Annotated in this window: 205 protein-coding genes, 2 tRNA genes, 3 pseudogenes and 1 riboswitch (2 of these 211 only partly in view); of the genes and pseudogenes, 66 read left to right on the forward strand and 144 right to left on the reverse strand. The window is 66.3% G+C overall.

The window, feature by feature from the left end; genetic code table 11:
- Together WBN46_RS05120 and WBN46_RS05125 are read left to right on the forward strand one after the other, a co-directional pair.
- Window positions 1-213 carry the 3' end of an SLC13 family permease gene (locus WBN46_RS05120; protein WP_337730567.1) on the forward strand. The gene continues 1,656 nt to the left of window position 1, outside the view, so the window shows 213 of its 1,869 coding nt (coding positions 1,657-1,869); its start codon lies off the left edge, out of view; it ends in the stop codon at window positions 211-213.
- Complete coding sequence (locus WBN46_RS05125) at window positions 210-593, forward strand: ACT domain-containing protein (RefSeq protein ID WP_337730568.1); 384 nt, start codon at window positions 210-212, stop codon at window positions 591-593. Before WBN46_RS05120 ends, WBN46_RS05125 begins: the two co-directional genes overlap by 4 nt.
- Before the next feature lie 15 nt (window positions 594-608).
- Here the strand turns inward: WBN46_RS05125 and WBN46_RS05130 are convergent, their stop codons facing one another.
- The 13 genes from WBN46_RS05130 to WBN46_RS05190 all read right to left on the reverse strand — a co-directional run bounded on the left by WBN46_RS05130 (window position 609) and on the right by WBN46_RS05190 (window position 13,154).
- Window positions 609-1,466, reverse strand: coding sequence for a glycosyltransferase family 2 protein (locus tag WBN46_RS05130; protein ID WP_337730569.1), 858 nt, complete (start codon window positions 1,464-1,466; stop codon window positions 609-611).
- Window positions 1,450-2,298 (reverse strand): glycosyltransferase, encoded by an 849-nt coding sequence (locus WBN46_RS05135; protein ID WP_337730570.1) that lies wholly within the window; start codon window positions 2,296-2,298, stop codon window positions 1,450-1,452. Before WBN46_RS05135 ends, WBN46_RS05130 begins: the two co-directional genes overlap by 17 nt.
- Window positions 2,295-4,502 (reverse strand): type II secretion system secretin GspD, encoded by a 2,208-nt coding sequence (gene gspD, locus WBN46_RS05140; RefSeq protein WP_337730571.1) that lies wholly within the window; start codon window positions 4,500-4,502, stop codon window positions 2,295-2,297. Before gspD ends, WBN46_RS05135 begins: the two co-directional genes overlap by 4 nt.
- Window positions 4,503-4,511: 9 nt before the next feature.
- The gene (locus tag WBN46_RS05145) at window positions 4,512-5,357 is read right to left on the reverse strand and encodes a hypothetical protein (protein ID WP_337730572.1); all 846 of its coding nucleotides are present in this window, start codon (window positions 5,355-5,357) and stop codon (window positions 4,512-4,514) included.
- On the reverse strand, window positions 5,347-5,955 hold the full coding sequence (gspM, locus tag WBN46_RS05150) for a type II secretion system protein GspM (RefSeq protein WP_337730573.1): 609 nt from the start codon (window positions 5,953-5,955) through the stop codon (window positions 5,347-5,349). Before gspM ends, WBN46_RS05145 begins: the two co-directional genes overlap by 11 nt.
- A complete protein-coding gene (locus tag WBN46_RS05155) occupies window positions 5,948-7,090 on the reverse strand; it encodes a PilN domain-containing protein (protein WP_337730574.1) in 1,143 nt (380 codons plus the stop codon). The genes gspM and WBN46_RS05155 overlap by 8 nt, the downstream gene beginning before the upstream one ends.
- Window positions 7,087-7,938 carry a type II secretion system minor pseudopilin GspK gene (locus tag WBN46_RS05160; protein WP_337730575.1) on the reverse strand — a complete coding sequence of 284 codons (852 nt, stop codon included), beginning with the start codon at window positions 7,936-7,938 and terminating at the stop codon, window positions 7,087-7,089. The genes WBN46_RS05155 and WBN46_RS05160 overlap by 4 nt, the downstream gene beginning before the upstream one ends.
- Window positions 7,935-8,603: a prepilin-type N-terminal cleavage/methylation domain-containing protein gene (locus WBN46_RS05165; protein WP_337730576.1), complete on the reverse strand. Its 669-nt coding sequence runs from the start codon at window positions 8,601-8,603 to the stop codon at window positions 7,935-7,937. The genes WBN46_RS05160 and WBN46_RS05165 overlap by 4 nt, the downstream gene beginning before the upstream one ends.
- Window positions 8,600-9,031 carry a prepilin-type N-terminal cleavage/methylation domain-containing protein gene (locus WBN46_RS05170; RefSeq protein WP_337730577.1) on the reverse strand — a complete coding sequence of 144 codons (432 nt, stop codon included), beginning with the start codon at window positions 9,029-9,031 and terminating at the stop codon, window positions 8,600-8,602. Before WBN46_RS05170 ends, WBN46_RS05165 begins: the two co-directional genes overlap by 4 nt.
- On the reverse strand, window positions 9,028-9,474 hold the full coding sequence (locus WBN46_RS05175) for a GspH/FimT family pseudopilin (protein ID WP_337730886.1): 447 nt from the start codon (window positions 9,472-9,474) through the stop codon (window positions 9,028-9,030). The genes WBN46_RS05170 and WBN46_RS05175 overlap by 4 nt, the downstream gene beginning before the upstream one ends.
- An 81-nt stretch (window positions 9,475-9,555) precedes the next feature.
- Window positions 9,556-9,981 (reverse strand): type II secretion system major pseudopilin GspG, encoded by a 426-nt coding sequence (gene gspG, locus WBN46_RS05180; protein WP_225590914.1) that lies wholly within the window; start codon window positions 9,979-9,981, stop codon window positions 9,556-9,558.
- Between the two features lie 31 nt (window positions 9,982-10,012).
- On the reverse strand, window positions 10,013-11,227 hold the full coding sequence (locus tag WBN46_RS05185; protein ID WP_337730578.1) for a type II secretion system F family protein: 1,215 nt from the start codon (window positions 11,225-11,227) through the stop codon (window positions 10,013-10,015).
- 127 nt (window positions 11,228-11,354) lie between these two features.
- Window positions 11,355-13,154, reverse strand: a complete 1,800-nt coding sequence (locus WBN46_RS05190) for a S8 family peptidase (protein WP_337730579.1) — start codon at window positions 13,152-13,154, stop codon at window positions 11,355-11,357.
- A 591-nt stretch (window positions 13,155-13,745) separates the two neighbouring features.
- Between WBN46_RS05190 and WBN46_RS05195 the strand changes: the two genes are divergently transcribed.
- Window positions 13,746-19,535 carry an ESPR-type extended signal peptide-containing protein gene (locus WBN46_RS05195; protein WP_337730580.1) on the forward strand — a complete coding sequence of 1,930 codons (5,790 nt, stop codon included), beginning with the start codon at window positions 13,746-13,748 and terminating at the stop codon, window positions 19,533-19,535.
- Window positions 19,536-19,602: 67 nt separating this feature from the next.
- On the opposite strand, the gene WBN46_RS05200 is transcribed toward WBN46_RS05195, so the two are convergent.
- Together WBN46_RS05200 and gspE are read right to left on the reverse strand one after the other, a co-directional pair.
- Window positions 19,603-20,052 (reverse strand): hypothetical protein, encoded by a 450-nt coding sequence (locus WBN46_RS05200; protein ID WP_337730581.1) that lies wholly within the window; start codon window positions 20,050-20,052, stop codon window positions 19,603-19,605.
- 4 nt (window positions 20,053-20,056) lie between these two features.
- Window positions 20,057-21,769, reverse strand: coding sequence for a type II secretion system ATPase GspE (gene gspE / locus WBN46_RS05205; protein WP_337730582.1), 1,713 nt, complete (start codon window positions 21,767-21,769; stop codon window positions 20,057-20,059).
- Window positions 21,770-22,158: 389 nt separating this feature from the next.
- Here gspE and WBN46_RS05210 point away from each other — a divergent pair, with 389 nt between their 5' ends.
- The 4 genes from WBN46_RS05210 to WBN46_RS05225 all read left to right on the forward strand — a co-directional run bounded on the left by WBN46_RS05210 (window position 22,159) and on the right by WBN46_RS05225 (window position 25,464).
- Window positions 22,159-22,731: a hypothetical protein gene (locus WBN46_RS05210; protein WP_337730583.1), complete on the forward strand. Its 573-nt coding sequence runs from the start codon at window positions 22,159-22,161 to the stop codon at window positions 22,729-22,731.
- 151 nt (window positions 22,732-22,882) lie between these two features.
- Window positions 22,883-23,473 carry a hypothetical protein gene (locus WBN46_RS05215; protein ID WP_337730584.1) on the forward strand — a complete coding sequence of 197 codons (591 nt, stop codon included), beginning with the start codon at window positions 22,883-22,885 and terminating at the stop codon, window positions 23,471-23,473.
- Between the two features lies 1 nt (window position 23,474).
- Window positions 23,475-24,866: a hypothetical protein gene (locus tag WBN46_RS05220; RefSeq protein WP_337730585.1), complete on the forward strand. Its 1,392-nt coding sequence runs from the start codon at window positions 23,475-23,477 to the stop codon at window positions 24,864-24,866.
- Window positions 24,867-24,891: 25 nt separating this feature from the next.
- Complete coding sequence (locus WBN46_RS05225) at window positions 24,892-25,464, forward strand: relaxation protein (protein ID WP_337730586.1); 573 nt, start codon at window positions 24,892-24,894, stop codon at window positions 25,462-25,464.
- 30 nt (window positions 25,465-25,494) lie between these two features.
- Here WBN46_RS05225 and purL read toward each other — a convergent pair whose 3' ends face one another.
- The 3 genes from purL to xerD form a co-directional block, all read right to left on the reverse strand.
- The gene (purL, locus tag WBN46_RS05230; RefSeq protein ID WP_337730587.1) at window positions 25,495-29,391 is read right to left on the reverse strand and encodes a phosphoribosylformylglycinamidine synthase; all 3,897 of its coding nucleotides are present in this window, start codon (window positions 29,389-29,391) and stop codon (window positions 25,495-25,497) included.
- An 80-nt stretch (window positions 29,392-29,471) separates the two neighbouring features.
- On the reverse strand, window positions 29,472-30,314 hold the full coding sequence (locus tag WBN46_RS05235) for a thioredoxin fold domain-containing protein (RefSeq protein ID WP_337730588.1): 843 nt from the start codon (window positions 30,312-30,314) through the stop codon (window positions 29,472-29,474).
- A gap of 107 nt (window positions 30,315-30,421) precedes the next feature.
- Window positions 30,422-31,375: a site-specific tyrosine recombinase XerD gene (xerD, locus tag WBN46_RS05240; protein WP_337730589.1), complete on the reverse strand. Its 954-nt coding sequence runs from the start codon at window positions 31,373-31,375 to the stop codon at window positions 30,422-30,424.
- 344 nt (window positions 31,376-31,719) lie between these two features.
- Here xerD and WBN46_RS05245 point away from each other — a divergent pair, with 344 nt between their 5' ends.
- Window positions 31,720-32,190, forward strand: coding sequence for an RDD family protein (locus WBN46_RS05245; RefSeq protein ID WP_337730590.1), 471 nt, complete (start codon window positions 31,720-31,722; stop codon window positions 32,188-32,190).
- Window positions 32,191-32,197: 7 nt separating this feature from the next.
- Here WBN46_RS05245 and lptG read toward each other — a convergent pair whose 3' ends face one another.
- A complete protein-coding gene (lptG, locus tag WBN46_RS05250) occupies window positions 32,198-33,301 on the reverse strand; it encodes an LPS export ABC transporter permease LptG (protein WP_337730591.1) in 1,104 nt (367 codons plus the stop codon).
- Complete coding sequence (gene lptF, locus WBN46_RS05255; RefSeq protein ID WP_192200232.1) at window positions 33,298-34,377, reverse strand: LPS export ABC transporter permease LptF; 1,080 nt, start codon at window positions 34,375-34,377, stop codon at window positions 33,298-33,300. Before lptF ends, lptG begins: the two co-directional genes overlap by 4 nt.
- A gap of 129 nt (window positions 34,378-34,506) precedes the next feature.
- On the opposite strand from lptF, the gene WBN46_RS05260 reads away from it, so the two are divergent.
- The 3 genes from WBN46_RS05260 to WBN46_RS05270 all read left to right on the forward strand — a co-directional run bounded on the left by WBN46_RS05260 (window position 34,507) and on the right by WBN46_RS05270 (window position 39,446).
- Window positions 34,507-35,979, forward strand: coding sequence for a leucyl aminopeptidase (locus WBN46_RS05260; RefSeq protein WP_337730592.1), 1,473 nt, complete (start codon window positions 34,507-34,509; stop codon window positions 35,977-35,979).
- Between the two features lie 22 nt (window positions 35,980-36,001).
- Entirely contained in the window at window positions 36,002-36,424 is a 423-nt protein-coding gene (locus WBN46_RS05265; RefSeq protein ID WP_337730593.1) for a DNA polymerase III subunit chi, read from the forward strand.
- 130 nt (window positions 36,425-36,554) lie between these two features.
- Window positions 36,555-39,446: a valine--tRNA ligase gene (locus WBN46_RS05270; protein WP_337730594.1), complete on the forward strand. Its 2,892-nt coding sequence runs from the start codon at window positions 36,555-36,557 to the stop codon at window positions 39,444-39,446.
- A gap of 263 nt (window positions 39,447-39,709) precedes the next feature.
- Here the strand turns inward: WBN46_RS05270 and rimI are convergent, their stop codons facing one another.
- Genes rimI through pssA form a run of 3 tightly spaced genes read right to left on the reverse strand, consistent with a single transcriptional unit; the run spans window position 39,710 to window position 41,429 of the window.
- Window positions 39,710-40,165, reverse strand: a complete 456-nt coding sequence (gene rimI / locus WBN46_RS05275) for a ribosomal protein S18-alanine N-acetyltransferase (protein ID WP_192201229.1) — start codon at window positions 40,163-40,165, stop codon at window positions 39,710-39,712.
- Between the two features lie 50 nt (window positions 40,166-40,215).
- Window positions 40,216-40,653, reverse strand: coding sequence for an alanine acetyltransferase (locus tag WBN46_RS05280; protein WP_337730595.1), 438 nt, complete (start codon window positions 40,651-40,653; stop codon window positions 40,216-40,218).
- Window positions 40,650-41,429 carry a CDP-diacylglycerol--serine O-phosphatidyltransferase gene (gene pssA, locus WBN46_RS05285; RefSeq protein ID WP_192200227.1) on the reverse strand — a complete coding sequence of 260 codons (780 nt, stop codon included), beginning with the start codon at window positions 41,427-41,429 and terminating at the stop codon, window positions 40,650-40,652. The genes WBN46_RS05280 and pssA overlap by 4 nt, the downstream gene beginning before the upstream one ends.
- A 92-nt stretch (window positions 41,430-41,521) precedes the next feature.
- On the opposite strand from pssA, the gene WBN46_RS05290 reads away from it, so the two are divergent.
- From WBN46_RS05290 to WBN46_RS05305, 4 genes and pseudogenes are all read left to right on the forward strand, one after another.
- Window positions 41,522-41,917, forward strand: coding sequence for a DUF4124 domain-containing protein (locus WBN46_RS05290; protein WP_337730596.1), 396 nt, complete (start codon window positions 41,522-41,524; stop codon window positions 41,915-41,917).
- 8 nt (window positions 41,918-41,925) lie between these two features.
- A complete protein-coding gene (locus tag WBN46_RS05295) occupies window positions 41,926-42,213 on the forward strand; it encodes a hypothetical protein (protein WP_337730597.1) in 288 nt (95 codons plus the stop codon).
- A 70-nt stretch (window positions 42,214-42,283) separates the two neighbouring features.
- Window positions 42,284-43,978 (forward strand): proline--tRNA ligase, encoded by a 1,695-nt coding sequence (locus WBN46_RS05300; RefSeq protein ID WP_337730887.1) that lies wholly within the window; start codon window positions 42,284-42,286, stop codon window positions 43,976-43,978.
- Window positions 43,979-44,106: 128 nt separating this feature from the next.
- Window positions 44,107-44,469, forward strand: a pseudogene (locus tag WBN46_RS05305) (H-NS histone family protein); the annotation flags it as partial.
- A gap of 105 nt (window positions 44,470-44,574) precedes the next feature.
- Here the strand turns inward: WBN46_RS05305 and WBN46_RS05310 are convergent.
- Window positions 44,575-45,822, reverse strand: a complete 1,248-nt coding sequence (locus WBN46_RS05310) for a threonine/serine exporter family protein (protein ID WP_192201227.1) — start codon at window positions 45,820-45,822, stop codon at window positions 44,575-44,577.
- A gap of 84 nt (window positions 45,823-45,906) precedes the next feature.
- Between WBN46_RS05310 and WBN46_RS05315 the strand changes: the two genes are divergently transcribed.
- The 5 genes from WBN46_RS05315 to WBN46_RS05335 are packed head-to-tail and all read left to right on the forward strand — an operon-like array spanning window position 45,907 to window position 50,281.
- Entirely contained in the window at window positions 45,907-46,797 is an 891-nt protein-coding gene (locus WBN46_RS05315) for a DMT family transporter (protein ID WP_337730598.1), read from the forward strand.
- Window positions 46,794-47,909 carry an ABC transporter permease gene (locus WBN46_RS05320; RefSeq protein WP_337730599.1) on the forward strand — a complete coding sequence of 372 codons (1,116 nt, stop codon included), beginning with the start codon at window positions 46,794-46,796 and terminating at the stop codon, window positions 47,907-47,909. Before WBN46_RS05315 ends, WBN46_RS05320 begins: the two co-directional genes overlap by 4 nt.
- A gap of 6 nt (window positions 47,910-47,915) precedes the next feature.
- Complete coding sequence (locus tag WBN46_RS05325) at window positions 47,916-48,725, forward strand: ABC transporter ATP-binding protein (RefSeq protein ID WP_337730600.1); 810 nt, start codon at window positions 47,916-47,918, stop codon at window positions 48,723-48,725.
- 3 nt (window positions 48,726-48,728) lie between these two features.
- Window positions 48,729-49,655, forward strand: a complete 927-nt coding sequence (locus WBN46_RS05330; protein WP_192200220.1) for an MlaD family protein — start codon at window positions 48,729-48,731, stop codon at window positions 49,653-49,655.
- Complete coding sequence (locus WBN46_RS05335) at window positions 49,652-50,281, forward strand: ABC-type transport auxiliary lipoprotein family protein (protein WP_337730601.1); 630 nt, start codon at window positions 49,652-49,654, stop codon at window positions 50,279-50,281. Before WBN46_RS05330 ends, WBN46_RS05335 begins: the two co-directional genes overlap by 4 nt.
- A 24-nt stretch (window positions 50,282-50,305) precedes the next feature.
- Here the strand turns inward: WBN46_RS05335 and WBN46_RS05340 are convergent, their stop codons facing one another.
- Window positions 50,306-50,929 (reverse strand): alpha-ketoglutarate-dependent dioxygenase AlkB, encoded by a 624-nt coding sequence (locus tag WBN46_RS05340; RefSeq protein WP_337730602.1) that lies wholly within the window; start codon window positions 50,927-50,929, stop codon window positions 50,306-50,308.
- An 83-nt stretch (window positions 50,930-51,012) separates the two neighbouring features.
- Between WBN46_RS05340 and WBN46_RS05345 the strand changes: the two genes are divergently transcribed.
- Window positions 51,013-52,623: an electron transfer flavoprotein-ubiquinone oxidoreductase gene (locus tag WBN46_RS05345; protein WP_337730603.1), complete on the forward strand. Its 1,611-nt coding sequence runs from the start codon at window positions 51,013-51,015 to the stop codon at window positions 52,621-52,623.
- A 7-nt stretch (window positions 52,624-52,630) separates the two neighbouring features.
- Entirely contained in the window at window positions 52,631-54,670 is a 2,040-nt protein-coding gene (locus tag WBN46_RS05350) for a glycoside hydrolase family 99-like domain-containing protein (protein ID WP_337730604.1), read from the forward strand.
- A gap of 92 nt (window positions 54,671-54,762) precedes the next feature.
- Here WBN46_RS05350 and WBN46_RS05355 read toward each other — a convergent pair whose 3' ends face one another.
- From WBN46_RS05355 to WBN46_RS05365, 3 genes are all read right to left on the reverse strand, one after another.
- Complete coding sequence (locus WBN46_RS05355) at window positions 54,763-57,129, reverse strand: reprolysin-like metallopeptidase (RefSeq protein ID WP_337730605.1); 2,367 nt, start codon at window positions 57,127-57,129, stop codon at window positions 54,763-54,765.
- A 179-nt stretch (window positions 57,130-57,308) separates the two neighbouring features.
- Window positions 57,309-57,944: a CoA transferase subunit B gene (locus WBN46_RS05360; protein ID WP_337730606.1), complete on the reverse strand. Its 636-nt coding sequence runs from the start codon at window positions 57,942-57,944 to the stop codon at window positions 57,309-57,311.
- Entirely contained in the window at window positions 57,944-58,675 is a 732-nt protein-coding gene (locus tag WBN46_RS05365; protein ID WP_337730607.1) for a CoA transferase subunit A, read from the reverse strand. The genes WBN46_RS05360 and WBN46_RS05365 overlap by 1 nt, the downstream gene beginning before the upstream one ends.
- 112 nt (window positions 58,676-58,787) lie before the next feature.
- Here WBN46_RS05365 and WBN46_RS05370 point away from each other — a divergent pair, with 112 nt between their 5' ends.
- The 3 genes from WBN46_RS05370 (at window position 58,788) to WBN46_RS05380 (ending at window position 61,484) form a co-directional block, all read left to right on the forward strand.
- Window positions 58,788-59,720 (forward strand): hypothetical protein, encoded by a 933-nt coding sequence (locus WBN46_RS05370; RefSeq protein WP_337730608.1) that lies wholly within the window; start codon window positions 58,788-58,790, stop codon window positions 59,718-59,720.
- A 76-nt stretch (window positions 59,721-59,796) separates the two neighbouring features.
- Window positions 59,797-60,543, forward strand: coding sequence for an electron transfer flavoprotein subunit beta/FixA family protein (locus WBN46_RS05375; protein ID WP_337730609.1), 747 nt, complete (start codon window positions 59,797-59,799; stop codon window positions 60,541-60,543).
- Window positions 60,543-61,484, forward strand: coding sequence for an electron transfer flavoprotein subunit alpha/FixB family protein (locus WBN46_RS05380; RefSeq protein WP_337730610.1), 942 nt, complete (start codon window positions 60,543-60,545; stop codon window positions 61,482-61,484). The genes WBN46_RS05375 and WBN46_RS05380 overlap by 1 nt, the downstream gene beginning before the upstream one ends.
- 54 nt (window positions 61,485-61,538) lie before the next feature.
- Here the strand turns inward: WBN46_RS05380 and WBN46_RS05385 are convergent, their stop codons facing one another.
- From WBN46_RS05385 to WBN46_RS05440, 12 genes are all read right to left on the reverse strand, one after another.
- Window positions 61,539-62,462, reverse strand: coding sequence for a methyltransferase domain-containing protein (locus WBN46_RS05385; RefSeq protein WP_337730611.1), 924 nt, complete (start codon window positions 62,460-62,462; stop codon window positions 61,539-61,541).
- A gap of 12 nt (window positions 62,463-62,474) precedes the next feature.
- Entirely contained in the window at window positions 62,475-62,867 is a 393-nt protein-coding gene (locus WBN46_RS05390) for a hypothetical protein (protein ID WP_337730612.1), read from the reverse strand.
- A 14-nt stretch (window positions 62,868-62,881) separates the two neighbouring features.
- Window positions 62,882-64,081, reverse strand: a complete 1,200-nt coding sequence (locus tag WBN46_RS05395) for a glycosyltransferase family 4 protein (RefSeq protein WP_337730613.1) — start codon at window positions 64,079-64,081, stop codon at window positions 62,882-62,884.
- 112 nt (window positions 64,082-64,193) lie between these two features.
- Window positions 64,194-67,379, reverse strand: a complete 3,186-nt coding sequence (locus WBN46_RS05400) for a class I SAM-dependent methyltransferase (protein WP_337730614.1) — start codon at window positions 67,377-67,379, stop codon at window positions 64,194-64,196.
- Window positions 67,376-67,972 carry a methyltransferase domain-containing protein gene (locus tag WBN46_RS05405; protein ID WP_337730888.1) on the reverse strand — a complete coding sequence of 199 codons (597 nt, stop codon included), beginning with the start codon at window positions 67,970-67,972 and terminating at the stop codon, window positions 67,376-67,378. The genes WBN46_RS05400 and WBN46_RS05405 overlap by 4 nt, the downstream gene beginning before the upstream one ends.
- A gap of 59 nt (window positions 67,973-68,031) precedes the next feature.
- Window positions 68,032-69,387: an ABC transporter ATP-binding protein gene (locus WBN46_RS05410; RefSeq protein ID WP_337730615.1), complete on the reverse strand. Its 1,356-nt coding sequence runs from the start codon at window positions 69,385-69,387 to the stop codon at window positions 68,032-68,034.
- Window positions 69,377-70,192, reverse strand: a complete 816-nt coding sequence (locus WBN46_RS05415; RefSeq protein WP_337730616.1) for an ABC transporter permease — start codon at window positions 70,190-70,192, stop codon at window positions 69,377-69,379. Before WBN46_RS05415 ends, WBN46_RS05410 begins: the two co-directional genes overlap by 11 nt.
- 53 nt (window positions 70,193-70,245) lie before the next feature.
- On the reverse strand, window positions 70,246-71,430 hold the full coding sequence (locus tag WBN46_RS05420; RefSeq protein WP_337730617.1) for a cystathionine gamma-synthase: 1,185 nt from the start codon (window positions 71,428-71,430) through the stop codon (window positions 70,246-70,248).
- Window positions 71,431-71,529: 99 nt separating this feature from the next.
- The gene (locus tag WBN46_RS05425; RefSeq protein ID WP_337730618.1) at window positions 71,530-72,900 is read right to left on the reverse strand and encodes a pyridoxal-phosphate dependent enzyme; all 1,371 of its coding nucleotides are present in this window, start codon (window positions 72,898-72,900) and stop codon (window positions 71,530-71,532) included.
- A gap of 116 nt (window positions 72,901-73,016) precedes the next feature.
- Complete coding sequence (locus WBN46_RS05430; protein ID WP_142123411.1) at window positions 73,017-73,235, reverse strand: YdcH family protein; 219 nt, start codon at window positions 73,233-73,235, stop codon at window positions 73,017-73,019.
- A 356-nt stretch (window positions 73,236-73,591) separates the two neighbouring features.
- On the reverse strand, window positions 73,592-74,455 hold the full coding sequence (locus WBN46_RS05435; RefSeq protein ID WP_337730889.1) for an OmpA family protein: 864 nt from the start codon (window positions 74,453-74,455) through the stop codon (window positions 73,592-73,594).
- A 29-nt stretch (window positions 74,456-74,484) separates the two neighbouring features.
- Window positions 74,485-74,880: a DUF4398 domain-containing protein gene (locus WBN46_RS05440; protein WP_337730619.1), complete on the reverse strand. Its 396-nt coding sequence runs from the start codon at window positions 74,878-74,880 to the stop codon at window positions 74,485-74,487.
- A gap of 94 nt (window positions 74,881-74,974) precedes the next feature.
- On the opposite strand from WBN46_RS05440, the gene WBN46_RS05445 reads away from it, so the two are divergent.
- A complete protein-coding gene (locus WBN46_RS05445) occupies window positions 74,975-76,111 on the forward strand; it encodes a PilT/PilU family type 4a pilus ATPase (RefSeq protein ID WP_192200193.1) in 1,137 nt (378 codons plus the stop codon).
- A gap of 58 nt (window positions 76,112-76,169) precedes the next feature.
- Here WBN46_RS05445 and maiA read toward each other — a convergent pair whose 3' ends face one another.
- The 6 genes from maiA to rplM form a co-directional block, all read right to left on the reverse strand.
- A complete protein-coding gene (maiA, locus tag WBN46_RS05450) occupies window positions 76,170-76,829 on the reverse strand; it encodes a maleylacetoacetate isomerase (protein ID WP_192200192.1) in 660 nt (219 codons plus the stop codon).
- A 98-nt stretch (window positions 76,830-76,927) separates the two neighbouring features.
- Window positions 76,928-77,917: a fumarylacetoacetate hydrolase family protein gene (locus WBN46_RS05455; RefSeq protein WP_192200191.1), complete on the reverse strand. Its 990-nt coding sequence runs from the start codon at window positions 77,915-77,917 to the stop codon at window positions 76,928-76,930.
- Window positions 77,918-77,981: 64 nt separating this feature from the next.
- Entirely contained in the window at window positions 77,982-78,719 is a 738-nt protein-coding gene (locus WBN46_RS05460; RefSeq protein WP_192201226.1) for a 2OG-Fe dioxygenase family protein, read from the reverse strand.
- Between the two features lie 77 nt (window positions 78,720-78,796).
- Window positions 78,797-78,871, reverse strand: a tRNA-Gln gene (locus tag WBN46_RS05465).
- Window positions 78,872-78,904: 33 nt separating this feature from the next.
- Complete coding sequence (gene rpsI / locus WBN46_RS05470; RefSeq protein ID WP_192200190.1) at window positions 78,905-79,297, reverse strand: 30S ribosomal protein S9; 393 nt, start codon at window positions 79,295-79,297, stop codon at window positions 78,905-78,907.
- Between the two features lie 2 nt (window positions 79,298-79,299).
- Window positions 79,300-79,728, reverse strand: a complete 429-nt coding sequence (gene rplM / locus WBN46_RS05475; RefSeq protein WP_055936916.1) for a 50S ribosomal protein L13 — start codon at window positions 79,726-79,728, stop codon at window positions 79,300-79,302.
- 191 nt (window positions 79,729-79,919) lie between these two features.
- On the opposite strand from rplM, the gene coq7 reads away from it, so the two are divergent.
- On the forward strand, window positions 79,920-80,561 hold the full coding sequence (gene coq7 / locus WBN46_RS05480; RefSeq protein WP_337730620.1) for a 2-polyprenyl-3-methyl-6-methoxy-1,4-benzoquinone monooxygenase: 642 nt from the start codon (window positions 79,920-79,922) through the stop codon (window positions 80,559-80,561).
- A gap of 122 nt (window positions 80,562-80,683) precedes the next feature.
- Here the strand turns inward: coq7 and sugE are convergent, their stop codons facing one another.
- Both sugE and speD read right to left on the reverse strand, forming a co-directional pair.
- Entirely contained in the window at window positions 80,684-81,004 is a 321-nt protein-coding gene (gene sugE, locus WBN46_RS05485) for a quaternary ammonium compound efflux SMR transporter SugE (protein WP_192200188.1), read from the reverse strand.
- A 181-nt stretch (window positions 81,005-81,185) separates the two neighbouring features.
- Window positions 81,186-81,980 (reverse strand): adenosylmethionine decarboxylase, encoded by a 795-nt coding sequence (gene speD, locus WBN46_RS05490; RefSeq protein WP_310161971.1) that lies wholly within the window; start codon window positions 81,978-81,980, stop codon window positions 81,186-81,188.
- Between the two features lie 186 nt (window positions 81,981-82,166).
- On the opposite strand from speD, the gene crp reads away from it, so the two are divergent.
- Entirely contained in the window at window positions 82,167-82,853 is a 687-nt protein-coding gene (gene crp, locus WBN46_RS05495) for a cAMP-activated global transcriptional regulator CRP (protein ID WP_225590783.1), read from the forward strand.
- 129 nt (window positions 82,854-82,982) lie between these two features.
- On the opposite strand, the gene WBN46_RS05500 is transcribed toward crp, so the two are convergent.
- From WBN46_RS05500 to WBN46_RS05565, 14 genes are all read right to left on the reverse strand, one after another.
- Window positions 82,983-83,183 carry a hypothetical protein gene (locus WBN46_RS05500; RefSeq protein ID WP_337730621.1) on the reverse strand — a complete coding sequence of 67 codons (201 nt, stop codon included), beginning with the start codon at window positions 83,181-83,183 and terminating at the stop codon, window positions 82,983-82,985.
- A gap of 284 nt (window positions 83,184-83,467) precedes the next feature.
- On the reverse strand, window positions 83,468-85,309 hold the full coding sequence (locus WBN46_RS05505; RefSeq protein WP_337730622.1) for a peptidoglycan-binding protein: 1,842 nt from the start codon (window positions 85,307-85,309) through the stop codon (window positions 83,468-83,470).
- A 96-nt stretch (window positions 85,310-85,405) separates the two neighbouring features.
- On the reverse strand, window positions 85,406-86,281 hold the full coding sequence (locus WBN46_RS05510; protein WP_337730623.1) for a hypothetical protein: 876 nt from the start codon (window positions 86,279-86,281) through the stop codon (window positions 85,406-85,408).
- A gap of 822 nt (window positions 86,282-87,103) precedes the next feature.
- Window positions 87,104-88,165: a type IV secretion system protein gene (locus WBN46_RS05515; protein WP_337730624.1), complete on the reverse strand. Its 1,062-nt coding sequence runs from the start codon at window positions 88,163-88,165 to the stop codon at window positions 87,104-87,106.
- 62 nt (window positions 88,166-88,227) lie between these two features.
- Window positions 88,228-88,995, reverse strand: a complete 768-nt coding sequence (locus WBN46_RS05520; RefSeq protein ID WP_337730625.1) for a hypothetical protein — start codon at window positions 88,993-88,995, stop codon at window positions 88,228-88,230.
- Between the two features lie 83 nt (window positions 88,996-89,078).
- Window positions 89,079-91,532: a VirB4 family type IV secretion/conjugal transfer ATPase gene (locus WBN46_RS05525; RefSeq protein WP_337730626.1), complete on the reverse strand. Its 2,454-nt coding sequence runs from the start codon at window positions 91,530-91,532 to the stop codon at window positions 89,079-89,081.
- A gap of 3 nt (window positions 91,533-91,535) precedes the next feature.
- Window positions 91,536-91,850, reverse strand: coding sequence for a VirB3 family type IV secretion system protein (locus WBN46_RS05530; RefSeq protein WP_142123391.1), 315 nt, complete (start codon window positions 91,848-91,850; stop codon window positions 91,536-91,538).
- Window positions 91,843-92,217, reverse strand: a complete 375-nt coding sequence (locus tag WBN46_RS05535; protein WP_337730627.1) for a TrbC/VirB2 family protein — start codon at window positions 92,215-92,217, stop codon at window positions 91,843-91,845. Before WBN46_RS05535 ends, WBN46_RS05530 begins: the two co-directional genes overlap by 8 nt.
- Window positions 92,218-92,291: 74 nt before the next feature.
- Complete coding sequence (locus tag WBN46_RS05540; RefSeq protein ID WP_337730890.1) at window positions 92,292-93,071, reverse strand: lytic transglycosylase domain-containing protein; 780 nt, start codon at window positions 93,069-93,071, stop codon at window positions 92,292-92,294.
- Window positions 93,072-93,184: 113 nt separating this feature from the next.
- Window positions 93,185-94,240, reverse strand: a complete 1,056-nt coding sequence (gene virB11, locus WBN46_RS05545) for a P-type DNA transfer ATPase VirB11 (RefSeq protein WP_337730891.1) — start codon at window positions 94,238-94,240, stop codon at window positions 93,185-93,187.
- Complete coding sequence (locus tag WBN46_RS05550) at window positions 94,237-95,442, reverse strand: TrbI/VirB10 family protein (protein ID WP_337730628.1); 1,206 nt, start codon at window positions 95,440-95,442, stop codon at window positions 94,237-94,239. The genes virB11 and WBN46_RS05550 overlap by 4 nt, the downstream gene beginning before the upstream one ends.
- A complete protein-coding gene (locus WBN46_RS05555; protein ID WP_337730629.1) occupies window positions 95,439-96,200 on the reverse strand; it encodes a TrbG/VirB9 family P-type conjugative transfer protein in 762 nt (253 codons plus the stop codon). Before WBN46_RS05555 ends, WBN46_RS05550 begins: the two co-directional genes overlap by 4 nt.
- Complete coding sequence (locus WBN46_RS05560; RefSeq protein WP_337730630.1) at window positions 96,197-97,126, reverse strand: type IV secretion system protein; 930 nt, start codon at window positions 97,124-97,126, stop codon at window positions 96,197-96,199. Before WBN46_RS05560 ends, WBN46_RS05555 begins: the two co-directional genes overlap by 4 nt.
- 16 nt (window positions 97,127-97,142) lie before the next feature.
- Window positions 97,143-97,562: a TcpQ domain-containing protein gene (locus WBN46_RS05565; protein WP_337730892.1), complete on the reverse strand. Its 420-nt coding sequence runs from the start codon at window positions 97,560-97,562 to the stop codon at window positions 97,143-97,145.
- A 558-nt stretch (window positions 97,563-98,120) separates the two neighbouring features.
- On the opposite strand from WBN46_RS05565, the gene WBN46_RS05570 reads away from it, so the two are divergent.
- From WBN46_RS05570 to WBN46_RS05580, 3 genes are all read left to right on the forward strand, one after another.
- Complete coding sequence (locus WBN46_RS05570) at window positions 98,121-98,825, forward strand: hypothetical protein (protein ID WP_337730631.1); 705 nt, start codon at window positions 98,121-98,123, stop codon at window positions 98,823-98,825.
- A gap of 80 nt (window positions 98,826-98,905) precedes the next feature.
- Window positions 98,906-100,558, forward strand: a complete 1,653-nt coding sequence (locus tag WBN46_RS05575) for a type IV secretory system conjugative DNA transfer family protein (RefSeq protein WP_337730893.1) — start codon at window positions 98,906-98,908, stop codon at window positions 100,556-100,558.
- Between the two features lie 71 nt (window positions 100,559-100,629).
- A complete protein-coding gene (locus WBN46_RS05580) occupies window positions 100,630-101,004 on the forward strand; it encodes a zf-TFIIB domain-containing protein (protein WP_192200171.1) in 375 nt (124 codons plus the stop codon).
- Window positions 101,005-101,019: 15 nt separating this feature from the next.
- Here the strand turns inward: WBN46_RS05580 and WBN46_RS05585 are convergent, their stop codons facing one another.
- The 10 genes from WBN46_RS05585 to WBN46_RS05630 all read right to left on the reverse strand — a co-directional run bounded on the left by WBN46_RS05585 (window position 101,020) and on the right by WBN46_RS05630 (window position 109,540).
- Window positions 101,020-101,736 (reverse strand): haloacid dehalogenase-like hydrolase, encoded by a 717-nt coding sequence (locus WBN46_RS05585; RefSeq protein WP_337730632.1) that lies wholly within the window; start codon window positions 101,734-101,736, stop codon window positions 101,020-101,022.
- The gene (gene trpC, locus WBN46_RS05590; RefSeq protein WP_337730633.1) at window positions 101,733-102,527 is read right to left on the reverse strand and encodes an indole-3-glycerol phosphate synthase TrpC; all 795 of its coding nucleotides are present in this window, start codon (window positions 102,525-102,527) and stop codon (window positions 101,733-101,735) included. The genes WBN46_RS05585 and trpC overlap by 4 nt, the downstream gene beginning before the upstream one ends.
- 159 nt (window positions 102,528-102,686) lie before the next feature.
- Window positions 102,687-103,037 (reverse strand): antibiotic biosynthesis monooxygenase, encoded by a 351-nt coding sequence (locus tag WBN46_RS05595; RefSeq protein WP_337730634.1) that lies wholly within the window; start codon window positions 103,035-103,037, stop codon window positions 102,687-102,689.
- 1 nt (window position 103,038) lies between these two features.
- Complete coding sequence (gene trpD, locus WBN46_RS05600) at window positions 103,039-104,085, reverse strand: anthranilate phosphoribosyltransferase (RefSeq protein ID WP_337730635.1); 1,047 nt, start codon at window positions 104,083-104,085, stop codon at window positions 103,039-103,041.
- Window positions 104,086-104,150: 65 nt separating this feature from the next.
- A complete protein-coding gene (locus tag WBN46_RS05605) occupies window positions 104,151-104,729 on the reverse strand; it encodes an aminodeoxychorismate/anthranilate synthase component II (protein ID WP_337730636.1) in 579 nt (192 codons plus the stop codon).
- A gap of 3 nt (window positions 104,730-104,732) precedes the next feature.
- Window positions 104,733-105,500 carry an SIMPL domain-containing protein gene (locus WBN46_RS05610; protein ID WP_337730637.1) on the reverse strand — a complete coding sequence of 256 codons (768 nt, stop codon included), beginning with the start codon at window positions 105,498-105,500 and terminating at the stop codon, window positions 104,733-104,735.
- A 91-nt stretch (window positions 105,501-105,591) separates the two neighbouring features.
- Window positions 105,592-107,079 (reverse strand): anthranilate synthase component I, encoded by a 1,488-nt coding sequence (trpE, locus tag WBN46_RS05615; protein WP_337730638.1) that lies wholly within the window; start codon window positions 107,077-107,079, stop codon window positions 105,592-105,594.
- A 145-nt stretch (window positions 107,080-107,224) separates the two neighbouring features.
- Entirely contained in the window at window positions 107,225-108,163 is a 939-nt protein-coding gene (yegS, locus tag WBN46_RS05620; protein ID WP_337730639.1) for a lipid kinase YegS, read from the reverse strand.
- Window positions 108,164-108,527: 364 nt separating this feature from the next.
- On the reverse strand, window positions 108,528-109,202 hold the full coding sequence (rpe, locus tag WBN46_RS05625; RefSeq protein WP_337730640.1) for a ribulose-phosphate 3-epimerase: 675 nt from the start codon (window positions 109,200-109,202) through the stop codon (window positions 108,528-108,530).
- Window positions 109,203-109,210: 8 nt separating this feature from the next.
- On the reverse strand, window positions 109,211-109,540 hold the full coding sequence (locus WBN46_RS05630; protein ID WP_142124091.1) for a DnaJ domain-containing protein: 330 nt from the start codon (window positions 109,538-109,540) through the stop codon (window positions 109,211-109,213).
- A 198-nt stretch (window positions 109,541-109,738) separates the two neighbouring features.
- On the opposite strand from WBN46_RS05630, the gene WBN46_RS05635 reads away from it, so the two are divergent.
- From WBN46_RS05635 to WBN46_RS05645, 3 genes are all read left to right on the forward strand, one after another.
- Window positions 109,739-110,665, forward strand: a complete 927-nt coding sequence (locus WBN46_RS05635; protein ID WP_337730641.1) for a phosphoribosylaminoimidazolesuccinocarboxamide synthase — start codon at window positions 109,739-109,741, stop codon at window positions 110,663-110,665.
- Window positions 110,666-110,761: 96 nt separating this feature from the next.
- Window positions 110,762-111,094 carry an SMR family transporter gene (locus WBN46_RS05640; protein WP_337730642.1) on the forward strand — a complete coding sequence of 111 codons (333 nt, stop codon included), beginning with the start codon at window positions 110,762-110,764 and terminating at the stop codon, window positions 111,092-111,094.
- Between the two features lie 90 nt (window positions 111,095-111,184).
- Complete coding sequence (locus tag WBN46_RS05645) at window positions 111,185-111,664, forward strand: Mpo1-like protein (protein ID WP_337730643.1); 480 nt, start codon at window positions 111,185-111,187, stop codon at window positions 111,662-111,664.
- Between the two features lie 81 nt (window positions 111,665-111,745).
- Here the strand turns inward: WBN46_RS05645 and WBN46_RS05650 are convergent, their stop codons facing one another.
- The 9 genes from WBN46_RS05650 to WBN46_RS05690 all read right to left on the reverse strand — a co-directional run bounded on the left by WBN46_RS05650 (window position 111,746) and on the right by WBN46_RS05690 (window position 120,349).
- Window positions 111,746-112,609 (reverse strand): NAD-dependent epimerase/dehydratase family protein, encoded by an 864-nt coding sequence (locus WBN46_RS05650; protein WP_337730644.1) that lies wholly within the window; start codon window positions 112,607-112,609, stop codon window positions 111,746-111,748.
- A 1-nt stretch (window position 112,610) separates the two neighbouring features.
- A complete protein-coding gene (locus tag WBN46_RS05655; RefSeq protein ID WP_337730645.1) occupies window positions 112,611-112,982 on the reverse strand; it encodes a Na+/H+ antiporter subunit G in 372 nt (123 codons plus the stop codon).
- The gene (locus WBN46_RS05660; protein ID WP_337730646.1) at window positions 112,979-113,263 is read right to left on the reverse strand and encodes a K+/H+ antiporter subunit F; all 285 of its coding nucleotides are present in this window, start codon (window positions 113,261-113,263) and stop codon (window positions 112,979-112,981) included. The genes WBN46_RS05655 and WBN46_RS05660 overlap by 4 nt, the downstream gene beginning before the upstream one ends.
- Entirely contained in the window at window positions 113,260-113,760 is a 501-nt protein-coding gene (locus tag WBN46_RS05665; RefSeq protein ID WP_337730647.1) for a Na+/H+ antiporter subunit E, read from the reverse strand. Before WBN46_RS05665 ends, WBN46_RS05660 begins: the two co-directional genes overlap by 4 nt.
- Before the next feature lie 2 nt (window positions 113,761-113,762).
- On the reverse strand, window positions 113,763-115,328 hold the full coding sequence (locus WBN46_RS05670) for a monovalent cation/H+ antiporter subunit D (RefSeq protein WP_337730648.1): 1,566 nt from the start codon (window positions 115,326-115,328) through the stop codon (window positions 113,763-113,765).
- Window positions 115,325-115,747 carry a Na+/H+ antiporter subunit C gene (locus tag WBN46_RS05675; protein ID WP_337730649.1) on the reverse strand — a complete coding sequence of 141 codons (423 nt, stop codon included), beginning with the start codon at window positions 115,745-115,747 and terminating at the stop codon, window positions 115,325-115,327. The genes WBN46_RS05670 and WBN46_RS05675 overlap by 4 nt, the downstream gene beginning before the upstream one ends.
- 16 nt (window positions 115,748-115,763) lie before the next feature.
- Window positions 115,764-118,595, reverse strand: coding sequence for a monovalent cation/H+ antiporter subunit A (locus tag WBN46_RS05680; RefSeq protein WP_337730650.1), 2,832 nt, complete (start codon window positions 118,593-118,595; stop codon window positions 115,764-115,766).
- A 91-nt stretch (window positions 118,596-118,686) separates the two neighbouring features.
- Complete coding sequence (locus WBN46_RS05685; protein WP_337730651.1) at window positions 118,687-119,637, reverse strand: calcium/sodium antiporter; 951 nt, start codon at window positions 119,635-119,637, stop codon at window positions 118,687-118,689.
- 91 nt (window positions 119,638-119,728) lie between these two features.
- Window positions 119,729-120,349 (reverse strand): lectin, encoded by a 621-nt coding sequence (locus WBN46_RS05690; protein ID WP_337730652.1) that lies wholly within the window; start codon window positions 120,347-120,349, stop codon window positions 119,729-119,731.
- Between the two features lie 125 nt (window positions 120,350-120,474).
- Between WBN46_RS05690 and WBN46_RS05695 the strand changes: the two genes are divergently transcribed.
- Window positions 120,475-121,014 carry a hypothetical protein gene (locus tag WBN46_RS05695; RefSeq protein ID WP_337730653.1) on the forward strand — a complete coding sequence of 180 codons (540 nt, stop codon included), beginning with the start codon at window positions 120,475-120,477 and terminating at the stop codon, window positions 121,012-121,014.
- A 15-nt stretch (window positions 121,015-121,029) separates the two neighbouring features.
- On the opposite strand, the gene hmgA is transcribed toward WBN46_RS05695, so the two are convergent.
- The 3 genes and pseudogenes from hmgA to hppD form a co-directional block, all read right to left on the reverse strand.
- Window positions 121,030-122,319, reverse strand: coding sequence for a homogentisate 1,2-dioxygenase (hmgA, locus tag WBN46_RS05700; protein ID WP_337730654.1), 1,290 nt, complete (start codon window positions 122,317-122,319; stop codon window positions 121,030-121,032).
- A 133-nt stretch (window positions 122,320-122,452) separates the two neighbouring features.
- Window positions 122,453-122,731: pseudogene (locus tag WBN46_RS05705) on the reverse strand (DUF559 domain-containing protein); the annotation flags it as partial.
- A gap of 59 nt (window positions 122,732-122,790) precedes the next feature.
- Window positions 122,791-123,888 (reverse strand): 4-hydroxyphenylpyruvate dioxygenase, encoded by a 1,098-nt coding sequence (hppD, locus tag WBN46_RS05710; protein ID WP_337730655.1) that lies wholly within the window; start codon window positions 123,886-123,888, stop codon window positions 122,791-122,793.
- Between the two features lie 78 nt (window positions 123,889-123,966).
- Between hppD and WBN46_RS05715 the strand changes: the two genes are divergently transcribed.
- Window positions 123,967-124,440 carry a MarR family transcriptional regulator gene (locus WBN46_RS05715; protein ID WP_337730656.1) on the forward strand — a complete coding sequence of 158 codons (474 nt, stop codon included), beginning with the start codon at window positions 123,967-123,969 and terminating at the stop codon, window positions 124,438-124,440.
- An 84-nt stretch (window positions 124,441-124,524) separates the two neighbouring features.
- Here the strand turns inward: WBN46_RS05715 and WBN46_RS05720 are convergent, their stop codons facing one another.
- Together WBN46_RS05720 and WBN46_RS05725 are read right to left on the reverse strand one after the other, a co-directional pair.
- Window positions 124,525-126,057: an oligopeptide:H+ symporter gene (locus tag WBN46_RS05720; RefSeq protein ID WP_337730657.1), complete on the reverse strand. Its 1,533-nt coding sequence runs from the start codon at window positions 126,055-126,057 to the stop codon at window positions 124,525-124,527.
- Window positions 126,058-126,255: 198 nt separating this feature from the next.
- Window positions 126,256-127,116 (reverse strand): tryptophan 2,3-dioxygenase family protein, encoded by an 861-nt coding sequence (locus tag WBN46_RS05725; protein ID WP_337730658.1) that lies wholly within the window; start codon window positions 127,114-127,116, stop codon window positions 126,256-126,258.
- Window positions 127,117-127,328: 212 nt separating this feature from the next.
- Between WBN46_RS05725 and WBN46_RS05730 the strand changes: the two genes are divergently transcribed.
- From WBN46_RS05730 to WBN46_RS05760, 7 genes are all read left to right on the forward strand, one after another.
- Window positions 127,329-130,574 (forward strand): lamin tail domain-containing protein, encoded by a 3,246-nt coding sequence (locus tag WBN46_RS05730; protein WP_337730659.1) that lies wholly within the window; start codon window positions 127,329-127,331, stop codon window positions 130,572-130,574.
- Between the two features lie 274 nt (window positions 130,575-130,848).
- Complete coding sequence (gene pdhA / locus WBN46_RS05735) at window positions 130,849-131,934, forward strand: pyruvate dehydrogenase (acetyl-transferring) E1 component subunit alpha (RefSeq protein WP_192200142.1); 1,086 nt, start codon at window positions 130,849-130,851, stop codon at window positions 131,932-131,934.
- A gap of 8 nt (window positions 131,935-131,942) precedes the next feature.
- The gene (locus WBN46_RS05740; RefSeq protein WP_337730660.1) at window positions 131,943-132,986 is read left to right on the forward strand and encodes an alpha-ketoacid dehydrogenase subunit beta; all 1,044 of its coding nucleotides are present in this window, start codon (window positions 131,943-131,945) and stop codon (window positions 132,984-132,986) included.
- Entirely contained in the window at window positions 132,986-133,354 is a 369-nt protein-coding gene (locus WBN46_RS05745; protein WP_337730661.1) for an SH3 domain-containing protein, read from the forward strand. The genes WBN46_RS05740 and WBN46_RS05745 overlap by 1 nt, the downstream gene beginning before the upstream one ends.
- Window positions 133,351-134,727 carry a dihydrolipoamide acetyltransferase family protein gene (locus WBN46_RS05750; RefSeq protein WP_337730662.1) on the forward strand — a complete coding sequence of 459 codons (1,377 nt, stop codon included), beginning with the start codon at window positions 133,351-133,353 and terminating at the stop codon, window positions 134,725-134,727. The genes WBN46_RS05745 and WBN46_RS05750 overlap by 4 nt, the downstream gene beginning before the upstream one ends.
- A 20-nt stretch (window positions 134,728-134,747) precedes the next feature.
- Window positions 134,748-135,095 carry a VOC family protein gene (locus WBN46_RS05755; protein WP_337730663.1) on the forward strand — a complete coding sequence of 116 codons (348 nt, stop codon included), beginning with the start codon at window positions 134,748-134,750 and terminating at the stop codon, window positions 135,093-135,095.
- Window positions 135,096-135,142: 47 nt separating this feature from the next.
- Complete coding sequence (locus WBN46_RS05760; protein ID WP_337730664.1) at window positions 135,143-135,529, forward strand: VOC family protein; 387 nt, start codon at window positions 135,143-135,145, stop codon at window positions 135,527-135,529.
- Window positions 135,530-135,539: 10 nt separating this feature from the next.
- Here WBN46_RS05760 and WBN46_RS05765 read toward each other — a convergent pair whose 3' ends face one another.
- The 5 genes from WBN46_RS05765 to WBN46_RS05785 form a co-directional block, all read right to left on the reverse strand.
- On the reverse strand, window positions 135,540-135,974 hold the full coding sequence (locus tag WBN46_RS05765; RefSeq protein ID WP_337730665.1) for a BLUF domain-containing protein: 435 nt from the start codon (window positions 135,972-135,974) through the stop codon (window positions 135,540-135,542).
- A gap of 74 nt (window positions 135,975-136,048) precedes the next feature.
- Window positions 136,049-137,695, reverse strand: a complete 1,647-nt coding sequence (locus tag WBN46_RS05770) for a M28 family metallopeptidase (RefSeq protein WP_337730666.1) — start codon at window positions 137,693-137,695, stop codon at window positions 136,049-136,051.
- A 93-nt stretch (window positions 137,696-137,788) separates the two neighbouring features.
- Window positions 137,789-138,718 (reverse strand): MBL fold metallo-hydrolase, encoded by a 930-nt coding sequence (locus WBN46_RS05775; RefSeq protein ID WP_337730667.1) that lies wholly within the window; start codon window positions 138,716-138,718, stop codon window positions 137,789-137,791.
- Window positions 138,719-138,813: 95 nt separating this feature from the next.
- Window positions 138,814-139,113, reverse strand: coding sequence for a hypothetical protein (locus tag WBN46_RS05780; RefSeq protein WP_192200135.1), 300 nt, complete (start codon window positions 139,111-139,113; stop codon window positions 138,814-138,816).
- Window positions 139,114-139,116: 3 nt separating this feature from the next.
- Window positions 139,117-140,409, reverse strand: a complete 1,293-nt coding sequence (locus WBN46_RS05785; protein ID WP_337730668.1) for a tryptophan--tRNA ligase — start codon at window positions 140,407-140,409, stop codon at window positions 139,117-139,119.
- Between the two features lie 192 nt (window positions 140,410-140,601).
- Here WBN46_RS05785 and WBN46_RS05790 point away from each other — a divergent pair, with 192 nt between their 5' ends.
- Window positions 140,602-141,405, forward strand: a complete 804-nt coding sequence (locus tag WBN46_RS05790; RefSeq protein ID WP_337730669.1) for a hypothetical protein — start codon at window positions 140,602-140,604, stop codon at window positions 141,403-141,405.
- Between the two features lie 69 nt (window positions 141,406-141,474).
- Here the strand turns inward: WBN46_RS05790 and WBN46_RS05795 are convergent, their stop codons facing one another.
- From WBN46_RS05795 to WBN46_RS05840, 10 genes are all read right to left on the reverse strand, one after another.
- Window positions 141,475-141,696: a CsbD family protein gene (locus WBN46_RS05795; protein WP_337730670.1), complete on the reverse strand. Its 222-nt coding sequence runs from the start codon at window positions 141,694-141,696 to the stop codon at window positions 141,475-141,477.
- Between the two features lie 270 nt (window positions 141,697-141,966).
- Window positions 141,967-142,101, reverse strand: a complete 135-nt coding sequence (locus WBN46_RS05800) for an entericidin A/B family lipoprotein (RefSeq protein WP_337730671.1) — start codon at window positions 142,099-142,101, stop codon at window positions 141,967-141,969.
- 200 nt (window positions 142,102-142,301) lie between these two features.
- Complete coding sequence (locus tag WBN46_RS05805) at window positions 142,302-142,454, reverse strand: entericidin A/B family lipoprotein (protein ID WP_192200130.1); 153 nt, start codon at window positions 142,452-142,454, stop codon at window positions 142,302-142,304.
- 148 nt (window positions 142,455-142,602) lie between these two features.
- Window positions 142,603-143,526, reverse strand: a complete 924-nt coding sequence (gene rocF, locus WBN46_RS05810) for an arginase (RefSeq protein WP_337730672.1) — start codon at window positions 143,524-143,526, stop codon at window positions 142,603-142,605.
- A 98-nt stretch (window positions 143,527-143,624) separates the two neighbouring features.
- Window positions 143,625-143,700, reverse strand: a tRNA-Thr gene (locus WBN46_RS05815).
- Between the two features lie 13 nt (window positions 143,701-143,713).
- The gene (locus WBN46_RS05820; protein WP_337730673.1) at window positions 143,714-144,376 is read right to left on the reverse strand and encodes a hypothetical protein; all 663 of its coding nucleotides are present in this window, start codon (window positions 144,374-144,376) and stop codon (window positions 143,714-143,716) included.
- Window positions 144,377-144,395: 19 nt separating this feature from the next.
- Window positions 144,396-145,142: a type III pantothenate kinase gene (locus WBN46_RS05825; protein ID WP_337730674.1), complete on the reverse strand. Its 747-nt coding sequence runs from the start codon at window positions 145,140-145,142 to the stop codon at window positions 144,396-144,398.
- Window positions 145,139-146,107 carry a bifunctional biotin--[acetyl-CoA-carboxylase] ligase/biotin operon repressor BirA gene (birA, locus tag WBN46_RS05830; RefSeq protein WP_337730675.1) on the reverse strand — a complete coding sequence of 323 codons (969 nt, stop codon included), beginning with the start codon at window positions 146,105-146,107 and terminating at the stop codon, window positions 145,139-145,141. Before birA ends, WBN46_RS05825 begins: the two co-directional genes overlap by 4 nt.
- On the reverse strand, window positions 146,104-146,730 hold the full coding sequence (gene plsY / locus WBN46_RS05835) for a glycerol-3-phosphate 1-O-acyltransferase PlsY (protein WP_337730676.1): 627 nt from the start codon (window positions 146,728-146,730) through the stop codon (window positions 146,104-146,106). Before plsY ends, birA begins: the two co-directional genes overlap by 4 nt.
- Before the next feature lie 30 nt (window positions 146,731-146,760).
- A complete protein-coding gene (locus tag WBN46_RS05840; RefSeq protein ID WP_337730677.1) occupies window positions 146,761-148,578 on the reverse strand; it encodes a DegV family protein in 1,818 nt (605 codons plus the stop codon).
- Between the two features lie 192 nt (window positions 148,579-148,770).
- Here WBN46_RS05840 and WBN46_RS05845 point away from each other — a divergent pair, with 192 nt between their 5' ends.
- Window positions 148,771-149,091 (forward strand): hypothetical protein, encoded by a 321-nt coding sequence (locus WBN46_RS05845; protein WP_337730678.1) that lies wholly within the window; start codon window positions 148,771-148,773, stop codon window positions 149,089-149,091.
- Window positions 149,058-149,865, forward strand: a pseudogene (locus tag WBN46_RS05850) (M90 family metallopeptidase). Before WBN46_RS05845 ends, WBN46_RS05850 begins: the two are co-directional and overlap by 34 nt.
- 3 nt (window positions 149,866-149,868) lie before the next feature.
- Here the strand turns inward: WBN46_RS05850 and WBN46_RS05855 are convergent.
- From WBN46_RS05855 to WBN46_RS05890, 8 genes are all read right to left on the reverse strand, one after another.
- The gene (locus tag WBN46_RS05855) at window positions 149,869-151,320 is read right to left on the reverse strand and encodes a sensor histidine kinase (protein ID WP_192200122.1); all 1,452 of its coding nucleotides are present in this window, start codon (window positions 151,318-151,320) and stop codon (window positions 149,869-149,871) included.
- 28 nt (window positions 151,321-151,348) lie between these two features.
- On the reverse strand, window positions 151,349-152,035 hold the full coding sequence (locus WBN46_RS05860; protein ID WP_142123336.1) for a response regulator transcription factor: 687 nt from the start codon (window positions 152,033-152,035) through the stop codon (window positions 151,349-151,351).
- A 77-nt stretch (window positions 152,036-152,112) separates the two neighbouring features.
- Complete coding sequence (locus WBN46_RS05865; protein ID WP_337730679.1) at window positions 152,113-152,508, reverse strand: hypothetical protein; 396 nt, start codon at window positions 152,506-152,508, stop codon at window positions 152,113-152,115.
- 147 nt (window positions 152,509-152,655) lie between these two features.
- Entirely contained in the window at window positions 152,656-153,582 is a 927-nt protein-coding gene (locus tag WBN46_RS05870; protein WP_337730680.1) for an arginine deiminase-related protein, read from the reverse strand.
- A gap of 4 nt (window positions 153,583-153,586) precedes the next feature.
- Window positions 153,587-154,585, reverse strand: a complete 999-nt coding sequence (gene dusA / locus WBN46_RS05875; RefSeq protein WP_337730681.1) for a tRNA dihydrouridine(20/20a) synthase DusA — start codon at window positions 154,583-154,585, stop codon at window positions 153,587-153,589.
- A gap of 31 nt (window positions 154,586-154,616) precedes the next feature.
- The gene (locus WBN46_RS05880) at window positions 154,617-155,321 is read right to left on the reverse strand and encodes a response regulator (RefSeq protein ID WP_337730682.1); all 705 of its coding nucleotides are present in this window, start codon (window positions 155,319-155,321) and stop codon (window positions 154,617-154,619) included.
- A 17-nt stretch (window positions 155,322-155,338) separates the two neighbouring features.
- Window positions 155,339-157,990 carry a sensor histidine kinase KdpD gene (locus WBN46_RS05885; protein ID WP_337730683.1) on the reverse strand — a complete coding sequence of 884 codons (2,652 nt, stop codon included), beginning with the start codon at window positions 157,988-157,990 and terminating at the stop codon, window positions 155,339-155,341.
- A gap of 15 nt (window positions 157,991-158,005) precedes the next feature.
- Window positions 158,006-158,176 (reverse strand): hypothetical protein, encoded by a 171-nt coding sequence (locus WBN46_RS05890; protein WP_337730684.1) that lies wholly within the window; start codon window positions 158,174-158,176, stop codon window positions 158,006-158,008.
- A gap of 11 nt (window positions 158,177-158,187) precedes the next feature.
- Between WBN46_RS05890 and WBN46_RS05895 the strand changes: the two genes are divergently transcribed.
- The gene (locus WBN46_RS05895) at window positions 158,188-158,577 is read left to right on the forward strand and encodes a hypothetical protein (RefSeq protein ID WP_337730685.1); all 390 of its coding nucleotides are present in this window, start codon (window positions 158,188-158,190) and stop codon (window positions 158,575-158,577) included.
- Between the two features lie 523 nt (window positions 158,578-159,100).
- Here the strand turns inward: WBN46_RS05895 and kdpC are convergent.
- From kdpC to WBN46_RS05965, 14 genes are all read right to left on the reverse strand, one after another.
- Window positions 159,101-159,691 (reverse strand): potassium-transporting ATPase subunit KdpC, encoded by a 591-nt coding sequence (kdpC, locus tag WBN46_RS05900; protein ID WP_337730686.1) that lies wholly within the window; start codon window positions 159,689-159,691, stop codon window positions 159,101-159,103.
- A gap of 9 nt (window positions 159,692-159,700) precedes the next feature.
- Entirely contained in the window at window positions 159,701-161,761 is a 2,061-nt protein-coding gene (gene kdpB, locus WBN46_RS05905) for a potassium-transporting ATPase subunit KdpB (protein ID WP_337730687.1), read from the reverse strand.
- 11 nt (window positions 161,762-161,772) lie between these two features.
- Complete coding sequence (gene kdpA / locus WBN46_RS05910) at window positions 161,773-163,476, reverse strand: potassium-transporting ATPase subunit KdpA (protein ID WP_337730688.1); 1,704 nt, start codon at window positions 163,474-163,476, stop codon at window positions 161,773-161,775.
- A gap of 120 nt (window positions 163,477-163,596) precedes the next feature.
- Window positions 163,597-164,316, reverse strand: coding sequence for a TorF family putative porin (locus WBN46_RS05915; RefSeq protein WP_337730689.1), 720 nt, complete (start codon window positions 164,314-164,316; stop codon window positions 163,597-163,599).
- Window positions 164,317-164,440: 124 nt separating this feature from the next.
- Window positions 164,441-165,625, reverse strand: a complete 1,185-nt coding sequence (locus tag WBN46_RS05920; RefSeq protein ID WP_337730690.1) for a CoA transferase — start codon at window positions 165,623-165,625, stop codon at window positions 164,441-164,443.
- 121 nt (window positions 165,626-165,746) lie between these two features.
- Complete coding sequence (locus WBN46_RS05925; protein WP_337730691.1) at window positions 165,747-167,612, reverse strand: beta-L-arabinofuranosidase domain-containing protein; 1,866 nt, start codon at window positions 167,610-167,612, stop codon at window positions 165,747-165,749.
- Entirely contained in the window at window positions 167,609-169,801 is a 2,193-nt protein-coding gene (locus WBN46_RS05930; protein ID WP_337730692.1) for an SUMF1/EgtB/PvdO family nonheme iron enzyme, read from the reverse strand. Before WBN46_RS05930 ends, WBN46_RS05925 begins: the two co-directional genes overlap by 4 nt.
- A 12-nt stretch (window positions 169,802-169,813) precedes the next feature.
- The gene (locus WBN46_RS05935; RefSeq protein ID WP_337730693.1) at window positions 169,814-170,758 is read right to left on the reverse strand and encodes a ribokinase; all 945 of its coding nucleotides are present in this window, start codon (window positions 170,756-170,758) and stop codon (window positions 169,814-169,816) included.
- Complete coding sequence (locus tag WBN46_RS05940) at window positions 170,755-171,909, reverse strand: serine hydrolase domain-containing protein (protein ID WP_337730694.1); 1,155 nt, start codon at window positions 171,907-171,909, stop codon at window positions 170,755-170,757. Before WBN46_RS05940 ends, WBN46_RS05935 begins: the two co-directional genes overlap by 4 nt.
- 161 nt (window positions 171,910-172,070) lie before the next feature.
- Entirely contained in the window at window positions 172,071-174,359 is a 2,289-nt protein-coding gene (locus WBN46_RS05945) for a TonB-dependent receptor (RefSeq protein WP_337730695.1), read from the reverse strand.
- Between the two features lie 236 nt (window positions 174,360-174,595).
- On the reverse strand, window positions 174,596-175,471 hold the full coding sequence (locus tag WBN46_RS05950) for a LysR family transcriptional regulator (protein ID WP_192200105.1): 876 nt from the start codon (window positions 175,469-175,471) through the stop codon (window positions 174,596-174,598).
- A 73-nt stretch (window positions 175,472-175,544) separates the two neighbouring features.
- A complete protein-coding gene (locus WBN46_RS05955) occupies window positions 175,545-177,986 on the reverse strand; it encodes a sodium:solute symporter (protein WP_337730696.1) in 2,442 nt (813 codons plus the stop codon).
- Entirely contained in the window at window positions 177,983-178,834 is an 852-nt protein-coding gene (locus WBN46_RS05960; RefSeq protein WP_337730697.1) for a CoA ester lyase, read from the reverse strand. Before WBN46_RS05960 ends, WBN46_RS05955 begins: the two co-directional genes overlap by 4 nt.
- A gap of 133 nt (window positions 178,835-178,967) precedes the next feature.
- Window positions 178,968-179,984 (reverse strand): sugar kinase, encoded by a 1,017-nt coding sequence (locus WBN46_RS05965; protein WP_337730698.1) that lies wholly within the window; start codon window positions 179,982-179,984, stop codon window positions 178,968-178,970.
- Between the two features lie 241 nt (window positions 179,985-180,225).
- On the opposite strand from WBN46_RS05965, the gene WBN46_RS05970 reads away from it, so the two are divergent.
- Window positions 180,226-183,009, forward strand: coding sequence for a TonB-dependent receptor (locus WBN46_RS05970; protein WP_337730699.1), 2,784 nt, complete (start codon window positions 180,226-180,228; stop codon window positions 183,007-183,009).
- A 308-nt stretch (window positions 183,010-183,317) separates the two neighbouring features.
- On the forward strand, window positions 183,318-186,233 hold the full coding sequence (locus WBN46_RS05975; protein WP_337730700.1) for a TonB-dependent receptor: 2,916 nt from the start codon (window positions 183,318-183,320) through the stop codon (window positions 186,231-186,233).
- A 271-nt stretch (window positions 186,234-186,504) separates the two neighbouring features.
- Here WBN46_RS05975 and WBN46_RS05980 read toward each other — a convergent pair whose 3' ends face one another.
- On the reverse strand, window positions 186,505-187,851 hold the full coding sequence (locus WBN46_RS05980; RefSeq protein WP_337730701.1) for a hypothetical protein: 1,347 nt from the start codon (window positions 187,849-187,851) through the stop codon (window positions 186,505-186,507).
- Between the two features lie 151 nt (window positions 187,852-188,002).
- Here WBN46_RS05980 and WBN46_RS05985 point away from each other — a divergent pair, with 151 nt between their 5' ends.
- The 10 genes from WBN46_RS05985 to WBN46_RS06030 all read left to right on the forward strand — a co-directional run bounded on the left by WBN46_RS05985 (window position 188,003) and on the right by WBN46_RS06030 (window position 198,603).
- A complete protein-coding gene (locus WBN46_RS05985; RefSeq protein ID WP_337730702.1) occupies window positions 188,003-188,860 on the forward strand; it encodes a 2-keto-4-pentenoate hydratase in 858 nt (285 codons plus the stop codon).
- Window positions 188,857-189,852 carry a TRAP transporter substrate-binding protein gene (locus WBN46_RS05990; RefSeq protein WP_337730703.1) on the forward strand — a complete coding sequence of 332 codons (996 nt, stop codon included), beginning with the start codon at window positions 188,857-188,859 and terminating at the stop codon, window positions 189,850-189,852. Before WBN46_RS05985 ends, WBN46_RS05990 begins: the two co-directional genes overlap by 4 nt.
- Window positions 189,853-189,863: 11 nt before the next feature.
- A complete protein-coding gene (locus WBN46_RS05995) occupies window positions 189,864-190,382 on the forward strand; it encodes a TRAP transporter small permease (RefSeq protein WP_337730704.1) in 519 nt (172 codons plus the stop codon).
- Window positions 190,383-190,385: 3 nt separating this feature from the next.
- Window positions 190,386-191,666, forward strand: coding sequence for a TRAP transporter large permease (locus WBN46_RS06000; RefSeq protein WP_337730705.1), 1,281 nt, complete (start codon window positions 190,386-190,388; stop codon window positions 191,664-191,666).
- Window positions 191,666-192,808, forward strand: a complete 1,143-nt coding sequence (pelA, locus tag WBN46_RS06005) for a pectate lyase (protein WP_337730706.1) — start codon at window positions 191,666-191,668, stop codon at window positions 192,806-192,808. Before WBN46_RS06000 ends, pelA begins: the two co-directional genes overlap by 1 nt.
- A 10-nt stretch (window positions 192,809-192,818) precedes the next feature.
- Window positions 192,819-194,408, forward strand: a complete 1,590-nt coding sequence (locus WBN46_RS06010) for a family 43 glycosylhydrolase (protein WP_337730707.1) — start codon at window positions 192,819-192,821, stop codon at window positions 194,406-194,408.
- 51 nt (window positions 194,409-194,459) lie between these two features.
- On the forward strand, window positions 194,460-195,515 hold the full coding sequence (locus WBN46_RS06015) for a LacI family DNA-binding transcriptional regulator (protein WP_337730708.1): 1,056 nt from the start codon (window positions 194,460-194,462) through the stop codon (window positions 195,513-195,515).
- A 139-nt stretch (window positions 195,516-195,654) separates the two neighbouring features.
- Entirely contained in the window at window positions 195,655-196,503 is an 849-nt protein-coding gene (gene kduI / locus WBN46_RS06020; RefSeq protein ID WP_337730709.1) for a 5-dehydro-4-deoxy-D-glucuronate isomerase, read from the forward strand.
- A 122-nt stretch (window positions 196,504-196,625) separates the two neighbouring features.
- The gene (kduD, locus tag WBN46_RS06025) at window positions 196,626-197,384 is read left to right on the forward strand and encodes a 2-dehydro-3-deoxy-D-gluconate 5-dehydrogenase KduD (protein ID WP_192200090.1); all 759 of its coding nucleotides are present in this window, start codon (window positions 196,626-196,628) and stop codon (window positions 197,382-197,384) included.
- A 100-nt stretch (window positions 197,385-197,484) separates the two neighbouring features.
- Window positions 197,485-198,603, forward strand: coding sequence for a GDSL-type esterase/lipase family protein (locus tag WBN46_RS06030; protein ID WP_337730710.1), 1,119 nt, complete (start codon window positions 197,485-197,487; stop codon window positions 198,601-198,603).
- 60 nt (window positions 198,604-198,663) lie between these two features.
- Here WBN46_RS06030 and WBN46_RS06035 read toward each other — a convergent pair whose 3' ends face one another.
- The 6 genes from WBN46_RS06035 to WBN46_RS06060 all read right to left on the reverse strand — a co-directional run bounded on the left by WBN46_RS06035 (window position 198,664) and on the right by WBN46_RS06060 (window position 201,771).
- Window positions 198,664-199,173 carry a hypothetical protein gene (locus WBN46_RS06035; protein ID WP_337730711.1) on the reverse strand — a complete coding sequence of 170 codons (510 nt, stop codon included), beginning with the start codon at window positions 199,171-199,173 and terminating at the stop codon, window positions 198,664-198,666.
- The gene (locus WBN46_RS06040; protein ID WP_337730712.1) at window positions 199,174-199,914 is read right to left on the reverse strand and encodes an HAD family hydrolase; all 741 of its coding nucleotides are present in this window, start codon (window positions 199,912-199,914) and stop codon (window positions 199,174-199,176) included. It abuts the gene before it with no gap.
- A gap of 107 nt (window positions 199,915-200,021) precedes the next feature.
- A complete protein-coding gene (locus WBN46_RS06045) occupies window positions 200,022-200,312 on the reverse strand; it encodes a hypothetical protein (RefSeq protein WP_337730713.1) in 291 nt (96 codons plus the stop codon).
- A 48-nt stretch (window positions 200,313-200,360) separates the two neighbouring features.
- Window positions 200,361-200,675 (reverse strand): hypothetical protein, encoded by a 315-nt coding sequence (locus tag WBN46_RS06050; RefSeq protein WP_337730714.1) that lies wholly within the window; start codon window positions 200,673-200,675, stop codon window positions 200,361-200,363.
- Between the two features lie 121 nt (window positions 200,676-200,796).
- Window positions 200,797-201,171, reverse strand: coding sequence for an EF-hand domain-containing protein (locus WBN46_RS06055; protein ID WP_337730715.1), 375 nt, complete (start codon window positions 201,169-201,171; stop codon window positions 200,797-200,799).
- 240 nt (window positions 201,172-201,411) lie between these two features.
- A complete protein-coding gene (locus WBN46_RS06060) occupies window positions 201,412-201,771 on the reverse strand; it encodes a hypothetical protein (RefSeq protein ID WP_337730716.1) in 360 nt (119 codons plus the stop codon).
- Window positions 201,772-201,938: 167 nt separating this feature from the next.
- Here WBN46_RS06060 and WBN46_RS06065 point away from each other — a divergent pair, with 167 nt between their 5' ends.
- The gene (locus WBN46_RS06065) at window positions 201,939-202,574 is read left to right on the forward strand and encodes an NAD-dependent dehydratase (protein WP_337730717.1); all 636 of its coding nucleotides are present in this window, start codon (window positions 201,939-201,941) and stop codon (window positions 202,572-202,574) included.
- A gap of 10 nt (window positions 202,575-202,584) precedes the next feature.
- Here the strand turns inward: WBN46_RS06065 and WBN46_RS06070 are convergent, their stop codons facing one another.
- The 3 genes from WBN46_RS06070 to WBN46_RS06080 all read right to left on the reverse strand — a co-directional run bounded on the left by WBN46_RS06070 (window position 202,585) and on the right by WBN46_RS06080 (window position 204,503).
- Window positions 202,585-203,034 (reverse strand): DUF4920 domain-containing protein, encoded by a 450-nt coding sequence (locus WBN46_RS06070; protein WP_337730718.1) that lies wholly within the window; start codon window positions 203,032-203,034, stop codon window positions 202,585-202,587.
- A 54-nt stretch (window positions 203,035-203,088) separates the two neighbouring features.
- Window positions 203,089-203,592, reverse strand: coding sequence for a hypothetical protein (locus WBN46_RS06075; protein ID WP_142123285.1), 504 nt, complete (start codon window positions 203,590-203,592; stop codon window positions 203,089-203,091).
- 125 nt (window positions 203,593-203,717) lie between these two features.
- On the reverse strand, window positions 203,718-204,503 hold the full coding sequence (locus tag WBN46_RS06080) for a lytic transglycosylase domain-containing protein (RefSeq protein WP_337730719.1): 786 nt from the start codon (window positions 204,501-204,503) through the stop codon (window positions 203,718-203,720).
- A gap of 153 nt (window positions 204,504-204,656) precedes the next feature.
- On the opposite strand from WBN46_RS06080, the gene ppa reads away from it, so the two are divergent.
- A complete protein-coding gene (gene ppa, locus WBN46_RS06085) occupies window positions 204,657-205,211 on the forward strand; it encodes an inorganic diphosphatase (protein ID WP_337730720.1) in 555 nt (184 codons plus the stop codon).
- A 61-nt stretch (window positions 205,212-205,272) separates the two neighbouring features.
- Here ppa and WBN46_RS06090 read toward each other — a convergent pair whose 3' ends face one another.
- From WBN46_RS06090 to ilvD, 11 genes are all read right to left on the reverse strand, one after another.
- On the reverse strand, window positions 205,273-207,123 hold the full coding sequence (locus WBN46_RS06090; protein ID WP_337730721.1) for a sulfotransferase: 1,851 nt from the start codon (window positions 207,121-207,123) through the stop codon (window positions 205,273-205,275).
- A 149-nt stretch (window positions 207,124-207,272) separates the two neighbouring features.
- The gene (locus WBN46_RS06095) at window positions 207,273-210,167 is read right to left on the reverse strand and encodes a TonB-dependent receptor (protein WP_337730722.1); all 2,895 of its coding nucleotides are present in this window, start codon (window positions 210,165-210,167) and stop codon (window positions 207,273-207,275) included.
- Between the two features lie 58 nt (window positions 210,168-210,225).
- Entirely contained in the window at window positions 210,226-211,134 is a 909-nt protein-coding gene (locus WBN46_RS06100; protein WP_337730723.1) for a helix-turn-helix domain-containing protein, read from the reverse strand.
- 147 nt (window positions 211,135-211,281) lie between these two features.
- A complete protein-coding gene (locus WBN46_RS06105) occupies window positions 211,282-213,600 on the reverse strand; it encodes a winged helix-turn-helix domain-containing protein (protein ID WP_337730724.1) in 2,319 nt (772 codons plus the stop codon).
- A 289-nt stretch (window positions 213,601-213,889) separates the two neighbouring features.
- Window positions 213,890-214,582, reverse strand: coding sequence for an ion channel (locus tag WBN46_RS06110; protein WP_337730725.1), 693 nt, complete (start codon window positions 214,580-214,582; stop codon window positions 213,890-213,892).
- Window positions 214,583-214,592: 10 nt separating this feature from the next.
- Entirely contained in the window at window positions 214,593-214,760 is a 168-nt protein-coding gene (locus tag WBN46_RS06115) for a hypothetical protein (RefSeq protein ID WP_337730726.1), read from the reverse strand.
- Window positions 214,757-215,356: a DUF4136 domain-containing protein gene (locus tag WBN46_RS06120; protein WP_337730727.1), complete on the reverse strand. Its 600-nt coding sequence runs from the start codon at window positions 215,354-215,356 to the stop codon at window positions 214,757-214,759. The genes WBN46_RS06115 and WBN46_RS06120 overlap by 4 nt, the downstream gene beginning before the upstream one ends.
- Before the next feature lie 93 nt (window positions 215,357-215,449).
- Complete coding sequence (thiC, locus tag WBN46_RS06125; RefSeq protein ID WP_337730728.1) at window positions 215,450-217,336, reverse strand: phosphomethylpyrimidine synthase ThiC; 1,887 nt, start codon at window positions 217,334-217,336, stop codon at window positions 215,450-215,452.
- Window positions 217,337-217,483: 147 nt separating this feature from the next.
- Window positions 217,484-217,584: riboswitch (TPP riboswitch) on the reverse strand.
- Between the two features lie 31 nt (window positions 217,585-217,615).
- Window positions 217,616-219,454 carry a methyl-accepting chemotaxis protein gene (locus tag WBN46_RS06130; protein WP_337730729.1) on the reverse strand — a complete coding sequence of 613 codons (1,839 nt, stop codon included), beginning with the start codon at window positions 219,452-219,454 and terminating at the stop codon, window positions 217,616-217,618.
- Between the two features lie 99 nt (window positions 219,455-219,553).
- Window positions 219,554-220,420, reverse strand: a complete 867-nt coding sequence (locus tag WBN46_RS06135) for a PhnD/SsuA/transferrin family substrate-binding protein (RefSeq protein WP_337730730.1) — start codon at window positions 220,418-220,420, stop codon at window positions 219,554-219,556.
- A complete protein-coding gene (gene ilvD, locus WBN46_RS06140) occupies window positions 220,410-222,251 on the reverse strand; it encodes a dihydroxy-acid dehydratase (RefSeq protein ID WP_337730894.1) in 1,842 nt (613 codons plus the stop codon). Before ilvD ends, WBN46_RS06135 begins: the two co-directional genes overlap by 11 nt.
- Before the next feature lie 367 nt (window positions 222,252-222,618).
- Here ilvD and ilvC point away from each other — a divergent pair, with 367 nt between their 5' ends.
- The 5 genes from ilvC to WBN46_RS06165 form a co-directional block, all read left to right on the forward strand.
- Complete coding sequence (ilvC, locus tag WBN46_RS06145; RefSeq protein ID WP_337730731.1) at window positions 222,619-223,626, forward strand: ketol-acid reductoisomerase; 1,008 nt, start codon at window positions 222,619-222,621, stop codon at window positions 223,624-223,626.
- Window positions 223,623-225,371, forward strand: coding sequence for an acetolactate synthase 2 catalytic subunit (gene ilvG / locus WBN46_RS06150; protein WP_337730732.1), 1,749 nt, complete (start codon window positions 223,623-223,625; stop codon window positions 225,369-225,371). Before ilvC ends, ilvG begins: the two co-directional genes overlap by 4 nt.
- Complete coding sequence (locus WBN46_RS06155; RefSeq protein WP_056879290.1) at window positions 225,355-225,627, forward strand: ACT domain-containing protein; 273 nt, start codon at window positions 225,355-225,357, stop codon at window positions 225,625-225,627. The genes ilvG and WBN46_RS06155 overlap by 17 nt, the downstream gene beginning before the upstream one ends.
- Window positions 225,628-225,699: 72 nt before the next feature.
- The gene (locus tag WBN46_RS06160; RefSeq protein WP_192200070.1) at window positions 225,700-226,836 is read left to right on the forward strand and encodes a threonine dehydratase; all 1,137 of its coding nucleotides are present in this window, start codon (window positions 225,700-225,702) and stop codon (window positions 226,834-226,836) included.
- Window positions 226,833-227,933, forward strand: partial view of a 2-isopropylmalate synthase gene (locus WBN46_RS06165; protein ID WP_337730733.1) — the 5' portion only. It continues 453 nt past the right edge of the window; the window shows 1,101 of its 1,554 coding nt (coding positions 1-1,101); it begins with the start codon at window positions 226,833-226,835; the stop codon falls past the right edge of the window. Before WBN46_RS06160 ends, WBN46_RS06165 begins: the two co-directional genes overlap by 4 nt.

The raw sequence follows: 227,933 nt of genomic DNA on the forward strand, positions 1-227,933 counted from the left end.
GGAAATCCCACCGCGTTCGCGCTGATCGTGGCGCTGTCGGCGTCCAACAACCTGATGACGGCCTCGAATCCGGTGATTTCGATGATCGTCGGCCCGGCCAACTACACCTCGCGCCAGCTGTGGCGCGTCGGCGGCCCCCTGTCGCTGATCTACACCATGGTCGTCGTGCTCGCGGTCAACGCCCTGTTCTGGTGGAACGGACGCCCAGGATGACGTCGCTGGCGCTGTCCCTGCTTCCCGGTCGCTACGCGGTCGCGCAACTGCCTGCGGATTCCGCGCTACCGGCGTGGTGGCCTAGCACCGGCATGCGACACGCCGGCTGGACCGATGACGAACTGTCGCTGGTCTGCGAAGAAGCGCATGTCCCCGGGAACGTGCGCTGCCAGCGTGGCTGGCGCATGTTCAAGCTGCAGGGGCCCTTCGATTTCGCCCTGACCGGCATCCTGAAGGCGGTGCTGGATCCGCTGGCGGCAGCGGGCATCGGGATCTTCGCACTGTCGACTTACGACACGGATTACGTGCTGGTGCAGGCACCTCGGCTGGACGAAGCCCTGTCGGCGTTGCGCGACGCTGGTCACCGCATCGACGCTTGAAGGACCGCCGCTACGTCACCGGCGCCGCAGCAGGATGCGCGCGGCCACCGCGCCGAAGTGCAACCAGATCGCACCAAACACGCCCACCCGGGTAGCCATTCCGCATCGTGCGGCTTCGAACTTGCAGAAGTAGCGCCACAGGCCGCGGTGCTTGTGCCATTCCACGAACACCGGCCGCGCACGGCTCGATACGCCACGGATATGCAGCACGCGGATGTCGTTGGCGACGGCGACCTTCGCACCCGCCGCGCGTGCGCGACGGCAGAGGTCCATGTCCTCGGCATGCAGGCGATAGCCTTCGTCGAACCCGTCGATCCTGTCGAACAGCGCGCGCGGCATCAGCATCAACGCGCCCGACACGATGTCCACCGGCTGCAGCACTTGCCCGTCATCGACCGGCACCGCCAGCCTGGACGCCGCGCCCGGCGAACGCAGCATCGCGGTGAACAGAGGATCGCGACGACGCGCTGCCGCATCGCGCACGCCGCCCTCGTCCACCAGGTCAACGCCCAGCAACACCTCGCCCGCCGCATGGCGGGCGTGCGCGCGCAACCGCGACAGCGTGTCGGCCTCCACCATCAGATCGGGATTCACGAACGCCAACCAGGGCGCATGCGTATCGCGTGCACCCTGGTTGCAGCCGACCGCGAAGCCGGGATTGTCGGGATTGGCGATGAAGCGCAAGCGCGCATCCTGCAGCGCGTGGCGCTGCACGATCTCCATCGTGTCGTCGGTGGAGGCATTGTCCACCACGCGGATCTCGTCCACGCCATGCGCCGTGCGCAGCCGCATCAGGCAGTCGTCGATGCTGGTGGCGCTCTCATGCGTCACCACCACCACAGCGATGCCGGCCGCCTCAACCGAAGAGGTCACGCTGGCGCTCCGGTGATCCCGCTTCGGCGTACAGCGCACCCAACCGTTCGCGCGGCTCGTGCAACGGATCCTCCATCAGGAACGTTGCCAGCCGCGGCGTGAAGGCGGGCCAGCGTGCGTTCAAGGCGTCCATGTCGCCATCGGCAGGACCGCCCTCGCCTCCGCGCGCCACGAAGGCGGTCTCGCACAGGGCGTTGCGCCACCCCAGCCCGGCCAGGCGCAGCGACAGGTCGACCAGCGCGGCGTACCACGAGCCGTAGCTCGCGGCATCCAGGCCGCCGACGCGCTTGCGGGCGCTGCCACGCAACGCCACCGCGTGCGCGACAGCCGCCGGAAGCTCCGGATGCAGCGGCGCCATCGCCGCGCAGGCATGCGCCGTGCGTTCGAAATCCGTGGGGGGCGGGCTCACTTCGCCGAGCCGTGGCCAGGCAGCGGCTTCGCCCGCATTGCACCAGGGCGTGGCGGTGGCGATGGCGGCATCACGGGCGAAACAGGCGGCCAGTTGCTGCAGCCAACCCGGCAAGGGCTGCGCATCCGGTGCCAGCACCACCACGTCGGCATCGCCGCAGGCCGCGAGCATCTGGTCCACATGCGCGACTTCGCCCAGCATGCGCGGCCGTCGCGTGTAGTCGGCCTGCAGGCGCGTACGCGTCAGCCAGCGCTCGATGATGGCCAGGCCGCGAGGACCGGCCTGCGCGTCGTCGGCCAGCCACAGGCGCGTCCCGGCCGGTGTCCCGGCTTCCAGTGCACCCAGGCAGGCGTCGAGTGCATCGTCATCGGTGCCGATGGGCAGCAGGACGATGGGCAGGGACGATGCGACGGATGGTGTCACTTGTCGCGCGGCGTGTTCAGGGGTTCCAGCGCGCGGAAGCGCTTGCCGTACTCGTCGGTCAGGTCGTTCGCTTCCTGCGGGTTGCTGACGATGGTCGGCGTCAGCAGCACGATCACTTCGCTGCGCTCGGTGCCGGTGGTCTTCCTGCCGAACAGGCCACCGATGATCGGCAGGCGGCTCAGGCCCGGAATGCCGGACGATCCCTGGGTCGCCGTGTCGCTGATCAGGCCCGCCAGCATCACCGTGTTGCCGGCCTGCACGGCACCCTCGGTCTTGAAGCGGCGCGTGTTGATGCGCACGTTGCCGTTGGCGTCCGGCTCGCTGCCGGGCGAGCTGACTTCCTGCACGATATCGAGGAACACCATGCCGTCCCGGGTCACGCGCGGGCGCACCTTGAGGATCACGCCCGTATCCAGGTACTGCACCTGGCTGTAGGTGTTGTCGGTGCCCAGTCCCGGATTGACGGTGACGGACGATATCGGGATGCGGCTGCCCACATTGAGCGTGGCTTCGGCGTTGTTGCGCACGAAGATGGAGGGCGTCTGCAGCAGGCGCACGTCGGACACTTCGTCCAGCGCGGTGATGACGGCCGCCGCGTCGTTCTTGACCAGCGTCCACACGGCCCCCGCGCCGCCTACGCCCCCGATGCTGCCGGCGAGCGTGCTCCACTTGCTGGGCCCACCCGCACCGGGCGCAGCGAAGGGACCGAGGCCGTTGTCGGTCATCGCGCGTTCCAGGTACCAGTTCACGCCGTAGCTCAGGTCGCCGGTCAGCGACACTTCCGCGATCTGCGCTTCGATGTGGACCTGCAACGGCATCACGTCGAGCTTCTCGACCACCTCGCGGATCGATTGCCAGGCGCTGGCGCTGGCACGCACCAGCAGGGTGTTGGTCTCTTCCACGGCGGCCACGCCCACGCGACTGCCGTCGACATCCAGCGTCACCGCGCCGTTGCCGCTGTCACGCTGGTTGAGCGAGAGCGACCCGCCACCCAGTCCGGCACTGCCGGAACTGCTGCTGCCCGAGCCACCGAAATCGACCGAGCCGCCGGTACCGCCCATGCCGCCGTCGTTGATCTGCACGGGATCGGTGCCCGGCATCAGCGACACATTACCTGGCCCGCCGGTGGAACGGTCATCGCCTCCGGAACCACTACCCGACGCGCCGAACACTTCCGCCAGCCGCTGCGCGAGTTCGCGCGCCTTGACGTACTTCAGCTCGTACGAAAACAACCGGCTGCCTTCGCCCGCACCGTCGATGCGCTCCAGCCACTGCTGGATCTGGTCGAGATAGGCCGGCTGCGGGGTGATCACCAGCACCGCATTCGCGCCTTCCAGCGGCATGAAGCGGAACATGCCGGCGCTGGGCGTCTTGCTGTCGTTGCCGAACACCTTCTCCAGGTCGGCGACCACGCGCGTGGCGCGACCGGACTGGAGCGGGAACACGCCCACCGACATGCCCGACAGCCAGTCCACGTCGAAGATCTCGACGGTGCGGAGATAGTTCTCCAGTTCCGAGCGGGTGCCGGCGAGCGTGATGACGTTGCGGGTGGCGTCGGTGTTGACAATGGCGTTGGGCCGCGCGTAGGGCTCCAGCACCTTCTTCATCTCGCTGGCGGAGATGAAACGCAGCGGCACCACGCGCACCTCGAAACCACGCGCATTGGCGGGGCTGCCGGTACCGGGCGCCACGCTGCCGGCCAGGGCCTGGTCGGCGGGCACGATGTTGTAGCGGCCACCGCTGTAGACCAGCCGGGCGTTGTTCCAGCCCAGCACCATTTCCAGCAGGTTATACGCTTCGGCCGGCGACACCGGCTTGGGTGTGCCCAGCGTGACCGTGCCCTGCACGCCCGGGGCGATCACGTAGTTCTGCCCCAGCATGTCGCCGAGGATCGCCTTGACCACGGCGTGCACGGATTCGCCTTCGAAATTGAAGGTGGCCGATCCGCTGCTTGCGCTGCCCAGCGACGGCATCGGGGCGGCCGCTGCGCTGCGGTTGATCATCTGGCCGCTGCCACGACGGATCTGCGCCTGCGGACCACCGACCGGCGCCTCGGCTTCCGCCAAGGGTGCGGTCTGCGCGCTGCCGGGCACGACCTCGCCCGGCGGGGTGGTCGCGGAGCGGCGCACATCCGGCACCGGCGCGCTGGCGCAGCCGGCCAGCAGGCCGAGGCAAAGGGAAAACAGGATCACACGTGGCGTCATGCCGGCACTCTACTGTGTCTTGCCGGGCGTTGCCGGCGGCGTGGTGGGTTGCGCCTGCTGCTGGCGCAGCTGCGCACGGCGCTGCTCGATGCGCTGGCGGATGGCTTCCATCTGCTGGTCGGTGGTCGTGGCCGGTGCGGCCGTCGCGTCGTTGGCGCGTGGCGGCGAGGGTGCAGGCACTGGCGCCGGCCCCTGCGCAGCCGGCGACGGCACGGTCGGCATGACGGCGGGGGCATTGTTGCCACCGGTCGTGCGGCTGCCCGGCATGGGCGCGGGCATGGGCACACCGGCCGGCGGGACGGCCGTCAGTGGGGGTCCGCCTGGCGCCCCGCCCACGAAGGGCGTGGGCGGCTGGCCGCCGGCGCCGTCGAAGACACGCAGTTCCAGCTCGCGCCGACCTTCGGGGCCATCGAACACGGCCCGGCGCGGTGCCAGTTCGCTCAATCGCCAGCCCGGGAAGCCTGCAGGGGATTCGCCCACCTTCACCCGCAAGCCCTCGCCGCCCTGCGCAGGCTGGACGATGGCCAACTCCAGCGATGGCGTGATCAGCACGCTGCTCAGCACCAGGTCGAAGGCCGGTGCAGCGGCTTCCTCGCCGGACAGGAAGAACGGCTTGGGCCGGCGGTCCTCCGAGAACAGCGGCCGTTCGCCGACCTCCGCGTAGCGGGTCAACGCACCCAGGCGTTCCGGCGGACCGGGAGGCAGGCGTGGCAACGCCTGGACGAGCGCGGGATCGGCGGGCAACGGTGTGATGCGGCCACCCAGCCCGAACAACGCCAGCAGCGCGACCAGCACCGCCCATCCCGCCGTGACGGCGAGGATCCAGGTGCGCGCGGTCCAGGCCTCAAGGCGCACGGGGCGGCTCCTGCACGGCGGCGGGCGTGGGCTTGAGATAACCGTACAGGTCGAAGTTCACGTCCAGCCCGCCTGCACCGCTTTCGCTGGCCTGGAACGCATACCGCTGCGCGAGGATGTTGAGATTCTCGACGAACAACCGCGGGCTGCCGGACTCGATCTGGTGCAGCACCGACGCCAGTTCGGGCGCACCGCAGCGCAGGCGTACCTGCACCACCACGCGCGGATAGACCTCGCGGCCGGCGATCGCCAGCGGCGACTGGTTGGCGATGGCGCAACTGCGGTTGCCGGGACTGGCCTGCCTGACGACGGTTTCCAGTCGCTGCACCAGGCCGGCGGTGGCGAGTTCCACCGTCGCCTCGGGCAGGAACCCCGGACGCTGCGCCTGCTGCGCGAGCGCGGCAGCCAGTTCGCGCTGCACCTGCGGCGCCTGCTCGAGCTGGGTGCGGATGCGCAGCTCGCGGTCGCGCAGTTCCGCCACGCGCACGTTCACTTCCTGCATCGGCACTGTCCACCACGGATGCACCAGCACCAGATAGCCGAGCAGCAGCGCCACCAGCAGCAATACCAGGGCCAGCCAGCGATCACGTTCAGTCACGGCCAGCGGCATCGGCGCCTCCCTGCGTACCCGCGGTGGCGGGTTCCTGCTTGCCCAGCAACTCGGCGGTGAGGGTGAAGCGATCCATGCGCGTGCGCGGGTCGGGCTGTAGCGCCCCGCTCAAGGCGGGATTGCGCCACAGCGGCGATTCCTGCAGCCGTGCGACCAGCCCCGATGCCTCCGGACTGAAGCCGATCAGCGTCAGTCGATCGCCCTCGATGGCCAGTTTCTCGAGATAGGTGTTGTCCGGCAGGCGCCGGGTCACGTCGTCCATCACTTCCAGCGCGGTGGGACGTCGTGCGCTGGTCTGGTTCAACGTGGCCGTACCGGCGACGAGATCGACCAGCTGCTGGCGGCGCGATGCCACCTGGCGCGCCTCGTCGGCGCGGCTGTCCACCTGCGCGGCAAAGGCCTCCGCCGCCGCACGCCGGTTGTCGAGTACCGCCCAGGCACCGAACACCAGGGCGATCAGCGCGACCGCCGCCAGCGCCAGGTGCACACCGCGCTGCGGTGCCTGGCGGGCCACGCGCGCCTCCTCGGGCAACAGGTTCACGCCCAGCGGCCCGCCGTCGGCATCTTCAACATCGGCGCCCGCCAGCTCGCCCGCCAACGACCCCAGCCGGGCCAGGCCGCCGGTGAATGCGGATTTCGGCACCGCCGCCAGTTCGACATCGAGTTGACCGTCGTCGCGGACGCTCAGCACGCGCGCATCGAAACAGGCCTCGTTCGCGGTGAACGGCGTCTGCCGGTCGAGTTCGAACCGCAGCACGTCGCGCAGGCGATCCGCCGCCGCCGCCGGCAACAGCACGCGGCGACGCAGCACCATGCCCGCCGGCACCAACCACCAGCGCGGAAGATTCGCAAGGCGGCTGCCGAGCAGCATGCGCAGTTCGTCGGGCGTGGTCGTGGCAGGCAGGCGCGCCAGCACGTGGCGCTGCGTACCCTCCACCCAGGCCATCTCGAGTTCGTCGTCCTGCTGCCGGAAGAACAGCCGGTCGCGGGTCAGGCCAAGCAGTACGCGCCAGCGCGCCGGCAACCAGGTCGCCAGTGCCTGTCCCCACCACGCCAGGAAACTGCGTGGCCCGGGCCCCAGACGTGCCCGGAACTGCTGCAAGGTGTCGCGTACGCCGCTCATTGTGGTGCCGCTCCCTCCTCCCAGCGCAACAAGGTATAGGCCGAACCCGGTACCGGGCTGGCTCCCGCGCGCACCACTGTCCATAACGACGCCTCGCGGCCATCGGCCAGCCGCGCACGGCTCTCGATACTATACGTGCCGCTGCCGGTACCGACGAGTTCGTTGCTGCCCGTGACACCGGTCGCGTTGCGCTGCGCTAGCCATGCCGTCGCGTCCATCCCCATCGCCGCCAGTACCGGCCCCTGCGCATAGGTGGCGTCGGGTTGCCCACGTCCCGAATACAGAGTGAGGAAGGGCGCCAGCTGCGCGTACAGCGCCGGCGTCATCCCCAGGACCTGTTCGACTTCCGCGATGGTTTCGAACGGCGCGTCCTTGGCACCATAGTCGCGCCCCGCCGCTGCATAGTCGCCATCCTCCGCGCCCCCGACGGGCTGGCTCAGGTTGTCGGCATCGCGCCAGTCCACGATCGCGGCGGCGATCAGGTCGCTCGCGTCGGACGGTTGCCCGAGCGCCTGCATCAGGCGCGACAGCAGGGACACATCCGCCTGATTGAGGTCCACCTTGCCGGTTTCGTCGATGATGCGTACCTGCACGTCATGGCCATCGAACTTCCAGGCATACGCACGGCCATTGGGTTGCCAGTGCGTTTCCGGATTGCGGTCCGCCACGCGCACCAGCGCGTATTCCATGCCGGAGCGCGCGATCTCCTGCGCCACCGCGCCGCGGCTCCCCACCCGTCCCTGCAATGCTTCCATCCTTGCAGTCAACGCGAACGCCCCGACCAGCGCGGTGAGCAGTGCCACCAGCCACAGCACGATCAACAGGGCCGCTCCACGTTGCCATCTCATGGCAGCACCGGATTCGCGCCACCGGGAAGCAGTCCGCCACCCGCACCACCTTCGCTGCGCGCCAGCGTGACCACCAGGTCGGGCCAGCGCCCTCCACGCACCGCATCCATTTCGATCTTCACCTGCAGGGGCAGCATCTCCGATGTTTCCCAGCGGTCCTGCCATGGGCCAAGCCGGTTGTCCGCATCCAGCCCGCGGTAGCGGAAACGCACCGCACGCAGGCCGTCGGTCAGGCGCTCGGCGCGCAGTCCACGCGCCCACAGGTCCACATCTTCCAGTGAGGCATCCGGTTGCGCGACGGCGAACGCGACCTGCAGGCGCCCTTCTCCGTCGAATGCCACGTCGTGCAGATAGGGCCCGCCGTATCCCAGGTAGTCCGGCAGATCGGCCACGAAGCGCATGCGCTGCGGCGTGCCGATGAAACGCGCCTCGCGGAGGGTGCCGCGATCGGTCGCGAACACGATGGGTTGCGCCGATGCCAGCCGTGCGCGCAGGTAACCATGCACGGCACGCATGCGTTCGCTGGCCTGCGCCATGTTCTCGCCGCGCGTGACGACCGCAGTGGACGAACGCAGGGTGGCGAATGCCAGTGCCAGGCCGGCGGCCAGCAATACCAGCGCCACAAGCACCTCGATCAGGGTGAAGCCGCGCTGCGGTGATCTCATGGCAGCGTCGCCTGGTTGATGTCGCGCGGTGCCAGCCGCAACGTCCGCCACTGCAGGGATTGGTCGCGCGCATCGCCCCAGCTCACCACCAGGCGCACATCCAGCAGTTGCGGTGCGCCTGCGTCGCGTTGCGCCCGCGCGGCCAATGGGTCGGCGAACGGCGACACATCCAGTTGCCAGCGGTAGCGGTCGCCATCGAAGCTGCCTTCCTGCCGACCGGGCTGCAGGACTTCGCCGGTACCCAGCTGGGCGAGCAGCGACTGCGCATGCAGCGTGGCGCGGCTACTGTCGGCCGATGTCCGCACCTGCCGGCTCGCGCCCGAGAGCGCGCCGAGCAGCAACGTCAACGCCAGCGCCAGCAGCGCGAACGCGACGATGACTTCGAGCAGGGTGAAGCCGCGTTGCTGCCGTCGCGCGCCAATGCTCATCGCGCAGCGACCGCATCGCGCACCAGGCGCACTTCACCGGTCAGCCATGCCACGTCGGCACTCCACGCCGCCTGTCCAGCCGCGAGGGTCACGCGTCCGCCGGTCGAGCCACCGTCGGGAAAGAAGAGGATCGCACCTTCGCCCGCGCGTTCCTGCGCCTGCCGTGCGCCCGTGAAGCGCACCGACAACGAAGTATCGATGTCGCCATGGCGATCACCGGCGGCCTCCCATCGATGCGCGCGCGGATCCACGAGAAAACGCTGCGGCTGCCCCGTGGCGATGGCGCGTGCACGCGTGTAGCGCAGTTGCGCGGCGATCTCCTTGGATTCAGACCGCAGGCGCATGCCCTCCATGCCTCCGGTGAACATCATCGCCGCCAGCAAGGTGGCGGCCGCCATCAAGGTCATGACGAGCAACGTTTCCAGCAGGGTGAAGCCACCCATCCGCGTCCTGGAGCCCACGGGCCTGGAGGCGGTCACCGGTGAAGTGGCGCTGCGGAATGCCACGATCGCAGGCGCAGGTGCTTATTCGTTCTTGATGTCCGCATTGACGCTGTCGCCGCCCGCCTTGCCATCGGCGCCGAGGCTGATCAGGTCGAAGCGCTGCGCTTCGCCGGGAATGCGGTATTCGATGGGATTCTTCCACGGATCCTGCAGTTCGCTTTCCTTCGCGTACGGTCCCAGCCAGCCGGCCGCGTTGCCCGGCTGCGTCACCAGGTCCGAGAGCTGCGTGGGGTAATGGCCGGTATCCAGCTGATAGGTCTCGACCTTGCCGGACAGCGTCTGCAGCTGCGATTGCGCAAGCTTCACCTTGCCGCTGTCGGCGCCGCCCATCACGCGGCTGCCCACCAGCACCAGGATGCCGCCGATCAGCACCAGCACGATGATGATTTCCAGCAGGCTGAAGCCCTGCTGCGACCTGGGGGAATGGAACGCGTTCATGGGGCGCATGCGGGACATGGTGGCGGACTCTCCAGTGTTCTCAATTGATGGCGCCGGTCAGATCGTACAGCGGGACCAGCACGGCGACGATGACGATGCCCACCACGCCCGCCAGGACCAGCGTGATGGCAGGCACCAGGGCGGCCAGCATACGGTCCAGCACCTGAGCGGTTTCCTGCTCGAAGGTTTCGGCCGTCTTCAGCAGCATGCTGTCCAGGGCACCGGACTCCTCGCCCACCTGGATCATCTGCAGGGCCAGCCGCGGAAAGCGCTTGCCCTTGGCCAGCGACGCGGACAGGCCGTGGCCGTTCTTCACATCCTCGGCGGCGGCATCGACATCGGCCGCCAAAGCCCGATTGCCCAGTACGTTGCGGGCGATGCCCAACGCGGTCAGCAGGGGCACCCCGTTCTTCAGCAGCGTGCCCAGCGTACGCGCCAGGCGCGCGGTTTCCAGCCGGGCCAGCAGCGGCCCCGCCAGCGGCCTGTCCAGCAACCACGCATCCAGCCGGCCACGGAAGACGGGATCGCGGCGGCGACGGTCGAACCAGAGCACCGCCAGCAGCGGCAGCGCGACCAGCACGAACCAGAAATCGCGCACGAAGCTGCCCACCCACAGCACGCCGCGCGTGAACCACGGCAGCGCGACATCCAGGCTTTCGTACATCACCGCGAACTGCGGGACCACGTAGCCCAGCAGGAACAACAGCGCCAGGCCGACCACCACCAGCAGGATGGCCGGATACACCAGGGCATTGACCACGCGCCCCTTCAGCGCGCGGCTGCGCTCCAGGTAATCGCCCAGCCGCTGCAGCGTGTCGTGCAGGCTGCCGCCCGCTTCTCCCGCGCGCACCATGTTGATGTACAGGCGGGAGAAGAGACCGTGCTGGCGGTCCAGCGCGGTGGAGAGCGGCGCACCGCCACGCACGGCATCGCGGATGTCGCTGATGACCCGTCGCGCCTTCTCGTCCTCGGGCAGGTCCAGCAGGATGCCCAGCGCGCGGTCCAGCGGCTGGCCTGCGCCCAGCAGCGTCGCCAGTTGCTGGGTGAACTGCACCAGCCGGCCACCCGCGAATGCATTCGGCCGCCACAACTGGCCCCAGCTGCGCCCACCTCCTGCAACGGCCAGCGCGGCCTCGACCGGCAGGTGGCCCTGCTCCTGCAGGCGCGCCACCACTTCGGCGTCGCTGGCGGCCTCCATCTGGCCTTCCAGCATCTCGCCGTGTGCATCAAGTGCCTTGTAGCGGAAAAGCGGCATGCGGGACGTTGGCCGGGGAATGCGCAAAGTTACCGCATTCCGCCGGGCAACGTCATGCAGGGATACGCGACTGCGACATGAAACGGCCCCGGCATGCCGGGGCCGTCGCAACGCACCCGCACTTGCCTCACGGCGCGGTGAAGCTTCCCCTCAGGCTGACGTTGGCGAACTTCGTCTTGCCCACCAGCGACACGTAGTACGTGCCCGCCTGCGGCGCGGCGATGTTGACCACTTCGTTGTTGCCGGGACGCGCCGACCGCAGGTCGTAGTTCGTCGCCGTGGCCGCACTGCCGAACTTCACGTAGACATCGGCATTGCCGCTGCCGCCAAAGCTGATGAACGACAGACTGGTGGCGCCGGCCGGCACGACGAGGGCGTACTGGATGACGGCGTCCTTCGCGCCCGTGTTGCCGCCGACGGCCACGTTGTTGGTCAGCAAGGTCGCCGTCGGGGGTTGCCCACCGTCGATGACGGACTGTACCGCCGCGGCCGCATTGACGATGCCCGCACCGATCGGCCGGTTGGCGGGCGGTGCGACCGGGAAAGGACGCGCCGTCGACTTCAAGGTGGCCAGGATCTGCGCAGGCGTCAGCGGTGTTTCGGCGACGCTCTGCATCAACGCGACGACCGCCGCCACGTGCGGCGCCGACATCGACGTGCCGCCCATGCCGAAATACGTCTCGGTGGTGGGCACGGTGGTGCCCGCGTTGCCCGTGGACCAGACGTAGCCGCCCGGATTGCCGTCCACGCTGCCACCGCCACCCGGCGCGGAGATGTCGATGCGCGTGCCGTAGTTGGAATACGAGGCGATGCCGCCGGTGATGCGCGTCGCGGCCACGGTGATCACGCCGGCGCAGTTGCCGGGCGAATATCCGCTCACGTTGCCGGCATCGTTGCCGGCTGCCACGACGACCGTGCTGCCGTTCGCGATGGCCTGGTTGAAGGCATTCTGTTCGACGGTGCTGCAGGCACCGGATCCACCCAGGCTCAGGTTGATCACTTCCGCGGGATTCGCGTTGGCGGGCACGCCGGCGACGGTGCCGCCGGAGGCCCAGATCACCGCATCGGAAATGTCCGAGGTGTAACCGCCGCAGCGACCCAGCACGCGTGCGGGCACCACCTTCGCATTGAATGCACCGCCCGCCATGCCCTTGGCGTTGTTGGTCACTTCGGCCACCGTGCCCGCCACGTGGGTGCCGTGCCAGCTGCTGTCCTGCACGGGCGACCCGGCATAGCATTCGCCCGCCACCGGATTCCAGTCGCCCTCGTCGAGCGGATTCGCATCGCGCGCATCGCCGTCGCGGGACACGAAGGTGTCGCTGATGAAATCGTAGCCGGGCAGGATGTTCGCATCGAGATCGCTGTGGGGCGTGATGCCCGTGTCCAGCACGGCCACCACCACGCCTGCGCCCGTCGCGTAGTCCCATGCAGCCGGCAGGTTGATGCCGCCGACGGGATCCTTGAAGTGCCACTGATACTGGTTGTAGTAGGTATCGTTCGGCACGAGGCGTGCGTAGCGGCGCGCATCGACTTCGACGAAGTCCACCTCCGGATCCATCGCCAGCTGCCGCAGCAGGCTCTCCGCCTCCACGCGATCCAGCTTGCGCGACGTCTTCACCAGTTCCGCGCCGATCCCCAGGCGACGGAGTTTCGAAGCGCTCACCGCCTTCCCGTTCGCGGATCCCAGGGCCGCCCGGGATACCGCACCGAGCAACGAACGTTGCAGCGTGGCGGCGTTGGTACGCGCGACGCTGCCGTCCCGGTACTTCACGATGAACCGATCATAGGTTTCGCCGTCGCGCAGACCGGCAGTGCTGACATCGCCCGCCGATGCCGATGTGGCGAACGCTCCGAACGCGATGATTGCGGTGAGCGACGCCACCAAGGGGCGACGACGCGAATTGCGGAAAGAGGAATGTGGATTCACTTGACCTGCTCCATGTCTGCAAGGAAGAACGAACTGGGTAACGCGTTTACGACGTGCCTACTCAACGACTTGCGATTTCCATTTCAAGCGGATCGTCCAGGTACCCCTGTTTACCTGCAACGACACTCTTCACGCAGGGAACACGCCGCGTACACATGGCATTAACGCCTTGTTTTCAGCTGTTTCCCCGCGTTGCGTCGAACGTAGCAAATCTCTCGCAAATTGCACAACGCGCATGTAGTGTTCTGACACACGGAGCTGTTTTGCATCATCTCGGATCAGGGGATGGGGAATGCGGGAAGCCTTTACCGATGCGATGTTCTTCTTCGCATCTTCACGTCACTACGTCTCGGCCCACACGCCATTCGCGTTGCATGACGCACGCGAAACGAGGCATGGCCACGCCCGGCCACCGCATCCGCATCTCCTTCTCCCGCTTCCGCAGAACACCTCGTGCAATCCGGCGTCGCGCCTCCCCTGTCGCGCGCCGCGCTGTCTGTTTCCCTGACGTAGTCCACCGTAGAACGCCCGTCGCCGCGGCGTCGGGTGCTGTCGCATTCCCCCGAAAACACAGAATGAAGGACGTGATCCATGAACAGGATTTACAGCAAGGTGTGGAACCCTTCCCTCGGCATGCTGGTGGTGGCATCGGAGTTCGCCCGACGCGCGCATGGCGTCATGTCGTCCGGCGCCCGCGTGCGTGCGCGCCTTGGCGTGACGCTGCTCGCTTCGGCACTGCTCGCGGGCGCGCCGCTCGGCGCGGCATCGGCCCATGACAAGCAGAAGGGCCCGCCGCAGAACGACAAGCCGCAGATCGGAACGGGACCTGCCTACTGTGTGGATGCACGCGGCAATCCGATCAAGGACGGACGCCCCGGCGAGAATGCGGTGTCGTGCGGCGACGGCGTCGATGCGTCCGGGCGCCATGCGGTTGCGGTCGGCTACAAGAGCATTGCCAGCAAGGCAGGAGCGACTGCCGTAGGCGGTTACGCCGAAGCCACGGGCGTGAATGCCACCACCGTCGGGTACGACAGCAGCGCGACCGCGCAAGGCGCGACGGCGCTGGGCAGCCAGAGCAACGCCGCCGGTGCGAATGCGACCGCTGTCGGCACGCAGGCGAACGCGACGGGCGCCGGCGCCAGCGCGGTGGGCACGGGAAGCCAGGCCACCGGTGCGTACGCCGGCGCCTTCGGCAGTTCCTCCACCGCCTCGGGCACGCAGGCCCTGGCGGCCGGCCACACCAGCACCGCCACCGGCATCGCGACCGTCGCGCTCGGCGGCTTCTCCAGTGCCTCGGGCGATTTCGACACGGCTGTCGGTTACGGCGCCGATGCCAGCGGCGGCGACAGCACGGCACTGGGCTCGGGCTCCATCGCAACGGGCTACAACAGCGTCGCAGTCGGCGGCTCACTGCTGGGCTTCCTGCCGACCGAAGCGTCGGGCGATTTCTCCACTGCTGTCGGTGGCGGCGCGTGGGCGCCGGGCACCAATGCGACCGCCATCGGCAACCTCGCCTCTGCAACCGCAGACAACAGCGTGGCGCTGGGTGGCGACTCGGTTGCCGATCGCGAAGACACGGTCTCGGTCGGAAGCGCTGGCAGCGAACGGCAGATCACCAACGTCGCCGCCGGTACCGAGGGCACCGATGCGGTGAACCTGGATCAATTGAACGCGGTCGCCGAGGCATCGGAAAACGCCACGCGCTACTTCAAGGCGAACGGCGCCAACAATGGCACGGACGACGCCACCGCCAATGGCGACCATGCGACAGCGTCCGGCTCGGCGGCACTGGCCGACGGCGTCGGTGCGACCGCGACGGGCTCTGGCGCGTTCGCACTGGCCGACGGAGCGACGGCCACCGGCTTCAACGCGACCGCGACCGGCGAGAACAGCGTCGCCAGCGGTGCGGGCGCGCAGGCATCCGGATCCGGCGCGGTCGCGCTCGGCGGACAGCGTCAGTTGTTCGACGAGAACGGCGAGCCGCTGCTCGATGAAGACGGCAATCCGGTCTACGCCAGCACGGAGGCGACGGCGGACGATGCGACGGCCCTGGGTGCCGGCGCGGTCGCCAGCGACATCGGGGCGACGGCGACGGGCGCAGGCGCGAATGCGTCCGGTGCGTATTCCTCCGCGCTCGGTACCGAGGCTGCTGCATCGGGCATCCAGGCGACGGCCGTCGGCTTCCGCAGCGATGCTTCGGACGATGCCGCCTCTGCCATCGGCAGCTACAGCAGTGCCTCCAACTTCGGTGCCTCCGCGTTCGGCTACGGTGCCGAGGCCAGCGGCAACAGCGCTACCGCGCTCGGTTTCGGTGCCGTGGCGAGCAACTGGGATGCGACGGCGCTCGGATCGAATTCGATCGCCAGTGGCGACAACAGCGTGGCGGTCGGTGGTGCATTCTTCGGCCTCATTCCGACCGAAGCCTCGGGCGACTACTCCGTCGCCGTCGGCGGCGGCGCGTATACCCCGGGCTTCAATGCCGTCGCGCTGGGCAACCTGGCCACCGCCGAAGCCGACAACAGCGTGGCCATCGGTGGCGACTCCGTGGCCGACCGCGAGGACACGGTCTCCATTGGCAGTGCCGGCAGCGAACGGCAGATCACCAACGTCGCCGCCGGTACCGAAGGCACCGATGCGGTCAATCTGGATCAGTTGAACGCCGTCGCCGAGGCATCGGAGGACGCCACCCGCTACTTCAAGGCCAATGGCGAAGGCGATGGCAGCGACGATGCGACCGCCAATGGCGACTACGCGACGGCATCGGGCTCGGCGGCCTTTGCCGACGGTGCCGGTGCGACGGCGACGGGTTCCGGCGCGTTCGCCCTGGCCGACGGTGCGACGGCGACCGGCTTCAACGCCACCGCCACCGGCAGCAACAGCCTCGCCAACGGCAGCAGCGCCGAAGCCAGTGGCGAATCCAGCATTGCCGTCGGCGGACAGGTGGATGCGTTCGATGCCGACGGCAATCCGATCACCGTCAACACCGTGGCGTCCGGCCTCGGCGCGACGGCAGTGGGCTCCGGCAGCCTGGCATCGGCCCTCGGCAGCTCGTCGTTCGGCGTACTCAGCGAAGCGAGTGGCGAAGCCAGTTCCGCGTTCGGCTACGGCAGCACGGCCACGGGTTCATACGCCTCCAGCTTCGGCCATGCGAGCGGTGCGACCGGGGACTACAGCGTGGCCGTCGGCGGCCCGGCAGACCTGCTTCCCGGGTTCGGTTTCCTCGTCTATACGCAGGCGAGCGGCTTCAGCGCAGCGGCGTTCGGTTCCGGTGCGATCGCGGCGGGCGACTACAGCCTGGCCGCCGGCAGCCTGTCGGAAGCCTCCGGCCTGGAGAGCACCGCGGCAGGCTTCTTCTCGTACGCGCCCGGCGATTACGCCACGGCGCTGGGCGCGGAGTCGTGGGCCAGCGGCGACAGCAGCACGGCGGTCGGCTTCTACAGCACCGCGCTGGGCGACAACAGCGTGGCGCTCGGCGCCAACTCGGTGGCGGATCGCGACAACACGGTGTCGGTGGGTGACGTGGGCAGCGAACGCCAGATCACCAACGTGGCGGCCGGTACCGAAGGCACCGACGCTGTCAATGTCGACCAATTGACCGCAGTCGCCGAGGCCTCCGAAGAGGCCACGCGCTATTTCAAGGCGAACGGCGCCAATGACGGCACCGACGATGCCACCGCCAATGGCGACTACGCGACCGCCTCCGGTTCTGCCGCGCTGGCGGACGGCGTGGGTGCAACCGCTACCGGCTCCGGTGCGTTCGCGCTCGCCGATGGCGCCACTGCCACAGGCTTCAACGCCACCGCCACCGGCGTGAACAGCGTTGCCAACGGTGCCGGCGCACAGGCGGCAGGTGCTGGGTCGGTTGCGATCGGCGGACAACGCCAGCTGTTCGACGAGAACGGCGACCCGCTGCTCGATGAAGAGGGCAATCCTGTCTACGCCAGCACGGAAGCGACGGCGGAGGACGCCACCGCGCTCGGCGCCGGCGCCATCGCCAGCGAAGCCGGTGCAACGGCTACCGGTGCAGGTGCGAACGCATCCGGGGCCTATTCCACCGCCTCGGGCACGGAAGCCAGCGCATCCAACACGCAGGCCACCGCGGTGGGCTTCCGCAGCGATGCGTCCGGTCTCGCTTCCACCACCATGGGCGGCTACAGCAGCGCAGGCGGCGATTTCGCCTCGGCATTCGGCTACGGCGCCGACGCGGCGGGCAGCGGCGCGACTGCGGTGGGCGAAGGCGCGAGTGCCGGCGGCGAGGAAAGCACGGCCGTCGGCGGCACCACGTTCTTCGGATTGATCAACACGCGCGCAAGCGGCACCGGCGGTTCCGCCTTCGGCAACGGGGCGTGGGCCACGGGCGAGTACAGCACCGCGATCGGCCACAACAGTTACGCCGATGGTGACGACAGCGTGGCGCTGGGCGTGAACTCGGTCGCGGGCGCGACCAACAGCGTGGCGATCGGCGCCAATTCGTGGAATGACCGCGACGACACGGTGTCGGTGGGCGATGTCGGGGCGGAACGCCAGATCACCAACGTGGCCGCAGGTACCGAAGGCACCGATGCGGTGAACCTGGACCAGCTCAACGCCCTCGCCGATGCATCGGAAAATGCCACGCGCTACTTCAAGGCCAATGGCGCAGGCGACGGCAGCGATGACGCCAACGCGAGCGGCGACTACGCGACGGCATCGGGTTCGGCGGCGCTGGCCGACGGTGTCGGCGCGACCGCCACGGGTTCGGGCGCCTTCGCGCTCGCGAACGGCGCAACGGCCAGCGGCTTCAATGCCACCGCCACCGGCGAGAACAGCATCGCCAACGGCGCGGGTGCGCAGGCGACGGGCGCCGGTGCGGTCGCACTGGGCGGACAGCGCCAGCTGTTCGACGACAACGGCGATCCCCTGCTCGATGAAGACGGCAATCCTGTCTACGCGAGCACCGAGGCGACGGCGGATGACGCCACGGCGGTGGGAGCAGGCGCGGTGGCCGGCGACACCGGCGCGACCGCGACCGGCGCGGGCGCCACGGCGTCGGGCGCCTATGCCACCGCAACCGGCACGGAAAGCGCCGCGTCGGGCCTGCAGGCCACTGCGAGCGGTTTCCGCAGCGATGCGTCGGGTGACGCCGCCACCGCCGTCGGTGGATACAGCAGCGCGTCCGATTTCGGTGCATCCGCGTTCGGGTATGGCGCCGAGGCCGGCAGCGACAGCGCCACCGCGCTGGGCTTCGCCGCCACCGCCAGCAACTTCGACGCGACAGCAGTAGGCTCTCGCGCCATCGCCAGCGGCGACAACAGTGTGGCGGTGGGTGGCGCATTCTTCGGCGCGCTGGCGACGGAAGCCTCGGGTGATTACTCCGTTGCCGTCGGCGGCGGTGCGTACACGCCAGGATTCAATGCCGTCGCGCTGGGCAACCTGGCAACGGCAGAAGCCGACAACAGCGTCGCCATCGGCGGCGATTCGGTGGCCGACCGCGAGGACACCGTCTCGGTCGGCAGCGCCGGCAGCGAGCGGCAGATCACCAACGTCGCGGCCGGCACCCAGGCCACCGATGCCGTGAACCTGTCGCAGCTGAGTTTCGTCGCCAGTGCATTGGGCGGCGGCGCCGGCTTCTCCGGCGGCGTGTTCATCGCGCCGAGCTACACGATCCAGGGCACGTCGTACAACAATGTGGGCGCGGCATTCACCGCCGTCGACGCCAAGCTCAACGAGTTGTACGGGATGTACAGCGGATCGAGTAGCGGCACCACGGCATCCACCCGTGCGGCGCCGCCGACGCAGGCCAGCCAGGGCCAGGTCGCCGGCGAAACGGCGTCCGCGCCGAGCACCGGCGGGACCGCGTCGACGCCGACACGCGGCACGGCGACGACCACGGATGCCGTCGGCAGCGGCGCCGTGGCCAGTGGCCAACCTGCGGTCGCGGCACCGACCGACGCCACCGCGGCAGCGGACGTGCCGGCAGCGGCCGCGTCCTACGCCGATGCGGGCGATGCCAACACGCTCAGCAGCGCACAGTCCTATACGGATCAATCCTCGGCGAGCACGTTGGCCAGCGCGAAAGCGTATGCGGACTTCCAGGTCAAGGCGCTGGAGGACGACTTCAATGCTTTCCGTGGTGACGTGGACCGCCGCTTCTCCGAGCAGGATCGCAGGCTCGACAGGATGGGTGCGATGAGCTCGGCGATGTTGAACATGGCGATCAATGCAGCGGGCAGCCGCAGCCCGCGCGGCCGCGTGGCCGTGGGCGCGGGCTGGCAGAACGGCGAGAACGCGCTGTCGGTGGGCTATTCCAAACCCATCGGCGAGCGTGCGTCCTTCAGCATCGGCGGCGCATTCAGCGGTGACGAGAAGTCGGCCGGCGTGGGTTTCGGTATCGACCTGTAAGTTCCGTTTGCGCAACAGACAAGGGCCCGGCATTGCCGGGCCCTTGTTCCCTGCCGGAAGCCCGGACTCAGTCGCAGGCCATGCGGCCGGCCGGCAGGACGCGGGGATTGCCCAGCGCGAAATGCTTTACCGGCTGTTCCCACATCTCGAAGGAAGAAATGCCCGGGGTAACGCCGCAGCTGCTGGCGTAGGTGAACTGCTCTCCGTCCATCGAGACGTAAAGATCGAACTTGATCGCCACCGGCAACGTGCTGCTGACCATCAGGGTGGTCTGTGCAGCGTCGCCACTGCGCGCGGCGCGCAGGTTACCCGGTTCACCGCCGGCCGGCGCGGACGCCGTGACCTTGCCGTCGACGATCTCGACCTGCAGCGCCAGCGACGGCGATGCCGTGCCGACCGCGAAGCCGGCCGGGAGCTCGCCCCGCGCCAGCGTCTTCGGCGCGGCCTTGCCGGCCGACGCGACGGCCGGTATCGCGCACATCGCCACGACCAGGCAGCCCGCACGCATCCTGTTCATCGCCTCAGCCCTCCTCGGTCACGCGCAGCACTTCCTCGATGGTCGTCTCGCCGGCAAGCGCCTTGACGATGCCGTCCTCGTACATGGTGCGCATGCCCGAGTCGCGCGCGAGCTGTTCCAGTTCGCCCATCCCGGCGTGGCGCATGATGGCGCGGCGGATTTCGTCGTTCATCACCAGGAACTCGACGATGGTGGTGCGTCCCAGGTAACCGGTCGGCGCGATGGCCGAACCGCGCGGGCGATACAGGTAGATCTCGCCATGCGGCTGGAAGCGGCGCAGGGCGAATTTCTCGATTTCCTCGGGCGATGCGGGGTACCGCTCCGCATGCGTGGGCTCCAGCCGCCGCACCAGCCGCTGGGCCAGGATGCCGTTGACCGTGGAGGTCATCAGATAGTCCTCCACGCCCATGTCCAGCATGCGGGTGATGCCGCCGGCCGCATTGTTGGTGTGCAGCGTGCTGAGCACTAGGTGGCCGGTCAGCGCGGATTGGATGGCGATGCGCGCGGTTTCAAGATCGCGCATTTCGCCGATCATGATGATGTCCGGGTCCTGGCGCACGATGCTGCGCAGCGCATGCGCGAAATCCAGACCGATCTGCGGCTTGGCCTGGATCTGGTTGATGCCTTCGATCTGGTACTCGACCGGGTCCTCGACCGTGATGATCTTGACGTCCGGTGTGTTGAGCCTGCTCAGCGCGGTGTACAGCGTGGTGGTCTTGCCCGAGCCGGTCGGACCGGTGACCAGCAGGATGCCGTGGGGTTGTTCCAGCACCTTCTGGAACTGCGGCAGGAACGCATCGGTGAAGCCCAGCTTCTTGAAGTCGAACACCACCGTCTCGCGGTCCAGCAGGCGCATCACCACGCTTTCGCCGTGCGCGGTGGGCATGGTGCTGACGCGAAGGTCCAGTTCCTTGCCCTGCACGCGCAGCATGATGCGCCCGTCCTGCGGCAGGCGGCGCTCGGCGATGTTGAGCTTGGCCATGATCTTGACGCGGCTGATGACCGCCGCAGTCAGGTTGGCGGGCGGGCTTTCGCCTTCCTCCAGCACGCCGTCGATGCGGTAGCGCACCTTCAGGCGGTTCTCGAACGGTTCGATGTGGATGTCCGACGCGCGCAGCTCGACCGCACGCTGGATGACTAGGTTGACCAGGCGGATGACCGGCGCCTCGGAAGCGAGGTCGCGCAGGTGCTCGACATCGTCCAGATCGGCCGTGGTTTCGCCATCCGCGTTCTCAACGATGGCGCCCATCGCGCTGCGGCCCTGCCCGTAGTAACGCTCGATCAGGTCGCTGATCTCCGAGCGCAGCGCCACGCGGGGCCGCACTGCGCGGCCGGTCGCCAGGCGCACCGCTTCCAGCGCGTAGCGGTCCTGCGGATCGGCCATCAGCAGATCGACGTGGGCCTCGTCCTCGCCCACCGGGCAGACATGGAACTGCTTGAGGAAACGCTGCGAGAGCACCACCGATTCCGGCGGCGCGTCCGGCGCATCCTTCGCCGCGACCAGGGGAAGCTCCAGCACCTCGGCGGCGGTCTCGGCATGGTCGCGCTCGGAGACCAGTCCCAGCCGCGACAGCAGCGCCAGCAGATCGCCACCGGTCTCGTCCTGCAGCCGGCGGGCACGCGCCAGGTCGGCCTCCTTCAGGCGTCCGCGCGCCAGCAGGGCCGCGACGATGCGCTCGTCGTCGGAAAGCGAGGGGTCGGACACGACTGCGTTCACGGGGGCCTCCTTGAAGGTCCGGACTTTATCAGGTCCGGGCGGGAGGGATTGTCGAGCCACGCGACGCGTGGCGCGTGGGGAACTTTTCGAGGCAGCCCCGTGCTCCTTGGAGAGGATTACTACACCCGCTGTCGCTTGCGAGGATGCCGTCACGCCGCAACCCCAAGACGTCCCGTGCATGGATGGACGCTGCACACGCAATCGTGGGACATTCCGCGAGAATGTTAATGGCACGCACTGATATGCATCTGATACAAACGCCAAGCAGTCGCATGGAACATCGCACGTAGCAAGAGCCTCATTGCATGGCCGCCAGGACCGCTTACTCACCCAACAAATTATGGCGACTCTCATCCCCTGACATGGTATCCACTGGCCAAGGAGGCCTTATGTCGCATCTTCGCTTCGCACTTCTTGTTTCCGCTCTTCTTCCCGCCGCATCGGCAATCGCAGACAGCGCAATGCAGGGAGAAAATCTGCTTCAGGCGTTGCCACACGGCTACAAGATCGGTTACCAGACGCGCCAAGGCCAGATGAGCATGAGCGAAATGGTGCCATCGGATGAATCCGTCGAAAGCTGGACCAGCATGGTCACCACCCAGGTCTTCCACGGGGCACGGATCCCGGCGGACGCCTTCCAGCAACGGCTTGCAGCCAACCTTTCCGGTGCCTGCTCCAGCGCGAACGCTGTCAAGATCGATGCGGGGGAGGAAGATGGATACACGTATGCGTTATGGCAGCACGTCTGCCCGTTGAATCCTGCAACCGGCAAGCCGGAACACTTCTGGTCGAAGACCATCGAAGGCAACGATGCCTTCTATTCCGTCCAGTTCGCATTCCGGCACGCGCCGTCGGAGCGTGACACCAACCTGGCGCTCCGGCATCTTGCGGGAGTCCGTCTGTGCGACTCGCGCATTCGTGGCAGAGATTGCCCGAACGTACGCCCGGTACACCAGGATTGAACTTGCCAGGCTCTTTCTGCCTGCATGTGTTGTCAGGTTCACGAGCCAGGCCCGTCCTACCTTGGCGCTTGTGCCAAGGTTGTCTCTGCACAAGCAACACCGGGTGTTCGAGTAGTTTCCGAAACGGCAACCCATTACAAGGAAGCAATCCGTGAGTCGCCGATTCCTGCCTTACTGCCCGATCCTCGCATCCCTCCTGATCGCGGGATGCTGGAGCGCAAGCAAATTCGAACCACCCGTCGCGAAGACCAACCCGAATCCCACTCAGCGCTACGAGATCACGGTGGAATTGGTCGATCCACCGGCCGACGTCAAGAACATCTCCGGTATTGCCTATTTCAGTATTCCTGATGTCACCTGCATGCCTACGCCGGACCGTATCGCCGGATATGCCCCTGGTTCCCGCTACGAGAAGAGGTTCTCTCTCGTTTCGACCGGAAACAACACCTACAACGGCCACGTCTTTCTCGATTGGCCCATCGACGAGGACTATTACGGGCTTGGGCTATGCAAGTGGAAGTTCGCTTATGCAAGTGCAATTGTCGCGCGCGGAAACACCTTTCACCAGAGTACCCGACTGAGTCTCGCTGAACTCAATGGCGAGGAGGAAACTGTTGGCTATTGCAGAACATTGATGCGCGACAAATACGACTTCACTTGTTTCACTCCATTCGATGAAGAACTTATCCAGGAACTGGATCCCATCTCATACAAGATGAAGATATCTTCAAGGAAGGACTGACATGTCAACGCTCACGGAATCGCATGCGAGGTTGTCAGAAAAATCGTACTCGCCCCATGGTGATCGGATCGACATCGAGGCTTTCGAACTGGTCAAAGAAGTTGGCACCTCGTCCGGTTATCACGGAGTGATCTATCGAAATGTTAAGACAGGAGATTACGTCGTATCCCACACCGGCACCGAGTTCGATACCGACAAGCTCCGCGACGGATTGCTGACCGACGCCCAGATGGCCTTGCTGAAAGTAAACCAGCAACTGGATGACGCCCGGGACCTGGTGGAGCTTGCCATCGAGATGGCCAAGCGGGACGGCACCAAGGTCACTGTCACCGGGCATTCATTGGGTGGATTCCATACCCAGGTCACTTGCCACGAGTACGGTCTGCGTGGCGAGACCTTCAATGCGTACGGCGCGGCAGGCCTGTATGGCGTCCCCGACGGCGGAACCCAGGTGATCAACCATGTCCGCGCCACCGACATGGTGGGCGCGGCCAACCGGCATTTGGGCGAAGTACGTGTCTACGCCACGCAGCAGGATGTCGACGTACTGCTCAAGCAGGGCCCCGTACCCAGCCAGCAGAACCGATGGGAACTCATCGGCGATCTGCGCACACTCGGCCCGGACGAGACCCACGGTGCAGTGCAGTTCCACGGCGACCACCGCACCGCCGAGCAACTGGCCGTCTACGGCCCGAACTCGCTTATCAATCACGAAAGCCAGGTGCTCTACCAGCAGCACAAGCCCGAGTTCGACGCCTATCGGGAGAGCATACGCTCGGCCGCAGAGGACGTGGCGCTGGCTACGAAGCTTACCGGTGCAGGCGTCGTCTACACATCCGCGATCGGCTCACAATACGCGATGCACAAGGTGCGGCACGGCCTGATGGGCAACGAAGTTCACGACGAACTGAGGGAGCTTCGCTTGGCGGCGCAACGCGCGACGGAGGAGAAGAATCGCGACTTGGTGCCGCCGGATCGACCGTTGATCTATCCAAATGGTGCCGGCAGCCCCTTGGAGCAGATCGACGGGCGGATACAGGATCTTCGCCGCGCACCCACGCTGGAAGACAGCCAGTGCAAGCCGGAGCGCGGCAGTGGCTGGCCCTCGCGGCCCGCCGGCGATTCCACACCGTCGCCGGTCTCGCTGCGCGATGATCCCCTCGCCTACATCGACAGCATGGTGGCCGCCTACGATGCCGGCGACCAAGGCGCCTTCCGCCGGATGACCCAGGCTGCGGCCAACGATCCTCATGCGAGGCTGGTGAGCGCGACTGCGACGGCGCAGGTGGATGCCGAAGAGCGGCAGCAGGCGCTGCTGGCACAGGTCGCCGAACAACAGAGTGCGGAGCAGAGGCAGGTCGCGGTGTCGGCCGGCATCGCACGCACGATCTGACTATACCGTTGCCAAGGAAAGCACGATGGACACCGACCGGATCACCGACCTCGTCGCCAGTGTGTCAGCCCTCATGGAGCGGTTCGAGCGCCGCACGCAGCAGATCGAGGGCAGCTTGCAGGCTGCGCACCGGCAGTTCCAGGACCTCTCGCAACAATTGCCTGAAACGCTCCACCGGGCTGCCGACGCGGAAATGAGGCATCTGCGGGACAGTGTCGTGGGCACCGTCGACGTAAGCCTCGGACAATCCATCTCGACCTATCAGACACGCCTGGAGACGTCCGGACAAGATGTAAGGCAAGCCTCGCATGCGCTGGCGGCGCAAATCCACGCCGCGCGTACCCTCTACCGACATCTGCTATGGAAGGTAGTCGGCGTCTGTCTCACCAGTCTCGTCCTGATCGTCCTGGGCGGCGGCTGGCTTTCCAACCACTATTACAACGAAATCCGCCGACACCAACTATCGGCGGAATTGCTGAAAGCCTACGACGCCGCGGACGTGACCCTGTGCGGTGGCAGATTGTGCGCCAACGTCGACCCCAAGGGCGACGAGTTCGGCGAGGAAGGACAGTACCGTCCTGTCCGGAATCGCCCGTAGGCGCTCCTACCCGGAATCGTCGGAAAGCGCCTACCCCACCCACACCCGCGCATTGCGGAACATGCGCAGCCACGGCGAATCTTCCGGCCAGTCGGCCGGATGCCAGCTGTGGTTGGCGCTGCGCGGAGTGCGTTCCGGGTGCGGCATCAGGATGGTGGCGCGACCGTCGTCACTGGTCAGGCCGGTGATGCCGTCGGGCGAACCGTTCGGATTCTGCGGATACGACGCAGCCGCCTGGCCATCGCCATCGATGAAGCGCAACGCGACGCGGACCGCGCCCTGGTCGGCCGCACTGGCGAAGTCCGCGCGCCCTTCGCCGTGCGCGACCGCGACCGGGATGCGCGAGCCGGCCATGCCACGGAAGAACACCGACGGCGATTCCACTACTTCGAGCAACGACACCCGCGCCTCGAACTGTTCGCTGCGGTTGCGCAGGAAGCGGGGCCAGTGCGTCGCACCAGGGATGATGTCCTTCAACTGGCTCATCATCTGGCAACCATTGCAGACGCCCAGCGAGAACGTGTTGTCGCGCGCGAAGAACGCCGCGAACGCATCACGCAGCGCGCTGCGCTCGAGGATCGAGGTCGCCCAGCCGCGTCCGGCGCCCAGTACGTCGCCGTAGCTGAAACCGCCGCACGCCGCGATGCCGCTGAAAGCATCCAGCGCCACGCGACCGCTGATCAGGTCGCTCATGTGCACGTCGAACGCATCGAAACCGGCACGGGTGAAGGCCGACGCCATTTCGATCTGGCCATTGACACCCTGCTCGCGCAGGATCGCGACCTTCGGGCGTTTGCCCGTGGCGATGAACGGCGCAGCGACATCGTCGCCCGCATCGAACGACAGCTTCGGTTTCAGCCCGGCGCGGCCGAACTGGCGCGTGGTCTCGCGCTCCTCATCGGCCGTCTCCGGGTTGTCGCGCAGCTTCTGCATCGCGTGCGTCACCGACCACCAGGCATCGAACAGCTCTTCCCAGCGCCACTCGGCCAGCACGTCACCCTCCTGCTGCACGCGCACCACGGCGGCGGTCGTCGGGCGCGCGATGCGCTGCGCGCACTCCGTCAGCGCATGGTGTTCGATCAGGTCGGCGAAGGCGGCACGGTCCTCGTCGGCCACCTGCACCACCGCGCCCAGTTCCTCGGCGAACAGCGTGCGGAAGGCATCGTCGCCCCAGCCGTCCAGGTTGATGTCCAGGCCACGATGCGAGGCGAATGCCATCTCGCACAACGCGGCGAAGGCGCCGCCGTCGCTGCGGTCGTGGTAGGCCAGCAGCAGCCCGGCTTCGCGTGCGTCGGCGATCAGATGGAAGAAATCGCGCAGGCGTTGCGGGTCGTCGAGATCGGGCACGCTTTCGTCGCGGCCGTCGCCGGCGAACGCTGGCCACGCACCCTCGCCACCGGACTGAGGATAGACCTGCGCCAGCACGGAACCGCCAAGGCGTTTCTTGCCCGCACCCAGGCCGATCAGCCACAGCTCGCTGTCGTCTTCGCGCGACAGCAGCGGCGTCAGTTGCTGGCGCACGTCGGTGACCGGCGCGAACGCACTGATGATCAGCGACACCGGCGATACGGATTTCTGTGCCTGGCCATCGCTGTGCCACTGCGCCTGCATCGACAGCGAGTCCTTGCCCACCGGGATACTGATGTCCAGGTCCGGGCACAGCTCCATGCCCACGGCCTTCACCGCATCGAACAGCAGCGCGTCCTCGCCGGGATGGCCGGCGGCGGCCATCCAGTTGGCCGACAGCTTCACGCGATGCAGCGATTCCACCGGCGCGGCGCACAGGTTGGTGATGGCCTCGCCCACCGCCATGCGGGCGGCGGCAGCGGCATCGAGCAGGGCCAGCGGCGTGCGTTCGCCGATGGCCATCGCTTCGCCGACGAAGCCTTCATAGCCGCTCAGCGTGATGGCGCAATCGGCCACCGGCATCTGCCACGGGCCGACCAGCTGGTCGCGTGCGGTCAGACCGCCGACGCTGCGGTCGCCGATGGTGATCAGGAACTGCTTGGAGGCGACCGTCGGATGCGCGAGCACGCGCAGGCCCGCTTCGCGCAGGTCCAGCGACGCGGTCTGCAACGACGGCCACTTGGGGGCTTCCGGATAGCCGGTGTCGCGATGCATCTTCGGCGCCTTGCCGAATAGCACGTCCATCGGCAGGTCGATCGGGGCGTCCGCCGGGATGTTGCCTGGCGTGGCACCGTAAGCGACCACCAGATGTTCTTCCTTCGTGGCCACGCCCACGGCAGCGAACGGACAGCGCTCGCGCTCGCAGATCGCCGCGAACTCGGCCAGCCGCGCCTGCGGCACGCCGAGTACGTAGCGCTCCTGCGACTCGTTGCACCACAACTGCATCGGCGACAGCGAGGGATCGTCGCTGGGCACCTTGGCCAGGTCGATCACGCCGCCCACACCGGAGTCGTGCAGCAGTTCCGGGATGGCGTTGGACAGACCGCCCGCGCCGACGTCGTGGAACCACAGGATCGGGTTGTCCTCGCCCATCGCCACGCAACGGTCGATGACTTCCTGGCAGCGACGCTCCATTTCCGGGTTGTCGCGCTGCACGCTGGCGAAATCGAGTTCCTCGGCGCTTTCGCCCGACGCGACCGAACTGGCGGCACCGCCGCCCAGGCCGATCAGCATCGCCGGGCCGCCGAGCACGATGACGGCATCGCCAGACGAGAGCGTCCGCTTCTCCACCTGGATGCGGTCGATCGCGCCCAGGCCGCCGGCCAGCATGATCGGCTTGTCATAGGCGCGCGTCAGGCCCGCGCCTTCCGGCAATTCGAAGCTGCGGAAGTAGCCGAGCAGGTTCGGCCGGCCGAATTCGTTGTTGAACGCGGCGCCACCCAACGGGCCGTCGAGCATGATGTCCAGCGCTGGCGCCATGCGCGGATTCAGCGCGCGCGTCGCTTCCCACGGCTGAGGCAGCGTGGGGATGCGCAGGTGTGACACCGAGAAGCCGGTCAGGCCGGCCTTGGGCTTGCCACCGCGGCCGGTCGCGCCTTCGTCACGGATCTCACCGCCGGCACCGGTGCTGGCACCGGGGAACGGCGCGATCGCGGTCGGGTGGTTGTGCGTTTCGACCTTGATGCAGAAGGCCGAATCCAGCGTCGCCTCGAGGCGGTACTGGCCGCTTCCGTCCGGACGGAAGCGCGCCGCCGGATAGCCTTCGACCACCGCCGCGTTGTCGCTGTACGCACTGAGCGTATGCTCAGGTGTCTGCGCGTGAGTGTGCTTGATCATCCGGAACAGCGAGCGGTCCTGGTCCTTGCCGTCGATGGTCCAGCTGGCGTTGAAGATCTTGTGCCGGCAGTGCTCGGAGTTCGCCTGCGCGAACATCATCAGTTCGATGTCCGAGGGGTCGCGGCCGAGTTCGGTGTAGCGTGTGCGCAGGTAGTCGATCTCGTCGTCCGCCAGCGCCAGGCCCAGGCGGGTGTTGGCCGCTTCCAGCTGCGCCAGCGGGATGCGCTCCAGTTCGCCGCGCGCGGGCGCGGTGAACAAGGCCTGCGCCTGGTCGCGGGTGGTCAGCAGGGACTGCGTCATCGGGTCGTGCAACGCCTTGGCCAGCGCCGGCTGGCCGTCGTCCCAGCCTTCAAGATCGATGCGCAAGCCGCGCTCGACGCGCTTCACCGGCTGGCCGGCGCCGCGCAGCAGTTCGGTGGCCTTGCTGGCCCACGGCGACAGCGTGCCCAAGCGCGGGGTGACGAAGCGCGAGACCGCGCCATCGGCCAGCGCCGCCGCCTCGTCACCCGCCTGCAGGATGCGGCGCAACGTGGCCAGATCGGGCGTCGCGCCCGCCTCCGGCTCGATGAAATAGACATGCCAGGCACCGCAGATGCGGACACCGGAGGCCATCGACTGGAGCTTGGATTCGAGCCGCGCGCGGCGGAAGTGCGACAAGGCCGGTTGGCCTTCGAGGACGATCATGTCCGGAACCGTGGGGGCGTAGCCGTCAGGACGGGGCCCGCTATTGTAGCGAAGCCGGCGCAAGGCCGGCTTCGGGGATGTCACAGGGCGCCGGCAGCGGCGACTGGCGCCGCCTTGGCGGCCAGTTCGTCCAGCCTGGCCTTCAAGGCGGCCGGCGGCAGGTAGCCGCCCAGTTGGACGCCTTCGGCCGAATAGATCGCCGGGGTGCCGCTGACGCCGATGCGCTGGCCGACGTCGAATTCCATCGTCACCGGATTCTTGCAGTCGCGCGAGGGGACCGGCTTGCCGGCCTTGGCGTCGGTGAGCGCGCGCTTGCGATCAGGCGCGCACCAGACCGAGATCATGTCCTTGTGGTCCTGGCTGCCCAGGCCCATGCGCGGGAACGCCAGGTATTCCACCGCGATACCGAGACGGTTGAGCTCGCCCACTTCGCCGTGCAGCTTGCGGCAATAGCCGCATTCGATGTCGGTGAACACGGTGACCGTGTACTTGGCGTTCGGCGGTGCGAACACGATGCGTTCGGCGTGCGGGATGGTCGCGATCAGCTTGCTGCGGTAGCCGGCGAGCGCCGGGCTGGTCTGCATCAGGTCCTGCTGCTGGTCCAGGTCCAGAACGGTGCCCTGCATCAGGTAGCGTCCGTCGTCACTGATGTAGAGCAACTGGCCGCCCGCGATCACCTCGCGGAAACCCGGCAACGGTGCGGCGCCGACGTATTCCACTTTCGCCTGCGGGTTGAGCTGGGCGATCGCGGAACGGGCACGTGCGTCGGGGGTGGCGCCCACGCCTGCCTTGATCTGGCGCACGGCCGCCTGCGGGGCGGCGGGCGCGGCAGCGGCACCGTCCTGCACGGGTGGCTGGGGGGCCTGCGCACAGGCGGTCAGGCTCAGGGCACCCAGAAGGGCGGCGGTCATCAGGCGGGGCATCAAGGGCATCCGGGTATGCCGCGGTGCGGCTGGGTGGCAGGAACAGACGGGGATTCTGGCACATGGCGCCGCGCAGGCGGCTTAACCGCCCGCCAGCGTGACCCGCGTCATGCCCGCGGATGATGCCGGCCGTGCAGTTGCTTGAGATGTTCGCGAGCGACCAGGGTGTAGATCTGCGTGGTCGACAGCGAACTGTGGCCCAGCAGCATCTGCAGCGCGCGCAGGTCGGCGCCCCGGTTGAGCAGGTGGGTGGCGAAGCTGTGCCGCAGCCCGTGGGGACTGATCCGGACCGGATCGATGCCGGCCAGCGCCGCGTAACGCTTCACCAGCCCCCAGAACTGCTGCCGGGTCGGCGGGTCGGCACCCGCGCCCACGAACAGGAAGGGCGTGCTGCGCTTGCCGGCCAAGACGGCGCGCGCCTGTGCCAGGTAGGTTTCCAGCCAGTGCTGCGACTCCTCGCCCAAGGGCACCAGCCGGTCCTTGCTGCCCTTGCCGGTGACCCTCAATACGCCCTGCCGCAGGTTCACCGCCGTCGCGGGCAGCGTGACCAGTTCGCTGACCCGCAGGCCTGCGGCGTACATCAGTTCGAGCATCGCGCGGTCGCGCAGGCCCAGCGGCGTGGCGGTGTCGGGCGCGGCCAGCAGTGCGTCGATCTCGGTTTCGGCCAGGGCCTTCGGCAACGAGCGCGGCAGGCGCGGCGGATCGAGCAGCGCGGTGGGGTCGTCCGCACGTTCGCCCCGGCGCAACCGCTGCGCGTAGAACGCGCGCAGGGCCGACAGCAGCCGCGCGTTGCTGCGTGGCGAATAGCCTTCGCGCGTGCGCCACGCCAGGTAATCGAACAGGGCCGCGCGATCCGCGGCGGCCAGTCCGCCTGCACGTCCGTTCCGCCAGCGCGCGAAGCCTTCCAGGTCGCGCCGGTAGCTGTCCAGCGAGGGCTTCGCCAAGCCGTTCTCGGCCCAGATCACGTCGAGGAATGCCGCGATGGCGTCGGCGTCGGCGTCGGGGACGGGCGGCAGGGCGTTCGCCTGCTGGCGGCGTTCGGCGGGCGTGCGGGCAGTCATGCGGCAAGCTTAGGCGATGCATATCCCTCTTGTGGGAGCGACGTCATTCGCGAGAGACCCCGCGATTACAGGAATGAACGCGGACAGCCTTTCCCGGCGTAGCCACGGAGGTCTGGATCACTCCGTTAACAGGTGCCCCGGATATCGTCCGTGGCGAGCCTGTCGAACCGCGCTTTCCACGGGAGAGCAGGCTGTCGTGACCTGTCGATGCAGCGCAAAGTGCAGGGTTCGACAGGCTCACCACGAGCGGGATCATTTGTCCGGAGTTGTCTGAAGGAGCCTCGCCATCGCGACTGACGTGGCTCCCCAATGGGCGGCTGGGCCTTAGCCGGTATCCTGTCGCGATGACGCATCCCGCCCCCCTCCCCGGAAAACCCCGCGCCCTGATCGGCTGGCGCCTGCTCGCGCTGCTCTACGACTTCTGGCCCGTGCTGGCGCTGTGGATCGCCGTCGCGGTCCCGTTCGTACTGATCGACGTGGTGGCCAGCGGCAATGTCCGTCACAACATCCAACCCTTCAGCCCGTTGTGGTGGCTGCTCTGGATCTGCTGCTGGGCCGTCACCGGCGTGTACGCCACCTGGAGCTGGCAACGCGGCGGGCAGACGCTCGGCATGCGGCCCTGGCGACTGAAAGTGGTCACCGCCGCAGGGGATGCGCCGACACGCGCGGCATTGTGGCGTCGCTACACGCTGGCGACGGTCTCGACGCTGGCGGCGGGATTGGGGTTCTGGTGGGCGTGGCTGGACCGCGAACGACTGACCTTCCACGACCGCTTCAGCGGCACGCGCCTGGTGCGCTTGCCGAAGCGGGCCTGACGGCGCCTCAGCGGCTCCTGCGCCGGAACATCAGCCAGGAAATGCCCAGCAGGGCGAATGGCGGGATGGCGTACGCGAGGCGGTAGTCGAGCCGGAACGCACCGGCCAGCCGCACGAACATCGTCTGCAGCACGTAGAAGCCCACAGCGAACACGATGCCCAGGAACAGCCGCTTGCCCATGCCGCCGCTGCGCAGGCTGCCGAAGGCGAACGGGATGGCGGCCAGGCACAGCGCCAGCACGTTGAGCGGATAGAACCAGCGCGCCCAGTACTGGTCTTCGTAATCGCGCGCGTCCAGCCCGTTGCGCTTGCGGTAGTCGATGTTCTGGCTCAGCTCATGGCTGGGCATGTTGCGTGCACGCACCAGGCTGGACGACAGCACCGAGGCGTCCAGTTCCGATTCCCAGCGTTCGCCCAGCACGGTGACCTGGGTGGCGGACCGCTCGTTGAAAGTCGTCCGGCGCACGTTCTTCAGCAGCCAGTAGCCGTCCAGGTGTTCGGCGACGGCGGCGTGCGCGATGGAGGCGAGTCGCCCGTCATCGGCCAGTTCGTACATGCGCACATCGCGCAGCTGCAGCGACACCTTGCCGCCGCCCTGGTCCTTCTCTTCGCCGCTCTGCGCGTACAGGAAGGTGTTTCCTTCGCGCGCCCACAGGCCGGAGTAGCGGTCCATCGCGACGTTGCCGGTACGCGCGCTCATCTTCAGCACGTCGGCCTGGCGCTGGCCCCACGGGCCCAGCGTCTCGCCGCTGAACACCATCAGGGTGGTCAGGATGGCCAACGCCGCTGCCACCGAAATGCTCAGGCGGCGGCGCGACAGGCCCAGCGCACGCAGCGCGGTCAGTTCGGAGCTGGCCGCCAGCTGGCCCAGGCCCATCAGCGAACCGATCACGGCCGCCGTGGGAAACATCGTGTAGGCCCGGCGCGGCACGGTGTACAGCACCCAGGCCACGGCATGGCCGAAGGTGTAGTTGCCCGTCCCCAGGTCGCCGATTTCGCCGGACAGCGCCATCACCACGTCCAGTCCCACCAGCACCGCCCACGTCAGCAGCACGGTAACCAGCACGACCTGGCCCACGTAGGTGTCATGCAGGCGGGGGATCAGCCTCATGCCACCCTCCGCTTGCGCGACAGTTGGCCGTCACGCAGGTAGAACCAGATGGCCGCCGCGAGCAGCGGCAGCGTCAACCACCACAGGCCGGCCATGCCCGGCAACTTGCCGTCGGCCAGCAGCTGGGTGCCATTGAACATCAGGCTGATGCCCACGAGGTAGGCGAGGAACCCCAGCATCACGCGCCCATATCTCGCCTGTCGCGGCGAACTCCTGGACAGCGGCAGGGTCAGCAGGGCGAACGCCAGCGCCAGCAGCGGCGGGGTGAGACGGGCATGGACCTGCGCATTCGCATCCGGGCGCGGATCGGACAGCAGCTGCGGCGTCGGCAGGAGTTCCGGATCGTCCTTGTCCATCGTGTCGGCCCGGTCCGGCAGCGCGACCTCGTTCGCCTTGTAGCGGATCAGGCGGTAATCCAGCCCCGGGCCATCCGGCCCTTCGACGCGGAAACCGTCGTCCAGGCGCAGGTAACGGTTGCGCTCGCCTTCGAAGAACATCTGCCCGGATTTCGCCGTCACCACGTCGATGCGGCCCTCGTCCGAGCGGTGCATGAACACCTTGCTCAGGCCCGTGCCATCCGGGGACAACGCGCTCACATAGACCACGGCGCCACTGGACATGACAGTGAACTTGCCCGCATCCAGCCCCGAGACGACCAGGCTGCGGTTGGCGTGGTCCAGCATGTCCTGCGCGGTGCGCAGTGCCCATGGCCCCAGCCACAGCGAACACAGGCCCACCACCGCCACCACCGGTATCACCAGCATCAGCAGCGGGCGCAACAGGCGGCGCGGGCCGATGCCGGCTGCGGTCAGGACCGCCATTTCCGAGTCCCGGTACAGGCGCGAGAACGCCAGCAGCAGGCCCAGCATCAACGCCAGCGGGATGATGTAGGGCATGTAGTTGAGGAATTGCAGCCCCAGCTGGGACAGCAGCAACCGCGCCGGCACCTTGCCGTCCGCCACATCGCCCAGCAGATCGGCCATCACGCCGCCCACGCTGACCATCAGCAGGATGATCAGGGTGGCCAGGAAGCTCTGGGTGAATTCCCGGAAGAGGTAGCGGTCCAGCTTCGGCATCAGGGGGGCTTGATTTACAATCTCGGGCTTGTGCGCCGCATCGATGGCGGCAGTCTCTGCGGTCCGGGATGGCGTCAGCCACCTTCATCCGGCCTGCGATTGTACGTAACTGAACCGGGAATCTGATCAATGACGCTGGAATTCACCCTGAACCACGAAGCCCCCTCCCAGGCCGGCGTCGATTGCATCGTGGTAGGCGCCTACGCCGACAAGAGCCTGACCGCCGCCGCGCAGGCCGTGGACGCGGCCAGCGGCGGCAAGCTGTCGGCGCTGGTGCAGCGGGGGGACATCGGCGGCAAGACCGGCAAGACCACGCTGCTGCACGACCTGCCCGGCGTGACCGCACCGCGCGTGCTGGTCGTCGGCCTGGGCGAGGCCGCCAAGTTCGGCGTACCGCAGTACCTCAAGGCCGCCGGCGATGCCGCCCGCGCCCTGAAGGTCGGGCCGGTGCGCAGCGCGCTGTTCACCCTGTCCGACGTGGACGTGAAGGACCGCGACGCCGCGTGGAAGATCCGCCAGGCCGTCATCGCCGTCGACCACGCCTGCTACCGCTATACCGCCACGCTCGGCAAGAAGAAGGCCGACGACGCCGGCCTGGCCCAGCTCGCCATCCGTGGCGACGACGCCCAGGCGTTGGCGCAGGGCGTGGCGATCGCCGCCGGCGTGCAGTTCACCCGCGAGCTGGGCAACCTGCCGCCGAACATCTGCACTCCCGCGTATCTGGCCGAGCAGTCGCAGACGTTCGCCGCCGACAACGGCGCCGAATGCGAAGTGCTGGAGGAGGCGCAGATGGAAGCACTGGGCATGGGCTCGCTGCTGGCCGTCGCCCGCGGCTCGGTCAACCGCCCCCGCCTGATCGTGCTCAAGTGGAATGGCGCGGCCGCCGACGCCAAGCCCTACGTGCTGGTCGGCAAGGGCATCACCTTCGACACCGGCGGCGTCAACCTGAAGACTCAGGGCGGCATCGAGGAAATGAAGTACGACATGCTGGGCGCGGGCAGCGTGCTGGGCACCTTCGTCGCCACGGTGAAGATGAAGCTGCCGGTGAACCTGGTGGTGGTGGTGCCGGCGGTGGAGAACGCCATCGACGGCAATGCGTACCGTCCCTCCGACGTCATCACCAGCATGTCCGGCAAGACGATCGAAGTGGGCAACACCGACGCCGAAGGCCGCCTGATCCTGTGCGACGCGCTGACCTACGCCGAACGCTTCAAGCCCGAAGCCCTGGTCGACGTGGCCACGCTGACCGGCGCCTGCATCGTGGCGCTGGGCCGCTACGCCAGCGGCCTGATGAGCAAGCACGACGATCTCAGCAACGAACTGCTGGGCGCCGGCGAGACCGTATTCGACCGCGCCTGGCGTCTGCCGCTGTGGGACGAATACCAGACCCAGCTGGAATCCAGCTTCGCCGACGTCTACAACATCGGTGGCCGCTGGGCCGGTGCGATCACCGCCGGCTGCTTCCTGGCCCGCTTCACCGAAGGCCAGCGCTGGGCGCACCTGGACATCGCCGGCGTGGCCAACGACGAAGGCAAGCGCGGCATGGCCACCGGTCGCCCGGTCGGCCTGCTGAGCCAGTGGCTGCTGGACCGCGTCGCCTGACCGGCGACGCTGCCCCTACGCCATGGCCCGTGCCGACTTCTACCTGATCGCCAAGCCGCGCTTTCTCGAGGAACCCCTCAAGCTGGTGTGCGAGCTGGTGCGCAAGGCCTACGACAGCAACCAGTGGACCCTGATCCTCGCGCGCGACGCCGCGCAGGCGGAGGAGCTGGACGAGCTGTTGTGGGAGTTCGATCCCGATGCGTACATCCCGCACCAGATCGCCGGGGACGAAGAGGACGAGCTGACGCCCGTGCTGATCGCCACGCCCGACATCGACGTGCCGGCGCGCGCACTGGTCATCAACCTGCGCGACGACGCGTTCGCCGGCGCCTGCGAACGCGTACTGGAAGTCGTACCGGCCGACCCGTCCGCGCGCGAGCCGTTGCGCGAGCGCTGGAAGCAGTACAAGGCGCGCGGCTTTGACGTGAACAAGCACGACATGTAACACCCGTCATTCCAGCGAACGCTGGAATCCACCTTGCCGTTGCAGTGGCCATAGACAAGGCAACGCAAAGGCAAGATCAAGATGGATCCCGGCGTCCGCCGGGATGACGACTCAAAAATCCCGGAACCCCATGACCGACCTCGCCTCCAGCTACGACCCGAAATCCTTCGAATCCCGCCTGTACGCGCAGTGGGAAGCCGCCGGCTACTTCAAGCCCAGTGGCGAAGGCAAGCCGTACACGGTGCTGCTGCCGCCGCCGAACGTCACCGGCACGCTGCACATGGGCCATGCGTTCCAGCACACGCTGATGGACGCGCTGGTGCGCTACCACCGCATGCGCGGCTACGACACGCTGTGGCAGATGGGCACCGACCATGCCGGCATCGCGACGGAGATGGTGGTCAGCCGCAACCTGGCACTGGAAGGCAAGGGCGACACGCGCGATTCGCTGGGCCGCGACGGTTTCATCGCCAAGGTGTGGGAGTGGAAGGCGCAGTCCGGCGACACCATCGAACGGCAGATGCGCCGCATGGGCGCATCGGGCGACTGGTCGCGCAGCACGTTCACCATGGACGAAGCGGCATCGAAGGCGGTCATCGAAGCGTTCGTGCGCTGGCACGAGCAGGGCCTGATCTACCGCGGCCAGCGCCTGGTCAATTGGGACCCGGTGTTGAAGACGGCGATCTCCGACCTGGAAGTGGAGAACGTCGAGGAAGACGGTTTCCTGTGGTCGATCGAATACCCCCTCGCCGATGGCAGCGGTTCGTTGGTGGTCGCCACGACGCGTCCAGAAACCATGCTCGGCGATGCAGCGGTGATGGTGCATCCAGACGATGAACGCTATGCGCACCTGATCGGCAATAAAGTTAGGCTGCCGCTAACAGATCGCGAGATCCCGATCATCGCTGACGACTATGTCGAGCGCGAGTTCGGCACGGGCGTCGTCAAGGTGACTCCCGCGCACGATTTCAACGACTATGCAGTGTGGCAGCGCCACGTTGGCCAAGACGCATTTGATGGCGTTCCCAACGATGGACTGATAAACCTGTTTGACCAGTCTGCGCGGATCATTGAGTCAGGTACTGGCGCTACAGCACGCTCAAGCGTTCAAGCAGGATCGTTCGACTCTTTAGTCGTCGCCGCAACCGATTCGGAAATCGTAGACGTCATCCCTGCGAAGTACCGCGGCTTGGACCGCTACGAAGCACGCAAGGTCGTGCTCGCGGATCTAGAAGACCTGGGGCTGCTGGTCGAGACCAAGCCGCACAAGCTGCAGGTGCCGCGCGGCGACCGCACCAATCAGGTGATCGAGCCCTACCTGACCGACCAGTGGTTCGTGAAGATGGACGGGCTGGCGAAGCGCGGTCTCGAACTCGTGGAGTCGGGCGAAGTGAAGTTCGTCCCGCCGAACTGGATCAACACCTACCGCCACTGGATGGAGAACATCCAGGACTGGTGCATCAGCCGCCAGCTCTGGTGGGGCCACCGCATCCCGGCGTGGTTCGATGGCGCCGGCAACTGCTACGTCGGTCGCGATGAAGCCGAAGCGCGCGCGAAGGCCGGCCTGTCCGCCGACGTCGCTCTCACCCAGGACAGCGACGTGCTGGAGACCTGGTTCTCCTCGCAGCTGTGGCCCTTCAGCACGATGGGCTGGCCGGACACGCAGGCGATGGCCGAGCGCGGCTTCAACCGCTACCTGCCGTCGTCGGTGCTGGTCACCGGCTTCGACATCATCTTCTTCTGGGTGGCGCGCATGGTGATGGCCACCGACAGCTTCGTCGGCCAGGTGCCGTTCCGCGACGTCTACATGACCGGCCTGATCCGCGACAAGGACGGCCAGAAGATGTCCAAGTCGAAGGGCAACGTGCTGGACCCGCTCGACATCATCGACGGCATCTCGCTGGAAGACCTGGTGGCCAAGCGCACCGGCGGCCTGATGCAGCCCAAGATGGCCGAGAAGATCGAGAAAGCCACGCGCAAGGAATTCCCGGACGGCATCGTGCCGCACGGCGCCGACGCACTGCGCTTCACCATCGCCGCGCTGGCGACGCACGGCCGCGACATCAAGTTCGACATGGGCCGCGCCGAGGGCTACAAGAACTTCTGCAACAAGCTGTGGAACGCCACCCGCTTCGTGCTGATGAACACTGACGGCTTCCATGCGCAGGGCGTGCCGCAGCCGAACACCGACGCCGAGAAGTGGATCCTGTCGCGCCTGGCCAAGGTCACCGCCGAGGTCGAAACCCAGTTCGCCGCCTACCGCTTCGACCTGCTGGCGCAAGCGCTGTACGAGTTCGCATGGAACGAGTTCTGCGACTGGTTCGTCGAACTGGCCAAGCCTGCGCTCAACGGCAATGATTTGGCCTCGGCGGTCAGCACCCGTCATACCCTGCTGTACGTACTGGAATCGCTGTTGCGCCTGCTGCATCCGCTGACGCCATTCGTCACCGAAGAACTGTGGCAGCAGGTCGCGCCGAAGCTGGGCATCGACGGTGGCACGGTCTCGCTGCGCCCCTACCCGGTCGCCGCCGACTTCGCCGGCCAGGACTATGCGCAGGCCGATGCGGACGTGGAATGGCTGAAAACGATGGTGTCCACCCTGCGTCGCGTGCGCAGCGAACTCAACGTCTCGCCCGCGAAGACCATCCGCCTGCTCTTGCAGGATGGTGGCGACAACGACCGCACGCGCATCGCGCGCTTCGCCTCGTCGTTGTCGTTCCTGCTGAAGCTGGACGACATCGCCTGGCTCGACGTCGGCGCCGATGCCCCCGCCTCCGCTGCCGCGATGGTGGGTGAACTGAAACTGCTGGTACCGCTGGAAGGCCTGGTCGACCTTGACGCCGAGCGTACCCGCCTGGACAAGGAAATCGCCCGCGTCGCGGGCGAGAAGGACAAGAGCGAAGCCAAGCTGGCCAAGTTCACCGACAAGGTGCCGCCAGCGGTGGTCGAGCAGGAGCGCCAGCGCCTGGTCGACTGGAGCAACCAGCTCGCTGCCCTGCATGGCCAGCGCGCGAAGCTCTGACGCTTCGCTCCTCCCCGCAACGGTCGGGCAGCCGTCGCCTGGCTGTGCGGGATCGCGTCATCGCATCCGACTGCAGCCGTCATCCCAGCGAAAGCTGGGATCCACCTTGACGTTGCAGTTCGCGCTTCGGAAGCGTTGGAAGCAAGATGGATTCCCGCTTTCGCGGGAATGACGAACAGGAGTCGGACTGGTTGTTCTTCCGGCGAAAGCTGGGATGAAGGCTGGATGGTTTCGCCATGTGCCGCGGCGGGCCGGGACCCGCCCTACAGCGGCGGCATCGTGGTGATGTCGTCCGCCACCAGCTCGATCGCCATCACCAGCGCATCCTCGCGGCCGTCGCGGGCCGGGTAGTAGCGCGGGCGGCGGCCGATCTCGTTGAAGCCTTCGCTGTGGTACAGCGTGATCGCGCCCGGATTTGATGGACGCACTTCCAGGAACACGCGCTGCACACGCAGGTCGCGGGCGATCTTCACCAGCGCGCGCAGCAGATGGCGGCCCAGTCCGCGGCCCTGGCGCTCGGGGGCGATGCAGATGTTCAGTACATGCGCCTCATCGGCGGCGATGCTGAGCAATCCGTAGCCGATGACCATGCCGTGTTCCGTCATCACCCACGAGGGATAGCCCGCCTTCAGGCAGTCGCGGAAGATGCCGCGCGTCCACGGGAAGGGATAGGCGCGCTGTTCGATCGCCATCACGGCGTCAAGGTCGCCCTCGCGCATCGGGCGCAGGCTGGAAGCGGACGCCGGTGACGCTTCGGCGCCCCGCGCACTCACGCGGAGGCTCCGCGCCGCAGCCGCCTCAGGGCGGGCCACAACGCGCGCTTGGCGGCAGGGTTGCCACGCAGCTCGGCAGAACTGGGCCATTGGGCGAACAGTTCCGCAGCGCCGGGCGCATTGGGATTGCAGCCCGAGGCGCGGATCAGCGCGAAGTGGAGGCGGTCCGGCAGCCGCGATCCGGGCGCTCGCGGCGCTGGTGCCTGGCGCACGGGTGGGGGCGCGTCGACGGCCTCACGCGCAGGCGGACGCGCACGCACGGCAGCGGGCGGAGGAACATCGGGCGCAACACGGGCAGGCGGCGTTTCCACGGCCTGCGCGACAGCGGCACCGGCTTCCGTCGGCCAATCCGCTGGCAGGTACACCGTATGGCCCAGCGCGCGCAGCCAACCCTGCTGCTCGGCCGACCACAACCGGTCCGCCGCGAGCGTCATGCAGCGGCATCCTTCTGCCGGCGCACGCGCTGCCACAGCCAGTAGCCCGGACCGGACAAGGCATACACCACGCCCACCGCCAACAATGTGCGCGGCAGGTCGATGAACAGGATCGCCAACGCCAGCGGCACCAGCGCCAGCACGACGAACGGGATGCGGTCGGCCTTCGCCCCGCCTTCGCCCGTTCCCTTGAAACTCCAGAACCGGATGCGGCTGACCATCAACAGCGCCGCCACAAGGGTCACGCCGAGGGCCACATAGCGCAGCTCCTCGCCCGTCCAGCCCAGTTCGCCATCGGCGAAGGCCCAGACGAAGGACATCATCAGGCCCGCCGCGGCCGGACTGGCCAGGCCGACGAACCAGCGCTTGTCGACCGTGCCGACCTGCGTGTTGAAACGGGCCAGCCGCAGAGCCGCGCAAGCCGCATAGAGGAATGCGACCACCCAGCCCACGCGCCCCATCACGCCGCCGTCGAACTTCAGCGCCGCCAGCGACCAGTGGTACATCACCAGCGACGGCGCCAGGCCGAAGCTGACCAGGTCGGCCAGCGAGTCGTACTGCACGCCGAATTCGCTGCTGGTGCCGGTCAACCGCGCCACGCGGCCGTCGATGCCGTCCATCAGGCCCGCCACGAATACCGCGATGGCGGCGTTCACGAACTGACCGTTGGCCGCGGCGATGATCGCGAAGAAGCCGGCAAACAGGCCCGCAGTGGTGAACAGGTTGGGCAACAGGTAAATCCCGCGGGAGCGCGGGGGCGGCTTGATTTCGTTCATGGGTCGCAGTTTAGCCCAGCGGTCCGCCACCCGGCTTGCCTGCGCGGCCCCGGGGTGCTGCAATCGCGGTTCCCGTGATCCCGGAGCTTCCCATGCGCCTCCTGCCCTGCCTGTCCGTGCTGGCGCTCTGCCTGGCGACCGCCTCCACCGCGCAGGCCCAGCAGGTCTACCAGTGGAAGGACAAGAACGGCGTGACCCACTACTCGGACAGCCCGCCGCCGAACCAGACCGTGCAGAACCGGCGCATCAACCAATACGGTGCCCCGGCGGCCGATGCGCAGCCCGCCGGCAAGCCGGTCGAAAATCCGCAGTGCACCACCGCGCGCATGAACCTGCAGGTCCTGGCGACCAGCAAGGGCCCCGTGCAGCAGGACACCGATGGCGACGGCAAGGCGGATACCACGCTTGACGACACCGGGCGTGCCAACCAGCAGAGCCTGGCCGAAGCCGCCGTGAAGGCTTACTGCAAGCCTGCCGCCGGAGCCTGACCCGTTCCATGCGCGCCTGGCTGGCCATCGTGGCGGGCGTGGCGCTGGGCGTGGGCGTCGCCTGGTGGCTGGCCCGCGAATCACCGGATGCCGGATCACGCAAGCAGGCCCGCGCGGACCAGGCGGTCGCTGCCCAGGCCCGCGACGCCCGCCCCTCGCTGTATCGCTGGCGCGACGATGCCGGCGTGCTGCAGATCACCGAGCAGCCGCCGAAGGACCGCCGCTTCGAGCGCATCGATCGCGAAGTCCCGGCCGGCATCCGCGTAAGCGGGGACGCGGCGACCGACGCGGATTGACCCGCCGCCGCCCCGGGTGCGGCCAACGCTGGCAAAATAGGCGGTTCGTCCCTCCCGGATCCCCATGCCGATGCGCCTGTCGCAGTTCCACCTCCGCACCACCAAGGAAACCCCGGCCGACGCCGAACTGGTCAGCCACCAGCTGATGCTGCGCGCGGGCATGATCCGCAAGCTGGCCGCCGGCCTGTACACATGGTCGCCGTTGGGCCTGCGCGTGCTGCGCAAGGTGGAAACCGTGGTGCGCGAGGAAATGAACCACGCCGGCGCGATCGAGATGATCATGCCGACCATCCAGCCGCGCGAGCTGTGGGAAGAGACGGGCCGGTGGGAGAAGTTCGGCGGCCAGCTGCTGAAGATCACCGACCGCAAGGAACAGGCGTTCTGCTACAGCCCCACGGCGGAAGAAGCCGTCACCGACTTCGCGCGCCAGGAGCTGTCCAGCTACAAGCAGCTGCCGGTCAACTTCTACCAGATCCAGACCAAGTTCCGCGACGAGATCCGTCCGCGCTTCGGCGTGATGCGTGCGCGCGAGTTCGTGATGAAGGATGCCTACTCCTTCCACATCACCGATGAAGACCTGGTCCGCGAGTACCGCAACATGCATGCGGCCTACACGCGCATCTTCACCCGCCTGGGGCTGGACTTCCGCGCGGTGCAGGCGGACAGCGGCGCCATCGGCGGCGATGCCTCGCAGGAATTCCACGTGCTGGCCGATTCGGGCGAGGACTCCATCGCGTTCTCCACCGGTTCGGACTACGCCGCCAACGTGGAAAAGGCGCAGGCTGCGGCGCCGGACCCACGCGCCACTGCGTCGGAGACGATGAACAAGGTGGCCACCCCCACACAGAAAACCTGCGAGGACGTCGCCGCGCTGCTGGGCATCCCGTTGCAGCGGACGGTGAAGTCGGTGGCCGTCATGACCGACGCCGGTTTTGTGCTGGCGCTGGTGCGCGGCGACCACACCGTCAACGAGATCAAGCTGGGCAAGGTCGCCGGGCTGGCCGATTACCGGCTGGCGACGGAGGCCGAGATCCTCGCCCACCTGGGCAGCGAGCCGGGCTTCCTCGGCCCGATCGGCGCGAAGCAGGCGATCCGCGTGGTCGCCGATCGCGACGTGGCGGCGATGGCCGACTTCGTCGTGGGCGCCAACGAGGCCGGCTTCCACATTGCCGGCGTCAATTGGGGCCGCGACCTGCCTGAACCTGAAACCGTGGCGGACATCCGCAACGTGGTGGAAGGCGACAGGGCCGCCGACGGCGGCGAGATCCGCATTGTCCGCGGCATCGAGGTGGGACATGTGTTCCAGCTCGGCCGCAAGTACAGCGAAGCGATGAAGTTCACCGTGCTCGACGAAACCGGCAAGGCTGCCGCACCGGCGATGGGCTGCTACGGCATCGGCGTATCGCGCATCGTGGCGGCGGCGATCGAACAGAACCACGACGCCAACGGCATCATCTGGCCCGTGCCGATGGCCCCGTGGGCCGTTGCCGTATGCATGATCAACCCGAAGAACGATGCCACTGTGAATGCTGCGGCCGAGCAGTTGCTCGCGGACCTGCAGGCGGCCGGCATCGAGGCCGTGCTGGACGATCGTGGACTGCGCCCCGGCGCGATGTTCGCCGACATCGAACTGATCGGCATCCCGCACCGCGTGGTGGTGTCCGAGCGCGGACTGGCGGCAGGCACGTTCGAGTATCGCGCACGTCGCGCCGAAGACGCCGAGAATATCGGCCGGGACGAACTGCTCGCGCGCCTGCGCGGCTGATCGCGCGTACGCATGCGTGGGCGCCATCGCGCGTCCACGCATCTCCGTGGTTTGTGCCGCGATTAACTCGTCGATTAAGATGATTATTCGGCCAAGGATGGGCTTTCCCTTCCTGACTGGAGATACTGATGTCGATCGACCTGCGTAACCTGTCCGCCAAGGAACTTGGCGCCCTGATCGCCAAGGCCAAGGAACAGCAGACCAAGCTGGCCAAACGAACCCCCATTGCCACCGTCCGCGGCAAGATCACCAAGTTCGCCAAGGCCGAGGGCTATACGCTGGAGGAACTGTTCGGCATGGCGGGCACGCGCCCCGCCAAGGCGGCAACGAAGCCCGGTCCGCGGGCCGGCAAGAAGCTCGGCAAGGTCGCGCCGAAGTACCGCAACCCGGCCAACCCGAAGGAAACCTGGACCGGTCGCGGCAAGCATCCGCGCTGGATGGCCGCGCTGATCGCGAAGGGCAAGAAGGCCGACGACTTCCTGATCAAGAAAAAGTAGTCGCGACGATGCGGCAGGGAAACGGGAGGCTTGGCCTCCCGTTTTTCATGGGTGTCCACCCTGCCGGGCGTGCACTCCCGCGCATCTCCAACGGTATCGTCAGAGATTCTTGCGCGACGAAATCAGCAGGTTGCCGAACAGAAGACCTGCCACCAGCGCCATCACCACGTTGGTGACGGCCAGCAGCGCCGACTGTCCCACGCCCACATCCTGCTGCTGCACCAGGGTCAGCAGGCCGCGCAGGCTGGTGCTGCCGGGTACGAGCATCAGGATGCCGGGCACGCGGATCAATGCCCCGGGACGGTTGGCCCAGCGCGCGAACGCATTGCCTGCTGCGGTCAGCGTCAGCGCCGACAGGAAGATGCCTACCGGACTGCCCCACGCCTGGCCGGCGTAGCGCGAGATGCTGTAGCCGGCGATGGCCGCTGCCATCACCCAGAAATAATCGCGGCGGTGCGCCTTGAACAGCACGGCGAAGGCATACGCCGCCACGATCATCGCGCCCCACTCCACCCACTCCGGCTGTGGCCGCGATGCGCGCACCTCCGGATACAGGCCCAGCAGCTGCGCCAACGTCACCGCGATCATGCTGCCCACCGTCAGCTTCAGCACCGTGGCCATCGCGCCCGCGAAACGGGCCACGCCGGATACAAGGTGCTGGCTGGTCAGTTCGTTCACTGCATTGGTCAGCGCCATGCCGGGCAGCAGCACGATCAGCGAGGCGATGATCACCGTGTTGAGATTCAGTGGCGCGATGAAGTTGGCCACCAGGATCGCCACGAAGCCGGCCACCAGCGCCGAGATCGCATCGCTGGCCTCCTTCATCTGCGGGCGACGGGCGATCAGTTCACCGAGCACCCCGATGATCACGCCGATAAGGCCCGCGGTGGCCATGTCCAGCCACGGCAGCCGCCACAGCCCTGCCACGGCCGCTGCCGCCAGCCCCGAGGCGAAGATCTGCATGGCCCTCCAGCGCAGGCTGGGCGTGCGGTCCAGCGCGCGCAGCGCGGTGTGGCCCTGGGCGATGCTCATCTGCCCGGACGACACCGCATCCGCGATGCGGTCCGCCTCGCTCAGCTTGTGCAGGTCGGTCTCGCCGGGCGCCAAACGGATGACCCGGGTGCTGTCGCTCGCCCCCAGCGGGCGCGCGGGATCGCTGAAACTCAGGATCAGGCCGGTCGGATTCGACCACGGCTCGCAGTCCAGGCCGAGGCGTTGGGACAGGCCTACTACCGTTCCCTCCAGCCGCTGCGCGGTGGTGCCGTAGCTGTGCAGGCGCCCGGCGATCTCGCACACGAAGGCGATGCGCTGGGCGTAAGTGGCGGAAAGCAGCATGTCGTCGGCCATCGGCACAGTATCGCCCAAGTGCCATCCCGTGGCTTCACGCATGCCTGCTTACACTACGCATCGGCGATGGGGTCAGGGGGCACGGTGGGAATCGGCGAAGCGATGGCGCTCGGCAGTGCCGCCGCGTGGGCGGTGGGCGTGATCCTTGCGCGGCAACTGGGCGTGCACCTGCCTCCGCTCACCCTCAACCTGCTCAAGAACGGACTGGTGCTGTGCGTGCTGGCGCCGGTGGCGTTGCTGCTGTACGCCGGTGCGTGGCCCGTGATGCCGGTGCGCGACATGCTCATCGTGCTGGCCAGCGGCGTGATCGGCATCGCCTTGGCGGACACGCTGTATTTCCGCGCGCTCAACGAACTCGGCGCCGGGCGCATGGGCGTCATCGGCAATCTTTACAGTCCGCTCGTGCTGCTGCTGGGCTTCGTGTTCCTGGACGAACGCCTCGGCGGCATGCAATGGCTGGGCTTCGCCCTGGTGGCCGGCGGCGTGCTGCTGGTCAGCATTCCCGCGCGCGGGCAGGCGGCCCGTCCGCAGCACACGCTGCGCGGCATCCTGTTGGGCCTGCTGGCGATCGCATTGATGGCGGTCGCCATCGTGATGGTGAAGCGCACGCTGGAGACGCAACCCTTGCTGTGGGTGACGCTGCTGCGCCTGTGCGGCGCGATGGTGGGCCTGCTGTTCCTTGCGTCGCTGCCCTCCATGCGCCAGCGCATGCGCTTCGTGCCGCGCGATGTCGCCTGGCATCGGCTCGTGCTGGCGGCGCTCGTGGGCCAGGGCTTGTCGATGGTGCTGTGGCTGGGCGGCTACAAGTTCACCTCGGCCTCCGTGGCGGCCATCCTCAACGAGTCCGCCTCGGTCTTCCTTGTGGTGCTCGCCGCCCTGTGGCTGCGCGAACCCATGGGCCATCGTGCGTTTGTAGGCGTGCTGCTCACGTTCAGCGGGATAGCCTGTATGCTCCTTGGCCGAGCGACGCCATGACCCCCGCCCTTGCCCGCCCGCAGTACGAATCCGATCCCGGCGACCCCCGGCGCGCAAAGCTGGCGGGCGACTGGACGCTTGCCAGCGCGCTGACGGTGGCCGAGCAGCTGGGCACGCTGCCGGACGCGGTCAACCGGCTCGATGCCACCGCCATCGGCCGGATCGACTCGGCCGGCGTGCTGCAACTGCTGAGGTTCGCCAAGCGCCGCGGGATGGAACTGTCGGACATCGAGTTCCGCGCCGACCATCGCGCGCTGGTCAGCACCATTGAAGATGTCGCCGACGACCGGCCGCCACGCAAGCGCGACTACGGTGTGCTGGCCGCACTCTCGCGCCTGGGTTACCGCGTGCACGAGAACGGCCAGGAAATCGTCGCACTGCTGAGCTTCACGGGCGAGAACCTGGTCAAGCTGGTCCGCATGGTGAAGGAGCCCCGCCGCTTCCGTCCCACCGCCACCGTGGCGCACATGGAAGCCGTAGGCCTGGATGCCGTGCCGCTGGTGATCCTGTTGTCTTACATGGTCGGCGCGGTGATCGCGTTTCTCGGCTCCACCGTGCTGCGCGACTTCGGCGCGGAAATCTACGTGGTGGAACTGGTCAGCATCGCGTTCCTGCGTGAATTCGCCGTGCTGATGACCGCCATCGTGCTCGCCGGGCGCACCGCCTCGGCTTTCACCGCGCAGATCGGCGCGATGAAGAGTCGCGAGGAAATCGATGCGATCCGCACGCTGGGCCTGGATCCAATCGACCTGCTGGTGATCCCGCGCCTGATCGCGCTGCTGGTGATGCTGCCGCTGCTGACCTTCATTTCGATGATGGCGGGCCTGGCCGGCGGTGTCACCGTCGGCGCATTCGACCTCGGCATCCCGCCGCAGATGTACATCGCGCGGATGCACGACACCATCGAGGTGAAGCATTTCCTGGTGGGCCTGTCGAAGGCGCCGATATTCGCTCTGGTGATCGGCCTGATCGGCTGCCTGGAGGGGCTGCAGGTGGAGGGAACCGCCCAGTCCGTCGGCGAACGCACCACGTCCAGCGTGGTGCAGACCATCTCGCTGGTGATCATCATCGACGCGCTGGCCGCGTTGTGGTTCATGCACATGGGCTGGTGACGACACATGGCCGATGAATCCCCCATCATCCAGGTGCGTGGTCTGGTCAACCGCTTCGGCGAGCAGACCGTGCACGAAGGCCTGGACCTGGACGTCCGGCGCGGCGAGATCCTCGGCGTGGTCGGCGGCTCCGGCACGGGCAAATCGGTGCTGATGCGTTCCATCCTCGGGCTGCGCGAGCCCAACGAGGGCGAGATTTCCGTGTTGGGCGTGAACGCACGTTCGGGCGACCAGGCCGAACGCCAGCACATCGAACGCAACACCGGCGTGCTGTTCCAGGATGGCGCGTTGTTCTCCTCGCTGACGGTGGGTGAGAACGTGCAGGTGCCGCTGAAGGAACACCACCCGGAGCTGCCTGACAGCTGGCGCTACGAACTGGCCTTGCTGAAGGTGAAGCTGGCAGGCCTGCCCGCCGACGCCATCAACAAGCTGCCATCGCAGCTGTCGGGCGGCATGCGCAAGCGTGCCGGCCTGGCGCGTGCGTTGGCGCTGGACCCGCCGCTGCTGTTCCTGGACGAGCCCACGGCCGGCCTGGACCCGATCGGCGCGGCGGCGTTCGACCGCCTGATCAAGACATTGCAGGAAGCCCTGGGCTTGACGGTCTTCCTGATCACCCACGACCTCGACACGCTGTACGCCATCTGCGACCGCGTCGCGGTACTGGCGGACCAGCGGGTCATCACGATAGCGCCCCTGCACGAAGTGGAGCGCTTCGATCATCCCTGGGTGCAGGAGTACTTCCACGGTCCCCGCGCGCGCGCCGCGCGCGACGGACAGCAGGCCCCCGGGGCCCTCAACACGCAAACGGCGGTCTGATCCATGGAAACACGCGCCAACTACGTCCTCATCGGGGCCTTCACCCTCATCATCGCCAGCGCACTGCTGCTGTTCGGCCTGTGGGCGGCGAAGTACTCCTCCGAACGGACCTGGCAGGAGTACCAGGTGGTCTTCCGCGAGGCGGTGACCGGCCTGACCGTGGGCAGCCCGGTGCAGTACAACGGCATCGCGGTGGGCTCGATCACCAAGCTCTCGCTGGCGCCCAACGACCCGCGCCAGGTGATCGCGCGCATCCGGGTGGAGTCCTACACACCGGTCAAGACCGACACTCGCGCGAAACTGGCCATCACCAGCCTCACCGGCCCCACCATCATCCAGCTCAGCGGCGGCACGCCGCAGGCCCCCTCGCTGACCAGCGTCGACACGCGCGAGGCGCCGGTGATCCAGACCGCGCCATCCGCGCTGCAGAACATCACCGACACCGCCAACCGCATCGTCGAACGCCTCGACCAGGCGCTCAGCGACAAGAATGTCGCCAGCATCACGGCCACGCTGGAGAACCTGGAGTCGATGAGCAATTCGCTGGCCAGCCGCGAAGATGGCCTGGAGTCGCTGATCGTCAGCGCCCGCGATGCCGCCCAGAACCTGGACAAGACCCTCACCACCACCAACGGCACCATCGAACGCCTGGACAAGAACCTGGTGCGCGAATTGCCGGGGATCCTCGACAAGCTGGAAAGAACGCTCGCGAAACTGGATTCCGCCGCCGGCAACGCCGATGCGATCCTGGGAGAGAACCGCGCCGCGATCAACAGCTTCGCCAACGATGGCCTGGGCCAGCTCGGCCCCACGCTGACCGAACTGCGCGGCCTGGTGCGCGACCTGCGCCGCGTCAGCGACCGCCTCGAAGGCAACCCCGCACGCTACCTGCTCGGCCGCGACGCACCCAAGGAGTTCGACCCGAAATGAAGCCGCAGCGATTCCTCCTCGCCCTGCCCTTTGCGCTCGCGCTGGCTGGCTGCTCCATCCTGGGCAGCGAACAGCGGGACCCCGTGACCATCTACGCGCCCGATGTCCGCGTGCCCGCGCGGGCGGACTGGCCCAACGTTGCGTGGTCGCTCGTCATCGCCAAGCCCACGGCTGCACGCGTGATCGACAGCCCGCGCATCAGCGTGCGGCCGATGCCCGGCGAACTGCAGGTCTATCGCGGTGTGTCATGGGCACTGCCGGCGACCGACATGTTGCAGGATGCGGTGCAGCGCACGCTGGAGGATTCGGGCCGGATTCCCGCCGTCGCCAGTGCCGACGCCGGCATCCTGGGCGACTACCGGCTGGTCATGGACCTGCGCCGTTTCGAGGCCGATTACGCGGGTAGCGCACAGCCGGAGGCCGTCGTCGAAGTGAACGCCAAGCTGGTCAACAACCGCGACCAGCGTGTCGTCGCGTCGCGCACCTTCCTGCAGCAGCGTCCTGCGGGCGGGATCGACGTCGCCCAGGTGGCGACAGCCTTTGAGCAGGCGCTGGAAGCGGCGACCGCCGACATCGTCGGCTGGGTGCTCGTGTCCGGCAACGGCGATCCCAAGGCTGCCCGCTGATCCACGCAGCGCGCAGAGCCGGCATCAGCGGCGACGCGCGGGTTCGATCCAGCGGAACGTCAGGTTGATGCGCGGCGCCACCTCGCGCGCCGTGCGCGGGAGTGCATGCCGGTACAGATGCTGTGTATCGCCCGCCATCACCAGCAGGCTCCCGTGAGGCAGTTCGAACGTGCGGTGCAATGTCGCATCCTGACGATGCTTCAACGCAAAGCGGCGCACGCCGCCCAGGCTGACCGATGCGATGGCCGGCTGCGGTCCAAGCTCCGGCTCGTCGTCGCTGTGCCACCCCATCGCATCGCGCCCGGTGCGGTACAGATTCGCCAGCACGCTGTTGAAGGGCATCTCGAGCTCTCTCTCGAGACGCTCCCGCAGCGCCGACAATGCCTCCGTCCAGGGATGCGGCGCGAAGTCGGTCCCCGAGTACCGGTAGGTCGCGGCCGGGTCGCCGATCCACGCGCTGAGCCGTGGGGAGTCGACCGTACGTCCGAACATCCGGAGGCGGTGCACGCTCCAGGGCAAGGTGTCGCGCAACTCGTCGAAGAGCCGGTCAGCCCGCTCGCGCTCTAGCCAGTCAGGCAGGAGTGTCAGCGACGCGCCAGGCAGGGCCACATCGATTCCATTCGCAGGCAGCGGCAGCGGTATGGTCATGGGGAGGATGCTGGCGGATTTGCCCCGCCCGGTGCAAACCCCGAAAATACCGGCAGCCTAATGCCACGCTGGAGCTGAACCCGATGTCCGATGTCGAACGCGATGTGATGGAGTACGACGTCGTGACGGTCGGCGCGGGCCCTGCGGGTCTCGCGTTCGCCATCCGGCTGAAGCAGCTCAACCCGGATGCCTCGGTCTGCGTGATCGAGAAGGCCAGCACCATCGGCGCGCACATCCTGTCGGGCGCCGTGATCGAACCGGCGCCGCTGGACGCGCTGCTCCCGGGCTGGCGCGACAATCCGCCGCCGGTCTGTGTGCCGGCCACGGACGATGAGTTCTGGTACTTCAGCAAGGACGGTGGCCGCAAGTTCCCGATCGTGCCGCCCGGGATGCGCAACCACGGCAACTTCATCGTATCGCTCGGCGCCATGTGCGCCTGGCTGGCGCCGCAGGCCGAAGCGCTGGGCGTCGAGATCTATCCGGGCTTCGCTGCCGCCGAAACGTTGCATGACGACGACGGCAAGGTCGTCGGCGTGCGCATCGGCGACATGGGCATCGCGAAGGACGGCACGCACAAATCCGGTTACACACAGGGCATCGACATCCGCGCCAAGGTCACCGTGCTGGCCGAAGGCGCGCGCGGCCACTTGACCAAGCGACTGGTGAAGCGCTTCACGTTGGACCAGGATAGCGACCCGCAGGCGTACTCGATCGGCATCAAGGAACTGTGGCAGGTGCCCGAAGGCCGCGTCACCCCGGGCAAGATCGTGCACACGCTCGGCTGGCCGGCCAGCAACGACATCTACGGGGGCAGCTTCCTCTACCACCTGGAGAACAACCAGATCGCGCTCGGCTACGTCAGCGGCCTGGACTACAAGGACCCCGAGTACAAACCATGGGAGGCCTTCCAGCAGTGGAAGAACCACCCGCTGATCAAGCCGATCCTTGAAGGCGGCAGCATTCTTTCCGCCGGCGCGCGCGCCATCGTGACTGGCGGCTGGCAGTCGCTGCCGAAGGTGGAGATGCCCGGCGCCCTGCTGATCGGCGACACCGCCGGCCTGCTCAACGTGCCCAAGATCAAGGGCACGCACCAGGCGATCCGCAGCGGCATGCTGGCAGCCGAGCACCTGGTGTCGTCGCAGCTGGCGCCCGAGGGTTTCGACGCGAAACTGCGCGCATCCGATGCAGTGACCGAATTGAAGTCCGTCCGCAACATCAAGCCCGGCTTCAAGAAAGGCCTGTGGTTCGGCATGGCCAACGCCGCGTGGGAAACCGCCGTCGGTGGTCGTTCGCCGTGGACACTGAAAGTCACGCCTGACTGGTCCTCGCTCGACAAGATCGGCGAGTACGAAGAACCCAGCCGCGACTACGTGGACCGTACGCTCGCCCCGCGCGACCGCCTGCAGGGCGTCTACTACGCCGCCACCGAACACGACGAGGACCAGCCCGTGCACCTGCGCGTGCACGACACCTCTGTCTGCGTCACCCGCTGCGCCGCCGAATACGACAACCCCTGCACACGCTTCTGCCCGGCAGGCGTGTACGAGATCGTCGACGACGGCACCGGCAAGCGCCTGCAGATCAACGCTGCCAACTGCGTGCACTGCAAGACCTGCGACATCAAGGACCCCTACCAGATCATCGACTGGGTGACGCCGGAAGGCGGCTCGGGGCCGAATTACCAGAATCTGTAGGAACACCGTGTCGAACCCCCTGTCCCGACGCCTTCGCACCACGCTGTTCTACGCGCTGCGGACCGCCTTCCGCCTGACGCCCATGCCGCAAGGCACGCGCGACCGCCTGCGCCAACGCTTCCTGGACACGAGAGGTCATTGGGTGCCTGAAGGACCGAAAGGCCAAGCTCCGACAGGCGACCTGCCACGACGGCCCTATGTGCGTTCCGATGAACGCGCCATCGGCTACGTGCCCTACGAGAAAGGCGAACTGCCGGATCCGCTACCCGCTACGCTCGTCGCCTTCTACCTCCCGCAATTCCACACCATCCCCGAGAACGACGAATGGTGGGGCAAGGGTTTCACCGAGTGGCGCAACGTCACTCGCGCTCTTCCGCAATTCGAAGGTCACTACCAGCCCAGACTGCCCGGTGACCTCGGCTTCTACGACTTGCGCAACGTCGAGGTCATGCACGAGCAGGCACGCCTTGCCCGCGAATACGGCATCAGCGCGTTCTGCTTCTACTTCTACTGGTTCGGCGGCAAGACCCTGCTGGAAACGCCGCTTCGCAACTGGCTGAACGACAAGACCATCGATCTGAAGTTCTGCCTGTGCTGGGCCAACGAGAAGTGGACCCGCACGTGGGATGGGCGTGGCGACGAGATCCTGATCGATCAGCAACATTCGCCCGAGGATGACATCGCGTTCATTGAACATGTCGCGGAGTACATGCGGGATCCGCGATATCTGCGGGTGGATGGGAGGCCTGCGCTACTAATCTATCGACCCGGGATGTTTCCTGACGCGATATCCACCACGGCACGCTGGCGTGCGTGGTGCCTCGCACATGATCTGGGAGAAGTACAGTTGATATACGTCCAAGCCTTCGACAAGGTAAATCCTCGGGACTTGGGTTTTGATGCAGCAGTGCAGTTCCCCCCTCTGCAGTCCAATCCATGCCTCATGACTGATTCTGCAATACTGACCAACCCCGGCTATGCCGGTGATATCGTGTCTTGGCGCGAGGCGCGTGAACACTTCCGCCATGCGGCAGCGACGAGTTACCCTCTCTACCAAGGCGTCAACCCAAGCTGGGACAATGAAGCTCGGCGACCCGGGCGAGGTAGGTGCCTGCACGGCGCATCGCCTAGCCGGTATGGCAAGTGGTTGGCGGACACCGTAGAGAACGTGCGTTCGTCGTCAGTGGACAATCCTATTTTCATTAACGCATGGAATGAGTGGGCAGAAGGCGCGATACTCGAACCTGATGCTTCGCAAGGATATGCATATCTCGACGCCACTCGTCGCGCACTATGCAGCAGCAGCGTCGCTAACCAATCAAGAATTGTCATCCATGCTTGGTACCTGGACGTACTAGACGACCTTCTCGAGCAGCTCCGCGATTGGCCTTCTGCCCCGCCATTGTTTGTTACTGCGGCAGAGCCGGTATTCCAGCAAGTCGAAGAGCGACTAAGAGCTTCGGGCTTTCCGTATCAGCTGATGAAAGTCGAGAATCGGGGCCGAGATATTCAGCCATTCCTGCAAGCCGCAAACCGCCTACTAGGGCAGGGCGTTGAAGTGGTGCTTAAACTACACACTAAAAAGTCTATACATCTCACTACTGGTGATGAATGGCGGCGCAAGATGGTTGACGCACTTGCATTAAAAGGGCACGGAGACGCGATCCTGTCCGCACTGTCTAGAGACCGCACACTGGGGCTAGTGAGCCCACACGCGCACCACTTCGATGTTAAGCGTCATTTGGGAGCCAACGCCTCAAATATGCAGCACATCTCTTGGCTGACGGCACTAAAACCGAGTGACAGCAAGTGGTTCGCGGCTGGTAGCATGTTTTGGGTGCGACTGAAGGCATTGGCACCATTGATCGAATGCGGCCTGCGCACTTCTGACTTCGAGCAAGAGCGAGGACAAATCGATGGGACTGTCGCGCATGCGATTGAGCGCCTATTTGCCGCCTGCATTGAAGACTCGGGCTACCGGATGGCGACAACCACCGAGGTCATCAGGAGCAACGGACATCCCCCCGCCAACTCTCCCCACGTTTGATGACCAAATCCACTGAGCATGAGGCCGAACCGGTACAAATACGAAGGTCGCCATTGGCGACCTTCGCAATAACTTACTGGCGGATAGCCGACTCAGTAGGCGGGGCCCAACTCGAAGTCCCACACCGTCTGCGTCGACGAAATGGTCAGGGAAGTGGCTGCATTAGCCACAAAGGTCTGGAACGTGCTAGCTGCAGACAAGACATGAACCTCAACCCTGCCTGAGCCGCCACGCAGCGGAATGTAATACAAATCGACCTTCCCGTCCCGATCATAATCTCCAAGCTCGAATTCATACGCATTCGTAGCCGGCACCTGAGCCAACGGCGTCGCTGCATTCAGTAGGAACGATTGGAAGGTCGTGGCCCCGCTCATTACGTGGACTTCAACCCGACCAGAAGCCCCGGCACGATGAATCGCATACAGGTCTGGGGCATTGTCCCCATTGTAGTCAGCAACTTCGAAATTCCATTCGTATCCAGTCCCCGTGCGAGCAAGCGGAGTTGTCGAATTCACTAGAAAACCCTGAAAGGAACTAGCGCCATTGAGTACATGGACTTCCGTACGACCAGAAGCACCCTGCTTGCTGATGGCATAGAGATCAAGGGCTCCGTCCCGATTATAGTCCCCGAGCTGAAAGTCCCAGGAGCGGTCAGAGCCAGTCTGGCCTAGCGGTGTAGCGACGTTTGCAAGGAACGTGCTGAAGTTGGTAGCTCCACTCAGCACATGCACCTCAGTTCTTCCCGAGGCTCCATTTTTCGAGATGGCGTAAAGATCCAACCTACCATCCCGATTGTAGTCGCCAAGCAAGAATTTCCAGGAATTATCGGAGCCCGTCTGTCCCAAATTGGTCGATATCGCCTTCTCAATTGTCTGGTAGGTACTGGCCTGACCGAACTCGAACATCTCAGTCCTGCCAGAAGCACCCAATTTGGATATCGCGTAAAGCTCAACTGCACCTTCAAACGGGACAATCGTTGACCTAAACTGCGCCACGATAGGAATCGTCTGGTTCAAGCTTCGTGCATTGTCCTCACTGTTCGCCACGCCGCAGGCCAAGTTGCCTGAACCACCGCAGGTGGTCTTGAGCGGCGTAGAGAAGATGCGGTGTGCAATCTGCCCGGTGTCGCCATAAGCCATCACCGTGTAGAAGTTACCGGCGGCGGCGGACGTCTTATAGCCAAAGGAGTATGGATAACGACCATACTGAAGAACCGTGGTGCCATTGGGCCCCGGGGCTGTGGAGTTGGCACGATCATGTGCCGAACCCATCAGATGCGCGGCTTCGTGCACCAACGTCTCGTCGGCGCAGTAGTACGTCTTGCCATCGGTGCCGGTGTCGTAACCATCGCTGATCACGGCATAGCCCCAAGCCGCGTCCGCCGACGTGATGTCCCTCTGGTCTGCACCGTTCAACCACGCGATGCCGCAACCTTCGTTTTCCGGCGTGTTGAACTTGCGCACCAGAATCGCGATGTCGGCACCGTATTGGTCACGCGCCGTCCGCAGGGGCGCCAAGCTGGCCGGTATGGTGACGGGTGAGTTGCCCGTGCTACCGGTCAATTCCCGCAGCGCTGTCTGATTGGTGTTGGTATCGGTGTAGTTGACCTGCAAGGCGTTCACGATTCGCAGGTAGCCATTGACGTCGCTGTTGGCGAAGGCCTGGTTGCCTACCTGAACCAGGAACACCAGACGCGTCGCGGCACCGGAAGCTCCGCCGTTGGCCGTCGCAAACTCAGGGGTGTAGCCGACCGCGACGTCGATCGTATTGGCTGCCGTAGGCGGCGCTGCCTGCGCCACTACGGTGGCGCTCTGGCTGACCTGCGCCGACTGGCCGACGGCCGCCGCCATGGACGAGCGCAGCGAAGCTGCCTCAGGCACCATGATGTCGACATGACCCTTGGTTGCGGACACAACCTTCGACGGATCGGTCTGCACCGCGAACACCTTGCCATTGCGGGTCTGCAGGCTCAGGGCCGGCTTGCCATTGGCTTGTGGAATCGAGCCGAACACGGCCTTCTCACCGAACGTGATGATGGCTTCCTGCATTGGATCGCCGCCAACCACTCGGCCGATCCACGTCCAATTGCCGTCGATCTCTTCAACGTGGCGCTCATAGCGCAGCTTGACCTGGCTGCCATCCGGCGAGGGCACGGTCATTTCGCCGGCAGCGATGCCCTTGAAGGCGTGCGCTTCACTGATCGCGGTCGGGTACCAGGTGTAGGCACCTTCCTGCTTGGTTGGCGCCGCTTTATTGGGGTAGGACAACAGCGAACCGCGGTCAGGCGCGTTGGCGATGGACGCCCCGATCGCTCGAGCCAGGGGGAGCGACGTCGGCAGGCTGCCAGTCGCCTTGCTTGCGGCGACACCACGCATCCCTGCCACGCCCGATTCAGGGCTTTCCCCACTGCACCCGGCCAAAACCAACATCAAGGCGCAAGCGCCGACCCGGAGTTTCATACGTACGCCTCTGAAAAAAAACGGATAGAGCCCCTGAGCTAACACTATAGCCCAGCCGCCGGGCCACAAATAGCCAACAGGTTCGCCTCTCCGCGTTATCGGCCAGAAAGCGTACAGCTGGAAGTCAGACGTGCACCATCGCGCATTGCAACCGGACCTGCATCACGGCATGGCGTGCTTCAGTGGCCGGACCGGAAAGGCACGCCGGTTTTCGCGGCGAGCTCCGCTTCGGTTACGCCATCTGCCATCTCCATCAGCGCCAGTCCGTCGGGGGTGACATCGAAAACGGCCAGGTCCGTGATGATCCTGTCAACAACCCCCAGCCCCGTCAGCGGCAGGTCGCACTGGGGCAGGATCTTGTGGCTCCCGTCCTTGGCCACGTGCTCCATCAGCACCACGATGCGCTTGACGCCGGCCACCAGATCCATGGCGCCGCCCATGCCCTTGACCATCTTGCCCGGGACCATCCAGTTGGCCAGGTCGCCCTTGTCGGTGACCTGCATGGCGCCCAGTACGGCCAGGTCGATGTGGCCGCCGCGGATCATGGCGAAAGAATCGTGGCTGCCGAAGTAGCTGGCACCGGCGCGGGCCGTGACGGTCTGCTTGCCGGCGTTGATCAGGTCGGCGTCGACCTCGTCCTCGGTCGGGAACGGACCGATGCCCAGCAGGCCGTTCTCGGACTGCAGCCACACGTCCATGCCGGCCGGAATATGGTTCGCGACCAGGGTCGGCAGGCCGATGCCCAGGTTCACGTAGGCGCCGTCGGTCAGTTCGCGGGCGGCGCGCTGCGCCATTTCATCGCGGGTCCAGGGCATCACTTGTCTCCTTGGCGGACGGTGCGCTGCTCGATGCGCTTCTCGGGGGACGGGTTGTGGACGATGCGGTCCACGTAGATGCCGGGCAGGTGCACGTGGTCGGGATCGATGGTGCCGATTTCCACCACTTCCTCGACCTCGGCGATGCAGACCTTGCCGGCCATGGCGCAAGCCGGGTTGAAGTTGCGCGCTGTCTTGCGGAAGACCAGGTTGCCGGCCTTGTCGGCCTTCCATGCCTTGACCAGCGATACGTCGGCGGCCAGCGCGGTTTCCATCACGTACCAGTGCTCGCCGAACTGGCGGGTTTCCTTGCCTTCGGCAACAACCGTGCCGTAACCGGTGCGGGTGAAGAACGCCGGGATTCCTGCGCCGCCTGCGCGCAGGCGCTCGGCCAGCGTGCCCTGCGGGTTGAATTCCAGTTCCAGTTCGCCCGAAAGGAATTGGCGCTCGAATTCCTTGTTTTCGCCCACGTAGGACGAAATCATCTTCTTGATCTGCCGGGTTTCCAGCAGCAGGCCCAGGCCGAAGCCGTCCACGCCCGCGTTGTTGGAGATCGCCGTCAACCCCTTCGCGCCGCTGTCCCGCAGCGCGCCGATCAGCGCCTCGGGGATGCCGCACAGGCCGAAGCCGCCGACCGCCAGCGTCTGGCCATCGGCCACCACGCCCTGCAGTGCGGCCGCGGCACTGGGATATAGCTTCTGCTTGCCTCCGGAGGCCGGGTTACCCGCCATGGCGTGATCCATTCGTTGAGGAAGCCTGCATTCTACCCACGCCCCCAAGGGCCACACAGGTACTTTCGGTCAATGGGAATCCGGCACCGGACGTGCGCGTACACTTGCCCGCATGAAGACCCTAGCGCTTGTCACCGCTGTCGCCGCGACCGGCCACGACGATGATCTCGTCCCGCTGCTCGAAGCCTGCGCCGATGCAGGTTTCCACCCGCGCGCCGTGGCCTGGGACGACCCTACCGTGAACTGGGCGCGCTTCGACGCGGTCCTGCTGCGTTCGCCCTGGGACTATACCGAGCGACTGCCCGGGTTCCTGGCCTGGTGCGAGCACGTGGACCGGGTCACGCACCTGATGAATCCGTTGAATGTCGTGCGCTGGAACACCGACAAGCATTACCTCGCGGACCTGGCGACCGTCGGCATCCCGACCGTCCCCACCCACTTCGTCGAACCCGATGCCGAACCCATGGAAGCGCTCTCAGCCTTCCTGGAGGCATTCGACTGCCCGGAGTTCGTCGTCAAACCGGCCGTCAGTGCTGGCGCCCGGGATACCCATCGCTACGCGCGCGACCAGCAGTTCGCGGCCGGCAACCATGTCGCGCGCCTGCTCGACCAGGAGCGGAGCGTGATGTTGCAGCCCTACATCGCCTCGGTGGATGAGCAGGGTGAAACCGCGCTGCTCTACTTCGGCGGGCGTTTCAGTCACGCGGCCCGCAAGGGCGCCCAGTTGGCAGCCGGCGAAGGCGCGCGCCAGACGCCGATGGCGTTGGGCGACATCCTGCCAGGCAAGGTCACCCAGGCCGAGGAAGCACTGGCCGAACGCGTACTCGCCGCCACGGCGCGCCTGCGCCAACTGGACACACCGCTGTCTTATGCGCGCGTCGACCTGCTGATCGACGCCGAAGGCCAGCCCCGCCTGCTTGAGCTGGAACTGACCGAACCCTCGCTGTTCTTTGCCCAGGCGCCCGGCAGCGCGGCACGTTTTGCCGGTGTTCTGGCGGAACAGCTGGCGGACGGCACCGTACGGGCTCGCATGGCCCCCGCCTGACGGCTAAAATCCCAAATCTGCCCTCGGCCAGCCGCCGCGGCCGGGCCTCACCGTCGCATACAGGAATTCCCGCAGGATGAAGATTCTCGTCGCCTACAAGCGCGTGGTGGACTACAACGTCCGCATCCAGGTCAAGCCGGACGGCTCCGGCGTGGTCACTGACGGCGTCAAGCTGTCCCCCAATCCCTTCGACGAGATCGCGCTGGAAGAGGCCCTGCGCCTGCGCGACAAGGGCATCGCCACCGAGGTCGTGGTCGCCACCATCGCCCCCGCCGACGCCCAGGCCCACCTGCGCAACGGTCTGGCCATGGGCGCCAACCGCGCCGTCCACGTGGTCACCGACCAGGCCATCCAGCCGCTGACCGCCGCCCGCACGCTGCTGAAGCTGGTCGAGAAGGAATCGCCGGATCTTGTCATCCTCGGCAAGCAGGCCATCGACGACGACGCCAACCAGACCGGCCAGATGCTGGCCACGCTGTGGGGTCGCCCGCAGGCGACCTTCGCCGGCAAGCTCGACATCGCCGACGGCAAGGCCACGGTGGTGCGTGAAGTCGACGCAGGCCTGGAAACGCTGGACGTCGACCTGCCGGCAGTGGTCACCACTGACCTGCGCCTCAACGAGCCGCGCTTCATCAAGTTGCCCGACATCATGAAGGCGAAGAGCAAGCCGCTGGAAACGCTGCAGCTGGCCGACCTCGGCGTCGAATCCGCCGACACCCACAAGACCACCCACTACGCCCCGCCGGCCAAGCGCAGCAAGGGCGTCATGGTGAAGGACGCGGCCGAACTGGTCGCCGCACTCAAGCAGAAGGGGTTGCTGTAATGGCCAAGGTTCTCGTCATCGCCGAACACCTGGACGGCAAGCTCAACGCTTCCACCGCCAAGACCGTCAGCGCCGCCGCCGCCGTGAAGGCCGATGCCATCGACGTGATCGTGTTGGCCGCCGACCCCACGGCCGTCGCCGCCGAAGCCGCGCAGATCGCCGGCGTCGCCAAGGTGCTGGCCGTCGCCAACGCCGCCAACGCGAATGCCATCGCACAGGTACTGGCCCCGCAGATCGCGAAGCTCGCCGCAGGCTACACGCACGTGTTCGCCCCATCGACCACGTTCGGCAAGGACGTGCTGCCCTGCGTCGCCGCCCTCCTCGGCGTCAACCAGGTCTCCGACCTGATGGCCGTGGAAGGCCCGCACACCTTCAAGCGCCCGATCTACGCTGGCAATGCGATCATCACCGTCGAGACCCCGGCCGACCAGACCGTCGTCGCCACCGTGCGTACGGCCTCGTGGCCGGAAGCCGCCAAGGGTGGAAGCGCAACGGTCGAAGCCGCCAGGGCGGATGCGGTCCTGCCGACGCATACGCGTTATGTCGGCCTCGCCGCCGGCAAGTCCGACCGCCCCGACCTGCAGAGCGCCAAGCGCGTCGTCTCCGGTGGTCGCGGCGTGGGCTCGGCCGAGAACTTCAAGGTGATCTACGCCCTGGCCGACAAGCTGGGCGCCGCCGTCGGCGCCTCGCGTGCCGCGGTCGATGCCGGCTACGTGCCGAACGAACTGCAGGTCGGCCAGACCGGCAAGATCATCGCCCCCGAGCTGTACGTGGCTGTCGGCATCTCCGGCGCCATCCAGCACCTGACCGGCATCAAGGACGCCGGCACCATCGTGGCGATCAACAAGGACGGCGAAGCGCCGATCTTCGAGATTGCGGATTTCGGGTTGGTGGGGGATCTGTTCACCTTGTTGCCTGAGCTGGAGGCCACCCTGGACTGATGAAGGATGCAGCGCCGGGCGTCGTCAGGACCCCGGCGCCGTACACAAGGACCGTTACTTAGTGAGACGGAAATAGAACTCGATGTTCCCGTCCCCGGGAAGCGTTGGGTGCGACCAGACCGAGCTCCACGGCGCTACATTCTCCGTGATCCAAGCCACCATCTGGCCGAACGACTCGTAATCCCAGCAGTGATAGTGGATGTCCGCGTGGGCACGCTGTTTTTCTTCCGCGAATTCCCGCAGCGGCCTGCCCTCGGGAACGGGGAGTGCCTTGGAGAAGAACTCGATGAAGTGACCCAGATCGCGAGCCGCATCTGGATGCTGGTGATCCTCTATCAGATGCGAGAGCGGCGTCTTCTCACGCCCGCTGTCGAATGTCTTCTGCATGTCCGGTACAACCAGCAACAGCTGCCCTCCCGGACGCAATGCACGGTAGCAGGATTGCAAGGCGGTAATCGGGCTGACCGTGTGCTCGATGACATGGCAGGCCACCACGAAGTCCAGGGATTCGTCGGCTATACCGTCAAGCGTCTGTAGATTAGTGACGAAATCGGGCCGAACGATCTGGGTCAGTGTCTGGCCAGGATAGAGGTTATCGCGCAACGTCGCGTACGAATAGGCGTCAGCGTAGAGTGTGTGGCACTCCAACGGAATCGGGAACGGCGACGCGCCAGAGCCGAACTCGATCCCGGTCCCACGCAATTCGGAAGCGAGTACTTCCCTCACGTCGGTACTGTCCGCCGCCTCACCCAGCCAGTCGAGATCAGCACCGCTTCTCAGTGGAGCGGCGCTACCATTGGCATAGCTCTTCAGCACCGACTCCGGCACCATCAGAACGTCGTCCGGCCAACGAAAACCGTTCTTGGCAAGCCAGGAAGCGTCCCTGACCCAATGACGCCTTCCATACTCGACGTAGAAAACGCGATCGCCAAACTCAGCGGAGTCCGAGCGAAGCAGGATGCCTGGAAGGCTGGCCATAGGGTGGTCCGATTACTGTGCGGGAGGCGCGACGACCACGTCCGCCGGAAGAGGATTCTCTGCGATCGAGTCGAACTCCTCGACGGTGACCTGGATCACGTCTTCCGGCTTGAACCCGTTCTGGCTGAGCCACGAACTGTCGCGAATCCAGCGACGTTCACCATCCTTGACCACGTACCAACCGTCTTCCTTGCCACCCTGGGCCGCCGGCCTTTTGATGATCTTGCCTTCGTACTTCTGTGCTGCCGTCGGCGCGGCGGCTTCCACGGGTGCGGGGACGGGTTGTGCGGACGCTTCCGGGGCGGGCTCGACGACCGGCTCGGATGCCGGCGGCGTCGCTGGCTCGGCGCACGCAGCGACGAACAAGATCAAGGATGCCATTACGACGGTGCGATGGACCTGCATGGATTTTCTCCTGGTTAAGGTGTCTGGCGGTTAAGAGCCAGGAAAGCCCGTCCGAAGGCAGGCTGGTGGACGATCTCGTCCGGCGGAGCATAAACAAAATCGGCGACCCGACGCATGCTCTGGTCCCAGTCCGACAACCCCTCCTCCAAGCCCGCGGAGGCCCTGTCTCGCATCGGTTGCAACTCGTCATCGTGCTCGAGCGCGTAAATCAGCGTGCTCGCGATGCAGGAAGCCGACGGCGGGGCAAGGAGGCAGTTCTCGCCGTCCCGCAGCAGCCAGCTGTTGGCCGGGTTGTAGTTGGTCACGACGGTCGTGCCGCACGCCATCAACTCGAATGGCAGGTAGGACGGATGCTTGGTCATCATCATGACGAAGCCAGCGGTGCAGCTCCGGTAGAGGTCACCGGTCTCGGCGTAGGGCAGCATGCCGACGACTCGCACGACGCCCTCAAGGCCGAAATCCGCCGGAGACCAGCCCGTGCCGGCACACACGATGTCGACGCCATCGCCGAACCTTGCCTTGACCTGCTTGAGCGCGGCCGCCGCCAGCTCGAATCCGTTGCGCGGCGTGCCGGGGCGGGCGTAGTAGAAGATCCTCTTGCGCTCCAGGGCAGCGGTGCGTCCCCGTCGGTGGAACACGTTCTTGTCGATGCTCGGCTCCAGCACCACGCCGCGCCCACCATACTCGCGCTCATACGTCTCCTTGAGCGTGATGGTATTGCAGATGCCGTAGAAGCCGAACCGGTAGGTCAGCTCGGTCTGCGCATAGGTGCTACCAGCGGGGTAGAACGCCGGCTCGAAGTCTTGGATCATGTAGAACTTGAGCCCCGTGTTCTCGACGCCGAGCACCACATAGGCGGTAGTCCACAACGTGGCCACGGAGTAATCGGACGCCGGAATGTTCTGCAGCGCATGCGCGCTGTCCAGCACCAGCACCTCCGAATCGCCCAGGACGGGGAAGGCAGACGCGATCTTTAGCCGCATGTCTTCCGCATTCGTTGATCCGCAGATGAGGAAGCGATGGGACATGCCATCCCGGCGCAGGAACGCTGCCAGCCGCAGAATCGTCATGACGCCGCCGTAGAACGGACTGTCAAACTCTGGCAGGTACCAATTACACATCCTTTTCGCCGGGTCCTCGGCGACCCGCTCGGGATACTGCTGCCTGGCGAGTAACTGGCTAGGGGTGCAATTGATTATCTGCGCCAACTGCATGGCATCGCTCGTGTATCCCGCCCAGGTCGGCGCCTTCCCTGGAAGTAAACCCGCCTTTCGCAAGACGCGTCCGCCTAGCCGGCGCACGCTTGCCGGAAGTTTCTCTTTCATTTCAAAGGCCCAGAGGATTTACTTTGGTGAAGCTCGGATTGAAGTATGGGTCATCCGCGTACAAGTAGCCATCATTACGCCAGACCGGCTCGGGGTCCCCTTCGAAGTAAACCCGGGCGAACGGGTTCACGAGTCCACGTGCGCCGCCGCTGCGTGTGATTGCACAGAGCTGCTCGATTCCGAAATCGGCGGCATGCAGCGACGCACGGGCTTCCACCAACAGTGCCCTCTTGAACGCCAGCGCATAAGGCGATGCCGCACTAATGTTGCGGTACCACTGCGCACCACCGAACCATCCATACGAGTTGATCCCGACACCCTTGAACAACGGGGCCGAGGATCCGCTCCCCACCACCCTCCCGCACTCGACCACCCTTTCCTGGGTGTCCATCGCCAGCGCGCTTACCCAAGCAACGTCGGGGTGATGCGTGACCCAACCCGCCATCTCCGTCAGGAGGTCCTGCGATAGGTAACGCAAAGTGCCGTCAAGCAGCAACAGCGAGGGCGCCACCACACCATCCTCGTCAAGCACGGAAGCCAGAGCGTCGCGCCAGTTCGGAGAGCTGTGCTGCACGAAACGGATGACATCTCCCCAGACAGGGACGAAAGGCGAAAGCTGCGCATCATCCGGCGTGGGAGTGAACACGGTGATCCGGCGAAGTAGCGACTGGTCGCCCGCGCGAAGCCCATCGAGCACATGCATCAACTGGGTGGCATCGCCGGTCTGGACGACCACGACGTCCAATCCCTTGGCCTCAGCTGGCCACGAGACCCGGAAGAGCCCCTCCGGCGTTGGCTGCACGCTTGCCGGAAGCCCGAGTCGACGGAAGTGACCTTCTTGCGACCTCAGCTGACCCAGGGCGGCGTAGGGCTTGGCTTGCAGACCGGTCGCCGTGGACGTCGGAAGGATGCGCCAGTGATACAGGATGGAGCTGAGCCGCGCGATCTTCTCGGTGCGCTCTGTGATGCGGAAGAAGATATCCCAGTCCTGCGCCCCGTCCGTCTCCGGGTCCCATCCACCGATCTCGCGGAGTACGGACGTGCGAATGAAATTGAGGTGTGTGAGGTAATTGACCGAATTGAGCATCTCCGGACTCCAGGCCGGCTTGAACAGCGCGTTCATGCGAACGCCGCCGTCAGCCGATATCGAGTCCTTGTCAGAATAGATGAAGTCGAGCTCTGGTTGCTCCTGGAGCATTTCTACGAGCTTGAAGAACGCCCACGGCGCAATCGTATCGTCGTGGTCCAACAGCGCGATGAACTCGCCATCGGCCATCTCCAAGGCGGCATTTGAATTGCGCGAGATACCTCCATTCTCGACGCGTCTCACTGAGAATCTGGAGTCCGTGGTCCGCGCCTGCAGCCATTCCCATCCGTCATCATCGGCGTCGTCCGACCATACCAGGCATGCCTGCCAGTGCGGATAACTTTGATCTTCTATGCTCCGCAAGGTTTCATCAAGGACGTCCCGTGGCACCTTGTAGATCGGAGTGATGACGCTGATGACCGGTTTCCGCACGAAGTCGGCGCTCCTGGCGACCTGCAAGGCGATTTCTTCCTTGTCGGGTTCCGACGCCGCGATATGGGAAGCGAGCTGAGGGTGGTCGGTACGGGCGTGGCCCGCGATCTGCATCTCCACTGATGTCGGGGTACGGCCTAGCATCCTGCGGACGAGATCCTCCCTCCTTGTCCCGCGTGGCGCCACCCGCCGCGCCAAGCTAACGACTTTTCGCGAGAGCCTGTATGCAAGTGAATCCAGCTCCGCAGCCTGCCGCCTCGTCTGCAGCATCAACTCCACGACCAGCTGATCTCGCTCTTCGAGCGCGGCTTTGACTTTGCCCATGCCGCTGGCCTGATCCTGCATTGCACGCAACGCATCGCAAAGTTTCGCTTGCGCGCGCGCATCGCCTTCCGACGCCATCGCAGCGCGCGCACTCTCCGCCGCCAAGGCGTCCCGCAGGCGTGCCACCTCCTCGGACGACTCGTGGGCCAGCTGAGCTCGCCCTTCCTGCAACGCCGCAATCTCCTGACGAAGACCGTCAACTTCCGCCCCGGCGAGGCGCGCCTGCTCCGAAGCTGCTTCGCGGGCGAGCAAGAGTTCCTGCCTCAGCGCTACGACTTGGGACTCGGCCTCTTGGACTTGGTGCGCTGCCACCTCTAGCGAGGTCAATACCTCCATGTGATGCGTGATCCGTTGCTTGATGTCGCGCAGCTCCTCCACCGAAGAGGCTAGCACCATCACCTGCTCCCCCAACCGTGCGTCTGCGCGCTCCTTCTCGGAGTCACTGATGCTCAGGCGCGCCGCGAGCGAAGTGATTTCCGTCTCGCGCAGTAGCAGGGTATCGCGCGCCTCGGTAAGCTGCGCCTGCAGCTCCCTGAGCTGATCGCGGAGACCATCGGTCTCGGACGTGCGAAGCGATGATTCATAGTCCAGCTCACCTCGCAAAGAAGCAACGATCGAACCCAGGCCAGCCACCTCGTTGCGCCACCATTCCACGTCCTGGCGCACCTTGATGCGCGCGCCCAGCGCTGTCAGGATGCCTTCGAAGACGCGCGCGTCATCGCCGCCCTCGTTCAGCTGGAGGAGTTCCTCCGGCTGATCCTCGCCGACCAGCAACACGCCAAGGCCGTGCTCCGCGCGAAAGTAGAACGAGGGATACCTCGCGGAAACCTCCTCCCACAGCCGCCAGACGCCAAAACCACGCTCGCGCTCCATGATGTCGTGGAACAGCACGACGCCGCGCGTCGACATCTTCGGCAGCCAGCTCTCGAAATCGTGCTTGACCGCCTCGTAGGTGTGGAGCCCATCGATATGCAGTAGATCGACGCCGCCATCGCCGAAGTACGGCAGCGCTTCGTCGAACGTACAACGAAGCATGTGCGAGAACCCCGCATACATCTTGTCGTGGTACTCGCGAAGGCCTTCAAAAACATCTTCGCCGTAGTTCAGGCTGTGCTCGTCGCCCTTCCATGTATCAACGGCGTAGCACGCGCAAGACAGGCCATGCTCCTGCACTGCTTGGCAGAAGGCCAGGTAAGACGTACCCCGATGCGTGCCGAGCTCCACCAGTACTTTCGGGGCCACGGTCTCCACGATCCAGCCAGCGAACGGGACATGTCCCGTCCACGCACTTGGTGGGATTAGCAAGGGCTCGATCAGCATCCCTCGCCTGAGCAGGCGGCTCATTTCGCAACCCGCCCGTTCAAGCGGCTGGCATAACGGAGCAACCAAAGCGCGATCCGCTGCCGAAGGTCCTCGTCACTCTTCTTAATGAAGACGCCCACCGTATCGCCCCAGTGGCTGCTGCCCGGGTCCTCGTGTGGCTGCCAATCCGTGGATACCTCGAGGAGGTTGCAGTTGCCATAGCGGGCCAACGCCCGATAGCCATCCGGGTAGAAGCGCCAGCAATCCTGGGGATATCGATGCTCCGGGCCGCGCGATGGCGCTATTAGGAACACCTTCCCCCCCGGGCGTAGAACCCTGAGCATTTCCAGCCACGTTTCCCAGAAGTACTCGACATGCTCGAATGCCTGACCCGAGACGACCAGATCGACGGATGCACTCGGCAGCGGGAAGGTGTAAGGACTTGTCAGCACAATGTCCACGCCTGGTCCCGCGGAAAGATCGATGCCGACGTACGACCAGCGCGGACTACCAAACAGCGTGCGGTACGAGCCGTTCACATCATACGAACCGATATCGATGACCTTGAGCGGTTGATCCGGGTCCAGATGCCGTTGCACCAGACTGGTCATGTGTTGGTAGGAACTGAGATGCACCAGCAAGTCCTCTTTGTGGGTTTGGCCATCTTTCAAGACAGCAGAAGCGATTCCGGCTACTAGACCACTTTCATCGTCACGGCTTCGAAAGGAATTCCCACGAGACCGTAACGGAGCTTGGTCGACGCCACTTTTATCATTACCGCGTCGTGCACCCAGTGATGTTGGATGTTCACCCAAGGGTCGCCCTCGGCTATCGCTACCGTCATGGAATAATCGCCATCCGGGAGCATAGGCAGTTGGAACACGAACTCGGCCTCGAGGATCTGGCCTTCCGACACCGTCAACGGCTCCTGCATGTGCGAGAAGGTGTTGTCGCCGAACAGCGACTGGCCGAGCCGATCCTTGACGAAGAATCCTATGATCGGGCTGACGATGGCTCCGTTGGCGCGCGCCGTTATGGTCAAGCGCACGCGCTCGCCACCCGCGGCGACATTCAATACGGCCCCATCTTTGCCAGTCACCACGGAAGAGAGTATCTCGGCGCGATCAGACGTCCAGCCATCCGAGTTGGCGATATTGTCGAACAGGGCGAATTTCACGTCGTGGTCTGCGGGCAGCGCCTTAGCCGTGCCATTGCCAGCCTCGCTGGATCGCTTGATGCTGCGTATCTTCACTGCTTCACCATAAGACTGCTGAGCGCAGTATTCCAAGTAAGCATTTGAAACGCTTTCCGCATCGCCATGCATCCGCATTTCCCCGCGATCTAGCCAGATCGCGGAATCGCAGAAATTAATCACGGAACCAGTGTCGTGGCTGACGAACAGAAGCGTCCCCCTCTCGCGGAACGCACGCAGGAAGCGCATGCACTTCTGTACGAAGACCGCGTCCCCCACTGCCAGCGCTTCATCGATGATGAGTACGTCCGCATTGACGTGGGCGATCACGGCGAAAGCGAGCCGAACGTACATGCCGCTCGAATAGATCTTCACCGGCTGCTCGATGAAAACAGGATCAATGCCCGAGAATTCAACGATGTCGTCGTAGACTGCCGCGACCTCCGCCGATGTCATTCCCAGTACCGACGCACTCATGTGGATGTTCTCGCGCCCGGTGAATTCGGGATTGAAGCCGGCACCCAGTTCGAGGAGCGCTGCTACACGACCGTGCAGCTGGACGCTACCTGACGTAGGCTGCAGCGTCCCGCAGATCATCTGCAACAGCGTGGATTTTCCAGATCCGTTGCGACCGATGATACCCAGCGCTTGGCCTCGACGCACCTCGAAAGACACTTGATCCAACGCCTTGAATGTGCGGTGGTAGCTTTTCACGTCCGCGCCTACGACCCGCTGCAGCCTGGGCATGATCGACTGCAGCAACCTGTCCTGCGGCCTCTCGTAGATTGGATAGATCTTGGACAGGGCCGATACGCTCACTACGACGCCTAGGGCATCGGCGCAATGGTCAGAGGACATCCGCGAACCCCCTACGAGCCTTCTGGAAGAAGGCATAACCGATCCACACCACAATTGCAGCCGCGGCGTATGCTAAAGCGAGATTCGTAGGGTCGGGCAATTGACCGAACAGCAGCGTGTTGCGCCCTTCCTCAACGAAGAATGTGAGAGGGCTGAACTTCAACCAGCCACGGAACTCTACCGGGACACCCGAAGCCGGGTAGATGATGGGTGATATGAAGAACAGCACGGTGGTGAACATGACCGTGATCTGGCTGATGTCCCTCACGAACACGCCCAACGCAGCCAGCATGTAGGAGAACCCGATGGAGATGGGCACCAGCGGAAACAGGACCAAAGGGAAGAGCGCAGCAGTCCACGGCAGGTGATGATTGAGCACAAGCTGCATCGCAATCAGCACTATGGTACTGATTGCCGCATGGAAAAGCGCTGACCCAGCAGCCATCCATGGCAGGATCTCAAGCGGGAACACCACTTTCTTAACGTAACTTGGATTCGACGTCACCAATGTCGGTGAACGATTGATCAGTTCGGCGAACATGGCGTGGACGATAAGTCCCACGAACAGGATGATCGCGAAATCCGCTTTGCTTTCCTCGGCGCCGGTACCCCAGCGGGCTTGGAACACCACAGAGAATACGAAGGTATACACGCCCAACATCAGCAAGGGATTGAAGAAAGACCAAGCAAGTCCAAGCCATGATCCCCGGTAACGGCCGACTACCTCCCGCCAGGTCATCTGCCGGATGAGGGAAGCGTGCTTGCCGAGGCTGCGGATTAGCGAGATGGGGGACCAATTCGTCATTTAGATGAGCCATTTAAAGAAAAGCGAGAGGATGTCAGGTACGCGAGACTCGCCTATTTCAATGCCGCATCCAGATCAGCGCATAGGTCTCCTACGGCCTCCACCCCCACACTCAACCGCACTAGCCCATCGCTGATCCCCAGCTTCTCCCGCCGCTCCACCGGCACCGACGCATGCGTCATCACCGCAGGATGATTCACGAGGCTTTCCACGCCCCCCAGCGACTCGGCGAGCGTGAACAGCTTGGTGTTCTCGCAGAACTTCCGGGCAACCTCAAAGCCACCTTTCAGCACGACAGAAATGATCCCGCCATAACCCTGCATCTGCCGGGTGGCAAGCGCATGCTGCGGATGCGAGGCGAGCCCGGGATAGATGACCTTCTCGATCGCGGGATGCGTCTCGAGCCACTGCGCCAGTGCCAGGGCGTTCTCGCAATGCGCTTTCATGCGCAGGTGCAGGGTCTTCAGGCCACGTAGGGCGAGGAAGCTGTCGAACGGGCCTTGCACCGCACCGATGGAGTTCTGCAGGAAGGCCATCTGTTCGGCCAGTTCGGCATCATCTCCCACCACGACCATGCCACCGACCATGTCGGAGTGGCCGTTGAGGTACTTGGTGGCGGAGTGCATCACGATGTCCGCGCCGAGCTGCAGCGGCCGCTGCAGGATCGGCGAGGCGAAAGTGTTGTCGACGACCACGCGCAGGCCGCGCTTGTGCGCGATCCCGCAGATGGCGGCGATGTCGACGATCTTCAGCATGGGGTTGGTGGGGGTTTCCACCCACACCATTCGCGTTTCCGGTCGGATCGAGGACTCGAACGCCGCCAGGTCGGTCATGTCGACGAAGCTGAAATCCAGCCCCGCGGTACGTCGGCGCACGCGCTCGAAAAGGCGGTAGCTGCCGCCGTACAGGTCGTCCATCGCCACGACGTGGCTGCCGCTGTCCAGCAGTTCCAGGATCGTCGAGGTGGCCGCCATGCCGGACGCGAACGCAAAGCCGCGGCTGCCGCCCTCCAGCGCCGCCACGCAGCGTTCGTAGGCAAAGCGCGTGGGATTGTGCGTACGGGAATACTCGAAGCCCTGATGTACGCCCGGGCTGCTCTGTGCATACGTGGACGTAGCGTAGATAGGGGGCATCACCGCGCCGGTGCTGGGGTCCGGAGACTGCCCACCGTGGATAGCCAGTGTACCCAGGGCAAGGTCGCCGGGCGCCCCACTGGCGGGGCTCGAAGATTGCGCCATGTTCATGTTCCTTCAAACAGCCGGGCATTCTACCAGCCGGGTCTTAACGTACCGTCCATGCGAAGACTCCGCCCGCGGTCTGGCGGGCGGGCCGTCCTCTTACTGTGCGCGCCGTCGCAGGTAGTTGAGCAGATCGATGCGGGTGATCAGACCAAGGAAGGCATCGCCATCCGTGATGATGGCCACCTGGCCCCGGTCGAATACCGGCAGCAGAGCCTCGATCGGGGAATGCACGTCCAGCCGGTCCAGCTTGCTGACCATGGCGGTGGAGACCGGGTCGCGGAAACGGGCTTCGTCGCCATACACGTGCAGCAGCACGTCGCTCTCGTCGACGATGCCGGCCAGCCTGTCGCCCTCCATCACCGGCAGCTGCGACACGTCGTACAGCTTCATGCGCTGGTAGGCCGTCGTCAGCAGGTCGGTCGGACTGACCACCACGGTGTCGCGCTGACTGTAGGGGCGCAGGATGAGGTCGCGCAGGTCGCCGTACTGGGGCCGGTCGATGAACCCGTTGTCCAGCATCCAGTAGTCGTTGTACATCTTGGACAGGTACTTGTTGCCGGTATCGCAGACGAATACCAGCACCTTCTTCGGCGTGGTCTGTTCGCGGCAGTACTTCAGCGCGGCCGCCAGCAGGGTGCCGGTGGACGAACCACCCAGGATGCCTTCCTTCGCCAGCAGCTCGCGGGCGGTGTGGAAACTCTCGCCGTCGCTGATCGCATAGGCCTTCTTGACCCGGCTGAAATCCGAGATCTGCGGCAGGAAGTCCTCGCCGATGCCTTCCACCAGCCAGCTGCCTGACTTGGTGCTCAACGTGCCTTCGTTGATGTACTGGGTGAGGATGGAGCCCACCGGGTCGGCCAGCACCATCTCCGTCTGCGGCGAATGCTCGGCGAAGCAGCGCGACAGGCCGGTCATCGTGCCGGAGCTGCCGCAGCCGAAGACGATGGCGTCCAGCTGGCCTTCCATCTGGCGCAGGATTTCCGGGCCGGTGCCGAACTCGTGCGCCGCCGGGTTGTCGGGGTTGCCGAACTGGTTGATGAAGTAGGCCCCAGGGGTCTCGCGCGCAATGCGCTGGGCCAGGTCCTGGTAGTACTCCGGGTGCCCCTTCGCCACGTCGGAACGGGTCAGGATGACCTCGGCGCCCATGGCCTTCAGGTTGAAGATTTTCTCCCGGCTCATCTTGTCCGGGACCACCAGCATCAACTTGTAGCCCTTCTGCTGGGCTACCAGGGCCAGGCCGATACCGGTGTTGCCGGCCGTGCCTTCCACCAGAGTCGCGCCGGGCTTCAGGTCGCCACGCTTTTCGGCGGCCTCGATCATCGACATGCCGATGCGGTCCTTGATGGACCCGCCGGGGTTGGCGCTTTCGAGCTTCAGGTAGAGGGTGCAGAGCCCGGTGTCCAGGCGCCTGGCCTGGACGATCGGCGTGTCGCCGATCAGCTCGAGTACTGAGGAGTGGATCGCCATGCGGCCGTGCATCCGGTGCGGAACGTGGCCCGGATTATCGCACTAGGGTGACGCGGACGGCGACGGCCGACGAGGAGGCCGCCGCCGCCCGCGACAAGAAAGTGGCGGGGCAGGCGTCAGTGCGGCTTGGCGTCGTAGATCCGGAGCAATCGCTCCTTGGCGTGCAGCTTCTCGCGCTTCATCTGCCCGAGGCGGTTGTCGTCGATGGGCAGTACACCCAGCTCGGCGTCGGTGACCTTCTTGTCCAGCTCGCGATGGCGCTGGTACAGCTGCTTGAACTCCGGATCGGCCTTGATGAGTGCATCGATTTCGGCCTGCGGTTGACCTTCGAACATGATCGTTACCTCCTTCAGCGGAAATACGAACGCCCCGGCCTTTGCAGGCACGGGGCGTTGGCTTGGGAGCGGAGCATCTGGCCGGCAGCGCGGGCACTTCCCACCGGAATGCCCGCTGCGGCCTGGCTGCCGGCGGCGGTCTCCTGCGGGATCGGTACGGGCGTCATCGGGTCGATTCTCCGGTGAGCCAAGCGACGGGGATCGCTTGGGTATACGACCCTACTCCTCACTGCCGGGCCCGACAAGGCCCGTTGCAAGTGGTTGATCCGACAGGATTCAGCCCGCAAGAACAGGATTCAGCCCAGCCTCGCCGAAGCCTTGCAACCTCGTATAACCCCATGATTTACATGGGGTTATCAATGCGTGATGACGACTTCCAGCGCGCGTGCCTTGCTGCCGGTGCCCTTGCCTGCGCTCTGCAGGCGTGATTTCGCCACACCGGCCGCCATCAGCGCGTCTCGCAGCACATCAGCCCGGCGCTGTCCGGGCGTCTGCTTGTCCCCGTAACCGTCGATGCGGGCCCGGGCCTTGGGGTTGGCCTGCAGGTAGGCGGCGAGCGCGGCAGCACTCGACGCGCCCCCGGCGGACAGCTTCGCCGAATTGGCAGCGAAGACGTCGGCGCCCAGGGTGAAGACCTCACCGCGGGTTTCGAACTTCGAAGGCGGCAGCTTGGCACCCGAGACCAGTTCCGCCTCCTCGCGCGCCAGTTTCAGTTCGCGCTGACGGGCCGCACTCAGCCGGTTCGCCTGCTGGCCCGCGACGGTATCCAGCGTGATCTCCGCTTCCTGGCGCGCCAGTGCCTCGGCCTCGGCAGCCATGCGGAGGCGTTCGGTTTCCTCGGCCTGGATCTGCGCCTGCACGCGCAGGCGCTCTGCCTCCCGACGCGCGCGCTCCGCTTCGCGGCGACTCGCTTCCACCAGCAACTCGCTGCGGGTCCGGTCCAACCGATCCACTTCACGACGGGCCGCCTGGGTGCGTGCGGCGATCTCCGCGATCTCCACCCGGCGTTCCGCCACGTACTGGGCAGTCTCGCGCTGACTGCGACGCGCCTTGTCGAAGGCGGTGATGGCGTGTTGTGCCTGCAACTTCTCGTAGGCCGCCAGTTCCCCAAGCGCCGGATCGGCATGCAGCGCAGACAACCGCTGGTTGAGCTGCACGACCACGGGATTGTCAGCCGCTGACGCGGTGTTGGAGCCCAACATCAGCATCAGCCCCAGCATGCCGGCACGGGTCACCTTGCGAGACGCCTTCATCGCCCACCCTCCGCGCCGATCTGGCGCTGGAGGTCGGCGATCTCCGCCTTCCGTTGCGCGACTTCGGCCGTCGCCACGGCTTCCAGGCTGCGCGCGCGCGCAAGATCGGCATCCACCGTGGCCCGCAGGGCCAGGTCCAGGGCGTCCTTCTTGTCCCGCGCAGCGTGTGCGGCCTGCGCCTGCGCCAACGCCTGCCGCGCTGCCTCCAGCGGTTGCGGGGCGTACTGGTCGGCATCCGCCTGGTCCGCGCGCTGCACCGCCTGCACGGCGGCTTCCAGTTCCGGCGGCGCTGCGCTCTGGGCGCGTGCCGGTTCGCCGGCCAAGGCCAGTGTTGCTACTGCGGCCGCCATCACATGCAGGGGCCAGCGGAAGTGTGAGAAGCTAACTGTCATTGGGGTGCCGTGACGTTGAGGGGTGCGCGCGGCCATTGTCGGAAGCCTTTGGCGCCGTTGCAACGTCGCGCCGCGCATCTTGGGAGCTTTGCACATGGACATCGGCTATTTCCTGAAGCTGATGACCGAGAAGAACGCCTCGGACATGTTTCTCACCACCGGGGCGCCGGTGTACATCAAGATCGAGGGCAAGCTCTATCCCTTGGGCAATACCGGCCTGCCGCCGGGCATGGTGAAGAAGATCGCCTATTCGCTGATGGACGAGGGCCAGGTGCCCGTGTTCGAGCGCGAACTGGAGCTCAACATGGCCATCGCCCTGCAGGATGCGGGGCGCTTCCGCGTCAACGTATTCAAGCAGCGCGGCGAGGTGGGCATGGTGATCCGCGCGATCCGCAGCGTGATCCCGACCATCGAAGAGCTGAACCTGCCTCCGGTGCTGAAGGACATCATCATGACCCCGCGCGGGCTGGTGCTGATCGTCGGCTCCACCGGTTCGGGCAAGTCGACGTCACTGGCATCGATGATCGACTACCGCAACACCACCAGCACCGGCCACATCCTCACAATCGAGGATCCGATCGAGTACCTGCACAAGCACAAGCAGTCGATCGTCAACCAGCGCGAAGTGGGCCTGGACACGCACGCCTTCCACAACGCGCTGAAGAACGCGATGCGCGAGGCGCCGGACGTCATCCTGATCGGCGAAATCCTCGACGCCACCACGATGGAGGCCGCGATCGCCTTCGCCGAGACCGGCCACCTGTGCCTGGCCACGCTGCACTCCAACAACGCCGACCAGACCATCGAGCGCATCCTGAACTTCTTCCCGGAAAGCGCGCACAAGAACGTGCTGATGAACCTGGCGCTGAACCTGCGCGCCGTGGTGTCGCAGCGCCTGGTGAAAGGCACCGACGGTCGCCGCATGCCGGCCGCCGAAGTGCTGATCAACACGCCGATGATCCGCGACCTGCTGCGCCGCGGCCAGGTGCACGAGATCAAGCAGGCCATGGAGGAGTCGCTGGAGGAAGGCATGGAAACCTTCGACCAGTGCCTGTTCCGCATGGTCAAGGAAGGCCAGATCGAACAGGAAGAGGCACTGCGCGCCGCCGACTCGCGTGATGGCCTGGCGCTGAAGTTCCGCCTGTCCGAAGGCAGCAAGGGCGAGCACGACCCCTACGCCGACTACGACACGTCGGGAAGCTCGCCGCGCATCACCCACGGCTTCGGCTGACGGCACCATAGCCTGCGAAGAAGCATCCCAAAGGGCGGAGTTCTCCGCCCTTTTTCATTCAGGCATTTGCGTCAGGCTGGCTTTCGGGACGCGCCTGGTCGAATGCGGGCAAGGCCAGGCAAGCCTGTTCGATACGGACGATGGTCGGGAACGCGGCCATGTCCACGCCGAAGCGACGCGCATTGAACACCTGCGGCACCAGGCAGCAATCCGCCAGTCCCGGTGTCTGCCCATGGCAGTAGGCGCCGGTCGCGGAATCCTCGGCGAGCAGCGATTCGACCGCCGCAAATCCTTCGATGATCCAGTGTTTGACCCACTCGTCCCGTTCGGACTGGGGCACGTTCCAGGTGCCGTCGAAATATTGCAGCACGCGCAGGTTGTTGAGCGGATGGATGTCGCAGGCGACCATCTGCGCCAATGCACGCACGCGGGCGCGGTCGCGTGCCGTCATGGGCAGCAGCCGCGGTGAAGGCCAGGCTTCGTCGAGATACTCGAGGATCGCCAGCGACTGGCGGATAACGCGCTCCCCGTGCTGCAGGGTGGGCACCATGTGCTGGGGGTTCTTGGCCACGTAATCCGGCTTGTGCTGCTGCCCGCCCTCACGGACCAGGTGCACGGGCACCGTTTCGTATGCCAGCCCCTTGAGGTTCAGGCCGATGCGCACGCGGTAGGCGGCACTGGAGCGCCAATAGGAATAAAGCCGCAGTTGCTCAGCCATGCAAGCCGCCTCCCGCGGTTTGCCCCTTCGATTGCCTGTAATACGCGTCCATGTCCACCTCGAGCCTTCCTGTATTCACACTGGGCCCGCGCGCGCCTTCAAGGCAAGGGCTGCGGCTCGATCCTCTGCTCGATCACACCGAAAATGGAATGACCGTCACGATCCTTCATCTCGATGTGGACCAGATCGCCGAATTTCATGAAAGGCGTCGATGGCTTGCCGTCACGCAGGGTCTCCACGGTGCGCTGCTCGGCAAAGCACGAGGCGCCCCTGGACGTGTCCTCGTTGGCGATGGTGCCGGAACCGACAATCGTGCCCGCCGACAGCGGCCGGGTCTTGGCCGCGTGCGCGACCAGCTGGGCGAAATCGAACTGCATGTCCACGCCGGCCTCGGGTGCGCCGAACCAGTTGCCATTGATATGCGTCACCAGCGGCAGGTGCACCTTGTTGTCGCGCCAGGCATCGTCCAGTTCGTCCGGGGTCACGAATACCGGTGACAGCGCCGAGCGCGGCTTGGATTGCAGGAAGCCGAAACCCTTCGCCAGTTCGCCCGGGATCAGGTTGCGCAAGGACACATCGTTCACCAGACCGATCAACTGGATGTGGCCGGCTGCCTGAGCGGGCGTGACCGCCATCGGCACGTCGTCGGTGATGACCACGATCTCCGCTTCCAGATCGATGCCATAGTCTTCGCTGACCACTTTCACCGGATCGCGCGGGCCGTGAAAGGCGGCGCTGGTGGCCTGGTACATCAGCGGATCCGTGTAGAAGCTCGCCGGTACCTCGGCATTGCGGGCGCGGCGGACGCGTTCGACGTGCGGCAAATAGGCGCTGCCATCGACGAACTCGTAGGCCCGCGGCAACGGGGCCGCCAGCGCGTGGAAGTCCACGTCGAACATGCCATCGACGTTGCCGGCATTCAGTGCTTCGTAGACTGCATTGAGGCGCGGCGCGATGTTGCTCCAGTCCTCAAGCGCCTGCTGCAACGTCAATGCGATGCCCGTCGCGCGCACGGCACGCGCCAGATCGCGGGACACCACCACCAGCGTGCCGTCACGACCGCCTTCCTTCAGGGAACCCAGCTTCATCGGAACTCCAGGATGCCGGCGCCCACGCGCCATGGTTTCAATTGTAACGAAATACGCGCCGCGATCAGCCTGCGCCCGCTTCACCCTGGAAGCCGTCCCGGCGGAACGTCAGCACCAGCGTATCGCGATGGCCCTGCGCGTCCAGCGGCTGGATCGGCGTGGACTCGTGGATCACTCGCTCGTCGTCGAGGAACAGCAATGACCACGGCGCCTCCAGGGTAAAACGCTGGCCGTCCGGTCCGGCGGCGGCGAACACGCGGGTCTCGCCGCCCTTGATGCCCTCGCGGTCCAGCAGCAGCACAGCGACGAAGTCCACGCCATCGCGATGCGCGCCCTCCGGCGTGGGCCGCCCGATGCCATCGGTCGTGTCGATGCGGAACTGGTGTGCCTCGACGAACCAGGTCCGTTCGCCCCTCAGCGTAGAGCACCATCGCGCAAGCCCCGACAGCAGTTGCCGCCAGGCGATGGCACCGCTGACGGCAGGCTCGATCGGCTGGAACCAGCGTTGCATGCCGCCGTGGAGGGCGTTGTAGTCCAGCGACTGCCAGTGCGCGCGATGCGGCACCTGGCGCACCCCGTCCGCGTCGACGATGAAGCAGGAATGCCGGCGGCGCCGGTAACGGCCGCCGTCCTTCAGGTACTCGTCCACTTCCAGCCGCCCCCAACTCGGAAGCAGTTCGTCGAGGGCATCGAGACCGGTGCCGGTCGCCTCCGCCATGGCGCGTGGCTCCAGCACCACGTAGCCGCGCTCCTGCATGCGGCGCAGGGCCTCGTCCGGCGGACAGAACGGGGGTTGGAACATGGCAACCATAGGCGGGATCCCTCAACGCAAAAACCCGCCAGAGGCGGGCTTTTGCGGATGTCCAGTGGACTTCGAGTTGGCAGCCCCGGATGGATTCGAACCACCGAATGCCTGAGTCAGAGTCAGGTGCCTTACCGCTTGGCGACGGGGCTGTATAACCAGTGACGCGTAGTGTAGCGCGTCTGTTAGCGCTTGGAGAACTGCGTGGCGCGACGCGCCTTGTGCAGGCCGACCTTCTTGCGCTCGACTTCGCGCGCATCACGGGTCATGAAGCCCGCCTTGCGCAGCTCATTCTTGAGGGTTTCGTCGTACTCCACCAGCGCGCGGGCGATGCCCAGGCGGATGGCGCCGGCCTGGCCGGTGGTGCCGCCGCCGGTCGTGGTGACCTTGATGTCGAAGCTTTCGGTGTTCTTGGTCAGCTCCAGCGGCTGGCGCACGATCATGCGCGCGGTCTCACGGCCGAAGAATTCGTCCAGCGGACGGTCGTTGACGGTGATGTTGCCGGTGCCCTTGCGCAGGAACACGCGGGCGGTGGAGGACTTGCGACGGCCGGTGCCGTAGTTCTGAGTGATAGCCATGATTAGATGTCCAGGACCTGCGGCTGCTGGGCGGCGTGCGGATGATTCGGGCCGGCGTAGACCTTGAGCTTGCGATACATGTCGCGGCCCAGCGGGCCTTTCGGCAGCATGCCCTTGACGGCGGTTTCGATGACGCGCTCCGGATGGCGCTCCAGCGCCTGCGCCAGAGTCTCGGTCTTCAGGTTGCCGATGTAGCCGGTGAAGCGGTGGTACTTCTTGTCGGCCAGCTTGTTGCCGGTGACATGGATCTTCTCGGCGTTGATGACGACCAGATAGTCGCCGGTATCAACGTGAGGGGTATAGACGGGCTTGTGCTTGCCGCGAAGGCGGCGGGCCAGCTCGGTGGACAGGCGACCAAGGGTCTTGCCTGCTGCGTCGACGACGTACCAGTCACGCTGGACGGTCTCGGACTTGGCGGTAAAGGTGCTCATGTGGATCTCATGTGTCTGGTCGGGCGGATTCCGCGGTTACCCCGGCGGAACTTTGCCACGCGTTGTGAAGGGTGAAACGGAAGAGGCGGGATTGTACGGGGCGAGGCCGCCACGCGCAAGTCGCCGGGGCGTCCCTGCCGGCACGCGCTGGACCGGCAGACGCCCGTGCGGCGAGCCGGCACAATGACGGCATGAACACACGGACCTTCTCTCTCCTGGACCACTGGCTGGTGGAAGCCCAGCGCGGCCTGGACACGGTCTTCGGCAATCCGCCGGCCCATCGCCCCAACCCGGCCGGCGACACCCCCGAGGTTGCGCTCGATGCCGCCGAGCAGCGTCATGCCGCCGGCCTGATGCGCATCAACCATGTCGGCGAGGTGTGCGCGCAGGGCCTGTACTTCGGACAGGCCGCCGTCGCCCGCGACCCCGCGACGCGCACCCACCTGATGGAGGCCGCCCAGGAAGAAACCGACCATCTGGCCTGGTGCGCCGACCGGCTGCGGGAGCTGGACAGCCGCCCCAGCCTGTTCAACCCGCTGTGGTATGCCGGCAGCTATGCCCTGGGAGCCCTGGCAGGCCTGCGCGGCGACGGCTGGAGCCTGGGCTTCGTCGTCGAAACCGAGCGCCAGGTGGAAGCCCACCTGGACGAACACCTGGAAACCCTCCCCCCTGCCGACCTGCGCAGCCGCGAGATCCTGACCGTCATGAAGGCCGACGAGGCCCGCCATGCCGAACATGCCGAAGAGGCCGGCGCGACCGTCCTGCCAGCCCCCATCCCGACCCTGATGGCGGGCGCCTCGAAGCTGATGAAGGCAGTGGCTTACCGCCTGTAGGGTGCGCCCAGGCGCACCGTCGCCACGTCCACGCGTCCGACGATCCTCACTGACGTCGCTTCTCCGGGCCGCAGTATCGTCGGCAAGGCCAGGAAGGCGGGCTTGAGCCCGCCCCTGCGCCGCTATGACGGCGTGGCCAGTTTCAGGCCGATGATGCCGGCCACGATCAGCCCCACACAGACCAGCCGCGCCGCGGTTGCCGGCTCCTTGAACAGCCACATGCCGACGAAGGCCGTGCCCACGGCACCAATGCCCACCCAGACCGCATAGCCCGTTCCCAACGGGATGTGCTTCAGCGCTGCGGCCAGCAGCCAGAAACTGGCCGCCATCGCCACGCCCGTCACCACGCTGGGCCACAGCCGGCTGAAACCCTCCGAGTATTTCAGTCCCACGGCCCATACCACTTCCAGCACGCCCGCCAACACCAGATAGAACCACGCCATACGCCACCTCCTCAGGTCGATGCCCGGGCCATAACGCAGAACGGCCCGGAACTTGCGTTCCGGACCGCCGTCGGTCCTGATGCGCGGCTCGCGCCGCGGGCGGGTCGTCCCGCCTTGTTTTCAGGGCAAGGCTACTGCGGTCCACCCCAACCGGGTGTAACCCGCGGCAGCACGCAACCCGTCATTCCGGCAGGTTGCGGCCGTGATACAGCTCTTCGATCTCCCGCCTCAGGCGCGCTTCGATCTTCATGCGCTCCTTGAACGACAGGTTCTTGGCCTTCTCCTCGAACAGGTAGTTGTCGAGGTCGAACTCCTTCAGGTGCATCTTCGTGTGGAAGATGTTCTCCTGGTAGACGTTCACGTCGAGCATCTCGTAGCGCGACTTGATGTTCTTGGCCAGGAAATCCTGGATCGAATTGATCTTGTGGTCGATGTAGTGCTTCTTGCCCTTCACGTCGCGGGTGAAGCCGCGCACGCGGTAATCCATGATGACGATGTCGGATTCCAGGCTTTCGATCAGGTAGTTCAGGGCCTTCAGCGGCGAGATCACGCCGCACGTGGCCACGTCGATGTCCGCACGGAACGTCGCGATGCCGTTGTCCGGATGGGTCTCCGGGTAGGTGTGCACCGTGATGTGGGACTTGTCCATGTGCGCGACCACCGCATCGGAGATGATCTCCTTGCCTGCATCCTTCTTGTCGATCACCGGCTCCTCGGAGATGAGGATCGTTACCGACGCACCCTGCGGATCGTAGTCCTGGCGGGCCACGTTCAGGATGTTGGCGCCGATGATCTCCGCCACATCCGTCAGGATCTGGGTCAGGCGATCGGCGTTGTACTCCTCGTCGATGTACTCGATGTACCGGCGGCGCTCGTCCTCGGACGAGGCATAGCACACGTCGTAGATGTTGAAGCTCAGCGCCTTGGTGAGGTTGTTGAAGCCTTGCAGCCGCAGGCGAGGCAGGGGTTTTACCACGGCGGTGGTCCCTCTCTGGGGGGGTCGGATGAGGGGGCGGATTATGCGCCATATGGGGTGACAGCGAAATGTCCGCCACCACCCGTCGGCCGGCCGGCGCGGGACTGGCCCAGCCCTTGCATGGCCTGCGTTTGCCGTCGGCTACGTATTCGGACTAAGCTTCCGGAATTACAAGCCGCGACCATCATGAGCCCAGGCATCCCCCTTTCAGCCCCCGCTCGCCCCGCCGCCAGCCCCCTGACGCCGGACAACGCCACGCTTGAGCGCTTTCTGGCCCACAGCCACCGCCGGCGCTACCCCGCCCGCGCCGACGTCTTCCGCCCCGGCGACCCGGCAGGAACGCTGTACTACGTGGTCAGCGGCTCGGTCAGCATCATCACCGAGGAAGACGACGACCGGGAGCTGGTGCTTGGCTACTTCGGTTCCGGCGAGTTCGTCGGCGAGATGGGACTGTTCATCGAGTCGGACCGTCGGGAGGTGATCCTGCGCACCCGCACCCAGTGCGAACTGGCCGAAATCAGCTACGAACGCCTGCACCAGCTGTTCATGGGCACGCTGTCGGCCGATGCCCCCAAGCTGCTGTACGCGATCGGCGCGCAGCTCTCGCGGCGCCTGCTGGACACCAGCCGCAAAGCCAGCCGCCTCGCGTTCCTCGACGTGACCGACCGGATCGTACGCACCCTGCATGACCTCGCCCGCGAGCCGGAAGCGATGAGTCACCCCCAAGGCACCCAGCTGCGCGTCTCTCGCCAGGAGCTGGCACGCTTGGTGGGCTGCTCGCGCGAGATGGCGGGACGCGTGCTGAAAAAGCTGCAGGCCGATGGCTCCCTGCATGCGCGCGGCAAGACCGTCGTGCTGTACGGTACCCGCTGACCCCGCCAGGTGTGCGGCCGGCCCGACGAGGCCTGCCGCCTTCGGGACTGCAACCGCAGATCTGCTCGATATCCGCAATGCACAGCCTGGCGACGCCGATGATGTCGCCGGGCGGACGATCCGTCGGGGCTATTCCTGCCCCTCGTTCGAAGCCAGTCTGCGCGTCAACGCCAACGCGACCGATGCTTCCCAGGTCCCTGCTGCTGGTCCGTCGAACATGACCGTGCCCGTGGTCTGCCGGGACTGCTCTTCGCCTCCCTCGCCGCTCGGCGCATCCATCGACTGGATCACCGCGCTGGTGATGGACCCGAACTGCCAACGCTGCGACATGGGCTGGCGCCCGCGACGCTAAGCCACGCACCGCACGCGCCACGCTGGATGCGTGCGGCGTCTACCGACCATCGCCTTCCACCGCTCCGATGCCCACGCGCGCGACCGTACCTTCCGGCTTGGCTGGCACCCCGCTGCGTTTCAGCGGAGCGCTGAGCGCGGGTGACCCGGGCGCCGGCCGCCACATGGGCCGCGTTCGGATGCCCTGAGCCGTCCCCGATGCCGGTGCGTTCCGCGAGAGGGCGGATCGGGCACGCGACCCGATCCGCCATCCTGCCTCGCTGTCAGCGGGAAGGGCCCGCCTGCTCGCGTGACTGCGCCGCCTGCTGGTCGGTCACGATCTGTTCCTTCTGCCACCCCTGGCCAGCGGGCGTCTTCAGGTAGTCGTCCAGGGCCTGGCGCATGGCGCGGTCGTCTCCGCCGTGCATGGCGGAGAACATGCGGTCGACGAACGAGCGTTGCGCATCTTCACTGCGCCCCCCCTGGGGCGAGGCACCCGCTTCCGCCGGACTGCGAGCCACATCACGCGTCGCGGCAGCGATGGCCTCGCGGGAACGGTCGCCGTAAACGCCATCCACCTTCAATCCCTGATCGGCCTGGAACGTGCGCAGTGCGTGCTCGGTCTGGGGGCCGAATTTGCCGGACGTGGTCTCCAGTGGCTTGCCATCGGCACCCCGATAGCCGAGCTGATTGAGCTGCTGCTGCAGTTCGCGCACCGATGCGCCCGATGCTCCATCACGCAACGCCTCGGGCGCGGCCGGACGTGCGGGTACCGCCGTGTCGCGCTCGGCGCCACGCAGGTGCGGCATCGGATCGACCTGCCGACCGTCCCGCCACATCTCGAAGTGCAGGTGTGTATCGCCCTGGGCAGGCGTATTGCCAGTCCTGCCCATGGTGCCGATCTGCTGCCCGGCTTCCACGCGCTGACCGTTGCGTACGCTGAACTCGTCGAGATGGAAATACTTGCTTAGCGAACCATCGTCATGCCGGACGTGCACGGTGTTGCCGGCCGCCTCATTGTTCGGACGCACCACCACGGTACCGCTCGCAACGGCCACAACCGGATCGCCGACATTGCCCTCGATATCGATGCCGCCATGGCGCCGCCCACCGCTGCGCGGCGCACCGAACTCACCCCGGCCCTCGCGCGGCTTGTCGGCCAGGTTGATGTCATGGTTGCCTGGGGTCGGCCAGGCCAATCCGCCCTCTTGCTGCCGTGTTTCAGCGGCTGGGGCACGATTGCGATCCTGTTCGGGTAACGCGAGTTGCTGCGCGATCGCTTCGCGCGTACGTGCGTCGGCGTTGCCGGTGGCTTCGAGCTGGTTCGCAGCCTGGAATGCACGCACGGCTTCCTGCGTCTTGCCCCCGTAGATGCCGGAGCGCGTCTCCAGTTCCGCACCCTGACCGTCGCGGAAGCCCAGTTGGTTCAACGAGGTTTGCAAGCCACGCACCTCTTCGCCGCGTTCACCACGCTGCAGCACACCATCCGCCAGTGGCGACGTGCGCTCGCGGACAGCCGCGTCGGGCCGGCTCGCCTGGATACCGCGGTCCGCGATGCTGATGGCGGCGTACTTGGTATTCCAGTACTGCGAGAACGTACTTGCCAGCTCGCGATCATCGAGCCCGCGCAGGTCTGCGTAAGCACGACCTGTCAGCCGCTCGACGTCAAGCTCGCTGATGTTGTTGAGGATATTTCTGCGCGTATTGGTGCGTGTGAATTCACCCGCCTCGATCGCATTCTGGATGGACGCATAGCCGGCCGCGCCCTGCTGATGGGCCAGGTACAAGTCCAGCCCGCTCGGCGTCTCGTTCCCGGAGAGGAAGTCGTGTCCGCTGCGGGCCTGCCGACGCGTGATGTCGGCCAAATTGTCCGAATACAACGCCGCCGCCGCTCGGGTGTTCGCCACCGGATCGAACTCCCGCCCTGCTATTCCGTAATCTTCGGCAGTGCCCGGCACGAACTGGAAAAGTCCCTTCGCGCCACTGGGATTGCTTGCATTCGGATTAAAGCGACCGCCTGTCTCGATGTAGGCGAATCGCAGGAAATCTTCCCGCGGAATGCCGCTTTCCTGCGCTTGTCTTTCGATGATGTCGAGAATCTGCTCACGTGTGTACTGACTGGCCATCGTTGGCTCCTTTGCTGAGGTACGCGACCCAAGGTCGCTGGACGTCAACCGGGCCCCTCCATGGGCCTGATGCAACTCGGTCAACTCTGAATCGGCTTACTTCTCGTAGCTTTGCTTGGACTGGTCGAAGGTGTAGACCACCGTGTCTGCTTCCGTCATGTCGCGAACCTTTCCGGGCGCGGCGATGGTGGTTCCCTTCGAGACAACCTTGAGGTCAGGCAGACCCGCACCGGTCTGCTCGAATGCGAGTGTCCCGCTGCTCGCCGCGCAAGGCATCACCTCCCCACCATCGCACGCATCACTGTTGTCGTAGCTGACGGGAATGCTCCCGAGATAGCCCCATTGCCTGAATCCAAGTGCGTCCACGTTGTCGGGATCGAAGAGAAGCAAAGCGAACATGCGTACGTCCGTGCCGTTCACGAAATCCAACGTCGGTACAGCCAAGAGGTAGCGGCCGTCGCCGGTGGTGAAAGACTGTGCCTTTCGCGACTCGTCGATCTGCTCTGCCCGCCCCATCCTGCCGAACTCGCCGACATAGCCGTCCGTGTCGGGCTTGGACCACTCGGCTTTGCCCTCCTTCTCCACGCGCGTGAACGTCGCCTGGGAGATGGCGACATGCTCGGGATCCATCATCCCGTTCTCGCCCTCTGGACCCTCGCCCTCGCTTTTGCTGCCGAAGCCCGTGAAGTAATGCTTTCCTTTGAGATCGAACGCATGGCCGTACCAGTAGCTGACGGTCGCACCGCCGTCGACCTTGTAGCTGACCGCACCGTCGCCGTCGCGCTGATAGATGAAATACAACACGCTGTCCGCGGTTGGCGATTTCAGCTCTGACATGTCCTGTTCCTTCGTCTGAGGGGGTGTTGGCTGGGTCGCCTCATCCATGCTTTGCGGCGCCTGCGCATCGCAACCGACGGCCATCGCGGCCATGGTGGCCATCGCGGCCAGGAGCAGGGGAGATAGCTTTGTCATGCGCTGCAACCTCATGTTGGAAGTACAACTTGGTCTGACGGCTTGCATACTGGATATCGGCGCTTCGATACCGCCGACTGGGCTAGCGACTGCCAATCGGATCTGCCTGCTTGCTTCTGTCGCGATTTGGCAGCCGAACATAAAGCCGGAGAAAGAACATCTCGTTCAAGATAGTCATAGGCACGGAAAGCATCGCTCAACTTCAACGACGCTTGCAGGCCAGCACGCCTAGATGCCTCCCGGCAACCGTGTATCCTCGTTGATGGCTACCCAGGGAGAGCTGGAAGCAATGGTCCTTTTCCCTCACTCGCGAATCAGTATCGGCGCCGTGCAGTTCGAGTAATACACTTGACAGGCACGCCCTCCGTTTCGAACTGAGCAGCCGGCTATGGCGAGCTTTGATGCAGCCTCCACCGTCTCTCCGTTCTGATAGGCAGAGACCGAATTCTTTAGCACCTCAATCGGCTCGGCAACGACCGCGCAGCTGTTCGTGTAGGTGTAGATGTATTTGCATTCCAGCCCTGCCCCCATGGCCTTGCATTTTGCAAGCGCTTCGCGGACCGCTTTCCGGCGACTCGATTGACCGGTCGACGTGCCCACATTCCCGGTGGCAGTGTCCTCCACCATCGCGCCCCAAGTTGACTTCCATCGGGTGTATACCTTCCCGGCAGGTAGATCCCATCCGCCGCCCCCACCCCCACCGGGGCCACAACGCGGATCACCCGGCGCTACACCTTGAGGGCATGCTGTCTGTGCATAGGACTCCAAGGGGAAGATAAGCAAGAAGAGAAGAATTGTTTTGCGCGACATGAACGATCAACCTCAGCTGTAAGCCTTGCGTGTTGACTGGGCCGGATAGTCCGCCATCGATGATGAACGTGCCGACGACTGCGTATCTCCACTCACACCCGAGTATCCGGGCTGCCCTGGAGCACCTGGTTGTTGCGATGGCGAGAAGGCGCTGTAGGGTGTGAACTGGCCGAGCGTGCCTTGGAACAGCATCGCGGCCATCGGCGGCGCGCTTACGATGAGGGCGGTCAAGATCAACCCGAGCCCACCTTGCTGCATGGCCATATTGGTGACGTTCTCCCCCCCCATGCCCACCGCACTCGTAATCCAGAATGCGGTTCCCACGGCAATTACCATATCCAAGGCAAGCGTGACCATCACAGTCAATAGCGCCATTGAGAATAGCGTCCCTATTCCATACATGAGCCACTTCTGGAAAAGAGACTTGGTTTGCTCGAACAGCAGGCAGAGAATGAACACAGGCCCCATTGCGACGATCAAACCAATTGCTACCTTGTTCAACATCATCGCAACAGCCGCCATGATGGCGGGCGCTCCGAGCCCTACGCCCGTGAAAAGCAGAGCCCTGTCCTTTTGTTTCTCTGTGACCATGTCGTGATTGCTGTCGACGGTATCGATGGCCGACAGCGCTGCCTGCATGATGGCCAACGTACGGTCGATATCCCCGTATGCCCCACCATCATCCTCTTCGCCCGTCATCGTCTCGTTGACGGTCCTCGTCAGACCATCCGTCAATGTTTGATAGATCGGCCCCCAGGAGACTGCTGTTCCGAGCGCGATCCCTATGATGAACGTAGCGCGTAGCGAACTGACTACCAGCGCCATCATGGATTCTCGTGATTGGCCCGTAACGATCCGGTACCCCTGAATCATGATCCATAAGGTAAGCAGCACGGTTCCCAGCCCGCCCACCACGCGCATGACCCGTCGCCCCAGATTCGGCAGGTACTCGTTGATCAACTCATCATCGATGAAATCATTGATCTCATGGAAGAAGACCATGTTTGGCAGAGAGGCATTCAAGGGAACCCACTCCCGTACCGAGTCCATGACTGAGAGCAATGCGCCGTCCATTTATATATTGGCCTGTTTCAAAGTTTGAGCCATGAATCCATCCCGATACGGCACGCCTAGCACTAACGCTCGCGACTACGAGCTACCTGCAAGGCACCCTTCAGCGCACCGTACTGAACGACTTCATCAAGAAGACCCCGGCCTTTTCCATTGAATGCCGCCTGCCCGAGCCAAACCTGCTCCGTGTTCAGTGCCTTGAGACTTGCGTCATAGGCATTTAGAAGCGTGTTCGCGTTCTGGATATCAAGAGCAACATACGCTTCCAACTGTGCTATGTTCGCCTTCACTCGTTCGAGCGCACCAGGCTGGTCCGCCGGCACACCTGCGGCCTGCCGCTTGAGTTCCTCCATTTGCCTGTCCCGCACGTCAAGATTCTTGAGAATCCTGACCATCACGTTGTAACGTGTGTTCTCTGTCTGGATGATGGCCACACAGTTTCGGAACTGACGCTCAGCGATGTCCTTGATCTGGGCCGGACCAGTGCGCAAACCACTGCCGCTACCACAGCGTTCGGCGACATAGTCATTGAGACCCCGTTCTGACAATGTCTCCCGGTATCCCAATCCGCCATTGAACGATGGCCCATTGACGTACTTCTGCTCCAGTTCGCGGATCTGTGTCCGGTACTGCTCCATCTGGCGCTGCAACTCCTGATACATCTGCCGGTACTGAGCAACCCATGCGAACTTGTTGATCCCGATATGGGCCCCATCAACGACGGGCACTCCTGATGCCTTGCCGTCCGTCATCGGCAACAGGAAGCCAGCAATCAAGAGCGGCATAAGTGCACGCCTGAGACCAACCCTGCTTGTCGTGTAATCCCATGACATATAAGTATCCTTCTGCATTTTTTCTAAGGGTATTGCTTGTCGTTGGGTCCGCTCACAAATCGAAATTGCAAGAAACACTGACGCTATGCTCGTTCACTCCGTCGCACCTGACTCGTTGTTGATCGGCCCGACCCTTTCCGTTCCTTCTGGAACCGCGACAACCAATGCTCGGGAAGCAGATCTGCCCTGTCGACCTCGAGACGCTGAGCCTCTTCGTCGACGATGCGGTGCATGATCTCGATGTTGTCGGTGCTGGCCGAGATCACTGCCAGCGCGTCATCCATTCCGCGCAGGTTGAGCTGGCAGACCGTTGATGCGTGCCCCTGCTTGACGAGGAAGCAGCGCGAGCGCTCGTCCAGGCTCTTGATCACCTGGAACTCGGCATCGGTCAGCTTCAGCCCCTCAATGTAGTCATCGCGGGAGGCATTCGGGTTCGGCAACAGGATCAGCGTGGCGGTCTGCTCGATCAGCGCGGCTGAAATGTCGCTCGCCAGCGCATCCTCCGGGCTCTGGGTGGCGAAGATGCCCAGGCCATTCTGCTTGCGGATCGTCTTCTGCTTGTTCTTGGCGAAATCCTTGAGCGCACCGCCGCCGTCGAGGATCTTCCAGAACTCATCCATCACGTAGATGAGCGGGCGCCCGTCGATCAGTTCCTCCAGGCGATGGAGCAGGTAGTTGATTACCGGTACGCGTATCTCGGCATTCTCGATGACATCGGTGTAGTCGAAACCGATGATGCTGGCCCGGCCAAGGTCGACGGTGTCCATGGGATTGTCGAAGACCCAGCCCAGCGCATTCCCGGCCGTCCATTTGCGCAGGCGCGCGTAGAGACCGTCGTCGCCCATATTGGGCAGGCTCTTCTGGAAATTGGTCATCGAGCGCAGGTGGAACGGCATGTCGAGCATGGCCTCTACCGCGCGGAAGACATCCTCGTCCTCTCGGGCGGTGTAGTGCGTCTTGCCCGCCAGCACCTTGATCAATCCCGCCAGGAACTGCACGTTGGCATCCGTGCGTTCGCACTGGAACGGATTGAAGCCGGTCGGCTGGCCATTCTCCAGCGCCAGATAGTTGCCGCCGCAGGCGCGCACGAAGATCTCGGCGCCGCGGTCCTTGTCGAAGAAGAAGATGGTCGGCACCGGGTCGAACTTCTGCACCTGGCTGAGCAGGAAGTTGATCAGTGCCGTCTTGCCGGTACCCGACTTGCCGATGACCATGGTGTTGGCGATGGCCTTCTCACCCAGCGAGTTCTCGGCGGGATGGGTGGCGTGGAAGTTGAAATAGTAGGGCTGGCCGTTGGTGGTTTGCAGTACGGTGACGCATTCGCCCCAGGGATTGTTGTCCCGCTTGCCAGTGGCGAAGTTGTGCAACGGCGACAGGCCCAGGAAGTTCAACGAACTGACGTTCGCCAACCGCGTCCGGTAGCGCCAGTTGCCAGGCAGCTGCGAGTAGAAGGACGAGCACACCGCCAGGTCCTCTTTGGTGGAAACGAAACCGGCGTTGGACAGCTCCGCCCGGGCCACCGCGACGTTCTGCGAAAGGCGGGACTGGTCCTCCGCATACAAGGTCATGATGAAGTGGTATTCGCCCAACACGAAGTTGCCGGACGCGACCTGGTCCATCGCGCCATCCAGTTCCACTATCTGGCTGACCGCCTTGTCCCCGGACGAGATCATCATCCCCTTGGTGCGATCCAAGACCTTCAATGCGTCCTGCCGCCCCATGGGGCTGAACGAATGGGTGATGACGTACTCGAAGTCGAGATATTTCAGGCCATTGAGGATGCCGGGCCAGGTGCCGTCGGTGTATTCCTTGATGTTCAGGATCGCGCCGAAATGGTTCTGTCCGTCCGGTGTGCTGACCACGAAGTCGCCGGTCTTGGACGAGAACATGTGCCGGCTGACGGCGAGGTAGTCGTAGAGGGGCGCCCGCAGCACCGGCACCGGCTCCGAGATGCGATTGAGCAAGAAGCCGAAGAATTCCAGCGTCTCTGAGAACACGCCGCCCGCGTCGGACTCGTACATGCCCAGCCGCATCGGCGCGTAATCCTTCAGGACAGCTTCCACGTTGCCGGCCAGCTCCATCAGCTTCGATACGGACTGCTCCTGCTCGGCCTGCAGGCGCGGGATGTTCGCGGACTTCTCGACGAATTTCTTGCCCATCACGATGGGCCGGTAGATCATCGTGAGGTACAGCTCGTTCTGCATGATCTTCTGTGCGGACAGCCCGTCGAAGTAGCCGTCGGACAGCGCCTGGTTGAACGCCTGCCCAAAGCGCGCGCCCGAGCGGATCCGCCCGCGCCGTCGCAGGTCGTGCACCCAGAACGCAACATTGACGAAGTCCGGTGCGCGCAACGTCTGCAGCATTCGGTTGAACGTGTTGTGGCGATGCTCCAGTTCCCATTCCTCGCGCCCGACGAAGGGCAGCCCATCAAGCCGCCAGGTCAGCAGGAAATCGCCACCCGTGGTCTTGACCACATGCGGCGACACGTGGGCGGACAGTGGGATGAACTCGGCGATGGATAGGTCGGGCGCGAGCATGAGTCAGTCCGGAATCGATTCGTCGAAACGCGTGCGGTACGCGTTGGGCGTGAATACCCACATGCCTTCGTGATGGCGGAGGTTCCGGACCTTGGTCCGGAACTGCCACCGCAGCCCCAGCAACCGGAAGATCATCTCGTCGCGGCGCGCCATCTGCCGCATGATGAAGATGACCACCGGCAGCAGGGCCAGGAAGAACATGTTGAAGTAGAACGTGAGCAGCAGGCAGCCGCCCGCCCCGATCGTGAAGGGCACGTAGGGAACCCCCATGAACATGGGCGGGCGTGTGCAGCCCCTGAACAGCACGTTCTTATGCATACTGCGTCAGCATCTGACCGACGGCCATCGCCGTGGAGGTGACGTCGGACGGCAGCAGCATCTTCGCGATCTGGGCGGCTGCACCGATCAGGAACCCGCCGATCAGCACCGGCGCCACATCACCGACGCGCTTGTGGTTGAACGCGATCTGATAGCCCGCGAAGATCACGGCGATGGTGACGATGGCGATGGACGCCACGTTCAACAACGCATTGATATTGGTGAAGAACGTGGTGACACGTCCCTGCGCGCCCGTCACACTCTGGGCGAACGCGGGATCTGGGATTGCCAACATGGTGGTTGCGACAATCATCACGATCAAGGCGGTGGATGCCTGCTTGGCTTGAGTGGCTTGCATGTTGTTCATAGTCGACCCCAAATGGTGGTTGCAGTGGTGGGTGGCACTTTCGCGTGCCGTTAAGCCATCCCTGGCGGGTACTGCTAGAAGACGAAAGCGTCGTCCCTCCCGGATGCCTGCACGACCTGCGGCGCCGATGGCGTCGCGGCTGTGTTCTGGTGATAGGCCTGCACCAGCACGGGTGCGTCGGCCGCCGGCTGCGCGACCGCGGGCGCAACGTGGGTGGTGGGTGCGGGCGCGGCTACGGGCAGTGGCATGGACGCGCTCGCCACGGACATGGCGGGAGCGGGCATGGCGCTCCGATCGGATCGTGCCTCCTCGATGCGGCGCGTCACGCGGGACGACGGCACGCTCGCTGCGCGCGCACGCGGGGCAGTGCTGCGCTGCGCCGTGGTCCCGCGATCTATCACCGGGATGGCGGGCGTGGCATCGTCGCCAGACTGGCGTTGCCAGGACGCGAACACTTTCTGTACGTATCCGTGCCGATAGCCGGTGGTGAAGTTGCCGGAGTAGTAGCAGCTGAACGCCTTGCCCCAGTCCTTCCCGGAACGGGAGTAGCACTCCGCCAGGATGCGCGAGCCCGCCTGCAGGTTGGGACAGACGTCGAACGCTTTTTCGTAGCTGTCCAGGCCCTGCCGCGCCAGGTTGTAGCGGTTGACCTGTGCCAGCCCGAGGGAGAAGTTGTAGCCCCGGTCCTCCAGCATGCGGGCAGTCGACAGCGCTTCCGGGAGATTGCGTGGCTGCCGCGCCAGCCGCCCACCCACCACACCGATGGCATAGGGGTTGAACGAGGATTCAACCTGTACGACGTGCTGCATCACGGAGGGCGGAACCGCCAGCCCCGTGCATCCCATCAATTCCATGCCAGGCAGCATCAGCGCTCCCCTCCTTCAACAGACGAGACGGGGGCGCCATCACGCCCCGCGTACGTTGCCCAACCTTGAAGTGCGTTCAGGGGGTTCATGTTCTTCCTCCTTCAGGACGACAGCGCGCGGGCGGGATCGAAATCGATGCCGGTGATGTAGCGGCGCCCCGCGTGCGCCTTGATATGCACGACGATGTCGATCGTCATCTTCAGCAGACGCTTGATCACGTCGAACTCCAACCCGGCACCTTCGGAGGACGCCTTCACCATCAGCGCCAGCTGGTCCCACGTCTGCACCGTGCTGCCCGCGTGACAGCTGGTGATGGAACCGGGGTGGCCCGAGGCGCAGTTGCGGATGAAGTAGAACGACTCGTCGCCGCGCAGCTCGGCCAGGATGATGCGATCCGGCTTCATGCGCAGGCAGGCTTCCATGCAGTTCTTTGCGGTGACATTGCTGGCGCTCTGGCCGCCCTTGGAATAGAGGAGGTGCACCACGTTCGGCTGGCGGATGAACAGCTCGCGCGCATCCTCGATCGTCACCAGCCGTTCCTGGTCGGGGATGTGGTTCACCAGCGACTTCATGAAGGTCGTCTTGCCGCTGCCGGTCGCGCCGGCCACCACGATATTCTTGTGGTAGTGCACCGCTTTCCGGAAGAACTCCGCGTAGTTCCGGCTGCGGCGCAGTTCCAGCAGTTCCTGGTCGTGGTCACCGAGCGCCTGTTGCTGCTCGAGGATCTCGTCGAAGAAGCCATCCTGCTCGTACTGCTCCAGGGTCTTGCTGAACTTCGCCGGCAAGCGGATGGTGATCGACACCTTGCCGGCATCACAGGCGGGTGGAATCACGAATTGGGCGCGCTGGCCGGTCGGGAAGGTCAGCGACACCATCGGATCGATGTCGGTGATGCGCTGGCCCGTGTTGCTCTCGTTGACCACCGACGTACAGAACTGCCTCGCCCGCTCGAACGTCAACGTCGGCACGTCGGCCTTCAGCCAGCCCGCACGCGCCGTTTCGAGGTAGAGCTCCCCCGGGCGATTGATGCAGATCTCGGTGACATCCGAGGAATGCATGTGCTCGCCGATCCCGAGCACCTGGTACTGGTAGTCCAGGAACTCGTTCGAAACGCGGGCGAGAGGTTCGTTCTGCGTGTCCATCGTGCCGCCTGTCAGCGCATCACCGCAGAGAAGTCGACATCGCGGGCGACGTAGACATTGACGATGGTGCCCTGGTTTATCGTCACCGTCGGCGGGCGTGCCATGTTGCGGTCGAGCGCCATGTTGGCCAAGCGCTCCATGGTCCTGGCGGTATTGCTCTCGTAGGGGTTCTGGACGACGGCGCCGTTGACGATCGAGGTTTCCTGGGGACCATGCTTGGCGCCGGCGTACTTGAAGGCATCGCTCAGCATGCTGATCAGCAGCGCGGAAGAGATGCGCTGCGCCCAGTGCGCGGAATAGTGGCCGGGATTCCCGGCCGCGCCCAGCATGTCGGTACCCGGGCTGCGCATGTTGACGTCCATGCCCGTGGGTGTGGTGATGCGGTCCCATACGATCGCCGCGCGCTCGCCGATGATGGCATCGGAGTTGTAGCTGCCCATCACCTTCGAGCCACGCGGCAGCAGCAGGCGCTTGCCGTTGACGGAGTACACCGGCTCGGTCACCACGCAGGACGTGTAGCCCGGGACGTCGGTGATGACGCGCGATTCGAGCACGCAGCGGATGTAGGTGCCGCGGATCAGCAGGGTGTTGGGATTGTAGAGCGGCTTGGCGCTGGTCAGGTCTTCAGCCTTGACGGGCGGAGTCGCCTCGGGTTCCGCACCCGCCTGCATCATCAGACGCGCGTACTCGTCCGGCGACATCACGCCAGCCATAGCCCCGGATTGGCCAGACGCTCCACCGCTCATCCCCGATCCATCCATGATGCGCCGATCGCGCAGCGTCAACTCATTTGATTTCGTGTTTCCTATATCTGGAAGCCCAAGGCCACTGGGCGGTGGCGGCGCATCGTCAATGACAGGCAATGGCGGCAGATCCGGCTCAGCGACCATAACCGGCTGCTCAGGTGGAAGTTCTGGCAGGTCCTTGGGGGCTGCCGGGATCACGACCTGTTCGCCCGGTGGTTTCCTAGATGCATCATTCTCCGGATCCGCCACGACGCTATTGAATATCCAGAGCGCAGCTAGCAGCAACAGTAGAACGATGCCAGCCAGGAACAGCAACGCCTTGCGGTTGAGCCGCTGCACGTCAGCGGAGCGCAGGTAGGGTGCGTTTGCATCCAGGTCGGGATCTGCTGCGGGACGCGCGGTCTGATAGGGACTCTGCGGCGCCGCGCGCTCAGGCCCCGTGTCCGAGTGGTCGTGCGGTGTCTGGTTCATCGTTCCGGGCTCCTGCGCAGGCCCACCACGTTGTCGCCGTGGCGGATGACCAAGTAGGGGTACGTGCCATGCACGACAATGGTGTCTTCCTGCACCGTGGAGTTGACGACGAACTCTTCGCCCTCCTCGCTGTCCCGTGCGAACACCACGGGGAAATTGCCGCTGGGGAAACGCGTCCGGTCCCCCATCCTGATGTAGGTGAAACGGCGATCGTCATAGACCGTCGTCGGCACGAGCCATGTGGGCCCGCGCTTGCGCTGGGCGTAGTCGTAGTTGAAGTGATAGGCGCGACCCGGCTCGACATCGGTGTTGAGCTCGGATGCGACGTCCTGAGGCTTGTTGACCGTACCGGCAAAGCTGGTGTCGCCGGGATAGGCGAACTTGATGCGGTACTGCACGCCCGCCGCCCGTGCCTGGTCCAGCACGCGCCAGTCGGTGGCCACCACCTTGAGCTCGAAGATGTAGGCGTGGGCCGCCGTGCGTACCAGCAGGTTGGTATCCACGTCGACATTCTTCGGCTTCAGGTAGAACACGTTGCCGCGCCGGCTGATGTCCCAGCCCCCGCTGAAACCGGTGCTGAAGTCCAGGATCTCCTCATGCGGAGAAAGCTCGATCTGGGTCGTGATGCCGAGGCCCGTGCGCACCGGATACACCTTGTCCGGCGCGTAGATGTACTCCTCGATCACCTGCGCCATCGCCGGCCATGTCGTGAGCAGCAGGCCGATGACAGCCAAACGCAGCGCGTCCTTCCACCTCATCGTTGGGGCACTCCGGGTCCAGTCTGGGTTTCCGACTGCTCCGCAGGCTGCGGCGCCGTCGATACGTCGTTCTCGTTGGCGGGGGCAACGGCTCCGTCGAGCGCGGCGGCGGCAGGCTCGGCGGCCGGTGCTGGCACTGGCTGCGCGGGTGGAACCGGCACGGCGGGCGGTGCTGGGAACTCCCGCTCCGGCACGCTGGCGGCAGCGAAGTCGTCATCCACGCGGTAGTTGGTGACGCGGAATCCCAGTGGATTCAGCAGGCGATCCTCTTCGCTCAAGCGGAGATCGGGGTTGTAGGTGAACTCCAGCGTCGCAATCCGGCTGTCCAGCGGCTGTACCTGACCACGTCCCTTGTCGTACAGGCTGCGCTGGAAACGCACCGTCGCACCGGTGGGCCGAGTGCCTGCGCCGCCGCCGATCAGGACGATGCTGAGGATCCGCGCGCGCACGGAACTGGACGCACCATACAGGCGGAACGGCCGTTCGGGGTTGCTCTCCGAATGCAGCGCGATGTAGGCAGGCGAGACGGCAGGTCCCGCCATCGCCAGGGTCGTTCGCCAGTTGCGCTGGCCGATCAGGCCGGAATCGTAGGATTCGCGGGCGAGGACGAACTGCGCCACGTTGCTCTTGTTGATCGCTTCCTCGGTGGTGACATCACGATCCTGGAAATTGCCCGTCAGCCGCGCCACGCTCGCGGTACCGGTATACGGATCGGCCATCACCAGGTACGGCACCTTTTCCTTGAGCGGCAGGAACAGGAAGTAGCCGCCCGCTAGGATCAGCGACATCACGATGGCCGACCATGCCACGAGCCATGCGCGACGCTCGCTCTTGCGTGCACGCTCCGCGAGGGTCAGCTCGAAACTAACGCCCTGCGCCACGGCGCGGTCGATGTCGGGGGACGATGTTTTCTTTCTTGAGAACATGGGCGGCCCGATACCCCTACTCGCCCATCGCCGCGGCGGGCGCGGAATCGGTGTCAGCGTGCGAGGCCTGGCTGACGATGATCCGCGGGCGCTCGACCACCACCTGGACGCCCTGCGACGCGTAGGCTGCCGATAACTGGGCCGCCGCATCCTCGAGACTGCCCGTGCTGATCTGCGCCACCGGCGCATGCAGGGTGTAGTCGTTCGGATGCAAGTACGCCAGCGACAGGCGTGCATCCTTCGCCCAGCGACCGAGCATGTTCTTCAATGTGCCGTCGACAGGCGACGCCTGGTAAACGTAACCCTGCTGCAGCGGAATGGCTTGCGGCGCCTCTGCGAACCGATTGACGGGCCTCCACCGGCCACCGACATCCGCCGCCCTGGGCGCGGCGCATCCGGCCACCGCCAGCGGCACCATCACCATCAACGACAACATCACACCGCGAATAACGACGTTCCGGCTCACGCATCCACCATCCTGCAATCGTCGGCAACACACACCCGATGCGCGCTCCCAAGGGAGTGCGTCACGGCACTGATGATTGTTTCCGGGTGGCAAAGCGCGCCACAACGCGCCCGGGGCCGCAGATATTCCGCGGTCGCCGCCGTGCACGGAACATGCGCCCGTGCATTACCCCCTGTAATGGCATCCATGCTTTCCCGCTCCTTTGGTCTTCATGCAAGCGTTAATACGCGTTGCACATCAGATCCGGTACTGCATCACGACAGTCGAGCCGAACATATCCACGCGATTTTGTGTCGTCAACCCACATTGGAAGTAAATCTGTTTACAGCATTCGCCAAGTGCCGCCTGTCGAAATGCAGAAACCCCATAAAACAAGCTGTTTATTGCAGGAAAATGAAGCAGGACAGATTTCTTAAATCATGAATGTGAAGATCAAGGTTAAAGACGAAACCACGTCACATACTCACGTGAAATGGTTCTTCACCGCGATGAACGAATGCGACTTTCACATTTACAACCGCGCCCTGCGTGGACATCTACCGAATGAAGGGAAGCACCAGCACCCCGCTTGAAACACGGGTGCGTATCGCGTCATTCTTGCGCAGCGCGATACACGACGCGGATGCAGGGAGCGATATGGAACCGTCGAAGATGGAAGAGTTCGTTGCCAACTCGGCACTGCTGGCCGCGCACCTCACGCAACAATGCGAAAAGGCCGCCGCCGCGCAGCAAGCCTCCGCGCAGGAGCTGCAGGGTTCCGCCATCGTCGTGAGGAAGACCATCGAGGAAGGCAAACGCGAGATGTCGGAGCAGGCGCGCATCGCGGTCCGCGACGCCTTGGCGCAGGAGATTCCACGCGCCACGCAGGATATCGGCGACACCGCCACCCGCCTGAAACAGGTCGCCGACCATCTCCAGCGTGAGCAGATGGCATTGTCACAGCGCGCGCGATTCCTGGGATGGAAGTCGTTGGGCGTCCTGTCGACTGGCTGCCTTCTTCTGGTAGCCGGCACCGGCTATGCGGCCTGGCACAACCTCGAGCGGGCCAAGCGCGCACATGTGGATGCCGAGGTCCTTGAAGCGCTGCAGCAGGTAACCATCACGTCGTGCAGCGGCACGCCCTGCCTGAAGCTTCAGGAAGGGCTGCCACGCTGGGGGAAGAACGATCAGTACGTACTGATCGACACTGCGGCACGCCGCGATGACGGTAACCGTACTGGCGCCGGCCACTGAGGCTCACCGCGAACACATGTGATTGCGTCCGACTGTTCTGACGCGCTTCAAAAGGGGGATGTTTGGGCAACGTTCGCGTTCTGACCGCACTGGTCCTGGCGTTACTGGCCACCACGGCGGCGATCTATCTTTCCGGCTACCTGGCGCTGCTGTTCCTCGGCATGGACGGTGACCTGCTCCGCTTCGGCACCTATTTCGACTATCTGAAGCATCTCGAACACCCGCGCGTGCAGCCTTATGCATGGCGGATCAAGGCAGCGGGCGGCATCGCCGGTGGATTGATGCTGCTGGCATGGGCAGCGCTGGTGGTGATGCTGTTCAAGCTGCGCAGCCATCGCAACCTGCATGGCCGCGCACGCTTCGCCGGCATGGTCGACGTGGCGAGAAAAGGATTCCTGGGGAGCCGGGATGATGGCATCGTCGTCGGCCAGTTGAACGGCAAGCTGCTGAGGCTTCCGGGACAGCAGTTCGTGATCCTCGCGGCCCCCACGCGTTCGGGCAAGGGTGTCGGCGTGGTGATCCCCAACCTGCTGGACTACCGCGAATCGGCAGTGGTGCTGGACATCAAGCAGGAGAACTTCGACCTCACTTCTGGCTGGCGAAAGTCGATTGGTCATGAGGTGTATCTGTTCAATCCGTTCGCGGAGGACAGGCGCACGCATCGCTGGAATCCGATGACCTACGTCTCGCCGGATCCCGCGTTCCGGGTGTCGGACCTGCAGAGCATCGCGGCGATGCTCTATCCCGATGCCGATGACAAGGACAAGTTCTGGGTCAGCCAGGCGCGCAACGCATTCCTTGCCTTCTCGTTGTACCTGTTCGAGCGATACGAGCAGGATCGCAGCGCGGAGAAGCCGACGCTGGGCGCGGTGCTGCGCGTCGCGTCGGGGGACGGCGGCGAACTCAAGCCCTACCTGCAGAAACTAGTGCAGGCGCCCTTCCTCAGCAGTCACGCCCAGACCGCGTTTGCAGGCCTGCTCTCGCAAGCCGACGTCACCTTCGCGTCCATCATCGGCTCGTTCCGCGAGCCACTGAATCCGTGGCTGAACCCGGTGCTCGATGCCGCCACCAGCGCCGATGATTTCCGTCTCGACGACGTGCGCAGGCGCCGGATGACGATCTATGTCGGCATCCAGCCCAACAAGCTGGCGGAGAGCCGGCTCATCGTGAACCTGTTCTTCAGCCAGCTGATCAACGTCAACACGAAGGTCCTGCCACAGAACGATGCATCGCTCAAGCACCAGTGCCTGCTGCTGATGGATGAGTTCACGGCGATCGGGCGGGTCGACATCATCGCCAAGGCCGTCGCGTACATGGCGGGTTACAACCTGCGCCTGCTGCCGATCATCCAGTCGATGGCGCAGCTGGATGCCGTCTACGGCAAAGAGGTCTCACGCACCATCATCACCAATCACGCGCTGCAGATCATCTATGCACCGCGCGAACAGCAGGACGCAAACGACTACTCGGAGATGCTCGGCTACACCACCATCCGGCGGCGCGCCCGCACGCGCTCGCATGGCCAGGGGCGCAACGTATCCGACAACGAAGTGCTGGAGAAACGTGCGCTGATGCTGCCGCAGGAGCTCAAGGCGATGGGACCGGAGAAGGAGATCGTGCTCTACGAAGGCCTTGCCCACCCGATCCTGTGCCGCAAGGTCCGCTACTACCAGGACGGCTATTTCACCAGGCGGCTGATGCCGAAGGTCGATGTCGAGCCTCTACGGCTCTAGGGCTTGCCATCGCTGGCAACGGCGGGCGTCCGCGGTAGAATCCGGCGACCCGGCCCTCACGAGACCCCGCCATGCAATGCCCCAAATGCCAAGGCACGATGGAACTCATCGTCGAACCCGAAGCCAGTGCGCACCGCTGCACGCGCTGCAGGGGACTCTGGTTCGAAATGATGGCGCACGAGACGCTCAAGCACCGCGCCGAGGAGATCGACACGGGCGACCCCGTGCAGGGTGAGGAATGCAACAAGGTCGACCGCATCAAGTGCCCGGTCTGTATCGGCAACCGCGACCTGATCCGGATGGTGGATCCGCAGCAACCGCATATCTGGTTCGAGAGTTGCAAGAACTGCTACGGCCGCTTCTACGATGCGGGCGAATACCAGGATTTCGCCGAGATCGAGTTCGCCGACCTGATCAAGGACTGGAAGGCACCCGAACGGATCTGACCCGGCAAGTGCCGGTCAGGTCGCGCCGCCGCGGTCCTTGCAACCCCAGTTGAGGATGGGTGTCCCCGGCGGCAACACGCGGCGGAACATTTCCACGCGCGCAGGCTTCGGATTGACTACCACGGGTGCGCGCGCCGCCTTCAGCAAGGGCAGGTCGGCGCTGCTGTCCGAATACGCGACGGCAACTTCGCCATACCCGCGCTCGCGCAACATGCGCATCTTCTCTTCATTGTGGCAGTGGCGCGTGGCCACTACCGCTCCGAAGCGCGGACCGACGGCCGTGCCGATGACGGGCACGTCCTCGTGTGCGACGAAGCTCAGGATGGCGCGTGCCAGTTCGGGCGGCGCACCGGTGGCGACGACGACGCTGTCGCCGCTGGCGCGGTGTTCGCGGAACACCTCGAGCGCAATCGGCAACAGGCGCTGCTGGACCTCCTGCTGATGGGTGGCGACGTATTTGTCTATCAGTGCGTCGAAGCTGCGGCGACCATGCAGACCGAACGTGCCGATCCAGATGTAGCCGGAAATCCCGCGCCGCCGCGTGGGCAGGAACGCCACCATCGGGCCCAGCACCACCGTGGCGACCAATGCCACCAGCACGCGCAGCGGATTGCGCTGAATAAGCCACCTGACCAGGTGTCCGCCGGAGTCGCCGTCGTACAGCGTGTGATCGAAATCGAAAACGACGACCGGAGCGTCCGGACGTGGCGTCGGATAGGAAGTGTCGCTCATGCGGCGAAGAATAGCTGACGCAACGCTTCGCCCGGCTCCTCGGCGCGCATGAAGGTCTCGCCGACCAGGAACGCGTTGACGCCGGCAGCGCGCATGGTCGCCACATCGTCCGGCACCAGGATGCCGCTCTCGGTCACCAGCAGGCGGTCCCTGGGCACTGCGTCCTTCATCGCCAGCGTGGTCTCCAGCGACACGTCGAAGGTTCGCAGGTTGCGGTTGTTGATGCCGACCAGTGGCACCGGCACCTGCAAGGCACGCTCCAGTTCGTCGATGTCGTGCACTTCCACCAGCACGTCCATGCCCAGCTGCATCGCCAGCCCGGACAGCTCGACCAGTTGTGCATCGTCGAGCGCTGCGACGATCAGCAGGATGCAGTCCGCACCCAGTACGCGCGCTTCGTACACCTGGTAGGGGTCGACGGTGAAGTCCTTGCGCAGCACGGGCAGCGTGCACGCTTCCCGCGCCTGCTTCAGGTAGTCGTCGGCGCCCTGAAAGAAATCCACGTCCGTCAACACCGACAGGCAGGCCGCGCCGCCGAACTCGTAACTGACCGCAATGTCGGCCGGGCGGAAGTCCGGACGGATCACGCCCTTGGACGGGCTGGCCTTCTTCACCTCGGCGATCACCGCCGGATCGCCCTGCGCGATCATCGCGTTCAGCGCATCGGCGAAGCCGCGCGTCGGCGATGCATCGCCCGCGCCTGCGCGCAGGTCCGCCAGCGGCACGCGGGCGCTGCGCTCGGCGATCTCGTCCGCCTTGCGGGAGAGGATGGTGGTGAGGATGTCGCTCATGTAGATCCTGGTTCGGTTCCCGTGCCGGTGCAGGGCACCGCGCATTGTCGCATCCGCTCTTCTGTAGGGGGGGCTTCAGCCCCGACAGAACGCGATTCCAACGACGGTCGCACACGCCCGCGGAGCGTTTGCGAAGTCCGGTCGGGGCTAAAGCCCCTCCTACACGCCTTTCTTCCGATCCCACCCGTAAGCCCGCTCAACCTTGGCCACGCGCAGCTCGAAGTGGTCGTACCAGTCGCGCCGGCCCTGCTCGCGCGCCGCCGTATGCTCGGCGTGCTGCCGCCAGGCAAGGATGGCGGCTTCGCTTTCCCAGTAGGCCACCGTGATGCCGAAACCATCGGCTCCGCGCGTGGACTCCATGCCGAGGAAGCCTGGCTGCTGCTGCGCCAGCTCGACCATGCGCCCGGCCATGGCACCGTAGCCGGCATCATCCTGACCATTGCGCAGCGAAGAAAAGATCACCGCGTAATACGGCGGTTTGGGCAGGCTGGCGAATCCGCTGGCGGCCATCTCAAGCCTCCCTTGGCGGCAGGCACAGGGCCTGTGTGGTCGCGATGAACTGCTGCAGGCGCTCCAGTGCCTTGCCGCTGGCGATCGCATCGCGTGAACGGGCGATACCGTCCTCGATGCTCACCGCCACACCGGCCACGTACAGGGCCGCACCGGCATTCAGCACCACGATCTCGCGGGCGGGACCGGGCTTGTTGTCCAGCACGCCCAGCAGCATCGCCTTCGATTCCGCGGCGTCGGCCACGCGCAGGTTGCGGCTGGCGGCCATCGCGATGCCGAAGTCTTCCGGGTGCAGTTCGTATTCGCGCACTTCGCCGTCACGCAGCTCGCCAACCAGCGTGCCTGCGCCCAGCGAAAGTTCGTCCATACCGTCGCGACCCCAGACCACCAGCGCGCGTTCGGCCCCCAGTTCCTGCAGCACGCGCGCCTGGATGCCGACCAGGTCGGGATGGAACACCCCCATCAGGATGCTGGGTGCGCCGGCAGGATTGGTCAGCGGGCCGAGGATGTTGAAGATGGTGCGCACGCCCATTTCGCGGCGCACCGGCGCAACGACTTTCATCGCGGGATGATGGACAGGCGCGAACATGAAGCCGATGCCGGCCTGCGCGATGGACTGCGCCACCTGCTCCGGCTGCAGTTCAATGTTGACGCCCAGGGCTTCCAGTACGTCGGCACTGCCCGACTTCGACGACACGCTGCGGTTGCCGTGCTTGGCGATGCGCGCACCGGCCGCAGCCGCGACGAACATCGAGCAGGTTGAGATGTTGAAGGTGTGGGAACCGTCGCCGCCGGTACCGACGATGTCGACAAGATGAGTCCGGTCAGCGACATCCACGGTACGCGAGAACTCGCGCATCACGGTGGCCGCGCCGGCGATCTCGCCGACGGTTTCCTTCTTCACGCGCAGGCCGGTCAGGATGGCGGCCGTCATGGTCGGCGACACGTCGCCGCGCATGATCTGGCGCATCAGGTCGACCATCTCGTCGTGGAAGATCTCGCGGTGCTCGATCGTGCGTTGCAGGGCTTCTTGGGGGGTCAGTGGCATGTCGGCTCCGTAGGGTGGGCCCTGGCCCACCGGCATGGCGATGGCGGGCCGAGGCCCGCCCTACGTCATCGTTCCAGAAAGTTCTTCAGCAGGGCGTGGCCGTGCTCGGTCAGGATCGACTCGGGGTGGAACTGCACACCCTCCACGGGGTACTCGCGATGGCGCAGGCCCATGATCTCCTCCATGCTGCCGTCCTCGTTCTCGGTCCAGGCGGTGACTTCCAGCGCAGCGGGCAGGCTGGAGCGTTCCACCACCAGCGAGTGGTAGCGGGTGGCCTCGTAGGCATCCGGCAGGCCGGCGAACACGCCCTTGCCCTCGTGGCGGATGCGCGAGGTCTTGCCGTGCATGATGCGCCCGGCGCGGATGACGTTGCCGCCATAGGCCTGGCCGATGCTCTGGTGACCGAGGCAGACACCGAGGATGGGTGTGTTCGCACCCAGCCGCTCGATGATTTCCAGCGAGACCCCGGCTTCGTTCGGCGTGCAGGGGCCGGGCGAAATGACGATGCGCTCGGGCGCGAGCTTCGCGATCTCGTCGACCGTCATCGCATCGTTGCGCACCACCTTCACCTCGGCACCCAGCGATTGCAGGTACTGCACGAGGTTGTAGGTGAAGCTGTCGTAGTTGTCGATCATCAACAGCATGGGTCAGTCCGCCAGCAGGAACACGGTGTAGATCTTGTCGGTATAGGTGACGTAACCGGATTGCAACGAAGTGTCGACGCCGGCACGTTCGAGCCTGCTTCCGGTGACCTCGATGCGGTCCAGTCCACCACTCCTCCATTCATAGCGGACGGGCCACTCGCCCTCGCGGATGCCGTACTCGAACTGCGGCGCCACGTCCGACACGCTGTATACCGGACCGAGGCGTGCGCCATAGGCGCGCGCCATGTCGTCGGCCTTCGTTTTCGCCGACGCAATGGTCTTGTCCCGAAGCGCCCTGCGCAGTTCTGCTTCGCTGCTCAGCTCAGTGGTGACGTCGGAGATGCGCAGGCTCTGGGAGGTTTCCACAGTCGCCAGGAAACGCTCCAGGTCGGCCTGCCGCGAGAACCGGGCCGTCAGTGAGCGCGACACCTGCGTACCCACGAACACCTGCTCCTGGAGCTTCTGGTCGTAGTGGTGCCGGGGTCCGATCTGCAAGGACGTCGCCACGATCTCGTCCGAAGGAACATGGGCGTCCTTGAGTTTTGCCAGCGTGCTGGTCACGTGGTGCTCCACCGCGCGCCGGGCCGTATCGGGGTTGATGTCCGTTGCTTCGAACTGGATGGCGATCTTGAAGCGGTCCGGAATCGCGCGTGCCTGCGCATCGCCATAGACCAGGATGTGCCGGGTCGGCGGGAGCGCGTTGACCTGCGCCTGCACATGGCCCGATGCCAATGCGACGACAGCAAGCAGCACGCGATGGATGGCTTTCATGGATGGCCTGCCTTCATGGGTGGTAGGGGTATCGGGATGCGACGCTTCCTACAACGCGCTGAGGATGCGGATGGGGTTTCCGGCGTCACGGTCACAACCCCTTCGCCGCTTCCGCCACCGCGCGGAACAGCGCGCGACCCTTGTTCATCGTCTCGTCCCACTCCTTCTCTGGGTCGGAGTCGTAGACGATGCCCGCACCCGCCTGCACGTGCAGTCGGCCGTCCTTGATCACGGCGGTGCGGATGGCGATGGCCGTGTCGGCATCGCCATGCCAGCCGATGTAACCGATGCTGCCCGCGTAGACGTTGCGCTTGATCGGCTCCAGTTCGCGGATCACTTCCAGCGCGCGGATCTTGGGCGCGCCACTGACCGTGCCGGCCGGGAACGTCGCGCGCAGCACGTCGGCGTAGCTGAGGCCCGGCAACAACTTGCCGGTCACCTCGCTGACGATGTGCATGACGTGACTGTAGCGTTCGATGACGAACTGCTCGCCCACCTGCACCGTTCCGGCTTCCGACACACGACCGGTGTCGTTGCGGCCCAAGTCGATCAGCATCAGGTGCTCGGCACGCTCCTTCGGATCGGCCAGCAGTTCGGCTTCCAGCGCGAGGTCCTCGTCGTGCGTCTTCCCGCGCGGGCGCGTGCCGGCGATGGGGCGCACGGTGACTTCGCCCTGTTCCAGCCGCACCAGGATTTCCGGCGAGGAACCCACCACCTGCACGTCGCCGACATCGAGGAAGTACATGTACGGCGACGGATTCAGCGCGCGCAGGGCGCGGTAGACATCCACCGGGCGTGCGTTGAACGGCACGCTGAGGCGCTGGCTCAGCACCACCTGGAAGATGTCGCCGGCACGGATGTATTCCTTGGATTTCTCCACCGCGGCGATGAAGCCGTCATGGGTGAAGCCGGAAACGAAGTGGCTTTCATCCAGCACGTCGCGGGTGATCGGCGTGGGATACGAACCCGGCTGGCGCAGTTTGGCCACCAGCTCGTCGAGGCGCGCCTGCGCCTTGTCCCATGCACCGTCCTCGCGTGGATCGGCATGCACGATCAGGTACAGGCGGCCCTTGAGGTTGTCGAAGACGGCGACTTCTTCGGACTGCATCAGCAGGATGTCGGGCGTGTCGAGTTCGTCGGGCTTCCCGCCGTTCGCCAGGCGCGGTTCGATGTAACCGATGCACTCGAAACCGAACCAGCCGACCAGCCCCCCGGTGAAGCCCGGCAGGCCTTCCAGTCGCGGTACGGAATAGGCCGCTCGCAGCGCTTCGACTTCGGCAAAAGGATCTTGCACGTCACGCGTTTCGACCAGGCGGCCGTGGTCATGGATCTGCAGCGTATGGCCACGGAACGTTGCCACGCGCCGCACCGGCAGGCCGATGATGGAATAGCGGCCAAAACGTTCGCCGCCCTCCACCGACTCGAAGAGATAGGTGTGCGGCGCGTCAGCGAGTTTCAGGTAGACCGAAAGCGGCGTGTCCAGGTCGGACAGCACTTCCCGGACAACGGGAACACGATTGTAGGAGCCGGGGGTGTGGCCTTCAGCAGCAAACTGCTGGAACTGGTCGTGCGAGATCAAGCGGGCTTTCCTTCCGGGACGCGGTGGCGGTATGGGCGACGGCTACGGGCCACCATCGCCCGCCAGGGCGTGCGGAATCTTTGGAAAGCGGGAGCGCGGGATGGGACACCGCCCTACTTTACCCGACGCGCGGACCCGCGGGCCACTATGCGGGTGGTTGCATGCGCAACGGACACTCCGCCGGCAGGTGCATGCGGACCCGGCCGGGCACGCATTCGATCCGGAACCGTCGCGAAAGGACGGGCTCGCCATCGAGATTGAGGGTCAGCGGTTGGTCGGCCTCCAGTTCGACCCATGGCAGCCGTGCGCGGGTCGCGACGCGGTCCAGCGCGGCGTGCTTCCCGTCCTTCAGCAGGGCGCCGACGGTCGAGGCGACTTCCCCCGACAGCTCGGGGACGATGGTCAGGTCCAGTGCGCCGTCATCGATCAGCGCATCGGGGCAGAGCGCTTGCCCGCCGCCTGCCTGTCGCCCGTTGCCGACACCAAGGGCGATGAAGTCGCCGCGCCAGTCGAAGTCCGGACCGTGCACGCGTGCGCGCACCGGCTCGATGCGACCCAGCCTGGCGATGCCGGTGATCAGGTAGGCCAGGCCGCCGAGCATTTTCTTGAGGCCTTCGTCGGTCTCCACGGTGACCTCGGTGCCGAAACCACCGCTGGCGAGATTGGCGCACCAGTGGTCGCCGTCTTCCGCTTCGATGCGCAGCAGGTCCATGGAAACCGGCCTGGCACCCTGCACGAGACGCAAGGCTTCCAGGGGCGCATCGGGAATGCCGGCGGCGGTGGCGAAATCATTGGCCGTCCCCAGCGGCACCAGACCCAGCGAGGGCAGCACTCCAGCCGTTGCATCGCGACAGGCCAGCGCGGTGGACACTTCGCTCAGCGTGCCATCGCCGCCCGCAGCGATGACCGTGTCCACGCCATCGTCGATGGCCTCGCCGACGTAGCGTTCGGCATCGCCGTCCTCCCAGGTCACCCGTACGTCCAGTGCCACGCCGTCCTCGCGCAGGGCCTGCACGGCCTCGCGCAGGTCTTCGTCGCCGGCGGATTTTCCGTTGAGGATCAGGCGCCAGCGGGGTGGGAGCATGGGGGTTCCTTGTAGGTCGCGCGAGAATAGCCGCTCATCTGTAGGAGCGATGTGAGTCGCGACCGCACGTTGTAGCGGCCAGCGCACCTGTCGACCCAAGAGCCCTGGAACTGATGATCTGCGGTCGCGACTCACGTCGCTCTTACAACAGCCCAGCCATCGTCATCTGCCCGTCACAGATCATGCGTAGCGTGGAAGGCCATAGCAGGGACGACGGGCGGAGGCAGGATCAGCCTCCAATTCTTCCAGGGCGGTGGCGCAGGCCATCGCCCTTTCTTGTGTGGGTAGAGCGGAGCTTGCTCCGCCCGGCACACCACAGAGGGCCGCGGGATGAGCCGGGCAAGCCCGGCTCTACAGCACACGATCAGCCGCGTGCTTCGGCCACGGCCTGGCGCATGCGGGCAATGACATCGGCATAGTCCGGTGCATTGAAGATCGCCGAGCCGGCAACGAAGGCGTCCGCGCCGGCCGCCGCGATCTGGCCGATGTTGTCGGCCTTCACGCCACCGTCTATCTCCAAGCGGATGTCCTTGCCGGTCTTGTCGATCATGGCGCGCACCGCACGCAGCTTGTCCAGCGCCGACGGGATGAAAGCCTGGCCGCCGAAGCCCGGGTTCACCGACATCAGCAGCACCAGGTCCAGTTCCGGCAGCACCCAGTCCAGCACCTCGACCGGCGTCCCCGGATTGAGCACCAGGCCCGCCTTGCAGCCCAGCGACTTGATCAGCTGGATCGTGCGGTGCACGTGCTTCGAGGCTTCGGGGTGGAAGCTGATGATGCTGGCGCCGGCTTCGGCGAAGTCGGGCACGATGCGGTCCACCGGCTCCACCATCAGGTGCACGTCGATCGGCGCGGTGACGCCATGCTTGCGCAGCGCGCTGCACACCATCGGGCCGATGGTCAGGTTGGGCACGTAATGGTTGTCCATCACGTCGAAGTGCACCCAGTCGGCGCCGGCCTTCAGTACGTTGTCGACTTCCTCGCCCAGGCGGGCGAAGTTCGCGGACAGGATGGACGGGGCGATGATGCAGTTCGACATGGAGGGGCTCACTTGCGCTTGCGCAGGGTCTTGATGCGGTCGTAGGCGGCGTTGATCTCGCCGGCCTTCTGTTCGGCCTGGCGGCGCAGATCTTCCGCGGCGCCGGCCATCTTGTCGGGGTGGTACTGGGAGATCAGCCGGCGGTAGGCCTGGTCGATCTCGGCATCGTCCGCGTCGCTGGTCAGGCCGAGCACGCGGTAGGGATTGTCGCGACTGAGCTTGAACCAGTCCTCGTCGAAGGCGTGGCCGATGATCAGGCCCACCAGGCCGCCCAACGGATGGCGCATCAGCAGCCAACCCGCCACGAATCCCAGCAGTTTTCCGTACCAGCGCTTCATTCGGCCCGCCTTCTCCGGCAATCGCGCCATTTTACGGCACACACGGCCCCCAAGCGCCGTACACTACGCGGCCCGGTCCGGTACCTGGCCCCGCAGCAGCGGGTGAAGGGCCACCCCGGGGCACGGGCGCACGGCCTGCCGCTCGCCCCCACGACGCTGTACGCCTCGCTGGTTTCCGGAACTCCCCAAGGAGTGTTTGTGCCCACGACGTTGCTTCAATCCGATCTGCCCGGCCTCACCCTGCGCCATCGCGGCAAGGTCCGCGACGTGTTCGACCTGCCCCGCGACCGCCTGCCTGCCGATGCGCCCGCCGGCGACTGCCTGCTGATGGTCGCCACCGATCGCCTGAGCGCGTTCGACGTGGTGCTGCCCGACCCGATTCCCGGCAAGGGCGAGATGCTCTGCCAGATCTCCAACTTCTGGTTCGCCAAGACCGCGCACCTGATGCCGAACCACCTGACCGGCATCGATGTCGCGTCCGTACTCCCGGCGGGCGTCGACGCCTCGCTGTACGCCAAGCGCGCGGTGGTGACCAAGAAACTCAAACCGGTGCCGGTGGAAGCCATCGCACGCGGCTACCTGATCGGCAGCGGCTGGAAGGATTACCAGCGCACCGGCAAGGTCAGCGGCATCGAACTGCCCGATGGCCTGCGCCAGGCCGAGAAGCTGGCCGAGCCGATCTTCACGCCGTCGACCAAGGCCGCCGTGGGCGACCATGACGAGAACATCGACTTCGACGCCATGGTGAAGACCGTGGGCGCAGAGCTGGCCGAGCGCGTGCGCGATGCCACCCTGCGCATCTACCGCTTCGCGGCCGATTTCGCGGCCGAGCGCGGCATCCTGCTGGCCGATACCAAGTTCGAATTCGGCACCGATGAAGACGGCCGCCTCTACATCATGGACGAGATGCTGACGCCGGACTCCTCGCGGTACTGGCCCGCCGACCAGTACTCGGTCGGCACCAGCCCGCCCAGCTACGACAAGCAGTTCGTGCGCGACTATCTGGAAACGCTGGACTGGAACAAGACCGCGCCCGGCCCGTCGCTGCCGGCGGAGGTCATCGAGCGCACGCGTGCCAAATACGCCGAGGCGCTGCAGAAGCTGGCCGGCATCATCGTCGACTGACCCGCTTCCCCGCCCTGCATCCAGGCGATGCAGGGCAAGCCGGGGTTCAGCGCCCCGTGCAGTAGGCTTGCCACCCGCTTCCCTGGGTGCATGCACATGAATGCCTACGTCTACCTCGCCCTCGCCATCGCCGCCGAGGTCATCGCCACCAGTGCACTGAAAGCCTCCGAAGGCTTTACCCGGCCCGGCCCCTCGCTGCTGGTCGCTGCGGGTTACGGCATCGCGTTCTACTTCCTGTCGCTGACGCTGAAGACCGTACCGGTCGGCGTGGCCTACGCCATCTGGTCCGGCGCGGGCATCGTGCTGATCGCGTTGATCGGATGGATGGTGCTGAAGCAGCCGCTGGACCTGCCCGCCATGCTGGGCATGGGCCTGATCGTGGCCGGCGTGGCGGTGATCCAGCTGTTTTCGAAGGCCGCCGCGCACTGACCGGCCGGGACCTGACCACCGGCCCGGCAACCCCGGCCGGGCTGGGGTATGCTCCATACCCTGCCGCATTGCCATCCTCGGGAGGGATGAATGAACGCGACTGCGCAACGCCCGGTGGACCGCTGGTTCGCCAGCTACTCCGGCGATCACCAGAACGACACCAACCAGCTGATCCACGTCTTCGCCGTGCCCGCCATCCTGTGGACGGTGGTGGCGCTGCTGTGGTGCATCCCTGTATTCGGCACCTGGATCAAGTCCGGCGCGTGGGCCGCGTTGGCGATGTTCGGTGCGTGGATGTACTACTACAAACTCTCGCGCCCACTGGGCTTCGGCATGCTGGCCATCTTCATCGCCATGGCCTGGCTGACGCGCTGGCTGGAAAGCCTGCTGGGCCTGCAGAATCTGTTCTTCCTCGCACTCGGCGTGTTCGTGGTCGCGTGGATCGCGCAGTTCGTCGGCCACAAGATCGAAGGGAAGAAGCCCAGCTTCCTCACCGATCTCACCTACCTGCTGATCGGGCCGGTGTGGGTGCTCAGCAAGTTCTACCGGAAGATGGGCTGGAAATACTGAAGCGTCGCGCCGGGCTTGCCCGGCTGATGCCCAGGCGGGCGCCTCAGCGACGTCTCCAGGGGCAGCGAAGCACGTTCCGCGCTACGACCCAACGGCACGCGCGTCCACGATGAAAGCACGCGGCGCGTAGCCGAAATCGCGCTGTGCCGGCGAGGCATCGAATACCAGGTCATCGCGCATGCGCGAGACCGCATCGTCGGTAAGTGCTCGCATCATTCCAGCCATGCGCGCCAGCGACAGCGCAACCTTGAACATCGGCACCGGCACTTCCCACAGTTTCGCCGGCGGATTCAGCGCCGCCAGCGTGCGCGCCATCATCTCGCGGTACGCCAGCGCCTCGCCCCCCGGCAAGGCATACGCCCGCCCATGCGTGGCAGAAGCATCCACGACCGCGAGCGCCGCAGCCGCGAGGTCGTCGACATGCACAGGCTGGCGCTTCCCGGTAGCGCCCCGCGGCAGCACGAAGAACCGCATGCGCCGCGCCATCGCCGCGATCCGCGCGAGCGTCTGGTCGCGGCCTGCACCGTAGACCAGGGTCGGACGCAACATGGTCGCCGCCGCGCCGGTCGCTTCGGCCGTATCGAAGACGAGCCGTTCCGCCGCCTGCAGACGCGCGACGATGTCCCGCTCGTAGGCATCGCCCGAGGCCTGCTTCGTATCCAGGCTGGTGGAGCCGAACGCGACCACGCGCGGGGCTGCGACGAGGCGGCGTGCATACCATTGCGCGAATCCGTCCAGCGGGCCGGTGCTGAAGATCACGTCGACCGCCGCCGGCAATCCCTCGACGCCCGCGAATTCACCCGCCAACCAGCGGATGTTCGATGAAGCCACTCTTGGCGTCCGTGATACCGCGAACACCTGCCACGCCGCGGCATCGAGGCGCGCCAGCAGTGCTTCGCCGATCTGCCCGCTGGCGCCGAAGACCAGGGCGGTGCGCACGGGCATGTCAGGCATCCGCGCCAGCGTCTTCATTGACCGCGTCGGTGGTGGACGGCGGTTCGCCACCCGGCATCGGCGGACGTTCCGCCATGTGCAGCGACAGCGCCGCTTTCGCCATCAGGTGCGCGCTGATCGGCGCAGTGATGAACAGGAACGCGGTGATGAGCAGTTCGCGCGGCTGCGGATCGGTGCCGCCCAGCGCGTGGTAGCCGACCGATGCGATCAGCACGCAGCCGACGCCCAGCGTGCTGGCCTTGGTCGGTCCATGCAGGCGCTTGAAGAAGTCCGACAGCTTTACCAGACTGAAGGAGCCCACGAGGATGAAGAAGCTTCCGACGGCCAGCAACAGCACCAGCAGGATGGCGAAGACCCAGCTCATTCGACGACATCCCGGCGCAGCACGTACTTGCTCAGCACCACGGTGCCGACGAAGCCGAGCATGGCGATGATCAGCGCGGCCTCGAAATAGACCGCAGTACCCAGATGCATGCCGAACAGCATGAGCTGCGCGATCGCGCAGACATACAAGGTATCGAGCGCGAGTATGCGATCCGGCACGCTCGGGCCGCGCACCAGCCGATACAGCGCCAGCAGCATGGCGACACCGACGACATGCATCGAACCGATCACCGCGTACATCACCAGTGCCTGCGGCGTCATGGGAATATCTCCATTAACGGCGCCTCGTAGCGCGTCTTGATCTGCCGGATCACCTCGTCGGCATCTTCGAGATTCAGCACGTGCACCAGCAGATGTCGGCGATCATCCGACAGCGCCGACGATACCGTACCCGGCGTCAGCGTGATGATGCTCGTCAACGCCGCGATGCCGTGGATGTTGCCGATATCCAGGGGTACCCAGATGAAACCCGGGGTGATCTTGCGCTCCGGCCCCAGCACCTGCAGCGCCACGGTGACGTTGGCCTGCACGATATCCAGCAACAGCACCCCGAGCATGCGAGGCACGCTGCGCAGGCGGCCGATGCGGGCGAACTCGCGGTCAAGCCGGGCCGCGAACGGCGGGATCAGCAGCGCCAGGACCAGCGCCATCACCACCTGTCCCGCGCTGATCTCGTCGTTCATCAGCAGCCAGAAACAGAATACCGTCACGCTCAGCGGCAACGACGGCAACCAGCGCTTGCGCCACGTCGCGACCATGCTCAGGGCTCCCTCAAGACAGGCGTGGCGGCACGCACATGCTCGACATAGTCGGCCGGAGCCTGCAACTGCACCGCGGTGGCGCGCGTGTACTCCAGCACCGGTGCGGCTGACAGCACCAGGGCCACGCCGTAAGCCAGCAGCAGCACGACGGCGGCCGTTTCCAGGGGCCGCGAGGGCGCATGCACCACCTCCTGTTCGGGCGTGTATGCCTCCAGCGTGTGGTGTCCGGCATCGGGCCAGGGTTCGACGCGCCAGAACAACCGCGTGCCCGCCCGTGCCAGTCCGACCAGCATCATGAAGCTGGTGCCCAGCACCAGCAGCCAGATCCAGAACGTCCGCGGCCCCGCCGGTACGGCGTCCAGCAGCAGCAGCTTGCCGATGAAGCCGGACAGCGGCGGAAGGCCCGCCAGCGACACCGCCGCCACCAGGAACAGCAGGCCCGGCACGGTCTTGTCCGGCAGCGCCGCGATCACGTCCTTGCGGTCGCTGGCGCGGCCGCGGCGACGGCGGATCAGGTCGGCCAGCAGGAACAGTGCGGCGCCCGCGAAACTGCTGTGCACCAGGTAGTAGAGACCGGCCCCTGTCGTACCGGTGGTGCCCAGCGAGAAGGCGACGAACAGTGTCGCCGCGGAACCCAGCACCAGATACGCCGCCAATGCGCGAAGACGCTGCGCTGCCAGCACGCCCAGCGACGCCAGCACCAGCGTGGTCGCCCCCAGCGCCAGCAGCGCGGGCCATGCGAACCCGTCCAGCGGCCCGGCTGCGCCGAAGCTCAGCGTGCCCAGCCGCAGCACTGCATAAAGCCCCACCTTGGTCATGATGGCGAACAGGCCGGCGACCGCGGCGGGCGCATGCGTGTAGGTATCGGGCAGCCAGAAATACATCGGCAACAGCGCCGCCTTCGCGCAGAACACCACGAACAGCAGTCCCGCCGCGGCCTGCACCAGCGCCAGGTCGCCTGGCGGCAACTGCGCGACGCGCACCGATATCTCGGCCATGTTCAACGAACCCAGCATGCCGTACAGCAGGCCGAGCGCGATCAGGAACAGTGTCGAGGCCGCGATGTTGAAGGTGACGTAATGCAGGCCCGCGCGCATCCGTTCTCCGCGTCCGCCGCTGAGCATCAGGCCATAGGACGAGATCAACAGCACTTCGAAGAAGACGAACAGGTTGAAGATGTCGCCGGTCAGGAACGCACCATTCAACCCCATCAGCTGGAACTGGAAGAACGCATGGAAGTGGGGCGCGCGGCGGTCCCAGCCGGCACAGGCATGCAGCAGGCAGCCGGCGCCCAGCAGCAATCCGACCAGCAGCATCAGTGCCGACAGCCGGTCCACCATCAACACGATGCCCAGCCGCGCCGGCCAGTCGCCGAGCAGATAGACCGAGACGTCACCGGACGCCGCCGAACCCACCAGCAGACACGCCACGACCAGCATCGCGGCGACCGACATCCACGCGACGATGCGCTGCGGCACCATGCCGAAGCGACGGTGCTCGAAGAACAGCGCGATCGAGGCGGCGAACAGCGGGATCAGGATCGGCAGCACGGGCAGAGGGTTCATGCCTTGCCCCCGGCATCGTCCGCCTTCGCGGCGTCGCGCGCCTCTTCCAGACGGCGCAGTTCGCTGGCCAGGAAATCACGCTCCGCACGGGGGCCGTCCACGTGATCGCTGTCGTTGTCGCCGCGACTGCGGATCGCCAGCACCACGGTGACCGCCGTCATCGCGAACGCGATCACGATGGCAGTGAGTACCAGCGCCTGCGGCAGCGGGTCGGTGTAGTTCGCCAGGGTCGGGGCCACGCCGTCGCGCAGCACCGCCGGCTTGCCGGGGACCAGCCGGCCACCGGCGAAGATCAGCAGGTTGGTCGCATACGACAGCAGCGTGAGTCCGAGGATCACGTCGAAGCTGCGCGCACGCAGCAGCAGGTACACGCCCGCGGCCGTGAGGATGCCGATCGCGCTTGCCAGGGCCAGCTCCATCAGAGTGCACCTCCCATCAGCGCAGCTCCCCGGTGCGGGTGGAGCGCTCACCCGGTTCCATCACGCCCAGGTGCGAGACGCGTGTACGCGATGGGCGGATGGTGCCCATCATCGACAGGATCAGCATGGCGCCGCCGAACACCACCAGGTACACGCCGGTATCGAAGCCGATGGCACTGGCCAACGGCACCGTGCCGACCAGCGGCAATTCCAGGTCGAGGTGCCCGCTGGTCAGGAAGGGCACGCCGAAGCCCATCGAAGCCACGCCGCTGAGACCGGCGATGATCAGGCCCACGCCGATGCACCGCACGTAATCGAATCCGAACCGCGACTCGACCGATGCGGCACCCTGGATCACGTACTGCACCAGCAGCGGCACCGCCAGCACCAGACCGGCGATGAAGCCGCCACCCGGTGCGTTGTGCCCGCGCAGGAACAGGAACACGGACACGGTCAGGGTCAGCGGGAACATGATCTGCGCCAGGTCGGCAGGCACCGGCAACTTGATCGGCGGACCCGACATCACCTTCTCCGGCGCCATCCGCGCGCGGCGCAGCAGGGCATGCACGATCAGCGCGGCGATACCGAATACGGTGATCTCGCCGAAGGTATCGAAGCCGCGGAAGTCCACCAGGATCACGTTCACCACGTTGCTGCCATAAGCCTCCGGCAGCGAGCGCGCCAGCAGTTCACCACTGATCGTGTCGCCGGGCCGTGTCATCACCTGGTAGGCCAGCAGGCCGGTACCCGTGCCCGCCACCAGAGCGACCACGATATCGCGCAGGCGTCGGCGCGGCGTGCGCTCCGGCGGCGAGCGCGGCGGCAGGTAGTGCAGCCCCAGCAGCAACAGGACAAGGCTGACCATTTCCACCATCAACTGGGTCAGGGCGAGATCGGGCGCGGACAGGAACACGAAGGCCAGGCTGACCATCAGGCCGGCGCCGCCCAGCACGATGACCGCCAGCAGGCGCTGCCGGTACAGCCGGATCGTCCAGACCGCACATGCCACCAGCACCAGCCACAACAGCCAGCCGAGCAGCGGCATGGGCTGTGAACCGCGCCACTGCAGCGGCGCCGCGTCGCCACCCATGAACGGCGCCGCGCCCGCCGCGATGGCGGCCAGCAGCAGGAACAACAGGCTGCGCTGCAGACTGCCGTTGGCGATCCGGTCGGTGAAGCGACCGGCCAGCCCGTACAGGGCTTCCATGTTCCAGCGGAACACGCTGCGCCCCAGTGACCGCCGCACGATGGCGTGCAGGTCGAACAGGCGGCGCAGTCCGAAGTACAGGGCGACGCCGCCCGCGATGCCGGCCAGGCTCATCAGCAACGGCTTGTTGATGCCGTGCCAGACCGCCAGGCTGTACTCGGGCATCGCGTCGCCGAGGATGGCGCCGGCACCGGCGTGCAGCACGGGCGCGATGGTCCAGGCCGGGACCACGCCCACCGCCACGCACAGCACCACCAGCACCTCCACGGGGATCTTCATCCAGCGCGGCGGCTCGTGCGGGGTGGCATCCAGCGCGCGCGGCCCTTCCCCGAAGAACGTCTCATAGACGAAGCGCAGGCTGTAGGCCACACCGAACACGCCATACAGCAGCGCCGCCACGGTGATGATGTCGCGCATGGCGCGATGGCCGCCGATGTCCAGCGCTTCGGCGAAGAACATCTCCTTGGACAGGAATCCGTTGAGCAGCGGGATGCCCGCCATGGCCAGCGAGGCGATGATCGCCAAGGCACTGGTCCACGGCAGGTAGCGCCGCAGGTTGCCCAGCCGGCGCATGTCGCGCGTGCCGGTTTCGTGATCGATGATGCCCGCCGCCATGAACAGCGAGGCCTTGAACGTGGCGTGGTTGAGGATGTGGAACACGCCGGCCACCACGGCCATCGGCGTGGAGATGCCGAACAGCAGCGTGATCAGGCCGAGGTGCGAAATCGTGGAATACGCCAGCAGGCCCTTCAGGTCGTGCTGGAAGATGGCGTACCACGCGCCGATCAGCAGCGTCAGCGCGCCGACGCTGGTCACCACGTAGAAGAACAGGTCGGTGCCCGCAAGCGCGGGATGCAGGCGCGCCAGCAGGAACACGCCCGCCTTCACCATCGTCGCCGAATGCAGGTAGGCCGACACCGGCGTGGGCGCCGCCATCGCGTGCGGCAGCCAGAAATGCAGGGGGAACTGCGCGCTCTTGGTGAAAACGCCGGCCAGGACCAGCGCCAGCACCCACGGATAGAGCCCGCTGGCGCGGATCAGGTCACCCGAGGCGAGCACCACGTCCAGGTCGTGGCTGCCGACGATGCGCCCGATCAGCAGCACGCCGCCGAGCAGCGCGAGTCCGCCGGCGCCGGTGATCGCCAGCGCCATGCGCGCGCCTTCGCGCGCATCCTGGCGATGCGACCAGAACCCGATCAGCAGGAACGAACTGATGCTGGTCAGCTCCCAGAACACCACCAGCAGCAGCAGGTTGCCTGCCAGCACCACCCCCAGCATCGAGCCCATGAACAGCAGCAGGCACGCGAAGAAGCGCGGCGCGCTGTCCTTCGCGCTGAGGTAGTAGTGCGCGTACATCACCACCAGCGCACCGATCGCCAGCACCAGGCCCGCGAACATCCACGCCAGCCCGTCCAGCCGCAGAGTGAAGGACAGGCCGATCTGCGGGATCCATGCGTAGTCGGCACGCACGTTCCAACCCTGCAGCACGCTCGGCGTCATCCACGCCAGCACCACCAGGCCCAGCAGCGGCGCCAGCCCGGCCAGCCATGCCGTCGCGCCGCGCGGAAGGTCGCGCGCCAGCGCCACCACCAGCGCCAGCAGGAACGGCAGCGCCAGCAGGATTTCGAGGAAAGGGATCATCAACCGCCTTGCGTTGCAGGGAATGCGTCATTCGCGAGCAATCGCCCGAGTTTAACAAACCCGTTCACGTCTGCCTGAGCCGGCGTTCAGATCAGGCGAGCAGCGCAACCTCCAGCACGACCCAGCCCACGAATGCGGCGAGCAGCAGTCCGCCCTCCACGCGGCTGATGCGCAGGTCCCCGCGCAACATCGGGTACAGCACCAGCACGAACGCGATGGCCGCCGGCAGTTCGAGCCGCACGAACGACGCCGGCAGCGCCATCGGACGGAACGCCGCCATGCCGCCGACCACGACCAGAAGATTGAACAGGCTGGAGCCGATGACGTGGCCGGCCACCATGTCGCCCTGCCCGCGCCTGGCGGCCATCATGGCGGCGGCGATTTCCGGCAGCGCCGTGCCGATCGCCACGGGGAGCAGGCCCGTCAGCAACGGCGAAAGACCCCACTGCGCACCGATCATCGGCGCTCCCTGCAGCACGAAGCGGGCCCCGTAATACAGCAGCGCGGCGGCCACCGCGAAACGCAGCAGATTCATCCACAGCACGGTGTGCGTGACGGAGAACGTCTCCACATCGATACGCACTCGGGCATCCTCGCGCGATGCACGCGCCAGCAGGAACGCCAGTACGGCGACGAAGCCCAGCAGCAACACCAGGCCCTCCACCCGGCTGACCACGCCATCCAGGCCGAACACGATCAGCGCCAGCGAGGCCAGCCCCAGCAGCACCAGCAGCGACGAGAGCACGCGCATCCGGATCACGACCGGCGCGACCAGCGCCGCCATGCCCAGCGTCAGGCCCAGGTTGACGATGTTGCTGCCCACCGCGTTGCCGAGCGCGAGTTCCTGCGCACCTGCCCACACGGCGCGCGCATTGACGGCCAGCTCCGGCAGCGACGTGCCGAACGCTATCAGCAGCAGGCCGGCGACGAAGGGGGACGCGCCGAAGCGCTGCGCCAGGCCCGAAGCGCCCTTGACGATCGAGTCGCCGCCGAGCGCCAGCAACACCAGGCCCAGCGCGAAGTATCCCCAGGCTTCCATCATCGCCGTCCCCTTCCCGTATGGTGTCCAGCGATTCTATGCCTGCGCGCGACGGCAGGGCCAGCGACGGCCTGCCGCCGGTGGACGCCCTGACTCAGGAGCAGCCTTCCACGTAGTCGACCTGCGGCGACAGGCCCACGCGCCAGGCGGTGACCTTGCCCGCGGCATCCGCCTCGAACACCAGCCGGGTCGGCGCCACGTCACCGGCATCCATCGCCAGGTACTGGCCGCCTTGCGTGTACTTGTGCGGTGACGCCTTCAGCGCACCACCGTACAGCTTCTGCAGCTCGTCGACACCCATGCCGACCTTGCCTCCACCGGGCGCAGTTTCCTTGTCGGTGCCAACGTCGTATCGCACGAATTTGCCTTCCTCCATCATGAAGGCGAAGTCGGCGGGCCGCGTGATCCACTTCGGCCACAAGTAGTGGCAGGTCGTGCCCTCCATCGGTGCGCCGTTGAGCTCGCCGCCCCACGCGGTGCGTGCTTCATCGACCGTGCTGCCGAGCTTCATGTCGCCATAGCCGAGGAAGCTGGCCTGGCTGACCGGACCGGCCGGTGCCGCCGTGTCGTCCACGGCGGGAGCGGGTGCCGGCGCATCGGCCATCGGCGTGCTGGTCGCCGTCGTGGTCGGTTCCGCCTCTGCCATCGGCGCCTCCTGGCGCTGGCACGCGGACAACAGGGTGACCACCATCACGATCGGCAACATCGACTTCATCGGCTCTCTCCAGTGCGCAAACCTGCAGACTAGCGTCATCGCGTTAAGTCACCGCGAACACGCGGCTGTCATCGGTACTTCATCGCACGCGGCTAGCCTGCGCGCGGGTTCCCCCTCCGCTCGCCATGCGCCCGTCCAAGACCGACCTCGCCCGCCAGACGTTGCAGGCCCACACGGGCACGCTCGGCATGCGCGAGCGGCGCGCGCTGATCCTCTGCGATGGACAGCGCGACCTGGGAGAACTCGTGCGCCTGCTGGGCCAGGATGCGCCGCTGCTGGTAGAGCGCCTCGTGCAGGCGGGCTACCTCACCGCCGGGGACACGCCGACGACGCCATTGCCCGTGGCCAGTACGACCCGCGTGCCTATCACCAACGCGCCGGCCGGTCCGCGACGATCGCTGGTCGCGGCCAAGGTCTACCTGTCCGGCATGCTGGAGCTGCAGCGCGACGACGATGCACGCCGTCATCGCGAACGCCTGCAGTCGCGCCTGGACGACGATGCCATGCTCGAGGCACTAGCCAGCGCACTGGGCTTCCTCGAGGGCCGGGTGGCCACCACGCTGTCCCAGCGCATCCGCGAACGACTGGTCGAAGCACTGCCCAGCGAAGACCTGCCCCGCCTGCAGGCGCTGCTCACTGCCCAGGACGAAGCCGCGCTGTCCTGAGCGCGCGGCCCCTCCCTACGGGACGAAATGCCTGCGCAGGCCGGCCCAGCACGCCTGGTAGTCGCGCTGCCGATGGGGTGCTTCGATCGCCTGCCGCGTCGGCCGGATCACGGCACGCGTCTCGAACATGAAGGCCATCGTGCCGGTGATGACATCCGGCTTCGACAGGTCCGCGTTCGACGCTTTCTCGAACGTCGCCGCGTCCGGGCCGTGGCCCGTCATGCAGTTGTGCAGCGACGCACCCCCCGGCGCGAAGCCTTCGGCCTTGGCGTCGTAGACGCCATGGATCAGGCCCATGAACTCGCTGGCGATATTGCGGTGGAACCACGGCGGGCGGAACGTGTCCTGTGCCACCAGCCAGCGCGGCGGGAAGATCACGAAATCCATGTTGCCCACGCCCGGCGTGTCGCTGGGCGAGGTCAGCACGAGGAAGATCGACGGATCCGGGTGGTCGTAGCTGATCGAACCGATCGTGTTGAAGCGGCGCAGGTCGTAGCGGTACGGCGCGTAATTGCCATGCCAGCCCACCACGTCCAGCGGCGAGTGGCCGATGCCGGCGCGCCACAGATGGCCCTGGAACTTGGCGATCAGCTCGAACTCGCCCTCGACATCTTCGTACGCCGCCACCGGCGTCTCGAAATCGCGCGGATTGGCCAGCCCGTTGGAGCCGATCGGGCCCAGGTCGGGCAAGCGCAGAGCCGCACCGAAGTTCTCGCAGACATAGCCGCGCGCTTCGCCGTCCTGCAACTCGACCAGGAAACGCACGCCGCGCGGGATCACCGCGACCTGCTGCGGCTCGACCTCGATCACGCCGAACTCGGTCGCGATGCGCAGGCGGCCCTGCTGCGGGACGATCAGCAACTCCCCGTCCGCATCGTAGAAATAGCGGCCCTGCATCGACCGGTTGGCCGCGTACAGGTGGATGCCCACGCCATGCATGGCCTCCGGCGACCCATTGCCGGCCATCGTATACAGGCCATCGACGAAATCCGTGGGCGTCTCCGGCGGCGGCAGCGGCGACCAGCGCATCTGGTCCGGCGACACCGGCCCTGCACTGAAATCGCTGTGCAGGTGGTGCTGCGCATACGGCGCGAACGGACCGTGCATCGCCGCCGGGCGGATGCGATACAGCCAGCTGCGCCGGTTCTCCGCGCGCGGCGCAGTGAAAGCCGTGCCGCTCAACTGCTCCGCATACAGGCCATGCGCCACCCGCTGCGGCGAATTGCGGCCCTCCGGCAAGGTGCCGGGAATCGCCTCGGTGGCGAAATGGTTGCCGAAGCCGGGCTGGTAGTTGTCGCTGCTCATGGTCGTGCTCGCTTGTCGCTTGAGCCCCTCTCCCATCGGGAGAGGGGTTGGGGTGAGGGTCCGGTCCGCGCGCGGCTTTCCAGATCCCCTCGACTACAGCCTCTATCGCCATCAACACATCATGATCCCAGAAGCGGAGGATGGTCCAACCCAGTGAACGCAGGATCCGCGTCCTGACCGCGTCGGACCGTGCCGTGTGCTGCGAGCCATCCAGTTCGACGATCAGTTTCTTGTCGACACAACAGAAATCGGCGATGCAAGGCGGAATCGGGTGCTGGCGGTGGAACTTGAGCCCTTCGAGTCCCCGCCCGCGCAAGACCTTCCAGAGTTTGAGTTCCGCATCGGTCATTTCTCTGCGCAAACGACGCGAATACTGGAGCGTGGTACTGGGCAATGGCGGCTTGATGTCCATGATGCCACCGTACCCTCACCCCAACCCCTCTCCCGACGGGAGAGGGGCTCGAAGAAACCTTACAGCACCCCGCGCTTCATCTGGTCCCGCTCGATGCTCTCGAACAGCGCCTGGAAGTTGCCTTCGCCGAAGCCTTCGTTGCCCTTGCGCTGGATGATCTCGAAGAAGATCGGCCCCAGCGCGTTCTGGGTGAAGATCTGCAGCAGCTTGCGCTGCTTGGTCTCCACGTCGGCGTCGATCAGGATGCCGTTCTTCGCCAGCCGCGCGACGTCCTCGCCATGGTCCGGGATGCGCTGGTCGATCACCTCGAAATAAGTCTCGGGCGTATCCAGGAACGCAACGCCGGCTTCGCGCATCTTTTCCACGGTCGTGTAGATATCGTCGGTGAAGCACGCGATGTGCTGGATGCCCTCGCCCTTGTAGGCGTCCAGGTACTCGTTGATCTGCGACTTCGGGTCGCTGGACTCGTTCAACGGGATGCGCACCATGCCGTCCGGCGCCGTCATCGCCTTCGACAACAGGCCGGTTTTGGCGCCCTTGATGTCGAAGTAGCGGATCTCGCGGAAGTTGAACAACCGCTCGTAATAGTCCGCCCACTTGGCCATGTTGCCGTGGTACAGGTTGTGGGTCAGGTGGTCGATGAAGGTCAGGCCGAAACCCTTGGGCAGCAGGTCCACCCCGGGCAGGTATTCGTAGTCCGGATCGTGGATGGTGCCCTTGTCGTCGTAGCGGTCGACGATGTAGAGCATGCAGTCGCCGATGCCCTTGATGACCGGTGCGGCGACCGCCTTGGTGAGTTCGTCGGCAGCATCGAACGATTCGGCCCCGTTCTTCAGCGCCTGCACGCGCGCCCACTCGGCCAGCTTCCTGACCCGGATCGCGAAGCCGCAGGCGCTGGGTCCGTGCTCGGCGGCGAAGCGCGCGGCGTACGAATCCGGGTCTTCGTTGATCAGGAAGGTGCAGTCGCCCTGGCGATAGGTGCTGATGGCGCGGGTCTTGTGGCGCGCGACCTGCACGAAGCCGAGCTTGCGGAAGTAGTCGTGCAGGTGGTGGGCCTGGCCCTGCGGTGCCGCGAACTCGACGAACTCGAAGCCATCGATGCCCATCGGGTTGTCGAACGTCGTGGGCTGGATGCCCAGATTGGGTTGTGCGTTCATGGGGCGCCTCGCTAGGCTTGCCGGGTCAGACCCCATTTTATAGTTTCAGCTGAAACCAACCACAAGTAGCAGCGCAACATGAGCCAGCCAGCCAGCCCCGTCGTCCACGCCGATTTCGACCTCGACCGCCTGTTTTCCTACCGATTGAGCGTGCTGTCGAACCGGATCAGCAGCGCGATTTCCCGGGAATACCACCGTCGCTTCGGCCTGGCGATCACCGAATGGCGGGTGATGGCCGTGCTGGGGCGCTTCCCGGGCCTGTCGGCCGGCGAGGTCGCCAACCGCACCGCGATGGACAAGGTGGCGGTCAGCCGGGCGGTGGCCCGTCTGCTGGAACGGGCCTTGATCCAGCGCGAGATCCACGGCGACGACCGCCGCCGCTCGGTGCTGGCGCTGACCGACGAAGGGTTCCGGGTCTACGACGAAGTGGCACCGATGGTCATCGAGTACCACCAGCGCATGCTGGAACCGCTGAGCGACGAAGAGCGCGCAATGCTCGACCAGCTGATCGACAAGCTGGCCGGGGAAGGCGTCCGACGCATCGAAGGCTGAGGCCTTTCCTTGCTGGAAGAAAAAACGGCGGCCAATGGCCGCCGTTTTTCGTTGGCGTCCGGCGAGCGCCGGGGTGCCGGGGAGTTACTTAACGCCGTGCATCAGCTTCTGGATCAGCGGCGCGATCAGGAACAGCAGCACGCCAGAACCCACCAGCGCCCAGAAACCGAACGTGTACCCCGCGTGCGCGGACTGCACGGTCATGCCGCCTTCGCCGCTGACCTTGCCGGCGAAGATGCCCGCCATGTTGTTGCCGATGGCGATGGACAGGAACCAGCAACCCATCGCCATGCCGGCGAGGCGTGACGGTGCCAGCTTGGTCGTCATCGACAGACCGATGGGCGACAGGCAGAGCTCGCCAACCGACTGGATCACGTAGACCATGAAGAGCGTCCAGAACGGGATCTTGCCGTTGGCATCCACCATCCCCGACAGCGCCATCATCAGCAGCAGGAACGCCAGGCCGTTGAAGATCAGGCCCAGGCCGAACTTGCGCGGGATGATGGGGTTGTTCTTGCCCATCTTCACCCACAGCCAGGCCAGTACCGGCGCCAGCGCGATGATCGCCACCGAATTGACCGACTGGAACCAGGAGACCGGGAAATCGCTGGTGCCCGCGAACATCTGGAAGAAGCCTTCCATGCCGATGTTGCGGTCGACGATGCGGTCGGCCAGGAAGTTGAACGAACTGCCCGCCTGCTCGAAGAACATCCAGAACAGCACGTTGAACACGAAGATCACCAGCATCGCGACGACCTTGTCGCGCGCCACCTTGCCCTCGCGCAGGCCCTCGACCACCAGCATCACCGCCGGGATCACGAACAGCGCCATCAGGATGGCCTGCAGCAGGTTGGCATTGATGGTCAGCAGCGCGTAGAACATCGGGATGCCGATCACCGCGCCGAACAGGACGACGAGGCTGACATTGCGCAGGCCGGTCTGGTGCTCCGCCGGCATACCGATGCCTTCCAGCTGCCTGCGACCGAACCAGAACCACACCAGGCTCAACAGCATGCCGACGCCGGCGGCGATGAACACCACCTTGTACGCGGGCATGTCCTCGATGCCGAACACCTTCTTCGCCAGGTACTGGGTGACGATCGGCGCCAGCAGCGCACCGATGTTGATGCCCATGTAGAAGATGGTGAAGCCGGAGTCGCGGCGAGCATCGCCCTGGGCGTACAGCTTGCCCACCATCGTGGAGATGATCGGCTTGAAAAGGCCGTTGCCCACGATGATCGTGGCCAGGCCCAGCTTGAACATCGCCTCGCTCGGCAGTGCCAGCAGGAACAGGCCCGCCGACATGAAGACCGCGCCGAGCAGGATGGAGCGCTGGAAGCCGATCAGCTTGTCGGCCACGTAGCCGCCGAAGATGGCGCCCGCGTAGACCAGTGCCAGGTAAGCACCGTACAACTCGCTGGCCGGCTTTTCACCGGAGGCGTCGCCACCATGGAACTGCGCCACGATGTACAGCACCATCGCCCAGCGGATGCCGTAGAACGCGAAGCGCTCCCAGAATTCGGACATGAACAGCATCCACAGCGGACGCGGATGTCCCAGGACTTGCTTGAATTCCGGTATCCGTTCCGGCGTTGATGTGTCGACGGCTCCGCTCATGCGGGCTCCCCCTAGAAAAAAAGTGGTTCAGGATTTCGGTTTCCCGTGCAACGGACACGGGACGGGCGAGGATTACCGACGTGGCCGGCGCACGTCAAATCGCTGAAACATCGGTGGTGTAACGGCCGTTTGGCCTATTCAGCGAGTCAATTCGCTGATTTCCAAGGGTTTTCGGAGGAAATCGCGCCGATCCCGGCCTCAGCGGCCGGGGCCGATCGAGGTCCGCACGTCGAACAGTTCCGGGAAGAACGTCAGCTCCAGCGCCTGGCGCAGGAAGCCCACGCCGCTGGAGCCGCCCGTGCCGCGCTTGAAGCCGATGATGCGCATCACCGTACGCATGTGGCGGAAGCGCCATAGCTGGAACTGGCTTTCCAGGTCCACCAGGTCCTCGCACAGCGAATACTCGCGCCAGTAGCGGTCGGTGTCCTCGTAGATCGCTTCGAATACCGGCAGCAGCGCGGCGTCGGCGGCATGAGACTGGCGCCAGTCGCGTTGCAGGTGCTGCGCGGGGATCGCATGGTCCCAGCGCGCGAGGTACATCAGGAATTCGTCGTACAGGCTGGGAGCGTCCAGCACGGCCTCCAGCCCGGCATGACCTTCCGGATCATGCGCGAACACCTTCAGCATCGCCGCATTCTTGTTGCCCAGCAGGAATTCGATGGTGCGGTACTGCAGCGACTGGAAGCCCGACGACGGGCCCAGCAGGTCGCGGAAGCCCATGTACTCGGAGGGGGTCAGCGTCTCCAGCACCGACCACTGCTCGGTCAGCTGGCGCAGCACCTGCTTGGCGCGCGCCATCACCTTGCGGGCCTGCCAGACCTGGTCGCGCTGGAGGAACCCGATCGCCGCGCGCAGCTCGTGGATCATCAGCTTCATCCACAGCTCGGAGACCTGGTGCTGCACGATGAAGAGCATCTCGTCGTGGTGCGGCGGATCCGACACCGGGTGCTGCGCGGACAGCAGGCGATCCAGCTGCAGGTAGCCGCCATAGCTCATGCGACCCGACAGGTCGGTGTGGATGCCTGCTTCCAGCGGGCGTTCGTTCTTTTCTACGGCCATCCGTCGATCAACCGGGGGCGCCACCCGGGCGGCGGCAGGGGCGCCAGCGTAACCGATGGTGGTCGGGCGCCCCGGCAAGGCGAACAAAAACGGGCACTTATGTCACGCCCATGCAATGCGTGTACCACAGGCTTGGGCTACATTGCGTCGGCCGGGGGCGGGACCGCCTCCGACAGGGGGCGGCGTCCATCCACTGAGGGAGAGTCCGTAACATGGAAATGCCACGGGGCCGCCTTGCGGCCGTGTTCGCGTCTTTCGCCTTGCTCTTCGCCGCGTCGTCGGTGCAGGCGCAGGTAGTCATCAGCCAGGTCTATGGCGGCGGCGGCAACAGCGGCGCGACGCTGAAGAACGATTTCATCGAACTGCGCAACAACGGCCCGACCGCCGTCGACCTGACCGGCTGGAGCGTGCAGTACACCTCCTCCGCCGGCACCACCTGGAGCGGGCGTACCACTCTCAGCGGCAGCATCCCGGCCGGCGGCTTCTACCTGATCCAGCAGGCGCAGGGCGCCGGCGGCACGGTGGACCTGCCCACCCCGGATGCGGTCGGCACCATCGCGATGAGCGGCACCGCCGGCAAGGTAGCGCTGAGCCGCAGCACCACGGCGCTGACCGGCGCCTGCCCGACCGCCGATGCCAACGTGGCCGATTTCGTCGGCTTCGGCAGCGCGGCCAACTGCTTCGAAGGCAGCGCTCCCACCGGCACACTCAGCAACACCACTGCCGCGCTGCGTGGCGGCGACGGCAGCATCGACACCAACAACAATGGCGCCGACTTCGCCGTCGGTGCGCCGAACCCGCGCAACAGCGGTGCGGAGCCGCCCGAGCCGCCCGATCCGCCAGTCGCTCTGACCATCGCGCAGATCCAGGGCAACGGCCTGCTGTCGCCACACAACGGCAAGCGCGTGGTGACCGAAGGCATCGTCACCGCGCTCAAGTTCAATAACGGCTTCTTCCTGCAGGCCGCCAACGACGACGGCGACCCGGCCACCTCGGATGCCGTATTCGTCTTCACCAGCAGCGCGCCGCCGGCCACCGCTGCGGTCGGCAACCGCGTGCGCGTAACCGGCACGGTCGAGGAATTCACTCCGTCCTCCAATCCGCACCAGTTGGCGATCACCGAGATCGTCACGCCGACGGTCGAAATGCTGGAAACCGGCGTGGCCCTGCCCGCCGCGATCGAACTGACCGCCGCCGAGCTGGGCCCCGACGCCCTCCCCGGCACGCTGGAGCGACTGGAAGGCATGCGCGTGAGCGTGGCACAGGCGGTGGTGATCGCCCCGTCCGGCGGCAGCCTGGACGAGAACGACGCGCTGTCCTTTAGCGACGGCGTGTTCCACGTCGCCCTGCCCGGCGTGGCGCGTCCGTTCCGTGAACCCGGCATCGCCGTGATGGATGCCATCACCCTGCCCGCCGGCAAGAACCCGCCGCGCTTCGACACCAACCAGGAACGCCTGATGGTGCGCAGCCGCGGCCAGGTCGGCGCGCAGCCGATCTCGGTCGACACCGGCGCCGATGTGGCCGGCCTGCTCGGCGTGCTGGACTACTTCGCCGGCACCTGGGCACTGCTGCCCGACGTGGCCACGCCGCCGTCGGTCAGCGGCGGCATCCTGCCGGAGGCCGTCAACGATCCGAGTTACGACGAAGTCACCGTCGGCAGCTTCAACCTGCTGCGCCTGTTCGACGAGGTCAATGACAGCAACGGCGCGGTGACGCTGACGCCGGAAGCGCTGGACAAGCGTCTGGCCAAGGCGGCGCTGGCGATCTGCGACTACCTGAAGGCCCCGGACATCCTGGGCGCGGTGGAAGTGGAGAACCTGCGCGTGCTGCAGCTGCTGTCCGAACGCATCGACGCAACCTGCGCCGCGCGCCCGGGCTACGTACCGTACCTGCAGCCGGGCAACGACGTGGGCGGCATCAACGTCGGCTTCCTGGTCAGCTCGCGCGTGACCGCCGACGGCATGGCCCGCGTCGAAGTGCTGGACGTGGCGCAGTTCGGCAAGGAGACCACCATCGCCAACCCGAACGGCACCACCAGCCTGCTCAACGACCGTCCGCCGCTGCGCCTGCGCGCCCGCGTGCATCAGGACGGCGCGTCGAGCTACCCGCTGACGGTGATCGTCAACCACCTGCGTTCGCTCAACGACATCAACGACACCCTTCCCGGCAGCGGCGGCTGGACCACCGGCGGCGAACGCGTGCGGGTGAAGCGCGGTGCCCAGGCGGTCTACCTGGCCCAGCTGGTGCAGGAGATGCAGCAGGCGAACCCGGACGAGAAGATCGTGCTGGTCGGCGACTTCAACGCGTTCGAGTTCAACGATGGCTACGTCGACGTGCTCGGCATCATCAAGGGCGAAGCCGCGCCGGAAGACCAAGTGCTGACCTGGATGCCCAGCCCGCTGACGACGCCGCTGGTGGACGGTTCGCAGCTGATCGCCGATCCCGCGCACCGGTACTCGTACGTGTTCGAGGGCAATGCGCAGACGCTGGACCACGTGCTCGTCAACGAGTCGCTGGTGATGGGCGCCGCGCTGCGCGTGGACCATGCGCGCATCAACGCCGACTTCGGCGTGGACAACTTCGGTGATGCGACACTGGCGGTGCGCTCCTCCGACCACGATCCGGTCCGTCTGAGCATCCGCGTGCCGTCCTTCGCCCGCGCCGACCTGTCGGCCACGGTGTCGGCCGACCGTGCCACCGCCAACGTCGGAGAGACCGTGCGCTACACGGCCACCGTCCGCAACGCCGGCCCGGGTGCCGCATCGCCGGCAGCGTTCGCCTTCGTGTTCTCAGCCGAACTGTCGCCTTCGCTGGCCACGCTGCCGGCCGGCTGGAGCTGCGCAGTACCGGAAGTCTCCGCGGGCACCACCCGCGTGGCCTGCACCGTGCCGTCGCTGGCGGCCGGTGGCGAAGCGACGTTCGCGCTCGATGCTGTCGTCCCGGCCAGCGCGGCAGGCACCACGCTCGGCCTGGGTGTGTCGGCCAACTCGACCGTGCTCGACCCCGCCAACGGCGACAACACCGCCGCCGTCTCGGTGGCCGTGGCCGCGCTGCCGCAGACCCGCGCCGACCTGTCGGTGCAGCTGCTCGGTGCCGCCCTGCCGCTGCGTCGCGGCACCATCGCCACGCTGCTGGTGCCGGTGCGCAACGCCGGTCCGGATGCGGCCGAGCAGGTCACCGTGCGCCTGACCAGCAACGTGGAGGCCCGCTACGCCGCCGTGGCCGCCCCCAGCGGCTGGAGCTGCTCGCGCGTGGCGGACACCACCGATGGCGCTGCCGCCGACTGCACCCGTCGTGGCGCCATGCCGCGCGGCGTGCAGACGCTGGCCTTCGCCCTGGTGGTCCCCGGCAAGCCGAAGCGCGGCACCGAACTGGAGTTCGAAGCCACCGTCAGCAGCACGACGACGGATCCGAACCCGGCCAACAACCACGATCGCCTGGTCCAGCGCATCCGCTGAACTTTCCGGCCATCGTGGGGTCGACAGGGGCGCGGGCAACCGCGCCCCTTGTCGTTTGCGCAGCACGCGACGCGCATCACGTCCGACCCACGCCGACCGCAGGCGGACTGACACCGAACGACAGTCGGGCAAGCCCCTGTTTCCGCACCGGTTTCTTCGAAGAGGCGCGCGCCATTCAACCCCGTCTTGCTGCATTGCACGACAGCCGCCCGGCACACAGCTCCTAAAATTACATTTGAAACCAATTCCGCCGGCCGACGAGAACACCGTCCAGATGACCATCGCCGCAAGCTTCGAAATCGAATACCTCCAGTATCTGGGTCCCGACGGGACCCTGGTACGCAACGACCTGCCCGAGGCCGGCCGCGACATCGCCCGCCTGCGCGAGCTGTTCAAGCAGATGCTGTTCGTGCGTACCTTCGACACCAAGGCCATCGCCCTGCAGCGCACCGGCAAGCTGGGTACCTATGCCAGCTGCCTGGGTCACGAGGCCACCCACGTCGGCATCGGCGCGTCGATGCGCACCGGCGACGTCTATGCACCCAGCTACCGCGAGTACGGCGCCATGTTCATGCGCGGGGTGAAGCCGCGCGACGTGCTGATGTACTGGGGCGGCGACGAGCGCGGCAGCGACTACGATCGCGACAGCGATGCACGCAACGACTTCCCCTTCTGCGTGCCCATTTCCACCCAGTGCCTGCATGCGGCCGGCGCGGCGCTGTCGTTCAAGCTGCGCAAGCAGCCGCATATCGCGGTGAGCACCTGCGGCGATGGTGGTTCGTCGAAGACCGACTTCTACGCCGCACTGAACTCCGCGGGTGCTTACGAACTGCCGCTGGTGCTGGGCGTGATCAACAACGGCTGGGCGATCTCCGTGCCGCGCAGCGCGCAGACCGGCGCGCAGACGCTTGCCCAGAAGGGCCTGGCCGGCGGCCTGCACTGCCTGCAGGTCGACGGCAACGACCTGATCGCCGTGCTCGAAGGCATGCGCCGCGCCAGCGAGCGCGCCCGCAAGGGCCAGGGCGGCACGGTGATCGAGTTCGTCACCTACCGGCTGTCCGACCACACCACCGCCGATGACGCGCGCCGCTACCGCGACGACGCCGAAGTGAAGGCCGGCTGGGAGCGCGAGCCGATCACCCGCCTGCGCACCTGGCTGACCGCGCAGGGCGTCTGGAGCGAAGCGGACGAGGCCGCGTGGAAGGAGGAATGCGGCGTGCGCGTGGACGAAGAGGTCAACGCCTATCTCAACACGCCGGTGCAGCCGGTCGAGGCGATGTTCGACTACCTGTATGCCGATCCGCCGCCGGAACTGCTGCAGCAACGTGCCGCCGCGATCGCCGCGGAGAACCGCCCGTGAGCACCGTGATGAAACCTGAAAACAAGACTGTGGGAGCGACGTCAGTCGCGAAACCGGATGCCGCGGCGACCCCGACGGCGATCACGCTCATCGAAGCGATCACCCAGGCGCTGGCCTGGGAGATCGCGCACGACGAATCGGTGCTGGTGCTGGGCGAGGACGTGGGCGTGAACGGCGGCGTGTTCCGCGCCACCGCCGGCCTGCAGCAGAAGTTCGGCCCCGAGCGCGTGCTCGACACGCCGCTGGACGAGACCACCATCGCCGGCCTCACCATCGGCCTGGCCGCGCAGGGCATGAAGCCCGTCGCCGAAGCGCAGTTCGACGGCTTCGTCTATCCGATGGTCGACCACATCATCTGCCACGCCGCCCGCCTGCGCACCCGCACGCGCGGCCGCCTGCACTGCCCGATGGTGCTGCGCGTGCCGTGGGGCGGCGGCATCCGCGCGCCGGAGCACCACAGCGAAGCGAATGAGGCGATCTTCACCAACGTGCCCGGCCTGCGCGTGGTGATGCCGTCCTCGCCGCAGCGCGCCTACGGCCTGCTGCTGGCCGCGATCCGCGATCCGGACCCGGTCATCTACATGGAGCCGAAGCGCATCTACCGCCAGTACAAGGAAGTGGTCACCGACGACGGTGAAGCGCTGCCGCTGGACGTGTGCTTCGTGCTGCGCGACGGGACCGACGTGACCCTGGTGACCTGGGGCGCGCAGGTGAAGGAAGCGCTGGAAGCCGCCGACAAGCTCGCCGGCGAAGGCATCAGCGCGGAAGTCATCGACGTCGCCACGCTGCGTCCGCTCGACTTCGACACCATCGCCGAATCGGTGGCCAAGACCGGCCGCTGCGTGATCGTGCACGAAGCGCCGCGCACCGCGGGCTTCGGCGCCGAGATCGCCGCGCGCCTGGCCGAGCAGTCGATGTACGACCTGCTGGCCCCGGTCGAGCGCGTCACCGGCTACGACACCCACATCCCGCTGTTCCGCCTGGAAATGAAGTACCTGCCCAGCGTCGAGAAGATCGTCGCGGCGGCGAAGCGGGCGATGGCGAACGGCTGATGCACGCCCGCGCCATCCGCGACTACCGCACGCAGTACGCGAACCCGATCCGGTTCGCGCGCGGCGACATGGTTGCGCTCGGCGCACGCGACACCGAGTGGCCGGCCTTCGCCTGGACCACCACCGCCGACGGCAATGCCGGCTGGGCGCCAGTGGACTGGCTGCAGCCGCGCGACGACGGTCACGCCGTCGCATTGCACGACTATTCCGCGCAGGAACTCGACGTGCGGGCCGGCGACACTGTCGCCCTGCTGCACGAACTGGGTGACTGGTGGTGGTGCACGCACACGGACGGCCGCAGCGGATGGGTACCGGCGCGCGATCTGCAACCGATCAACGAAACGACTTCCAACGAGATATCCGCATGAGCGAGAGCAAGACCTTCCACCTTCCCGACCTGGGCGAAGGCCTACCGGATGCCACCATCGTCGAATGGTTCGTCAAGGAAGGCGACGTGATCCGGCTGGACGAACCGCTGGTGTCGATGGAAACGGCGAAGGCCGTGGTCGAGGTTCCCTCGCCCGTGTCCGGCAAGGTGATGAAGCTGGCCGGCGCGGCGGGCGATGTCGTCATCACCGGCAGCATGCTGGCCGTGTTCGAGCCCGATGCCAGCCTGCCGCAGCGCGCGGAAGGCCAGGATACCGGCCACCACCATGGCCCGCCCACGTCCGCTGTCGTGGGAGCGACGTCAGTCGCGAACGCCACGGCCGACCCATCGCCCGTCGCGACTGACGCCGCTCCCGTCGAGGCGGATGCCGGCACCGTGGTCGGTGCCATGCAATCGTCCAACGCCGTGCACACCGAGCAGGCGATCGCCGTCGGCGGGGTCAAGGCGATGCCGGCCGTGCGCGCGATGGCAAAGAAGCTCGGCGTGGACCTGGCGCGCGTGCGCCCGACCGGCGCCGATGGCGCGGTCACCATGCAGGATGTGAAGCAGGCGGCCGCCGATGGCACCGCCGCTGTAGGAGGGGCTTCAGCCCCGACGCTTTCCCACCGTGCGGTCGGGGCTGAAGCCCCTCCTACAGCGGCGCCTACCGTGCAGCGCACCGCGCTGTCGGCCAGCGGCAAGCCGATGCGCACGCAGCCGCCCGGCGTGTCGGTCAGCGGCCAGCCCGAGCAGCTCAAGGGCGTGCGCCGCAACATGGCGCGCGTGATGGCCGATGCCCATGCCAAAGTCGTGCCGACCACGCTGAGCGACGATGCCGACGTGCATGCGTGGGTACCCGGCAACGACATGACCGGCCGCCTCGTCCGCGCCATCGTGCGCGCCTGCAAGACGGTGCCGGCGATGAATGCGTGGTTCGACGGCGAGAAACTCACCCGCACGCTGCATCCACACGTCGACATCGGCATTGCCGTGGACACCGATGACGGCCTGTTCGTGCCGGCGCTGCGCAACGCCGACCTGCTGGAAGCCGGCGGCGTGCGCGAGAGCATCAACCGCCTGCGCGCGCAGGTGGAAGACCGCAGCATCCCGCCGTCGGAACTGACCGGCTACACGATCTCGCTGAGCAACTTCGGCATGTTCGCCGGCCGCTATGCCACCCCGGTGGTGGTGCCGCCGTGCGTCGCCATCGTCGCCGCCGGCCGCGCGCGCCACCAGGTCACGCCGGTGATGGGTGGCTTCGAATCGCACAAGGTCATCCCCTTGTCGGTGACGTTCGACCACCGCGCCTGCACCGGCGGTGAGGCGGCACGCTTCCTCAAGGCATTGATCGACGACCTGGCCCTGCCGGCGTGACCTTCCGTCGGCTCACGCCGATGCTGCGCACGCCGGACCTGCCCGCCACACTCGCGTTCTACCGCGACGTGCTGGGCTTCGGACTCGCATCCGGCGCGCTGGAGCAGGGCTGGCTGGCGCTGCGCCGCGACGGTGCCGAGCTGATGCTGTCCGGCATGAACGACCACGAGGGCGATACGGTCCCGGGATTCACCGGCTCGCTGTACCTGGAAGTCGCCGACGTCGACGCGCTGTGGGACGCCGTGCGCGACCATGCCCGCATCTGCTACACGCCCGAGACGTTCGCCTACGGCATGCGCGAATTCGCCGTCTACGACAACAACGGCTACCTGCTGCAGTTCGGTACCCCGGTCGCGGACGACACCTGACCGCGAACGGTGGCAGGATGTCGCGCACATCCACCCGGAAATCCGCCATGGCACACCGCAGCCGTCTCGCCGGTTTCATCATCGACAGCCAGGTCGACGACCTGCCCGCCGCATCCGCATTCTGGAGCTCGGCGCTGGGACTGGAAGTCACCCATCCCGATGATGGCGACCTGGGCATCTACGACAAGTTCGAACCCGGTCCCGGTGGCCTGCACATCGAAGTGCAGAAGGTAAAGCACGAAGCCCGCGTGCACCTGGACATCGAGACCGACGATATCGACGCCGAAGTCGCACGACTGGAAGCGCTCGGCGCCAAGCGCGTGCAGCACGTGCGCAACCGCTGGTGGGTGATGGAAGCGCCCACCGGCCATCGCTTCTGCGTGGTGCCGATGGACGAAGACAGCACGCGTGGCGCGCCGAACCGCTGGCCCTGAGAGCAGCAGCTCACCGCATCACGACAACGTGGTCGTTCCAGAAGGACAGCAGGTGTTTCAGGCCGGGAGACGATGCAGTCTCGTCCTCCAGCCACGGCAGGTCGCGCTGCCATTGCGCCTGACTGAGCTGCTGGACCAGGCTCTGCGGCGCTTCCGCGAACCCCATGTGCCAGCGCTGCAGGCGACGCGCATCAAGGCTGCCCTGCTCGAGGATCTCCAGTTCGCGATGCTGCCGCGCGCGGGCGATCCGTGCGTAGACATGCTCGACATCGGCGCGGGCGCCTTCCAGGTACTGCACGAAGCGTTGCCCGCCGTAGATCAGGGTGCCGGTGACGTTGGCCAACTGGTTGTTGACGCGTGCATCGAGCAGCAGGGCATCGAGGTCGGCGGTCTCCAGCGGGCGCGTGGCCTGGCTCTGGTAGACCAGCGCATGCAGTGAGGCCATCTGATGCTCGGGCGGCGCGGAAAGGACACGGAGCATACCGCGCCACCCGCTCCGCCCGACGTGCGCAGGCGCCGCTATTTGCGTTCAGTCTCCGAACGTTCGCGCGTGGCCTTGAACTCCGAACCCTCCCGCCAGTGGGGCCACGCTTCGCTGTCGGCGATCCCGCGCCCCATCGCGTACAGCAGTTCGACATCCTGCGCCTGCCCCACTGCATTCCAGTTCGACGTCCATGCATCGCAGGGCTGGTGGTAGCACTTCGCGAAATACGCATCGCGCAGCGCCTTGCCACGGGAAACACCGCCGTCCACGCGATCCAGTCCGGCGCCGATCGTGATCGCCGGCACGCCCGCGCGGGCGAACGCGAAGTGGTCGGCGCGGTAGAAGAAGCCCGCTTCGAGGTTCGGGTCCGGCGAGTAGGTACGTCCGTGCGCTTCGGCCACGCGTTTCAGATCGTCTTCCAGTGAAACGCGCCCGTTGCCCCAGGAGGCGATGTCGCGGCTCGGACCGTCGGGGCTGAGCATCTCGATATTGAGCACGGCGGCGGTCTTCTCCAGCGACGCCACCGGGTTGGCCGCATAGAACATCGCGCCTTGCAGGCCCTTTTCCTCCGCCGTCAACGCCATGAACAGCAGGCTGCGCTGCGGACGCGGGCCGGCGGCGAACACGCGCGCCAGCTCGATCACGGCCGCCACCCCCGTGGCATTGTCGACGGCACCATGCCGGATCGCATCACCGTCGGCATCGGGCTCGCCGATGCCGTAGGCGTCCCAGTGCGCCGAATAGACCACGGTTTCGTCGGGGCGCTCGGCGCCTTCCAGCCGGCCGATGACGTTGCGCGTGATCACCTGATCACGCGCCACCTTGAAGTCGGCCGACAGCGTGGCCCCGCCCAGCGCCACCGGCGTGAAGCCGGCCGTCTGCGCGCGCCGCTTCTCCGCGGAGAAATCCAGGCCCGCACGCTGGAACAGCGACACCGCAAGATCGCGCTGCATCCAGCCACGGAACAGCGTGTGGTACCGCGCCGCGTCCGCACGCGGAATGTCGAACACCGGCGATAGACCCGAAGCACGGACCGTGCTCCAGCCGTAGGCCGCCGGCGCGGTCTCATGGACGATCAACACGCCCACGGCACCCTGCCGCGCGAGCTCTTCGTACTTGTAGGTCCAGCGTCCGTAGTAGGTGACCGCCGGTCCGTCGAACGCACCAGGCTGCGCCGTCTCGTAGTCCGGATCGTTGATCAGCACCACCGCGACCTTCCCGCGCAGGTCCGCGCCCTTGTAGTCATCCCAGTTCCGCTCGGGCGCGCTCACGCCGTAGCCGACGAACACCAGGGACGCGTCGACAACATGCACGCGCTCGACCGGACTCAGGCTCTGCATGACGACATCGTCGCCATTGACGAGGGTCTGCGTGACGCCACCGATTTTCAACCCCGCGTCCACCGCCCCGTCCACCCGTGCGCGTACCAGCGGCACGTCCTGGGTCCAACCACCGCGCTCACCTCCCGGCTGCACGCCTGCCTTCCGGAGTTCATCCACGACGTAGGCAATCGTCTTCGTTTCGCCCTGCGTCGCAGGTGCGCGACCTTCGAACTCGTCCGATGCGAGGACGCGGACATGGCGCGAGAGGTTGTCGGCGCTGATGCCGCCGCCGGGAACATCGGCGGCGAGTGCCGGCGTCGCGCCAAGCGACAACAGCAGCGCGGGAAGGAAGTGCTTCATGGGGACCGCCAAAAATGGACACATCGGCAGTCTAGTCCATCCATGTTTGCCACAGGATCGACGTCAGTCGCTTCTACAGGAAACGGCGGCCCGTCATGGGCGCCCACGATCCAGCCACACGCCCAGGCCCTGCGCATTCAATTCGATATCCATCGCGAGGACGCGTTCGACCTCCTCGTCGGCCAGCGGCACCCGCAATGCGTGCGCGCGCTCCAGATACAGCGCTGAAAGACCGGCCACGAGGCAACGATGACGGTCGGCGCGGCCGTCGCAGGCGTTGGCGATGGCGACCATCGCGTCGATCTGCTCGTACAGCGCCTGCGCCAGGCGCGGCACGTCGCCGATGCGGCCGTAATGGGTCAGGTACATCGCATCCGGTGCATACGCGACCATCCGCGCGATGCTCGCCTTCAACGCCACGGGTTCGAACTGGACCGGTGTGGTCGTCGGCAGGATGAAGGCACCGTGTGGGCCGTCCAGTTCGCGATACGACAGTCCGAACGTGTCGCCGGTGAACCAGCTGCGGCTGCGCGCGTCCCAGATGCAATGATGATGGCGGGCATGGCCAGGCGTGTCGATGGACTGCAATGGGCGTCCCGACAGCGTCACCGTCTCGCCATCCTCCACCACGCGTATCCGCGCTTCGGGCACCGGCACGAGGGTGCCGTAGCTGCGCTGCATTTCTTCTTCGCCATAGACCGCCGTCGCACCCGCGATCAGCTTCGCCGGATCGATCAAATGCGGGGCTGCGCGGGGATGCGCGACAAGCGTGGCGTTCGGCAGCTGCTGCATCAGCAGCCCCGCGCCGCCGGCGTGATCCAGGTGCACGTGGGTGACGATGAGGAAGTCCACTTCGTCGGGTTCCAGTCCGGCGGATTGCAGCGCGTCCAGCAGGCGCGGCACGGAATGGTTGGTGCCGCAGTCGATGAAGGCCCCCCGGCCGGCTTCCACGATCAGGTAGGCGGCGTCGAAGTGGTCGCGCTGGAACGCGGTGTCGATGGTGTGGATGCCGTGGAGGCTCATCCGCGGACCTGTGTGGGAACGGATGACCGGATTCTAGTCCCCGTCGCGCGAGCGCACGACCCGCCTTTGGTGGAACAACCCGCTCCTGCGGGCGATCACCCGCGCGACAACCACCAGCCACGCACGGGCACCGCCACGGTCAGCACGAACAGGAAGGCGCCGTAGGCCACCAGGGTAGCCAGTACCTGTTTCCAGATCGCTCCCGTGCCCACGTCGGCCGCACCCAGCGCATAGCCCCACTGCATGCCGATGAAACTCAGCACGAAGGCGACGGCCAGCACCGCCAGGTCGAAGCCTTTGCGGCGCGCATTGCGTGGCTGGCGCGGGAACAGCCAGAACAGCGAACCCAGCAGCAGGAACCACGGAAGGAACAGGATCACCGCCAGGTACGGCATGGTTCAGGCCTCCGCATCGCGCAGCGCGGCCAGTGCGGCCAGCACGTCCGCCGCCGGCACCTGCAGCACGATTTCCGGCGTCTCCATCGCGTCCGCCTGCTCGGCCCGCTTCAGCACGCCGATCAGCCTGCCGGCATCCTTCGGCGAATCGAACCCGTTGCTCTGCACCAGCACGTTGCCTTCGGCATCGACCAGCTTGAAGTAGAAGCGGCTGTCGGTGTCGCGGTACTGCTTGAATACCGGCAACGCGGCCTTCGCGGCGGCCCTGGTTTCCGCCACCGGCTGCTGCGACAGATCACGCAGGCCCACGGCATGGCGAAGCTCCGCCAGCAACGGCGTGGCATAGCGTTCGCGCAAGCGCCGCGCGCCGTCGCGCAGGATCGCTTCGATATCGGCCGGACGCGCCATCAGCGCTTCGTACTTCTCGCGCAGCGGGGCGATCTCGGCATCGATGCGCTCGAACAGCTGCTGCTTGGCATCACCCCAGCCGATGCCGTCGGCGAACTGCTGCGCGAAGGCCCGCGTTTCCTCCGCGCTGCCGAAGGCCTGGTACAGCTGGAACAGCGCCGAACCCTCGGTGTCCTTCGGCTCACCGGGGCCGCGCGAGTCGGTCAGAATGGAGAACACCAGCTTCTTCAGTTCATCGCGCGGTGCGAACAGCGGGATGGTGTTGTTGTAGCTCTTGCTCATCTTGCGCCCGTCGAGTCCGGGCAGCGTGGCCACGTTATCGTCGATCAACGCTTCCGGCAGGGTGAAGTATTCCCTGCCGTACACGTGGTTGAAGCGCTGGCCGAAATCGCGCGCCATCTCGATATGCTGGATCTGGTCGCGACCCACCGGCACCTGGTGCGCGTTGAAAATCAGGATGTCGGCCGCCATCAGCACCGGATACATGAAGAGGCCCGCGCTGATGCCCGCATCCGGGTCTTCGCCGTCGGCATTGTTCTTGTCCACCGCGGCCTTGTAGGCGTGCGCGCGGTTGAGGATGCCCTTGCCCGCCACGCAGGTCAGGAACCAGGTCAGTTCGGTGATCTCCGGCACATCGCTCTGGCGGTAGAACCACACCTTGTCCGGCTCCAGGCCACAGGCCAGCCATGTCGCCGCGATCTCCAGCGTGGAGCGCTGGGTACGCGCCGGATCCTGCGCCTTGATCAGGCTGTGCAGGTCGGCCAGGAAATAGAAACTCTCCGTGTCTCCGGCACGGCTGGCGGCCACGGCAGGGCGCACGGCACCGACGTAGTTGCCCAGGTGCGGGGTGCCGGAGGTGGTGATGCCGGTAAGGACGCGGGTGGTCATGTGCGAGGCGGGGGAATGCGGGAAAGCGGCCAGTTTACCGGCTGGGACCGGGTGATGCGGCCGGCCCGCCTGCGACACGGCGTCGCAGGCCAGACCCGCTGGCGGCTTAACCGGCAACGGCATCGCCTCGTCGGACAACCCCACTCCTTCCGGCGACCCGTTCCCAGCATCGTCCCCACCTGGAGAACGGACATGTTGCACCGCATCCTCGCGTTCCTCACCACGCTCGCGCTGTTCAACGCGTGCGCTCCCGTCCACGCCCGCCCCCTGGTCGATGTCAGCCTCGTCGACCGCGATACCGGCGAATCGCTCGCGAGGTACCCGCATCGCGGCGATCTCTGGGTCGCCGGCACCCCCGGCCACCGTTACAGCGTGCGCCTGGCCAACACGACGGGCGAGCGCGTACTGGTCGTGCTGTCGGTGGACGGCGTCAACGCCATCACCGGCCAGACCGCGGATCCGTCACAGGCAGGTTACGTGCTGGAGCCGTGGCAGGCCACCGAGATCAGCGGCTGGCGCAAGTCGATGGACGACGTGGCGCAGTTCGTGTTCACCGACCTCGGCGACAGCTATGCCGCCCGTACCGGCCGGCCGCGCAACGTGGGCGTGATCGGCATCGCCGCCTTCCGCGAAGCGCGCGCCTACCGCTATCCGCAGTACACGCCGCCGCCGATCGCCCGTGGCGCGATGGAAAAGCGCACGGAAGCAGAAGCATCCGCACCCACCGCATCGGCACGCGCCATCGTCGCCGACGAAGCATCCCACCGGCAGAGCATCGGTACCGGCCACGGGGGACGCGAATGGGCGCCGACCTCGCGCACCGGCTTCGAGCGCGCGACCCGCCAGCCGGAACAGGTCAGCGAACTGCGTTACGACGAGCGTCGCCGACTGGTCGCCTTGGGCATCGCCCCCCGGCCGTCACGTCCGCTCTGGCGAGACGAGTCGCCGCGCGCGTTCCCCAACGGCTTCGTCGCGGATCCGCCCTACCCGCGCTGAACCTCACACGAGAAACGGGCCGCATAGGCGGCCCGTTTCCTGCTCGGCATTGGCGCGGATTTCAGGAGGTCAGTGCCGCATCGACTTGTCGTCGCGCAGGCTGCGGCTGAAGTCCTCGACTTCGGTATGGGCCCGATCCCGATCGTAGCCATAGCGCTCCTGCAGCCTGCCTTCAAGGTACTCCGCATTACCCTGCGCGACCTTGAAATCGTCATCGGTCAGATCGCCCCATTTCGCCTGGATCTTGCCTTTCAGCTGCTTCCAGTTGCCGGCGATGATGTCCTGATTCATGGTGTTTCCTCGCTTGATTGAGCGGCAGGGGGCGCCGCGGAAACAGCATCGCAGACCGCGTGTTCCCATCCGATCAACTGTGCGTCAACGCGCCATTAGGATTGACTGAACAGTTCAGTCGCATGAGGACGCGTTCGCACGGATGAATGCGTTCAGCGACGCGCATTCCCGATCTTCGTGGCCCATCGTCGCGGCTGACGCATCGCAGATACCGGCAAAAAAACGGGCCGCGATACGCGGCCCGCTCCCGAGTCTTCAGAATCCACGGGCTTATTTGCCCGAGGAATCCTCGACCTTCTCGCCCACCTTCTGCACGTCCTTGCCGAACCCCTTGACGGTGTTGCAGCCGGACAGCACGGCGACGGAGAACAGGGACAACAGCAACAACGCGACGATACGCTTCATAAGCGACTCCTGTGGACGGTATTCACGGCCTGGGGCGCGCATCGTCCGGCATACGCCGGCCATGCCGCCCCACCCGTGCAGTCTGATTTAAGCACGCTGGCTGGCGGCTGACCAAACCCTGGCCGGCAACGCGGAAGGGCCGGTTTCCCGGCCCTTCCTTCGGTTCGCATCCGGCGGATGCGGTCAGCCGACAGCGCGCATCAGCACTTGCCGTCCTTGCAGTCCTGGGCCTTGTCCTCGACCTTCTCGCCGACCTTCTGCACGTCCTTGCCGGCGCCGGCCATGGTGTTGCAGCCGGACAGTACCGCCATCGAGAACATGGCCATCATCAGCAGGGTCATCGCACGCTTCATGTGTCTTCTCCTGGGTGGATTGGGCGCTGCCGCAGGTGCGTCCCACGTTGCGGCGGCGTGTGCGGACACCTTCGAGGTCGCGACGTATAGGGCGCGTGAAACAGCACCAGCTCCGTTCAGTCCCAGTTTCCCCTCACCCCCCGTGAGCCTAGTCCCGCATCAATGTCGACTTGCCGAACAGGCTCTCCACCAGGTCAACCGTGAGCTTTGCCGTGCGATTGCGACGGTCCAGCACTGGATTGAGCTCGACGATGTCCAGCGACCCCATCAGCCGGGTGTCAGCGATCATCTCCATCACCAGCTGCGCTTCGCGATAGTTGGGACCGCCGGGCACCGTGGTGCCCACACCGGGCGCGATGCTCGGGTCCAGGAAATCCACGTCGAAGCTGACATGCAGGTGGGTGTCGGCATCCAGGCCTTCCAGCGCAGCCTCCATCGTGCGCTTCATGCCCACTTCGTCGATGTAGCGCATGTCGTAAACGTCGACCTTGTGGTCCTTGATCAGTTTCTTCTCTTCGGGATCGACCGAACGGATGCCTATCTGCCGGACCATCGACGGCGTGATCGCGGGCGCCTCGCCCCCGAGCCTGGTCAGCGCGTCCGGACCGATGCCGCACAGGCAGGCCACCGGCATGCCGTGGATGTTGCCGGAAGGCGTGACCTCGCTGGTGTTGAAATCCGAGTGCGCGTCCAGCCACAGCACCCGGAGCTTCTTGCCGACCCGCCGGCAATGCTGCGCGACGGCGGTGATGGAGCCCATGGCGAGGCAGTGGTCGCCGCCAAGCATGATGGGCAGCCGTTGCTGCGCCAGTTCGGCAGCGGTGGCGTCCATCACCGCGCGGTTCCATGCGACCACTTCATCGAGGTGCCGGTAACCCTGGACGGGACCGGTCCAGGGATTGGCAGGACCCTGCACGTTGCCGGTGTCGATCACTTCCACGCCCCGTGCCGCGAGTGCTTCGGCAAGGCCGGCGATGCGCAGCGCATCAGGTCCCATGCGCGCGCCACGATGGCCTGCGCCGACATCGGTGGGCACGCCGATCAGGGAAACGGGAGGGAAAGTTCGACTCATGGGTACGTCCTGCGAAAAACAGACGCACAGTCTATGCCGTCGGCGATGACGGGCCTGTGGCATCGCAGCACGCGAGTGGGCAATGCGCCGACAGGAAATGGTGCCGCTTATCCGAATCGAACGGATGACCTACCGCTTACAAGGCGGTTGCTCTACCAGCTGAGCTAAAGCGGCGTGGGCGGCAATTCTAGCGCAGCGCCGTGCATTCGAGCGATTGCGGCGTACCGCTGGACGCGGCACGGGCAAGCACGACGGGGTCGACACCCTCCGCGACGCCGGCATCCAGCCACCACAGGCTTGGGCCCGCGCGGCCGACGGGCTGCATCTGTGCGGTGAACCCGGCAGCCTGCAACTGCGATACCCGGCGTTCGGCGGCCTCCCGGCTGCGATACCGGCCCAGTGCGATCCCGTTGGCTTGTTCGCCCTGGCGCACGACGAGGAAGTCGTTGAATCCCGCCGCCCCGATGCGGCCGGCGATCGCCTGCGCCTCTTCCAACGACGGCGCGGGCGGCATGACCACCTGGTAACCACTGGCGCTGAGGCCGGGCACTTCCCGCAGATGCGCCCGCAGGAGCTGGCCCTTGACGGCATCCTGCGCCAGGGTCGCGGCAGCCTGGCTGGTGAAGGGCCCAAGGCTGAAACAGGCCGCCGGGATTTCCGGCGTCGCACGGGCGTCCACGGCCGACGGACCTGTGGTGGCCGCAGGCAACTCGTCGACGAGTTGCAGGCGCGCCACGCCGGCTGGCAATGGAGGCGGTGGCGGCGGCACGACGGCGGGACGGGTGAGCCACCACGCGGCGGCGCCCACGTTCAGGACGATCAACAGGACGATCAGGGCACGGATCAGCATGCAGGGATTCTAGCGGTGCTCAGGCGGCGGTACCGAGCCGCGCCCACGCAGCCAGTCCTTCGAGCACCAGCGCTGGCGCCAGTTCGCCATCGCGCAGCGCGGGCGCCAGCTCGGCCGCACCCCCGCCATGCAGCAGCAAGGCAGGGCGCTCGCCCAGGAGATCATGGGCGTGTTGCAGGCTGCGCTCGATCAATCCCAGGGCGGCGCCGCCACAACCGGATGCCAGCGCATCGAGGGTGTCGGTGGCGAACTCGACGTACCCGCCGCCTTGCGATGGCAACTGCGCGGCCGCTTGCTGGAGTGCTTCACGCATCAGGCGGGGCGAGGGCGCTATGCGTCCGCCGCGATGCCGCCCGTCCGCATCCAGCAGATCGACGGTCACCGCCGTGCCTATACCCACCAGCAGCCACGGGCGCGCGGCGCGCGCGCGGGCCGCCAGCAAGGCCAGGAAGCGATCCACGCCAAGCCGTCCGGGGTCGGCATAGGCAATGCGCACACCGGCCAGCGCCGGCTGCGTACGCGCGATCGAGATGCACCCGAAACGGGTGGTCAACCAGTCCACCACCGCAGCGGTACGTGCAGGTGATGCAACGCTGGCGAGCACGGCGGACGATCCCTGCATGTCGATCGCCGGAACGGCAGCCTCCAGCACGGCGATGAACTCACCGTCGTATCCGGTCGCCAGCACCTCGCCCAATGTCCCGTCCGCCCTCAACGGTGCGCCTTTCACGCGCGAATTGCCCAGATCGAATACCCACTGCGTCATGTCGCCCTCACGCTGACGTCTCCGGCATGCACCTGTCGTTGTACCTCGCCCACGCGCACCCGCAACGCACCGTCATCACCGATGCCTTCGGCCACGCCATGCTCGTCACCCTGCGGACCATGCACGACGACCTCGCGGCCCATCAGCACGTCCAGTGCAGCGTATCTCGCAAGGAACGGCGACAAGCCTTCGCGATCGAACTGTTCGAGCGCGGGCAACAAGGTATCCAGCAGGTGGGACGCGATCCTGTTCCGCGAAGGTTGACCACCGCCCAGCGTGGCCAGGTCCGTCCATGCCTGGCTGATCGCCGTCGCCGCAGTCGCCGGCATGTGCATGTTCACACCGATCCCGATCACCGCGCGCACCGGGCCGCCATGCTCGCCGCCGCCCTCCACCAGGATGCCGCCCAGCTTCCGCCCGTGCGCCAGCAGATCGTTGGGCCACTTCACGCCGACCGGAGCATAGCCGGCCTGCTGCAGGGCTTCCGCGGCGGCCACGCCGACCACGAGGCTCAGGCCGCCGAGGCGCGCGAGCCCGCCGGAGAACTGGCGCGACAGCGACAGATACAGATTCGCCGCAATCGGGGACGCCCACTGCCGTCCGCGCCGGCCACGCCCGCCGGTCTGCTGTTCCGCGAGCAACACCGCAGCCCCATGCTCGGGCGCCTTGCGGCGGAGCAACTCGCTGTTCGTCGAATCCAGCGACCATGCCACCTCCAGCGACGCCAGCTGCGCGGCGGTCGCGTCCCGCAACGGGGCGCGGATCAGGTCCGCGTCCAGCAACTCGACCGGCGCTTCCAGCGAATACCCGCGGCCCGGCTGTGCATCGATCCGCAGGCCGCCCGCACGCAGTGCTTCGATCCGCTTCCACATGGCGGCGCGGGTGACGTTGGCGTCGCGGGCGAGCAAGTCGCCGGAAACGGGGCCTTCGATCAGGCGCTGCAGCAGTTCGCGTTCGCCGGTCATGCGCGGCGGCGCCAGACGCGCACGCGTTCGAAGCGCGACTCGGTGCCGGCACGCAATCGCTGCATGTTGGCGCGATGGGTGAAAAGCACCAGCGCTGCTGCGGCGGCGGCGAACATCTGCGCGGGACGGTCCGCGTGCATCCACCATGCCAGTGGCACGAGGCACGCGGTGGCGATGATCGACGCCAGCCCCACGTAACCGGTCGCGACCAGGACGCCCAGCCAGACCAGGAACAGCGGCAGCAACGCCAACGGCCAGAGCACGGCGACGCCCCCCAGCAGGGTGCCCACGCCCTTGCCGCCGCGGAACCCGTGCCAGATCGGCCACACATGCCCCGACGCCGCAGCCAGCGTCGCCAGAAAACCCAGCGCGCGTGGCGACAGAGGGCCCTCCATCGGCGCGAAACGCAGTGCCAGCCATGCGGCCAGCGCACCCTTGCCGATGTCCACCAGCACTACACCGAGTGCGAACTTCGCCCCCTGCGTGCGGAAGGCGTTGGTGCCGCCCGCGTTTCCACTGCCCTGCGTGCGGATGTCCACGCCCCGCAGCCGGCCCAGCGTGAGGCTGCCCGACACGGAACCGAGCAGGTAGGCGAGCAGCAACAAGGTGCAGACGATCAGCATGGCGCCATTATGGGCCACGCCCCTCCCCGCTCAGGCATCAGGTGCCGGCTGTACGGCCACGATCAGGGCGCCCTGGCCGGCATGCGCGCCGATGGCCGCCCCGGTTTCGACCAACCGGTCCTCGCTGATCGTCAGCCGCGCGCGCAGCGCGGCGAGCAATCGCTCGCCCTGCGGACGCGCATCGCAGTGCCCCACGATCACCCGCCAGCGCGGCCCGGATTCCAGCTGGCGTGCGACCCGCCGCGCGAAGGCTTCCGGCGCATGCGCGCGCGTCAACAGGATGCCGGCGACCGTCATGCGGCCATCCGCGCTCATCTTCGCCATCGGGGTCAACGCGCTCAGCCGCGCGATGGGCGCGGCCCAGCGCGGTATGCGACCGCCGCGCACGGCATGGGAGATGTCGGGCGCGATGGCCCACATCCGCGTCAGCGGGCGCAGGCGCTCCAGCTCGGCCACCACGTCCGCTTCACTGCGGCCTTCCGCCGCGAGTTCGGCGGCACGCCACACAAGCAGCGCCTGGCCACAGGCGGCGTTGACCGTATCGAACACCCTTACGCGTCCGGAGGGATCACGCGCGGCGGCATGCTCACCCGACTGCAGCGTGCCCGACAGCGCGCGCGACAGGCCGACATAGAGCACCCGCGCATGGTGGGCCAGCGACAGCTCGAACTGCCGGCGGAAGTCGCCCGGCGGCGGCTGGCTGGTGCGCGGCAACTGGCGCGAGACCGCCATGCGCCGGTAGAACTCGCCCGTCGACAGGCCCACCTTGTCCAGGTAGTCGCGGCCATCCAGGTCCACCCGTGCGGGCACCACGCCGATGGCATGGCGCTCGGCAATGTCGTCCGGCAGGTCGGCGGCACTGTCGGTGACCACCACCAGCGATTGCGTGGCGGCAGCCACCGCCTGCTGGCGGATCATGTCGTCCGCCTTCATGCCTTCGACGTGGCCCTGCGCCGCGCACGCATCGAAAAGCGCCTGCGGCGATCCGGTGTGCGCGTGCACGCGCAGGCGGGACGCGCCACCGGCGATGACGATGGAATCCGCACCGCCGGCCTCCAGCGCGGCACGCAGGCGATCGCGGTCCAGCGCCTCGCCCATCAGCAGGCATTCGGTGCACCAGCGGCGCGTCGGATCGATGGCATGGTCGTGAACCGTCGGACCGGCGGCATCGTTGGCTGCGCCCGGCGCGCTGGCGCGCACGCGCACCGCCCGTGGTCCGCCTTCGACGAACTCGGCGATGCCTTCCAGCAGGTCGACAAACCCCTGCGCGCCGGCATCGACCACGCCGGCACGCTGCAGCAAGGCCATCTGGCGCGGCGTGTCGGCGAGTGCGCGACGCGCACGGACGAGCGCGCGGACGAAGCCACTGCGTGCGTCGGCCTGGTTGCCCTCCCCCGCTGCGGCATCCAGTTCCTCGGCGAATGCGGCAATCACGCTCAGGATCGTCCCTTCCACCGGCTGCGCGAGGGCCTGGCGTGCGCTCTGCGCGCCCTGACGGACGGCTGCGGCCAGCGAACGGGCGTCCAGTTCCGGCAGGTTGCGCACGCGCTCGGCCACGCCATGCAGGAACTGCGCGAGGATGGCGCCGGAATTGCCGCGCGCGCCATCGATCGCGTCGTTGCCTACGCGGCTCAGCAGATCGCCGACATGCTGGCTGGGCTGGCTGAGCGCGCCATGCAGCACGCTGCCGAGCGTCGATGCGAGATTGTTGCCGGTATCGCCGTCGGCAACCGGGAACACATTGATGCGGTTCAATCCATCCCGCGCGGCGATGACCCGGCGTGCTCCGGCAATCAGTGCCAGGCGCAAGGCGGGGGCGGTCAGCGGGCGGGCGTCGGGCACGGACATCGTCGCAGTCTGACGCAAGCCCCTCATTACCCCTGTTGCGACGCAACAGGCCGCGACCGGTTTTCCTCGATCCATCGCCGCGCAGGGGCGTTTCGTCGCAAGGCCCGCCGCATTCATGCCGCGCCGGGCCATTCCCGCTATAGTCGGCGGCGTCATCTGGCCGCTGTACCCCGACCGACAGGAGTCTCTCCGATGTTACGCGCCAGCCTTGCCCTGCTGCTTCTCGGCGCCTCTGCGGCGGTACTCGCCCAGAACGGGCGCAGCATCTCCAACGGCAATGCCACCACCTGCCAGGACGTCGCGGACCGCGCCGTCGCCGACCGCCCGGGTGATGCCGTGCCGACCACTCCGGACGCACGCCGTGCGCGAGCCACCGCCGTGCGCAACAAGTACGCCGCACCCGCCGCATTGACGCCCTCCACCTCGCGGGGTGGCGGCGACGACGACGACACCCCGTTGCCACGCAGCCGCGGCTCCAAGTGGCACAGTTTCCTGCCGGGCATGTTCCGCTGACGCGGACGGCATCACCCGGTGATTGGACTGTTGCGCCGCCTGCGGCGCCCCTCCCCGTCCATCCAGGACGAACTCTGGCGGACCGTAACTACGGACACTCCTTGGGTGTCGGCACTGGATGACGTGCGTTCGGACAGGCTGCGCGGGTTGGCGGTTCGCTTCCTGCACCAGAAGACCATCACGCCGCTCGCCGGCCTGAGCCTGGACGACGCGCAACGCGTGCAACTGGCGGCGCTGTGCTGCCTGCCACTCTTGGAGTTCGGCGAAAGCGGCTTGCGCGGCTGGTCGCAGCTGATCGTCTATCCGGACGCGTTCCGCGTGCAACGCACGCATACCGATGCGGCCGGCGTATTGCACGAGTGGGAAGACGATCTGGCCGGCGAAGCCTGGGACCAGGGTCCGCTGATCCTGTCATGGGCCGACGTGCAAGCCGATCTGGCCGAACCCGATGCCGGCTTCTGCGTCGCCGTGCACGAGATGGCGCACAAGCTGGATGCGCTGGATGGCGAGCTGGACGGCACACCGCCCCTGCCGGGCGAGTGGCATGGCCACTGGGCGCGCGACTTCCAGCGCGCGTACGATGACTTCTGCATGCAGGTCGACCTGGGCCGCGAGACCGTGATCGACCCGTATGCCGCCGAGGCACCGGAAGAGTTTTTCGCCGTCGTCACCGAATACCACTTCTCCGCGCCGGACGTGCTGGCCGACGCGATGCCGGAGGTGGGCAGGCACTTGCGGCGATTCTACGGTCCATCGCCGTTCGCGACGACGTAACGGTTACAGGCCCGGCGGCAACCGCACCTCGAAGCGCGCGCCGCCCAGTTCCTCCGAGCGCAGCACCTGCAGTTCGCCGCGATAGTCGCGGATCAGGTCCTGCACGATCGACAGCCCGATACCGTGCCCCTGCACGCGCTCATCGCCGCGCACGCCCCGCTGCAGCACCTTGGACACGTCCTCCTCGGCGATGCCCGGGCCATCGTCATCCACGGCCAGGAACAGTCCGGGCCTGCGCTGCGGTGCGGTCGCTCCCACCTTTACCGTCAGCAGCACGCGCGAACGCGCCCACTTGAACGCGTTCTCAAGCAGGTTGCCCATCAATTCCTGCAGGTCGCCCGTCTCGCCATGAAAGCGCGCGCGCGGATCGATCTCGAATTCGCAGATGACGCCCTTCGATGCGTAGACCTTTTCCAGTCCCCGCACGATCTCTTCGGCGTTGGGCTCGATGGCGATGGCGGCCGAGAACAGCTTGTGGCCGCTCGAAGCCGCACGCGCAAGCTGGTAGGACACGAGGTTGTTCATGCGCTTGAGCTGCACGTCCAGTTCCTCGCGCAGCGACTGCGGATCGCCGTTGTCGTCGAGCTGCGTGCGCAATACCGCGATGGGCGTTTTCAGGCTGTGCGCCAGATCGGCCAGCGTGTTGCGCTGACGCTCCAGGTTCTCGCGCTCGCTTTCGATGAAGGCATTGATGCTGTCGGTCAGCGGCTCGAGTTCGCGCGGATGGCTCTCCGTCATGCCCGACAGCTCACCGCGCTGTACGCGGCTGAGTTCGAAGATCACCCGCCGCAACGGACGCAGGCTCCAGCGCAGCACCAGCATCTGCAGCAGCAACAGGATCACGCCGGCACCGCCCAGATAGACCCACAGCGAGCCCCGGAACACGCGGATCTGCGTGCTCAGCGCCTGCGCGTCCTCCAGGATGTAGATGCTGTAGGGAATCTCGGCGTGCTGGTGGGTTGCCGGCCAGGCATAGCCAACGCCGTAGCGATAAGCCTCGCCCTCACTCCCGTCGGCGCGGCGTATCGGCAGCGGGCCCTCGAACGTCTCTTCCAGCGCGCCCAGTCGCCTGGGCACCGGCAGTTCCGGACCCAGCGTCGAGTTGGAGCCCCAGGGCGGCACGTTCTGCAACACCACCTGCGCATACATGCCGCTGTCGGGCATGTCGAAGCGGGGATCGGGTGTGTTGTAAGGCGGGATCAGCGTGCCGTTGCGACCGAACTCGACCTTGTCGGTGTAGTACAGGGCATAACTCTTCAGCCGCTGGCGCAGGTTGTCTTCGGCGGTGTCGACGAACGCGCGGTCCAGCGCGTAACCGGCGAGCGCGAGGAAGGCGAGCAGCGCGAGACTGGCCGCGAGCAGCTGGCGCGCGCGCAACGAGCGCGGACGCCAGCCGTCGAACCGGTCGCGACCGACGTGGGCGGGCGGCACGGCGCCGGAAGGTGGCGCAGGCATCAAATGCTGGCGATGCCGGCGCGGTCCATCAGCCTTCGCCGGTGCGCGGGATGGCGAAGCGGTAGCCGCGGCCGCGCACGGTCTCGATCGGCTTCAGCTCGCCTTCGGGGTCCAGCTTCTTGCGCAGGCGACCGATGAAGACTTCCAGTACGTTGGAGTCGCGGTCGAAATCCTGCTGGTAGATGTGCTCGGTCAGGTCGGCCTTCGAGACCAGTTCGCCCGCGTGCATCATCAGGTATTCGAGCACCTTGTACTCGTAACTGGTCAGGTCGACGTTGCTGCCATTGACGCTGACCGTCTGCGCGGCCAGGTCCAGTGCGACCGGACCACACTCCAGCGTGGGCTTGCTCCAGCCGGCCGCGCGGCGCAGCAGCGCATTGACGCGGGCCAGCAGCTCTTCCACGTGGAAAGGCTTGACCAGGTAGTCGTCGGCGCCCTGCTTCAGGCCTTCCACCTTGTCCTGCCAGCTGGAACGCGCGGTCAGGATCAGCACCGGGAATTTCTTGCCTTCGTCGCGCAGCGCCTTGATCAGTTCCATGCCGGACATCTTGGGCAGACCGAGATCGATGATGCCCACGTCGAACGGCACCTCGCGACCCATGTACAGGCCTTCCTCGCCGTCCTGGGCCGCGTCCACCGCAAAGCCTTCGCGCTTCAGGCGCGCGGCGAGGGTTTCACGCAGGGGGGCTTCGTCTTCGACCAGCAGGATACGCATGGACTCTCCTTGGGAATGCGGCGCGGCTTCAGTGACCGCGCGGGCGTGCTCGTGATGAGCCGTGATTCTACGTAAGACTACGGGCGCGGGGGGTTATCACCGCGTGGAGGCTGCGTCATCTCACGCCGGGGCCGCACCGGTGCGTCCATGCCGCGACGGGACGTGCCCGCATCATCCATCGTGCGTACCCGGCCGCGGTCGTCGACATACTTCACGCGATTGATCTCGCGTCCCTCGTACTGCATGCGCTCCACGCTCAGCACCTGTCCACCGGTTTCGTTGCGCACGCGGCGTACCGAATCGGACATCGACGAGCGGTGCCCCATGTTTTCCGCCCGCAATGCGCCGCGCTCGCGCGCTGGCGGCGGATCGTCACGGCCGCGTTCGTCCTGCGCGCGCACCCCGTGGGTGCCCGTTAGGGCGACGAATACCGCCAGGGTGATGGCAGCCAGAGTGGGGGTACGAAAGCGCATAACGGAATCGTAACGGAACTGGGGTCGCGAAACTGAACGGAACCCGAAACCGCCTCTTTTGATCGGAAGCGAAGTCTTGGCCCGCAGCGGTGAATCCGTTCTGAATTTATCCACAGGGTCGCGCCCCGCATTCAGACAGATGAACGATCAGAAAACCTCGGCCACACAACACCTTAGCGAGCCGCCACCCGCCTCGATGGCATCCAGCCCCACGCTCCGGACCGCGAAACCCGCGCCGGTTTCGAGCTGCCTGCGGCTGGCGCCGCTGAGCGACGCGCTCGCACGCCGGCTCATCCAGAGGGCGTTACCGGTCAGTGCGATCGCGTTGCCGGCGAACGCCGCCTGTTCGGCAGCGGACAGCACCACCACGTGCGGCCCGTAGATCGCCCTCAGCGCATCCACCAGGCCCGGCGCCAGCAACCGGTCAGGACAGACCACGGCGGCACGGCCGGCCAGTACCGCCAGCAGCACGTTGGTGTGGTACTCGCCAGCGGCGAGGTCGAACATCAACGTCGCGCGCAGGCCGAACGCCTCGTGCATGCGCGCCGCGCCGGTCTCGTCACAACGCTCGGACAGCCCACAGAAGCCGATGCCGCGGGCGCGGTCGATGACCAGTGCCCCCGTGAGTTCGCAGGGATGCGGCTGGGTCGACAGATCGACTTCCGCATATCCCAGCGTGTCGCGGAAGAAACCCCGGATGTCGGGCCGTTCCGCTTCACGCTGCCGCACCGGATGGCGCATGCGGCCGATGACCAGTCGCGGCTCCCCACCCACCCGCGCGGTGGCAAACACATTGTTGGGGAACACCGCATCCGGCGTCGCCTCACGGCCGGGGAAGCAGAACACCGGCACGTCCTCCGACAGCGCACGATGCAGCGCATGGTGTTCGCGCAGTGCGGCGCCGGCATCGAACGCCTCGGCGCCGGCCATATAGCGGTTGTCCTGCGCGGACTGTTCCGCACGCATGAATCCGTCCGGCGACACCAGGAACGCCGCACGCGCCGTGGCCGGCCCGACATCCGGCGCCAGCGTTCGCACGTGCGCGGCAAAGGCGGCGATGTCGCGCGTGATCATGCGCTCACGCCGCCGGGCGCAGTTCGCGCGTGGTCGCCGCCATCGCCTGCTCCACCAGCGACCAGTCCGCACCCGGCCGGTGCGCGCCTTCGCTCAGAATCTGGCGGAACGCCCTTCCACCGGTCTGTGCATGGAACAGCCCCAGCACGTGGCGGGTCAGGTGCTTCAAGGCCACGCCCTTCGCCAGCTGCTGCTCCACATACGGCCGCCATGCGCGCAGCAGCTCGACGCGCGACATCGTCCCGCCGCCGTTCAGCGCCGCCTGCATCTCGTGCAGCACGTAGGGCTCGTGGTACGCCGCGCGGCCGATCATCACGCCATCGCTGTGCTGCAGGTGCTCACGCACCTGTGCCGTGGTGGTGATGCCGCCGTTGAGCGCTACCGTCAGTTCGGGGCGCTCGCGCTTGAGCCGGTACGCCCAGTCGTAGCGCAGCGGCGGGATCTCGCGGTTTTCCTTCGGCGAAAGCCCCTGCAGCCACGCCTTGCGCGCATGCACGAAAAAGACCCGGCAACCGGTGTCCGCCACCGTGTCGATGAAGGCGCGGAACAGGTCGTAGTCCTCCTGTTCGTCCACGCCAAGACGGCATTTCACCGTCACGGGAATGTCCACCGCCGCGATCATCGCCGCCACGCAGTCGGCGACCAGGGTGGGCTCCTTCATCAGGCACGCACCGAAGCGACCCGCCTGCACACGGTCGGACGGGCAGCCGACGTTGAGGTTCACCTCGTCATAGCCCCAGTCCTGCGCGATGCGCGCAGCCTGCGCCAGGTGCGCCGGCTCGCTGCCACCCAGCTGCACCGCCACCGGATGCTCGACGGCATCGAATCCCAGCAAGCGATCGCGGTCACCATGGATCACCGCCTGCGCATGCACCATCTCGGTGTACAGGCGCGCGTCGGGCGCAAGCAGGCGATGGAACACGCGGCAATGCGTATCCGTCCAGTCCATCATCGGAGCGACGGACAGGCGCAGGGCGGCATGCGGAATGGGGGGAGACGTCATGCCGCCATTGTAACGTGGGGTCCCGGATGGCTCAGGGCGCGGGAACGAAGCGCAACCCCACCCCCGGCTCGGTAGCGATGTAGCGCGGCGCGGTAGCGTCGTCGTGCAGCTTCTGGCGCAGCTTGCCCACTAGGATGCGCAGGTAGTGGGTGTCGTGCTGGTGGGTGGGCCCCCACAGGTCGCGCAGGATCTGCGGTTGCGTCACCACGCGACCGGCATGCTGCAGCAGCAGCGCCAGCAGGGCGAACTCCTTGCGGGTCAGCGCCACCGGCTGGCCATCCAGCGTCACTTCGCGGCGGACCAGGTCTATGTGCAGGTGGCCGTCGTCGAAACGCGGCAGCGCCGCCTCCGCCGCGACCACGCGTGTCCGCAGCAGGCTGCGGATGCGGGCCATCAGTTCCTGCACGCCGAACGGTTTGGTGACGTAGTCGTTCGCCCCCCCATCCAACGCGGCGACCTTTTCGCCCTCCCCGCTGCGCACGGTCAGCATGATCACCGGCACCTGCGACCATTGCCGCAGTTCGCGCAATACCTCGTGGCCATCCAGGTCCGGCAGGCCGATGTCCAGCACCACCAGGTCCGCACCATGCGCGGCCAGGGCGGCCAGTCCGGCATGCCCGCTCTCGGCCAGCGCTACCACGTACCCCTGCGCGCGCAGGCTGATGTCGAGGAACCGGCGGATCTGCGGCTCGTCATCGATGACCAGCACGCGTGCCGGCGGCGCGGAAACGGTCACGGGGGATTCGGTAGAGGTCACGGGTCGGCCTGCGGCACGGGGGTCAGCAGGGGCAGGGTAATCCGCAGCGTGGTGCCGCGCCCATCCCGGCCCGGCAGCGCTTCCACGCTGCCACCATGCGCGCCGACCATGCCCTGGCAGATCGCCAGGCCCAGTCCGGTGCCCTGGCGACCACGGTCGCCGCGCTCCACGCTGTAGAACATGTCGAAGATGCGCGCACGCTCGTCTTCGGGAATACCCGGGCCGCGGTCGCGCACATCGATCCGCAGCGCGGCGTCGACCAGGCGTGCATCCACCTCCACCGCCTCGTGCGGTGGCGAGAACTTCGCCGCGTTTTCCAGCACGTTGAACAGGGCCTGTTCCACCAGCGCCGGATGCACCCAGATCGGCGGCACGTCGGCCGCCACCGTGGTGACGACACGGACTTCCGGTTGATAGCGCTGCAGCCGTCCCACCGCGGAACCGATCAGTTCGTCCACGCCGATCCAGTCGCGGTTGAGGGTCAGTCCGGTGTGGCCCAGCCGGGTCATGTCCAGCAGGTTCTGGATGTAACGGTCCAGGCGCTCGCCTTCATGCTGGATGGTATCCAGCAGGCTGCGCCGATCCTCCTCGCCCATCGCACCCCAGTAGCTCGCCAGGCTGCTGGCGGAGCCGATCATCGATGCCAGCGGCGAGCGCAGGTCGTGCGACACCGAGGAAAGCAGCGCGGAGCGCAATCGCTCGGTCTCACTGCCGACGCGCGCGCTTTCCAGGTCGGCGACCAGCCGCGTGCGCAACGCCGCCTGGCCGATGTCGTCCACCATGGCTTCGGCCAGGCGCCGCTGCTCGACGTTCAAGCGCGGCGTGTCCTGCGGGACACGCAGGCCCGCCACCCCCAACGTGCCGCGGTCGTTGCGCAGCGGCAGGAACCACCAGTGCGCACCGGCCAGCGTGTCGGTGAAGCGGCCGGTGGGCTGCCCATGCTTCTGCGCCCAGTCCGCCGCGCTGCGATCGATCTCCGCGTCCGGCGCGGCGCCTGCGTCGGTCACGGTGGTGTCAACGCGCAACCACGCCGCCACGCCCAGCGCGTCCTCCAGCGCCTTGCGCCCCGCCACCAGCACCTGCCCCAGGTCGGCAGCGCCTGCCAGGTGCCGTCCCAGTGCCTGCAGGGCGGTGGCGTGTGCATTGGCCGCGCGCAGTGCCAGCACCTGCATGCGCAGCCGCGATGCCAGCCTGCCGGCCACCAGCGCCGCGATCAGGAACAGGAACACCGTGGTCACGCCCTGGCGCGCGCCGATATGGAAGGTGAAACGGGGTTCGATGAAGAAGAAGTTGTACGCGAGGAAGCCCAGCAGCGCCGCCACCACCGCAGCGGCCATGCGCGTGCGCGAAGCCACCAGCACCACCGCCACGATGAACACCATCGACAGGTCGTCGATGCCGATCCAGCGTTCGGCCAGCCACCCCACCGCCACCGCGAGCATCGAAGCCACGACGGCGAACGCCAGGTCATGGCGCGCCAGCAGTCCGCCGGCCGGCCGGCCGCTGCGCCGCGCGCGCGCGCGCGCCTCGGGGGTGTTGACGATGACGAGCTCGTAGTGGGCCGCACGTTGCAGCAGCTGTTGCGTCAGGGTGCGGTTGAACATGCGCGCCACCGGCCGCTCGCGCGTGCGTCCCAGTACCAGGGTGGAGACGCCGCTCTGCGAGGCGTGGTCCAGCAACGTATCGGCGATGCTCGCGCCATGCAGCAGTACGGTGTCGGCTCCCAGCTTGCGGGCCAGCGCGAAGGCGTGATCGATCTCCGATTGCCTGGCTTCATCCAGCGCTTGCCGCGCCTGTACCGTCACCACGGTCCACGGCGCATCACGCCGCTCGGCCAACCGTCGCGCCACCCGCACCAGGTAGTCGGACTGGCCCATGCCGTCGATGGCCACCAGCACGCGGCGCCGCACCGGCATGCCGGGCAGGCCGCGCGCGGTCTGTTCCTCGCGCAGGTCGCTGTCCACGCGGTCGGCCGCCGTCTGCATGGCCAGTTCGCGCAGGGCGATCAGGTTGGACGGCGAGAAGAACGCCTGCAGCGCCTGCGATGCCTGCTCCGGCAGGTACACCTTGCCCTGGTGTAGGCGTTCGATCAGCTCGCGCGGCGGCAGGTCCACCAGCACGATATCGCGCAGGCGGTCGAACACGGCATCCGGCACCGTCTCGCTGACGCGCACGCCGGTGATCCGGTGGACGACATCGTTGAGGCTTTCCAGGTGCTGGATGTTGATCGTGGTGTGCACGTCGATGCCGGCGTCCAGCAGTTCGATCACGTCCTGCCAGCGCCGTTCGTGGCGACTGCCGGGCGCATTGCGGTGGGCCAGTTCGTCCACCAGCGCGATCTGCGGACGCCGTGCCAGCAGCGCATCCAGATCCATTTCTTCCAGCCACCGGCCCTGGTAGGCAACGCGCCTGCGCGGCAGGATCTCCAGCCCCTCGGTCAGCGCGGCGGTCTCCGCGCGCCCGTGCGTCTCCACGATGCCCACCACCACGTCCCTACCCTGCCGGCGCAGTTCGCTGGCGCGGGACAGCATGGTGTACGTCTTGCCCACACCGGGCGCCGCGCCCAGGAAGATCGTCAGCCGCCCGCCCCGCTCGCGCTGCAGATGGTCGATCAGGGCATCGGCCTGGCGGTGGCGGGGGTCGGTCATGGACATAGTGTGCTCTCAACTGTTGCGTGACGACGGAATCACAGGTGGAGGAGTGACATCCGTCGCGGCGTACGGGCCGCCCGCGACATCAGGACCCTCGCGCCTTGGCCCCGGGAAATCGCCTTCAAGGAAATGTTCCTCGACTTCAAGGCAATTTTCCTTGGCCGCAAGGCTTTTCTGTTCCATGTAGACCCTGCGTGCTGCGTCGTCTCGGCTATCTGCCTCGGCGTCGCACCTTTCTGGTTCGGGTACGGGATTCTTTTTTGCTTGTCAGCTCACCTGAAAGCGTTGCGCGGGAAGAATTTTTCCTCGTCTTCTCACTTGTCCGCCTCGATGCCGCGCCTTTCTGGTTCGAGAGCGAGGAGATTTTCCTCGTCGCCGAACCTTTGAGCATTGGCGCCGAGGAAATCTGCTTCGTCACCTCACCTATCTGGCTTGATGCCGTACTTTTCTGGTTCGCATGCGAGGTCTTTCCCTGTGTTGTCTCGCCGAAGAAGCTCGTAAGCGGGGAGATTCTCCTCGTCGCATCACCCTTGCGCATGGCGAGCACACCCATGCCTTCTCCCCGCCTGTGGGGAGCCGCGTAGCCCGGGTAAGCGCAGCGCACCCGGGGCACCGCGACCTGTCGGCACCCCGTTCCCCGGATGCGGCCGCTGGCCTTATCCGGGCTAAGCCGGCTTCGAAGGCATTGTGCAGCCGTGACCCGCAGCGGCTTCGTCGCCCCTCACCCGCCTTCGGCACCCTCTCCCCGCAGGCGGGGAGAGGGGTACTGCCGTTCCACATCGCCAGGAAACACCCTTCTCCCCGTTTACGGGGAGAAGGTGCCCAGCGGGCGGATGAGGGGCGAGCGGAGGCTGGGCACTGTCCGGTCACGCAACATCTCCACATGCGTGCGCGTTGTTTCGCAACACTCGATCCGCCTTGCAATGCCAGCGACCGCGGCTCCGTCGGCCCCTCACCCGCCTTCGGCACCCTCTCGCCGCAGGCGGGGAGAGGGGCACTGCTGTTCCACATCGCCAGGAAACACCCTTCTCCCCGTTTACGGGGAGAGGGAACGTTCGATCCACATCGCTTGCCTACCTCCGTCTCCGCGCGCGGGGCGAGGAGGAGTTACTTCTCCGCATCCAGCGCCAGGTTTAGCTCCAGCACGTTGATCCGCGGCGCGCCGAGGACGCCGAACTGCGGGGCCTCGGTATGCGCGGCGACGAGGCGTTCGACTTCCGCCGCCTCGATGCCGCGCGCACGCGCGACGCGGGCGATCTGGATGCGCACCGCGGCCGGCGACAGGTGCGGGTCGATGCCACCGCCGGACTGGGTGACCAGGTCGCTGGGCACGTCGGCTGGCGCCACGCCTTCGCGCGCGGCGACGGCAGCGCGCGCCTCGTCGATGCGCGTGCGCAGGTCCGGGTTGGTACGCGCCTGGTTGCTGCTGGCCAACGCCATCACGTCATACCCGGCCGCGGAAGGACGCGACTGGAAATAGCGGTCGTCGGCGAACGGCTGCGCGACCAGTGCCGAACCGATCACGCGACCGTCACGTTCGACCAGACTGCCGGTGGCCTGGTGCGGGAACAGCACGCGACCCAGGCCGGTGCCCGCCAGCGAATACAACAGGCCGAAGCCGAGCAGCGACACGGCGGCCAGCATTAGCGACGGGCGCAGCGCGCTGCGGGCAGGGGCAGGAGTGGAAGCAGCATTCATGGCAATTCCTCAGGCGCCGGTGAGGGCGGCCAGCAACAGGTCGATGAGCTTGATGGCGGCGAACGGCAGCAGCACGCCGCCGACGCCGTAGACCAGCATGTTCCGGCGCAGCAGCGCGGTAGCGCCGGCCGGGCGGAAGCGCACGCCGCGCAGCGCCAGGGGGATCAGCAGCGGAATGATGATGGCGTTGAAGATCAGCGCAGCCAGTACCGCGTTCGTTGGGCTGGACAGGTGCATCACGTCGAGCGCGCTCATCGAAGGGATGGCGGCCGCGAACAGCGCCGGCAGGATGGCGAAGTACTTCGACACGTCGTTGGCCAGCGAGAACGTGGTCAGCGCACCACGCGTGATCAGCTGCTGCTTGCCGACTTCCACGACCTCCAGCAGCTTGGCCGGGTCGGAGTCCAGGTCGACCATGTTGCCGGCCTCCTTCGCTGCCTGCGTGCCGGAGTTCATCGCCAGGCCCACATCGGCCTGCGCCAGCGCGGGCGCGTCGTTGGTGCCGTCGCCGACCATGGCGACCAGGCGGCCGCCGGCCTGTTCCTGACGGATGCGCGCCAGCTTGTCTTCGGGACGCGCCTCGGCGATGTAGTCGTCCACGCCGGCTTCGGCGGCGATGGCGGCGGCGGTCAGCGGGTTGTCGCCGGTGATCATCACCGTGCGAATGCCCATCGCCCGCATGTGGGCGAACTTTTCCTTGATGCCGTGCTTGACCACGTCGGAGAGTTCCACCACGCCGAGCACGTGCTGGCCATCGCTGACCACCAGCGGGGTGGCGCCATTGCGCGCGACCTGTTCGACGCGCGCGGTGAGTTCGGCCGGCGCACTGCCACCCAATGCCTGCACGTGCTGCAGGATGGCGTCGGCGGCACCCTTGCGGATGCGGCGTGCGCGGCCGGGGCCGTCGCCGGCCAGGTCCACACCGGACATACGGGTCTGCGCGGTGAAGGCGACGAACTGCGCCTGCGCCGGTTCCACCAGCGTGGCGCCCTGCTCGCGCGCCAGCCGCACGATGGATTTGCCTTCCGGCGTCGGGTCGGCGAGCGAGGACAGCATGGCGGCATCGCGCAGCTGCGCGTGATCGATGCCGGCCAGCGGGTGGAACAGCGTGGCCTGGCGATCGCCGTGGGTGATGGTGCCGGTCTTGTCGAGCAGCAGCACATCGACGTCGCCGGCTACTTCCACCGCTTTGCCGGACTTGGCCAGCACGTTGGCGGCCAGCGCGCGGTTCATGCCGGCGATGCCGATGGCCGGCAGCAGGCCGCCGATGGTGGTCGGGATGAGGCAGACCAGCAGCGCGACGAGCAGCAGCGGGTCGAGCTTCGCGCCGACGAAGCCGGCGATGAAGGGCAGCGTGACCACCACGATCAGGAACGTCAGCGTCATCGTCATGAGCAGCAGGCCCAGCGCGATCTCGTTCGGCGTCTTCTGCCGGTTGGCGCCTTCGACCAGCGCGATCATGCGGTCGAGGAAGCTGTGGCCGGGCTCGGCGGTGATCTTCACCACGATCTCGTCGGACAGCACCTTCGTGCCGCCGATCACGCCGCTGCGGTCGGTACCGGCTTCGCGCAGCACCGGCGCGGATTCGCCGGTGACGGCAGACTCGTTGATGGTGGCCAGGCCCTTGACGATCTCGCCGTCGGCGGGGATCTGCTCGCCTGCGGACACGATGACGTAGTCGCCGGGCTTCAGGTCGGCCGCCGGCATGCGCCGCTCGGTGCCGCCCAGCGGCGTGTCCACGCGGCGTGCGACGAGATCCTTGCGGGCACGCCGCAGCGAGGCAGCCTGGCCGCGACCGCGCGCTTCGGCGACGGCTTCGGCGAAGTTGGCGAACAGCACGGTGACCAGCAACAGGGCGGTCACCGCCCAGCCGATGCCGGGTGTCGCCTTGCCGGCCAGCGTGAGCACAGCCGTGAGCAGCGTACCCAGCCAGACCACGGCCATCACCGGGTTCCTGAAGGCGTGCTGTGGGGCCAGCTTGATGAACGAAGCAACGATGGCGGTACGCACGCCCGCGCTGTCGAGCAGCGCGGCGGAACGGCGCGGGGAAGAAAGCAGGGAGTCGGTCATGGCAACAGTCCTCAGGACGCGATCAGCGCGAGGTGGTCGGCCACGGGGCCTAGCACCAGCACAGGCATGAACTGCAGCAGGGTCAGGATGACGACCACCGCGATCAGCGTCAGTGCGAAGGTGGGGGTTTCGATCTGCAGCGTGCCGGGGCCTTCCGGCGCGGCGCGCTTGCGCGCGAGCGAGGCGGCGATGGCCAGCGGCAGGATCAGCGCGGGGTAGCGGCCCAGCGCGAGTACCAGCGACGCGCTCAGGTTCCACCAGTACGTGGCATCACCCAGGCCTTCGAAGCCCGACCCGTTATTGGCGAAGGCGGACGTGTACTCGTAGAACACCTGGCTGATGCCGTGGAACGACGGATTGGAAGTGCCGGTGATCGCCGGCACCGCGAGGGCGAGGGCGGTCAGGCCCAGCAGCACCAGCGGCTGCAGCAGCACCAGCACGGCCAGCAGCTTCACTTCATGTGCTTCGATCTTGCGGCCGAACAGTTCCGGCGTGCGGCCTGTCATCAGTCCGGCCAGGAACACGCTGAGCAGCAGGTAGACGAGGAACTGCTGCAAGCCGCAGCCGATGCCGCCCCAGATGCTGTTCACCAGCATGTTGCCGAGCGTCACCAACCCGGTGAGTGGCGCCAGCGAGTCGTGCATCGCATTGACGGAGCCGTTCGACGTCTGCGTGGTGACGGCCGCCCACAGTGCGGACGGCGCCGCGCCGAAGCGCACCTCCTTGCCTTCCATCACGGCGATGTCGGTGGACGTGCCGGACAGGCTTTCGGACCACAACGCCGCGCCGGCCGAGACCAGGGACATCGTCAGCATGGTGCCGAACACCAGCGCGGTGAACTTCCTGCGCCCGGTGAAACTGCCCACCATGAAGGCGATGCTGACCGGGATGAGGATGATGGCCAGCGTTTCCAGCAGATTGGAGAGCGGCGTGGGGTTCTCCAGCGGCACGGCGCTGTTGGGGCCGTACCAGCCACCCCCATTCGTGCCGAGCTGCTTGGCCGCAACCATCGGCGCGACCGGGCCGACCGCGATCTTCTGCTCGCCCATCTGCGCGGCGGCATCGACGGGCGTCGCCACCGGACCGCCCTGCAGCGTGGACGGCACGCCCTGCCAGGTCAGCAGCACCGACCACAGCAGGCACAGCGGCAGCATCACGCGCACGGCCGGGCGGATAACATCGGCCCAATAGTTGCCGGCATCGGCGTCACCGTTGCCCTGCGCCTCCGTCGTGTTCTTCCCTCGCCCACCGAAGAAACCGCGCAACGTCGCCACCACCAGCGCCAGGCCCATCATCGGCGTGACCACCTGCAACCCGACGATGCCGGTCATCTGCGCCAGGTGCGAGAGCTGCGCCTGGCCGGCGTAGTGCTGCTGGTTGGTGTTGGTGAGGAACGACACCATCGTGTGCAGCGCCAGGTCCCAGCGCATGTTCGGGGCGTCGTTGGGATTGAGCGGCAGCCAGGCCTGGGTCATGAAGACGAGCCAGGCCAGCAGGCCCAGCACCAGGTTGCTCAGCAGGAAAGCCTTCGCATAGGCCTTCCAGTCCATGCCCTGCGCCGGATCAATGCCGAGCAGCCGGTACAGCGGACGCTCGATCCAGCCGAACAGCGCATCGCCGCGCATCGGCGCACCGCGCATCACCGCGGCCAGGTACCGGCCCAGCGGCCAGCCCAGTGCGATCGCAAGCGCGAAGACAAGGAGGAATTCAGTCATGGGTATCGTCCATCGGCATGCGCGCACGCCGCGTGATCAGCAGGAACAGGAGGCCGGCGCCGGCGAGCACGCCCGCGAGCGCCAACATCAGGTGGAGGAAGTCGGTGGCCATGGCGGCGGTCAGAACGCGGCTTGCAGCGCCGCTTCGACGCGCGAGCCGGCCAGACCCGGAAACAGGTCCCTGGCGCTGCTGTCGGTGGCGTGCGCCGTCACGCGCAGTTCGAACGGCGCTTTGAATGCCCACACCGCGCCGAGCTGCGCATGCGCGTAACTGTCGTCGTAGGCGTCGTCCAGCCAGTAGTAACCGGCGGCGGCTTCCAGGCGGACCTGCTCACCCAGCGGAACTTTCGCGCCCAGCTGCGCATAGGCGCCGGCTTCGTCCGTCGCAAGCGCTTCGGTGGAGTAGCCCAGCTGCGCCCAGTAGTTCTGCTTCCAGGTCAGCGTGCCGATCGCCTCGGTCCAGTTGAGGTCGACGGTGGTGGACGGATAGCGGTAGTGGGTCAGGTTGACATCGAGCGCCCAGTCTTCGGCGACGTTGCCGCTCCAGCCGACGGTGACATCGAGTTCACTGCTGGCCCGGGTCTCCGGCGCGAACTCGACGTTCGAGCCCCACACGGCGCCGTAGAGACCGTTGTCGGCCGACGCCTTGAAGCCGGCCTGCACCGCAGGATCGCCTTGTGTCTGGGTGGTGCCGCGCCATACGTAGTCGGTGGTCAGCGCTGCCGAGCCGCCGACGGTGGCGGCGTATGCCGGCGCGGTGATGACGAGTGCGAGGGAGAGCGCTGCGGCAGCGCGCAAGGCAGGCGTTCGCCTGCCGGTACGGGGGAGTGCGGGTGACATGTGCAGGTTCCAGGCGGAGGGTGGTCCGCCGACCCGGAAAGTCTGTTCTCCGCGCGCGTAAAGGCGCTATTTACGCTGTTCGCTGCGCCGTAAAGTCTGCGTAAACCTCTCCGGCCAACCGCGGTCAGCCCGACGCGCGCGTCCTGCCGCTGCGGCCGAGCACATGATCCGCATCCTGGTCGAAGGTGGGCGCTGCGAACGGATCGGGCCCCACGGTGCGGCCGAACGCGATCGGGCGGGTGACGCCGCGATAGCTGCCGATCACCGGATGCGCGATCTCCGCCACCATGTCCTCGGCCAGCACCTGCGGATGCTCGAACATGTCCTCCACCCGCCGCGCCGCCGCACAGGGCACTTCGTCGCCGAAGTGCGCCTCCCATTCCAGCGCATCGCGGTTGCGCAGGGCCTCGTGCAGGCGCGGCACGATGTCGGCGGCGTGCTGGGCCCGCTTGCGCACGGTGTCGTAGCGCGGATCGTCTGCCAGCGCATCCAGCCCGGTCAGCCGGCACAGCGCCTTCCAGAAGCGCTGCGTGTTCGCGGACAGGTACAGGTAGCCCTCGCGCGCGGGATGGATGCCGGTGACGCCGCCCGACCGCATGTCGCGGCCGATGTCCAACGCCTCGCCTTCGGCCCAGATCATGCGCGCGGATTGCATGGTCAACGCACTGCGCAGCAGCGACACGCCGACGAACTGGCCAAGCCCGCTGCGTTCACGCTCATACAGCGCCGATGAGACGCCGGCCGCGAGCAGCGCCGCCGCGTAGTAGTCCACCACCGAGCCGTAGATGATCTCGGGGGCACCGCCGCGCTTGCCCTGCAGCGTGCACATGCCGGTCATGGTCTGCAGCACCTGGTCGTAGCCGGCCTTGTCCTTCATCGGCCCATGCTCGCCATAGCCGGTGACGGCGCAGTAGATCAGGCGCGGATTGATCACCGACAGGCTGTCGAAGTCGATGCCGAGACGCTTCGGCACGCTGGGGCGGAAGTTGTGCACCAGCACGTCGGCCTCGCGCACCAGCCGCAGCAGCGCGGCGTGGTCGGCCGGCTGCTTCAGGTCCAGCACCACGCCCTGCTTGCTGCGGTTCACCCCGAGGAACGCGCGGCTCTCCTTTTCCAGCGTGGACGGATACTGGCGAAGGTTGTCGCCGTCCGGCGGCTCGACCTTGATGACGTCCGCGCCCTGGTCGGCCAGCAGCGTGCAGCCGTAGGGGCCGGCGATATAGGCGCTCAGGTCGAGCACCTTCACGCCGCTGAGCGGGCCCGCAGCGCCCTGGCGCAGGCGCGAACGGAAGGGAGACGCGTTGTCCATGGGAGAAGCCTCCTTCAGCCGCCGCCACGACGGCGATGGCAAGTCTGTGCCACGCGGCGGACCGGATACAGCCAGCCGCCGTACTTTCTTCTGCCACAAATTCTTGCGAGCGCCGATGCCTTCATGCCGGCGGCAACGACAGCCAGGTGAGGCGCCAGGCGCCATCCACGCGGCCACCCGCGCGGTAGTACGGCCAGAACAGCAGGGGCGCGCGATAACCCAGTTGCATGGCGATGCCCGCGCCTTCTTCGCCGTCGCTGACGGGCAGCACCTGCAGCCAATCGTCCTGCGGGCCATCCGGCAGCCGGATGGTTTCTTCGGTCTTGAAGCCATCGATCAGTTCGGTGGCGTAGACCAGGGGGCCGCGGGTCAGGCCGACGTAGCGCAGGTCCAGCACCTGCTGCCTGACGTCGCCGCCATCGGGCGCGCGCGACTCCTGCACATTGCGCAGCGCGTGGTGGTGCAGGACGGGCTGCAGCGGGAACACGATGGTCAGCAGATCGCCCGCGCTCCAGCGTCGCGTCACGCGGGCGAAGGTGCCGGGCACCACGTCCGCGTCCACCGCCTCGCCATTCACGCTGACGGTGGCACCGTGCGCCCATGAGGGCACGCGCAGGCGTACTTCGAAGCTGGCGTCGTGCTCCGGCTCGACCTGCAGCGACACGGTACCGTCGAACGGGTACGTGGTGTGCTGACGCAACCGCAATGCGCCCGCGCGGGGATGCACCAGGCGTGCTTCCCCGGGTCCGTACACATTGATGGCCACGGCGTTGCCAGCCTGCGTGTACGCGATGGAGGGCAGCTCCTCCAGCGCCATCGCGCCGCTGGACTTGCAGCAGCGCCAATACGTGGTGTGCACGCGACGGCCATTCGGGAACGAGTAGTAGCACCAGTCCTCGCCATTGGGCGCGTGGGCACCGAGCAGATCGTTGTAGGCCGTGCGCTCGATTTCCTCTGCGTAGCGCGCTTCGCCGGTCAGGCGCAGCAGTTCGCGGTTGAGCTGGATCCAGGCCAGCAGCGAACAGGTTTCCACATACGCGTTGGGGCTGAAGCTGCCGGGCGCATTGAACACTTCGCGCGAGCGATGCGCCACGCCCCCCCACGGGCCACCGCCGAGGGTGAGATGGCGCTCGCGGATGCTTTGCCACACGCGATCCACGGCCTCGTGATAGCGCGCCTCGCCCGTGGCGCGCGCCAGCTTGGCCAGTCCGACCAGGTTCCAGGCCAGCTGATAGGCCTTGCCGGTGGCGATCTCCGCCGCATCCGCACCGGCCAGCGCGCGCGTCAGCAGCGCCAGCGGTGCGTGGGCGTCGGCCTGCGCCAGCACGTGTTCGGCCAGCTGCAGGTAGCGCGCTTCGCCCGTGGCGAAGTACAGCTCCATCGCCGGATCCATCAACACGGTCGCCGACATGCCGTGATGGTTGCCCAGCGTGGTGATGTCGATGCCGCCTTCCGTCAGCACCTGCCAGCACAGGTCGCCGATCCGGCGTGCGGCCTCCAGGTAGGCCGCGTCCGGGAAGTGGCGATGCACTTCCAGCAGGCCGAGGATCAGGTAGCTGTGCGTCCAGATGTCCCAGGTGCGCAGCGCGGGCGCGCCATCCCACGTCAGCGGCTTCGGGGGCTGCGGGTGCATGAAACGGCGCGCAGGCGCGTAGTTGCCCAGATAGCCGTCGGGCTGCTGCCGCGAGACCAGGTAATCGGCGACACGGCGCACGTTCGCCTGCAGGCCGGCATCACCGTCGCGCGCGGCGGCGCGCGCAGCGGCGACCAGCCATTTGCCGGCGTGTTCGCCGTACCAGTCGCCCTCTTCGTTGTGGTCGACATGCTGCGGCGCGAACAGGGCGATCGCGGGACTGTGCTCATCCACGATGAAATGGTGGAGGCGCCCGGCGCGGTTCGCGTCCAGCGCCGCGCCAAGCACGCCGCCCAGCGTGACCTGCGCGGGTGACGGCAGCTGCAGCCCCTCGTCGGGCATTGTCGCGGTCATCCTGCGTCCACCACGCAACGGAAGCCGATGCGGCCGGAGCGGTCCTTGCCCGGTGCCATCAGCAGGAGCTTTCCGTGCTGGTCCAGCCGCTTGGCCTGCGGGAAGTACCAGTGCGACGTGCGCGGCTCGTAGTCGCTGCCACCGCGCACGATGGCCGCGCGGGTGTGCTCGTCGTGGAACTCGTCCGTCCATTGCCAGACGTGCCCCACCAGGTCCTGCACACCGAACGGGCTGGCCCCGGCGGGGTACCTGCCTACATCGGCCGGCGGCGGCAACGTGCGGCCGCGGAACACCCGCGGCGCCGTGTCGTCGCGCCACGTATCGCCCCATGGATACAGCCGCCCATCCGTGCCCTGCGCGGCGTACTGCCATTCCCACCCATGCGGCAGACGCTTGCCCGCCCAGGCGGCATAGGCGCGCGCATCCTCCAGCGACACCCAGGTGACAGGCTTGTTCTCCCACCCGGGCTGCGGCGCACCCTCGCGCCAGTCGCGCAGGAAGTTCTGCGCGTCCTGCGGCGCGTAGCCGGTCGCGTCCATGAAGGCTTTGTACTGCGCGTTGGTCACCGGGTAGCGGTCGATGTGGAAAGCCTTCATCTGCATGCGGCGGCGGTGGTGCCTGCGCGCGGTCGGCTCCCACGGAAACTGCACGTCCACGCCTTCCCACACCTGCCCTTCGATCTCGATACCCTGCACGGCGAACAGGAACTCGCCGGACGGGATCGTCACCATGCCGTCCGGCGCCGCGGCCTGCGGTGCGGTCGGCGCGATCGGTTGCAGCACCTGCGGCAACGCGGTCCACTGCGCGGACAGTGATGCCAGCGGCGTAGCGGCGCGTTCGGCCATCCGGGCCAGGAACGTGTCGAGGCCTTCTTCCTGCACGCCATCGCGCAGCGCCAGCAGCGCGCCGAAACCCCGGCCTTCCAGCGTCGTCTCCAGGATCGCCTGGCCGTCGATGATGCGTGGCGACAGCGCGGTACCGTTCCACAGGTCGAAATAACGCGTGCCGTCCACATGCGGCACGGCGAGCTGTTCGCCTTCAATCGGATATTCGTGGCGGTTGACCAGGGTCCACAATGTGCGGCCCTCGCCCGGGAAGCGGCTGGCGAAGATGCCGGCCTGCAGCGCGCGCTCGTACGGGCGCCAGTCCAGGCTGACCAGCAGTGGCGCGAAGCGGCGGTAGAGGGTGGCGATGCGGCGCAGCGATTCGGCATCGCGCGGGGTCAGCTGGTTCCACAGGCCCCAGACGTTTTCCCACGCGTTGTAGCCCACGCCGTTGAAGAAGATGTACTGCAGGTCGTGGTTGCGGTCGCGGCCCCAGCGGTTCTCGTAGTTGATCATGTGGCGCGGTTCCAGCCACTTGAACTTCGCCACCGGCGGCACGACTTCGTTCGGCGCCTTCTTGCCCCAGCTCTGCACGTTCCAGATCAGGTGCTCCTCGGCGCTGATCGTGGATTCCGGCTGCACCACCACCGGATGGCCCAGCGCATCGCAGGCGTCGAAGAACGCACGCGGCACACCATTGTAGGTGTCGCCGTTGATGCCGTCCGCACCCACCGCCTTGACGATCTTCGCGATGGCCTGCCAGTCCGGCTCGCCTTCGTCGCGGGTGCCGTTGTCCCACGGCATGGTGGTGAGGAACACGCGCACACCGCGACGGTGGAAGTCCTCGACGGCACCCCGCAGGGCCTCCAGCCCGCCCGGCAGGCTGCGGGCGAAGTCGAACTGGTTGCGGTCGTCCACGCCGATGTTGGGGTACACGCACCACAGCAGCACGCTGTCGAGGCCGCCGTAGCGCGCGTCCAGGTCATCGAGGTAGCGATCGACGGTGTAGCGGCCGGCGACGGGGTCGTAGAGGTAGCGGTCCTCGACCATCACCTGCGCGTGCACGAAGTTGCGCTGCGCCCACTGCAGTTCGGGCCGGCGGTAGTTGGCATCGTCGTAGCCGATGCGGGTCAGGTGCTCGCGACGCCAGTCCTTCAGCTCGGCGACCCAGTCGTCGGCCGACGCGTTGGGGTCGATCTTCCACTGGCCGATGTCGGCGAACGGCCAGCCCGGCGCCTTGCCCGGCGTGGGCAGGTAGCGCTGGGTGGTGACGTGGGAGAACTTGTATTCGGTCTTCACCGGCGATGGCAGCGCGTCGGTGGCGTCCTGTGTGTCGGAAGGATCGGGGGGCGTGGGGGAATTCATGGGATGGGTCTTTCAATCGGAACCGGTGATACCGCAGTACGCGGCGAGGGCAGCCTTGTGGTCGGGCGCTTCGACCTGCGCGGCCAGCCATGCATCGACCTCGTCGCACGCCGGGATGCTGGCCTGTGCACCCAGGCGCGTGCATGCCAGGGCCGATGCCGCACTGGCGAAGCGTAACGCGTCCGCAAGCGGTGCATGCTGCGCCAGCCGGGCGGCGAGTGCACCGCAGAACGTATCGCCCGCAGCCGTGGTATCCACGGCATCGATGCGGAACGCCGGCTGCAGGAACAGTTCGCCCCCGCGCCTGGCGACACAGCCGCGGGCGCCCAGTGTGGCGACCACGCACGGCACCGGGAGGCGCGACATCTGCGCGACCAGCGTGCCGGGACCGGCGAGCGCGGCAAGTTCGCCTTCGTTGACCACCAGCAGGTCGACGTCCTGCAGCAACAAGGGCGGAAGCGCGGTGGCGGGCGCGGCGTTCAGCAGCACGTGCACGCCGGCGGCGTGTGCCACGTGTGCGAAGCTCGCCACGGCATCCAGTGGCGTTTCAAGTTGGAGCAGCAGGTGGGTGACACCGAAGAGGGAAGGCAGGTGGTGCGGGCGCAGGGCAGCATTTGCGCCCGGCGCCACGGTGATCGCATTTTCCGCGTCGTCGGACAGGCAGATGAAGGCGGTACCGCTGGCGACATCGGGCGCGCGGACGATGTGCGTCGCCACGCCGGCATCTACCAGTGCGGCTTCCAGCACCGTGGCGTAGGGATCATCGCCCAGCGCCAGCAGCATGCGCGTCGCCACGCCACCCGCGCGTGCGCAGGCCACGGCCTGGTTGGCGCCCTTGCCGCCGGGGAAGGTGGCGAAGTCGCGACCGAGCACGGTTTCGCCCGGCGCGGGCACATGCGGCGCGCGGACAACGAAATCCAGGTTGGCCGAACCGGCCACCAGTACCGGCGCCTTCATGGCGACACCGTTGAATAGACCTGCCGGTAGAACGGCGCCGCGATCTTCGGCAGCGCGGGGGCGCCGTCCGTCGGCAGGTGCTGCGACATGAGCACGATCACCAGCCTGCGGCTACGGTCGATGGTGAACCACGTGGACGCAGCGCCGGACCAGCCGAACTGCCCCTGCGAGCCAGGTCGCGTGGTCTTCGCGGTATCGGTGACCACGTAGCCGCCCAGGCCAAAACCTTCGCCCGCCTCCGGGTAGGCGACCGGCGGATCGAAACGCACGAGCTGGTCCTGCATCATCTGGTCGACGGTCGATGGCTGGAGCAGGCGGATGCCATCCAGTTCCCCGCCGTTGGCGAGCATGCGCGCAAAACGCAGGTAATCGGCGGCCGTCGAGTACAGGCCGCCCGCGCCGCTGCGGTAGGCACGCAGCGGAATGCCCGGCTCACGCGCGGAAGGCGTATCCGCCAGCACGCGATGGCCCTCGGCGTTGCGCGTGGTCAGCGCCATGATCCGCCCGCGCTGCGATGCCGGCACCTGGAAGCCGGTGTCGCGCATGCCGAGGGGCGCGAAGATCCGCGACTGCAGGAACACATCGAACGGCGCCCCACCGGCCACCTCGATGACCCGCGCCAGTACCTCGCTGTTGACGCCGTCGTACCGGAACCGGGTACCGGGTTCATCGGCCAACGGCGCGCGTGCGACACGGCGTGCGTAGTCCGCCAGATCTTCCGCGTCTTCCGGCGCCTGCTGCTGAAGCAATGCCGACGCCACCCGGATATCGTCGCCGCCAGTGGCAAAGCCCGCCGTGTGGGTCAACAGATGGCGCACGGTCAGGGGACGATGCACCGCCATGAGCTGCGGCTCCGCCTCGCCGCCGCCAGCCACGCGCTGCAACCCGGCGAACCCGGGCAGATAGCGCGCGACCGGATCATCCAGCCGCAACCTGCCCTCCTCCACCAGCATCAACGCCGCCACCGAGGTGATGGGCTTGGTCATGGAATAGATGCGGAAGATCGCGTCTTCGCGCAGGGGTTCCTTCCCGGTCGCGTCGGCATGACCAAGCGCGCCGTGGTAGACGATGACGTCCTTCAGGGACACCATCGCCACGGCACCCAAATAGTCCTTCTCGCCGACGGCACCGGCGAGAAGGGAATCCAGCACGGCGTCGCTTCCGGAAGACGAGGTATGCAGAGGCGTTGTGCAACCTGCTACGAATGCGACCAGAGTCAGGCCGACAGCGATTCGCACGCCACGCCGCCTCCAGATGGAGGCGGCGCGGGCGGACACGACATGGGGAAAAGCCGGCATCAGTGGATCATGGTTCAGAACGTGTACTCGTAAGTGAAAGAGTACATGCGCCCACGGCCCGCCCAATAATTGCGCCAGCCCGGCACTTGCGACCACGTCAGGATGTATTGCTTGTTGGTCAGGTTCTCGATACCCAGCGAGAAGCGACCGACATTCTGCACTCGATAGTTCATGCCAAAATCGAACAGGGTGTAACCCGTCGTATGCTCTTCATAGGAGAAGTCACGGTTGTCGTATGGCCGTGTATCGCTTCCGGAAAGATCACGCGACAGCAGCGTAGTCGACCCTAGGGTTGCGTCGCCGGCTTCCGAGAACTTCCAGCGCACGGATAGCGCGATTTTGTCCGGGTTCACGTCCAGGGCACCGATGGGCTTGTTCAGCGGACCCGCACCCCAGCGACCTTCCGGATCCTCCGTCCAGAACGACGTCTTGCCGCGGATGCGTGAGTAGACACCGCTGAGCTTCCAGGCGTCATTGACGTTCCAGTCGCCGGAAAACTCGAAGCCTTTGATGCGGGTTGGGGCACGGAACAGCATGTAGTCCTCCGTGATCGGATCGATCACGTAGGAGGAGCCCAGCTTCGACCGCGAGTCGTAGTGCGAAGCACTGAACGACGTCTTCGCGCCGCGCCAGTTGATGCCGAACTCGCGGTTGTCGACCACCACGGCCTTCAGTTCCTGGAAGGTGGAGTCGACAGTGGCCAGCGGATCACCGGGGCAGCCATCGGGCTTGGTGTCATTGGGATCGTCAGGGCAGGAGATGTTACGCAGCGGGATACCGACATTGGGCAGGCCGAATCCCTCCCCATAGGCACCGAACACGGACCACTGGTCGGTGATGCGCCAGATCGCGCCCAGGTTGACCAGATTCTCCTGATAGCTCAGCTTGCCGCCTTGCACGAAGCGGCGATCACGATACCAGGTGGTCGTATAGTCGTTGACTGTCAGCTCGCCATCCTCGCGACGGAAGCCGCCGCTCAAGGTCACCGGTCCGATGTCATAGCTCAGCTGCATATAGGGTGCGACGCTTTCGTACTCCATGGGGGGCACCCACAGGCGATTGGTCAGTGCCAATCGCTGGTCGGCCTTGTCGCGCACCCAATCGACCCCGGTGCGCAGCTCCAGGCCTTCGACCCCGAATAGTTCGCCTCGCGTCCACGACGGGCGGAAGCCTACCTTGTCGGAGTTGATTTCGGACTGATCCCAGATCAGGCCATCAGGGCCGTTGGGGGGGATCAGCGGATCCTGACGATCACTGCCGTTCTCCGCCGGATAGCGCATGGCCTGGTCGGCCCAGTAGGCATTCAGACTCAACGTGCCGCCGAAGAAATTGGCGTCGGTATACAGCACGTTGACCTGCGTGAAGTCATTGAACTCGGCCTTTGTACCGAATAGATGGCCGCGTTCAGAGGTGTTTGGGCTCGGGTTTTCACACCAACCCGGTTCGTAGCGACAACCGTCGACCTGGACGTAGTTTCCATTGCCCTCGATCTTGAAATCGCTGTAGCTGAGCTGCAGGCGCTTCTCCAGATCCTCGCCGAAGTTGATGCCCCCCTTGAAGAACAGGTTGCGCGCTTCGGAGTCGCTGACTGAACCACTCGTGTTCATCCCCAAGCGCAGACCATTGGCGTCGTAGCCCATGCCGCGATCGATGCGCGAGACGCCGACCACCATGTCGTAGTTGTCCTGCTTGCGTGCGAAATTCATGCCGACCTTCCAGCCGGCGCTGTCGTCCTTGAACTGGGTCGAGTAGCGCGTCAGCAGACGGAACTCGTTGCCTTCCTTGGTCGGCACCGTGGAAATGTAGTTGATGATGCCTCCCGCCGCGCCAATGCCTTCGGACGCCGAGGGCCCGTTGATCACTTCAACGCGCCCAACGATGCCCATGTCGGTGAAGGTGGCGTTGCGACTTCCATCGCGCAGCGGCGAGCCCTGTGGCACACCATCGAACAGGCGCAATGCCACCCGGCCGCGCAGGGTCTCACCGCTATTGCTCATCGCTTGGGACGCCTCGGCGTAGCCCGGCACGGTGCGTGCGAGCACGGCAGTCGCGTCGTCTGTCATCAGCAGGGTGTGCGCGATCTCCTCCTTGGTCACGAGCGAAACTGCGCCAGGGATCTTGTCGACGGATTTTGCCGAACGCACACCCGTCACGATCACCTGGTCCAGGTCGACGGCATCCTTCGCCCGTTCTTCTTCGGCTGCCGCGTCCTGCGGCAGCGGGGTGTTCTGTTGGGCCTGGACGCTGGCGCTGACGGCGGCAGCCAGCAGGAAAACGCCGAACGCGGCGGGTACCTGTTTCATGGTCAGTTCTCGGAATGCTTCGGTGGACGGCACGGCGGCACAGCAGGCGACCGTTCCGTGACAGGGATGTGCGTGCAAGAAAGGCCGCAAGGGACGGCCGGCGTGCCCAGCGTTCCTCCCAGACGCTTGAACCCGACGATGCTCAAAGCCTAGGTGGACGGCCGTCACGGAAGAATCGTCCGCGGATATGTTCACAGGCTAGTTTTTGTAGCGTGCACTGCAACATCGCACGGCGATCAGGCCTGCCCGGTGGCGACGCGGCTCTCCTGCAGCAGCACGGTGACCAGGCGGATACGCACCGTGGAACGCGACCACACCATGCCGATCCGTCGGGGTTCGCTCGCCAGCGGCAGGGGGATGCGAAGCAGGTCCAGGCCCTCCGGCCACGGACGTGCCCAGTCCGGCACCAGCGATACGCCCAGGCCGCGGTCCACCATCACGGCGATGGCATTCAGGCCGTTCAGTTCGAAGCGCTCGCGCGGCACGATGCCTGCGCGGCGCAGGTAGTCGTCGGCGACCCGCCCACCCCACTGGTTGCGGTCGTAGCGGATCAACGGTTCCTCGCGCAGCAGGTCGTGCGGATCCCGGCCGGCCATGCGCGCAGGCGCGATCATCACCAGCGGCTCTTCGCGCAACAGCTGCCAGTCGCAGGTCTTGGGCAGGTTGTACGGCGCCTGCAGCACCAGCGCCGCATCGAGTTCGCCGGTTTCCACCGCGCGGTACAGCTCGGCCGAATAGCCGGGACGGATGTAGACGTTGATCTGCGGGAACTTGTCGACCATCCGCGCCAGGATGTCCGGCAGCATGCCCGCGAGCGCGGTGGGGCACGCGCCCAGGCGCAATTCGCCGGAGACTTCGCTGTCGTTCGCGACGCTGCGCATGTCGGCCACATCACGCAGCAGGTCGCGCGCCCGCTGCAGGATGCGCGAACCCTCTTCGGTCAGGCTGACGGTACGGCCGGCACGCGCGATGAGCGGCGCGCCGAGTTCGCGTTCGAGGGTGCGGATCTGCTGCGCCACGGCCGCCGGCGTGATGTTGAGCACGCGTGCCGCCGCGGCCATCGAGCCGCGGTCGGCCACCACCACGAACGTATTCAGGAACTGGGTGTCCACGCGCCTCCCCTTGTCGCCCTCAGGCTACACGAGGGCAGACCGCACGACGATGGGACATATGGCCCATGCGCCATCAGCGCGTCGCGCCTACCGCATCCTGGCGATGGATTGTCAGTCCGCTCAGCGACTGCGCCGGCGGGGGGAACAGCCAGCTGGCGGCATAGCCGATGACGATACAGAGCAGGATCGAGATGCCGAGATAGAAATAGGGATGCACGAGGTCCATCGACCACACCACCAGCGTCAGCGCGATGCTGCCGCCGATGCCGATCGCCACGCCTTGCGCGTTCGCCCGACGGGTGAACATGCCCAGCGTGTACGCGCCCGCGAACCCGCCGCCCAGCAAGCCGGCCAGTTCGATGGACACGTCGAACAGCGAATGGATGTCGTAGCGCGAGAGCACCAGCGCAATGCCGATGCCGGCAAGCCCGACAAGCACGCCCATGACTTCCGCGAACAGGACGCTCTTCTTGGGCGTGGGATGCTTCGCCAGCTTCTCGTAGAAGTCGACCGATGCCAGGGTCGAGACGCTGTTGATGATGCTGGACAACGTGGACATCGCGGCGGCGAAGATGCCGGCGATGATCAGGCCGGTCACACCCATCGGGAGCTCGGCGGCGATGAACAAGGGGAAAGTGGCATCGAGGGGGAGCAATGGATTCATCCGCTCCGGGTGCGACTGGTAGTAGACGTACAGTGCCGTGCCGATGGCGTAGAAGAAGAACCCACCGGGCACCATGATCGCCGCGAAAGTCCAGATGGAACGCCCCGCTTCCTTGTCCGACTTGGTGGACAGTACGCGCTGCATCAGCACCTGGTCCTTGGGGAAGGTCAGCACCACGTCGAACAGGACGAGGAAGATGAAGCCCCAGACGGTGGCCTTGGTGAGGTCGAAGCTGAAATCGAACAGGCGCGTCTTGTCTTCCGCCATGGCGACGTGCAGGAGCTCAGGCACGCCTCCATTGAGGTGGTAGATGATGAAGCCGATGGCGAAGATCGCGCCGCCGAACATCACGAAGACCTGCACGAAGTCCGTCCAGATGACTGCCTTCATGCCGCCCAGCGTGGTGTACAGGATGGTGAACACCCCCATGATCAGGATGCTCCACACCACGTCCACGCCGGTGATGGTCGCGATGGCCAGCGCCGGCAGGAACAGGATCACGCTCATGCGGCTGCCGATCTGCATGGCGATGCAGAGCGCGCTGGCCAGCATGCGGATGGCGGGGTGGAAGCGCTTCTCCAGATAGGAGAACACCGACATCAGGTCCAGCCGGCGCAGCAGCGGCACGATCCAGACCGCGACGAACATCAGGCCCAGCACGGCGATAAGGTTGTTGGTGAGGTACTGCCAGTTCGTCTCGAATGCCTTGGCCGGAATGGCGATGAAGCTGATCGAACTGGTGTTGGTGGCGTACAGGCTCACCCCCGCCGCCCAGAACGGAATGCTGCGGCCGCCCACGAAGAAATCCGCGGTGGAGGCGCGTTTCTCCTGCAGGTAGAAATACATGCCGATGCCGACCATCGCCGCCAGATAGACCACGATCACCAGCCAGTCCAGCCACTTCAGCAGGTGGCTGCGCGCAGTGACCTCCACCATCCGGATCGCGCCTGCCGATGCGTCCGCACCGGCGAAGCCTGCGCCCCACGCGGTGACCGGCGCAGGCATCGTGTCGGCCAGCGCAGGCAGATCCGCCCACGCGCGCGTGACCGTATGGAAGGTGGCAAGGCGCGGTGTCCGGATACCGGCTGCATCGGGCTGCAGCAGATACAGCACGTGCGCCTGCCCAACCGCGCGCGCGCCATCCGCTGCCAGCACCCGGCCGGGCACGGGCGGCAATGCCTGCCAACCGTGGTCCGGCGACCATCGCCACAAGGCGTCGCCGCTCTCGCCGGCAATGGTGACAACCAGTTCACCGCGCTGCGCGACCAGTGTGTCCGCGGCACCGTCGCCGCCCCAGGCCGGCATGGATTGCCAGTCCGTGCCCGCTGCAGCGTCCAGCCTTCGCCGGAGCACGTGATTGACGCCCAGTTCGTCCTGCCCCACGACATGCAGCACACCGGAGCCTTCCGCCACGCGCAGCCTTGCCAACGGAAGCGGGAACTTCGGTAGATCGCGCAATGCCAGCCGACCGTCCACAAGGGTCGCTTCCGCGATCGCGATCGCGCCGGACTCATCCGGCGACGGGCGTACGTGGTAAAGCCGCCCGATGGCCGCGTTCTTCCAGCCATCGGCATTGGCATTCGACGGCAACGCCACGGCGCGCCACTGCTTTTCCGCAGGTACCCACTGCCACGCGCCGGCATCCGCGAATGCGACAAGATGCGGTCCCACCGTATGCAGCGCGCGCACCTCGACCGGCGGTGCCGGCACCGAAGACTGATTCACGCCGGCCAGGCTTTCCGCCTGCGCTGGCAACAGCGCGGTGCTGAGGAGGAACAGCGGGAGCAGAACCACGAGCCTGCCCATGCGACGCAGCAGCGCAGCCACGCAGGCACCGGTGGCGCGCGTCATGCCCGCCCCCGTTCGGCCAAGGCAAGGACCGCGCGCGCGCGCGCCAGGAAGGGCGCATCGACCATGCGACCGTCGACGGCGAAGGCGCCTTCGCCCGAGCGCTCCGCGGCGTCGACCGTGCGTTGGGCTGCTTCGATTTCGCCTTCGGACGGGGCGAATACGGCGTTGGCCCACGCCACCTGGCGCGGATGCACGCAACTCTTGCCCAGATAACCAAGCGCCCGCGCGGACTCCGCCTCGGCACGGAAGCCTGCCTCGTCGTCCAATCCCGGGAAAGCGGCGTCGTAGGCGAACACGCCCGCCTCTGCGGCGGCGAGGCGCAGCGCGTACTGGGTGGCGTGCACGTTGCGCAGGTCATCGCGGCGGATGCCGTGGGGCTCGAACAGGTCGCCCAGCCCCAGCTGCAGGCCGCGCACGCGAGGATGCGCCTTCGCGATGGCGACCGCATGCCGGAGCGCGCGCGGCGTCTCGATATTGACCAGCAGCCCGATCGCCCTGCGCGAAGGCAGGCGCACCTCGATCGCTTCGATCTCGGCGACCGCCTGCCTGAGCTGCTCCGCCGACTCGATTTTCGGAAGATTGAGCAGATCGATGTCCAGCGGCAGGATCGCGCGCAGGTCGGCTTCCCACGCCGCCGTGCTCCACGCATTCACGCGGACCACCATCTGCTTGCCCGCCGCGCGATGCGGCGCACCGCTGAGCAGCGCCGCCACCTGCGCACGCGCTGCCTGCTTGTCGGCCTCGGCCACCGCGTCTTCGAGGTCGAGCGACAGCATGTCGGCATCGCTCGCCAACGCCTTGGCGAACAGGGCGGGACGGCTTCCCGGGACGAACAGTTTGCTACGCATGGACGGCGCTCATCATGGCGCGCAGTCTGCGGGAAACAGGCGAGAGGCAAAGCCCGCGCCAGCATCTTCAAACGATAGATTTTCCTGCGTCCGGGAATGTCGCAACGCAACATTCCCTGGTGCTGTCAGACACTCAACGCTTCACGTCGAGACTGTTCTCGCCAAGGAACGCCTGTACATCGGCAGCGCCCACAAGATTGAAGTCGCCCGGCAACGAGTGTTTCAGGCAGGCCGCCGCCACGCCGAAATGCAACGCATCGGCGCTGGTCATGCCGGCCAGACCGCCATGGAGCACGCCGGCAGCGAATGCATCGCCGGTCCCGATGCGATCCACGATCGGCGAGACCTCGTAGGCCGGCGTGGTATGCAACGCGCCATCGCGCAACGCGGTGATGGCCGACAGCGCGTGGTGGTCGACACTGCGCTGGACGCGGACCGTCGCGGCCATCTGGCCAAGATGAGGGAACGCCTTGAACGCGGCGGCGGCGCCGGCCGCGAAGCGTTCCTGCGGCGTCGCCTGCGGGAAATCCAGGCCCAGCACGACCTGCAGGTCGCGATGGCTGGCGAACAGGATATCCGCTTCGGCCATCAGTCCACGCAGGATCGTCGGCGCATCACCGCCCCACGCTTCCCACAGCTTCGGCCTGAAGTTGCCGTCGAACGAGACCCTCACGCCCACCGCACGTGCTGCCTTCACTGCCTCGAGGACGCCATCGGCGGCCTGCTGGCCGAGGGCCGGTGTCACGCCCGACACATGCAGCCAGTCCGCACCATCAAGCAGTGTCGTCCAGTCGTGCCGGCCACCGCCGACGCGCGCGAACGCCGAGTCGGCCCTGTCATAGAGCACCTCGCTCGGCCGATGGATGGCGCCGGAGGTCAGGAAGTACAGGCCCATCCGGCCCGGTGCCTGCTGCACGGCGGAGGTATCGACACGGTGCCTGCGCAGTTCGCCCAGTGCGGCTTCGCCGAGCGCATTGTCGGCGACCAGCCCCACCATCGCCGCGTCATGGCCGAACCTCGCCAGCGACACAGCCACGTTCGCCTCCGCGCCACCGACATGCACGTCGAGCACAGGCGATTGCAGCAATACCTGGCGACCCGGCGCGCCCAGTCGCAACAGCAATTCTCCGAAACAGACGATCTTCCCCATCACCCTCTCCTCCCGTTGCGACGACGCGCGCCACCTCATCGACAGCCAGTTCCGGCTTGTCCTCGGGACAAGATAATCCGGGTCAGTCGCCAGTTGTTGTTGCAGCGCACACTCTGTTAGCGTTCGTTTTGACCAGCGGTGTCATTTTACCAGCTGGCAGGATCTGTAAGGGAATAAACCGCTTTATTTTCGATCAAAACAGTCGCTACACGCGGCCATGGTCCCTTGAGGAGGGGAGAACATGCCAGTCAGTCACAACAGCCGGAAGACACCGGTTACCTTGCTTGCTGTCTCGATCGGCCTGGCGCTGCAGATGAGTGCAGCCGCACACGCCCAGGAAGCAGCGCAATCCACCGAATCGAGTGAGGCCGCGCCGGCGCAGGCTGATGTCTCCACCCTGGATACCGTCAGTGTCACCGGCTACCGCGCCAGCGTGGAAAAGGCGCTCGACATCAAGCGCGGCGAAGCCGGCGTGGTCGATGCCATCGTGGCCGAGGACATCGGCAAGTTCCCGGACCTCAACCTGGCCGAATCCCTGCAGCGTATCCCGGGCGTGGTGATCACGCGTGAAGGCGGCGAAGGCCGCCAGATCTCCGTCCGCGGCCTGCCGCCGGACCTGACCCGCGTCCGCATCAACGGCATGGAGGCCCTCACCACGGTGGGCGCGACCGACCAGAACGGCGGTACCAATCGGGGTCGTGGCTTCGACTTCAACGTCTTCGCCTCCGACCTGTTCTCGCAGCTGATCGTGCGCAAGACGCCGTCGGCTGATGTTGAAGAGGGCTCACTGGGCGCCACCGTCGACCTGCGCACCGCGCGTCCGCTCGATTACGACGGCTTCACCTTCACGGCCAGCGGGCAGGCCAGTTACAACGACCTGGCGGACAAGACCGACCCGCGGATCGGTGCGCTGATCGCTAATACTTGGTCCGACGGCAAGTTCGGCGCCTTGCTCTCGGTCGCCTACTCCGAGCGCCAGGCGCTCGAGGAAGGTTCCGGCAGCGGGCGCTGGGCGCAGGGCACGAGCAACGGCAATTTCAGTGCGACGTCGCCGTTTGCGGCAGCCCGCGGCGCGGATGTCTATCACCCGCGTTTCCCGCGCTACACGCTGATGGAGCACGACCAGAAGCGCACCGGCGTGGCTGCTTCGCTGCAGTTCAAGCCGACCGATCGCACCCAGTTCGCGCTTGATGCGTTGTACTCGAAGATCGACGCCACCCGTGACGAGAAGTACATCGAGGCGATCTCGTTCAGTCGCAGTGGCACCGGCAAGCCGCAGACCGTCGTCCGTGATGGCGTGATCGAGAATGGCGCCCTCGTCTACGGTCTATTCGACGACGTCGACATCCGCTCGGAAAGCCGTCACGACGAGTGGAACACCGTGTTCACCCAGTTCAATCTGGAAGGCGAGCACGAGTTCACAGACAACTTCAAGATCAGCGGCAAGGTCGGCACGTCCAAGTCGGAGCACGAGAATCCGATCCAGACGACGATCATCATGGACAAGCTGAACGTCGACAACTACAGCTACGACTACCGCAACGATTCCTACAAGCCGGTCCTCAACTACGGCATCGATCCGACGGATCCCAACGGCTGGACGCTGGCGGAGATCCGGATCCGTCCGCAGTACGTGACCAATGACTTCGACACCGCGCAGCTGGATTTCAACTGGAACATCAGCCCGGGCTTCCGCCTGAAGGGCGGCGTGCAGTCGAAGGATTACTCCTTCTCCACGCGAGAGCTGCGCCGCTCAACCGAAACCGTGGACGCTGTTCCTTTCTTCCAGGGCGGCACGCGTATCGTGCCTGTAGACCTTACCGAGCAGGCCAGCCTGAGCGGCCTGACGGGTTCGCCGGGCGCCTGGGTGATTCCCGACTACCGCGGCATCGCCGACTTCTACGATATCTACAGCAACTCGGGCCCCTTCGCCGTCAGCGAACGCGCGGTGAACACCCGGAGCGTCGAGGAAGAAGATCGTGGCGTGTACCTGATGGGCGAGTTCTCCGCCGATCTTGGCGCTATCCCGGTGTCCGGCAACTTCGGTGTGCGCTATGTGCGTACCAAGCAGAGCTCGACCGGCATCGCGACGGCCAGCGGCACGCCTGTTGCCACGACCGTCTCGCGCGAGTACAGCGACACGCTGCCGTCGATGAACCTCGTGGCCGAGATCACGCCCGACTTCCTGATCCGCCTGGGTGCGGCCAAGGTGATGTCGCGCCCCGGCCTGGGTTCCCTGACGCCCGGCGTGACGGTCAACGTCAGCGGCGGTGCGCGCACGGTCAGCGGTGGCAATCCCAACCTCGATCCCGTCCGTGCGGAGACCGCAGATCTGGGCTTCGAGTGGTATTTCAATGAAGGGGCCATGCTGGGCCTGGGCCTGTTCTACAAGAACATCGATGGCTTCGTACAGACCACACGCGAGGTGCGCAGCTATGCCTCCAGCGGCCTGCCGGCCAGCCTGCTCGATGGGACGGGTGCGACGGTCAACGACGACTTCGTCTTCAGCGTGCCGGTCAATACGCCGGGCGGCAAGGTGAAGGGCTTCGAAGCCACCTTCATCCAGCCGTTCACCTTCCTGCCCGGCAAGTGGTCCAACTTCGGCACGCAACTGAACTACACCTACGTGGATACGGAGATCCAGTACGTCAACAGTCAGGGCGTCAACGTGCTCAAGGCCCCGTGGACCGGCATGTCCAAGCATTCGTGGAACGCCACGCTGTACTACGAAGGCGAGCGCTTCTCCGGCCGCATCTCGGCGACCAACCGCGACGACTACCTGCTCCAGGCGCCTGGAACCGAGTTGGGATACAACATCGATGGCGTGCACGGCCAGACCGGCACCACCACCATCGATATGGCGCTTCGCTACAAGATCAACGACAAGCTCGAGCTCAGCCTGGAAGGCATCAACCTGACGGATGAGGCGCAGGAATCGTGGGTGGAGAACGCCAACGGCCAGCTACCGTTGGATTACAGCGAAACCGGCCGCCAGTACCTGCTGGGCCTGCGTTACAAGTTCTGATCGCATGAGCACGCGGCGCCCCGGCAAAAAGGGGTGCCGTCGAAGCCCGGCCGACTCTCCCGGCCGGGCTTTTTTTATCTCCCGCGACCAGCGTCCCGGCCGGGAAAGCGATTACATCGCGCCTCGCTGTCCACGGGACATTTTCTGTTTCGAATCAATCAGTTGTTGTTGCACCGCACACTCTGATAGCGTCTTTGACCAGCGGTGTCATCACGACTGCATCGCGAACGATCCATTGGGGAAATCACGTCGTCGTCGGCGCTCGCTGACACACAAAAACGGTTGGCCGCCCTTGGGAGGGGGATGTCATGAAGCGCAATCTGAAGAATCGGAAGACACCGGTTACCGCACTCGCATTCTCGATCGCCGTCGCACTGCACGCGCCGGCTTTCGCGCAATCGCAGGAGACTTCACCAACGCCGCCCGTCGCCACGGACCTTGATCGCGTCGAGGTGGTCGGCACGTTCCGTGCAAGCCTCGAGAAGGCGCTGGAAGAGAAACGCTACAGCGCCGAACAGATCGACGCCGTCGTTGCGGAGGACATCGGCAAGTTTCCTGATCTCAATCTTGCCGAAGCGCTCCAGCGCATTCCTGGCGTGGCGATCGATCGCGATGCCGGCGAAGGCCGCTCGATCACCGTCCGCGGCCTGGGACAGGACTTCACCCGCGTACGCATCAACGGACTGGAAGCGCTGGCCACGACGGGCGGCACGGACAGCTCGGGCGGTGCGAACCGGGGACGTGGCTTCGACTTCAACGTGTTCGCCGCAGAGCTCTTCAGCAAGCTGACGGTGCGCAAGACACAATCGGCCCAGATCGACGAAGGCTCGCTCGGTGCCACCGTCGATCTGCGCGCGGCGCGTCCTTTCGATTACGACGGCTTCACCAGCACGGTGACCAGCCAGATGGGCTACAACGACCTGTCGAAGCAATGGGATCCGCGCTTCTCCGCGTTGATCAGCAATACCTGGGCGGACGGCAAGTTCGGGGCGTTGCTGTCGGCGGCCTACAGCGAGCGGAACCTGCTGGAGGAAGGCTACAGCGCCGTGCGCTGGGACAACGGCCCCTCCGCCAACGGCTTCTGCAGTCCGGTCGGCTACACACCGCAGAACAACGCCAACAACGGCGGGCGCGGCACCACCGCGCTGAACTGCTCCACCGGCAATCCGCGCCCCGCCAACACACAGGCCAACAACGATGCATACCGCCTGGCATCGGCCACCACCACTTTCCATCCCCGCCTGCCGCGCTACGGCCGCCTGACCCACGAACAGGAACGGCTGGGCGTGACCGCCGCGCTGCAGTTCAAGCCCAGCGACCGCACGCTGCTGAGTTTCGATGCGATGTACTCGAAGCTGGATGCGACCCGCCAGGAGGATTTCCTGGAGACGATCTCCTTCAGCCGCTCGAACACGCAGGGCGGCAAGTACGAGACGCATGTGCTCCAGGCTGAAGTGGATGATCGCGGCAACCTGGTCTACGGCGTGTTCGACAATGTCGACGTGCGTTCGGAATCCCGTTTCGACGAGCTGTCCACGGAGTTCAGCCAGTACAGCCTGAGCCTGGAGCAGGACATCACCGATCGCCTGAAGCTCAACGCGATGGTCGGCACGTCCACGTCGGAGTTCAAGAATCCCGTGCAGACCACGGTGACGTTCGACATCCAGAACCTCGACGGCTACAGCTGGGACTATCGCGGCAACAGCCGCCTGCCGGTGATCACCTACGGCAGCCTCGATGTGAACAGCCCGTCGTCCTGGCGCTGGATCAGCAGCCCGGCGGCGAACACCACCGGCTCCGAGATCCGCATCCGCCCGCAGGGCGTCGACAACACCTTCGACACCGGCAAGCTGGACCTGGATTTCGTCATCAACGAGACATTCACGCTGCGCGGGGGGATGTCGTACAAGAAGTTCGGCATGGACACGTGGGAGTTCCGCCGCAGCAGCGAAACGTCGGTCCCCGCCCTGCCCACCGGCACGACGCTCGGCGACCTGTCCTCGCTGGTCACCGGCTTCGGCCGCGGCCTGGACGGGCGGGCGCCCGGCTCATGGCTGATCCCGGACCTCGATGCGATCGCCAGCCTCTTCAACATCTACTGCAATTGCAACACCGGCGTGCCCGGCGGCGACTTCACCTTGAGCAGCATCACCAACGGCAATGCGCGCGGCAACAACCGCAGCATCAGCGAAGAGGATTGGGGCGGCTACCTGCAACTGGATTTCAACGCGGATCTGGCGGGCCGCCCGATGCGCGGCAACGTGGGCGTCCGCTACGCGACCACCGATGTCGATGCCAGCGGCTATACGTCGGTCGGTGGCGGCAGCCCGGTCACGGTCAGCAACGACTACAAGGACTGGCTGCCGTCGTTGAACCTCGCATGGGACGTCACCGACGACCTGGTGCTGCGCTTCGGTGCCGCCAAGGTCATGGCAAGGCCGCAACTGGGCAACCTGTCGCCCGGTGCCGGCATCACCACCACCGGGTCGCCCAACATCCGCGTGGGCAACCCGTATCTCGATCCGTTCCGTGCCAAGACCTATGATTTCAGTGCGGAGTGGTACTTCGCGGAAGACTCGGTGCTGTCGCTGGCGCTGTTCTACAAGGACATCGAGACCTACATCCAGGAACTGCGCGAGAACATTGCCTACCGCGACACCGGCCTTCCGCTGGAATGGGTGCCGTCCACGTTCTGGGACGTGCCGTTCGATGTCCGCACGCCCATCAACACTCCCGGCGGTCCGCTGAAGGGTTTCGAGCTGAACTACCAGCAGCCGTTCTCATTCCTGCCGGGTGGTTTCCGTCATTTCGGCGTGCTGCTCAACTACACGCACGTGAAATCGGATATCGACTATGCGGTGCCGGGCAGCTTCCCCGTGACCTACATCGCCGATGAGCTGGTCAACCTGTCGCCGAAGTCCTACAACGCCACGCTCTACTACGACAACAACAAGTTCAGCGCACGTATCTCCACGTCGTTCCGCGACGACTATCTGCAGCGCGTCCCGGGACAGAACAACAACGACGTGGAAGGAAAGCGCAGTGCACGCAGCGTGGACTTCTCCATGTCGTACAAGTGGGACAAGCACTTCACCCTCACCTTCGAGGGGATCAACCTGACAGACGAGTTCAACGACCAGTACGTGGATTCGGTCGGCGATCGCGCCTCCGTGTACCACCATACGGGACGCCAGTACTACGTCGGCGCGCGGTTCAACTTCTGACCGCTGCGGGCGGGCGCGCCAGCACGGGCGCCCGCCTTCCCTTCTGCTGCTGCAACGTCACGGGCGCCGGCATGATCCCCGCGGCACTGATGCCCCGTGACCGACGGGTGTTCAGTTGATGCTTGAAGGCACAGGAAATCCACAGTTTGAAAGCCCGGCGCGCATGGTCCGGCGGGCGGGCGCGCGTGGCGAGCCGTGTACATGGAAGACCCGCCTTCCGGCGGGTCGTCTTCGTCACCTTGCGCGCGCGGTACAGCGGCGGCACGGCGCCTCAGCGCAACGGTTCGCCCTTCGGGTAACCACTGATGGGCTCCATCACGTCGAGATTCCATTCGCTTTCGATGAACGGCTTGCGGGCTTCCTTGTACTGCGGGTAGCCACCCACCTGCTCCTGGCTGTCGATGATTTCACCACGGCCTTCGATGACGTCGGCGACGATGCGGCGGTCGACCAGGTCGCGGTTCCAGGGCGTCGCGCCCGCAGTCTCTATGACGGCATCCTGGACTTCACCGGAGCCCCGGAGGGTGACGCCGAAGGGCAACGCGGGCGCCTGCTTGACGCGGTTGAGCTTCACCGGCGCGGTCGTGTAGCTGCCGGTCTCCTGGATGCTCTTGTTGCCCACGCGATCGACGATGAGGTTGTCCTGCGCGTACAGGTCGAGATCGCCGGAGCCGCCGATCATCAGGAACGCCAGCGGCTCGGTGGACCGGCCCGCACGCATGACGTTGCCGCGCACGATCATCTCGCCACGCGAGTACGGATGGCCCATCCACTCCTCTGCGATCAGGTTGTAGTGGATGGCGCGCTGGCCGGGGTTGTAGATCAGGTTGTTGATCACCTGGCCGCGCGCGCCGCCCTTGAACAGCGGGCTGCGCTCGTAGTTGTGCGCATACAGGTTGCCGACGATCAGGACCTCGTTGACGTGGTCGTGGATCAGCGAGCCCTTGGAATGTTCGCCCTTGGCATGGATCGAATTCGCCAGTCCCTCACCAACGATGTTGTTGCTGTAGGTGATGCGGCGCGACGCGTTGGCCATCCACTCGGCTTCGTTTTCGCCATGGAAGCGCGTGCTGGATGCGCTGAGGTTTTCATCCGTCGCCCAGGTAAGCGAGCAGTGGTCGACGATGACGTCATGCGCGCCGCGCACGGTGGTGATGGCATCGATGTCGCCCGAACGCTTGGGCAACCCGCCATCGCCGGGCCGGATGCGGATGTGGCGGATGACCACATCGTGGGTGGCGATGGTCAGGCCGCCCTTGATGATGGTCACGCCAGGGTGCGGGGCGGTCTGGCCGGCAATGGTCAGGAACGGCTCGGTGATGCGCAGCTCCTTCATGCCGAGATCGATCACGCCGCCGACTTCGAACACCACGATGCGCGGGCCCTTGCCCGTCACCGCTTCCTTGAACGAGCCGGGACCGTCTGTGGCCAGGCTGGTGACGCGGATGATCTTGCCGCCACGCCCGCCGGGCGTGTGCGCGGCCGCGCCCTGCGCGCCGGGGAATGCAAGCACGGGCGCATCGGCGGCGAGGACCGGCGTCATCGCGAGCGCCATCAGCAGGGCGGCCAGGCCGCAGGTCAGTCCGCGGGCCCGCGTGGGAAAACGGATATGAAGCATTGGCTCCCTCCCAGGAGTGGATCGACGCATCGTGGCATCGGGATGGGTTTTGCGGCAGTGCACATTGTCAATGACACCGGTTTACCATATACAGGCCATCAACCTGCACTGTCACTCGGCAGTGCAACAAAACGCAGCGGGGAGAACCCTCTTGAGTACTGACCACAGCGCGCCGTCCGACGGTCGCACGGAAGCCCCAGAACTGGCCGCCATCGCGGACAGCTTCGTCAGCGCGCGGCGTCAGGGACGCGCATTGCCCGGCTTCCCCGGAGATATCCCGGATGATCTGGTCACGGCATACCGCGTGCAGGATCTTGCGATCGCGCAGTGGCCGGACCGGGTCGCCGGGTGGAAGGTCGGCTTCATCGCGCCCGAGCGGCGCGACGGGTCCGGCGATGAGCGCCTGCTGGGACCGATCTTCGCCCGTCAGCTCAAGTTGACCACCGGTGGTCAAGAAAGCTTCGACGTGTTCGCCGGCGGCTTCGGCGCGGTGGAAGCGGAGTACGTATTGCGCCTGGACGCGGATGCCCCGGCCGACAAGACCCACTGGACACCGGAAGAGGCCGCCACCGTCGCCTCCACGCTGTTCATCGGCATGGAAGTGGCCAGCAGCCCGTTGGCCACGATCAACCAGTTGGGTCCGCGTGTCGTCGTATCCGACTTCGGCAACAACAACGGGCTCGTGATGGGTGCCGAGATTCCCGGCTGGGCCGACCGCAGCGATGCGTCGCTGACGTGCACGACCTGGATCGAGGGTCAGCAGGTCGGTCAGGGGGGCGCGACAACGCTGCCTGGCGGCCTGCGCGCGGCCTTCGCCTTCGCGCTCGCACGCTCGGCCCGGCGTGGCCGGCCGCTCAAGGCCGGCGACCTGATCGCCACGGGTAACGCCACCGGCATCCACGACATCCTGCCGGGCCAGCGGGCACGCATCGACTTCGCCGGCCATGGCACCATCGAATGCCTCGCGGTCGCCGCGACCCCGAAGGACGAAGGAGACTGGCGCGCATGATGAACCGTCGTCGTTTCCTGGGCACGGGCCTCGGCGTTGCTGCTGCGCTGCCATTGGCCGGCACGCGTGCGTTGGCCGACGACGGCCGGCACGTGCTGACCGCCACCGACGTGCACGTCAAGGACTATCCCACGGTCGAAGCCGTGCGCTGGATCGGCGAAACGATGGCGCGCGAGACCGGGGGCCGCGTGACGCTGCGCCAGTACCATTCCGGCCAACTCGGTCGCGAGTCGGAAGCGATCGACATGGCGCGCTTCGGCGCCATCGACATGACCCGCGTGTATGCCGGTGCGCTGAACAATGCCTTCCCGCTGACCCAGGCGTTGTGTCTCCCGTATGTATTCGATTCGGTGGCGCACATGCGCCGCGCGATGGATGAAGGCGTGGGCAGGACAGTGCTGGAAGGCTTCTCCCGCCGCGGGCTGGTCGGCCTGGCCATCTACGACTCCGGTGCGCGCTGCTTCTACAACGCACGCCGCGCCATCGAGAAACCCGGGGACCTGCATGGCATGAAGATCCGTGTGCCGGTGTCGGACATCTTCATTCGGATGCTGCGGCTGTTCGGTGCCAATCCCACCCCGCTTTCGCTGGGCGAAGTGTTCTCCGGCCTGGAAACGCACATGATCGACGGGGCGGAGAACAATATCCGCAGTTTCCACTCCAGTCGTCACTTCGAGGCGGCGCAGTACTGGTCGCAAACCAACCATTCCTACGCACCGGACGTGCTGCTGGTCTCGCAGCGCACGCTGGATCAACTGCAGCCCCGCGACCGCGAGTTGCTGGTGGAGACGGCGCGCCAGTCCGTGGGCGTGATGCGCACGCTCTGGGACGCATCCGAAGCGAAGGCACGCGATGCCGTGTTCGCGGCCGGGGTGAAGCACAACGATGCCGACCTGGTGGCGTTCGCGCGCGCGTCGGCACCGCTGCTGTCCGAATACCGGCGCGACGCCGCCATGGACGCCCTGTACCGCCGCATCCGTGACCTGGCCTGAGAACAAACGCGATGTCCGAAGAAACCACACCGTCTCCCGCCACGCCGCTGCAACGCGGCATGGACCTGCTGTCGAACGCTGCCATCGCCGTGGCGGTCGTTGCCCTGCTCGGACTGGTAGTCGTACAGGGTTGGCAGGTGATCGCCCGCTACGTCATCAATGATTCGCCCAGCTGGACCGAGCCGGTCACCGTATTGCTGCTGACCACCGCCATGAGCCTTGGGGCCGCGGCAGGCGTCCATACGAACCGCCACTTCGGCTTCTTCCTGTTGGCCGATGCAGTGGGTCCTCGACTGAAGAAGCTGCTGCACGCCGTATCCCCGTTGATGATCGCCGCGATCGGCGCGGTGATGGCCTACTGGGGCGCAGTGCTGCTGTTCGACGGACTGGACATCCGCATCGCCGGCGCACCGATGCCGCAGAGCATCGGATACCTGCCGCTCTCGCTGGGCGGCCTGCTGATGGCGGTGTTCGCCCTGAATCGACTGCTCCTGGTGCTGCGCGCGCCGCTGACCGACGAGGCCCGCTGACCCATGGCGATCACCCTGCTGTTCTCGATCTTCGCGATCCTGCTGCTGATCGGCGTACCGGTCGCCTATGCGCTTGCGGCCGCCTCGCTGGCAACCCTGCTCTACCTGGATCTGCCCAGCATCGTGCTGGTGCAGCAGATTTCCTCGGGCACCGGCTCGGCATCGCTGATCGCGATCCCGCTTTTCATCTTCGCCGGCGAGATCATGCTGCGGGGTGGCATCTCCGAGCGCCTGATCAGCCTGGCCGCTTCGCTGGTGGGCCGCCTGCGCGGCGGCCTGGGCCAGGTCAGCATCCTGTCGTCGCTGTTCTTCGGCGGCGTGTCGGGCTCGGCCATCGCCGACGTCTCGGCCGTCGGTGGCACGATGATCCCGCAGATGGTCAAGCGTGGCTACGACCGTGATTTCGCCGTCAACGTCAGCATCACCGCCGCGCTGGTGGCGCTGCTGGTACCGCCGTCGCACAACCTCATCCTGTTTTCCGCAGCAGCCGGTGGCGGACTGTCCATCGCCGATCTTTTCGCCGCCGGCATCGTGCCCGCGCTGCTGATGACGGTGGTGCTGATGTTCACGGGATGGGCGGTGGCGTGCAAGCGAGGCTACGGTACCGAACCGTTCCCCGGCATGCGTGCGGTGCTGTTGCGGCTGGTTGCCGCGCTGCCGGGGCTGGGCCTGGTGGGCCTGATCTTCTTCGGCATCCGCGCGGGCATCTTCACTGCGGTGGAGAGCGCCGCCATCGCGGTCGTGTACGCACTGCTGGTGACCAGTGTGCTGTACCGCCAGTTGTCGCTGAAGGAGTTCTTCGCCACGGTGACGCATGCGGCGCGCACCACCGGCGTGATCCTGTTCGTGATCGCCACGGCGGCGGTGTTCGGCTGGCTGCTGGCCTACCTGCAGGTGCCAGCCGCTGCGGTCGACGCGCTGCAGTCGATCGCGCACAGCAAGTACACGGTGTTGCTGCTGATCGTGCTGGTGCTGCTGTTGCTGGGCACCTTCATGGATCTGGCGCCGATGATCCTGATCTGCACGCCGATCTTCCTGCCGGTAGCGAAGGCCTATGGCATCGACCCGATCCACTTCGGGCTGGTGCTCGTGTTGACGGGCGGCATCGGCCTGGTGACGCCCCCCGTAGGGTCCGTGCTTTTCATCGGCACGGCCATCGGCAAGATCACCATCGCGCAGAGCATGCGTACGATCTGGCCCTTCTGGCTGGCCGGCCTGGCCGTGCTGCTGATCGTGGCACTGTTCCCCGAACTCTCCCTTTGGCTGCCCAGGGCGATCAAGTAATGGCGGCGCGGCGCACGCTGTTGTTCTACGGGCTTCTGCTGGGCGCCGTCATGCCAGCGTACGCGCAACAAGGGACCGAAACGCCCTCGCTGGCGGGCTTCGAGGACGCCATCGATCACTGGCGCAACGTGCACGGCGACACGTATCCGCGCCATGCGCCGGAGCAGGTCGCGCAGATCGCCGACAACATCCTGCGCTATCAACGCATGGATGGCGGCTGGATCGAGAACCAGGATCCGGCACGGATCCTCGATGACGCGGAGAAGGCACGCTTCGATGCCGAGGCGCGCAAGTCCGGGGGCAGCTTCGACAACCGCAACATCTACACCCAGCTGGACTATCTGGCCACGGCCTACGCCATCACCGGCGATGCGCGCTACCGCGACGGCAGCCTGAAGGGCCTCGCATTCACGCTGGAACAACAGATTCCCGGATGCGGCGGCTGGCCGCACACGGTGCCGGCCACGCAGCCCTACCATCCGCACATCACCATCGCCGACGACGTCACCGCAGGCGTGCTGGGCACGTTGCGCAAGGTCGTCTCGGACACGCGCCGTTATGCCTTCGTCGATGCCGCGTTGCGTGCACGCGTGCAGTCCGCCATCGACAAGGGCGATGCCTGCCTCCTGACGTTGCAGGTACGGCAGGGCCGTACGCTGGCCGGCTGGGCAGGCCAGTACGACGCGCGGACGTTGCTGCCCGCACAGGGGCGCAAGTTCGAACTGCCGTCCATCGCGGGACAGGAAACCGTCGGCGTGGTCCGCTACCTGATGTCGATCCCCGACCCCTCGCCCGCCGTCGTGGCGGCCGTGGACGGCGCGGTGGACTGGCTGCGCAGGGTGGAGATCACCGGTTGGCGCATCGAGACCTTCGAGGCGCCGGCCGAGCAGTTCCAGTACCACAGCAGCGCCAAGGACCGTCGCCTGGTCGCCGATCCGTCGGCCACCGGCCTGTGGGCGCGCTTCTACGACGTGAAGGACAACAGCGTGGTGCTCGCGACACGCGACAGCCAGCGGGTCGCACGCTACGAAGACATTCCGCGCGAGCGCCGCACGGGCTACGAGTGGTACGGCAGCTGGCCGAAGCGGCTGCTGTCGAAGGAATACCCGCAGTGGAAATCGCAGCACACGTCGTCGAAGTAGAGGACTCCTGATGGCAATGAAGTCGTGGATGATCGCCCTGTGCCTGTTCGCACCACTGGCAGCGCTGGCGGGTGATGGCCACCGCGAACCGGCGTGGAAGCGCGGCATCGAACACCAGCGCCAGGCGGACCTGGGCGACGGCACGTTCCTCAATCCCGTGCTCGCGGGCGACCGCCCCGACCCGTCGGTACTGAAGGATGGCGAGGACTACTACCTCACCCTGTCGTCCTTCACCGCCTACCCCGGTCTGCCACTGTGGCATTCACGCGATCTGATCAACTGGCAGCCGGTCGGCCATGCGATCACGAAGAACGTCGGCTCGATCTGGGCACCGGACCTGATCAAGCACAAGGGCCGCTACTACATCTATTTCCCCGCGCGCGTCGGCGGTACCGAGTCGCCGCGACGCAGCAACTTCGTCGTGTGGGCCGACGACATCCGCGGCCCCTGGAGCGAGCCCATCGACATCGGGCTGCCGGGCCACATCGACCCCGGCCATGCCGTGGGCGAAGACGGCAAGCGCTACCTGTTCCTCAGTGCAGGCGACTACGTCCAGCTCGCCGACGATGGCCTGAGCACCGTGGGCGAGGTGAAGCACGTCTACGACGGCTGGCGCTATCCGGAATCGTGGGACGTGGAGGGCTACGCGCAGGAAGGCCCGAAGATCACCTTCCGCAATGGCTGGTACTACATGATCACTGCCGTCGGCGGCACCGCCGGCCCGCCGACCGGGCACATGGTGATCGTCGCGCGCTCGCGCTCCATCCATGGACCGTGGCAGAACGCGCCCAACAATCCGGTGGTACGCACCACCTCGCGCGAGCAGTACTGGTGGTCGCGCGGCCACGCTACGCTGGTGGAGGATGCCGGCGGACAGTGGTGGATGATCTACCACGGTTACGAGCGCGACTTCTGGACGCTGGGGCGGCAGGCGCTGCTGGACCCGATCGAATGGACCGACGACGGCTGGTTCGTCGCCAAGGGCGGCGACCTGAGCACGCCGTTGCGCAAGCCGGCGGGCACGGCGCTGGCATCGCATGGGATGGCGCTGTCGGATGACTTCCGCAGCGGGAAGCTGGGGCCGCAATGGGCGTTCTACGACCCCGCGCCGGGCGAATTCGCCCGCCTCGGTTTCGGCGACGGGGTGATGACGCTGCAGGGCAAGGGCACTTCGCCGCGCGACAGCTCGCCCCTGGGCATCATCGCCGGCGACCTGGCCTACCAGTTCGAGGTCGAAATGGAGGTGGAACCCGGCGCCCAGGGCGGCGCGGTACTGTTCTACAACGACCGCCTGTATGCCGGCGTGGGCAGCAACGGCGAGCAGTTCGTCATGCACCGCTACGGCCTGGAGCGCCCAGGCAGGCTGGCCCCCAGCGCCAAAGGGGGGAAGCTCTGGCTGCGGGTCACGCACAACCGCCACATCGTCACGATCCATACCAGCACCGATGGCAAGACCTGGACCAAGTATCCGGTGCAGATGGAAGTCTCGGGCTACCACCACAACGTGGCGGGCGGCTTCCTGGCGCTGAAGCCCTCGCTGTACGCCGCCGGCCAGGGCAAGGTGCACTTCCGTAATTTCCGCTACCGCGCGCTGGACTGACCCCCAACCGCTAGAATCCCTCAGACAGACGAACGGACCCGTACCCACTCCATGCCCGCGCGCAAGAAGCCCGAAAGCCCCGCCTCCCTGCCCATCGGCGGCAAGGCCGCGACCATCAACGACATCGCGCGGCTTTCCGGCGTCTCGAAGAAGACCGTCTCGCGCATCATCAACCACTCTCCCCTGGTCCGTAAGGACACCCGCGAGAAAGTGGAGACCTTGATGCGGGAAGTCGGTTACGTGCCCGATCCGATGGCGCGCGGCCTGGCGTTCCGCCGGTCGTTCCTGATCGGCATGGTCTACGACAACCCGACCGCGCAGTACATCGTGAACATGCAGTACGGCGCGCTGGACGCGTTGCGCGATTCGGGCTTCGAACTGGTGGTGCATCCGTGCGACAGCCGCAGCCCGGGCTACATCGACGGCGTGCGCCGCTTCGTGCAGCAGCAGAAACTGCACGGCGTGATGCTGGTACCACGCGCCTCGGAAGACCAGGCGCTGGCCGACATGCTGGCCGAGATCGGCTGCCGCTATTCGCGCATCGCCTCGGTGTCGATGGACACGCCCGCGCGGATGGTGGTCACGCACGACCGCGACGGCGCGGCGGAAGCCGCCGAATACCTGCTGTCCCTCGGCCACACCGACATCGCGCTGATCACCGGCCCGGCGGCGTACCGGTCGTCGATCGAACGCACAGATGGCTTCGTGCAGGCGCTCGCCAAGCGCGGCCTGGAGATCCCCAAGTCGCGCATCATCGAGGCCGGCTACACCTTCGAGTCCGGCGTGGTCGCGGCCGAGAAGCTGCTGTCCGGCAAGAACCGCCCCACCGCCATCTTCACCGGCAACGACGAAATGGCCGCCGGCGTCTACAAGGTCGCCATGCGCGCCGGCATCAACATCCCGCGCCAACTGTCGGTGGTCGGGTTCGACGACAGCCCGCTCGCCTCGCGCCTGTGGCCCTCGCTGACCTCGGTCCGCCGCAACACCCGCGACACGGGCCGCACTGCGGCCGCCATGCTGATCCAGCCGGAAGGCACGCCTGTGCTGGCCGCGGCCAGCATCCGCCCGCACCTGATCATCCGCGACTCCTCGCAGCCACCCGAGTAACACGTGTCGACACCAGGCGCAGCATGCCCGCCCGGTGCCGCACCGCAAAATGACACCGGTTACCAAAGCCCGTAGAATCGCCCCACGACCTAACCCGACGCCCCGCTCCACGGGCGTCCGCATCCACGGAGCCCCGCCCATGTTCTGCAAGACCTACCACGCCACCCATCCGGACATGATGGACGGGGCCAGCAACGACCAACTGCGCGACCGCTACCTGATCGGCAACCTGTTCGCTGCGGACACGGTGCAACTGAACTACTCGCACAACGAGCGCTTCGTGATCGGCGGTGCCGCGCCGGTCTCGAAGAAGGTCGACCTGCCGCGGCAGACCGAACCCGCTTCGGCCGCGGGCAAGCCCTTCCTCGAGCGTCGCGAACTGGGCGTGATCAATGTCGGCGGCGGCGCCGGCAAGGTCACCGTCGACGGCACGACGTACGCGCTCGGGCCGAAGGATGGCCTGTACGTGGCCATGGGCAGCGCCGACGTGGCATTCGAATCCGATGACGCGTCGAACCCCGCCAAGTTCTACCTCACCTCTACGCCGGCGCACGCGCGCTTCGAAACCAAGCAGCTCTCGATCAAGGATGCCGTCGCGCTGGAGCGCGGCGCGCTGGAAACGAGCAACGAGCGCACGATCTATCAGTTCATCGTGCCGGCCACCTGCCAGTCTTCGCAGCTGTTGCTGGGCCTGACCGTGCTGAAGACCGGCAGCGTGTGGAACACCATGCCGCCGCACCTGCACGACCGCCGCAGCGAGGTGTATTTCTACTTCGACCTGGCCGAGAACGACCGCGTCTACCACTTCATGGGCGAACCGGAAGCGCAGCGCCACATCGTCGTGCAGAACGACGAAGCCGTGGTGTCGCCGCCGTGGTCGATCCACATGGGCTCGGGCACCAGCAACTACGCCTTCATCTGGGCGATGGGCGGCGAAAACCTGGACTACACCGACATGCATGTGCTGGACATCTGCCAGCTGAAATGACCCTTCGCACGTAGAGCCGAGCTTGCTCGGCTGCACGACGGACCGAAGCACGCGATCAAGAACGCAGCGGAGCAAGCTCCGCTCCATCCAACCTGCAGCAGCACATATCGAGGGGCATCCCGATGGCAAGCAATCCGTTCAGTCTCGAAGGCAAGGTCGCGCTGGTGACCGGCGCCAACACCGGCCTGGGCCAGGGCGTCGCGCTGGCGCTCGCCGAAGCCGGTGCCGACATCGCCGCCGCCGGCATCGTCGAAGCCACCGAAACAGGAGAGAAGGTGCGCGCCCTGGGCCGCCGCTTCCTCAACCTGGACGCGAACCTGATCAGCATCGAGCCGGTCGAGCGCCTGGTGAAAGAGACCGTCGAGGGTCTCGGCGGGCTGGACATCCTGGTCAACAACGCCGGCCTGATCCGTCGCGCCGATGCGGTGGATTTCAGCGAGAAGGACTGGGACGACGTGATGAACGTCAACATCAAGTCGGCGTTCTTCATGTCGCAGGCGGCTGGACGTCATTTCATCGCACAGGGCAGCGGCAAGATCATCAACATCGCGTCGATGCTGTCGTTCCAGGGCGGCATCCGCGTGCCGTCGTACACGGCCAGCAAGTCCGGCATCGCCGGCATCACCCGCCTGCTGGCGAACGAGTGGGGCAACAAGGGCGTCAACATCAACGCCATCGCGCCCGGCTACATGGCCACCGACAACACCGCGCAACTGCGTGCGGACGAAGACCGCAACAAAGCGATCCTGGACCGCATCCCGGCCGGTCGCTGGGGTGAGCCGTCGGACCTGGGCGGAGCCGCCGTGTTCCTGTCCTCGCGCGCGTCGGACTACATCAACGGCGCCATCATCCCCGTCGACGGTGGCTGGCTGGCACGCTGACGCACCAGATCCTGTGGGAGCGACGTCAGTCGCGATGGAAGTATCCAGAAGTTCATCGCGACTGACGTCGCTCCCACAGGCGACATGAAGGACATGGCTGATGTTTCGTTCGCTCATCCTCGTCGCGCTTCTCGCCTGCTGTGCATCGGTGGCCGCCGCGCCCCCCCGCCAGGTCTTCATCGCCGGCGACTCCACCGCCAGCCACTACGGGCCGGAACGCGCACCGCGCGAAGGATGGGGCCAGCAGCTGCAGGGGTTCCTCGATGAGGCCTATGTGGTCCGCAACCACGCGCAGAGCGGGCGGAGTTCGCGCAGCTTCATCGCCGAAGGCTGGTTCGATGGCATGGCGAAGGACATGCATGCCGGCGACGTGCTGCTGATCCAGTTCGGCCACAACGACGAGAAGATCGAAGACCCCACACGCTACAACGAACCCCGGCAGGCATTCCCCGAATGGCTGGGGCGCTACCTGGCGTTGGCGCGACAGAAGGGTGCCACGCCGATCCTGGTGACCCCGGTAGCGCGCCGCAAGTTCGACCATGGGCAACTGCTCGACACGCACGGACTGTACGCGCAGGCGGTGCGCGATCTTGCGTCGCGGGAGAACGTGGGGCTGATCGACCTGTCGGCTGCCAGCATGGACTGGCTGCGCGCAGCCGGCGACGAGGCCAGCAAGGCCTATTACATGCACGTGCCGGAACAGGACCAGCGGGACGACACCCATTTCCAGCAGCGTGGCGCGGTGATGGTGGCCTGCCTGGTGGTGGCGGGCTGGAAACGGCTCGACCCCTCGCTTGCGGCCCACGTGAAACGCGACACGGACTGCGGCGCACCCGCCACTGCACTCGCGGATCGCAAGGCCCAGGCGAATCCGTCCCTGATCGTGAACGAGCGCGACATCGCGGTGGAGCAGCCGGGGCCGCACGGTGGCGCTGGCGTCACCGTTGCCCATCCGTTCTTCCGCGACGCACCTGCGCTCGGCTTCGAGTTCCGCAAGCGCGTGTTGCGCCGGGGCGCCGGCATCGGCCTGCACCAGCACCACAAGGACGAGATCTACTACGTGCTGGGTGGAAGCGGCATCTACGAACTGGACGGCGTGGCGCGCGAGGTCCGCGCCGGCGACGCGATGCTGACACGCCCCGGCAGCACGCATGCGATCCGCCAGCACGGCGACGCGGACCTGGTGCTGCTGATCATGTACGGGAAGAAGCAGGAGTGAGCCGGAAGGACTGACACGTGAGGGGAAGAGCGCCCTGGCTCACTCCCCACGCCTCTCCCCTCATTTCTCCAGCGCAGGCGCGGGGCGATCCCAGCGGCGATAGGTGGCTTCCAGCGCACTGCGCAGACGCCGGTACTGCGCGGTGCCGGGTTCGGCCTGCAGGCGACCGGCGACTGCCTTCCACCCGCCTTCGTGATCACGCGACCACTCGCGCACGACGGCGCGGCACGGCTGTCCCACGATCTGCGCCAGCGCGCACGCCATGAAGATATCGCCGGCGGTCCAGTCCGGTTGCTGCTGCATCGCTTCCACGTAGGCACGCGGCACGGTGTAGTAGCGCGCCATCTCGTCTGCGAAGGACGCGGGGTAGCGGCTTGCGTAGTCGTTGATGTCCGCCAGGTGGCGATCCACCGAAGCGTCGCCGGTGGCGGGCGCATACGCCGCCGTGGCGTCCTGCGCGGCGACGGGCGCGCACAGCGCGGCCGACAGGCAGGCCAGCAAGGCAAAGGGGGGCAGCGCGCGCTTCACGGCGCCATTGTGCCCCACGGCCATCGCCTTCGCTGGGTGCATTCAGGCATCCGGTACGGATTCGATCGTCGCAAGCGCATCCGACAGCTGCCCTGCGTTCTCCACCACCCGCAGGCGCGGCGCATCGTGGGCCACGCCATGCTCGGCCTCGAGCGCCCACGTCACGTGGTATGGCATGTGGATGCCCCAGCCGCCGAGACCCAGGACGGGTTCGATGTCCGACCGCAGCGAGTTGCCGACCATCGCGAACCGTGACGGCTCGACCTCGAGTTCGCGCAGCACGCGCGCATAGGTGGGCTCGTCCTTCTCGGACACCACCTCGATGCGGTGGAAGAGATCCGCCAGGCCGGATTGCGCGATCTTGGCCTCCTGGTGGAACAGGTCGCCCTTGGTGATCAGCACGATCTCGTGGTCGGCGGCGATGCGCTCGACGGCCTCGCGGATGCCCGGCAGCAGATCCACCGGATGCAGCAGCGTGGTGCGCCCGATCTCAATCACCCGGTGCAGGTCGCGTGCGCTGATGCGTTCGTCGGTCAGCTGGATAGCGGTCTCCAGCATCGACAGCGTCATGCCCTTCACGCCGTAGCCGAAGATTTTCAGGTTGCGGCGCTCGACATCCAGCAGGTGCTGGTGCGTGCGCGCGTCGGCGAGGTCCACGTAAGTGCCGAGGATGGCCTCGAAGTCGGCCTCGGCCTGGCGGTAGTAATCCTCGCTCTTCCAGAGCGTGTCGTCGCCGTCGAAGCCGACCCATCGGATGCGCGCCATCTGATCCCTGCCCTGCATTCTTCACGAAGGCCGCGAAGGATAGCAGCCAGCCCAGCCGTCAATGAAAACGGCCGCCATCGACATGGCGGCCGTGATGGCATTGCGGCATGCCTCTGCGTCGTGCGCTAACCCCCGCTGCTGGGCGGCGGTGTGCTGCCGTCGGTGGCCGGCGGCGTGGTTTCCGGCGCGTTGGGATTGGCCGGCGGCGGGAGGTTCGGATCGGTCGGCGGTACGGCCGGATCCGTCGGGGTGGGTGATGGCGGCACCACGTTGTCGGTGGGCGGCGCGGTTTCCACCGGCTCCGGTGCACTCGGCGGCGGAGTGTCTTCCGGCTTGGGACCGCACGCCGTCATCAAGCCCGCGCTGAGCAGCGCAAGGCCGAGGCCCAGCGTCAAGGTACGGGTGGGATTCTTCATCGGTTCCTCCATGCAGCATGGTTCATTGGGAATGGATGTGCAGTGACTTCAGGGGTTGTCCTGCCGCGCATGCACCGCGTACTCCTCCGGTGTCAGGCGACCGTCGGCATCCTTGTCGAGCGTGCCGAATACCTGCGCCAGTGGCGGGTCGACAGCCGCTTCGTCCTTGCTGATCGCGCCATCTGCATTCTGGTCCAGGTCCTGGAACGGGCGCGGTACGGGGGTCGTGGGGGGTGGGCTCGTCTGCGGCGACGGTCGTTCCTCGCCGCGCTGCGGCACCTCCTGCGCATGGGCCAGCGGTGCAGTGGTGAGTGCGATGACAGTGGCCAGCGCACCCAGGCAGGACAGCGTCTTCGTGTTCATGGATCCCTCCTCGTCATCGAGTTCCCTCCGGAAGAGAAAGGGCGGCACGACAGGCCGCCCTTTCCGGCGGGTCACACGCTGGCGTCATGGCGCCGCGATCGACCCGGTGCGATGGGCCGGATTACTTCTGCTGGTCGCCGTAGTTCTTGCTCACGAAGGCCTTGTATTCGTCGGCGGTGAGCTTGCCATCGGTGTCGGCGTCGGCCTGGTCGAAGACCTGGCTGAGGCCGGCGTTGGCGGAGGCTTCCTGCTTGCTGATGGCGCCATCGCCATCGGTATCCACGTCAGCCCAACCCTGCTTGGCCTGCGTCGCGGACTGCGTGCTCTGGGTGGGACCCTGGGTCGCCGCGCCGGTCGCCTGTTCGGCCGTCGGCTCGGTCTGGCTCTGCTGCGTCGCCGCGTCTTCGGTCTTTTCCTGCGCGAACGCCAGCGGCATGGCCAGCGCGGCGCTCAGGGCGACCAGGGCGATCAGCGGCTTGCGGTTGTTCTTCGTCATGTCAGTGCTCCGTTCTGTGGGAGTGCGTCCGATTGCGCACGGCCCCACCTTGCAACGTCGCTTCTGAACGAAACTGGCGCGCTGAAATGAACGTGCACGCACGCTTAACCACAAGCGGATTCGCATCGGCTAGCCCCGTGTTAGGGCGTCGTGAGCGTGTCGTCAGGCGCGTGTGGAATGCGTGATGCCGCGCATCGTTTGCCGTTAGGTATTCGTTTCCTGCCCGCTTTTCGACGGCACTCAATCCGGCGTTTTCTTGCTGAACCATTGCCAACCAAGGGCGACGCCGCTCAACGCGCCGGCGATTTCCAGCACCACGCGCGAGCCGAGCGAATCGGGATCGTGGATACCCTGCAATGCCAGTCGCGCATACAACGGAGATTCCAGTTTCGAAATGCCCAGGTAGAACATGTTCCAGGTGTCCACCCCGGCACCGAAGATCACGGCCGAGACGCAGGCCCAACCGACGGCATGCCCCATCGACCAGCGCATCCTGGTGCTCACCCAGTTCCAGAACAGGAAGCAGAGCACGCCCAGCACGAAAGCGATCAGGCCCGCTTCGATGGCGCCCAGCACGCCGTAGTGCAGGGGCAGATTCATCGCGCGCACCCTTCCAGGACGCACGCTGCGGTGTGTGGATTCGTGTAGCGGTGCATGGACAGGCATTCCCCGGCGCGGGACCGCGCCTGACGCCACAGGTTAACCGATGCGATCCCGCCCCGTGCGGTGCTGGCATGATGGCGCCATTGCCGCAACGGGAGCATCGCATGAGTCGTCTTTTGCTGGCCGGCGCGACCGGTCTGGTAGGACAGGCGACGCTGCGGCGCGCACTGGCATCCGCACGGGTGCGCCAGGTGGTCGCGCCCACGCGCAAACCCCTCGCCCCCCATCCCAAACTGCTGAACCCGGTCGTGGATTTCGAGGCACTGCCCCCCGATGCGGAGTGGTGGCGAGTGGATGCCGTGGCCTGCGCGCTGGGCACGACGATCCGCGATGCAGGTTCGCAGGACGCATTCCGGCGCGTGGACCACGACTATCCGCTTGCGATCGCACGCCACGCCCATGCACACGGCACGCAGGCCTTCGCGCTGGTGTCGGCGATGGGCGCCGATGCAGGTTCGCGGATCTTCTATTCGCGCACGAAGGGCGAGGTCGAAAACGCACTCGCCGCGATCGGCTTCACATCGCTCACCTTGCTGCGCCCGGGCCTGCTGGGCGGCGAACGCGTGCAGCACCGGGGCGGCGAACGTTGGGCGCTGCACGTGCTGGGTGCGCTGGATCCGGTCCTGCCGAAGCGCTACAGGATCGTGCCTGCGGACCGCGTGGCGCAGGCATTGCTGGATGCGGCCATGGATGCGGTGCCGGGGCGGCACGTCATTCCATCGGAGCATTTTCTGGGCTGATGCCCTCGGGTCATGCGTCAGGCTCGTCCACGCGTACCTGCACGCCGTCGGCGACGATGCGGTACTCGGCCTCGGCTACCGCGGTTCCCGCACTGGTTTCCTTCGCAGTGTGGTCGCGCGCCGCCGATGACAATGTCACCCGCGACAGCACGCCATGCACCTGCGCATGTCCTCTCACGTCCTTGGGCACGTAGAAATCGTGATCGCCCAGCAGCACGCGCGCGCCATGTCCGTCGTCCTCGAGCATCACCCAGCAGCCCTTCTTCTGGCAGACATCGACGACGCGTCCGCTGAAGACGCGCGCCTGGCCTTCGTACGCTGCCGGTTGCGCGAGCGCCTGTGCCAACGGCACCACCGCACCGGCGGGGATGTCGGCACCGTACTTGTCCCAGGCAGTGTCGGACGCCATCACGGGCGCTGCGACCACCACAGAACAGATCATCGCCAACCAACGTTGCATGGCCATTGCCTCCGGGGGAATGGAGGCATCTTACCTGCGCCCCGGTCCACCGGTTCAGTGCAGGAGGCCGTGGTGCACGAGCTGCAGGCGTTGTGTACCCGTCGCGGTGATGGCCTGGCTGGCGCGTTCGAGCAGGCGTTCGTCCTCCTCATCGATCACCACCAGCACCTTGCCTGCGGCGATCTCGGTGCGATAGTCGCGGCGTACTTCGCTGGGCACGGAGGAACCGGCCAGCGCCGCCGCCCAGCCACCGACCGTCGCGCCAACCACCGTGCAAAGCAGCACCGCCGCCCACGGGATGCCCACCGCAGGGATGGCCATGGCGAGCAGGCCGATGACCAGACCGACGACACCGCCGCCCACCAACCCGCGCGCCGCCGCCGGCATGAAGTCGGTGGGGGAGCCTTCCTTGTCGGCATCGGGCATCTGCGTCATCTCGATGTCCGGACGCCCGACAAGGGACGCATGATCGGGGCGGATGCCCAGATGCAATGCCACATGCAGGGCCGCCTCGGCGGTGTCGATGTCGGGGGCGCTGAACACGCGTCGCGTCTTCATGGCGATCTCCAGGCCGACGCGGGAGGGCCGACCGTAAGGACCACGCTAGACCGCGATGGGGAAGCAGCGAGTGAAAAAATCCAACCGTGGCTGACGCGCCGACACACGGTGGGCACGCGAGAAGTTCAGAGCGCGGGACGCTCCGGTGCCTGCTTGCGTCCCAGCGCGCGCAGATAAAGCTCGTACAACGCGGTGACCTTGGATACGTATTCCTGCGTTTCCGCGTAGGGCGGCACGCCGCCGTAGCGCGACACGGTGCCGATGCCGGCGTTGTAGGCGGCCGCGACCAGCGTCAGGTCGCCCTTGTAACGGCGCATCAGCCCACGCAGGTGGCGCGCTCCTGCGTTGATCGATTCGGTGGAGGAATACGGGTCGGCGACGCCGTACTCCTTCGCCACGTCCGGCATCAGCTGCATCACGCCCATCGCGCCCTTCGGCGACAGCGCCTTCGCATCGAAGTCGCTCTCGGCATGCGCGACGGCACGCAGCCAGGCGTCGTCGACGCCGGTCTGGCGCGCGGCCGCCTTGAACTCGGCGGGATAGCGGTCCAGTCGTGGTTTACCCACCCTGCCCAGACCCGGATGGGCGGGCTCACCCGGCGGGGTCTGCACGGTGAATTTCAGGTAGGGGGTGGAACCCGGCAGGTTGCGCGTGGAATACACCTTCTGCCCGTCCTGCTCGCGCTCGTACAGCGTGCCGCTGAATACGCCCATCGAGCCCCACAGGTTCGGCGTGCTGACGGCGTTGTCGTCGATCTCCCTGGCCGCGCACTTGGATCCGGGTTCCGGCGCCGTGGCCAGGCTGACGGTGCCGGCCTGCACGCACCGGTACACCGTACGCGCGCCCGCTTCGGTGCTGGCCAGGGCCAGCACTGTCAGCAGTAAGCCGGCGGCGCGTCGGAGAGGGTGCATGGGCGGCGGATTCTAGGCCCGGCAAGCTGAAGGGCACCCTGAATCACGCTTCCCGCGCCGACGGCCGGCCAGTCTGGCCCGGTCCCTGCTGCGCCGCAGCAGCCAAGCGCGTAAAATGCCGGCCTCTTTCACCGCACCCCCTCGGAGCACGCAATGGGCCTGGATCTGGTCAGCGCCGGCAAGAACCCGCCGGACGAAATCAACGTCATCATCGAGATCCCCAAGGACGCCGAGCCGGTGAAGTACGAGGTGGACAAGGCCAGCGGCGCGATCTTCGTCGACCGCATCCTCTCCACGCCCATGCGCTACCCCTGCAACTACGGCTACGTGCCGCACACGCTGTGCGGCGACGGCGACCCGGCCGACGTGCTGGTGGTCCTGCCGCTGCCGCTGATCCCCGGCTCGGTGATCCGCTGCCGCCCGGTCGGCGTGCTGCGCATGAGCGACGAAGCCGGCAGCGACGAGAAGCTGCTGGCCGTGCCGGTGGACAAGGTGTTCGCCGGTTACAGCCACATCGCCGACATCGACCAGGTCAGCCCGCACTGGCTGGAGCGCATCGGCCACTTCTTCGAGCACTACAAGGACCTGGAGAAGGGCAAGTGGGTCAAGCTGGATGGCTGGGGCAATGCCGCCGAAGCCAAGGCCGTGTTGGTGGACGCCATCGCCCGCCAGGCCGCGCAACCGGACAGCGAGAAGCACAAGTTCTGATTGCGCCCCCGCGCATCAACCGGAAAGGCCGCCCGCAGGGCGGCCTTTTTTCTTCCTGCGATCAGAGACCCGCGGCGCGTGCCGCGCGTTCGATCGTGGCTTTCCACTGCACGAGACGCGGCTCGATGTCGGCCGCATGCCGCCGCCACTTGTCGGGATCGGGCTTCGACAGGGTGTAGCGCGACAGGGGAAGCTGCCCACCTAGTTCGCGGTCCCAGGACCACCCTGCCCATTCGCTCAGGCGCCGTGCCTCCCCTTGAGGGTCCTGCACGAAGCGTCCGTAGTCGACCGATACCCGGTCGGCAGGCGACAACGCATCCAGATCGTCCAGCATGAGGCGCGTGGCGGTTTCCCACTGGCTCGCCACGATCTCCCCTAGGTCCTTCCCGTTCAACGCCTGCCAACCCGGCGTCAGCAGGAACGACCACGCCGGTCCCTGCCAGCCGGGCAGGTTGTACATGCGGAACCGGCCGGACTGCCACCCGTCGATCATGCTGCCCCAGACCTGACGGGGATCGCGATGCAGGTAGATGAACTTCGCATCGGGGAACACCGCCTTCAGGAACGGAATGCGCAACGCGTTCTTTGGCGTCTTCTCCAGCATGCGGAGCGTCGCATCCGCGTCGGGTGGATTGCCCTCACGATCACGCAGCGCATCGAAGAACCGGGAGCGCAGCGCCTGCACGACAGCCGGCGTGGCATCGGCAAGCCCCAACTGGTTGGAGTGGAACGCGCGCTGGGCCGGGGCAAGGCCCTCGACGCCCTCGATCAGCAGATGGCTTTCATCGCCGATCGTGTGCACGCCAGGCGCACCGGACAGCGTCTCGAACAACAGCGTGGAGCCCGAACGCGGCGGACTGACGATGAAGACGGGCTGCTTCCAAGCGGGGACTTTCGCTGCGACACCCGTGCGCGCCTGCCCCCCGGGGCTGGCTGGCCTGGCGCCATGCGGATCGCGGCGCGCGGACTCATCCACGTCGGCGGCCAGAGCCATGCTGAAGATGTGCGCCTTCAATGCTGCCAGCAGGCCGAGTCCGTTCTGCAGACGGACCTGCGCGACGCCCGCCTGCGCGAGTTTTTCCTGGGTGTCCTTCAGCAGCGTCCTGAAATGCGGCAGTCCCGACGCCTGGTTGCCATGGCAGGCCCACACGCCGTGCCAGTGGCGCGCAAAACGCGTCAGCAACGCATGGATCGCGGGCAGCTGCGGGGTCCGTTCGGCGTCGTTGATCAGGAAGGCGATGCATTCGCGCAGCTCCCACGGTGTCATCACGTCGGAAGCATTGAACGATTCGTAGTCCAGCGTCGCCCGGTGGCCCTGCATCGGCGCGATCCGTCGTGGCGCCCAACCCGGCTCGCGCCGCTCCGGGGTCCTGCCCTGCTCCAGCAGGTCCCAGAACGCGACACCGCCCACCGTATCGGCCACCAGGTGGATGCGCGTTTCGCTGCCTTCATTCAGGACCCGGTGGTGGCGCCAGGTGTCGAAGATCCAGCACTCGCCCGCCGCCATGTTCACTTCGCTGTCGCCGCACTGGAAGCGCACCGAGGGCGTGGTGATGATCGGCACGTGAACCCGCATGTGGTCACGCCAGTAGTAATTGATGTCGACATGCCCGGTGACTTCGGACTGTCCCGAGAGACGCATCAGGCGGGAACGCCCCCACGTGGCGCCGAGGGATTCCAGCACCTGCATGAGGTACGGCAGCCGCTCCAGCGAAGGCGTAGGCCGCATCCGTCCCGTGACCTGGTCGCTGTCGGGATCGCCTTCCGTGGTGATCAGCGCGAGCGCGCTGTTGCCGGGGATTCCGCCCGGATGGGATCGCCAGCATGCCTCGTCGATCGTCCGCACCTCGCGCGCCAATGCCTCGGCGTCGAAGGCAACGGGCAGCTGGATGAAGGGGGCGGGCAGCTTCATGGGGTCGTGCGGATCTCGGCAAGGCCCCGGGGACGGGACGGTGTATCGGTACGCCGGATGATACCAACCGCCGCCACGCCGCCGTGCCCACAAAGAACGACGGCCCCTTGCGGGGCCGTCGTGGTGCAGCATACGCGTCGATCCGGAGATCAGAAGCGCTGGGTGTACTTGACGTACAGGTAACGATCGAAGTCGAAGCCACCGTAGTACGCGAAGTCGCTGTGGCGGTACTCGGAGTTCGAGAACATCAGCGGACCCTTGTGGTCGAACACGTTGTTGGCGCCGATGGCGATCGTGGCATCCCACGGCGCCTTGTAGCTGACCTGCAGGTCATGGAACGTGTTGGAACCGACGCGGCGGATCGCATCCTCTTCACCATTGGCGATGTGGTCCGGCTCGGTGCAGGGACGGTTCGGCACGCAGCTTTCCTTCATGCCCGAGTAGTAACGGGCCGTCCAGTTGACTGCGAACGCACCCAGCGACCAGTCCACGCCCAGGTTCGAGCGCACACGGAAGATGCCGGAATTGCCCACGTTGCCCACGATGATCTTCTCGCCGGCCGAGTTCTCGGCTTCCTCGTCGTAGACGCTGGTGTAGGACGAGGTCCAGTCGAACGCGATCTTGCCGAACGACTGCTCCGGGAGCGCGTACTTCACGCCCAGGTCGAAGCCTTCGGTCTCCATCGCGCCGAGGTTGGCCAGGCCGTAGAACAGATCGGTGATGTGGCCGTCGCTGGCACGCACGATGCCTTCGCAGCGGGCACTGTTGCCCAGCACATAGCAGTCACGCAGGATGCGGTCCACGCTATCCTCGATGATCATGTTCTTCAGCTCGTAACGGTACCAGTCCAGCGAGATGTCCAGACCTTCCACCCAGCGCGGTGACCACACCAGGCCCATGGTCTTGCTCTTGGACGTTTCCGGGACCAGCGTGGGGTTGGAGCCGGTGATGAACTGGTCCGGGGTGGCGCACGGATAGGTCGTGCAGGGCACCAGGCCCTGGCCCAGCTGCACGTAGCCGAGCGGAACGCCCGCGCCGGTGCAGGCCGCGTTGCCGTTGACGCTGTTCACCGCGCCGACGCCGCAGGGGTCGGTGTAGTTCTCGAAGCTGGTGCCGATGCCGCCGTACAGGTTGTCGATCGTCGGGGCGCGGAAGCCCTCGGCGTAGGTGCCGCGGACCAGCAGCTCGTCGATCGGACGCCAGGTGAAGCCGAACTTGCTGTTGATCGTGTCGCCGAAGTTGCTGTAGTCGGAGTAGCGGCTGGCGACGTTGAAGGTCAGTTCCTTCGCGAACGCCATGTCAGCCAGCACCGGGATGTTCAGCTCGACGTAGACCTCGTCGACCGAATAGTCACCCTCGGTGGTGGTTGCACCCAGGCCGGTGCTCTGGCCCGACTGCGCGAACGCGTCCGGCACGAAGCGACCCTGCTCCTTGCGGTGCTCCACGCCCACCGCGATGCCCAGATCGCCGGCCGGCAATTCGAACAGCGTGCCCGCCAGATTGGCGGTGTAGCTGGTGGTACGGGTCAGGCCGGTATCGGTGAACCACGGGAACAGGAATTTCTGCAGCTCAGGATCGGACAGCGAGCCCGGGCCGGCGACGCCGTAAGGCAGCAGCGGGTTCCACGGACGGCAATCGGACAGCGGGGTCGGATCGGCCGCGCTGCCGCACTGGGCGACACCGTCGGCATTGATGAACGACGGACCCAGCGCCTGGCGCGAGGCGATCAGGCTCATGTCGCCGCGCGCACGCTTGGTCGACTGGTTGCGGTTGATCAGCGCACCGACATCCCAGTCCCAGGTCTTGCCGCCCAGGTCGAAGAAGCCGGCGAAGCCGCCCGCGAAGCGGTAGGTTTCCAGCTCGCTGTCGGTGGTGCGCGGCATTTCCCACAGGCGACGACGGAACGTGGTGTCGCCCGGCATCGGGTTGAACGCACTGTCGGCGGACAGCGGCGTGCCGAACGCGGCCGACTGGTACGGATAGCCGGCGATCTGCGACTGGGTGGAGCGATGGTTGTACAGCACGTCGGCGTTGAACGTGACGTTGTCGGTCAGGTCGTAGTTCGCATTGACGAACACCGAACGGCGCTCGATGCCCGTGGACAGGAACATCTGCTGGTTGGCATTGGCATTGTCTGCTGCCGTGTGCAGCACATAGTCGCCACGCACTCCAGGAGTACCGCCGTCACGCAGCGTATACCAGAGCTCGTCCGCCGGAGCGACGTAGCCGGGCTGACCCGGTCGCAGGCCGGGCGTCTGGCACGGATCGCAGAACGAGCCGTTCTGGCTGATCGGGCTCCAGCCCGAACCCGGATAGTTTGGACCGGCGTTGCCGTCCTTGGAGAACCAGCGGTCGGCGGCGGAGATCGGGTCTTCCTTCGAGTACTCGACCGACAGCGTGACGCCGCCACGGTCGCTGGCCGAGCCCACGGTGAAGGAGTACTGCTTGGTGTCGCCGTCGCCTTCGCCGGTCTGGCCGATGTACGCCGAAGCCTCGGCGCCTTCGAAGCGCTTGCGCGTGATGACGTTGACCACGCCGGCGATCGCGTCGGAACCGTAGATGGCGGATGCGCCGTCCTTCAGCACTTCGATGCGGTCGATGGCCGACATCGGGATCTGGCTCAGATCCTGGTAACCACCGGTGGTGGCGCCCAGGCGACGGCCGTTGACCAGCACCAGGGTGCGGGTCGCGCCCAGGTTGCGGATGTCGACGTAGTAACCACCCACGTTCTCGCCCGAGGCCAGCGCTTCGGAACGCGCGATCGCGGGGGAACCGGCGGAGGTCAGGTTCTGCAGCACGTCGGCCACCGAGGTGAAGCCCTGCTTCTCGATGTCCTCACGCGCGATGGTGATGATCGGCTGCTGCGTTTCCATGTCGGCGCCGCGGATGCGGGAGCCGGTGACTTCGAGGCGATCGAGCGTGGTGGTGCTCGAGGGCGCATCGGTGGTTTCCTGCGCCATGGCGAACGCCGGGACCAGTGCGATGGCAATGCCGGCCGGCAGCAAGCCGACCCGCATCGCGCGACGCGGACTACGATGGTTCATTGAATCTCTCCTCAGGGGAACGTGTTGCGTTATGGGCGTGTTAAAACGCCTTGCAAACTTACGTTCCAGTCTTCACGGCCGCTTTGCGCACGAGGGCCGATGACTTTGCCGAGTCTGTCCTCGACGCAGTCGATGCCATGCGATAGCGACTGGCCGAGGTTCCGAAGCGCGCACGGAAAGCACGCGCGAAGCTGCAGCAATTGTCGAAACCCGATGCCGCGGCGACTTCGCCCACCATCATCGAGGTGTTGCGCAGCAGTTCGGCCGCATGCTCCAGCCGCATCCGTGCCGCGGCCGCCTGCGGACTCTCGTCGTACAGACTGTAGAAGGTGCGCGAGAAGTACCAGCTGGAGAAACTGGTCAGTTCGGCCAGTTCACTGATCCGCACCACGCGGTCGCAATTGCCCTCCAGATAGAGGCGCGCGCGCTGCAGGCGGCCGAATACCTGGCGCTTGCGGCTGCGTGAACGCCCCGGGCAACGCTGGATGTAGTCGGAGAACTCCTGCTGGATGGCCACCATATGCAGCAGCAAGGGGCGGAGTGCGAGGAAATCCGGGCCTTGCGGGGCGTGCCGGGACACCGCGCGCCACAGGCGCAGCAGGGTCAGCGCATCGCGTCGGGACAACCGCCCACGACCGGCATACAAGGGGCTGTCGGCGAATCGCGCCATCGCGCGCAGGGCATCCGCGCTCAGCGCCACCCCCAAGCACAGGCCATAGCGGTCGCTCTGCACCAACGGCTTGGAGTCGCGCTCCAGTGCGATCCAGTGCCCCCGGCGCAGCCGGAAGCGTCCTTCCTTGGCCTCCACCCACGAGGTACCGCGCAGCTGCACCCACACGGTGAACACGTCGGCACCCGCCTGCACGGCACCCAACCGCGAGACCGCGATGCAGCCGTTCGGATCCTGGCCATCGGCCGCATCGGCGCGGACCACTTGTCCGCGGTCCCCCCACAAGGTTTGCTCCATCGGTCATTCCACTTTGCGCAACAGGAGCAGTGGATGTGCCGGAACATGGCGGTCGGCGCAGGAAATTGCGCGGAAAACCCGCCGAAATCTCCACGAATCCACTTCCGAAGAACTTGCGAAAGTGTTTTCTTTTTCTGGATCAGCGACTTACCAGAACCGCACCGGGGGCGTCGCCGCCGTTCGCCGCAACGACAGCAGGCCGATGTCGGACCCGTCGTTGATCGCCATTGAGACGTACGCCACACGCGTGCGCGCATGTGCGCTGAAACCATTGATCGTGGAGAGATGGTCCGGCTCAAGGCATCGGGGGGGCGGATGCGAGCGTCCTGCCCCGATGTGGCGCAGGCTGACATAGCACCCGGCCCGTTGTTCGAGGTACTCGATCTGACCGTCCTCGGTGACCGTCCAGGTGCGGTAACGCTGGCTGGCCGGGTGATTGCCATCGATCTGGCGAATGCTGGCGGGAGACAGGGACAGGTCCGCCTGCCACAGCCCGTCGTGGCCCAGCCGGGTGAACAACACCCGCCCCTGTGCGCCGTCAGGGCGCGCGAACGACACGCCCTCGATGGTGGCAACCTGCCGCCACGGCGTGCTGCTCCGGTCGAACAGCACCAGTTGCTGGCTGTCCCCGCGCCCCGCGACCACGAAGATCCGCGCCGGGTCCGGCGAATAGGCCGCGAACAGCAGGTCCTCCAGCGCCACCGGCACCGCCAGCGACTGCAGCTGGCCGCTGGCGGGGACCAGTTCGTGCAGGCCATAGCGCCCGGCACCGTCCGTCCCGACGACGAGCACCCGCTTGCCGTCCGGCGACCACGCAGGCAGGTGGCGGGACTCGGGATGGATGCCCTCGATCAGGCGCAACGACGCGGGGCGTTCCATGTCGGCCCACCAGAGGGCGTAGTCGCCGGAGCGGTCGGAGGTGAACACGATCTGGCGGCCATCCGGCGCCACCGACGGCAACGTGTCACGACCGGTGGAAGGGAACAGCCGTTCCGGCACGGGCAACTTCCCGTCCATCGCCGGCGCACTGCTGATGCGGTAGACGCCGAACTGCGGCTTGCGCTGCACGAACGCCAGCTGGTCGGCACGCGCTGCAATGGCCGGCGTCTGTGCATCTTCAATGCCGAGATCCTCGATGCGACCATCCTGCAAGGTCAGGCGATACAAACGCGTGTGACTGTCGACGCGGCGCCCGAACACGATGGCCTTGCCGTCCGGGGTCCAGTCCCAGCCGCGCAGTTCCGCGCGCTGATGGGTGAGGCGCTCCGCCCGTCCCCCTTCTGCGGGAATGCGCCACAGGTCGCCCAGCGGCGTGTTGCGGACAAAGGCGATCCATTTGCCGTCCGGCGAATAGCGCGGCGCGGTATCGACATCTTCGTCGCTCGCGCCGTAGTCCAGCGCACGCCAGCGCCCCGTGGCGAGGTCCAGCAGGCGCAGGCCCGGTTCGCCCGCCCCCGTCAGCGGACTGCTGAACACCAGTCCATCGCCGCCAGGCATCCAGTCGAAACTGGGCCGGTTGTTCGGATCGCAGATCCCGAGCGTGCGCGGTTCCCCGCCACTGGCCTGGACCGCCATGATCCGGCAGTCCTTGCCCGGGAAGCGGCGCAGGAACGCGATTTCACGGCCACTGGGCGACCACTCCGGGTTGCTGTCCCATGCGCCCTCCGGTGGCACGGTCAGGGTGCGCGGCTGGGCCGGCTCGGTGGTCTGCACCATGACCGCGGTGCCCGCCAGTTCTTCCGTCAGGCTGGACAGATAGGCGACCTGCGAACCGTCCGGCGACAGCGTCGGTGACAGTTCGAATCCGGGTGCCGAGGTGATCAGGCGATACGGACGCGGTGCAGGTACCAGTGTCTGCACGCCGGGCTCCACGGCAAGAGGGCCGCTGCGGGTCCCCATCATCCAAAGACCCCACGCTGCGATACCCAACGCCAGTACGCCCAGCCCGATGCCCCAGGCCCAGCGACGGAACAAGCGTGGGTCTGGCGACTGCCCTGCGTTGGCCATCACCGGAACCGGCGCCGCCGCGTGTCGGGATGCATCGTCGACCGGCACGACGACGGGGGCGTCAGCTGGCGCGGACGAAGCAGAGACAGGTTCATCGGCGGCAGGCGGCGAAGCATCGTCGCCTGCCGCCGGCAACCACTCCACCGACGCCAGCAGGCGATACCCGCTCTTGGCGATGGTCTCGATATAGCGCGGACCATCGCCACGCTCACCGAATGCCTTGCGCAACTGGGTGATGGCCTGGGTGACCACATCGTTGGTCGGCAGCGTGTCGGGCCAGACCACGGCCAGCAGCGTGTCGCGTGTGACGACCCTTCCAGGCGCGTCGGCCAGCGCCAGCAGCACGCCCATCGATTTGGGCGTGATGCGCGCGGGCTTGCGGGCACCCGGCGCGCGGATCTCGCGCAGGGAGATGTCGACGAAGCACTCGCCCACCTTCAGGTGTTCGGCAGGGGGCACGATGGGGGCTCGGCAGGTCGGGGCATGTGGGGGCGGATGCTGCGCCGGCGCCCTTGTCCCGTCATGTGCCTGAATACCTGTCACCGGCCGGATCGTTCAATCCGGCAGATTCGGCAAAGTGCAGGAACAGCATGGGGAAAGCGCACCGTCGCGGTGCATTTTACAGTGACCGCCGTGTTCCCCCTGAACGGGAACATCACAGGCAACCTCTCTCTCTCGCCGACGTCCTATTACAACCTGCTCCAGTATTCGCGCCCCCGGGCGCGAATTTTTTGCCTGCCTGAAACGCTCAGCCTTCCTTGCGCACCGGGTGCTTGAGGATCGTCAGGCCGATCAGCCGCGATACCACCACGGCGATGTACATCACGCCCGCGAACTGCTCCAGCATCACCAGCGCGCGGGCCTGGGGCTGGATGGGGACGACATCGCTCAGGCCTACGCCCGACAGCAGGCTGAAACTCAGGAACAGCAGCTCCATCCAGCTGCGCGGCGACTGCGGATCCACCGCAGCGGTGAAGCTGCCCGGATACCACTGCTGGCAGACCGAGAACGAAAAGGCGAAGGCCCATGCGAGCAGCGTGAACGTCGCGCCCGCGGCGAACAGTTCGTCGCTGGTGACCGAGTGGTCCTGCAGCATGTAGGCGATCAGGCTGCCCGCCGTGTAGAAGTACAGTCCGCTCTCCAGCAGGTGGGCGTAGATGCCCAGCGCAGGCTGGTCGAAGATGGCCGACGACACCGACAGCAGCACGGCGGGCACCGCGAGCGACCATGCAATCCAGTTCACCGCCGCGCTGCGGTTGACCACCCACAGCGCAAGCGCGAGCACAAGGATGCCGAACGCGCCGAACAGGGCCCGGCCTGCCTGGGTGTCTTCCATCACCGGATACAGCAGGATGCCCGCCAGTTGGACGATCAGCAGGAAGGCGCAGGGATGCCGTCGCGCCGTCACCAGCCAGCGCAACCAGAGCAAGGGCTTCGTCACGCGGCGAAACTCATTTGAAGTGGTACACCAAGGCGTAATACACCACGTAGATCCACGACAGCACGCCATGGATCACGGCCCACAACAGCGATTTGTTGGCGCTCCACGAGATGGTGATGGCCAGCGCGGTGCCGAAACCTATGCCCGCCTTCGCGAGGCCCGCACCCTCCCCCTTCACGGCAACACCGCAGGCGTGCCGCTGCCCGCGCGGTAGGGATAGCGCAGGAAGATGTCGGCCACGGCGGCATCGATCTTCGCGGCCCGCTCTTCCGGCGTGGCACGGCCCACGCGGCCGACCGCCACGCCCGTCCACACCAGCCGGTTCTGCGCCGCGTCCACCAGATCCACGTTCATCGTGCCCTCGGTGTACTGGTAGACCTCGGTGCGGTCGCGCCAATAGGGCACCGATACATAACGACGGGCGCGGTAGCTGTAGTAGTAGTCGTAGTCGACTTCCGGCATCGACACGACATCGGTCTTTTCCTGCATGTAGGCATTGAGGTTCACCCGCAGGTCGGGCGAAGTCTCATCGTAGACATAGCCGCGCGCTTCCATCTGCGCCCGCGCCGCATTCTTGATACGCCCGCTGGTCAGGGTCGCGTAGCCTTGCGCCTCGATCGCCAGCGGCGAATAGAAGGCGAAGCTGCGGTACTGCGCGAAGTTCGCGGACGGGTCCACGTCGCTGGTGACGCGTGGGCCGGTGGCGCAGGCCGCAAGCAGCAGGACGCACGCTGCCATCATCCAGCGGCCGGCATTACGGGCGAAACGGGCCATGATCGTTCTCCTGTCGGGACGCCGCCAGGATGGCGGACGCCCGGTGAACATTACGCATGAGTACGCCGGATGGATGCCTGGCACCCGGACCGGTCAGCCCTGACGATACACCTGCGCGCCCTGCGCCAGGAACTCCGCCGACTTCTCCGCCATGCCGGCCTCCAGCGCCGCCCGCTCCTCCACTCCGTGTTCGGCCGCGTAGTCGCGCACGTCCTGGGTGATCTTCATGGAACAGAAGTGCGGGCCGCACATGCTGCAGAAGTGCGCCAGCTTGTGCGCATCCTTGGGCAGGGTCTCATCGTGGAATTCCTTCGCCTTCTCTGGATCCAGACCGAGGTGGAACTGGTCCTCCCAGCGGAACTCGAATCTTGCCTTGCTCAGTGCGTTGTCGCGCACCTGCGCACCGGGATGGCCCTTCGCCAGATCCGCAGCATGGGCAGCGATCTTGTACGCCATGATGCCGTCGCGCACGTCCTGCCGGTTCGGCAGGCCCAGATGCTCCTTCGGCGTGACGTAGCAGAGCATCGCCGTGCCGAACCAGCCGATCATCGCCGCGCCGATGGCGGAGGTGATGTGGTCGTAGCCGGGTGCGATATCCGTGGTCAGCGGGCCGAGCGTGTAGAACGGCGCTTCGCCGCACTCGCGCAGCTGCTTGTCCATGTTCTCCTTGATCAGCTGCATGGGCACGTGGCCCGGGCCTTCGATCATGCATTGCACGTCGTGCTTCCACGCGATCTTGGTCAGCTCGCCGAGGGCTTCAAGTTCACCGAACTGCGCGGCGTCGTTGGCGTCGGCGATGCAGCCCGGACGCAGCCCATCGCCCAGCGAGAAGGCCACGTCGTAGGCCTTCATGATTTCGCAGATGTCCTCGAAGTGCGTGTAGAGGAAGTTTTCCTTGTGGTGTGCCAGACACCACTTGGCCATGATCGAGCCGCCACGCGAGACGATGCCGGTCACGCGCTTCGCCGTCAGCGGCACATGGCGCAGTAGCACGCCGGCATGGATGGTGAAGTAGTCCACGCCCTGCTCGGCCTGTTCGATCAACGTGTCGCGGAAGATCTCCCACGTCAGCGCTTCGGCACGGCCATCGACCTTCTCCAGCGCCTGGTAGATCGGCACGGTGCCGATCGGCACCGGCGAATTGCGGATGATCCACTCGCGCGTCTCGTGGATGTGCTTGCCGGTGGACAGGTCCATCACCGTGTCGCCGCCCCAGCGGATCGACCAGACCAGCTTCTCCACTTCCTCGGCGATACCGGAGGACACCGCGCTGTTGCCGATGTTGGCGTTGATCTTGGTCAGGAAGTTGCGGCCGATGATCATCGGCTCGCTTTCGGGGTGGTTGATGTTGTTGGGCAGGATGGCGCGGCCGCGGGCGATCTCGTCGCGCACGAACTCCGGGGTGATGAACGTCTGGATGCTGGCCCCGAAGGATTCGCCGGGATGCTGCTTCAGCAGCATCGCATCGCGCACCGCATCCAGCCGCTGGTTCTCGCGGATGGCGACGTATTCCATCTCCGGCGTGATGATGCCGCGCCTGGCGTAATGCATCTGGCTGACGTTGGCGCCCGCCTTCGCGCGGCGCGGCAGGATGCGGCCGGGGAAACGCACGCTGTCGAGCTTGGCATTGGTTTCGCGCGAACGGCCGAATTCCGAGCTGAGCGCCGGCAGCTGTTCCGTGTCCCCGCGTTCCTCGATCCACTTGGCACGCAGCGCGGGCAGGCCGGCAGCCAGGTCGATGGTCGCCGCCGGATCGGTATACGGGCCCGACGTGTCGTACACGGTGACCGGTGCGTTCTCCTCGCCACCGAACAGCGTCGGCGTCTGCGTCAGCGTGATCTCGCGCATCGGCACCTGCAGGTCGGCCCGCGAACCCTGCACGAAGATCTTGCGCGAACCGGGAATGGGCCGGGTCACGGATTCGGAAAGTTGCCCGGTCTGCTGCAGCAGATCGGCGGCGGGCTTGGGAATGGCATTCATCGGCATCGTCCTTTTGAATCCCCGCACATGGATGTGCGGGCTCTTGCGAGGGATTCGCATAATGGGATGCGAGGGGTCGCATCACGGACGAAGCGGCGGCGCGGCGACGGACGGATTGCGGGCCCGCGAGGGGCGACACAGCAACACGGCGCAGCCTGCGAAGCTTCCCTACGCCGGTCTCAACCGGATCAGGTTCGAAGGGTCTGTCTCAATCACCGGCCAGGCCGGCGATACCCCCGCTTCGGCGCGAATTAGACCACATCGGCCGGGCGGCCGTGTTCAGCCCAGCGTGTAGCCGATGCGGAAGCCTCCCCAGTGCCGGCCGTGAACGTGGATCGGCACCGATAGATCGAACATGATCTGTCCGGTGTCGCGGCGATACACCTGCAACCGGTACGGATCGGTATGCGCGCCGACACTGCGGCCGACGCGATCGGTGAACAGGCGCTTGGTCCGGTTGCCCACCAGGTCCTTCTCGCGGTCGCCGGTGAGGGGCTGGCTGAAACGCAGGTTGTGGGTAGGCACGTAGCCGTCGGGGTTGGCGCTGATGGCGAACACGATCCATGGATGCCGGCTGGCGAGGGGCTCCTGGAGCGGCGGCAGCAGCTCATCGCACAGGGTGTCGAAGGCCGTGGTGAACTTGGCCGGCTCGATGCCGGGTATCGGTATGTAGTCGCGCGCGAACAGGTCGTCTTCCCCCAACCGTCCGGTGGACAGCGCGTGCTCGAACGCCGCTCCGATCCGCGCCGCGCCCGCGCAGGCGAGGTCGTGCACGCGTGCGTGCCGTCGCACGCGCAGCGGATCGGGTGGCAGCCGGAACAGACCCACGCAGTCGTGCAGCGTGTCCGTACCCTGCGCCAGCGCCGCGCCCCGCGCCGCGACCTGGCCGGCATGCTCCAGGTTGCTGCGGCTCAGGTCGACCACCTGTTCCACGGCACGGTCGATCGCAGCGATTTCGTCGCCCTGGGCGGCCACCCGGCCGCCTGCGGACTCCATCGCCCGGCTCGCACGGCCCAGCAGATCGCCGATGCTGCCCAGTACCTGCTCGGTGGCCTGCGCGGAGAGCGCGCTTTCCGCCAACGCCTGGCCGCTCTCTTCCAGCATGGTGCGCACGTCGCGCGCGGCGGCGGAAGCCTGTCCGGCGAGTCGCCGTATTTCGCTGGCGACCACGCCGAAGCCGCGCCCGGCTTCGCCCGCGCGCGCGGCTTCGATACCGGCGTTGATCGACAGGATGTTGGTCTGGAACGCGACCGCGTCGATCACCGCGATGACATCGCCCGCTCGGGCCGAACGCCGTTCCACTTCACGCATCGCTTCGCCCAGCTCGCGCGCGGCGGATACACCCTCGCGTGCGCTGGCATCGGCCTGTGCCGCGATGCTGACCACTGCCCGCAGTTCCTCGCCGGCACCCTGCAGCCCCTGCAACAGGCGGCGCGTCGCGACCAGCACCTCCTCCAGTGCGGACACCTGGGACTGGGATTGCCGCAGCAGGTCTTCGTTCTCGTGCACGAGGTGCGGCACGTCGCCGGCCACCTGATGCGACAGTGCCACTGCCTGCCGGATGGCTTCGGCCAGGTTGCCGAAACCCGCTGCGATCTGCCGGAACAGGGGATCGGCGGCCTGTCCCTCGGCGGGAACCAGGTCCAGGTCGCAGGCACCGAGCAACAGGCCGATGCGTTCGAGCAGCGCACGATCCGCTTGCGCTTCACACAGGCGCTGCGCCAGCGGCTGCAAGGCCGGCGATGCCGCCACCGCAGCAGATTCTGCTGCCAGACCCGCCGCTTCGCGCAGCAGCGTGGCGGTTTCGGGGTGTGGCAGGGAGAGCATCCAGCCATCATCGTCGCGGTCGCGCTGGTACCGGACGCGTCGCGCCGGGTCGCCGCCCGGTGCCTGCCAGACGCCCTCTTCGCCGGTCAGTGCATCCGGTGACAGGCCCCACACATGCGCACCGTCCTGCCCCAGCAGGTGTTCGGCCGACACATCCAGCAGGTCCAGCGCCGCGCGGTTGGCGTCCAGCACGCGCGCATCGGCCGCCAGCCTCAGCAGGCCGACGGGGGCGTCCGGCAAACGATGGCGGGTATCGACGCCGGCTGTTGCCGCGTCCGCTGTGACTGACATGGACACACCTCCCCTGATCATTCCTTCTAGCGGCAGGGGAGGCGCCGAATTGAGGGTGCCGTCCGGCGGCAGGCACGCACGATCCGCGCCGCGCACCGGTCAATCGATGCGCGTCGCCTGCGACGACAGTCGGGCGATATCGGCAGGCACCAGGCGCTCCGCATCGCCGAATTCCGGCCAGCCTGCGCGAAGGGACTCCATCACGGCCGGATCCCTCAGGTGCGCTTCCAGCAGCCACGCCGTGATCGCCTGGCAGGGCACCCCCGGTGCCGGGCGGCACAGCAGCGGTCCCGGCGGGATGGGATCGGAGCGCCACAGTTCCACGATGGCCTGCTGCTTCGGCGATGCGTCGTAGACGTCGGCCGCGAGCGCGGCAACGTCCGCCTCGCCTTCAACCACGGCCTGCAGGGCTGCCGCATGCGAACCCGCGTAGCGCAAGGATGCGAACGCCGCCTCCGCCTCCAGTCCCAGCGCGCGAAGATGGTGTACCGGCACGAATCCGCCGGAGGCCGAATCGCGCCCGACCAGGACCAGCCGCAGACGGGCCGCGTCGCGCTCCAGCGCATCGAGTGAAGACACGCCGCGCGCAACCAGCACCGCGCGGTAACGATCCGCCTGCGCCAAGGGCACTTGCGGCACCGGCAGGGTGGTCACGTGCTGATGCCAGCGGCGCGTCTGCAGATAGGCGTGCAGGTTGGGCACCGCGACATCCACCTGACCGTCGCGCAGGGCTTCGACCAATGCCGTCGGCGACGGGAACAGCCTCGCCTGTACCGGATGGCCGCCACGCTTGGCGAGGTAGTCGGCCAAGGGCTGGATCGCCGCGACGCGGTCGCGCTGGGGATACGCATAGGTGGCGACGACCCAAGGTTTCCTCTCTTCGTCCTGCGCCGTAGCGGGCAGGACGAAGCAGGCGAGCAAGAGGACAAGAAGGCAGCGCAGGACCATCGGTGTATCAGAACGCATCCAGCAGCGCCTTGTCGCGCACCGCACCCTTGTCGGCACTGGTCGCCAGCAAGGCATAGGCCTTCAGCGCGGTGGTCACCTTGCGCGTGCGCGGCAGCGCGGGCTTCCATCCACGCGCATCCTGCGCCGCGCGCCGCAACGCCAATTCGTCGTCCGCGACGAGCAGCGCGATCGAGCGCTGCGGAATGTCGATGCGGATGCGGTCGCCGTCGCGCACCAGGCCGATGGTGCCGCCGGCCGCCGCTTCCGGCGACGCATGGCCGATCGACAGGCCGGAGGTGCCACCGGAAAAACGGCCGTCGGTCAGCAACGCGCAGTGCTTGCCCAGTCCTTTCGATTTCAGGTAGCTGGTCGGATACAGCATTTCCTGCATGCCCGGCCCGCCCTTCGGGCCTTCGTAGCGGATCACCACCACGTCGCCCGCCTTCACCTCGTCGCCAAGGATGCCGGCCACCGCTGCGTCCTGGCTCTCGTAGACCCGCGCGTTGCCTTCGAAGACATGGATCGATTCATCCACGCCCGCCGTCTTCACCACGCAGCCATCGCGCGCGATGTTGCCGTAGAGCACGGCCAGCCCGCCTTCCTGCGAGAACGCGTGTTCGACGCTGCGGATGCAGCCCTCCGCCCGGTCGGTGTCGAGCGAAGGCCAGCGTGTGGCCTGGCTGAAAGCCACCTGGGTGGGAATGCCTGCCGGGCCGGCCTTGTAGAACGTCTGCACCGCATCGTCATCGACGGTGGTGATATCCCACTTCGCGATGGCATCGGCGAGCGTCTTCGTATGCACGGTCGGGACGTCGGTATGCAGCAAGCCGCCGCGTGCGAGCTCCCCCAGGATCGCCATGATGCCGCCGGCGCGATGCACGTCCTCGATGTGGTACTTCTGCGTGTTCGGCGCCACCTTGCACAACTGCGGCACGCGTCGCGACAGACGGTCGATGTCGCGCATGTCGAACCGCACCTCCCCTTCCTGTGCCGCAGCCAGCAGGTGCAGGATGGTGTTGGTGGAGCCGCCCATCGCGATGTCCAGCGTCATCGCGTTCTCGAACGCTTCGAAGGTGGCGATGCCGCGCGGCAAAGCGCTGGGGTCTTCCGCACCGTACCAGCGGTGGCAGAGTTCGACCACCACGCGCCCTGCGCGCAGGAACAACTGTTCGCGGTCCGCATGCGTAGCCACCACCGTGCCATTGCCCGGCAACGACAGGCCCAGCGCCTCGGTCAGGCAGTTCATCGAGTTTGCGGTGAACATGCCGGAGCACGAGCCGCAGGTCGGGCAGGCACTGCGCTCGACCGCGTCCACCTGGGCGTCGGACGCGTTCGGATCGGCCGCCATCACCATCGCATCGACGAGGTCCAGCTTGTGGTCGGCCAGCTTCGTCTTGCCGGCTTCCATCGGCCCACCCGATACGAATACGGTGGGGATGTTGAGCCGCAACGCCGCCATCAGCATGCCCGGCGTGATCTTGTCGCAGTTGGAGATGCACACCAGCGCATCGGCGCAATGCGCGTTGACCATGTACTCGACCGAGTCGGCAATGACTTCGCGGCTGGGCAATGAATACAGCATGCCGTCGTGGCCCATCGCGATGCCGTCGTCGACAGCGATGGTGTCGAACTCCTTCGCCACGCCACCGACCCGCTCGATCTCGCGCGCCACCAGCTGGCCGAGGTCCTTGAGGTGCACGTGGCCCGGGACGAACTGGGTGAACGAATTGGCGACGGCAACGATGGGCTTGTGGAAGTCGGCATCCTTCATGCCGGTGGCGCGCCACAGCGCACGGGCACCGGCCATGTTGCGGCCGTGGGTGGAGGTCTTGGAGCGGTACTCGGGCATGAAAACCAGCAGTGCGGCGATGACGTGGGAAGCCTTGATTCTGCTGCGTTTCCACGGTTTCAGTTGCAACCATATCGATTGAAATCATCCGATCGTCGCAAAGGCGGGAAAACTGCTTGACACGCTTCGGAGCGGCATGTTTCCCTTGCCGCATGTTGCAACGCCACACGCCCACGATGACCGACCCGACCGCACGCGCTGCGGCCTCCTTCCTCGTACTCGTCCTTATTACCTCGCCCACAACTGCGGGACGGACCGGCGCGTAAGCAACAAACAACGCCAGATTCGCAAAACCCCGCACTGAGAAGTGCGGGGTTTTTTGTTTAAGAGCCTTTCCCTTCACCTCAACCTCCAGGAATCCAGCTCCATGACCACCGCCAACGCTCTCCCGCACCCCAAGATCGCCGTCGTCGGCTACGGCAGTCAGGGCCGCGCACACGCGCTGAACCTGCGCGACTCCGGCTTCGACGTCGTCGTCGGCCTGCGCCCGGGCGGCCCGACCGAAGCGAAGGCGGAGGCCGATGGCTTCGTGGTGAAGGCGCCGGCCGACGCGGTGAAGGACGCCGACCTGGTCGCCGTGCTGACCCCGGACATGGTGCAGAAGAAGCTCTACGCCGACGTGCTCGCGCCGAACATGAAGCAAGGCGCCGTGCTGCTGTTCGCGCACGGCCTGAATGTCCACTTCGGCATGATCGAGCCGCGCGCCGACCTGGACGTGGTACTGGTCGCGCCGAAGGGCCCGGGTGCGCTGGTGCGCCGCGAGTACGAAATCGGCCGTGGCGTGCCGTGCATCTACGCCGTCCACCAGGACAAGAGCGGCAAGGCCGAGCAGTTCGCGCTGGCGTACGCCGGTGGCCTGGGCGGCGCACGCGCCAACATCATCAAGACCACCTTCAAGGAAGAGACCGAGACCGACCTGTTCGGCGAGCAGGCCGTGCTGTGCGGTGGCGCCTCCTCGCTGGTGCAGGCCGGCTTCGAGACGCTGGTGGAAGCCGGCTACCAGCCGGAAATCGCCTACTACGAAGTGCTGCACGAACTGAAGCTGATCGTCGACCTGTTCTACGAAGGCGGCATCACCCGCATGCTGGAATTCATCTCCGAGACCGCGCAGTACGGCGACTTCGTCAGCGGCCCGCGCGTCATCGACGCCTCGGTCAAGGCGCGCATGAAGGACGTGCTGACCGACATCCAGAACGGCACCTTCACCCGCAACTGGCAGGCCGAGTACGACGCGGGCCTGCCGAACTACAAGAAGTTCCAGCAGGCGGACAAGGACCACCCGATCGAGAAGGTCGGCAAGGAACTGCGCGCGAAGATGGTGTGGCTGCAGGCCAACGCCGCGCAACCCGATACAGACGAGCAGGCCGCCGCATGAACGCCGCCGCGGCCACTGCCCCACGCAATGGCGCCCGCTGGCTGGCCCACGCCCTGGAAGCCGAGGGCGTGGACACGCTGTTCGGCTATCCCGGCGGCACCATCATGCCGTTCTACGACGCGCTGGTGGATTCCAGGCTCAAGCACATCCTGGTGCGTCACGAACAGGGCGCGGCGCTGGCCGCGAACGGGTATGCCCGTGCCAGCGGCAAGGTCGGCGTGTGCGTGGCCACCTCCGGCCCCGGTGCATCCAACCTGGTCACCGGCATCGCCGATGCGATGCTGGATTCGGTACCAATGGTGTGCCTGACCGGCCAGGTCGCCACCACGCTGATGGGCACCGATGCGTTCCAGGAACTGGACGTGTTCGGACTGACGCTGCCGATCGTGAAGCACAGCTTCATCGCCCGGCGCGTGGACGACCTGCCGGAGATGGTGCGCGAAGCCTTCCGCATCGCGCGCGAAGGGCGTCCGGGTCCGGTCCTGATCGACCTGCCCAAGGACGTGCAGATGTCCGATGCCTCGCACCTGCCCGACCATGTGCCGGCCAGCGTCGATCCACTGCCGGCTCCCGAGGACGCGAAGCTGGCCGAGGCCCTGGCCGCGATCGCCAGCGCTGAAAAGCCGGTCATCTACGGCGGTGGCGGCATCGGCATTGCCGATGCGGCGGACGTATTCCGCCAGTTCGTCGATGCGACGAAGATCCCCACCGTGCTGACCCTGCGCGGCCTGGGCGCCCTGCCCGCCAGCCATCCGCATTACCTGGGCATGCTGGGCATGCACGGCACGCGCGCCGCCAACATGGCGGTGCAGGAGTGCGACCTGCTGATCGTGGTCGGCGCGCGCTTCGACGACCGCGCCACCGGCAAGCTGGCCGAGTTCGCGCCGTTCGCCCGCGTGCTGCACGTTGACGCCGACGAGTACGAGATCGGCAAGCTGCGCACGGCCGACATCGCCGTTCCCGGCGACGTGGCTACCAGCCTGAAGACGCTGACGGCGGCACGCAGCACCTGCGACGAATGGCGCAAGCGCTGCGCGGGCAACCGCGAGCGTTTCGGCTTCCGCTACGACGCGCCGGGCACCGACATCTATGCGCCCGGCCTGTTGAAGCGGCTGAGCGAAGTGGCGCCGGCGGACGCGATCATCGCGTGCGACGTGGGCCAGCACCAGATGTGGGTGGCGCAGCATTGCGGGTTCACCCATCCGCGCAACCACCTGACCAGCGGCGCACTGGGCACGATGGGCTTCGGCCTGCCGGCGGCGATGGGCGCGCAGTTCGCCTGTCCCGACCGCACCGTGATCCTGGTCAACGGCGACGGCGGCTTCATGATGAACGTGCAGGAGCTGGCGACCATCGCCCGCTGCAAGCTGCCGGTGAAGATCGTGCTGATCGACAACAGTGCATTGGGCATGGTGCGGCAATGGCAGGAGCTGTTCTTCGCCGAGCGCTACAGCGAGATCGACCTGTCCGACAACCCGGATTTCGCCGCCCTGGCGCGCGTGTTCGGCATCCCGGCACGCCACATCAGCCTGCGCGACGAAGTCGAGGACGGCCTGGCCGACCTGCTGGCCCAGCCCGGACCCGCGTTGCTGCACGTCACCATCGACATCAAGGCCAATGTCTGGCCGCTGGTGCCGCCGAACCACGCCAACAGCTCGATGCTGGATGCCAATCCCGCCAAACAATCCGCCGAGCCTGCCGTCACGGCCGACGGCCCGGAGAAGAAGAATGCGTTACCGGCTTGAACTCAAGCTCAAACCTGCCGAGGGCGCCTTGCTGCGCGTCCTGGGCATGATCGAGCGCCGTGGTTTTCCGCCTCATGCGGTACACGCCACCCACGACGGCGAAGGCTATTGGGCACTGGCGCTGGTGATCGACAGTACCCGCGCGCCGGAAACCCTGCGCCAGCAACTGCTGAAGATCTACGATGTCGAGGAACTGTCCTTCAGTGCCGTGCAGGAACTGAGCAGGGACCGTCGCCACCAGGACCGCGCCGCATGAATGCCACGCCCGCCAACGCGGACGTCGTGGTCCGGAGGCGTCTTCTTCGACATCAGCCGTTCGCGTGCCGCGATGCCTGATGCCGGCCGCGCCTCCGCCAGCAACGAACCGGACGTAGGCGACGTCGTCGTCACCGTGGCCGACGTGCTGGCGGCGCAGGCGCGACTGCGACGGTACCTGCCGCCCACGCCGCTGCATCACGCCGAGCGCTTTGGCGTGATGCTGAAGCTGGAAAACCTGCAGCGCACCGGTTCCTACAAGGTGCGTGGCGCGTTGAATGCGCTGCTGGCCGCGCGCGAACGTGGCGACCACCGCCCGGTGATCGCCGCCTCCGCCGGCAACCATGCGCAAGGCTTGGCGTGGGCCGCGTACCGGCTGGGCGTGCAGGCCATCACGGTGATGCCGCACGGCGCACCGGCGACCAAGATCGCCGGCGTCGCCCACTGGGGCGCCACCGTGCGCCAGCACGGCAACAGCTACGACGAGGCCTTCGCCTTCGCCCGTGACCTGGCCGAGCAGAACGGCTACCGCTTCCTGTCCGCGTTCGACGATCCCGACGTGATCGCGGGCCAGGGCACGGTGGGCATCGAGATCGCACCGTACGCACCGGACGTGGTCATCGTGCCGATCGGGGGCGGTGGGCTGGCCTCAGGCGTCGCGCTCGCGCTGAAGTCGCAGGGCGTCCGCGTGGTCGGTGCCCAGGTCGAAGGCGTGGATTCGATGATCCGCGCCATGAAGGGCGATGTGTCGCCCGTCGATCCCGTCGCGTCGCTGGCCGACGGCGTGCGCGTGAAGGTGCCGGGCTTCATCACCCGCCGCCTGTGCACGCAGCTGCTGGATGACGTGGTCATCGTGCGCGAAGCCGAGCTGCGCGAAACGCTGGTGCGGTTGGCGCTGGAAGAGAACCTGATCGCCGAGGGCGCTGGCGCGCTGGCGCTGGCCGCGGGCCGACGCGTAGCGGGCAGGCGCAAGTGCGCTGTCGTGTCCGGCGGCAACATCGACGCCACCGTGCTGGCCCAGTTATTGTCCGACGTGCGCCCACGGCCGCCGCGCAAGCCGCGCCGCCGCACCGTGGAGGGCGAGCCTGCGCTTGCCGAAGGCCGCGCCACCGCGCGCGCGGCCACCCCGAAATCCCCCGCCAAAACCGGCGTGCGCCGCATTCCGGCCGCCGCCCTGGAAACAGAAGTACACGAGGAAACCATCTGGTGAATACGCCAATCACGTCCCCCTCCGCGCAGATCCGCATTTTCGACACCACGCTGCGTGACGGCGAACAGTCGCCCGGGTGCAGCATGACGCCGCAGCAGAAGGTGGTGATGGCCCGCGGCCTCGCCGATCTGGGCGTGGATGCCATCGAAACCGGCTTCCCCGCCAGTTCCCAGTCCGACCGCGAAGCGCATGCACTGATCGCGCGTGAACTGCGCGAGACCACGCTGGTGGTGCTGTCGCGCTGCCTGCCCGCCGACATCGAAACCTCGCTGCGCACGCTCTCGGCCTCCGCGAAGCCACGCCTGCACCTGTTCCTGTCCACCAGCCCCCTGCATCGCGAACACAAGCTGCGCATGACCCGCGAGCAGGTGCTGGAATCGATCCGCAAGCACGTCAGCCTCGCCCGCGGCCATGTCGACGAGATCGAATTCTCGGCCGAAGACGCCACCCGCACCGAGGAGGATTTCATGCACGAGGCCATCGCCGCCGCCATCGCCGCCGGCGCCACCACCATCAATCTGCCCGATACGGTGGGCTTCACCACGCCGGAAGAGATCCGCGGCATGTTCGAGCGCGCGATCGCCAACGTACCCGGCGCCGACAGGGTGATCTTCAGTACCCACTGCCACAACGACCTCGGCCTGGCCGTGGCCAACTCGCTGGCCGCCATCGAGGGCGGCGCGCGTCAGGTGGAAGGCTCGATCAACGGCATCGGCGAACGCGCGGGCAACTGTGCGATCGAGGAACTGGTGATGGCGCTGAAGGTGCGCAATGCCTTCTACAACCTGGACACGCGCATCGACACGCGGCGCATCGTGCCCACGTCGCAGCTGCTGTCGCGCCTGGTCGGCATGCCGGTCCAGCGCAACAAGGCCATCGTCGGCGCCAACGCGTTCGCGCACGAATCCGGCATCCACCAGCACGGCATGCTGCGCCATCGCGGCACCTACGAGATCATGCAGCCGCAGGACGTGGGCTGGCCGTCGTCGCAGATGGTGCTGGGCCGCCACAGCGGCCGCGCCGCCGTCGAGCAGCGCCTGCGCGCACTGGGCTACTGGCTGGAGGAAGACGAACTGAAGCTGGTATTCGAACAGTTC

It is taken from the genome of Pseudoxanthomonas sp. CCNWLW251, assembly GCF_037402255.1.
GTDB lineage: Bacteria > Pseudomonadota > Gammaproteobacteria > Xanthomonadales > Xanthomonadaceae > Pseudoxanthomonas_A.

Excerpts from the sequence above, each read along its gene's own strand:
- WBN46_RS05125 (WP_337730568.1), top strand. The coding sequence starts at position 210 with ATGACGTCGCTGGCGCTGTCCCTGCTTCCCGGTCGCTACGCGGTCGCG.
- gspD (WP_337730571.1), bottom strand. The coding sequence starts at position 4,502 with ATGACGCCACGTGTGATCCTGTTTTCCCTTTGCCTCGGCCTGCTGGCC.
- WBN46_RS05155 (WP_337730574.1), bottom strand. The coding sequence starts at position 7,090 with ATGAGCGGCGTACGCGACACCTTGCAGCAGTTCCGGGCACGTCTGGGG.
- WBN46_RS05160 (WP_337730575.1), bottom strand. The coding sequence starts at position 7,938 with ATGAGATGGCAACGTGGAGCGGCCCTGTTGATCGTGCTGTGGCTGGTG.
- WBN46_RS05165 (WP_337730576.1), bottom strand. The coding sequence starts at position 8,603 with ATGAGATCACCGCAGCGCGGCTTCACCCTGATCGAGGTGCTTGTGGCG.
- WBN46_RS05170 (WP_337730577.1), bottom strand. The coding sequence starts at position 9,031 with ATGAGCATTGGCGCGCGACGGCAGCAACGCGGCTTCACCCTGCTCGAA.
- WBN46_RS05175 (WP_337730886.1), bottom strand. The coding sequence starts at position 9,474 with ATGGGTGGCTTCACCCTGCTGGAAACGTTGCTCGTCATGACCTTGATG.
- gspG (WP_225590914.1), bottom strand. The coding sequence starts at position 9,981 with ATGCGCCCCATGAACGCGTTCCATTCCCCCAGGTCGCAGCAGGGCTTC.
- WBN46_RS05185 (WP_337730578.1), bottom strand. The coding sequence starts at position 11,227 with ATGCCGCTTTTCCGCTACAAGGCACTTGATGCACACGGCGAGATGCTG.
- WBN46_RS05195 (WP_337730580.1), top strand. The coding sequence starts at position 13,746 with ATGAACAGGATTTACAGCAAGGTGTGGAACCCTTCCCTCGGCATGCTG.
- WBN46_RS05200 (WP_337730581.1), bottom strand. The coding sequence starts at position 20,052 with ATGAACAGGATGCGTGCGGGCTGCCTGGTCGTGGCGATGTGCGCGATA.
- WBN46_RS05210 (WP_337730583.1), top strand. The coding sequence starts at position 22,159 with ATGTCGCATCTTCGCTTCGCACTTCTTGTTTCCGCTCTTCTTCCCGCC.
- WBN46_RS05220 (WP_337730585.1), top strand. The coding sequence starts at position 23,475 with ATGTCAACGCTCACGGAATCGCATGCGAGGTTGTCAGAAAAATCGTAC.
- WBN46_RS05225 (WP_337730586.1), top strand. The coding sequence starts at position 24,892 with ATGGACACCGACCGGATCACCGACCTCGTCGCCAGTGTGTCAGCCCTC.
- purL (WP_337730587.1), bottom strand. The coding sequence starts at position 29,391 with ATGATCGTCCTCGAAGGCCAACCGGCCTTGTCGCACTTCCGCCGCGCG.
- WBN46_RS05235 (WP_337730588.1), bottom strand. The coding sequence starts at position 30,314 with ATGCCCCGCCTGATGACCGCCGCCCTTCTGGGTGCCCTGAGCCTGACC.
- xerD (WP_337730589.1), bottom strand. The coding sequence starts at position 31,375 with ATGACTGCCCGCACGCCCGCCGAACGCCGCCAGCAGGCGAACGCCCTG.
- WBN46_RS05245 (WP_337730590.1), top strand. The coding sequence starts at position 31,720 with ATGACGCATCCCGCCCCCCTCCCCGGAAAACCCCGCGCCCTGATCGGC.
- lptG (WP_337730591.1), bottom strand. The coding sequence starts at position 33,301 with ATGAGGCTGATCCCCCGCCTGCATGACACCTACGTGGGCCAGGTCGTG.
- lptF (WP_192200232.1), bottom strand. The coding sequence starts at position 34,377 with ATGCCGAAGCTGGACCGCTACCTCTTCCGGGAATTCACCCAGAGCTTC.
- WBN46_RS05260 (WP_337730592.1), top strand. The coding sequence starts at position 34,507 with ATGACGCTGGAATTCACCCTGAACCACGAAGCCCCCTCCCAGGCCGGC.
- WBN46_RS05265 (WP_337730593.1), top strand. The coding sequence starts at position 36,002 with ATGGCCCGTGCCGACTTCTACCTGATCGCCAAGCCGCGCTTTCTCGAG.
- WBN46_RS05270 (WP_337730594.1), top strand. The coding sequence starts at position 36,555 with ATGACCGACCTCGCCTCCAGCTACGACCCGAAATCCTTCGAATCCCGC.
- rimI (WP_192201229.1), bottom strand. The coding sequence starts at position 40,165 with ATGCGCGAGGGCGACCTTGACGCCGTGATGGCGATCGAACAGCGCGCC.
- WBN46_RS05280 (WP_337730595.1), bottom strand. The coding sequence starts at position 40,653 with ATGACGCTCGCGGCGGACCGGTTGTGGTCGGCCGAGCAGCAGGGTTGG.
- pssA (WP_192200227.1), bottom strand. The coding sequence starts at position 41,429 with ATGAACGAAATCAAGCCGCCCCCGCGCTCCCGCGGGATTTACCTGTTG.
- WBN46_RS05290 (WP_337730596.1), top strand. The coding sequence starts at position 41,522 with ATGCGCCTCCTGCCCTGCCTGTCCGTGCTGGCGCTCTGCCTGGCGACC.
- WBN46_RS05295 (WP_337730597.1), top strand. The coding sequence starts at position 41,926 with ATGCGCGCCTGGCTGGCCATCGTGGCGGGCGTGGCGCTGGGCGTGGGC.
- WBN46_RS05300 (WP_337730887.1), top strand. The coding sequence starts at position 42,284 with ATGCGCCTGTCGCAGTTCCACCTCCGCACCACCAAGGAAACCCCGGCC.
- WBN46_RS05310 (WP_192201227.1), bottom strand. The coding sequence starts at position 45,822 with ATGGCCGACGACATGCTGCTTTCCGCCACTTACGCCCAGCGCATCGCC.
- WBN46_RS05320 (WP_337730599.1), top strand. The coding sequence starts at position 46,794 with ATGACCCCCGCCCTTGCCCGCCCGCAGTACGAATCCGATCCCGGCGAC.
- WBN46_RS05325 (WP_337730600.1), top strand. The coding sequence starts at position 47,916 with ATGGCCGATGAATCCCCCATCATCCAGGTGCGTGGTCTGGTCAACCGC.
- WBN46_RS05330 (WP_192200220.1), top strand. The coding sequence starts at position 48,729 with ATGGAAACACGCGCCAACTACGTCCTCATCGGGGCCTTCACCCTCATC.
- WBN46_RS05335 (WP_337730601.1), top strand. The coding sequence starts at position 49,652 with ATGAAGCCGCAGCGATTCCTCCTCGCCCTGCCCTTTGCGCTCGCGCTG.
- WBN46_RS05340 (WP_337730602.1), bottom strand. The coding sequence starts at position 50,929 with ATGACCATACCGCTGCCGCTGCCTGCGAATGGAATCGATGTGGCCCTG.
- WBN46_RS05345 (WP_337730603.1), top strand. The coding sequence starts at position 51,013 with ATGTCCGATGTCGAACGCGATGTGATGGAGTACGACGTCGTGACGGTC.
- WBN46_RS05355 (WP_337730605.1), bottom strand. The coding sequence starts at position 57,129 with ATGAAACTCCGGGTCGGCGCTTGCGCCTTGATGTTGGTTTTGGCCGGG.
- WBN46_RS05360 (WP_337730606.1), bottom strand. The coding sequence starts at position 57,944 with ATGCCCTGGACCCGCGATGAAATGGCGCAGCGCGCCGCCCGCGAACTG.
- WBN46_RS05365 (WP_337730607.1), bottom strand. The coding sequence starts at position 58,675 with ATGGCGGGTAACCCGGCCTCCGGAGGCAAGCAGAAGCTATATCCCAGT.
- WBN46_RS05370 (WP_337730608.1), top strand. The coding sequence starts at position 58,788 with ATGAAGACCCTAGCGCTTGTCACCGCTGTCGCCGCGACCGGCCACGAC.
- WBN46_RS05375 (WP_337730609.1), top strand. The coding sequence starts at position 59,797 with ATGAAGATTCTCGTCGCCTACAAGCGCGTGGTGGACTACAACGTCCGC.
- WBN46_RS05380 (WP_337730610.1), top strand. The coding sequence starts at position 60,543 with ATGGCCAAGGTTCTCGTCATCGCCGAACACCTGGACGGCAAGCTCAAC.
- WBN46_RS05385 (WP_337730611.1), bottom strand. The coding sequence starts at position 62,462 with ATGGCCAGCCTTCCAGGCATCCTGCTTCGCTCGGACTCCGCTGAGTTT.
- WBN46_RS05390 (WP_337730612.1), bottom strand. The coding sequence starts at position 62,867 with ATGCAGGTCCATCGCACCGTCGTAATGGCATCCTTGATCTTGTTCGTC.
- WBN46_RS05395 (WP_337730613.1), bottom strand. The coding sequence starts at position 64,081 with ATGCAGTTGGCGCAGATAATCAATTGCACCCCTAGCCAGTTACTCGCC.
- WBN46_RS05400 (WP_337730614.1), bottom strand. The coding sequence starts at position 67,379 with ATGAGCCGCCTGCTCAGGCGAGGGATGCTGATCGAGCCCTTGCTAATC.
- WBN46_RS05410 (WP_337730615.1), bottom strand. The coding sequence starts at position 69,387 with ATGTCCTCTGACCATTGCGCCGATGCCCTAGGCGTCGTAGTGAGCGTA.
- WBN46_RS05415 (WP_337730616.1), bottom strand. The coding sequence starts at position 70,192 with ATGACGAATTGGTCCCCCATCTCGCTAATCCGCAGCCTCGGCAAGCAC.
- WBN46_RS05420 (WP_337730617.1), bottom strand. The coding sequence starts at position 71,430 with ATGGCGCAATCTTCGAGCCCCGCCAGTGGGGCGCCCGGCGACCTTGCC.
- WBN46_RS05425 (WP_337730618.1), bottom strand. The coding sequence starts at position 72,900 with ATGGCGATCCACTCCTCAGTACTCGAGCTGATCGGCGACACGCCGATC.
- WBN46_RS05430 (WP_142123411.1), bottom strand. The coding sequence starts at position 73,235 with ATGTTCGAAGGTCAACCGCAGGCCGAAATCGATGCACTCATCAAGGCC.
- WBN46_RS05435 (WP_337730889.1), bottom strand. The coding sequence starts at position 74,455 with ATGCTGGGGCTGATGCTGATGTTGGGCTCCAACACCGCGTCAGCGGCT.
- WBN46_RS05440 (WP_337730619.1), bottom strand. The coding sequence starts at position 74,880 with ATGACAGTTAGCTTCTCACACTTCCGCTGGCCCCTGCATGTGATGGCG.
- WBN46_RS05445 (WP_192200193.1), top strand. The coding sequence starts at position 74,975 with ATGGACATCGGCTATTTCCTGAAGCTGATGACCGAGAAGAACGCCTCG.
- maiA (WP_192200192.1), bottom strand. The coding sequence starts at position 76,829 with ATGGCTGAGCAACTGCGGCTTTATTCCTATTGGCGCTCCAGTGCCGCC.
- WBN46_RS05455 (WP_192200191.1), bottom strand. The coding sequence starts at position 77,917 with ATGAAGCTGGGTTCCCTGAAGGAAGGCGGTCGTGACGGCACGCTGGTG.
- WBN46_RS05460 (WP_192201226.1), bottom strand. The coding sequence starts at position 78,719 with ATGTTCCAACCCCCGTTCTGTCCGCCGGACGAGGCCCTGCGCCGCATG.
- rpsI (WP_192200190.1), bottom strand. The coding sequence starts at position 79,297 with ATGGCTATCACTCAGAACTACGGCACCGGCCGTCGCAAGTCCTCCACC.
- rplM (WP_055936916.1), bottom strand. The coding sequence starts at position 79,728 with ATGAGCACCTTTACCGCCAAGTCCGAGACCGTCCAGCGTGACTGGTAC.
- coq7 (WP_337730620.1), top strand. The coding sequence starts at position 79,920 with ATGAACACACGGACCTTCTCTCTCCTGGACCACTGGCTGGTGGAAGCC.
- sugE (WP_192200188.1), bottom strand. The coding sequence starts at position 81,004 with ATGGCGTGGTTCTATCTGGTGTTGGCGGGCGTGCTGGAAGTGGTATGG.
- crp (WP_225590783.1), top strand. The coding sequence starts at position 82,167 with ATGAGCCCAGGCATCCCCCTTTCAGCCCCCGCTCGCCCCGCCGCCAGC.
- WBN46_RS05500 (WP_337730621.1), bottom strand. The coding sequence starts at position 83,183 with ATGTCGCAGCGTTGGCAGTTCGGGTCCATCACCAGCGCGGTGATCCAG.
- WBN46_RS05505 (WP_337730622.1), bottom strand. The coding sequence starts at position 85,309 with ATGGCCAGTCAGTACACACGTGAGCAGATTCTCGACATCATCGAAAGA.
- WBN46_RS05510 (WP_337730623.1), bottom strand. The coding sequence starts at position 86,281 with ATGACAAAGCTATCTCCCCTGCTCCTGGCCGCGATGGCCACCATGGCC.
- WBN46_RS05515 (WP_337730624.1), bottom strand. The coding sequence starts at position 88,165 with ATGGACGGCGCATTGCTCTCAGTCATGGACTCGGTACGGGAGTGGGTT.
- WBN46_RS05520 (WP_337730625.1), bottom strand. The coding sequence starts at position 88,995 with ATGTCATGGGATTACACGACAAGCAGGGTTGGTCTCAGGCGTGCACTT.
- WBN46_RS05525 (WP_337730626.1), bottom strand. The coding sequence starts at position 91,532 with ATGCTCGCGCCCGACCTATCCATCGCCGAGTTCATCCCACTGTCCGCC.
- WBN46_RS05530 (WP_142123391.1), bottom strand. The coding sequence starts at position 91,850 with ATGCATAAGAACGTGCTGTTCAGGGGCTGCACACGCCCGCCCATGTTC.
- WBN46_RS05535 (WP_337730627.1), bottom strand. The coding sequence starts at position 92,217 with ATGAACAACATGCAAGCCACTCAAGCCAAGCAGGCATCCACCGCCTTG.
- WBN46_RS05540 (WP_337730890.1), bottom strand. The coding sequence starts at position 93,071 with ATGGAATTGATGGGATGCACGGGGCTGGCGGTTCCGCCCTCCGTGATG.
- WBN46_RS05550 (WP_337730628.1), bottom strand. The coding sequence starts at position 95,442 with ATGAACCAGACACCGCACGACCACTCGGACACGGGGCCTGAGCGCGCG.
- WBN46_RS05555 (WP_337730629.1), bottom strand. The coding sequence starts at position 96,200 with ATGAGGTGGAAGGACGCGCTGCGTTTGGCTGTCATCGGCCTGCTGCTC.
- WBN46_RS05560 (WP_337730630.1), bottom strand. The coding sequence starts at position 97,126 with ATGTTCTCAAGAAAGAAAACATCGTCCCCCGACATCGACCGCGCCGTG.
- WBN46_RS05565 (WP_337730892.1), bottom strand. The coding sequence starts at position 97,562 with ATGTTGTCGTTGATGGTGATGGTGCCGCTGGCGGTGGCCGGATGCGCC.
- WBN46_RS05580 (WP_192200171.1), top strand. The coding sequence starts at position 100,630 with ATGCAATGCCCCAAATGCCAAGGCACGATGGAACTCATCGTCGAACCC.
- WBN46_RS05585 (WP_337730632.1), bottom strand. The coding sequence starts at position 101,736 with ATGAGCGACACTTCCTATCCGACGCCACGTCCGGACGCTCCGGTCGTC.
- trpC (WP_337730633.1), bottom strand. The coding sequence starts at position 102,527 with ATGAGCGACATCCTCACCACCATCCTCTCCCGCAAGGCGGACGAGATC.
- WBN46_RS05595 (WP_337730634.1), bottom strand. The coding sequence starts at position 103,037 with ATGGCCGCCAGCGGATTCGCCAGCCTGCCCAAACCGCCGTATTACGCG.
- trpD (WP_337730635.1), bottom strand. The coding sequence starts at position 104,085 with ATGCCACTGACCCCCCAAGAAGCCCTGCAACGCACGATCGAGCACCGC.
- WBN46_RS05605 (WP_337730636.1), bottom strand. The coding sequence starts at position 104,729 with ATGCTGTTGATGATCGACAACTACGACAGCTTCACCTACAACCTCGTG.
- WBN46_RS05610 (WP_337730637.1), bottom strand. The coding sequence starts at position 105,500 with ATGAAAGCCATCCATCGCGTGCTGCTTGCTGTCGTCGCATTGGCATCG.
- yegS (WP_337730639.1), bottom strand. The coding sequence starts at position 108,163 with ATGCTCCCACCCCGCTGGCGCCTGATCCTCAACGGAAAATCCGCCGGC.
- rpe (WP_337730640.1), bottom strand. The coding sequence starts at position 109,202 with ATGTCGAACTGCATCATCGCCCCGTCCATCCTGTCCGCGAACTTCGCC.
- WBN46_RS05630 (WP_142124091.1), bottom strand. The coding sequence starts at position 109,540 with ATGAAGCGCTGGTACGGAAAACTGCTGGGATTCGTGGCGGGTTGGCTG.
- WBN46_RS05640 (WP_337730642.1), top strand. The coding sequence starts at position 110,762 with ATGAATGCCTACGTCTACCTCGCCCTCGCCATCGCCGCCGAGGTCATC.
- WBN46_RS05645 (WP_337730643.1), top strand. The coding sequence starts at position 111,185 with ATGAACGCGACTGCGCAACGCCCGGTGGACCGCTGGTTCGCCAGCTAC.
- WBN46_RS05650 (WP_337730644.1), bottom strand. The coding sequence starts at position 112,609 with ATGCCCGTGCGCACCGCCCTGGTCTTCGGCGCCAGCGGGCAGATCGGC.
- WBN46_RS05655 (WP_337730645.1), bottom strand. The coding sequence starts at position 112,982 with ATGAGCTGGGTCTTCGCCATCCTGCTGGTGCTGTTGCTGGCCGTCGGA.
- WBN46_RS05660 (WP_337730646.1), bottom strand. The coding sequence starts at position 113,263 with ATGACGCCGCAGGCACTGGTGATGTACGCGGTGATCGGTTCGATGCAT.
- WBN46_RS05665 (WP_337730647.1), bottom strand. The coding sequence starts at position 113,760 with ATGGTCGCGACGTGGCGCAAGCGCTGGTTGCCGTCGTTGCCGCTGAGC.
- WBN46_RS05670 (WP_337730648.1), bottom strand. The coding sequence starts at position 115,328 with ATGAACCCTCTGCCCGTGCTGCCGATCCTGATCCCGCTGTTCGCCGCC.
- WBN46_RS05675 (WP_337730649.1), bottom strand. The coding sequence starts at position 115,747 with ATGGAGCTGGCCCTGGCAAGCGCGATCGGCATCCTCACGGCCGCGGGC.
- WBN46_RS05680 (WP_337730650.1), bottom strand. The coding sequence starts at position 118,595 with ATGATCCCTTTCCTCGAAATCCTGCTGGCGCTGCCGTTCCTGCTGGCG.
- WBN46_RS05685 (WP_337730651.1), bottom strand. The coding sequence starts at position 119,637 with ATGATGGAAGCCTGGGGATACTTCGCGCTGGGCCTGGTGTTGCTGGCG.
- WBN46_RS05690 (WP_337730652.1), bottom strand. The coding sequence starts at position 120,349 with ATGAAGTCGATGTTGCCGATCGTGATGGTGGTCACCCTGTTGTCCGCG.
- WBN46_RS05695 (WP_337730653.1), top strand. The coding sequence starts at position 120,475 with ATGCGCCCGTCCAAGACCGACCTCGCCCGCCAGACGTTGCAGGCCCAC.
- hmgA (WP_337730654.1), bottom strand. The coding sequence starts at position 122,319 with ATGAGCAGCGACAACTACCAGCCCGGCTTCGGCAACCATTTCGCCACC.
- hppD (WP_337730655.1), bottom strand. The coding sequence starts at position 123,888 with ATGAACGCACAACCCAATCTGGGCATCCAGCCCACGACGTTCGACAAC.
- WBN46_RS05715 (WP_337730656.1), top strand. The coding sequence starts at position 123,967 with ATGAGCCAGCCAGCCAGCCCCGTCGTCCACGCCGATTTCGACCTCGAC.
- WBN46_RS05720 (WP_337730657.1), bottom strand. The coding sequence starts at position 126,057 with ATGAGCGGAGCCGTCGACACATCAACGCCGGAACGGATACCGGAATTC.
- WBN46_RS05725 (WP_337730658.1), bottom strand. The coding sequence starts at position 127,116 with ATGGCCGTAGAAAAGAACGAACGCCCGCTGGAAGCAGGCATCCACACC.
- WBN46_RS05730 (WP_337730659.1), top strand. The coding sequence starts at position 127,329 with ATGGAAATGCCACGGGGCCGCCTTGCGGCCGTGTTCGCGTCTTTCGCC.
- pdhA (WP_192200142.1), top strand. The coding sequence starts at position 130,849 with ATGACCATCGCCGCAAGCTTCGAAATCGAATACCTCCAGTATCTGGGT.
- WBN46_RS05740 (WP_337730660.1), top strand. The coding sequence starts at position 131,943 with ATGAAACCTGAAAACAAGACTGTGGGAGCGACGTCAGTCGCGAAACCG.
- WBN46_RS05745 (WP_337730661.1), top strand. The coding sequence starts at position 132,986 with ATGCACGCCCGCGCCATCCGCGACTACCGCACGCAGTACGCGAACCCG.
- WBN46_RS05750 (WP_337730662.1), top strand. The coding sequence starts at position 133,351 with ATGAGCGAGAGCAAGACCTTCCACCTTCCCGACCTGGGCGAAGGCCTA.
- WBN46_RS05755 (WP_337730663.1), top strand. The coding sequence starts at position 134,748 with ATGCTGCGCACGCCGGACCTGCCCGCCACACTCGCGTTCTACCGCGAC.
- WBN46_RS05760 (WP_337730664.1), top strand. The coding sequence starts at position 135,143 with ATGGCACACCGCAGCCGTCTCGCCGGTTTCATCATCGACAGCCAGGTC.
- WBN46_RS05765 (WP_337730665.1), bottom strand. The coding sequence starts at position 135,974 with ATGGCCTCACTGCATGCGCTGGTCTACCAGAGCCAGGCCACGCGCCCG.
- WBN46_RS05770 (WP_337730666.1), bottom strand. The coding sequence starts at position 137,695 with ATGAAGCACTTCCTTCCCGCGCTGCTGTTGTCGCTTGGCGCGACGCCG.
- WBN46_RS05775 (WP_337730667.1), bottom strand. The coding sequence starts at position 138,718 with ATGAGCCTCCACGGCATCCACACCATCGACACCGCGTTCCAGCGCGAC.
- WBN46_RS05780 (WP_192200135.1), bottom strand. The coding sequence starts at position 139,113 with ATGCCGTACCTGGCGGTGATCCTGTTCCTTCCGTGGTTCCTGCTGCTG.
- WBN46_RS05785 (WP_337730668.1), bottom strand. The coding sequence starts at position 140,409 with ATGACCACCCGCGTCCTTACCGGCATCACCACCTCCGGCACCCCGCAC.
- WBN46_RS05790 (WP_337730669.1), top strand. The coding sequence starts at position 140,602 with ATGTTGCACCGCATCCTCGCGTTCCTCACCACGCTCGCGCTGTTCAAC.
- WBN46_RS05795 (WP_337730670.1), bottom strand. The coding sequence starts at position 141,696 with ATGAATCAGGACATCATCGCCGGCAACTGGAAGCAGCTGAAAGGCAAG.
- WBN46_RS05800 (WP_337730671.1), bottom strand. The coding sequence starts at position 142,101 with ATGAAGCGTATCGTCGCGTTGTTGCTGTTGTCCCTGTTCTCCGTCGCC.
- WBN46_RS05805 (WP_192200130.1), bottom strand. The coding sequence starts at position 142,454 with ATGAAGCGTGCGATGACCCTGCTGATGATGGCCATGTTCTCGATGGCG.
- rocF (WP_337730672.1), bottom strand. The coding sequence starts at position 143,526 with ATGAGTCGAACTTTCCCTCCCGTTTCCCTGATCGGCGTGCCCACCGAT.
- WBN46_RS05820 (WP_337730673.1), bottom strand. The coding sequence starts at position 144,376 with ATGCTGATCCGTGCCCTGATCGTCCTGTTGATCGTCCTGAACGTGGGC.
- WBN46_RS05825 (WP_337730674.1), bottom strand. The coding sequence starts at position 145,142 with ATGACGCAGTGGGTATTCGATCTGGGCAATTCGCGCGTGAAAGGCGCA.
- birA (WP_337730675.1), bottom strand. The coding sequence starts at position 146,107 with ATGACCGGCGAACGCGAACTGCTGCAGCGCCTGATCGAAGGCCCCGTT.
- plsY (WP_337730676.1), bottom strand. The coding sequence starts at position 146,730 with ATGCTGATCGTCTGCACCTTGTTGCTGCTCGCCTACCTGCTCGGTTCC.
- WBN46_RS05840 (WP_337730677.1), bottom strand. The coding sequence starts at position 148,578 with ATGTCCGTGCCCGACGCCCGCCCGCTGACCGCCCCCGCCTTGCGCCTG.
- WBN46_RS05845 (WP_337730678.1), top strand. The coding sequence starts at position 148,771 with ATGTTACGCGCCAGCCTTGCCCTGCTGCTTCTCGGCGCCTCTGCGGCG.
- WBN46_RS05855 (WP_192200122.1), bottom strand. The coding sequence starts at position 151,320 with ATGCCTGCGCCACCTTCCGGCGCCGTGCCGCCCGCCCACGTCGGTCGC.
- WBN46_RS05860 (WP_142123336.1), bottom strand. The coding sequence starts at position 152,035 with ATGCGTATCCTGCTGGTCGAAGACGAAGCCCCCCTGCGTGAAACCCTC.
- WBN46_RS05865 (WP_337730679.1), bottom strand. The coding sequence starts at position 152,508 with ATGCGCTTTCGTACCCCCACTCTGGCTGCCATCACCCTGGCGGTATTC.
- WBN46_RS05870 (WP_337730680.1), bottom strand. The coding sequence starts at position 153,582 with ATGATCACGCGCGACATCGCCGCCTTTGCCGCGCACGTGCGAACGCTG.
- dusA (WP_337730681.1), bottom strand. The coding sequence starts at position 154,585 with ATGACGTCTCCCCCCATTCCGCATGCCGCCCTGCGCCTGTCCGTCGCT.
- WBN46_RS05885 (WP_337730683.1), bottom strand. The coding sequence starts at position 157,990 with ATGACCGACCCCCGCCACCGCCAGGCCGATGCCCTGATCGACCATCTG.
- WBN46_RS05890 (WP_337730684.1), bottom strand. The coding sequence starts at position 158,176 with ATGGAACAGAAAAGCCTTGCGGCCAAGGAAAATTGCCTTGAAGTCGAG.
- kdpC (WP_337730686.1), bottom strand. The coding sequence starts at position 159,691 with ATGAATGCTGCTTCCACTCCTGCCCCTGCCCGCAGCGCGCTGCGCCCG.
- kdpB (WP_337730687.1), bottom strand. The coding sequence starts at position 161,761 with ATGACCGACTCCCTGCTTTCTTCCCCGCGCCGTTCCGCCGCGCTGCTC.
- kdpA (WP_337730688.1), bottom strand. The coding sequence starts at position 163,476 with ATGACTGAATTCCTCCTTGTCTTCGCGCTTGCGATCGCACTGGGCTGG.
- WBN46_RS05915 (WP_337730689.1), bottom strand. The coding sequence starts at position 164,316 with ATGTCACCCGCACTCCCCCGTACCGGCAGGCGAACGCCTGCCTTGCGC.
- WBN46_RS05920 (WP_337730690.1), bottom strand. The coding sequence starts at position 165,625 with ATGGACAACGCGTCTCCCTTCCGTTCGCGCCTGCGCCAGGGCGCTGCG.
- WBN46_RS05925 (WP_337730691.1), bottom strand. The coding sequence starts at position 167,612 with ATGACCGCGACAATGCCCGACGAGGGGCTGCAGCTGCCGTCACCCGCG.
- WBN46_RS05930 (WP_337730692.1), bottom strand. The coding sequence starts at position 169,801 with ATGAATTCCCCCACGCCCCCCGATCCTTCCGACACACAGGACGCCACC.
- WBN46_RS05935 (WP_337730693.1), bottom strand. The coding sequence starts at position 170,758 with ATGAAGGCGCCGGTACTGGTGGCCGGTTCGGCCAACCTGGATTTCGTT.
- WBN46_RS05945 (WP_337730695.1), bottom strand. The coding sequence starts at position 174,359 with ATGAAACAGGTACCCGCCGCGTTCGGCGTTTTCCTGCTGGCTGCCGCC.
- WBN46_RS05955 (WP_337730696.1), bottom strand. The coding sequence starts at position 177,986 with ATGACGCGCGCCACCGGTGCCTGCGTGGCTGCGCTGCTGCGTCGCATG.
- WBN46_RS05960 (WP_337730697.1), bottom strand. The coding sequence starts at position 178,834 with ATGCGTAGCAAACTGTTCGTCCCGGGAAGCCGTCCCGCCCTGTTCGCC.
- WBN46_RS05965 (WP_337730698.1), bottom strand. The coding sequence starts at position 179,984 with ATGGGGAAGATCGTCTGTTTCGGAGAATTGCTGTTGCGACTGGGCGCG.
- WBN46_RS05970 (WP_337730699.1), top strand. The coding sequence starts at position 180,226 with ATGCCAGTCAGTCACAACAGCCGGAAGACACCGGTTACCTTGCTTGCT.
- WBN46_RS05975 (WP_337730700.1), top strand. The coding sequence starts at position 183,318 with ATGAAGCGCAATCTGAAGAATCGGAAGACACCGGTTACCGCACTCGCA.
- WBN46_RS05980 (WP_337730701.1), bottom strand. The coding sequence starts at position 187,851 with ATGCTTCATATCCGTTTTCCCACGCGGGCCCGCGGACTGACCTGCGGC.
- WBN46_RS05990 (WP_337730703.1), top strand. The coding sequence starts at position 188,857 with ATGATGAACCGTCGTCGTTTCCTGGGCACGGGCCTCGGCGTTGCTGCT.
- WBN46_RS05995 (WP_337730704.1), top strand. The coding sequence starts at position 189,864 with ATGTCCGAAGAAACCACACCGTCTCCCGCCACGCCGCTGCAACGCGGC.
- WBN46_RS06000 (WP_337730705.1), top strand. The coding sequence starts at position 190,386 with ATGGCGATCACCCTGCTGTTCTCGATCTTCGCGATCCTGCTGCTGATC.
- pelA (WP_337730706.1), top strand. The coding sequence starts at position 191,666 with ATGGCGGCGCGGCGCACGCTGTTGTTCTACGGGCTTCTGCTGGGCGCC.
- WBN46_RS06010 (WP_337730707.1), top strand. The coding sequence starts at position 192,819 with ATGGCAATGAAGTCGTGGATGATCGCCCTGTGCCTGTTCGCACCACTG.
- WBN46_RS06015 (WP_337730708.1), top strand. The coding sequence starts at position 194,460 with ATGCCCGCGCGCAAGAAGCCCGAAAGCCCCGCCTCCCTGCCCATCGGC.
- kduI (WP_337730709.1), top strand. The coding sequence starts at position 195,655 with ATGTTCTGCAAGACCTACCACGCCACCCATCCGGACATGATGGACGGG.
- kduD (WP_192200090.1), top strand. The coding sequence starts at position 196,626 with ATGGCAAGCAATCCGTTCAGTCTCGAAGGCAAGGTCGCGCTGGTGACC.
- WBN46_RS06030 (WP_337730710.1), top strand. The coding sequence starts at position 197,485 with ATGTTTCGTTCGCTCATCCTCGTCGCGCTTCTCGCCTGCTGTGCATCG.
- WBN46_RS06035 (WP_337730711.1), bottom strand. The coding sequence starts at position 199,173 with ATGCACCCAGCGAAGGCGATGGCCGTGGGGCACAATGGCGCCGTGAAG.
- WBN46_RS06040 (WP_337730712.1), bottom strand. The coding sequence starts at position 199,914 with ATGCAGGGCAGGGATCAGATGGCGCGCATCCGATGGGTCGGCTTCGAC.
- WBN46_RS06045 (WP_337730713.1), bottom strand. The coding sequence starts at position 200,312 with ATGAAGAATCCCACCCGTACCTTGACGCTGGGCCTCGGCCTTGCGCTG.
- WBN46_RS06050 (WP_337730714.1), bottom strand. The coding sequence starts at position 200,675 with ATGAACACGAAGACGCTGTCCTGCCTGGGTGCGCTGGCCACTGTCATC.
- WBN46_RS06055 (WP_337730715.1), bottom strand. The coding sequence starts at position 201,171 with ATGACGAAGAACAACCGCAAGCCGCTGATCGCCCTGGTCGCCCTGAGC.
- WBN46_RS06060 (WP_337730716.1), bottom strand. The coding sequence starts at position 201,771 with ATGAATCTGCCCCTGCACTACGGCGTGCTGGGCGCCATCGAAGCGGGC.
- WBN46_RS06065 (WP_337730717.1), top strand. The coding sequence starts at position 201,939 with ATGAGTCGTCTTTTGCTGGCCGGCGCGACCGGTCTGGTAGGACAGGCG.
- WBN46_RS06070 (WP_337730718.1), bottom strand. The coding sequence starts at position 203,034 with ATGCAACGTTGGTTGGCGATGATCTGTTCTGTGGTGGTCGCAGCGCCC.
- WBN46_RS06075 (WP_142123285.1), bottom strand. The coding sequence starts at position 203,592 with ATGAAGACGCGACGCGTGTTCAGCGCCCCCGACATCGACACCGCCGAG.
- WBN46_RS06080 (WP_337730719.1), bottom strand. The coding sequence starts at position 204,503 with ATGCACCCTCTCCGACGCGCCGCCGGCTTACTGCTGACAGTGCTGGCC.
- ppa (WP_337730720.1), top strand. The coding sequence starts at position 204,657 with ATGGGCCTGGATCTGGTCAGCGCCGGCAAGAACCCGCCGGACGAAATC.
- WBN46_RS06090 (WP_337730721.1), bottom strand. The coding sequence starts at position 207,123 with ATGAAGCTGCCCGCCCCCTTCATCCAGCTGCCCGTTGCCTTCGACGCC.
- WBN46_RS06095 (WP_337730722.1), bottom strand. The coding sequence starts at position 210,167 with ATGAACCATCGTAGTCCGCGTCGCGCGATGCGGGTCGGCTTGCTGCCG.
- WBN46_RS06100 (WP_337730723.1), bottom strand. The coding sequence starts at position 211,134 with ATGGAGCAAACCTTGTGGGGGGACCGCGGACAAGTGGTCCGCGCCGAT.
- WBN46_RS06120 (WP_337730727.1), bottom strand. The coding sequence starts at position 215,356 with ATGGCCCGTTTCGCCCGTAATGCCGGCCGCTGGATGATGGCAGCGTGC.
- thiC (WP_337730728.1), bottom strand. The coding sequence starts at position 217,336 with ATGAATGCCATTCCCAAGCCCGCCGCCGATCTGCTGCAGCAGACCGGG.
- WBN46_RS06130 (WP_337730729.1), bottom strand. The coding sequence starts at position 219,454 with ATGTCAGTCACAGCGGACGCGGCAACAGCCGGCGTCGATACCCGCCAT.
- WBN46_RS06135 (WP_337730730.1), bottom strand. The coding sequence starts at position 220,420 with ATGCGTTCTGATACACCGATGGTCCTGCGCTGCCTTCTTGTCCTCTTG.
- ilvD (WP_337730894.1), bottom strand. The coding sequence starts at position 222,251 with ATGCCCGAGTACCGCTCCAAGACCTCCACCCACGGCCGCAACATGGCC.
- ilvC (WP_337730731.1), top strand. The coding sequence starts at position 222,619 with ATGACCACCGCCAACGCTCTCCCGCACCCCAAGATCGCCGTCGTCGGC.
- ilvG (WP_337730732.1), top strand. The coding sequence starts at position 223,623 with ATGAACGCCGCCGCGGCCACTGCCCCACGCAATGGCGCCCGCTGGCTG.
- WBN46_RS06155 (WP_056879290.1), top strand. The coding sequence starts at position 225,355 with ATGCGTTACCGGCTTGAACTCAAGCTCAAACCTGCCGAGGGCGCCTTG.
- WBN46_RS06160 (WP_192200070.1), top strand. The coding sequence starts at position 225,700 with ATGCCTGATGCCGGCCGCGCCTCCGCCAGCAACGAACCGGACGTAGGC.